Source organism: Geothrix mesophila (assembly GCF_022808835.1).
In the GTDB taxonomy this organism is placed as follows: domain Bacteria; phylum Acidobacteriota; class Holophagae; order Holophagales; family Holophagaceae; genus Geothrix; species Geothrix paludis.
In genome coordinates this window covers 224,344-448,104 of record NZ_JAKZLD010000003.1, presented here as the reverse complement: position 1 = coordinate 448,104, position 223,761 = coordinate 224,344, and the positions used below count along the sequence as shown (strand labels likewise).

Here is a 223,761-nt window from a genome sequence, read left to right as displayed (position 1 = left end):
TGCCGGCCTTCGTGGAGGAGCTCCTGCGGACCTAGGCCTGGCCCATGGCGCTCAGGATGAATCCGTCCTGGGGGTCGCCCTGGCGCCAGATGACGGCCACGTGGCCGCCGGGAGCCAGCACGGCGCCTGGATTCTGGATGTCCTTCCGGCTGGGCGTGCCCAGGAGGAGGGGCCGCGCGCTCCAGGCCCGGCCATCGAAGCGCCGGACGCAGACCATGGCCTGGGCGGCCTGGCGCTGGAGCCAGAGGACCACGGCGTGACCCTCGGGATTGACGGCCAGGGCATGGGCCTGGCTGTGGCCGGCATCCTCCACCAGCAGTGTGCGCTGCTCGTCCCAGCGCCCCTCGGCAAAGCGCTTGGCGTAGAGCTTCATCAGGCCCGCCGCCTCCTGCCGCCACACGAGGTGGGCGCCGCCCCGGGCGTCCATTCCCACCTGGGGCCAGAGGATGGCGCGACCCGAGCTGAGGCGCGGGGCCCTCGTCCACTCGATCCGGCGGGCGTCCAGGTGGCTGGCCTGCAGGGTGCGGATACCCGCCTCCCCCTCCTCCACCCACAGCACGATGGCGTTTCCCCGCGCGTCCACGGCCATCCGGAGGTAGATGGAGCGGCCCTCGGCCACCCGCGTGGGGCGGTCGCTCCAGCAGCGGCCTCCGGGATCGTAGTGGCAGGCCACGATGCGGTTCCCGCCGGCGTCCCAGGCCACCAGGCCCTGGCCCGCGTCATTGACCGCCAACTGTGGGAACATGGGCTCAGAGGAAGGATCCCCCAGCGGAATGGGCTGCGGGTCCCATCCCCCGTCATCGGCCCGGTACCCGCTGGTGTAGATGCGGTAGGCCCCGGGCGTCCCATGGCACCAGACGACATGGATGTTCCCCTGGAGGTCCATGGCCGTGTGCAGGCTGTGCACCTCGCCGGAGGCGGCCTGGAGGGTCATGGGGTAGGGCACCCAGGTCTCCTGGCTCCCCAGCATGTGGCGGGCGCAGACCCGGACCTGGTCCCCCTCCTGCTCGTGCCAGACCACCGCCAGTTCGCTGCGGCAGTTCATGGCGATCTCCGGCGCCTGGGCCTGGGTGCGGGCGCTGTCGAGGCGCCGGGGCACCACATCCCAGCTCCGCTGGTCCGCGTGGTAGCGGCAGATGTAGACGCCTTCGTGGTCCGAGCTCCGGTGGTGCCAGGCCGCCAGGGCGTTGCCCTGGTCGTCCATGGCGATCTGCGGCCGGCCCACCCGGCCCCGGTCCAGGGCCCTCGGCCGCTCCCAGGTGCCGGCGGTGGGCGCGGGCTTCCGGGGCAGCAGTCGACTCAGCAGCGATCGAAACGACACGGGGCGTCTCCGTCCAAGGGCCTGGTTCAGGAGGGGATCCTGCGCCCATCCTACTCCCGGGCAGGGCAAAAAATCCCTCCTACTTCGCCACCGGCAGCTCCACGAAGCTAGCCTTTCCGGGCATGTGCCAGATGCGCTGGGTGGCGCGGCGGTAGTCCTCGGGCCGGGCGAAGAAGATGTTGGGCACGAAGGTCTGGGGGTTGCGCTCGTAGAGAGGGAACCAGGTGGACTGCACCTGCACCATGACGCGGTGGCCCGGCAGGAACACGTGGTTCGCCGCCGGCAGGGCGAAGCGGAAGACCAGGGGCTCGTCCGGCTTCAGGGCCTTCGGCGCGTCCCAGCCCTCCCGGTAGCGCCCCCGAAAGATGTCCGCAGACACCATGAGCTGGTAGCCGCCCATCTGCGGCTGGCCCGCCACCTCGTCCGGGTAGACGTCGATGACCTTCACCACCCAGTCGGCGTCGGTGCCGGTGGTGGAAGCCACCAGGTTCGCCACGGGCTCGCCGGCGATGCGCAGCGGCTCCTTCAGCGGCTCGGAGACGAAGGCCAGCACGTCGGGCCGCCCCGAGGCCTCCCGCTGGTCGTCCGTGAGCCACTGGGACCAGGTGTGGGCGGCATCGTAGCCCACGGGCTGGATGGGCCGGGCCCGGAAGGGAACGGGCTTGGCCGGGTCGGATACATAGGCTTCGTACGAGGCGCCGCCGGCCTTCGGGGCGGTGGTGGACACCTTCAGCCCCGCCTCGAGGTAGAAGGGCGTGGCGCGGACGGCGGTACCTTCGCCGGCCACGGGCCAGGCCGGGAGCTTCTTCCAGGTGTTGGCGCCCGTCTCGAAGGCGCTCACGGGCGGCAGGTCCGCCTTGGCGGCCCCCTTCAGGTGCTGGTCGAGGAAGGGCTTCAGGATCTCGCGCCGGAAGTGCAGGGCCGTGTCCTGGCCGAACTTCAGGGGCCCGAGGGCGCTGCCCTCCCCGATCTCGCCGCCGTGGCTCCAGGGGCCCATGGCCAGGAAGAGGCGGTCGCCCGCGGAGTCCTTGGGCTTGAGCGCCTTCCACACGGCCAGGGCGCCGTAGATGTCCTCGGCGTCGTAGAGGCTGTGCACCAGGAGCGTGGGCACCCGGAGGGGCCAGCTGGCCAGCACCTTGTCCATGGCCTGCTGCTGCCAGAAGGCGTCGTAGGCCGGGTGTTCCGTGATCTTGCGCCAGAAGCCCAGCTGCTCCATGCCCCGGCTGGCGGCCAGGGCCCCCGTGGAGCCCGCCCGCAGGAACAGGTCGTAGTCGTCGAAGACGTCGGTCCACCACTTCAGGTCGTTCCCGCGGGTGGCCTGCTGCTCGTAGATGTAGCTGAGGTTCTGGGCGCGGAAGGCGCCGTGATGGAACCAGTCGTCTCCCCGCCAGCCGTCCACCATGGGGTTCATGGGCACGACCGCCTTCAGGGCCGGGTGAGGATCCACCAGCGCCATGAGGGGCAGGAAGCCGTCGTACGAGATGCCCAGGATGCCCACGCGGCCATTGCTCTCCGGCAGGTGCTTCACCAGCCAGTCGATGGTGTCCCAGGTGTCCGTGCTGTGGTCCACCTCCGAGTGGTTGAGGGGCCCGCGCAGGGGCCGGTTCATGACGTAGTCGCCTTCGGAGCCGTACTTGCCGCGGATGTCCTGGATCACGCGGATGTAGCCGCCTTCCACGATGAGGTCCGTCACGTTGTCGTAGCCCTGGAGCACGGGCCCCAGGTGCGCGCTGGCGGCGTGGCTGGTCTGCACGGCGGCGCTGTAGGGCGTGCGGGTCAGGAGGATGGGCGCGTCCTTGGCGCCCTTGGGGATCAGGATGATGGTCTTCAGCTTCACCCCGTCCCGCATGGGGATCATCACCTCCCGGCGCGTGTGGTCCCAGCTCCCCGAGGCCTCCTTGAATTCGGCCGGCATCTCGCTCGGCAGGCCCGTGCCCTGGGCCATGAGCCCCGCGGCCGGAGCCAGCGTGAGGGCCAGCGTGAGGGCCGAGGAGACCAGGGATCGCGTGATGGACATGGATGCCTCCAGCGCCTCCCGCCGTCGCCGGTGGCCCGGCGCGAAGGCGCGGAGGAGCGGGTCGGCGGTGGAAGGAGATCGGCCAGTCTAGCCTGGGCGGAACCCGCAGGGTGGGGGAAGCAGTCGCGACATTTTTTGCCGACTGCGACATCCGTCGAACCCCGGGCGTGAAAATCGCACCAGGCGCGCAGATCTCGAGCCGGTTCATTGAATATAGAAGATTCATGGGTCATCTGATCGTGCCACCGGGAAATGGCTTGAACGGCCTAGACTATTTCCCAGGGAGGCGGGCATGTCCGATCGACAGCGCCCTTCAGGCGAGGAGAAGGAAGGGGCTCGTCCCCGATCCCCCCTCCTGGACTGCGCCTACCTGGACACCTGCCTCCAGCACGGGATTCCCGAGGCGCGCCTCCTCCAGATGGTCGATCTGTTCGAGCACCGCTTCGCCGAGGAGGGCCTCCACCTGCGGGAGGCCCTCGAGGCCGCGGACTTCGCGCGGGTGCGCGCCTCCGCCCACCGCCTGAAGGGCTCCTCGGGGAGCATCGGGCTGGCGACGCTCCGGTCCCGCGCCGCGGTCATCGAGGCGGCCGCGAAGGGTGGCGACCCGGCGGCCTGCCGGTCCGCCCTGGAAGGATTCCAGGAGGTCGGCGCCGCCTCCATCCAGGCCTTTCGCGACCACCTCAGGGCCCACGCGCCGCAGTGACCCGGCGATCCGGGGTCGGTTGCGTGGGTTGGCTCCTTCAGCGCCGTGAGCGCCTTTCCAGGGCTCCCTGGACGACCCGACGGATCTCGTCGGGCCCGCAGCGCCCTTTCATGAGCACATGGGTGAACGCTCCGTCCGATTCCACCGACTGGCTGTCTCCGGTGTAGAGGACCACCGGGAAGTCGGCGCCATAGGCTTCGCGCAGGAGGGGCAGCAGGTCGGCGCCGGCCCCGTCGGGCAGCATGCCGTCCAGGACCGCCAGGCCCCAGCGGCCCTCCAGGATCCGCTGCCGGGCGGCTTCCAGCGTGCTGACGTGATCGACCCTCGCCACGCCGTCCAGGGCGCTGGCCAGGAGCTCGCTCACCACATCGTCGTCCTCCACATGCAGGATGGCGGTGGGTCCATCCGGCCCTCCGTCGTCCGGCGCGGAGGGGCGGAGCGACACCGGAAGCTCCAGGCGGAAGACCGTGCGCCCGGGTTCGGATTCGAAGGCCATGGCGCCCCCCATCGACTGGGCGAAGGACCGGGAGATGGAGAGCCCGAGCCCGCTTCCAGGCTGCTGGTGGGGACCGCCGGCCTGGGAGAACTCCTGGAAGACCCTGGGCTGGAAGGCCGCCGGGATGCCGGGGCCGTGATCCTCCACCTCCACCGCCCAGCCGGTCCCGGATGGCAGGACGCGCGTGACCACGGATTCCCCTGGAGGGCTGTACTTCACCGCGTTCGACAGCAGGTTCACCAGGATCTGGATCACCCGGTCGGGATCCGCGCGAACCTCGGCTTCCTCCGAGCAGAGCTGCAGGGGCAGGTGCACGCCGAAGGAGTCGCTGTAGGCCTGGACCATCTCCACGGCCTGACGGGCGAGGGCCTGGAGGTTGCAGCGCCGCAGCGAGACGGACAGGTAGCCGCGCTTCGCCTGGCCGAGGATGTCGTCCACGATGCGGGCGAGGCGCACGGTGTTGGTGTGGGCCATGGCGGCGAAATCCCGGGCCTTCCCGGACAGGCCGTCGGCGCGTTCCTGTTCGAGCATCAGTTCCAGGCTGCTCCTGATGCTGGAGAGGGGCGTCCGCAGCTCGTGGATGACCGTGCGCAGGAAGCGCTCCTGCATGCGCTCGTGATCGCGACGGGCCGAGATGTTGCGGACGATGCTGAGGACCTGGCCGGGCTCGCAGGGCACGATGCGCGCCTCGAAATCCTCCCCGCGGCCGTCGATGGTGAGGTGGTATTCGATGGTGCGCGTCTCCCCGGTGTCGAGCACCTCGCCGATGCCCTGAAGGAAGGCCATGGCCTCCCCCGGGGGCAGAACCTCGGAGATGGTGTGCCCCAGGAGCTGCTCGGGGGGCTTGACCAGGTCGCCCGTGGAGCGCGCCACGACCTCCAGGTACGTCCCCTGGCGATCCTGGCGGAACAGGAAGTCCGGCAGGGCCTGGAGCATGAGCTTCAGGTGGGCGTCCCGGTCCAGCGCCTGCGGAGCATGGACGGCCGTTCCCGCGGGTGCCACGGCATTCCCGGCCCCCGCGGGGGGATGGATCAGCTCCAGCTCCGCCCAGGCGGCCAGGTCCTGCAGGTACTCCCGATCCGAGCGCGAGAAGGCGCGGGGAAGGCGGTCGATCACGCAGAGGGTTCCCACCAGGGCGTTCCCGGGGCCTCGCAGGGGCATGCCCGCGTAGAACCGGATGAAGGGAGGGCCGACGACCAGGGGATTGTCCGCGAACCGTTCATCAAGACTTGCATCCTCCACGACGAAGGGCTCCCAGGCCAGGATGGCGTGGCCGCAGAAGGACAGGTCCCGCGGCGCCTCGGCCTGGTCGAACCCCTGCCGGGCTTTGAGCCACAGGCGGGTGGCGTCCACCAGGCTCACGAAGGCGACGGGCATCTGGAAGAACCGGGCCGCCGCCCGGGCGATGCGGTCGAAGCGCGCTTCCGCCGGCGTGTCCAGGAGGCCGAGGCTCCGCACCACCTCCAGACGGAAGGCTTCATCGGGAGGCAGGGAGGGCGGTCGCATGGCGGGGGCCGGAGGACATGATCCCCTGTTTTCCCCGGCCCGGAAACCCGGGGCCCGGCCCCGCCTTTGCGGTACCCTGGAGAAACCCGCGCCAGGCCTCACGTGGCTCCGGCCCGCCCGGCCCTTCCCTGGATCCCATGTACTCGATTCTGCTCACCGAAGACGATCCGGTCACGGCGATGATGGCCGAGGAGATCCTGAGGACCCGCGGCTGTTCGGTCGAATGGGCCGCCAACGCCTCGGAGACGAGGGACTGCCTCTCGCGGACGGCCTACGATGCCCTGATCATGGACCTGGGCCTTCCGGACGAGGACGGGTTCGAGCTGCTGCGCGGACTGTCGTACCAGCATCCCAGCCTGCCCATCCTCGTCATGACCACCCGCGACGACGCGGCTTCCGCCATCCGGGGCCTCCGGTACGGGGCCACGGACTACCTCACCAAGCCCGTCACGCCCGATGTCCTCTTCGAAGGGCTCTCAGCGGCCATCCGGCAGAAGGCGGAGTTCTGGAACCTCCAGGAGAACGAGCGCCAGCGGCAACGCTACTCGGACCTGGGGCAGCTGGCGGCCTCCTTCGCCCACGAAGTCCGGAACCCCCTCGCCTCCATCCGGACCCTCTGCGAACTCCTGAACCAGGACCTCCAGCCCGGCCCCCAGCTGGAGTGCGTGGAGCGCCTCCAGAAGCTGGCCCTGCGCATCGAATCGCTCATGAAGGTCTTCCTCGACTTCAGCCGCCCTTCAGTGCCCACCCCCAAGGTCCTCGACGTGAAGTCCATGGTGCTCCGTTCCATGGAGAGCCTGGAGGGCCGCCTGCGCCCCTTCGGCACCAGCCCCACCCTCTCGGTTCCGCCCGGCGGCCTCACGGTCTACGCGGACGAGGTGCAGACCGTGAGCATCCTCGTGGCCCTCCTGGAGAACGCCCTGGACGCGGTGAAGGATCCCACCCGCATCCGGATCGAGGCGGCCTCCGCGGGAACCCTCCGTGGCCAGACCATGACCCACATCCGCATCTGCGACGATGGCCCCGGCATCCCGCCCCAGCTGTTGACGAAGATCTTCTCGCCCTTCTTCTCCACCAAGCCCAAGGGAACCGGGATCGGGCTGGCCATCGCCCACCGCCTGGCCCTGGAGAACCAGGGCAGCCTGGTGGCCACCTCCATCCCCCAGCAGGAGACCTGCCTCCTGCTCTCGCTCCCACGGGAGGCCCCTCGTGCCCAGGGTGCTGCTGACGGAAGATGACGATGACCTGGCCTTCGCCCTTGCCGGGCTGCTGAGCCGCCAGGGGTACGAAGTCGAACGCGCCGCCACAGCCGCCCAGGCGAGGAGCCTGGCCGCCCGGGCCCTCCACGACCTGGTGGTGATGGATCTCGGCCTGCCCGACGAGGACGGGCACGACCTGCTCAAGGGCCTCCTGGCCCAGGACCCCACCACGCCCGTCCTCGTCCTCACCGCCCGCGACGAAGCAGCTTCCGCCATCCGGGCCCTCCGCCTCGGCGCCGCGGACTACCTCACCAAGCCGGTGGGAGCCGAGACGCTCTTCTCGAGCCTCTCGGCCGCCCTCGAGCAGAGCACCCTCCGCCGGAGCCTCGAGGCCATGCGGCGCCAGTCCATGGCGGGCGAGGGGATCGTGGGCTCGGCCCCGGCCTTCCAGCGGGCCATGCGGGCCCTCACCCAGGCGGCCGGGGCCGTGCATGCCCCCGTGCTCATCACGGGAGAAACGGGCACCGGCAAGGAGCTGGCCGCCCGCTTCGTCCACCGCGCCAGTCCCCGGAAGGATGGCCCCTTCGTGGTGGTCAACGCGGCCTGCCTCCCCAAGGAACTGGTGGAATCCGAGCTGTTCGGGCACGAGGCCGGCGCCTTCACGGGCGCCAAGTCGGCCCGCCGGGGCCTGTTCGAGCTGGCCTCCCGGGGCACGCTGTTCCTGGATGAGATCGGGGAGCTTCCCCTCGACCTCCAGCCCAAGCTGCTGCGGGTGCTGGAAGGGCACCCCTTCCGCCGAGTGGGCGGCGAGCGGGAGATCCAGGTGGACGTCCGCATCGTGGCCGCGACCCACCGGGAGCTTTCCGCCTTCGTGGAGGCCGGCCGGTTCCGGGAGGACCTCTACTTCCGCCTCAAGGTCCTGGCCGTGCACCTGCCGCCGCTGCGGGAGCGGCTGGAGGACATTCCGCTCCTGGTGGACTGCTTCCTGGCGAAGTTCCGGGAGAGCATGGGCACCGCCCCTTCGGGCTGCTCCGCCGAGGCCATGGCGGCCCTGACCCGCTACCGGTGGCCCGGGAACATCCGCGAGCTGCGCAACGTCCTCGAGCGCGCCACCATCCTCACGCCCAGGGCCGAGATCCAGCTGGCGGACCTGCCCCCCGAGATCGCCGGATCCTCCGTCGGCCCCCCGCCACCCGCGCCCCAGGAGCGCCTGGAGGACACGATGCGGAGCCGGATGGTGGACGCCTGGGAGGCCTCCGGACGCAACCTCAGCCAGACCGCGAGGACCCTGGGCGTGACCCGGGTGACCCTCCGGTCCTGGCTCCGAAAGGCCGGGGCCTACCCGGTCAAAGACTGATCACCTGGTTAATAAATGATCCGGATCGCGGTCCTGAGCCTGACTTTGTCAATCATCAAGCCAAATGATATATCCGATTAACAACATGCGAGCACTTGGCGTCCCCGTTGCATCCCATTCGACCATGGCCAGTGTCCTGATGGTGGATGACGAAGAGGATCTCCTCTGGTCGGTGTCTCAGCACTTCGCGCGCGAGCGCCCGACCGTGGATTTCAAGATCTGCTCCAACCCCATGGAGGCCCTGTCCCTCCTCCATCGGGAGAAGGTCGACGTCCTGATCACCGATTTCCAGATGCCCGTGGTGAACGGCATCGACCTGATGATCCAGGCCCAGAAGATCCAGCCGGACCTCTCCATCATCTTCATCACGGCCTTCGGCAGCCCCCAGATGCGCAAGGAGATCGACCAGCGGGGCGCCTTCGGCTTCGTCGAGAAGCCGTTCGCCCCCAAGGCCCTCATCGAGGAGGTCGATCTCGCCATCCAGTCCAACCAGGGCGGTTTCACCGGCTCCCTGAGCCTGGGGTTCGTGGACCTCGTCCAGCTGTACTCCGCCACCCGGAACACGGGCTGCCTGACCGTGCGGCTGGGCCGGCAGACGGGTCGCGTCTGGCTCAAGGACGGCCAGGTGGTGCACGCGGTCCGGGACCAGGTCACCGGGGCCCAGGCGGTCTACGACCTCATCGCCTGGAAGGGCGGCAACTTCGACATGCAGGAGGGCGCCGAGGCGCCCATGCACTCCATCCGGGAGAGCACGGCCATGGTGCTCCTGGAGGGCCTGAGGCTGCGGGATGAGGCCCTGCGTTCGCCAGCGGAGGGATCCTCCTCTCCGGAGACCTCCGGCCGGATTCCGCCCGTCATCCAGCCGCCCGCCAGGGCCTTCCCGCCCGACCTCCTCCATGAAGACACACGCCCCAGCTTCGAGCCATCCCGGGGCAAGGAGTTGACCCCCGCGGGTGCCCAGCTCCTGTTCCACCCGGCCCCCAGCCCCCCGGCTCCCCTGGACACCCCGGAGATCATCCGCCTCCACGAGGAGGCCCTCCTGATCCACGGCGTGCTGTCCGAACGCATCGCCCGGGCCGCCAAGCTGATCGAGGCGGGCATCCAGGTTCCCCTGTCCACCTTCCAGCAGGAGGCCGACCTCCTGCTGGGGACCGTCCGGCTCCAGCCGGAGAGGCCCGCTTCGATGCCCTCTCCCGCCCGCCACACCGCCCCGGCGGACGACCCCGTGGTCCAGTTCCTCCAGGAGCTGGAAGAGCGCTACGCCAGCACCCCGGAGGAACTGGCCAAGGTCCACGCCATCACGGTCCACCCGGATTCCGTCGAGGTGGGGGGCCTCCGGCTCCGGCGCCACAACGAAGCCGCCGCTCCGGACCACCGGGAGGGCATCTACGAGTTCAACGGGAACATCCTGTTCACCTGGCATGCCGCCATGAAGCTGTTCGGATCCCGCATCCCCTCGGACGACGAGTGGGGCACGATCTTCGAAGCCATCCCGGGGCTGAGCGACAACAGCCGTCTGGCCAACGGTCAGGCCATCCTCCAGATCCCCTTCGTGGGCCACCGGAACCCGTACGGCGACTTCCTGAATCCGGATGACGAATCCAACCTCTGGTCCTCCACCCCGGACGGCAACGTGAAGGCCCGGTGCTGGTACCTGCTGCGGAACTTCCGCGTGGTCACGCGGTACTCCAACTCGAAGATGTACTCCTTCTCGGTGCGCATCAAAGCTGAATAGGGGCTGAATAGGGGCCGAATCGGCGTATCAGCCCCGCCGCCCCCGCCGCACGGCGTCCAGGATGGCCTTCGGCAGCGCCTGGAGCGGCACCACGGCGTCCACCCCGCCCCGCTCCACCGCCTCCTTGGGCATGCCGTACACCACGCAGGAGGCTTCGTCCTGGGCCAGGTTGTAGGCGCCGGCCCGCTTCATCTCCAGCATGCCGTTGGCGCCGTCATCGCCCATCCCCGTCATGATCACGCCCACTCCGTTGGACCCGGCGGCGCGGGCGGCGGAGTGGAACAGGACGTCCACGCTCGGGCGGTGGCGGGAGACCAGGGGCCCGTCGCTCACGCGGACCACGTAGCGGCCGCCGGACCGCGCCACCTCCGTGTGGCGGTTCCCGGGGGCGATCAGGGCGCGTCCCACGAGGATCCCGTCCCCGTCCTCGGCCTCCTTCACCTCGATCCGGCAGACCTCGTTGAGCCGCTTGGCGAAGGCCGCGGTGAACAGCTCCGGCATGTGCTGGACGACCACGATGCCCGCGCAGTCCACGGGCATGGTGGACAGCAGCTCCCGGAGCGCCTCCGTGCCCCCGGTAGACGCCCCCACCACCACCACCTGGTCCGTGGTGGTCCCCAGCACGGGCGCCCCGGTCTCGACGGGCGGCCGGTGCTGAGGCCCGGCCCGCCTCCGACGCAGGCGGGAGTGGGCGGCGGCGCGCACCGTGTCGATGATCTGCATGGCCGACTCGTGCAGGAAGTCCCGGACGCCGAGCTGGGGCTTGGTGATGACCGACAGGGCCCCCTCCTCGAGGGCCAGCATGGCCGCCTCCGCCCCCCGCGCGGCCAGGCTCGAGCAGATCACCACGGGCAGGGGGTCATCCTTCATCAGCCGGCGCAGGAAGGTGATGCCGTCCATGCGGGGCATCTCGAGGTCCAGGACGATGACGTCCGGCCTCAGGGTCTGCATCTTCTGGAGGGCGAAGATGGGATCCTGCGCGGTCACCACCCGCATGTCCCGCTCCTGGCCCAGGATGGCCGTGAGCGCCTGCCGGACCACGGCAGAATCGTCCACGACCAGGACCTGGATCGGGAGCTGTCCGGGGTTCCGCTGGAGTTCTGGCATCGCGCTCCACCTGCCTGCGTGGTCCTGGCCTGGCTAAAGAAGTACGTGGCCCGATGCCGCGAGACAAGAGAATACGTACGTCAGAGTTCTTATCGGCGGCCGGGCCCGGCCCTTGAAATCACAGTCAGCGCAGCCGTGGCAGCTTCTGCCCGCTGAAGTAGGTGGACTGGAGCGGCGCGTAGATGGTGGGTCCCACGCTGCGCGCCTGCTCGGTGAGGCCATGGAGGCTTTCGGCGTGGCCCAAGAGCAGCAGGCCGCTCGGCGCCAGATGCGCCAGCAGCTCCTCCACCACCCCCGCCTTGGTGGCCGTGTTGAAGTAGATCAGGACGTTCCGGCAGAAGATGATGTCGAACCCGCCGGGCACGGGGTAGGGCCGGCTGTTCAGGTTCATCCGGGAGAAGGAGACCAGCGACCGGATCTCGGGCCCGGCCTTCATCCGGCCTTTCTCGGGGCCCGTCCCTTCGAGCATGAAGGCCTTGAGGTAGGGCGTGGGGATCTCCTCCGCCTTCTCGATGCGCCACAGCGCATCCTTGGCCTTCTGCAGCACCCGGGTGGAGATGTCGGTGCCCAGGATCTCGATGGACCAGCCCTCCGCGGACGGGAGCTGGTCCAGCAGCAGCATGGCGATGGAGTACGGCTCCTCCCCCGTCGAGCAGGCGGCGCTCCAGACCCGGATGGACCGGGGGCGCCTTCCGGCCCGAGCGTCCCCCACCCATCTGGGCAGCACGTGGGTCTTCAGGAATTCGAACTGGTGGGGCTCCCGGAAGAAGTGGGTCTCGTTGGTCGAGATCCGGTCCAGCATCTCGATGCGCTCGGCCTCGTCCTTCTGGACGGCCTTGAAGTACTCCCCGTAGCTGGTCAGGCCCAAGGCCCGGAGCCGCGCGTGGAGGCGGCCCCCCAGGAGGGCCAGCTTGTGGTCCGCGAGGAAGATCCCGGATTCCCGGTGGATCAGGTCCTGGAAGGCGCGGAACTCCTCCTTCCGGATCGAGTAGTCTCCCGCGGCCTCAGACGCGGGGGAGGCGGGACGCCGCGGTTGGTCCATGGCTGGGGGTGGCCTTTCAGTCGCCCGACGCGGGTTCAGCGCCTTCCGGCGGCGCCTCCGCGGCCTGCCCTGCGATGGCGGTGACCGAGGAGAGCTCGGAGGGGGACAGGGCCTTGTCGATGTCCAGGACCATCACGAACTTCTTCCCGGAGCGCCCCATCCCGAGCAGGTACTCCAGCTTGACCTTGGTCCCGAAGTCCGGCGCGGGCTCGATCTGCTCCTCCGGAAGGTCGACCACCTGGCTGATCGAATCCACGATCACTCCCATGGTGGTCTTGTCCTCGCCCGCGCCCACTTCGACGATCACGACGCAGGTCCGCTTCGTGACTTCCCGCTCGGGAAGCCCGAACTTCAGCGCCAGGTCCACCACGGGCACCACGGCGCCGCGCAGGTTGATCACCCCGCGCACCGTCGGAGGGGCCCCGGGCACCTTGGTGACCGTCCCGTACTCCAGGATCTCCCGGGCCTTCAGGATCCTCACCGCGAACTCCTCGTCCGCGATGAAGAACGACAGGTACTGGCTTTGGTCGTGGTTGGCCAGGTCGGCCAGAACGCTCGTGTCCATCCCCGCCTCCTCAGAACCGCTTGAAGTGCTGATCTTGGCCGAGGGCGACCGCGGGCTTCATGGCCCGGCCCGCCAGCGGGGCGGGTTCCGGATGCATGAAGTGGGCGGCGGGGGCGTGCCGTGCAACCGCCTCATCACCGGTCACCTTGAAGAAGGCCACCAGCTGCTGGAGGGCTTCCGCCTGGGAGGCGAGCTCCTCCGCCGTGGAGGAGAGCTCCTCCGCCGCCGAGGCGTTCCGCTGGGTGACCTGGTCCACCTGGGTCATGGCCTTGTTCATCTGCTTCACGCCGCTGGCCTGCTCGCGCGACGTGGCCGCGACCTCCTGGACCAGCTCGGCGGTCTTGCGGATGGCGGGGACGAGCTCCTTGAGCTGCTCGCCCGACTTGATGGCCACGCCCACGCTGCCGCCGGCCACTTCGTTGATCTCCTTGGCCGCGCCCTGGCTGCGCTCCGCCAGCTTGCGGACCTCGGTGGCCACCACGGCGAAGCCCCGGCCATGCTCGCCGGCCCGCGCCGCCTCGATGGCCGCGTTCAGCGCCAGCAGGTTGGTCTGGTAGGCGATCTCCTCGATGATCGAGATGCGCTCGGCGATCATTTTCATGGCCTCGACGGTCTTCTCCACGCTCTGGCCGCTCTCGTCGGCGTCGCGGGCGCTCTGCATGGCCATCTGCTCGGTCTGCCGGCTGTTGTCCGCGTTCTGCTCGATGGAGCTGCTCAGCTCCTCCAGGCTGGCGGTGGTCTCCTCCACGGAAGAGGCCTGCTCGCTGGTCCCCTGGGAGAGCCCCTGCGAGGTGGAGGACACCTGCTGGGCCGCCGAGGCCAGCGCGTTGGCGCCCGTCCTCACCTCCCCGATGGTCTGGGACAGGTTCTCCACCATGCGGTTGTAGGCGGCGCCCATCTCGGCCAGCTCGTCCTTGCCTGACACGTCGACCTTGTCCCTCAGGTCGCCGTCGGCCATCTTCCGCATGCCCTCGGCCACCCGGAGCAGGGGGACGGAGATGCCCCGGGAGATCCGCCACGCCACCACCAGCGCCGCGATCACCGAGGCGATCGTGACCACCATGACCATCCGGAGGACGGCCTGGGAGAAACCCTGCATCTGCTGGGCCTTCGCGGTCATCTCCTTCTCATGCCTGGTCATCGCCTTTTCCGCAGTGGCCTCGAGCCGGTGGACGGAGTCCTTGAAGGGATCCTCCGCCTTGTTCAGCTCCTGCGAGGTCTTGAACAGGCCCATGTCGATCTGGGGGAGCACGCGCTCGAACTCGGTGCTGTAGGTGCCGAGGTCCAGGCGGATCGCCCGGACGGCATCCTTGTCCTCACTGGTCACGACCTGCTTGTCGGTCTGGTCGAGGGTCTCGACCAGGGAGGCGTGGGTCTCCTTCCACTTCCGGACGTAGCCCTCCCGCTTGGCCGCGTCCTCGTAGTTGAGGAACACATCCTTCTCGTAGCGGCGCAGGTTGAGGGTATCCGTGCCGATGTTCGTGAAGGCCTCGGCGAGGACGTACTCGTGGCTCAGGATGCCGTTGGCTTCCCGGCTGAGCTGGTCGACGGCGTTGTTGCCCACCAGGGCCACGGCCACGAGGAGGGCGGCGATGATCCCGAACGCCAGGAACAGCTTCGTCCTGATCTTCAGGTCTCGGATCGAGAACATGGGGACTCCTTTCTACTTAACAAACGGATGGAACGGTCTGGGTCTGAAGCGGAAATGGGGGGACTTCCAGCCGGAGCCGGCTCAGGGCGCCTCGCCGCGGGCCGCGGTGCGGGCCACCGCCTCACGCAGGAGGGCCGGGACGTCCAGGATCATGGCGACCCGGCCGTTGCCCAGGATGGTGGAGCCCGAGATGCCGATGGTCTGCTTGAACAGGCTGCCCAGCGGCTTGATCACCGCCTGGCACTCGCCCTGGAGGTCGTCCACGGCGATCCCCGCGCGGCCCTCGCCATGGTGTACCACGACGATCTTCCGGCGGCCCTCGCCGCCTGTCCCGAAGCGGAAGAGCTCCTGGAGGCCCAGGTAGGGCAACGGCTCGCCCCTCAGGCTGAGCACGCCGGAACCCTCCACTTCGCTGCGCTGCTCGGCGGGGAGGTCGACGCATTCGACCACCGCATCCAGCGGGATGACGTAGGACTCGTCCCCGGCCGTGACCCCGAACCCCTCGATGATGGCGAGCGTCAGCGGGAACCGGAGTGTGAACGTGGTGCCCTGGCCCGGAACGCTCTTCACGGAGATGGTGCCCCGCAGCCGCTCCACGGCGCGCCGCACGATATCCATGCCGATGCCTCGGCCGGAGAGGTCCGTCACCCGGGTGGCCGTCGAGAACCCCGGCTCGAAGATCAGGGCCTGGAGGTCGGCGTCGCTGAGCCGGTCGACGTCCTCCACGCCGCCCCACTTCCGGGCCTGCGCCAGCAGCTTCTCCCGCGCCATCCCCCCGCCATCGTCGGCGACTTCGATGATCACGAAGGCCGACTCGTGCCGGGCCCTCAGGTTGATGTGCCCGCAGGGGGGCTTGCCCGCGGCCCGCCGTTCCACCCCGTTCTCGATGCCGTGGTCGATGGCGTTCCTGAGGAGGTGGATGAGGGGCTCCCGCAGCTGCTCGACCACGGCGTTGTCCACTTCCACGTCGCTTCCCTCGATGGCGAGGTCGATCTCCTTGCCCGTGTGGAGGGCCAGGTCCCGAACCGCCCGGGTGTACCCCTGGAAGAGGGTGCCGACCGGCACGAGCCGGGCCTGCATCACATGCTCCTGGAGCTCGATGAAGAGGCGGTCCATGTCCCGGTGGGCGTCCTGGATGGCGGAGGCTTTGGCGCCGGCGAGCGTGGCGATCTGGGTGTCCAGCCGGCCGCGGCTGATGGCCAGCTCCCCGACCAGGTCCAGCATCCGGTCCAGCTTGGCCACCTTCACCCGGAGGGTCTTGGCGGTGTCCCGGGCCCGGGATCGCCGCTCGGCTCCGGCCTGGGGCTCCTGCTGCGCCATCCCGCCCCCGTGTGAGGCGCCTTCCAGCTCGTTCAGCAGCTCCCGGGTGCCGGCCGGCATCAGGCTCGGATCCTCGGCCCCCGCCAGCGCCCGGAGGGCGTCCACGGAGCGCAGGAGGATGGTGGCCAGGGCGGGCGTGAAGGGCTGGGCCCCTCCGGAGATCTTCTCCAGCAGGCTCTCCAGCCCGTGGGCGAATTCCGTCATGGCCGTGTAGCCCACCATGGAGGCGTCCCCCTTGATGGTGTGGGCGATCCGGAAGATGGTCTTGGCCAGGGCCTTGTCCCCGGGCTGCCGCTCCAGCTCGATCAGGGCCCCCTCGAATTCGTTCAGGTGCTCGCCGGTCTCGGCGAAGAACGTGGCACGGATGGCATTGAGATCGATGTCCATGCGGCCTCCTAGAGCGTCCTCACCAGCACCGCGCCATCCAGGGTCTGGAAGTGGATCTTCCGGCCGCGGGCGCCCTCCACATCCTCGCTCACCACGCGGATGCCGTGGGCGGCGAGCCGTTCCCGAGCCACCTGCACGTTCTTGAGCCCGAGGTGGTTGGCGCCGGGGGCCGCCGATCCCAGCACGCAGGCCCCACCGAAGAGCTTGGCCTGGAGCCGCCCGAGGGATCCGCCCGCCCGGGCCGCGGCGCTGATCAACAGGTCCGTGGCCGAATCGCCGTAGCGCGCGGAATCGGGCTCGCCCGCCGGATGGTGGGCGAGCAGGAAGTGGTTCATGCCCCCGACCCGCGAGACGGGGTCCCAGAGGCAGACCGCCACGCAGGAACCCAGGATCGTGGTCATGGTGCAGGGCACAAGGGACACATGCAGGTGTCCGGGATGCAGGTAGACCGATACACCACCGCTGGCGGCATCCGCCGGGATCCAGCCTGGGGTGGGCAAGTGGGGCATGGGTCTCCTTGGTGCGGTCGAGCGCCGGGGGGTGGCTACTTCCCGCCCTTCACGAATTCCTGAAGCTTCAGGCGGTAGAGGGCCATGGCCGCGTTCGCGGCCAGCAGGTCGAAGAGCTCCCGGTCGAGGGGCTCGAGGCCGGACTTCTGGGGCAGCAGGCGATACATGGCGACGGCGCCCACCGTCTCGTCCCCGACGCTCATGACGATGCTGGCCGAGGGCCTGGAGACGTCCAGCTCATCCATGCTGAGAACCGCCGGATCCGTCACGTGCATCTTCCGGGACTTCAGGTGGCCGGCCAGGACCCCGTCGGGACGGGTCATGCTGGCCAGGAAGTCCTCGGGCAGCCCCATGGAATCGCAGACCTGCCATCCGCCGGCACCGTTCGGCTCGAGCAGTGCGAACTCCTCGCAGCCGACCAGGTTGATGACGATCTCCCGGATGGCGTCAACAAGCTCCGCCCGGTCCAGCGCGCTGTTGAGCCGGTAGCTCGCCACGTAGAGGTTCGCCAGGTTGGTGTTCTGCTGTTCGATGGCCAGCTGCTGCTCGGTGGACTTCTGGTTCGCGTTCACCTGGGCGGTCAGCCGCTCCCGCAGGGCGCTCAGCTCGCTCATCTGCTGGTTGGCGCCGGCCTCCAGCTCCTCGACCCGCTTCTGGAGCGCCACACGCTCGCACTCGAGGGTGGCGACGAGCTCCCTCAGCCCCTCGTTGTCCTCGCGGAGGCGGCGCTCGTACTCGCGCGTCTCCTCCAGCACGCGGCGGACGTAGGATTCTTGGTTGGGTTCGTTGGCCACGGAAAGCTCCAGCAATCGGCTGCGGTTGTTCGGGACCGGAAAGGCTCCAGGTGTCAGGAACCGATGAGGTTGTTGATCTTGCTCAGCAGCTCGGATCCGTTGATGGGCTTGGTGACGTAGTCGTTGCAGCCGACCGTGTAGCCGGTCTCGATGTTCACGCCCTCGCCGCGGGTGGTCACCATGATCACGGGGATGTCCTTGATCTCCTCATGGGCGCGGATCTCCCGCAGGGCGTCGAAGCCGTCCATGCGCGGCATCATCACGTCCATGAGGATCAGGTCGGGGCGCTCCTTCAGCGCCGTCTCGAACCCGGCCTCCCCGTCCCTCGCGATCAGGATGTCGAAGGGGCTGTTCTTGAGGATCATCTGCTCGACCATGAGCACCGTGCTGGAGTCGTCGACGAGCAGGATTTTTTTCCGTTGGGTCATGGGGCCCTCAACACGAGAAGGACCGGGGGCGTCAGCGCGTCCCGGTGCTGTTCGAAAACCGGCATCTACTACAGCCGGGATTGCAAATCGGCGGCCAATCCCGGCACATAAATGCATCAATACATATAATAGAAGTTATACATTATGGGTCGACGAATCCGGAATCCGGGTCTTAGATCAGAATCTGTCCATGGCGGTCAATGTTTGACCGGTCAGGACGCCAGGCCCAGCCGCTCCCCGGGAAGCCTTCAGCCCATCGCCGCTTCCAGGCGCGTGACCAGGCGCTCCAGGTGGGAGCTGAGGGCGTCGATGGGATCCGGCGTCTCCCGCCGGCCCCGCTCCGAGCGTACCCAGCGTCGCAGCAGGGACAGGGTCTGGGGGTCGCGGACGCCCAGCTTCTTGGTGGACTGGATGAGGATCTTGGTCAGCCGCGTCCGGCCCGAGCCCGCTCCCTGGGTTTCCTGCAACTGCTGGCTGAGCCGGAAGGCCTCCTTCGCCACCATGAGGTCATGGCTGATGAGGGGCATCCGGGCGTTGATGCGGCCCAGGAATTCCTCCAGGTAGCCGAACAGCTCCTCCACCAGCTCGGTCCCGCTCACCAGCGCGAACTCCAGGTCGCTCTGGGCGTCCAGGATGCGGCCGAAGGCCGCGGTCAACCGGTCCATTTCGGAGCGGTCGCGGGCCCGGATGAGGAAGAACTCAGGGCTCCGGCGGAAGGCGTTCACGTGGTTGTGGGCCTGGAAGAGGGTGAGCGAAAGCCGCAGGTAGTCCTTCTCGCGGACCTGGGTCCGGAGCCTGGGCAGGAGCCGGGCGAGCTGCTCCCACAGGCGGTAGAGGCGCTGGCGCAGCTGGTCGCCCTCGTCCTTCAGCGTGGGGGAATTCGGGAACATGCTCTGCCGCAGTTCAGCGGAGAAGGTCCTCACCAGGTCGGCCATCAGCTGCCGCTGGTGGTTGATGAGGCCGCTCTTCAGGTGGTCGAGGGTGAGCGCGAGGTGGTCGGCGTCCGCCTGGGCCAGGGCCTCATGCAGCAGCTCGTGGATGCTGGTCAGGTCCTGGCTCAGGGTGAACACCGCCTGCTGGAGGAAGGCCGACAGCAGCAGGGTCTCCTCCGTCCCCTTCGGAAGGCCCTCCATGATCTTGCTCCGGCCCAGCTGGTCCCCGAGCCGCGCCAGCTCCCGTTCCACCACGAAATAGATGGGCACCGCCGCGTAGCGCTCCTGCTCGGTCATGTTCCCCGCGGGGGGGATCGGGTCCACGAGGCCCAGGATGGTCAGGTGAGAAGCCAGGCTGTGGGCGAGCACACGAAAGGCCTTGGGCTGGGATCCGCGCACCCCCTTGAGGGTGGCCCGGACCTCCTGGGTCAGCATGGATTCCAGCCGCCCGCTGTCATAGCGGGGCAGCGACCAGCCGAGGTGGTTCCAGAGCCAGGTGAGGCTGCCGCGGATCTGCTCCAGGGCCCCCCAGTTGATCCCCTGGTCCAGGGGCCACAGGAGGATCAGGCGAAGGGTGTCGAGCACGTGCTGGACCAGCAGCAGGGGCTCGACCCGCGAGAGGGTCTCGCGGGGCACGAAGGTCTCCATGAGGTCCACCAGCCGGTGGATGGCCTCGATGGGCCGGCCCTCCGCGCCCTGGAGGGCCCGGTTGAGGGCCTTCATGCGACTGTTGAGCTGGGACACCCGCTCCTCACCCCCGGGCCCGTCCACGAGGACCGCCAGCAGCTCCTTGAAGCTGTCCCGGCGCTCCTGGAGGAAGGCCGCCCAGTCGTCCAGGAGCTGGAAGGGGTCCTCCGGCCCGAAGGAGGTGGCCATGGTCCGGAGGGAGGCGACCAGGTCCAAGAGGTAGACCACCCAAGCCGGTTCCTTGTGGGTCTGGAGGACCTCGAGGTGGGCCTCCTGGGCCAGGGCCTTCAGCTCGTTCAGGGCATGGGACAGGACCAGCCCCATGGCCACGCGGTCCTTCCCCTGCTTCGGGCCGGAGAGATGGTTGAGGAAGACCAGGAACAGGCCCAGGGAGCGCTGGAGCTTCGCCTGCTGGGGCGCGGCCAGGGCGGGCGCCGCCTGGCTGGGCCCGGAGTCCAGCAGGGGCCCCAGCTCCCCTTCCGTGAACTGGAGGATCTCCTTCAGCAGCTGGAGATCCTGCTGGGAGAGCGCTTTGCCCCTGACCAGTTTCCGGGCCTGCATCAGGGGGTTGGACTCGCGCTCCACGGAGGACATGGCCAAGAGGATAACCCGCTTCACCAGCCTCCCAGGGCGCCGGCGGCGGCTTGTGACTCAGCCCTTCAGCAGCCGGTCCTCCGCCAGGCGCAGCATGTGCTCGGCGGCCAGGACGCCGTCCTGGTGGTTCATGCGCTGGAAGTGGCCGCGCAGGTGGCGCAGCGTGCGCGGGATGGCCGGCGCGAAGTGGCACTTGTGGCGGTGCACCAGCTGGTGGCCGAAAGTGCCAAGGGCCTTGAGGTTGCGCTGGAGGGCGCTGAGGTTCAGCTCCTCCAGCAGGGCCTCGTGGTTCCAGCCCAGCTCGGTCTGGAGGGGCCCCACCAGGGCCCGCCCGGCCTCCCGGGACCAGTCCCAGTAGCCGTCATAGAGGATGCTGGCCAGGTCGTAGGTGGCGGCGCCCCGGCGGGCGTCCTGGAAGTCGATCACCACCAGCCGGTCCCCGTGGACCATGAGGTTGCGCACGTGGAAGTCGCGGTGGGCGAAGAAGTGGGCCCGGGTCTCCAGGCTGGCGTGGGCCTCCTCCATCATGCGGTCCAGCCAGCGGGGCGGGTCCTTCTGGAGGAAGTCGTGGAAGAAGTTGACCCGGCAGTACTCCCACTCGAAGGCGAACTTGGCCTGGTCGAAGGCGCGGCCCATGAAGAATGCGTGGGCGGGGGCCCCCAAGGTGAGAGGGCCCGCCAGGGTGGCCAGGAGCCAGCCCGCCTGCTCGGCCCAGCGGAGCTCCTCCTCGGGATGCTCCACCAGGCGGCGCTCCAGGGAGGTATCGCCCAGGTCCTCCACCAGCAGGCATCGGTCTCCGTCGTCACACTGGAGGATGGTGGGCACCCGCAGCACGGGATCCAGGTAGGCCTGCAGGGCCCGGAACTCAAAGTAGCTGTCGTCGGGCTTGTCGGGGGTGTCGAGGGGATGCAGGACCACCAGCGCCGTGCCCAACTGGGGATGGGCCACCCGCGTGTACTGCCGCGCGCCCGCGTCCCCGGCCAGGGGATGCGGATCCGACAGGTTCCAGCGCGCCAGGGCGCGGGCGAGGCGAGGGTCCATTCCTTCAGGGTAATCCCAGAGGGTGATCGGAGCATGGCGTTCCTGGCCGGGAATCGGGGCTCAACGCCACACGATCCCTGTCGTAGACCCCCCATTCCCGGAGCCCCCATGCGCCTGCTCGCCTGCCTGCTGGCCCTCCTCCTCCCCCTGGGGGCGGAGGAGGCCGTGGATGCCCTCGTCCGCGGCCACATGGCCCATGCCCACATTCCCGGCGCGGCGGTGGCCATCCTCCGCCAGGGCCGGATCGAGAAGCTGGCCGCCTACGGCACCGCCAGCCTGGAGTCCGGGAGCCCCGTCACGCCCGACACCCCTTTCCAGATCGCCTCCAGCACCAAGCTGTTCACGGGCGTCCTGCTCATGCAGCTGGTGGAGGAGGGCAGGCTCCGCCTCGACGCGCCGATCTCCACCTACCTGGGCGACGTACCGCCCGCCTGGCGCGCCGTCACGGTGCGGCAGCTGGCCGCCCACGCCTCGGGCCTGAAGCCGGTCATGGCCATGGGCGGCCCGGTCACCCTGGAGCAGGCCGTGAAGGGCACCCTGGCCGAGCCCCTGGCCGCTGCGCCCGGTGCGGTCTCCGCCTACGGATCCGACGACTTCTCCGTGCTGGCCCTGATCCTGGAGAAGGCCGGCGGCCGCCCCTTCCAGGAACTGCTGCGGACGCGCATCTGGCAGCGCATCGGAACTACCGGCTGCGCCTTCGAGGACGCCACGGAGGTGGGCCTTACGCGCACGGCGGAGGTGATCCCCGGCCGGGCCCGCGTGTACCAGTGGCAGGGAGACCGCCAGCGCCTCCACTGGTTCCGCTACCCGCCCCACACCTATGCCGCCGGGGGCGCCTTCGTGAGCCTGCGGGACCTGGCCGCCTTCCTCCTGGCCCTGGACCAGGGCAAGCTCCTCGGTGCCGGGCGGGAGACCCTGTGGACGCCCTTCCAGCTGAACGACGGCCATCCGGCCTCCTTCGGCGCCGCCTGGGCCGTGGGCACCCTGGCGGGGCGGCCCTGGGGCGGCCACAGCGGTGGCCCCGCCCTGGCGGACGTGATCTACCACCCCCAGGAGCGGCTGGGCGTCATCGTCCTCACGAACCAGCAGCGGCTCGCCCCGGTGCTGGCCCGCGCCATCGCGGCTCGCCTGCTGGGTCCCGGCCCCCTGGCCCTGGAAGCGGCGCCGCCGGATCCGGACCCCGCACTCACCACCCGTCATGCCGCCCTGATGGCGGCCCTGGCCCAGGGCCGCGCCGAGGCCTCAGCCTTCAGCGGCGAGGCCGCGAAGAGCCTGCCCGAAGCCGCCGGGTGGTTGGATCTCCAGCTGGCGCCCTACGGCCCGGTCCAGCGGACGGTTTTCCTCGATGAGCAGCGGCGGGAGGGGCGGCGCGTCCGGACCTACCGCGCCTTCCATACCTCGGGCGTGGTGGTGGCCTGGACCTTCACGCTGGACGGCGAGGGCCGCGTCGCCGACTTCGATCTGAGAGAGGAATGACCCTCAGAGCCCCAGCCGCACCTGGTGGCCACTCTCCTCGAACCAGAGGGCGTCCTCGTCCGTGACAGCCGCTGGAGGCGCCGCACCGGGTCCCAGAACGCAGCGGGCCAGCTGCCCCGCCGGGCGGGCCGTCGGATGCAGGTAGCAGCCCGGGAGCCGCCCTTCCCGGTCGGGCGCCAGATCCGCGGCGGCCTCGATGAGGGCCCGGGGCGTCCCCACCTCCCGCCAGGGGAAGGGCTCGACCACGACGCCGTGGTGGAAGGGCAGCCGGGGCCTCAGGTCGTTCACCTCGCTGGGCCCTTCCGGCAGCAGGGCCAGGGCCTCCGGGGACCAGGCGGCGGCGCCCGTGAAGTGGTAGGGACCCCACGGGCCGGACACACCCTTCGGCAGGACGCGGCCGTCGTGGTCCATCCACACCGGATTCCAGTCTCCGCCAGGATGGGGCACCAGCAGCCAGCTGAGCGTCGCCCGGCCCTCGCGGTGCCGGGCCCGCAGCAGGTCGAAGGGCACCTCGTCGGCCCAGATGTCGGCGTTCCACACCAGCAACTCGGCCGCCACGCGCCCCAGGGCGTGGCGCAGACCCCCGGCGCTCCCCAGCAGCTCCGGCTCGTCGCAAACTTCGATCCCGTCGGCCACGGCGCGCAGGCGCTCCGCGTGCAGGTGGGCGTTGCAGGCGATCCGCGTGGCCCCGGATCGGCGCAGGGCCTCGACCCCCCACTGCAGGAGCGGCCTCCCCCGCAGGGTCCAGGCCGGCTTGGGCAGGCAGGCGCTCAGGGACCCCATGCGCGTGCCCAGGCCCGCGGCCAGGAGGAACCCATCGAGAGGCTCAGGCATCGGCGTCTTCCCTGGCGCCGGGCTCCGCCGGCAGAGGCTTCAGCAGGAACTGCCCGGGGGCCAGGCCGCGCATGGACAGCACGCGGATGCGCCAGCCCTGGAGCCGCAGCTCATCGCCCGGACGCAGCACCCGGCCCAGGCGCTCCTGGAAGAAGCCGCCCAGGCTCACGGAGCCCGCCTCGGCCTGGAGGTCCAGCCCCAGGTGGTCCACCAGCTGCTCCAGCATGACGTCGCCCTGGGCCAGCCAGGCCCCGCCCCGGGTCTTCCGCAACTGGATCGCCTCGCGGTCGAACTCGTCCTGGATCTCGCCCACCAGCTCCTCCAGCACGTCCTCCAACGTCACCAGGCCGTCCACGCCGCCGTGCTCGTTCACCACCAGGGCCAGGTGCTGCTTGCGCTGCTGGAACTCCAGCAGCAGGCCCTGGATGGGCTTCATCTCCGGCACGAAGAAGGCCGGCCGCGCCAGGGCCCGCAGGTCCACGGGCGCCGGACCGTCCTGCATGGCCCAGAGCAGCTCCTTGAGGTGCACGACGCCCACCACCCGATCCAGATCGCCTTCCACCAGCGGGATGCGGGTGTGGATGGTGGTGCGGGCCAGGGCCAGGTTGGCCTCCAGGTCCTGGTGGAGGTCGAAGGACACCACCTGCGCCCGGGGCACGGCGATCTCCTTCACGGTGCGGCGGCTGAAGTCGAAGAGGTTCTCGATGAGCTCCTTGCGATCAAGGTCCAGGCGGCCTTCCGCCTGGCTGCGCTCGAGCATGCGGCGGAACTCGGCCTCGGAGGGCACCAGGTCCTCCACGCCGGCTTCGGGATGGATGCCCACTGCCCGCAGCACCAGGTGGCTCAGGCGGATGAGGACCCAGGTCAGGGGGCGCACCAGGCGGGACCAGGCCAGCAGGGGCGCAGCGGTGCGGAGGGCCCAGGGCAGGGCGGCGCGGATGGCCAGGCTCCGGGGCACCAGCTCCGCCAGCACCACGTCCAGGGTGGTCATCACCAGCAGGGCGAGGCCGGAGCTCACGGGCGCGACCATCGCGGGCCAGGGCAGGTGGCCGAACAGGGCCCGGAAGAGGTGGCTGAACAGCTCCTCTCCCACGGCGCCGAGGGCCAGGGCGCAAAGCACGATGCCAGCCTGGATCGAGGAAAGATGGTGGCCCAGCGCGCGATGGACCTCCAGCGCGGAGGCCGCGCGGGAGTCGGCGTCCGCCAGGGCCTCCAGCTGCGTGGGGCGCACGCGCACCGCCGCGAACTCCGCCATCACGAAAAACGCGCTGAGCAGGAGGAGGGCGACGCAGACGAGGGCTGCGAGGAGGGACATCGGGATCCTCAGCCCTTGGCGAGGTCGGATCCCCGCCGCAGGTGATCCTGGACTTCCCGGAGGAGGGTATCCAGGTTCCGGAGGCGGTCCCGGTGCTCGGAAAGCTGGCCGTAGGCGGCCTGCTTCTCCCGCTCGAGCACCGCGTGGGCCTCCCGCTGTTCCACCAGCTCCTGCTTCAGCCGGGCCAGCTCCGCCTCCTTCTGGTCCATCCCGTTCATCAGCTCCAGCCGCTCACCGTCGTGCTGAACGAGGGCCTCGTCGAGCTGCTGGCGCAGCCCCGCCACCTGGGACGTGAGTCGGAGGGCCTCCTTCTCGCGCTGCTGGAGCGCCTCCTGGCTGGACTGCAGCTCCTGCTCACGCTCCTGGGCACCGGCGACGCTGGCGGCGAGCTCGGCCTCCGCCTGCTTCAGGCGGGCCTTGAGTTCCGCCTGCTCCCGCTCCTGGACCTGCATGGCGGACTTCAGCGCTGCCAGGTCCTTCTGGAGCCGGTCCGAGGTCGTCCGGGCGTCCTCGGCCTCCTGTCGGGCCGCGGCGAGGTCCCGGTCCCGGGCCGCGATTTCATCGAGGTTCAGGGTGGCGGCCCCGATGCGCTCATGGAGGTAATCCTCGGCCTCCCTGAGCTGCTGGTCCCGCACCCGCAGCTCCTCGCGGAGGGCGACGACCTGCTCCTCCAGCAGGTGGGCGCGGGTGGTGTCCGGGGGCCGCGTGGACCGGCTCTGTTTCGCGGCGGCGGGAACGGGAGGGGCCGGCGGCGGTTCGGGGCTGGGCGCCGGCACTGACTTCGGCGCCGGAGTAGGCGCGGCCATCGCGCCTCGCAGGTTGTCCAGCCAGTCGTCGCCTCCCTCCACGTCCGCCAGATCGCCCAGGGGATTGTCTGGATCCACCGCGCGGGCGGGAACCAGGGGCGAGAGGGCCGCCACCAGGGCGCTGGGGGCGATGGGCTTGCGCAGATAGACGTCCGCCCGGCCCTTGAGGCTCTGGTGCCTGCGGTACTCCTCTTCCGTGGCCTTGGCGCTGATGAGGGCGATCTTCAGCGCGGCCAGGGCCGGCTGCCTGCGAAGGGTCGAGCAGAGCGCGTAGCCCTTGTTGTCCGCCACCTCGACGCAGATGAGCGCGGCCGCAAAGCCGCCCCGCTCCAGGCGCTCCACCACGCCGTCCGGCGAGCTGGCCACCTCCAGATCGAAGGCCGCCTCCAGGCTGACCTTGTGCTCCTTGAGGAAGCTCCGGTCGCTGTCCACAAGAAGGAGGCGCAGGCCCATGGTTGATCCTTACCCTGGTTGAACCTTCGAGTTTACCCTGAACGGCCGGAGCCCCGGGTGGACCGGGGCTCCGGATCGGGTCACGGCCAGGTTCAGCGGGGCGGGATGGCCAGGGTGATCTTCTGGGCCCCGTTGGGGCTCTGGATGAAGAGCAGCAGGGTCTTGCCGCCGGCCTTCTTCACCTGGGCGTTGAACTCGGCCAGGTTGTTCACGGGCTGCCGGCCCACCTCGGTGATGACCAAGCCGGGGGCCAGGCCGCGCTCGGCCGCCGGGGAGCGGGGATCCACGGAGGTGACCACCACCCCCTTGAGCCGTCGCTTCACATCGAGGGGCTCGACCGTGAACCCGTATAGCTTCTCCAGGTTCACGCCCTTCACCTCGCCCTGGGCGCCCTGGCCGCCTTCCTCCTCGGATTCCTCGCCGGAGTCGCGACGGCGCTGCTCTTCCAAGGCCTTCCGATCCCCCAGCGTAGCCGTCAGGGTGAGGGTCTTGCCGTCACGCCAGACGTTGAGCTTCACGGTATCGCCCGCCCGGCGGCTGGAGATCGCGCTCACCAGCTCGTCCTGGCTGCGCACGGGCTGACCGTCCACCGCGGTGATGACATCCAGGCGCTGCACGCCCGCCTTGTCCGCCGCCTGGCCCTTCTCCACGGTGCTCACCACCACGCCCTCCTTGGCGCCCAGGGCGTCCTGGTAGGCCTGGTCCAGGTCCTGCGGCCCCACGCCAAGGTAGCCGCGGCTCACCGGCTTGCCGCTGCGAAGGTCCTTGATGATGCGGTTCACCTGACTGATGGGCACGGCGAAGCCGATGTTCTGGCCCGCGGGGTTGATGGCGGTGTTGATGCCGATGACCTCACCCTTGAGGTTCAGCAGGGGGCCGCCGGAGTTGCCGCGGTTGATGGCAGCGTCGGTCTGGAGGAAGGAGCTGACGCCGGTGTCGAGCTTGCGGCCCTTGGCGCTGATGATGCCCTGGGTGACGGTGTGCTCCAGGCCGAAGGGGTTGCCGATGGCCACCACCCACTCGCCGATCTTGAGGGAATCCGACTCGCCCAGCTTGGCGAAGGGCAGGTGGGCGGCGTCGATCTTGATGAGGGCGATGTCCAGTTCCTTGTCCTTGCCCAGGACCGTGGCCTTGTAGCTCTTCCCGTCGCTGATCTTCACCTCCAGGGAATTGTCCGCGGCGCCGCCCATGCTGGCGATGACGTGATAGTTGGTGAGGATCTCGCCCTGCGGGCTGATGATCACGCCAGAGCCGCCGGAGACCGCGCGCTGTTCGTCCTCGCCGCCCCTGGGGGACCGGCGCTGCTGCGGCCCGCCAGGGCCGAAGAAGAAGTCGAAGAAGTCATCGCCCCCGATCTGGGGGTGTTGGAAGCGCTGGTTCTTCACGAAACTGGTGTTGGTGATGGCCACCACGGTGGGGTTCAGCTTCTCGGCCACCTCCGCGATGGGCGGGAGGCGATCCGCTCCCCGTGCCTCCACCGTCACCGGCTTCTCCTCCTGCGCCTGGGCCTGCCAGCCGTAGCTGAGCCCCATCCCCAGGGCCATGCAACCGGCCGCGAAGGCCGACAACCCCAAGATCTGCTTCATCTGACGATTCATGGATTCCTCACTTGCCGGATCCCCGGCATGCCTTTCGATGACCGCAGTCCCATGAAGGTTCCCGCTGGCCTTTCAGGACCGCCCCGGATAATCTGAATGGTCCGACGGCGGCTGTAGCTCAGTTGGTTAGAGTACTGGATTGTGATTCCAGGTGTCGTGGGTTCGAGTCCCATCAGCCGCCCCAGATCGAAAGCCCCCCGCCAGGGGGGGTTTTTATTGGGGGAGAACCGGGCTCGAACCCACGACAGAAACAACGGCGGCCCGTCAGGCCCCAGCGAGGAGGCTCCACTGGAGCCTCCGCAGCGCTCGGGGGCCGGGGCCAGCCGTTGGCCGGGTTCGAGTCCCATCAGCCGCCCCAATTGCAAAGGCCCCGCGCGCGGGGCCTTTGCAATTGGGGAAGTCCTTGCGGGACTCGGACCCACCCCGGCCATGTGTGCATGGCCGGGGTTCAGCGTCGAGTGGGACCGCGGAGACAGCCCGGTGGGCTGTCGGGAGCGGGACCGGCAGACCGCGCAGCGGGATGCGGTTCGAGTCCGTCCGGGTGGGGCGAGGACCCCAGCAGATCGCCTGATGGGGCCCGGTCCCGGCAAGGCCTTCTGAAGCCAGACCCCGGGCCCGCCTTGCCCAGATCCACCCCCGCTGGCCGTGCCCGCCCGGAACCCCGGCTTGGAGGAGAAGGTATAAACATTTTTTTTAACCTATTGCTTACAGCTCAAGAGGCATTATTGTTAAATTCCTTCATTCTGAGTACACCATGCATGAAAACACTCCGCAGTCCCCTGATAACGAGGCGCCTGGGCCCCTTGGTTTCCTGAAGCGACCCGCCATCCGGCAGGCCTGCAAGCTGGTCCTGGACACCGGGGTGGCGGCGCTCGCCTGGGTCGTGGCCACCAGCCTGGTGCGCCAGGAGCTGCCGACCCTGTACGGCGCCGCCTCGTGGGTGGGCTTCGCCATGGGCGTGAACCTCGCCTTCCGGTACACCAGCCAGCACTTCCGCCTTCTGGGCATCGAGGAGGCCGAATCCTTCATCTTCGGCACCGTCGTCATGGTGTCCGTCCTCCTGTTGGCCTCCGCCTTCCAGGATCGCCTGGGCCTCGACCTCGATTCCCGCAACCTGCTCCTGGTGGCAGGGCTCATCACCTGTCCCATGTGGCTCGCCCTCCGGCTCGTCTTCGTGGCCGGCTACCAGCGCCTGTCTCAGCGCAGGTTCGCCACGCGGGATCGGCTGAACCCGGCCGGGAACCACGGTCAGTCCGTCCACCGGACCCTCATCGTCGGGGCGGGCCGGGCGGGCGCCCTGCTCTGCCAGGAGCTCCGCGCGAACCCCCAGCTCCAATGCGAGGTGGTCGGCTTCGTGGACGACGCCCTCGAAAAGCAGGGAGTCCGGATCCACGGCATCCCCGTCCTTGGGCACAGTCACCTCCTGCCGGTCTTCATCCAGGAGCGCCAGGCCACCCAGGTGATCCTGGCCATGCCGCGGGTGCCCGGCGCCAAGCTGAAGCAGCTGAGCGAGGTGCTCCAGATCCAGGGCGTGCGGGTGAAGACCGTCCCCGGCATCTCGAATCTCATCGGGGACCGCCCCTGGAAGCCTGAGCTGCGGGACATCGCCATCGAGGATCTGCTCCGGCGGGAGCCCGTGACCCTGGACCTGACCGCCATCAGCCAGGAGGTGGAGGGTTCCGTGGTGCTCATCACCGGCGCGGGCGGCTCCATCGGCAGCGAGCTGGCCCGGCAGGTGGCCCCCTTCCGGCCCGGGCGCCTGGTGCTCCTGGGGCGGGGGGAGAACAGCCTGTGGGAGGTGGAGCGGGAGCTGCGCAAGCAGTTCCCCGGCATGAACCTCGCCGTGGAGCTGTGCGACATCCGGAACCCCCTCAGGCTCCAGCGGGCCTTCGAGTCGTGCAACCCGGCCATCGTCTTCCACGCGGCGGCCCACAAACATGTCCCCTTCCTCGAACGGAACCCCGAAGAGGCCATCGAGAACAACATCTTCGGCACGCTCAACGTCCTGAAGGCCGCCCTCGCCGGCGACGTCCGCATCTTCGTCAACATCTCCACGGACAAGGCGGTGAATCCCACGAACGTGCTGGGTGTGTCCAAGCGGATCGCGGAATCCCTGGTCATGCAGGCGGCGGACGAGGCCCCGGCGGACCGCCGGTTCGTGAGCGTCCGCTTCGGGAACGTCCTCGGCAGCCGGGGCAGCGTGATCCCCCTCTTCCGCGACCAGATCCGGACTGGCGGCCCCCTCACGGTGACCCACCCGGACATGACGCGGTATTTCATGACCATCCCCGAAGCCAGCCAGCTGGTCCTCCAGGCGGGCGTTCTCGGAGAGACGGGGAAGGTCTTCGTCCTCAATATGGGCGAGCCGGTGAGGATCGTGGACATGGCCATGGACATGGCCCGCCTCTCCGGCCTGAACCCGGGCATCGACATCGACATCCAGTTCACCGGCATGCGGCCCGGGGAGAAGCTCTTCGAGGAGCTCTTCACGGAAGGCGAGCAGGGGAACGGGGATCCCCAGGCCAAGGTCTTCGAGGCCATGCAGCCCCCTCCCGATCCCTGGCTCCTGGATGTCTCCCTGCACAAGCTCCGGGATGCCATCCACCTGCCCGAGGGCCAGCGCCAGCGGGAGATGCTCCGCTGCTTCAAGCAGCTCGTGCCCAGCTACCAGCCTTCCTCGCAGGGCCTCGGGCGGTACGCCGAGGCCGCCTCGGGCCCCTCTCCGCCCATGCTCGAGGAAGTCCCCCTGTTCAACTGACCCTCTGGAATCCCTGCCAGATTCCGACCTGGGGGCCCTGCGCCAGGTCGGCCCAGCGGGCGGGATGGTATCGCAGCTTGGAGGGCAGGCCGGGCTCGAACCGGGCTTGGCAGATCACATCGCCTGTGTCGACACCCGCGTCCACGAGATGAACCGTCACGCCCGCGTGGTCGGGGTCGCCGTTGACGAGGGCCCAGTATCCGCCGACCTGCCCGCGGCACTTGGGCGTGATCCCGGAGTGGAGGTTCATCACGGGCACGCGGATGGCGCCGAGGGTCTCCTGTGCCGACGGCCCTTGATCCGCCCCTTGAATCCATTCAGAGCATTCCAAACATTATCGAGGGGTGCCAATCTGTCCCTTGAAGCGATCCCGAAGGGAGGCCGTGTGAATTCCGGCGGTCCATTTCCGATCCAATCCCGGTCCAACACCTCGCCTCGGCATGGTTTCACCGAGTCCCATTCCGAGAACATGCTGCGGGATTCGCTGCTCATCGCGGCGGCATTCACGGGCGCCCAAGTGGCTCTGGTCATGCAGGACGAAATCGGCGCCTGGTACCGTGATGGCAGCGGCCTCACGAGCGAACAGCTCACGGATCTCGAACCAACCCTGTCCCTGGAACCCAACCCCGAATCGAAGGCCCGCCTGCTGGAGAAGCACGGGCTTCTGGTCGCCGAAGCCCTGCCCCTGGTCGATGATCGGCACCTGGTCGTTGGAACCCTGTGGGTGCTATCACCGGAACCACTCACCCTTTCCGAGGCCCAACGGAAAGGGCTGAGATTGCTGGGTGACCACATCCGGATCATCGTGAGCATGGATCGTCAGAAGTCCGAATCCCGCACCACGCCCCGCTCACCTTCGGCCGCGTCGTTTGTGCCGGGACTCGTCCATGAACTCGGCAGCTTCATCTTCGGGATCTCGGCGAGCCTGGATGCCTTCGAGGCGAGGTTCGAAGACGTGGGCGGGATGAGCAAGTACGGAGCCAACATCCGGAGAAGCCTGGACCGGATGAGCTCCTTCATCGTGGAGCTCAGGGAATACGGGTACCCTCAGGGACTCTCCTGGACCATGCTCGCGCTCGAACCCTTGCTGCGGGAGGCCATCGAGCACAACCTTCCCCTGGCCGCGAAAAACGGCCTTGATCTTCAACTCCACATCGAAGGGTCCTTGCCGGCGGTCAATGCCGACAAGCAGGGTCTGCAGTCGGCCTTCACCCGCATGATCGGCCTCGCGCTGCAGCAGGAGGAGCCAGGCGGCCACGTGATGCTCGATGTCGCAAGCAGCCATCCGGGAGGCAGGAGCGCGGTCTCCGGACACCTGGATTTTTCAGATACCAAGATGAAAAATGTCGACATGGTCCGCCTGTTCGAGCCCTTCTACTTCCGGGTTTCTGGCATGGGTCGGCTCACGCTGCCGGGAGCCCGGCGGGTTTTCGAGGCCCACGGAGGGACCCTGACCGCAGGGCCTGGAAGCGAAGGAAGGATGAGGATCAGCTTCATGCTGCCATCGGAATTGTCCTATCCTTTGCGAGCAGCCATTCCACCTTGAGGGTTCCATGGCGAAGGCGAAGATTCTGGTCGTGGACGATGACGAAGTCATTGTCTTTGCGATTCGGGATTACCTGGAACTCCGCGGCTTCACGGTGGATGAGGCGGAGACCTGCGCTGAAGCGGAGATCAAGTACCGCGCGGACGTTTACGATGCCGTCACCCTGGATTACTCGCTGCCGGACGGGAATGCCATCGAGCTGCTTCCGAAGCTCAAGGCCATCGACGCCGGCGTCCCCATCATCCTTCTCACCGGGTATGCGAGCATCGAACTCGCCGTCCGGGCCATCCAGCTTGGAGCCGAGCAATTCCTGGTGAAGCCCCTGGATCTTCCTGCGCTTCTCGTGGTGATCGAGCGGGCGCTTGAAAACCAGAAAAACCGTCGAAAGCAGCTGGCCCGCGACTCGGCAGACCAACCCCAGCGCGCGGTAGACCCCTTCATCGGGGAGAGTCCTGCCATCCATGAGCTGGAGGGGCAGTCCCGCCTCGCGGCCGCGACCGAGAGCCCCATCCTCATTCTGGGCGAGACGGGCACAGGGAAGAGCGAACTGGCCCGATGGATCCACCGGAACAGTTCAAGGGCTTCAGAGCCGATGCTCGAGCTCAACTGTGGGGGACTCAGCAAGGACTTCCTGGAGTCAGAGCTCTTTGGGCACGAGAAGGGGGCCTTCACGGGGGCGGTCGGGGTCAAGGTCGGCCTGCTTGAAGCCGCCCACCGCGGGACCGTTTTCCTGGATGAAATCGGGGACATGGATCTACAGATCCAGCCAAAAGTTCTTAAAGCACTGGAAGAAAAACGCTTCCGTCGACTAGGCGGACTTCAGGACCGGAAGGTGGATTTCCGCTTGATCGCTGCCACCCACCAGCCGCTGGATCGGCTCGTCCAGGAGCAGCTCTTCCGCTCGGACCTCTTCTACCGCATCAGCGCCATTCAGATCCATGTGCCCCCCTTGCGCGAGCGTGCCGAGGACATCCCCGCCTTCGGCCAGATCCTCCTGAACCGGCTGACCCATGATTGCGGGCGGGAGCAGATGCGTCTCTCCCAGGGCGCGCTGATGAAGCTCAAGCATCATTCATGGCCCGGGAACATCCGCGAGCTGCGCAACGTCCTGGAAAGGGCCTTGATGGGCGCCAAGTCTTCCACGATCGAAGCGCAGGACCTGGACTTCGCCTCCAGCCCCGACGGCAAGGGATCCGTGGGGCCCACCAACTTGACCCTGAAGGAGCTGGAGCAGCACTACATCATCCAGGTCCTCAACGAGGAAGGCGGCCATGTGGATCGGGCTGCCAAGCGACTCAATATCCCCCGAAGCACCCTCTACCAAAAACTCAAGACTTACGGACCCGAACCGTCCAGATTCTAGAATTCAGATCCGAAGTTCAGACTTGGCCTTTTCCAGAGGGATCGCTCCTGCTCTGTTTTGTTGTTATTAATCCTTGCAACACGCGATTTAACAAGTTGTGATCCGGTTGGTTCGGGGTGGCACCTCCGTTGCTGTTCGTTAGCTGCGGAGGTTCTAATGCAGGTCAGAAAAATTTTCACCGCGCTTCAGGGGATGGCCATTGTCGGAATGCTGATTCTGACGGCGGCCTGCTCCGGAGGTGGCGGCAGTAATGGTTCAGGAAATGCAGGCACGACTGCCCCGGCGGATGCCGTGACTGTCGCCCTGGTCGGTGTCCCAGCCGATGTCAATGTCAGCGACACCGTGCCCGTCACGGCCCAGGTCCAGGGCGCCACCAACATGGCCGTGACCTGGACGGTAGACGGCGTCCCGAACGGCAATAGCGAGGTAGGCACGATCTCCGGCAGTGGAAACGCCGTCACGTACACGGCCCCCACGACGGAAGGCAGCTACGTGCTGGCGGCCACCAGCGTCATGGACACCACCAAGTCCGCCAAGACCCAGGTGCATGTCCGCAAAGCCACCAATTCCGCCACCGTGACGCTGAGCCCTGCCGGCGCGACCATCAGCACCGGTGCCACCCAGGCCTACTACGCGGCGGTGTCTGGCTCCGAAAGCCAGACGATCACCTGGTTCGTGGATAACGTCTCCAACGGCAACGCCACGGTTGGCGCCCTCACGCCCAACGGCGACGGGGCCCACATGCTCTACACGGCCCCGGCAGCCGGTGGCACGCACACGATCAAGGCCGTGGCGACCAACGCATCCAACGCCAGCGTGAGCGGGTCCACCACCGTCACGGTGCAGGGAACCCTCGCCCCTTCGGTGCCGCCCGCCATCACGACTCAGCCCCTGAGCATTGCCGTGAACGCGGGCCAGACGGCCACCTTTAGCGTGGTCGCCACGGGCACCGCCACCCTGAGCTATCAGTGGAGCAAGAACGGGACCGCGATCAGCGGCGCCACCTCCGCCAGCTACACCACGCCGGCCACCAGCACGGCGGACAGCGGCGCAGCGTTCACCGTGGTGGTGACCAATGCCGCGGGCAGCGTGACCTCCAGCGCGGCGACCCTCACGGTGAACGCCGTGAATGGCGTCCAGACGGGATGGGCCGGGTTCGGCTATGCCACCACCGGAGGCGCTGGGCAGCAGGTGGTCCACGTCACAAACCTCAACGACTCGGGGCCCGGAAGCTTCCGCGCCGCGGCAGGTTCAAACCGGACCATCGTGTTTGACGTGGCGGGGACCCTTCCCGTATCGAGTCCCATCAACTTCAGCTCCTGCTCCAATGTCACCGTCGACGGGACTTCAGCACCAGCTCCAGGCATTACCTTCACTGGTTACCAGATGGTGTTCTCCAGCTGCAACAATATTATCGTCAAGGGGATACGGAATCGGTGTGGTATTGCCGGAAGCAATGGCGAGGGCATCCAGTTCCAGCCCGACAACTACAACGTGGTGATCGATCACTGCTCCTTCTCGAACTACGGGGATGAAGGGATCGACATCTGGCACGGGAACCATGACTTCACGATCCAGAACTGCATCATCGGAGCGGGGATGCCTGGGAGTCCCAACTACCCTTGCTTGATCGGTGGTGGGAACTACAACATCACCTTCTACCACAACCTTATTTCGAATGGTTACTACCGCATTCCGGCTATTGGTTGGGATGACGCCAACGGAACCGCCGCTCCTGGTATCTGCGCTGAGGTCATCAACAATGTCGGATGGAAATACTCATCCAACTACGGCATTGAAATCTACTGGGGCGCGAAGGCCAACGTGCTTGGGAACTACATGTATAACGCGGTCAACCCAGGCAATACAGCCGCCGTGCACGTTGACACGAGTAGTGGCGCTCCGGCCCAGTGCTATTCGAATGGAAACTTCTCCAAGGACGGATCCAGCATCGGCAACAATATGTCCTCTCCATTCTCGGTGCCCTCCGCGGCCCGGATCACGGCGACCAGCGCCCTGGATGGAGCCAACTACGTGAAGGCCAATGCCGGATGTCGCGTGGGTGGACTCGATGCTTATGATCAGGCCCTCATCAACGACTTGAGTTTCTAGGCACGTCGGGAATCAGCCTCCTTGGTCATCGCGGTGCAGTCGTTCCGCCAGGTGACCAAGGAGCTGCTGCGTACGGACAGACGTTCCATTGTTGCGGATCGCGGCGGGCGCGGGCGCCACGGCCTTCCACCTGCCGCACCGCATGGAACAGCAGGGCCCCAGGTCCGCCCTGGGCCCGGTCAGCGCGGCTGTCCGTTCCCCGACAAGGTGTTGCGAGAGACGCCCTCCACGGACGAATCGGAGGAGTTGATCCCCCGGCCCAGGTTGCCCGTCACGGTGTTTCCGCTGATGGTGTTCCCTTTGCAAAGGTATTGGAGGATGCCGTCTCCGGCATTGCCCGTGATGGCGTTCCCCGTCACGGTGCAGTGGTCCGCCCCGTTCCGCAGGAGGATGCCAAGGCCGTTCTTCGCCACCCGATTGTTGGTGATCCGCAGGCCGCCACAATTGGAGACCTCGATGCCGGCGCGTGGGGAGGGGCTGAGCGTGTGCGCCCCATTGCCCGTGCTGGTATTGCCATCCACCACGACGTGAGAGATCCAGGCACGGCCCGTGTGTGCCTGGGGCACGCCGATCTCGAGGCCGTATCCGGCGTTGTCCGCGAACGTGCAACCCGTGATGAGGACGTCGTCCACCGTATCGCCGGCATTGGGCTCGATGTCCAGGCCGTCCTCCGGAAGGGTGCCCGCGGTGTTCTTGAAGGTGGAGTCCCGGACCACGATGCCCTTCCCGCTGGTGATCGACATCCCCTGACGCCGGTTGTGGTCCGCGATCACGCCGCAGAAAGTCACCTCACGGCTGGAGGACACATAAAAACCGTCTCCCCAGCACTCCTTGGCGGTGACTCCCGCCACCACCACCTGCCGGGCCTGCGCGAGGGACAGCCCGTGGCCCCACTCACCTCCCTGGCCGGTGTGACCCGCCCGCTCACCCAGGAGCGTGCCGCCGGTGATGGTCACCCGTTCCGCCCTGGAGACCAGGAGGATGGCGGAATGCGCCGAACCATTCGGGATGGCCTTCAGGATGGCCCCGGGCGCAAGGGCCAGCGTCATGTCGCTCCTCAGGCGCACCGACACGAGCGCGTTGACAAGGTAGGTCCCCCTCGGGATGCTCACGGTCCCACCCGTGCCGGCCACCACGTCCACGGCCCGTTGGATGGCCTGGGTATCGTCGGTGATCCCGTCGCCTCGGGCCCCACCCCGACCATCCCGGACGTTGATGACCTGGGCGGATCTCGGTGCGGGCACACACCCTTGGCCGGGCGAGCCCGCGGTTCGTCGACCGGGTCCGCCCGCCATGCCGCTGCCGGCACCTAGAAGTCCAGCCAGCAGCACTCGGAGCAGGGGGGAAAGAACGTTCATCGCATGCACGGCGGCGACCTGTGGCGTGTCTGTGCGCATGGTAGCTCCGCCCCGGGGACCCATCAAGCCAGGTTGTTGGTCTCGATTGCCTTATTTATCTATGCATGAAGCCAGAATAATCCGATACTGAAACTGCATTCTATGGGGATTTTATGAGGGACGCATTCCTGCCCTTCAGCCCGCCTTCCATCGGGAACGAGGAGCGCGACGAGGTGATGGACACCCTGAGATCCGACTGGATCACCACGGGTCCGAAGACCAAGGCGTTCGAAACCAAGCTGAAGGACTACTTCGGCGCCCCGGCCGTGGTGGGCTTCAATTCCTGCACGGCGGGCCTTCATGTGGGCCTGTTGGCCCTGGGCATCGGGCCCGGCGACGAAGTGCTCGTCCCCTCCATGACCTTCTGCGCCACGGCGAACGTGGTCGAACATGTCGGGGCGAAGCCGATTCTCGTGGACGTGTCTCCGGACACCCTCAACCTGGACCCGGAAGCCGCGGCCCGGGCCATCACGCCCAGGACGAAGGCCATCCTCCCGGTCCATTACGCCGGGCACCCGGCGGATCTGGACGCCATCTTCGCGCTGGCCGAGCGCCATGGCCTCCAGGTCCTGGAGGACGCCGCCCACGCCATCTCCGCCCGCTACCGGGGCCGCCTGGTCGGCTCCCGGTCCAACCTCGCGGCGTTCAGTTTCTACGCCACCAAGAACATCACCACCTCGGAGGGCGGCTGCCTGACGGGGGATGCGGCGCTGGTCGAGAAGGCGCACGTCTACGGCCATCACGGGATGAACCGCGACGCCTGGAAGCGCTTCGACCGGAGCGGCTCCTGGTACTACGAGGTCGTCCTGCCGGGGTTCAAGTACAACATGACGGATATCCAGGCGGCGCTCGGCCTCCACCAGCTGGACCGGCTGCAGGGGTTCCAGCGGCGGCGGCGGGAGGTGGTGGCCGCCTACGGGAATCGGCTTGGGCGGCTCCCCTGCCTGGAGCTCCCCATTGAGCGCCCGGAGGTGGAGTCGAGCTGGCACCTCTATGTGCTCCGCCTGCGGCCGGATCAAGTCAGGATCGACCGGAACGCCCTCATCGAAGGGCTCAAGGCACGCAACATCGGGACTTCGGTGCACTACCTCCCGGTGCACATGCACCCGTATTACCGGGAGAAATACGGCTACCGGACCGAGGATTGCCCCGTGGCCGCGGACGCCTTCAGCCGGATGCTGAGTCTCCCCCTGCATCCGGGGATGACCGATAGGGATGTCTCGGACGTCTGCGAGGCCCTGGAAGACCTCCTCGGTTCGAACCAGGCCTAGGGCCTGTCTTCAAAGCGGGGTGTGGCCGCGCGAGGGGCGCCGCCCAAGCGAGACAAGGAAAGCGACGATGGCAATAGCGGCACTATTGACGAGGAGCTTGACGCAGTATCGCGCCGGGCGCCGCCCCTCGCCGGTTCCGCCCTCTGCCCGGCGGAACGCCGGGCAGGAGCAGGCCCCGCCTGGGGCCTGCGATAGGGAGAGGGGGACGGGCCCAGCCGCGCGCCCAGGTGCGTTGGTGGCCTTGAACGATGTCCCGCATCGCCCTGCGGCCGCCGCCTTCCTGGATCACGCGGCTGGACCCGTCGCGGCTCGCATCCACTTTGAAGACAGGCCCTGACCATGACGCGGCTCTTCGATTTCCTGGGCGCGATCCTCGGGCTGGTCCTGCTGTCTCCCGGACTGGTCCTCCTGGCGGTCCTTATCAGGCTCGTGGATGGGGGCCCGGTCTTCTACCGGCAGGTGCGGGTGGGCCGTGGGGGGCGCCCTTTCCGGATCTGGAAATTCCGGACGATGGTCGTGGACGCGGATCGCATCGGGCGCCCCCTCACCGTGAGCGGAGACCCCCGGGTGACGCGGACGGGCGCGTGGCTGCGGCGCTGGAAACTCGACGAGCTCCCGCAGCTGATCAACGTGGTCACCGGCGAGATGGGGTTCGTGGGCCCCCGGCCCGAAGTCCCGCGGTTCGTGGCACTCTACACCGAAGCCCAGCGGCGGGTGCTGGACCTCCGACCCGGCATCACCGACCTGGCCTCGATCGCCTACCGGAACGAAAGCGATCTGCTGGAGGGCCACGAGGATCCGGAATCCCACTACATCGGGACGATCCTTCCCGACAAGATCCGGATCAACCTCGACTATGCCGCGAAAGCGGGCCTCTGGCGCAACCTCAAGGTGATCCTGGCCACCCTGGGCCTCCTCGCGCCCGAGCGGGTCTGAAACCGGTACGCCTCCAACTACTCCGGAACATCCCCTCAGGTCATGGGCCAGTGGGGGATCGCCGTCCCCCGCTCCCGGGCTTCCATCAGGGCGGACAGGTGCATGACCCCGATGGGGATTGGCGCCTGCCTGGCATACCCGGCCGGGGTTCGGCGGAAGAGGGTGGTGGTGTAGACATCGTTCAACACGAAGGTCATCGAGATCTCACCGATGACCCAGCCCTTCGATCCCCGCATGAAATCGTAGGCCATGGAAGTGAAACCATGCCGGTTGCTGATTTCCAGGGCGAGATCGCAGGCCTCCGCGGGCAGATCCTCGGGCTCGACCATCTCCCACAAGCCGCTTCCACTGGCCCGGAAATCGTCAGGGCGGTTCCTCCGGACGAAGACCGACAGGAGGTCGGTGCCCAGGGTTGTGATGCGCCAGTCCGAATCAGCCTTGATGAATTCCTGGGCGTAGATGTACCTGGGACAGGCGTCCTGGTACCGGAGTTTCCTCGCCAGCAGGAGGTCCCCTTTCTCCAGGCGCGGCAGGTAGTGGAATTTCGCCATCACCTTTTCCATGAGGCTCTGCGGCCGGAAGATGCCCTTCAGCAGCTTCAGGGCCGCGGCACGATCCCCTAGGCGGACCACACCGCTCGCCGAGGCGCCCATGTGCGTCTTGGCGATCAGGGGGTAGGCCGCACCGTCCAAGTACGTCCGCGCTTCATCTTCGCTGAAGCTGATGAAGGTCTCCGGTACCGGATGGCCGTGGGCCTTCAGGAACAGCGTCTCCCGGATCTTGTCGTCGTAGAGCCAGAGCATGAGGGAATTGGGGAAACAGGGAATTCCCATCGCCTCGATGAGCGGGATCTTGGTCCGGATCTCCGCCATTTCGCTTGGGTCGCCCATCGTCGGGCGCCACACGAAGAGATCGACGCCTCTCACCGCCTCCATCCAGGCGTGGCCATCCACCGGCACACCACGCGTCTCCAAACCAAGTGCGGCGCAGGCCTTTTCGAACTCCCCCCGCCAATCCGCCGGGGTCCGGCACATCCGATCACTCAATCCGACGATCATGGCTCGTCCTCCATGGCAGTGGATGTCTGGAGTGAAGTCTGGAGCCTCCGGTGAGCGCCGTAGGCACCCGCCACCAGCCCCGCGATGAAGTAGAAATGCCAATGGAAGGCGATGTTCGCGGTGGTGCAGGCGGTGATGACGCAGGGAAGGGCCAGGGCGAAAGGCAGGCCCCCCTCCATCGCGCGGACGCGCCAGGCCTGGCTGAGGAGCAGGCCGCAAATGATCAGGAACGGGATGAGGCCGAAAAGTCCCATTTCCACCGCGAACATGGCCATCTGATTGTGGGCCACGATGCCGGCATCGGAGTCCCCGGTCCTGGACCGATGCCCGAGCTCCACCCGGTAATTCTCGGGGCCCAAGCCATACAGCGGAGAGCGGAGGAACTGCTCGATGAGCACCGGCGCCATCCGGGCGCGGTCCTCGCCGCTGATGTCGGCATTCACCACATGTTCGGATCGCTTCTCGATGATCGACTTGGCCAGACCTCCGCCCACGACCAGGCCCATGAAGATCATCGACACCAGAACCGCGGGCAGAGACCATCGCGCACGCCGTGTTTCGATGGCCACCACCGTCACGACTCCGATGGCAGCGAAGATGGCAGCCGTGCGGGAGCCCGTCAGGAGGAGACCCAGGATCATGATGATTCCCGCCCCGAGGAACAGCAGCCGCGCCACCCACCCATAGCCCGTGCGGGGCTGGATCACCCGGGCGATGGCGATGACGAAGCCCGTCGCGTAGATGACGCCAAGCACATTCGGGTTCAGCTCAAAGGCGGAAACGCGCTGCTCCCCGAGCGCTTCAACGATCGGGGCGCCGATCCCGATGCCCATCAGATGAAGGGTTCCCGCCAGGGTGCAACCCAGAACGAAGACGTCGCAGGCCCGCTTCCTCAGCTGGTCATCCCTCATGACGGCAGCCAGGATCCAGGCCCAGAGCATGGGCCGAATCATGTTGCGGGTCGAATCGGTCATCTGGGCCGGGAGGGTCGAAAGCAGTGAACCGTAGACGTACCGGATGCCGAACAGGACCCCCAACCAGACGAGGACGGGTGAAAAGCCCCGCTTGAGCACCCTCGGCGAGAGCAGGAGACAGACCCAGAAGAACAGCTGGGTCACGCTCATCATCGAGTACTGACGGTTCGTCATCGGAACGAATACGTTCGTGAAGGGAACGAGGGCGATGGTAGCCATCGTTCCCCAGGTCACGAAGGCCCAGGTCCCGCGCAACTCATAGTTCTGACCATCCCCATCCTGGAGCAGCTCCGTGGCCCAGGATCGGGTCGGGCCCGGTTCCGGGAGCCCGGTCGCGCGGCGTTCCGTCATCCTCGGCCCTCCTCCGGCGGAATCGTCCGATCAATCAGGTTATCGAGGGAGGTCCGAAGGGCGCCCCGATGGCTTTCGCAACTGACCAGGTTGTAGATCCTGAGCAGATCAGCCGGGGTCAAATGGCGGAACAGCCATTCGCGACGGTTCAACCGCTGGAGCCACCTTCCAAACCCGAAAAGCCGCGTCAGAAACCCAGCGCGACGCTGATCGCAGAAGGCGTTCCACACCTGGCTGTACCGTTCGGGATCCTCCAGCACGTCTGATTGAACCCGCAACCTCTCCAGGAGCGCCTGGGCCTCCCGTTCGGAGGACCGCCGGATGCCACCCCCACCAGCGAGCTGCTCGATCGGATGCAACGCCACCTTCGCGGGTTGTCCATCGTGGAAGGTGATGACCAACCCCAACCCCTGGCCGCCCAGCGGACCATGATCGGCGTAATCGAAGATGAAGTTCCCTTGCCCATAGAGGATCGTTCCACCTTGATAGGCCTCCATGGAGCCGACGCAGTGGGAGTGCTGGCAGACCACGACATCGGCCCCCTGCTCCACCAGGAACCGGCAGGTCTCCCTCAACCACGGTGCGGGGTACTGGAAGCCTTCGGTTCCTCCATGCAGGAGGATCACCAACCGATCGAACCGACCCCGATGCTCGGCCAGGGTGCGGACCACCCAGATCGGGTCGGCGGGATTCGCCCCCGGACGCGAGCTCGTCGCCAGGCAGCGCTCATCTTCCGCGATGGCGAGGAAGGCGATGCGCACGCCTTTCCGCGTGACGATGAGGGGCTTGCGGGCTTCCGATAATGTCGCGCCGGCTCCGAAGGTGCCGAGATCCGCCGAGGCACAGGCGCTCAGGGTGTCCTTCAGGCCGTCCTGCCCGAAGTCCATGATGTGGTTGTTTGCGAGACCCACAGCGCCGAACCCGCTCCGATGCAGGGTCTCCGCCGCCCCGGGAAGCGCCCGGAGGTTGGGCCCGGATTTCGGGACCGGCCGGCGGCTCTCCTCGGCGAGCGGGCACTCCAGGTTCGCCACGGCGAAGTCGCACCCCCGGATGAGATCGAGCACATCCCCGAAGATGAGATCGGATTCACCCCTGCCAAAGGGACCGGACATGCGCCCGATCGGGCAGATATCCCCACCAACGAAGACCCGTACGCCCCCTTCAGCCATGGCTCGCGACTCCTTTGCACCGCTTGCCCAGCAGCCACCAGACGGACACCGAGACGCAGGTGAAGGCCACCAGGGAGACCCCCAGGGATGAAGCCGCGATTCCCGGAGCTCCCATCCGCTGCATGAACACCCAGTCGAGGACCGCGTTCAGGATCGCCTGCAGGACTGCGATCGCGGCCAGGATCTGGTTGGCGCGCATGGCATTGAGGGCCCGCACCAGCAAGGTCGCGGTGATCGGGATCGGCAGGCGCAGCAGATAGAACATCTGGATCTGGGATACGAGCCCGGTATCTTGGGCCGAGAACCGACCCCGCTCGTAGAGGATGGTGGTGATGAGCGTGGACCCTGCCGCGAGCAGGCAGGCCAAGAGGATGCTCAAGGCCCCCACGATGAGAAGGTACTTCCAGAGGGTCCGGCGGAATTCCAGCCAGTTCTCCTCGCTGGCGAACTGCGAGAACCGCGGCAGCACGGCGGTGCCCAGGGCCGCCATGCCCAGGCCGGCGAAGGCCGTGGGGATCTTCATCCCATAGCTCAGCGCGCTGTTGCTCCCGGGGCCGAGCATCGAAGCCATGCCCTGGTCCACCAGCGACATGGAGGTGATCAGGAAGGCCCCGCTGATGGTGGCCCCATACTGCGCGAGGACAGCCTGGACATGCCCAGTCATCCCGTGCCAGTGGGGCAGGAGGGAGTGCCCCCTTCGAAAAAGGGTGATGCCGATCACCCCCGCTTCCAGGGCGGCTCCGAGAAGGGTTCCGGCCAACAGGGCGCCAATGCCCCAGACCTTGTAGGCCACCGCCAGGGCGACCAGGATCGCGAGCGGATTCAGCGCCGGGGCCATGGCCACGACGCCGAATTTCTCGTGCGCGTTGAGGATCGCCCCCCAGGTCGTGGACAACCCTGTCGCCACCACCATGGGCATGGACCAGTAGACCAGCCGCTGAGCCAAGGCCAGCTTCTCGGGCGAGTACCCCGAGGCGATGATGGGCAGCCACCGGGGCGAGGTCAGGGCCACCACCAGGGAGAGGACTGTCAGCAGCGCGAGATTGAGCAGCAGCACCGTGGCATAGAGCCGCCCCGCCGAGGCGGGTCCCTCCTTGGTGCGGACATCGATGTAGGTGGGGATCAGGGCCGCATTCAGGGAATTGGAGATGAGGCTGACGGCCACCGAGGGCGCCAGAGTGGCGATCACGAAGGCGTCAAGGGCGTTGGAAGTGCCGAAGGCGGCCGCGACCACCGATTCCTTCACGACGGACACCACCTTGACGCCCACCGCGAAGAACCCGACGGTCAGCACGGCCCGCAGCACGCCCCGGTTGGCCGCGGCCAGGGGAAGGCGGGCCCAGACTCGTCGCAATGCGACCACCACCATGTAGGAATCCACCTCTAGATTGGGCGTCTCAGGGATCTCAGGTTCTGATTCGACAGGGTGACGAACCCCGTCGAATGCTCAGTCAGCCGACCAGTTCCACTGGTTTTCGTCATGGTTCCATGTTCTCGTTTCCTGTCAAGGCATCAGCATGTTAATAACATTTTACAATTTCATTGTTTACATGTTTTTCCCCAAAAACACTTCTCACATGGCCCGAAGGTTCATCGAGAACCCTCTCTCATCGCCTTGGCATCCGATTCGAGCAGGCGCACCAAGCGGCTGGCCAGCGCCGTGCGAAGCGCGAGGAACCCCCACGATGGAAGCTCAGGCCCCATCCGGGCTTTGACGGCCCGGATCCAGGAGGTAGGGATGACCCGCTTGAGGGCGGCCCTCACTGTCCGGCTGGAGGTCGGCGCAAAGGAAGTCTCCGAGAGGTGGCCCAGGAGGCGGGCCCTCCAGGAAGCCGGCAGCAGGGCTTCGACGGTCCCGCTTTCGAGTTCCTCGCGGAGCCAGCGCAGGTAGGGTTCCGAATGGATGAAGTCGCTGCGGTCGTCGTCGGCACCCATCGTCGCATAGGGCACCGGTGGGCCCGCGGCCCTCGCGATCTGGCTGAAGGCCGCCTTGCTGGTGCGCAGGTCGTCGGGCATCTGGCGGACGAAGGAGAGCACCTCCCGAGACAGGAGCGGGCTCGCGATCTCCACGAAGGGCGCCTTCACGTCATTCAATGCGGCGAGGCCGACGGGGATCCGGTGGCCATGGTAGAGGCGGTCCCGGTAGGCGGGGATGGATTCGCCGGCTCGGTGTTCCAGCGCTTCCGGGAGTCGCTGCGCGCCATCCGCGAGCTCCTCGGCCTCGGCCTCCGTCAGGAAATCCCCCAGCATGGTCAGGCCCACGGAGGTCCTCGCGTGCCGCACGGACCTCACGGGGATCCAGCCAAAGCCCTCATCACCTCGGATCACCCCCGAGATTCCGTTCGCCGCGAAGGAGGCCCACATGCGCAGGCCATCCAGGTAGGGAAAGAGCTGGTCCGTGGCACCCACGCTGGCGGCCAGGAACTGATCCACGACCGCCGCGGGCGGATCCTCCGACCGCTCCGAGAGCAGGTAGTCATGGGCGAGGCCATAGTGCGAGGCGATCCTCCGGGCGATGAAGGCATCGTTGCCAGGCTGGTGGAGGGAGGACGCGAGTCCCCAGGTCATCGTGGGGGGCCGCGTCCCAGCTTCCACCAGGACTCCAAGGATGAACCGGCTGTCGTAGCCTCCCGACAGGGGCAGGGCCCAGCGCTCGGAGGTGAAATCGAATCGCTGGATGGCCGCCCGCATGATCCCCAGCAGTTCCTCCCGACAGGCCGCGGCGTTCATCGGTCTGGGGCTGAACTCGATCGGGGTGGTGCGAAGGTCCAGGGTCCACCGCTGGCGGTCCAGCACCAGGCGGGCGTTCTGGGGCAGGCGGTGAATGCGCCGGTCCCAGCCGTCCGAAGGGCCGAGCGTGCTCGAGGACAGGAACCACGCGAAGGCCGCCCGGTTGAACTCCAGGCCCTCCATGAGAGCGACCAGCGCCCGCTGGGATGTCGAGGCCAGGAAGCGGGTCTCCGTGAGGACGTACCAGAGCGTCCTGGATCCCGCGAAATCGCTGCACAGCTCCACCCGTCCGCCATCGGATCGGACCAGGGCGAAAGTCCCATCCGGCACCGGGGACCCGGGCTCGTGCCAAGCCGGCCAGGAACCCGCGAAGGCTCCCAGATGAGCCGAGGTTTCCTTCGCCGTGGCCGCCCCCACGGGACCTGTGAGGCACAGTCCCTCCAAGGTCCCCATCACCACCCGATGGGGGTGGCCGGTCACGTTGGAGGGCGTGATCCGGTCCGCCACGCGCCTCAGATCGCCCTCGCTGAGCCCGCCCTGGGGACCACGCCAACAGGCAAAGATCACATTGGACACGCGACACCTCCCGCGGGGACCTTCCGGCCCCTGGCCTGCTGGATGGCGTCCTCCCACAGGGCCAGGACCCGCTCGCCCGAAAACCGCTGCACCACCTCGCCGGCTCGTGCCGAGAGGCGTGCCCGGCCCGCGGGGTCCGACATCAGGGCGACCAGGGCCTCGGCCAGGGCCGAGGGATCCTCGGGCGGCACCAGGCGCCCATTCACGCCGTCCAGAATGATCTCCCTCGCGGCGCCCCCGAAATCCGTGCACACCACAGGAAGCCCGCAGGCCATCGCCTCCGCCAGGGCATTCGGGAACCCTTCGGCGCGGGAGGGCATGACAAACAGGTCCGCGCCGCGCAGGACCGCGTAGGGATCCTCGGTCAGGCCCGGAAAGCGGGTGCATCCGGACAGACCCAGGCTCAGGGCCTGGGCCTCCAGCGCCTTCCGTTCCGGCCCCTCACCCCAGATCTCCAGCGTCCACCCAGGCGCCCGCTCCCGGACCAGGGCGAAGGCCCTCAGGAGGAGATCGAACCCCTTGACGGGAAACAACCTTCCGATGGCCACGAGACGGTGGGACGGCGCGTTCCCGGGATCGCCCCCCTGAATGGGTGGTGGCGGGGGCACCGGGTTGGGAATGACCACTCCTTTCCGACGGACCCCGGCGGGAAACCACTCCAGCACGGCCTGCGACTGGAAGACCACGGTATCGGCTCGGGGGTAGGCCAGATCGCGCAGGAGCCCCCAGCGCCATCCGAGCGATCGCCTGGAGGGATCCGTGCGCTCCGAGATGATGACGGGGATGCCGAGCCCCCGCGACGCCAGGACCGCCAGGATGTTGGCCTTGTCGATGAAGGCGATCAGCACGTCGGGCTGGGCCTCGCGGATCGCCTTGCGAATGCTGCGGAGCCGGCGGAGGTTGTTGAAGAGCCCGGAGAGCAGGGTGTGGCTTTCTCCCAGCAGGTTCAGGGGTCGCACCTCGATGCCAGGGCCCAGGTGGTAGAAAGGCGCCTTCCCCTCATCCTCCATGGTCAGGACCACGACCCGCCTCCCCCCCGCCGACCAGTCATTCGCGAGAAAGGAGAGCACCCGCTCCGCACCGGCGGCTCGAAGGCCCCAGATGAAAAAGCAGATCTTCATGCGTTCTTTCCTCATGCATGGGGTGGGGGACTGGCCGAGGCCAGGGATAGACACGACTATTAAACGTCATTCTATCGATTTTTGACATCCAAAGGTATTGTAGATGAAGTCTTGTTGGAGAATCCTGTTCCATGGATATCGACAGCCTTCCCAACCGATTGCCGCTCCCGTTTTGGCCATCGAATCCGTGGTGAAGGAGACGGCCCGCATGAATGACAGCCGCTACCTGGTGCGTTTCGACGACATCTGTCCGACCATGAACTGGGCCATGTGGGAGGCCATCGAGGCTCGCCTGGTCCAGTTCGGGGTGAAGCCCATCCTGGCGGTGGTGCCCGATAACCGTGACCGCAAACTGATGGTCGACCCCCCCCAGGCGGACTTCTGGGCCCGTGTCCGCCGCTGGCAGGCCATGGGCTACACCATCGCGATCCATGGGTACCAGCACGTCTACGTGAACCGGAACCCCGGGATGTTGAAGCTGACCCCGCAGAGCGAGTTCGCGGGTCTTCCGCGGGCGGAGCAGGAGGCCAAGCTGAAATCCGGGTTGGCGATCTTCGCCCAGCAGGGCATCCGGGCCGAAGCCTGGGTGGCGCCTTCCCATTCCTTCGACCGCACCACCGTGGAGATCCTCGCGGACCTCGGCTTGACCCGCATCAGTGACGGCCTCTGGCCCCGGCCCTTCACCGAGACCAACGGCATCACCTGGATACCCCAGCAGCTCTGGGACTTCCAGCCCAGGTCCGCGGGCATCTGGACCGTGTGCAATCACCACAACCACTGGACCCCCCAGCGGCTGGAGATGTTTGTCGAGTCCCTCCGCACCTATGCGTCCCGTCTGACGGATGTCCCATCCGTGCTCCAGGACTACGCGGGGCGGAGGCTCTCTCTGTCCGATCGTTGGCAAGGGTTCTCGGAATACGTCTGGACGCACCGCATCATGGGGCCCCTCTGGACCGCCCGGCGGCGTCTGCGCGAACGAAGGGCGATGACCCAATGACCCGGAAACCCCGTGTGTTGTTCCTCATCAATGCCCTGGCGGCCGACAGCGCCGAGCGGCAGCTGACGCCATGGGTGCGGGCGATGGACCGGGACCGGTCCGACCTCCACGTCGCCGGGCCCGGATCTCGACACGGTTCGGCGGCCAAGCCCTGGCCCGGGATATCGAGAAGGCCATGCTTGGCCTCTTCTCAAGAGACCTCCTCCCCGTCCAGCCTGCCGGAGCACCCTCGATGAGCACCCACTTCGACGGTCCACGCTATCTGCTCCGCTTCGACGACATCTGCCCGACCATGGATTGGTCGACCTGGAATACCGTCGAAGAGATCCTGGTCGCGCAGGATGTGAAGCCGATCCTGGCGGTGGTTCCCGATAATCAGGATCCGAAGCTGATGGTCGATCCGCCGGCACCCGACTTCTGGGATCGGGTGCGCGGCTGGCAGGCGCGGGGATGGGCCATCGGCCTCCACGGGTACCAGCACCTCAGCGTGAATTCAGAGTCAGGCATCCTCGGCTTCCCGTCGAAGAGCGAATTCGCCGGCCTTCCCTACGAGGAACAGCTTCACAAGCTGAAACTCGGCCTGGAGATCTTCGCCCGCGAAGGGGTCCGGCCAGACGCATGGATCGCGCCTTCCCATTCCTTCGATCTGGTCACCGTGGCCGCGCTGAGGGAACTGGGGATCCGCACCATCAGCGATGGCATGGCCTTCGGCCCCTATCAGGACGACCAGGGAACCGTGTGGATTCCCCAGCAGTACGCGATGATGCGGCCCATGCCCTGGGGGGTGTGGACCTTCTGCTACCACCTCGGTCTTCTCTCCAAAAGGGAGATGCCCCTCTTCCGGAAGCGACTGGAACAGCTGGGACCGAGAATGATCTCCCTCGGCGAGGCGAGGGCCCTTGGCGGCCGCCGCCTCTCCCCGCTGGACCGGATGGTGGGCTTCTCCCGGAAGATCCTGACCATGACCAGGAGGCAACGGACGAGGGGGGCATCGTGATCCGGACCCGCGTCGCGTTCCTCATCCCTTCCCTGATCGCGCACGGGGCCGAGCGGCAGCTGTGCGAGCTGGTGCGGGGGATGGACAAGCGCCGGTTCGAGGTCCACGTCGTGGTGTTCTATGGCCCCGAGGCGCACGGCGAGAACCATCTGTGGGGTGAGGCGGAGGGGATCCCGGAGAGCACCTGGCATTGCCTCCACAAGCGGAGGGGCGGTGCCGGGTACCTGACCGCGCTTCCCCGCCTGCTGGCCCTGCTGAGGCGGATCCAGCCGGACATCCTCCATGGGTACATGGACGCCAACCTGCCGGCCCTGCTGCTGGGGCGCCTGCTTGGCAGGCCCGTGGCCTGGGGCATCCGCCGCACCAGCAGCGACGTTTCGCTGTTGGATGGCCGGTCCCGTTGGCTGCTCAGGATCTCGGCGCGCCTGGCCCGGTTCACGGATCTGATCATCTTCAACTCTGAGGCGGGGCAGGCCAGTCACCAGGCCATGGGCATGCGGGGGCCCCGGATGCTGGTCATCCCCAACGGATTCGATGTCATCCGGTTCGCGCCGGCCCCGCCCAGCGGCCTGGAGCAACGCCGGGCCTGGAACGTGCCCGCAGAGGAGCCGCTCATCGGCATCGTGGGCCGCCTGGAACCGGTGAAGGACCACCCCACCTTCCTGCGCGCCGCCGCACGGATCGCCGCTGATTGGCCTGGAGCCCGCTTCGTCTGTGTGGGAAGCGGGCCGACGGGCTATTCGGCGTCCCTGAAGCGGCAGGCGGAGACCCTTGGTTTCGGGGATCGCGTGTTGTGGCCCGGTGCCTGTGCCGAGATGCCCGCCGTCTATAACGCCCTGACCGTACTCGCCCTGTCCTCGACCGACGAGGGCTTTCCCAATGTTCTGGGCGAGGCCATGGCTTGCGGCGTCCCCTGTGTCTCGACCCGGGCAGGCGATTCCGAGCGCTTGGTGGGTGACCCTGAGGCTGTGGTGGACCCTGGCGATGATCGGGCGCTGGCAGCGGCCATCTCCCGACTCCTGGGGGAACCCGCGGCGTCCCGCGCCGCGAAGGGCATGGCCCAGCGCGCGCGGATGTGCTCGGAGTTCAGCACCGAGATTCTCGTCCGCCGCACGGAGGCCGCGCTGGCATCCCTGCGTCGCGTCCCATCGACCCGTCCTTTCCCCGCCGGTGCCTGAATGTACGACATCGTGTTTCTCACCGATCAATTGGGCCGTGGGGGGGCCGAAACCCAGCTGGTCCGGATCTGCACATCGCTGCACCGAAGGGGCTGGAAGGTGGGCATCCTCTCCCTCTTTCCCGGCGGTGATTTCGAGGAGGAGCTCCAGGCCGATGGCATCCCGCACCTGTCCTGCGAGCCGCACCGGATGCCCAAGGACCATCCTCTCATTCCGATCCGCATGACGCTGCGGCTCCTCCGGCAGCTGCGCACCTGGAAGCCTTCGGTGCTGATCTGCTTCAGCTACCATTCCGACGTCATCGGCCGCGTGTGCGGTCGATTGGCGGGCGTCCCGATCATCATCGGCTCCCTCCGGACCGCCTTCACCAAGACCTCTCTTCGTGCAAAGGTCTACCGGATCACGGAACCGCTGGTCGATCTGACCGTCTCGAACTCCCAGGCGGGAATCAATTACATGGTCTCGCGGAAGGTCCTCACGCCGAGGAAGACCCTGGTGATTCCGAATGGGATGTTCACCTCGGATTACCCCTCACCCGTTCCCCGGGAAGAGGTGAGGGCCGACCTCGGCGTCGCCCCGGAGGCCTTCCTGTGGCTCGCCGTCGGAACCCTCAATCCGGCGAAGGACTACCCCTCCATGCTCGAGGCGGCGGCGCTGTGCGCAGCGGCCAACCCCCGGTTCCGCCTGCACATCGCGGGAGGGGGTGAGCAGATCGACGCCCTCCGGGCGGAGGCGGAGAGGCGCGGGGTGGGACAGGTCGTGCGCTTCCTCGGGAAGCGCACCGACGTGGCGCGGCTCATGAAGGCAGCGGATGCCTTCGTGCTTTCTTCAGCCTGGGAAGGCCTTCCCAACGCCGTCATGGAGGCGCTGGCATCAGGCCTTCCTGTCGTGGCGACGGATGTCGGGGGGATCCGGGAGCTGGTCGCCCCGGGCCTCTCTGGGTGGATCGTTCCCCCGCGCGATCCGGCAGCCCTGGCGAGCCAGATGCTGGCCGCAATGGTCCTGGATGCCCCCACGCGTGACCGGATGGGTGCGGTCGGCCGGGAGCACATGGTCACCCGCTACGACCAGGAACGCATCATCGAGCGGTGGGAGGACCTCGTCCGCCATACTTCGGCGACGACCCGGAAGCTCCTGCCGAAGCAGGCACCTGCCTTTGTCATCTCCTTGGACTTCGAGCTCCTCTGGGGCCTCCGCGACAAGCAGTCCATCCAGACCTACGGGGACCACATCCTGGGGGAACGCGAAGCCATCCCGGCCATGCTTGGATTGTTCAGGCGGTATGGCATCAAGGCCACCTGGGCCGCTGTGGGCATGACGCTCTTCGAGCGACGCGAGGAGCTCCTCGAGTACCTGCCTGACCTGCGACCCACCTACGACTGCGAGAGGCTCAATCCCTACCTGGCCCTGGATGAGATCGGAGCCGACGAGCGCTCCGACCCCTACCATTTCGGGTTGTCCATGATCCGCCAGATTCTCGACTGCGAGGGCCAGGAGCTCGGGAGCCACACCTTCTCCCATTTCTACTGCCTCGAGAAGGGACAGACCAAGGCCCAGTTCCGGGCAGACCTGGAGGCTTCCATCGCCGCCATCCAGCGCCTCACCGTCCACCCCGTCAGCTTCGTGTTCCCGCGGAACCAGTACAACTTGGACTACCTGCCCGTTTGCGCCGAGGCCGGGTTCACCTGCTTCCGCGGCAACGAGAAGGCCTGGATGTACCGAGAGTCCGTGGACGAGGGGAACTCCGCCTCCCGGCGCGTGGCGCGCCTGATGGACCACTATGTCAATCTCTCGGGCTCCAACGGGTTCATACCCGGCGAAGAGGCGGGCCTGGTCAACTGCCCCTCCAGCCGCTTCCTCCGCCCGATCCACCCCTCCCTGGAACGCCTGGAGGGCCTGCGTCTCCGGCGCATCAAGAAGGCCATGACCGCGGCGGCCCGGGCCGGGGAGAGCTTCCACCTCTGGTGGCACCCCCACAATTTCGGAACCCGGCTGCAGGAAAACCTGGCCAACCTCGAGGAGCTGCTGCGATGCCATGTGGCACTCCGGGACCGCTATGGCGTCGTGCCCATGACCATGGGCGAGCTGGCGGCCCGGACCCGCACCAGCCCGCCGCGCCCACCCTTCCACGAAGTCGCCGCGGGAGGGCGTGGATGATACCGGTCCGTCGCACCCCCGAATGCCTGGACGTCTCAGACATGACGTACGCCTACCGCTCCGGCCGGATCCACGAGATCCACGAACAAGGGACCTGGCTATCCGAGGGCTTATCAAAAATCCATTAGCCACTAGCACTTGATTGAGAAATAATCGCCTCGTCGCAGCAACCATTGGACGGATCGAAAGGTCAACCATCTAGGTCACCGGGAGTGGAGCATCATGCGCATCGCAGTCGTGGGTCTCGGATATGTCGGACTTCCCCTCGCCTTGGAGCTGGCGAAGAAGTTCCCCGGCACGGTGGGATTCGACATCCATGCCGAGAAGGTCGCGGAACTCAAGGGCGGTGTGGACCGCACCAAGGAGGCCGATCCCGCGGCCCTCCGCGGCACGACGCTGAAGATGACGGCGGACCCGGAGGACATGCGGGGCTGCGACTTCATCATCGTGGCCGTGCCCACGCCCATCGACGGCTGGAACCGCCCCGACCTCACCCCCATGCTCAAGGCCAGCGAGACCGTGGGCAAGGTGATCGGCCCGGGCGCCATCGTGGTGTACGAATCCACGGTCTTCCCCGGCGTGACGGAGGAGATCTGCGGCCCCGTGCTGGAGAAGCACTCGGGGCTCAAGAGCGGTGTGGACTTCAAGCTGGGCTACTCGCCGGAGCGCATCAACCCCGGTGACAAGGTCCACACCGTGGACCAGATCGTGAAGGTGGTGTCCGGCCAGGACGAGGCGACCCTCCGGACCATCGCCGGCGTCTACGGCGCCGTCATCTGCGCAGGCATCCACGAGGCCAGCTCCATCAAGGTGGCGGAGACCGCCAAGGTCATCGAGAACACCCAGCGCGACATCAACATCGCGCTCATGAACGAGCTGGCCATCATCTGCGAGAAGGTGGGCATCCGCACGGCAGAGGTGCTGGCCGCGGCGCGCACCAAGTGGAACTTCCTCCCCTTCAGCCCCGGCCTCGTGGGCGGCCACTGCATCGGCGTGGACCCCTACTACCTCACCACCAAGGCCGAGGAGCTGGGCTACCAGCCGCAGGTCATCCTCGCGGGCCGACGCATCAACGACACCATGGGCGCCTACGTGGCCCAGAAGCTCGTGAAGCTGCTCATCCAGCAGCAGATCCCGGTGAAGACCGCGAAGGTCGGCATCCTCGGCCTCACCTTCAAGGAGAACGTGCACGACATCCGGAACAGCAAGGTGCCCGACATCGTCGAGGAGCTCCGCCAGTTCGGGGTTCATCCCCTGGTGCATGATCCACTGGCCGACCACGAGGCGACCCACGAGGAGTACGGGATCCACCTCTCACCCTTCGACACCTTCCATGACCTCGATGCCCTGGTCTTCGCCGTCAGCCACCAGGCCTTCCTCGACGGCGGGCCCGCCTCCCTTCGCGCCTGCCTCAAGCCGACCTCTGTGGTCGTGGACGTGAAGTCCTGCTTCCAGCCGGCGGACTTCCCGAATCCCATCTCGTACTGGAGCCTGTGATGAGTCTGTACCTGGCGCTCTGCGAGGACCTCAGGGCCCACCCGAAGCGGTGGCTCGTGACCGGCGTGGCCGGGTTCATCGGCTCATCCGTCCTCCAGAAGCTCCTGGAGCTGGACCAGACCGTGGTCGGGCTCGACAACTTCTCCACAGGGAGGCCCTGGAACCTGGAGAACGTGCGCCAGGGGGTTTCCCCGGCGGCGTGGGCGCGGTTCACCTTCGTCGAAGGCGACACCCGGGATCTGGATACCTGCCGGCAGGCCTGCGAAGGCAGCGAGGTCGTGCTCCACCAGGCCGCGCTCGGCTCCGTGCCCCGCTCCATCAAGGATCCCATCGCCAGCCACCAGTCCAACGTGGACGGCCTCCTGAACATGCTCGTGGCCGCCCGGGACGCCGGTGTCCGGCGGATGGCCTACGCCTCCTCCAGCTCCGTCTACGGGGACGACGCCGGTCTTCCGAAGGTCGAGGAACGCACCGGACACCCCCTGTCCCCCTACGCCCTCACCAAGGTCATCGGCGAGCAGTACGCGGCCATCTTCGCCCGGACCTACGGATTCAAGACCCTCGGCTTCCGCTACTTCAACGTCTTCGGTCCCCGCCAGAATCCCAACGGACCCTACGCGGCGGTCATGCCCAAGTGGCTCCAGGCCCTGGCCGACGGAGAGACGTGCACCATCCACGGTGACGGCGACACCAGCCGGGACTTCTGCTTCGTGGCCAACGCCGTCCAGGCCAACCTCCTGGCCAGCGTGGCTCCCGAGAGCGCCCTGGGCGAAGTCTTCAACGTCTCCTACGGCGGCACCACGTCCCTGACGAACCTCTACTGGATGATCGTGGAGCGCCTCGCCGCCGTGCATCCGGGGTTCGAGCGCCGCGACCCCCTGTACGGCCCGCCCCGCGAGGGAGACATCCGGCATTCCCAGGCGGATCTCTCCAAAATCCGGGCCCACCTGGGCTACGAGCCCACCCATTCCGTGGCCCAGGGCCTGGATGAGCTGGTTCCCTGGTTCGCGACCCAGGCGGCCCGGCTCTGATGCGGATCGGAGTGCTGGGAGGCGAGGCAAGAGACTTGGTGAACTTCCGCGGCCACCTCATCTCGGAGATGGCCCGGGCGGGGCACGAGGTCTACGGCATCGCCCCGGGCGGCACCGCCGAGATCCAGGCGAGCCTGGGGGCGCTCGGCGCCACGTACGTCCCCATCGTCCTCGACCGCACGGGCCTGAACCCCCTCCGGGACCTGGCCAGCCTCCTCCGCCTGCGGAACCTGTTCCGCCACCTGCGCCTCGAAGCCCTCCTGGCCTACGAGGTGAAGGCTGTGGCCTTCGGGACCCTGGCCGCTCGCCAGGCGGGGGTCCGCCAGCGCTTTGCCATGATCACCGGCCGGGGAACCACGCTCCAGGGCACCCCCTCGGGACTCCGCGAGCGGGCGGTCCGGCGCCTGGTGAAGGCCTTCTACCGGCGGGCCCTGCGCCAGTGCCGGGGGGTCCTGTTCCAGAACAAGGACGATCTCGCCTTCTTCCAGAACGAAGGCATGCTGCCGGAGGGCCACCCCTGGCGGATCGTCAACGGCTCAGGCGTGGACCTGGACCACTATGTCCAGTCGCCGCTCCCCCCTGGCTCCGTGACCTTCCTCTTCGTGGGACGGCTGCTGCGGGACAAGGGCCTGAACGAGTACGTCGAGGCCTGCCGGACCCTCTCGGACCGGCACCTGGGGGCGCGCTTCCAGATCCTGGGGCCCCTGGACAGCAATCCGAACGCGATCAAGGCGGGGCAGGTGGAGGCCTGGACCCGCGAAGGCATCGTGGAGTACCTCGGCGAGACCGGAGATGTCCGCCCGGCCCTGGCCGCCGCCCACGTCCTGGTGCTGCCTTCCTACGGAGAGGGGACGCCCCGATCCGTGCTCGAGGCCATGTCCATGGGGCGGGCCGTCGTCACCACGGACGCCCCCGGCTGCCGGGCCACCGTCCGGGATGGAAGCAACGGCTTCCTCGTCCCGGTGCGGAACAGCGACGCGCTCGCCGAGGCCATGGCGAAGCTGGCCAAGGACCGGGGCTTGATCGCCCGCTTCGGGGCGGAAGGCCGGCGGATCGCCGAGGAGACCTACGACGTCCGCCGTGTGACAGCGGACATCCTGACGTTCATGGAACTGGCCCCAATCCACCCATAACGCGTCCAGAGCCTCCGGTCCTTCCCGCCAACCAGCGGTTGCTGGTTCGGGCCCCGCACCCGTGGCCAGCTGAGGGATCCGAGACTTGATCGTCAGTTCTAGAGATGCACGGGTCCATCACCGTCGCCGCGATTGAGGTGGAAGCCTGCGGCGCTCTCCCCAAGGGGTTGAAGCAGGGCAGCCAGCTTGGGGGACATGAAAAACGGGAAATTCGAGGGGCCTTCCAGGAAGCCCGTGGTCCGCAACGCCAGGCACCAGGCCTGGCTGGCCTGGTTCGAGATGACCAGGTCTGACCCGCCATCTTCGAGGACCTTCCTGGAGCAGGCGACGACATCCCGGGCATCGGCGGGCTTGGCGAGGCAATCGACCAGGGTGCCCACCCGCATATCGCCAAATTGCTTGTGCCCAGACATCTGGGTATTGAGCAATACCGCCCAGCCCACGATCTGCCGGTCCCGCATGACCTTCAGGCGTATGAACCGTGGGTTGGTGGCCGGGTACAGGGCATTCAAGATGCGGTGATCGCGCACCGCGATCAGTGAATAGTCGTTTTTACAGCTGTCCCAGACGGCATCGGCCCATTCAAAGAACTCGGGAACAACCTCGCAGGACACATCCGCCGAGGGACGACGGCCGCCTCTCAGGCCGAAGAGCGTCTTGACGCCCAGCCAGCCCAGGCCGCTGAACCTGAGGACATCGAAGACGATCCGCCGAAAGGGGGTGTTCCGCAAGATGGTGATGTTGCGCAGGAATGCATTCGGATGGATGACCCTGAACCAGAATGGGACCGGGGTCGTCTGCCATCCGGCTGAAAGCAGGAATTTCGCCATGGGAATGTGGAGGCCCCCAATGCCCAGCCCCCACATGTGAGGATGCCTGCGAAGGGCATCCCAGTACAATTTCGCCCCGATCATGGCGTAGGTTCGGTCGGCAATGCCTTCGGAAATCGGGTTCTGGTAATCCTGCATGACCAGATATTCCCCCTTCAGCAGAAAGGGCTGATGTTTCAACCCGTAGCCGCCGTGCATGCCTCCTTGTTCATCGACAGCCACGAAATATTCCTGGTACAGATCGAATCCTTCCCGCCGGGGCAGCCACTTGGGAACATGAGATTCCGTGAAATGAAAGGTATACAGGTTGGGATCGAGCTTTGCCGCGGCGAGTCGCGTGTTGAACGCCCGCACGGCCTCTTCGTGCGCAGCCGTATAGGGGGTGATTTCAATGTGCATGCCACACCTGATGGTTTGAAGGAATGAGTTGATTCCGGGGGTGATTCCACCGGGTGGCTGTTCCGGGGCGGAGGCGGCATCTCGAAAGGTCAGGAAGGGAGCCCGCAGGTCATGGGCTCCCGGTGATGCCCAGCGGCGGTCGACAAGCTTGTAGCAATCCGTTGTCGAACATGATATGACCTTTATTCTTCTGAGGCGATCCCATTCGATGACAGCACTCGGTTACGAGTCCCCGTGGATGACCGACGATACACGGATCTTCCGGCGGACGGTCCGGCACTTCGTCGAGCACGACCTCGCCCCGCACCAGGCCCTCTGGGCGGCGCAGGGCCGCCCGGATTCCGACGCATGGATCAAAGCCGGCCAAGCGGGATTGCTGCTGCCGGACGTCCCTGAAGCCTACGGCGGGGGCGGCGGGACCTTCGCGCATGAAGCCGTCGTCGTGGAGGAGCTGGCGCGGGCGGGGATTCCGTTCGGCGCCGGGGTCCAGAGCATCGTGGCCCACTACATTCTGGCCTATGGCAGCGAGGCGCAGAAACGAGCTTGGCTCCCCCGCATGGCCAACGGGACCCTCGTCGGTGCGATCGGGATGACGGAACCCGACTCTGGGTCCGATCTGGCGTCCCTCAGGACCCTCGCCCGCAGGGAGGGCGATGACTACGTGATCGACGGTTCCAAGACCTTCATCACCAATGGATGGCATGCGGGTCTCGTGTGTCTCGCCGTGCGGACGGACCCCAAGGCCACCGGCATGAAGGCGCTGTCGTTGCTGGTCGTCGAGACCGGAAACCTCCCCGGCTACCGGATTGGCCAGATCCTGCAAAAAGTCGGTCGGCACCCCCTGGACACGTGCGAGCTGTTCTTCGACGGCGTGCGGGTCCCCGCCGAGAACCTGCTTGGCGCCGGCGAGGGTCGCGGACTGTTGCAACTCATGGAGCAGCTCACCTACGAGCGGCTGTCGATCGGACTCGCCGCCGTCGCCTCCGCGGAAAGCGCGCTGGAGATGACGACACGCTACGCGAAGGAGCGGCGGATCTACGGCAACCCGCTCATCGATCTGCAGAACACGCGGTTCAAGCTGGCGGAATGCAAGACCGAGGCTCGGATCGGGCGCGTATTCGTGGACAGCTGCATCCAACAGCACATCGCCGGGCGGCTGGACCCGGTGAGCGCGGCGATGGCCAAGTACTGGCTGACCGACTGCCAATGCCGAATCATCGACGAGTGCGTCCAGCTTCATGGGGGATACGGGTACATGGAGGAATACCCGATCGCCCGCATGTGGCGCGACAGCCGGGCACAGCGAATTTATGGCGGCACCAATGAGGTCATGAAAGAAATCGTGGGGCGGTCCTTATGACAATCAGCGATACGCGCGCCGAATTCCCACCCGTTTGCACACACGAGCTGTTCGAGCAGCAGGTGGCCCGGACCCCCGACGCCGTCGCCCTCGCTTTTGGAGCGCGACAGGTCAGCTACCGGGAATTGAATGAGCGCGCGAATAAGGTGGCGCACCACCTCCGCGAACGCGGCGTGGGTCCGAACGTGCTCGTAGGGGTCTGTCTTGAGCGCTCCCCGGAGATGGTCGCGGCGTTGTTCGGGGTGTGGAAAGCAGGTGGTGCCTATGTCCCTCTGGATCCGACCTACCCACCGGAGCGGCTGTCCTTCATGATCGGCGATGCCGGAACGCGGTGGCTGCTGACCGAGGAGAAGTGCCGCCCGGTGCTCGGGTCACTAAGCGCCGAGGCGATCTACCTGGACAGCGGCTGGCCGCTGATCGAACACCAAGCCCACGACAATCCTGCGCCGGTCGCCCATCCGTCCCATCTGGCCTATGTCATGTACACATCTGGATCGACCGGCCGACCCAAAGGCGCGATGATCGTCCATAGCGGCCTGGTCAATTATTTGTGGTGGGCGATTCAGGCCTATGCCGTCGGGCCCGGCCACAGGGTCCCGGTTCATTCCTCCGTGTCGTTCGACCTCACGGTGACCAGCCTGTACACGCCGCTGCTGGCGGGCGGCACGGTCGAGCTCCTGCCGGAGGATGCCGGCGCGCAGAACCTGGTGACGGCGTTGCAGCGCGCCGGGGGCCACGGTCTCGTCAAGATCACGCCGTCGCACCTGGAACTGCTGAACAAACAGATCAGCCCGACCCACGTGCCGGGCATGGTGAGGGTCTTCGTGGTTGGTGGCGAGAACCTGTTGGCCGAAAGCCTCCAACTCTGGCGCGATCTGGCGCCTGACACGCGGATCATCAACGAATATGGCCCTACCGAGACAGTCGTCGGTTGCTGTGTCCACGAAGTGCGGCCGGAAGATCCGACCAGCGGACCTGTGCCCATCGGGCGACCGATCGCGAACACCTCGCTGTATGTGCTCGATTCCAGTCTGCGGCCGGTTCCGCCCGGCGAGATGGGCGAGCTTTACATTGGTGGTGCTGGCGTGGCGAGCGGTTACCTGAACCGGCCGGAACTCACGGCCGAGCGTTTCCTGCCCGACCCCTTCAGCGGCATTCCAGGCGCCACCATGTATAAGACTGGAGACCTCTCAAGGTACCGGGCGGATGGAATCCTGGAATACCTGGGCCGGATCGACGACCAGGTCAAAATCCGCGGCTACCGGGTCGAGCTTGGCGAGATCGAAGCGGCCCTCGCGGCACAACCGAAGGTATGGTCCTGCGCGGTCCTCGCGCGCGAGGACGAGTCCGGGGTCAAGCAACTGGTCGCGTATGTGGTCGCCCGTGACGACGGTAGGCCGGATATCGCGGAGCTGCGGTCGTTCCTCAAGGAACGGATTCCTGGATACATGATTCCGGCCCACTTCGTCTTCCTGGATGCCCTCCCGCTCACGCCAAACGGAAAGGTCGACCGGAAGGCCCTGCCGCCCTGGACCGGCGAGACTGCTGGCGCCGAAAAAGGTGGAAAGCCCCGCACCCGGACCGAGCAGGCCCTCGCGGCGATATGGTGCGATCTGCTGAAGCGGGATACGGTCGGCGTTGATGATGACTTCTTCGACCTGGGGGGCGACTCGATGAGTGGCATTGGACTGCTCATCCAGATCAAGAGCACGTTCGGCGTGGACCTCGAGCTCGCAGGCCTGTTCGATCATCTTCGGCTATCCACTCTCGCAAAGGCCATCGATAGCCTAGCGCTGGCGAAGACCCCATCAGACTCATGAGATGGGTCATCTGAACGGGAGTCTCCGAATGACTCACGGCGCCCCGATTCATGCAACTTGGTTCACGGAGGACGCCCGCCGCGTGGCGCGGCCCGCGTCGGCCTCCGGCGGCGAGTGACGGCCCCGTCGGGGTTCGTCACTCGTACCGGTAGTGGTAGGCGTACCGGTAGTGCGTGTAGTTGCCCACGACGCCGAGAGGCTCGACATCGTTGAAGACGCAGCCCATCAGCGGAAGATCCGCGCGATCGAGCTGGGTGAGGCAGGCCCGCAACTCGTCGAGGGAGTGGGCACCGTACTTCACCACGAGCAGGACGCCGTCGACCTTGGCCCCGATGAGGAGGGAGTCGGTGACCGCCAACACGGGCGGGGCGTCCAGAATCACGCAGTCGTAGGCCTTCGAGGCCTGGGCCAGGAAAGTGTCGAAGGCCTGCGTCATCAGCAGCTCGGACGGGTTCATGGGGATGGAGCCGGACATCATCAGGGAGAGCCTCGGCACGGGCGTCTTGTGGACCACCGTCTCCCATTCCGCCATCCCGGCCAGGACGTCCGACAGCCCGCCTGTCCGGTCCTTCGACCAGAAGTGGCGGTGCAGGGACCCCTTCCGGAGGTCGGCATCCACCACCAGCACACGGCTTCCGGACCGGGCCAGCACCGCGGCGAGGTTCCCCGCCACGAAGGATTTCCCGATGTTCGGCGAGGGCCCGGTCACCATGATCGTTCTCACGGCCGCGTGCTTCCTGGAGAAATGGAGGCTGGTGCGAAGGCTGCGGAGGCTCTCGGTGGCAAGGTCATCCGGGTTGAGGGTCGCCAGCAGGTGCAGGCCGTCCTCGCCGTTCCGGATCGCCTGGCTGTGGGCCTCCTGGGCCTTGCTGTGGGGAATGGTCACCAGCACCGGCAGCCCGAGCTTGGATTCGACGAGGCGATGATCCTCGATGCGCGGATTGATGGCCTTGCGGAGGATGGCGAGGCCGATGCCGACCAGGAGGCCGAGGAAGGTGAACAGGCCCATGAGCAGCGTCTTCCGGGGCGCCACGGGCTTGGGATCCGCCGTGGCGGAATCCACCACCGTGATGCCCCCCACTTCGCCCGCACTGGCGATCCGCAGCTGCTGGATGTTGTTCAGGATCGCGGTGTAGAGCTCCGTGTTGACCGCCACCTCGCGGGACAGGCGCACCACCTCCTGCTGGGCTCCCGGCAGGGTGCGGACCTTCGATTCGATCCGCCCGTTCTCGGCTTTGAGCTGGGCGATCTGCTTGTCGAGGGTGGCCACCACGTCGGCGTCCTCCCGGTAGGTCCGGAGAAGTTCCTGGCGCCTCTGCTGGAGGGAGGACACCTGCGTTTTGAGGTTGGTGCTCTGCTGGAGGTAGGCGTCCGCCTCGCGGGCGAGATCCACGGATCCGGTCCGGGTCCGGAACTGGTTGAGCCGGTTTTCGGAATCGTCCAGCTTGGCTTTCACCTGGGGCAGCTGCTCCTTGAGGATCTCCAGGGTCTTCATGGTCGTGGAGTTCTTCCCCTCGACCTTGTGGTGGATGTACTGGTCGATGATCTCGTTCAGGATCTTCGCGCCGAGGGCCGGATTGGTGCTGGTGAGGGTCAGCCCCAGCACGTTCGTGAGCTTGCCCTTTTCCGCCACGTCGAGGTTGGCGCGCAGCGAGGCGATCCCGTCGGTCACCGAGCTCCGCTCGACCGTGAAGACCTGCCCGGGCTTGGCCTGCATGGAGCGGACGACCAGCTTGAGGGGTTCCCCCACGTACGACACGGACAGGGGCTGGCCCACCTTGCCCTTGCCCAGGGGGGCGCCCTTCGGGGAATCCAGCTGGAAGGCCTCGTCTCCCAGGGCGCGGAGGCCGAACACCGTCCCGCGCAGATCGTCCGGCACATCGAACGACTCCAGGTCGATCTTGGGCGCCTCCGGGTTCCCACGGTTCAGGGCGGCGCCGAAGACGGGGAACAGCTTCGGGCGGGCGCGAAGGTCGAGGCTGAGCGCCTCCACCGTCCGGCCCAGCACCAGGTTGCTCTGGAGGATCTCGACCTCGCTCGGCGTATCCGAGGGAGCGGAAAGCAGTCCCTCCATCTTCGCGAAGGCCGGGTCCGAGGGGCCCGTCCGCTTGGCCTGGACCTGCAGCAGGGCCTGGACCTGGTAGACCGGGGCCGCCTGCCAGACGTACAAGCCACCCAGCCCGACGAACACAACGAGCGCCGCGAGGATGAGGTGCTTCCCCTCCCAGAGGTTGGCGAGCCATTCGGTGAGCCCGATCTCCTCGGGCTCGTGAAGCCGCTTCAAGGGGCGGGGGCGGGGTTCCTCCGGATCCAGCCGGGAGGGTCGAATGCCGGTGGCGAGGGGGCTGTTCATGCAGACCTCTGCTCATGTGCCAAGCGGGGCAGCCAGTCTGACACGGATAGGTGGATGTTCTCGAAGGCTGTGCGGAAGGCCTCGGACCCCTGGCGGAAGGGATCCGGAATCTCCTGGGCCCCCTCCGGGCGCCAGTGCCCGAGGAGGAAGATCCGGCCGAGCAGGCTGGGGGTCGTCGCCTCGCACCAGGCTTTCTGGGGAAGGTCCATGACCAGGACGAGGTCGGCCGCCAGCAGCATCTCCTCGGTCAGCTGCCGACCTGCATGTCCGGAGACATCCAGGCCGGCCTCCGCCATCAACCGGGACACCTCGGGATCCACCGGAAGGCCCTCCAGGGCGTTCAGCCCGGCGGACGTCACCTGGATGCCGGGAGGCAGGGCTGCGCGCAGCATCGCCTCGGCCATGGGGCCCCGGCAGTGGTTGCCTTCACAAATGACGAGGATGCGGTGAATGGCGGGGGTACAGCCAGTCTTCATGGTCTTGAGTTCGACGAGGAGCCCAGGTACTTGGCACTGACGGCGGTCTGCAGCAGGCCGCTGTAGGCCGGCAGGATGAGGTTCACGACCTGGCCCCAACGCACCACCGTGCCCTTGTCCACATAGACGATGTCCCGGGGTCGCAGCGGGAACCGGTCCGCGAGGATCATGGCCGTCGGATTGCGGGCATCCAGGTGGAAGACATCCACGGCATTGAGTGAGGAACCCTGACGGATCACGTAGATGCATCTCGGGTCCGCGGTCTGTCCCTGGATGCCGCCGGAATCCTGGATGGCCTTCGCCAGCGAGAGCTGGCCGTGGACCAGGGGCGTCGTCCCGGGCCGCAGGAGCTCGCCCATCATGTAGATGGGGGCATCGTTCAGATGCGGAACCTGGAGTGAATCCCCGTTCTGCAGCAGGATCTGGCCCACCTGGTTGCCCTGGGAAAGCAGGGCCTGGAAATTAAGGGTCCAGGTCTTCTGGCCCCGCGAGAGGAGGATGCGGCTGTCGTCGGCCGTCGGGAGGAGCCCGCCGGCGCGGTTCAGGGCCTCGGTCAGGCTGAGCGGCACGTCGTTGACGGGATAGACGCCCGGGTTCCGGACCTCCCCGCCCAGATAGACCTTCTGCGATCGGTAGGCGATCACCTTCACGTCCACCTGCGGATTCTGCAGCACCCTGTTCAGGAGCGCGGCGAGCTTGTCCCGGACCTGGCCCACGGAAAGTCCCGCGACATGGAACTTCCCGACGTAGGGGAAGAACAGGTCGCCGCGTTCGTCCACCACGGTGCCGGCGGCAGAGTCCTGCCGGTACTGACCCAGGGGCAGGGTGATCTCGGGGTGATCCCAGACGGTGACCAGCAGGATGTCCTGGGGGCCGACCAGGTAGACCGGGGGAGTCTGTGCGAGCAGGCCCTCCAGCGAGAACGTCTCGCCGGCCGGCCGCTCCTGGGCCTGGACGGCCGTGAGGTTCAGCGGCTGCAAGGAGACCGTCAGCCCGTCGACCCGGGTGGTTTCCGGCCGGGAGGGCTGCTCCCGGAGCTTCATGCCCGGCGCCCTGCACGCGCCGAGCAGCAGGACCGCGCCAAGGGCGGCCCCCAAGGCGACCATCCGGGCGGCCCCCGGAGCGGCTTTGCCCCGAGGACGCACTCCCATCTCTCGGCCTGGAACCGCGGAATGGCGCGGTGCGGAGAGTGCAGAACCGGCGGTTTGAATCCGAGCACTAGACGGGTCTTGTGGACACACGGCAGTCTCCGAGAGGAGCTGATAGATATATCGCTATTTACCACAAGCTCGCAAGGAAAATCAGGATGCTTACGCAAGTTGGTGGATGATATGGTTCCCGTCCGGAGGCCCTCCATGCAGCCCCTCCCCCTTCCACCCCCAGGCCCTGGGATCCGACGGCGCCGCCAAGCCGGATCCGCTTCTCGGGGGGGCAACCCGCCATCTTACTGGAAGGGTGTGCTCGGGGGCCTGGCGATCGGCGGGGGACTCCTCCTCTGCACCTGCCACGGAGGAGAATCCGGAGCGGCGGGAGCGGTCGAGCCGCCGGTGGCGAACTGCGCCCCCACGCCCACATCCTCCCTGATCGTGAACGTCAAGGATGCGCCCTATGGCGCCAAGGGCGACGGGACCACCGATGACACGGCCGCCCTGCAGAAGGCCATCGATGCCGTCGGCGGTACCGGGGGCACGGTCTCGGTCCCGGCAGGGACCTACCACGTGAACGCCCTCACCTCCCTGCTCCTGAGGAGCGGCATGACCCTCTCCCTCGACAGCGGCGCCGTGCTGGCAGCCATCCCGAACGGCGCGGACAACTACACCATCCTGCGGGTGTCAGGAGTCTCGAACGTGAACATCCTGGGTGGCACCCTCCTGGGCGAGCGCAGCGCCCACACGGGCAGCACCGGCGAGCAGGGCATGGGACTCCGGATCACAGGCGGCGCCCAGCACATCGCCGTGGTGGGGATCACCGCGAGGGAATGCTGGGGCGACGGGTTCACGGTGACCGATGCCAGCGACGTGACCCTCTGCCACGTCACCGCGGACCACAACCGCCGCCAGGGGCTCTCCATCACCGGGGGGAACGGCATCGTCGTCCGGGATTCCCGCTTCGTCAACACCGGCGGCACCCTTCCCGAGGACGGCCTCGACATCGAGCCGAACAGCGGCCAGACGGTCAACAACGTGCTGATCACGGGTTGCGTCTTCACGAACAACGCGGGCGACGGCATCGAGGTGGGGGTGCCCATCGCCTACTCCGGCCTGGCCTTCATCTACAACGTGGTGATCGACGGCAACACCATGAGCGGCAATGGCGCGGGCAGCCTCAGCTCGGGCCCCCGCAGCGGCCTCGAGGCCTCCAACACCGGTGGCCATGTCGTGAAGAACAACACCGTCCAGAGCAACGTGGGGTATGGCATCTACCTGAGGAATGGCGTCGCGGGCACCACCGTCACCCGCAACACCGTGACCAGCAACGGGCGGAACGGCATTCTCGAGTACCTGTCCTCGGGCAACAGCATCACGGACAACACCCTCTCCGGCAACGGGGTGCCGCCATGATCCGCCTCGACCCCCGGCCAAGCCCCGGGAGGTCGGTGGCCCCATAGTGGGCAGAGACTTGGCCCTGGTCGCCGACCGGCAGGAGCAGGCTCTTGCTCCCGGGTCACACCCGTCTCGCCTGCTCCGCCAAGGTCCTGGAAGAGGCCCGCACCACCCGCCGGACAGGCGGCTGAACGGCCACGCGAAAAGGCCCGGCGTCCCTCTGCGACGCCGGGCCCCACCCGAGGGCGCTCAGTACCCTCCGCCTCCGGTGCCCCCTCCCGTCCCTCCGCTGGAGGAACCGCCCAGCTGGCCCCGGATCTCGCCGCTGGGATAGGTCGCGCTGTGGACGTTCACGTAGAGGTTCCCCGTCCGCCAGCTGATGAACTGGCTGCTGGTGAGGCGGGTCCCCGCCGGCACGGTCCAAATACCGCCGCCCGCATCCGTCAGGGGCACGATGATAGGCCCGGCGGTCCCCGCCGGTGCCTCGTGGATGTGGGCCCCGGTCCCCGTGATCCCGGTCGTGGCCACGCCGCCGATCAGCTCGAGGGTGGCGGGGTTGAGGCTGAAGGCCCCCGTGCCCGTGGCGGTCGAGGCGTTGGCCGGGGTTTCGCTGGCACCGGAGAGGGTGGCCGTTTGCGTCACGGGAGCGGCCACGTTCAGCTGGCCGCGGATCTCGCCGCTGGGGAAGGCCGCCGAGTGGACGTTCACGTAGAGGTTGCCCGCCTGCCAGCTGGCCACCTGGGCGCTGGTGAGAGCCGCCCCCGCCGGCACGGTCCAGACGCCGCCGCCCGCGTCCGAGAGGGGGATGAGGATGGGCCCCGCAGTGCCGGCGGCCGCCTCGTGGATGTGGGCGCCGGTCCCCGTGATTCCCTCCGTGACCACGGAGCCGCGGATGGCCCCAGTCGTCGCGTTCACGGCCAAGGAGGCGAAACCCGTGGCGGTGCTGGTGTTGGTCGGAGTCTCCTGGCCGCCCGTGAGGGTGGCGAAGCTCACCTGGAGTTCGATCTGGCCACGGATCTCGCCGGCGGCGAAGGCCGCGCTATGGACGTTCACGTAGTAGCCGTTGGCCTGGAGCTTGGCGTACTGCGCATCCGTCAGCACCGTGTTGGCGGGGACGGTCCAGACGCCGGCGGCCCCACCGCTGAGGGGGATGATGATGGGGCCCGCCACGCCGGCGGCGCCCTCGTGGATGTGGGCGGCCACCCCGGCGATCCCCGCGGTGGTCACGGTTCCCGTGAGGACCTTCGTGGTGGGATTCACGGAGAAGGTGGCCGCACCCGTGGCGGTGGAGGCGTTGGCGGGCACCTCATCGACCCCCGACAGCGTGGCGTACCGGACATAGGGTGGAGGGGGCGGGGGCATCGCCGCCGCGCCGCCTCCACCGCCCCCGCCGCAGGCTGCGGCCAGGAGAAGCAGGGTGGAAAGGGCCAGGATGGCGATAGGCCGGAACCGGCCTTCCGAGTCAGGTGGTCGCATGGGCAACTCCTCCGCAGGGTCTCCCGCGGACTCCACCATGGGCCGCCCGCGGCCCGGGGTCAGATCCGGTTCCAGGAAAGGGACCCCTCCGGAGGTGCCTGGCCGGCACATCTTTCCCTGATCTGGTCGACGTTTTTTTCCTCGGAAAAGCCTTTCTCCGTGGCGCCATCCGAACGGGTGCCTTAGGATTTGAATGCCATCCGGAGTGCATTTGCCGAACGAGCGTCCCCACGGTCTGGATCTCAAGGGCTTCATGCTCAAGATCGACCGTCTCGATGCGATCGGCCGCCTCCGGAACGCCGAGCGGCGCATCCAGGCGCTGGAGCAGCGGGTGTCCGAGCTGAGCCTGCTGGACGGGGTCACCGGCCTGCCCAACCATCGGCATTTCGCGGACCGGCTGTCCCAGGCCCTGCTGGTGGCCCAGCGGCACGGGCACATCGTCGCCGTCCTCCTCCTGGACGTGGACCGCTTCAAGCGCGTCAACGACCTGCTGGGGCACCCCGGGGGCGATGAGGTGCTGCGGCTCCTCGGCCAGCGCCTCCAGGAGGCTCTGCGCCAGGGCGACACGCTCGCCTGCATGGGCGGCGACCGGTTCCTGGTCCTGCTCCAGGAGATCAAGGATGTGGTGGCCGCCGCCCGGGTGGGGCAGAAGCTCCTGGAGGCCCTCCAGGTGCCCTTCCGCGCCGGGTCCCGGGAGATCGACCTCACCGCCAGCATCGGCGTCTGTGTCTTCCCCAACGACGGCATGGACGCCCACATCCTGGAGGCCCATGCGGAATCCGCCCTGGTCCGCGCCAAGGAGCGCGGCGGCAACCGCATCGAGTGCTTCACCAGCACACTCAACGAGGTCTCCCTGGAGCGGCAGGAGCTGGAGAGCTGCCTGCGGAGCGCCCTGCAGAACGGCGAGCTGCAGATGTACTACCAGCCCCAGTTCTTCATGGACGGCCGCCTCGCAGGAGCCGAGGCGCTGATGCGCTGGAACCACCCGCTGCTGGGCGCCGTGCCTCCCGTGAAATTCATCCCCCTGGCCGAGGAGAGCCGCCTCATCCTGCCCATCGGCGAATGGGCGCTCCGCGAGGCCTGCGGCCAGATGGCCAAGTGGCAGACCATCAGCCCCTCCCCGCTGATCCTCGCCGTGAACGTCTCCGTCCTCCAGTTCGCCAACGGGGACTGGGATGCCTGTGTGGCCCGGGCCCTGGCGGACACGGGCCTGGAGCCGGGGTGCCTGGAGCTGGAGCTCACGGAGAGCCTGGTCATGCGGCAGGGCCACGAGGACCTGGCGCCGCTCCACCGGCTGCGGGAGATCGGCACGCGGATCGCCATCGACGACTTCGGCACGGGCTACAGCTCCCTGGGCTACCTCCAGCGCCTGCCCATCACCACCCTGAAGCTGGACCAGTCCTTCATCGCGGCGCTGCAGTCCGAGGATCCGGCCCTCTCCTCCGACGCCATCGTGCGGGCGGTGATCCAGCTCGCCCACAGCCTCAACCTCACGGTGGTGGCCGAGGGCGTGGAGACCGAGGTCCAGCGCGACGCCCTGGAACTGCTCGGTTGCGACTGCCTCCAGGGGTTCCTGCTGGGACGGCCCCAGCCCGCGGACGCCTTCGAGGCCATGCTGGAGTTCATGTCCACGAAGCAGTTCCTGAGGAAGGCCGCCGGGCGGCCCCGGGAGGAAGCGAAGGTTCCCCAGGGGGCCCCGGCGGGCCGCGGACGGGGATCCCGCTAGAGCCCTTGTTCCCACCCCGCGGGCCACCGCACGGGGCCCATCGCGCATGGTGCCTGGAAAAAACATAATGTGACGGCTGCAAACGCCCAGGCAGAGGACAATTGAAATGTCCTTGTGCCTCCGGACCGAAGGGACCCTCCCCGGGCCCCGGAGCCGGGCGCCATCCCGCGGTGCCTTCACAAGGTCCTCACCCGCCGAGGCCCCCATGCAGCGCCGCACCATCGACGTCGACGAACGCCTGCCCCTGCTGCAGACCGCGCCCCTGAGCCTCCAGCACCTGTTCGCCATGTTCGGCGCCACGGTGCTGGTGCCCTTCCTCTTCAAGGTGAACCCGGCCACCTGCCTGCTGATGAACGGCGTGGGCACGCTGATCTATCTGGTGGTGGCCAAGGGCCGCATCCCCGCCTACCTGGGCTCGAGCTTCGCCTTCCTCTCGCCGGTCTTCGCCGTGCTGGCGGCGGGCCTCAGCTACTCGGCCGCCCAGGGCGGCTTCATCGTCTTCGGCCTCATCTTCATGCTGTTGTCTCAGGTGGTGCGTGTCGCGGGCACCCGCTGGATCGACATCATCTTCCCCCCGGCCGCCATGGGCGCCATCGTGGCCATCATCGGCCTGGAGCTGGCCCCCGTGGCCACCAACATGGCGGGCCTCACGGCCGGTCCCGCCGTGCTGGGCATGCCGCTGCGGCTGGCCCTGGTGGTCTCGCTGTCCACCCTGGCCGTGACCATCCTGGCCTCCATCCTGCTTCGCGGGTTCCTGGCGGTGATCCCCGTGCTGCTGGGCGTCATCGCGGGCTACCTGATCTCGCTGGGCCTCGGCGTGGTGGACTTCCAGTCCGTGCGCCTGGCGCCCTGGTTCCAGGTGCCCACCCTCTACGCGCCCACCTACAACCTGCAGGCCATCCTCATCATCCTGCCCGCCGCACTGGTGGTCCTGGCGGAGCACGTGGGGCACCTGGTGGTGACGGGGAACATCGTCGGCAAGGACCTGATGAAGGAGCCCGGCCTGCACCGCTCCCTGCTGGGCGACGGCCTCTCCAACGTGCTCTCGGGCCTGGTCGGGGCCACGCCCAACACCACGTACGGCGAGAACATCGGCGTCATGGCCATCACCAAGGTCTACAGCGTGTGGGTCATCGGCGGCACGGCCGTCATCGCCATCCTGGTCTCCTTCTCCGGGAAGCTGGCGGCCCTCATCCGGAGCATCCCGGTGCCCGTCATGGGCGGCGTCTGCATCCTGCTCTTCGGCGTCATCGCCGCCGCGGGCATCCGCATGCTCATCGAGAAGCAGGTGGACTACACCCAGTCCCGCAACCTGATCCTCACCTCGGTAGTGCTCATCAGCGGCATCAGCGGCGCCGCCGTAAAGCTGGGCACCGTGGAGCTCAAGGGCATGGCGCTCGGCACGGTGGTGGCCATCGTCCTCAGCCTGCTCTTCTGGGGCCTCGACCACCTGGGCCTCAGCAACGACACGGAAACGCAGTCCTGATCCCTCCACCCCTTTCGAGGAGTACCGCATGGAACGGTTTTTTGGTCTGAAGGCCAAGGGCACCACGGTGGCCACGGAGGTGCTCGCGGGCACCACCACCTTCATCTCGATGGCCTACGTGATCTCGCTTATCCCCAACGCCTTCCTCAAGGTGGCCGGCATCGCGCCGGCGCAGGGCTTCACGGCCTTCGTGGTCTGCGCCATCCTCTCGACGCTCATCGGCGCCTTCTACGCGAACCTGCCCATCGCCTTCGCCTCGGGCATCGGCCTCTCGGCCTTCTTCGCGTTCACGGTCTGCGCGCCGGCCAACCAGGGCGGCATGGGCTACACCATCCAGGTGGCCCTCACGGCCCTGCTGCTGGAGGGCCTCGTCTTCATCGCTCTCAGCGCCATGAAGGTGCGCGAGGCGTTCATGGACGCCATCCCCTTCTCGCTGAAGAAGGGCATCTCCGTGGGCATCGGCCTCTTCATCGCCATCATCGGCTTCGTGGATTCCGGCGTCACCCAGGTGGGCCTGAAGTTCGAGCCCGACACGATCTTCCCGGTGCTGAAGAACGACCCCTCGGCCCTCTTCGGTCTGCATGACGTGAACAACCTCTTCATCGCGAAGTTCTGGGACCACGGCCACCTCACCCCGGCCTTCTGGTCCGTGGTGGGCCTCTTCCTCATCGCCGTGCTGGTGGCCAAGCGCGTGAAGGGCGCCATCCTCCTGGGCATCCTGGCCATCACCCTGGTGGGCCTGCTGCCCGTGTCCTTCGGCGGCGGCTTCACCCACCTGCCCAAGGGCACGCTCTTCCAGATCCCCAGCTGGCCCCACATGTTCCAGTACGACTGGAGCTGGACCAGGTCCCTGGGCGGCATGATCAACATCTTCATCATCCTGTTCACCCTGCTCTTCGTGGACATGTTCGACACCATCGGCACCCTCATGGGCATCGGCGCCCAGGGCAAGCTGCTGGACAAGGAGGGCAAGTTCCCGGGCGCGTCGAAGGCCTTCATGGCCGACGCCGTGGGCACCACCTTCGCGTCCATGTTCGGCACCACGGCCATCACCGCCTACATCGAGAGCGCCTCCGGCGTGGCCGAGGGCGGCAAGACGGGCCTGACGGCCCTGGTGGTGGCGGGCTGGCTGGCGCTCGCCCTCTTCCTCTCGCCCCTCTTCCTCATGGTGCCGCTCCAGGCCACGGCCCCGGCGCTCATGATGATCGGCTTCTTCATGCTGTCGGAGGTCAAGGAGATCCGCTTCGACGACGTCACCGACGCCATCCCTGCCTACCTGGCCGTGGTGGTCATGCCCTTCACCTTCTCCATCGTCAACGGCATCGCCCTCGGCATGATCGCCTACACCGTGCTGAAGGCCGCCACCGGGCGCTTCAAGGAGATCAACCCGATCATCCTCGTGCTCTCGGCCATCTTCCTCCTCAAGCTGCTCTTCCTGTCCGCCTAGCCTCAGTGGCTGCTTTTCACGGAGTTTCCATGTCCAAATTCGCCCTCGCTCTCGTGGCCCTGGTGGCTCTGCCCGCCGCCGCCGCCGACTGGAGCGACACCTTCATCGGCTACCGCACCGGCACCCAGTTCCGCGAGCCCGGCATCGACGGCACCGTGAAGAAGAATATCCTCCAGCTCGGCCACGTCAGCGGCTGGGCCTACGGCACGAACTTCTTCAACGTGGACATGCTCATGTCCGACCGGAACGACCCCACCGCCAGCGGGAACAGCGGCGCCAACGAGGTCTACGCGCTCTACCGCGGCTCCCTGAGCCTCGGCAAGCTCACGAAGACCGACCTCGGCTTCGGCCCCGTGCGCGACATCTCCCTCACCGCCGGCTTCGACTTCAACTCCAAGGACAACGCCTTCGCCTCCAAGAAGCGCTTCCTGGTCGCCGGCCCCACCTTCAACTTCAAGGTGACGGACGGCTTCTTCGACCTGGGCCTCCTGGCCTGCCACGAGCAGAACTACAACGGCATCGTGGGCCGGTCCGTGGACTTCAAGACCACCTACTACGTCACCGCCGCCTGGGGCATCCCCTTCCAGATGGGCCAGGTGGGCGCCGAGTTCAAGGGCTACGCCAACTACGAGGGCGCCAAGGGCAAGGACGGCTTCGGCGTGGAGACCAAGCCTGAGACCCTGGCCAACCTCTCCCTGCTCTTCGACATCAGCCCCCTCTTCGGCACCAAGAAGAAGGTCTATGTCGGCCCCGGCTTCGAGTACTGGAACAACAAGTTCGGCGGTCCGAACAACGACGGCCCCGCCCCCGCCACCAACAAGCGCGTCACCGCGCCCATGGCCCAGCTGCAGATCCACTTCTGAATCATCCAGACGCTGCGAAAAAAGGGGACCTCACAAGGCCCCCTTTTTTTCGTATGGATGGTGAACCTCAACCCAGGAGCTTCGCCATCACGTCGGAGTGCAGATTCCAGTGGAAGAAGCCCGCCAGGCCGAAGACCAGGCCGATGCCCGCGAAGATCCCCGCCACGGCGAAGAGCCAGCGTTTGCGGGTGAGGGCCGTGACACCCGCCAGCGCCACGGCCACGCTCAGGCAGGCTTCCGCCAGGTCGAACTGGTCGTCGTGGACGTTCATCGCGTCGTAGTCCTTGGCCGCCCGCTCCGCCTCGGCCTTGATCTCCTCTTTCTCCTTCTCGTATTTCCGGCCGGCGGCTTCCTGGGCTGCGATGCGGGCCTCCACCTTGGCGCGCGCCTCCGGCTTCAGCCCCGGGCTCATGTCGAGCTGGACCCTCAGCATCTCCACCGCGTTTTCGGCGATGTGCTGCTTGGTGCTCTTGCTCTGGTAGAAGGCCCACTGGTCCACCGCCCTGGCCTGGGACTGCTGCATGGCCTGGACGACGTTGCCATCCTTCACGTTGCAGAGGGCCATGAACGTCGCCACCACCGCCACGAAGAGGGCGATGAACCCGTTGAGCCGGCTGTCCCTGGCGTGGTCCTGCACCTCATCCTGGATGGGGTCGAGGGTCTCGGACATGGGCGCCTCCCGGAGCCCCCAGTCTAGACACCCCCCGACCCGCTAGACTATCCCTCGCGCGCCTATAGCTCAGGTGGATAGAGCAGCGGCCTTCTAAGCCGCAGGTCGCTGGTTCGAGCCCAGCTAGGCGCACCAAGTGCGCCTGGCTGGACTCGGACCAGCCCCGGCCGCGCGGACGTGACCGGGGTCCAGCGTCGAGAAACATCGGCGGCCCGGTAGGCCATAGGCAGAGGGCCGACTTGATGTCGGCCCGGCGCCGTCATGGCCGGGGCCAGCCGATGGCCGTTCGAGGCCAGCGTGAAGTGGGTCGGCGCCACCGCGTGCGCCCAGCTGGGCTCACGCGGTGTGAAGGCCCTTCAGGTACCCCGCCATGGCCTGGTCCGCTTCGCTGATGTGCTGCTCGAGCCAGGCCCCCAGGTCGGCCAGCGCCTCCCGGCCGACGGGCTGGCCCTTCATCCGCCGGTACTGGAGGTCGCGCACGCGGAGGACCACCTCCTGGTGCTGGTTCATGTGGGCGACGCGGCCGGGGAATCCCGCCTCCTTCATGAGGCTCTCTTCGGTCTGGCAGTGCTTGATGAGGTGCCGGGCCAGGGCGGCCAGCGGCTCGTCCGGCGATCCCGCATCGAGCTCACCGGTCAGCCGGGCCAGCGCCTCGAAGAGCTCCCGGTGCTGCTGGTCGATGGCCGCCAGCCCAGTTTCGAGCTGCGGGCGCCAGCGCGCGACGGGCCGAGCAGTTCGGGTGACAGAGGCGGGATGCACGGGCAAAGAATACCAGAGCATCGGGAAGAGCCGCGCCAGGGTGGAACCACGACCTCCGCTTGTCCGCCCCACCAGTCAAGGGAGATTGGATAAAATCATCACGCCATGCAGGCCCTCCCGTCCCTCTTCCTCGATCCGGAGCTGACCCGCTTCGTCATGGGGGGCGTGTCCATCAACGCGGGTTCCGCCAGCGCGGAGGGTGTCCCCAGCCTCTGTCGGGCTTCCGGCTGCCGGGTGGACCCCGCCACAGGCCGCCTCCGCCTGTTCTTCGCCGGGCCCCAGGCCGTGGACCTCGTCCGGGACACCACGCAGAGCGGCGCCCTGGCCGTGGTCTTCAGCGAGCCACCGACCCACCGCACGGTCCAGATCAAGGGCCAGGACGCCCGCATCGAACCCCTGGCCGAGAGTGATCTCGCCTGCGTCAGGGCCTACCGCACGGCCTTCGCGCAGTGCCTGGTCTTCATGGGCTTCACGGAGGTCATGGTCCGGACCCTGCTCGACTGCCCCGACGAGGCACTGGTAGCCCTGACCTTCACACCCTCGGCCCTCTTCAACTCGACGCCGGGGGCCCAGGCCGGAACGCCGCTGACCTCGACCCCGCCCCCTCCCCGGGCTCCGGGGGGCCCATGATCCCCGTCCGCGCACTCCGCGACTGCCTGGATGGCGTCATCCCCGGCGTGGTGTCCACCTGCGCCGCGGACGGCACCCCCAACGTGGCCTACATGTCCCAGGGCCAGTACCTCGACGAGGGGCACCTGGCCCTCTCCTACCAGTTCTTCAATCGCACCCACCAGAACCTGCTCACGAATCCGCGGGTCATCCTCGGCCTCATCCACCCCCAGACGGCCCAGCAATACCGGCTCCACCTCGTCTACGAGCGCACGGAGACCCAGGGTCCCGTCTTCGAGTCCATGAAGGCCAAGCTGGCGGGCATCGCGTCCCACACGGGCATGACCGGCGTGTTCCGCCTGCTGGGCTCCGACATCTACCGCATCGAGGGGGCCGAGGTGGTGCCGGGGAGCGCCCTGCCCGCCCCGTCCCCCACCGTGGATCCCCTCCTGGCCCTGCGCGCCTGCATGGAGCGGCTGCCCACCAGCTCCGATGCCGAGTCCCTCCTGGACGCGCTGCTGGACGGCCTGCAGGCCCACTTCGCCATCGAGCAGGCCCTGGTGATGATGCTGGATCCCCGCCGCGACCGGCTCTACACCGTGGCCAGCCGAGGCTATGCGACTTCAGGCGTGGGCTCGGAGATCCCGGTGGGCGAAGGTGTCATCGGCGTGGCGGCCCGGGAGCGGGCGCCCATCCGCATCTCCCACGTCACCTCCGAATACGCCTACGGCCTCGCCATGCGCGAGGGGGCCGAACGCCGGGGCATGGGCGACCTGCTGGAGACCGAGATCCCCTTCCCGGGCCTGGCCTCACCCGGCAGCCAGCTGGCCGTGCCCATCCCCGGGACCCGCGAGCCCCTGGGCGTGCTCTTCGTGGAGAGCGCCACGGAGATGCGCTTCACCCATGCGGACGAGGACGCCCTGGTGGCCCTGGCCATCCAGGTGGGCGGCCTCTTCCGGCTCTTCCAGGCGGAGCTGGAGCTGGGGGAGGAGGCCCACCCCGGTGCCATCCGGGAATCCCGGCCCGACGGTCCGCCCCTGCGCGTGCGCCACTACGCCGTCAACGACAGCGTGTTCCTGGGCGACGACTACCTGATCAAGGGCGTGGCCGGGAACATCCTCTGGACCCTCCTCCAGGATCACCAGGCCCTGGGCCGCACCCAGTTCAGCAACCGGGAACTGCGGGCGGACCCCCGGGTGCGACTGCCGGACCAGAGCGACAACCTGGAGGCCCGCCTGGTCCTCCTGCACCGCCGCCTGGTGGAGCGCGGGGCCTGCGTCCAGCTGGAGAAGACGGGCCGCGGGCGCTTCCGGCTGGTGGTGGCCCGCCCCCTGGACCTGGAGGAAGTGGCGCCGGAGCCCTGAGGAACCTGGATAATCTTAAATTCCTCTTAAAAGCCCGCTAATTCTTTCTTAAGGATGGAAAAAAGCAATAAACCGATCGTCATCGGTGGCATATATCCCTCATCGGGTTTCGAGCCCCGACCTTCCTGATGAGGTGATCCATGTCCCTGTCCCGCACCCTCCCCCTGGCCGTCCTCGGCCTCCTCCTCGGCACGGCGACCGCGCAGGCCGCCTCCCCTTCCCGGCAGAAGCAGATCCAGCATGGGGGCTACCTGGTCACCATCGCGGGCTGCCACGACTGCCACACGCCCCTGAAGATGGGCCCCAAGGGCCCCGAGCCGGACATGACCCGCATGCTCTCCGGCCACCCCGAGGGCCTGAAGATGCCCCCCGCGCCGAAGCTGACCGAGGCCCCCTGGGGCTGGGCGGGCTCCTTGACCATGACCGCCTTCAGTGGTCCCTGGGGCGTGACCTATGCCGCCAACCTGACGCCGGACAAGGAGACGGGCCTGGGCAGCTGGACCGAGGCCCAGTTCCTCCGGATGGTCCGCTCCGCCCGCCACCTGGGCCAGGGCCGCGCGATCCTGCCCCCGATGCCCATCCAGAACCTCCAGCAGGTCAACGAGGCGGACCTGAAGGCCATCTTCGCCTACCTGCAGTCCATCCCGGCCGTGAAGAACAAGGTGCCCGCCCCCGAGGCGCCCGCGCCCACGCCCATCCCCATGCACTGAACCGGAGCCCTGCCGTGCGCCCCCTCCTTCCGGTCCTCCTGGCCCTCGGCGCCCTGCCGGGGGCCGCGAAGGCCCCCGCCCCGCCCCGTCTGCTCTCCCAGACCGGCCTTTACGCCGCGCCGGGCGTGGTGGCGGCCCGGAACCTGGCCTACGCGCCCCAGTACCCGCTGTGGACGGACGGCGCGGCCAAGGCCCGGTGGATCCACCTGCCGGCGGCCATCGATGGCCGCGACGAGGCGGGCTGGGTGTTCCCGGTGGGCACCAAGGCCTGGAAGGAGTTCGCCTTCGGGGGCCGCAAAGTGGAGACGCGCCTTCTCTGGAAGACCGGGCCCGGGACCTGGGTCTTCGCCAGCTACGCCTGGAACGAGGCCCAGACCGACGCGGTCCTCGTGCCCGAGGGCGGCCTTCCCGACGCCGCCGAGGTGGCCCCGGGCCTGCGCCACGCCATCCCCTCGCGGGCGGACTGCCGGGACTGCCACGGCCAGGGGCAGGTGGAGGTCCTGGGCTTCACGGCCCTTCAACTCTCCCCGGACCGGGATCCCGGCGCCCTCCACGGCGAGCCCCTCCGGCCCGGCCTGATCACCCTGGCGGACCTGGTCTCCCGGGGCCTGCTCCGGGGCGCCCGGCCCGATCTCCTCGCCCGTCCACCCCGCATCGCGGGTGATCCCGCCACCAGGACGGCCCTGGGCTACCTCCAGGCAAACTGCGCCACCTGCCACCGGGCGGACCGGCCCATCCCGGGCCTGGACCTGGACCTGCGCCCCGCCCATGCCCTCCGCACGACGGCCGGCACTGGCAGCTTTCCCGTGCCCGGCCAGCCCGAGAGCCGCCTCCTCAGCCCCGGCCATCCCGAGCGCAGCGCCCTGCTGCACCGCATGGCCTCCCGGGATCCCATCGCCCAGATGCCGCCCCTGGGTACCGTGCGCGTGGACCAGGCCGCGGTGGACCACCTCCGCCGCTGGATCACCGACGCCCCCTTCGCCCCGTCCCACTGACCCCCAGACCCCCTTTCCGACGCGAGGTCCCATGACCCCTTCCACACCTGTGCCCACCCCTGCGCACACACCTGCATCCACCCCTGGGCCCACCCGCCAGGACCTGCTCGCGGCCATGCTGCGCATCCGGGCATACGAAGAGCGGATCGTGGCCTTCCACGCCGCGGGCCCCTTCCCCAATGTCTGCACCTCCGTGGGCCAGGAGGCCGCCGCCGTGGGCGTGGTCTCCGCGCTGCGGGCCGAGGACCAGATCCTCACCAACCACCGCAGCGCCGGCCACCTGCTGGCCCGGGGGGCGGACCCCGGCCGCATGCTGGCCGAGGTCATGGGCCGCAGCACCGGCTACTGCCAGGGCCGCAGCGGCACCCTGCACATCTCGGTCAAGGAGCTGGGCGTGGTGCTCACCTCCACCATCGTGGGCGGCGAGCTGTCCCTGGCGCCGGGCGTGGCCCTGTCGCGGGCCATGCTGGGCGGCGAGGGCATCGTCGTGTGCTTCTTCGGCGACGGCGCGGCCTGCGAGGGGATCTTCCACGAGTCCCTGAACCTGGCCTCGGTCTGGAACCTGCCCGTGCTCTACGTCTGCGAGAACAACCAATGGCAGGCCTTCGTGCACCGCAAGGAGACCATGGTGGGCGACCATGTGGCCCCCTGGGCCGCCCCCTACGGCATCGACAGCCTCACCGTGGACGGCAACGACGTGGAGGCCGTGCGCAGGGCCGCCCTGCACGCCGCCGCCCAGGTGCGCGAGACGCGCCGGCCCTTCCTGCTGGAGGCCTGGACCTACCGCCAGCGCGGCCACATGGAGCCCCACGACCAGTCCTACGTGGATCCCGCGGAGCTCGAGGCCTGGATGGCCAAGGATCCCATCGCCCGCATGGAGGCCCGCCTCCTGGAGGCCGGCGAGCTCACGACGGACGGCCTCGAGGCCCTCCACGCCCAGGCCCGCCAGGCCATCGAGGACGCCGCCGCCTTCGCCGCCGCTTCGCCCTATCCCGATCCCGCCGACCTCGCCACCGGCGTCTACGCCTGAGGAGCCCGACCCATGACCCAGATGAATCAAATGACCTTCCACGACGCCGTCGAAGCCGCCCTCCACGAGGAGATGGCCCGCGATCCGCGCGTGCTCATGTTCGGCGAGGGCACCGCCACCAAGCGCAAGGGCCTGCTCAAGGCCTTCGGGCCCCAGCGCGTGCGCAACACGCCCCTGGCCGAGGGCATCATCGCCGGCACCGCCGCCGGGGCCGCCGCCACGGGCCTGCGCCCGGTGGTGGACCTGCTCTTCGCGCCCTTCCTCTGCTTCGCCATGGACGAGCTGGTGAACAGCGCCGGCAAGCTGCGCTACATGTCCGGCGGCCAGTTCTCGTTCCCCATGGTCGCGCTGGCCATGACCGGCGGGGGCTGGAGCGTGGGCGCCCAGCACAACCACAACCTGGAGGCCTGGTTCGTCCATGCGCCTGGCCTGAAGGTGGTGATGCCCGCCACGCCGGCCGATGCCAAGGGCCTCATGAAGGCCGCCATCCGCGACGAGAACCCCGTGCTCTTCTTCATGGACATCGGCCTGGCCTTCGCGCCCGGCGAGGTGCCGGAGACCGACGAGATCGTCCCCCTCGGGAAGGCCGCCATCCGCCGCGAGGGCTCGGATGTCACCCTCATCTCCTACGCCAAGACCGTCCACACCTGCCTGGCCGCCGCCGAGGCCCTGGCGGCCGAGGGCGTCTCCGCCGAGGTGGTGGACCTGCGCACCCTCAAGCCCCTGGACGAGGCCACGATCCTCGCCTCCGTGCGCAAGACCGGTCGCGCCATCCTCGTCCACGAGGCCAGCCGCCTCTGCGGCGTGGGGGCCGAGGTGGCGGCCCTGATCGCCGAGCAGGCCTTCGAGTCCCTGCGGGCCCCCCTCGTCCGCCTCACGGGCCCGGACGCGCCGGCCCCCGCCAGCTACCCCCTGGAGCAGGCCTTCGCCCCCCAGGCCGACGCCATCGTCGGCGCCGCCCGGCAGCTGGTGGCGCGGACCCTGGAGGCGGCGCCCATCTGGTGAAGGGCTACAGCCCGAGGACAGCCACCCTCGGATGGCCCTGGGCATCCGCGACGAACCGGGTGGTGGCGTAGCGCCGGTTCCGCTCCACCAGGGCCTGCACCAGCTTGGCCTGCCCCAGCCCAAACTCGAACAGGAGGTGCCCCCCTGGGTTCAGGAACGCCGGCGCCTCCTGCAAGAGCCGCGTGAGGATCGTGATCCCGTACGGGCCGCCGTCGAAGGCGGCCCTGGGTTCATGCCGAAGCAGGCCCGCCAGGGTTGCCTCCAGCACATGGGAGGGGATGTAGGGCGGGTTCATCACCACCAGGTCCATGGTGCCTTCCAGGCCTTCGTTCGCGAGGGACGCGAAGAGATCCCCCTGGGCGACCACGACCCGGTCTTCCAGGCCAAGGCGGGCCACATTCGCTCGGGTCAGGTGGACACAGGCGTCCGAGGCGTCTGCGGCCCAGACCCTCACGGTGGGTACCCCCAGCGCCGCGGTGCAGGCCAGGTTCCCCGATCCGCAGCCCATGTCGATCACCCGCAGCTCCCGTTCCGGCTCCTCCTGCGACAGGGCGCGGAGAAGGGCCAGGATCTCCCGCCCCAGGATCTCCGTCTCCTCCCGGGGAACCAGGACGTCCTCGCCCACCAGAAAGTCGACCCCCAGAAAGCGGTGATGCCCGGCCGCAAGCCGGGCGGCGGGGCCCTGATCCTCCGCGGGGACCGCGGGACTGGCGCTTTCGCCCACCTTGTCGTCATCCATCTGTTCCTCCGTGGCCATGTCGGCCGCTACTTGCGTACCCGGGTGGCGGGCCTCAGCCTCCTGTCAGGCTGGACTGGTCTCCCCGTCCCTCGATGACGTCCACGATGCGTCGCCCCAGGAGTGGAGCGGCCTTCCCCGCGAAGGTCCGGGAGGGATGGGCATTGGTGGGCCCGTCGGCATGGGCCGGCTTCAGGTACAGGCCTCCCTCGGTCTCCAGTTCGCGGAAGTCCCACACGAAGATGTTGTCGCCCTTCTCGTCCCAGGTCTCCTTCACCCAGGTGGCGAACTGCCGGGCGCGCTCCGCTTCCTCAGGGGTGGTGGAGGCCTCCGTCAGCGCCGGACCGGTCCACACGATGAAGGTGGTGCGGGGGAACTGGTGCATGCGGGTCTTGAGGGCCTCGTACTGCAGGCGGTAATTGGCGAGGGTCTTCTTCGGGGAGGCCACGCTGGAAGCCCCGTCCTCGGGCAGGACCCGGCTGACAGGGAAGCAGTGCTTGAAGACGATGACGTCGTGGGACGCGGCGAGGTCATCCAGGTTGGGCTCCTGCCGGTCCCTCGCGGTCCCAGCATGGGCCACCCACAGGTTCCAGTAGTCATAGGGGTTGTTCTCCCAGGGGTAGCGGTCGTGCACCAGGCGCCGGAACACCCGCGTGGGGAGCATCCGGTCCAGCCGGGTATGCCCGCCGTTGGCCATCGGATACGTCATCTCCGTGATGGCGTAACGGGTGCCGTGGGTCGCGTTCCAGGCCTGGAAGAACTGGGGCAGGCCGGCTTCCCAGATGGCCTCGCCGGTGCTGTGGTGCAGGAAGAGGATCCTTGAGGCAGGCTCGTGCGGCACGGCGCGCTCCTTGGGTTGGGCGGCTCCGGGGGTCCCCGCCCTGGGGGAACAGGTCAGGAGAAGGGCCACCGCCGCGGAGAGGAAGCTCCTCCTGATCCACGCCAGGGCGGGCTTCGGGGGCGGGAGTCCGGACATCGAGGTCATGGGGAGCCCTCCAAGGAGGCGGGAGCGGATTCAGCGGCCCGCGAAGGCCGGCGTCCCGAGGGAGGTCATGTCCAGGGGAGGGGTCCGCAGGTAGTACGTCGACCGCTTCTTCTGGGTGAAGTCGTCGAAGGCGCGCCGCACCTGGTCGGACGTCATGTCCAGGGCGGCGGCCGTCTCCTCCACGGAAACCTGGTTCTCCTGGGCGTACCAGAGCAGGTCCATGGTCCGGAAGGGGATGCGGAAGAAGAACTCCTCCTGGGTTGTGGGGGCGCTGTAGGTGTCGGAGGTCGGCGGGCGCTTCTGGATGACCTCGGGGACATCCAGGTGACGGGCCAGCTGGTACACCTGCGTCTTGTACAGGTGGACGATGGGCATCAGGTCCACGCCGCCATCGCCGTACTTCACGAAGAATCCCTGGTCGTGCTCGTTCTTGTTGGGCGTCCCGATGACCGCGTAGTTCCTGAGTTCGGCGTGGTAGTAGAGCATCGCCGTGCGGGTGCGCTGCTTGAAATTGGACGCAGCCACGATCTGGGCCAGCTCCGTGGGACGCAGCCGCGCGCTCTTCTCCTCGCCCTCGGGGGTGATGATCGTCAGGGAGAAGACGTTCAGCGTGCCCTGGTCCAGGAGCCCCGGGGGCAGGACGATCTTGGCCTTGTAGCCGGCGCTGGCGTCGTACTCGGGGAAGACCCGTGCGATGGCCTCGTCCCGCCGCTGGTAGCAGGCATACCCATCCAGCGCCGGCGTGATGACCTCCAGCACGGGGGTGACGCCGAAGTGGGCCGCCAGCATCCGGGCGAGATCCTCCGAGGCTGGATCCGAGTCCTTCTCCGGCAGCAGGAGGGGCACCACCCGCTCGGGCCCGAAGGCCTTGACGCAGAGCGCCAGGCAGACGGAAGAATCGATTCCCCCGCTGATGCCGAGCACGGCGCCCATGCGGTGGAGGCCCCGCATGTTCTCCCTCAGCCACTGCACGATCCGATCCGTCTCGGCGGCAGCATCGATATCCAGGACTCGGGGGTTCATGGGCATGGGCATTCCTCAGGGACAGACGCCCCGACCGACCACGACCTTCACGTCGTCGTCATCGTCCAGGGGGTGGGCCGGCACGAATCCGGACAGGAACTGCGCGTCCACGAGCTGGGTGGAGATGATGCCGGCCAGGGCCATGTCGTCGGTTTCGCCCAGACCCTGGCCCCGCCGGGCCTTGGCGACCAGATGATCCACGGCCGCGGGATTGAAGAAGCCCGAGGTGCGGATGGCGGAGGGCGAGAGCAGGTCCTCGAGGTAGTCCGGGGGCGAATCATTGAAGAAGGCCCGATGGATCGGCGCGCGGTAGGGCTGCTTGGGCCGGTCGGTGATCTCCGCGGGAAGCCACTCGCGGCTGACCTCCTTCAGCAGGTACTTCTCCTTGAGGCCATGCAACTTCAGGTCCGGGGGGAGCCGGTTGCAGAAATCGACCACCCGATGATCCAGGAAGGGGAATCGCCCCTCCACCGAGTGGCCCATGGCCACCCGGTCGCTCTGGGACGACAGCAGGTACTGGGACAGGAAGATGGAGATCTCCAGGTACTGGGCCCGGTGGAGGGGATCCCAGCCATCGAAGCCGGCGGGGAAGGCGGGATCCAGGTGGTCTCCGGAGCCGGCGGCGCGGATCCGATCTGCCAGGTCGTCGCTGAAGAAGCGCTTGGCCCGGCTGGTGGTGCGCCAGCGGAGGCTGTGGGAATAGCTGGAGGAGGCGGTTTCCTCCAGTCCCAGGCCGAAGAAGGCCGTCGCATAGGCCGACCCGCCCTGGGTCAGCCCCGAGATCCAGGGGTAGATCCGGCTGAACAGGGCCGGACGAAGCTTGGAGTCCGGTTGGGCGGCCCAGAACCGGCGGATCTTGGCTTCCTTGAACAGGTCGTAGCCCGCCAGGAACTCATCGGCGCCCTCGCCCGTGAGAACCACCTTGAAGCCCTTCTCCCGGACCAGCCCGGACAGGAGGAACATCGGCGCCGGGGAGGTCCTGAGAAGCGGGGTCTCGGTGTGCCAGACCACCTCCGGGAACACCCTTCCTATGTCGGAGTCGGAGGCGTGGACCACGTGGTGATCGGTGCCCAGGTGCCGGGCCATCCGGGTCTGGAACCCGCTTTCGTCGTAGTCCGCGTCCGAGAACGAGATCGAGAAGGTCTCCAGCGGACTCGCCGTGTGGTGGCGGACGATCGCGGTGATGGTGGAGGAATCCAATCCTCCGCTCAGGTAGGCGCCCACGGGCACGTCCGCCCGCAGCCGGATGCGCGTGGCATCGATGAGGAGCTCCCGCAGTTCGGCGGCGTACTCGTCCTGGGAGCGCGCAGGCTCCGGGCGTCCATCCGGGAAGGTCAGCTGCCAGTAGGGCTCCAGGGCCACGCGGCCCTCCCGCACGCGCAGGAAGTGGCCCGGCGGGACCTCCTCGATCCCCTGGAAGAAGGAGCGCGGCGAGAGGGGGCTCCAGAACGTGAAGATCTGGTCCAGGGCCAGGGGATCCACGGCGGCCGCCACGCCGGGAGCGGCCAGGATCGCCTTGATCTCGGAGCCGAACACCAGGCGGCCGTCGGCGAAGGTGTAGAACAAGGGGCGCACGCCCAGCCGGTCCCGGGCCAGGAACAGGGCGCGGTTCCGCGTGTCCCAGATGGCGATGGCGAACTGGCCGTTGAACTTCGCCAGGCAGCCCGGACCGTACTCCTCGTAGGCGTGAAGGACCGTTTCCGTGTCGCAGGCGGTGGCGAACCGGTGGCCCTTCCGCTCCAGCTCCTGGCGGAGCTCCGGGTGGTTGAAGATCTCCCCGTTGAACACGATCCAAAGGGTGCCGTCCTCGTTGGAGATGGGCTGCTGGCCGGTGCTCAGGTCGATGATGCTGAGCCGCGCGTTGCCCAGGGCCGCGTGGTCATCCACGTAGATCCCGAACTGGTCCGGGCCCCGGTGGCGGATCATCCCCAGCATGCGGCGCAGGGTCGAAGCCTCGGCCGGGGGTTTCCCGTTGAGCGCGCAGATACCCACGATGCCGCACATCGGCGCTCCTACCGCAGTCCGAGCCGGCTGATCTTCCCGGAGGAGGTCATGGGCAGATCGGTCCTGAATTCGACGTATTTCGGAACCATGAAATCCTCCAGGTGCGCCCGGCAATGGGCGATCACCTGGGCTTCGGTCAGCGGCGTCCCGTTGGCCACGACAAAGGCCTTCACGACCTCTCCGGCTGTGGGGTCGGGAACACCCACCACCACCGCCGTGACGCCGGGAAGCATGTGGAGGACGTTCTCCACTTCCTTGGGCGCGACCTTCTCCCCGCGGCTCTTGATGATGTCGTCCTTCCGGCTGAGGAAGTAGAAGTACCCATCGGCATCCTGGCGGAACAGGTCCCCGGAGTAGCAGAGCCGTTCGCCCGGGATGGGGCCCGGACGGAACCGCTGGGCCGTCGCCTCCGGAGCCTCCCAGTAGCCGCGCATCACATGCCGGCCGCGCACCACCAGCTCGCCCGTCTCGCCCGGTCCCAGGCGTCGCCCGGATTCGTCCTCGATCCAGGCCTCGGTGCCGGGAATGGGGATGCCGACGGAGCCGGGCCGGATGGCGAGCTGGTCCGGGGGCAGGTAGAGGGTGCGCTTGGTCTCGGTGAGGCCGTACATCGAATAGAGCGCCACCCCCGGGAAGGCGGCCTGCAGTTCGAGGATCCGGCTGGGCGGCAAGGAGGCCGCCGTGTTGGTGAGGTAGCGGAGGCTGGAGGTGTCGTAGGCGCGGAGGTCCTTCTGGACCAGCATCGCGAAGATGGTCGGAACCCCGGGGAATCCCGTGGGGCGCTCCTCCTGGATCTGCTGGAGGATCACGGTCGGGTACATGAAGGACCGCTCCAGCACCAGCGTCCCGCCCATCTTGAACGCCATCAGGAGCTGGTACAGGCCGTAGTCGAAGGACAGGGGCAGGGCGCTGAGGATGACGTCCTCCGCCCGGTTCTCCAGGTAGGTCATGATGGCGGTGCTGGCGAAATCCACGTTGCTGTGATCGCACATCACGCCCTTGGGCTCGCCCGTGCTGCCCGAGGTGTAGACCAGGCAGGCCAGGTCCAGGTCGATGTTGCGCAGGGGCAGGGGGGTCGCCGGGGCTTTCGCCAGGGTCTCCTCGAAGCGCCGCAGGCGCGGATCCGCGGGCGTCTCCTGAGCGCCGCAGAGAACGCCGAGGGAGAGGGATGGGACAGCATCCCATCCTCCGGTCCGCTCCTGCATCAGCAGCGCCTTGGCACGGCAATCGTTCAGGATGTAGGCCAGCTTCTCCGCCTTGGTGGAGGCGTTGATGCACACGAAGGTCCCGCCCGCCTTCAACGCGGCGAAGATCCCGACCACCGCCTCCACCGAGTTGGGCAGGTGGAGGGCGACCCGGTCGCCACGGCCCACGCCCCCCTGGACGAGGGCGTTCCCGAGCCGGTCCGTCATGTCGTCCAGCTCCGCGTAGGTCAGCCGCCGGCCATCGCACACCAGGGCGACCTTCTGCGGGAAGCGGGCGGCCGAGCGGGTCAGGAATTCGTGGACAAGCACCCGGAGCCCCTCATGAATGGCCCGCCAGCTTGCTGGTGATGAACGAGCTCAGCCGACTCACGGAATCGAAGTTGCTGGGTAGGAGCTCGTGGTCGGCCACCGCGATGCCGTACTGCTTCTCCACGAAGGTCACCAGCTCCATGACTCCCAGCGAATCGATGATGCCTTCCCGGAGGAAGGAGGCGTCATCTCCGTACTTGAAGCCCTGGTCGCTGAACAGGAAGTTCCGCGAGATGAACTCGCGGAGCTCTGGGGCGACGGCATTGGGGTCCGCGACCATGGTCTTTCTCCTTCCTTCGATGTCAGTGATTGGGATGCTCGAGGGCAATTCATTCCTGGCATCAGCATCCACAGAATGTATGCTTGTTTTACAGCCATTCAATAGATCTGACTATTGAAAAAACGGTTCTGATATTTCTAAGCCCCGTGAATGTGCCAGTCCTTTCTCCTCCAGATTTTGGAGGAGTTGCCAAACCACAAGCCCCGCCCCGATCGGGCCTTCTTCGCGATCCGGGGCGCCCGCAGGGGGGTCCATGCTCATCGTCAGTTCCGCGCGGAAATTCTACAATCGCCTCCGGCTCTGGCAGCTTCGAAGGGCCGGTCTGACCCTTCCGGACGATTGCAAGCTGGGAGGGCTTCCGGACTTCGGATCAGAACCCTACCTCGTCACCATTGGGCACCATGTGGCCATGGCCGCGGAAGTCTGCTTTCTCACGCATGACGGCGGCACCCATGTCTTCCGCGACCAGGAGCGCTACAAGAAGGTCATCAAGTTCGGCCGGATCAACGTACTGGACAACTGCGTGATCGGCCAGCGGGCCATCATCCTCCCCGGCGTGACCATCGGCCCCAACTCCGTGATCGCCGCGGGATCCGTCGTGACGCGGAACATCCCCCCCGACGTCCTGGCCAGCGGGAACCCCGCCAAGCCCGTCATGTCCATCCATCAATACGCGGAGTGGTGCCTGGCCGCGACGCCGGACTACGACCCGGCGGAGTACCAGCGGGACAAGAAGGCCTTCCTGCTGAAGTTCCCGATACGAGGGTCGTCCCAGGTGCCCATGGCCGGATCGATAGCCGGATCAGGGGCGCCTTCCGGGGAATCCGAATCGGCCTGAAGGGCGGCTTGGTCTTGCTCCGGCGCGACATCTAGTCGCGCCTCCACGATCCCACTCAACACTGGATCCTGGCCACGCCCGCGTGGCCAGGGCGAGTTCGAATCTCGCCGACAGGCCCCAACGGTCCGGTCGACTCACTCACACTGATTCGAACTGCCCGGCTTCGCCGGGCCGGTCTCGCTCCGGCGCGACATCTAGTCGCGCCTCCACGATCCCACTCGCGAGTTCGAATCTCGCCGACAGGCGATTGTTGGAACCCATTGGTCGGAGCGGCGAGATTCGAACTCGCGACCCTCTGCTCCCAAAGCAGATGCGCTACCAGGCTGCGCCACGCTCCGATGGATCCAGTCTACTTACTTTCCGCCGATGGCGACGCTGCGGAGGTTGAGACCGGCGCGCTGGAGGTCGAAAATCTTGGAGGCGAGGCCCACCATGAGCTGGATCTCCATGTCCTCGCGACCGCGCTTGGTGGCGCCGGCGGGGGGGATGGCGATGAGGTCGTTGGGGGTGCGGGTCTTGGACCAGGCCAGGTCCATGGCGAAGGAGATCTTCTTGTCCTGGCTGGCCAGCTCGCCGGCGATGTGGGACATGAGGCCGTCCCCGCCGTAGCCGAGGCGGAGCCAGCCCGGGCCCTCGAAGCCGCGGCTGCTGTTGGTGAGGTTCACGGCCTGGAGCTTGTTCCCGGCGCCGTAGGCGAAGTCCATGCGGGTGTGGACGCCCTGCTCATCATTCCGGAACTCCAGCCGCTGGGGCATCTGGGTGGCCTTGTCCACGGTCACCTCCAGACGGCCCCGCTTCCAGAAGCCCAGGCTCTGGGCCATGCTCTGCTCGCGGCGCTTGGCGTCCCAGGGCTTGGTGGGGGCGTTGAAGACGAGGTGCTGCAGGGTCCGGCCGCCGCTGGTCTCCTCGCCGGCCAGGCTGGCCTTGAAGGTGGGGGCGTCGATGTAGACGGCCTTGATGTCGTTCAGGGTCTGCCGGAACCAGGACATGTAGGTCCGGGGCGCGTCGGACGGGGGCGGCTCCACCCGGGTGGTGTAGGCGTTCTGCTCCTTGCTGTACAGGAAGCCCCGGGTGCCGCGGCGGGTGTAGAGCAGGTTGCCGAAGTCCCCGGCCAGGTCCGTGCGGAAGTCGCCGTTGGCGAAGTAGGTGCCCCGGAGGCGGAGGTTGGCCTGGCCGCCCTGGCTGTTGCCCTTCACCTGGCCCTGGCTGAGGCTGTCCACCTTCTGGTTCACGGCGGCGCCGCTGAGGGCCACGCCGAGGGTGCCCTGCATCTCCACGGAGGTGATGCCCTGGTAGGGCTGGCCGAACCACCCGGCATCCACGGCGTCGAGCACCTGGAGGAAGGTCCGGCGGGCGGCCTCGGAGGTGGGTTCCGCCTTCGCGGCGGTCTTCGGGGTGGGCTTGGGAGCGGGCTTGGCCGGGGCCGGGCCCTGGGCGGGCAGCAGCGACGCGGTGAACAGCAGAGGCAGAACGGTATAGCGCATCAGATCTCCTGACTCATGAACGGGAGTGCCGGGGAGCGGCCTTGGGTTCCGGCCGATCCTTGGCGTAGCAGGCCCGGCACAGGGCCTTGGCGGGATCCTCGGGCACGAAGGGCAGGTACTCCTGGGCCCCGCAGGTGGCGCAGGTGATGTGGGTGAGCACCCGGGTGGCCTCCTTCCCCCCCTTCCGCTTGTACGTGAAGGAGCGGCGGTAGCAATCGGGGCAGAGGTAGAACTTCTGGCCGGTCTCCACTTTGAAGCGCATGCCGCACTCGGCGCAGATCTTCTCCCGAGGCGACTTGGGGTCTGGAGGAGCCACGGGCGCCCGCTTGGTCAGCCGGACCGGGGCCTGGCCCGGCCCGCGCGTCGCCTCCGGCGCCGCGTCCCCGGAAGCGGGGTCTTTCGAGGGTTTCAGCCCTTTGATCATCGTTGTATGGTCCTACTGCGGCGCGGGCCGGAAGGTTTAGGGTACCCCATCGGATCCGCCCCGGCGAGTTCCGGTCCCGGCGGGGTGATGGCATCCTGGGCCCATGCCTTCTGCCGCCGATCTCCTGGAGCCCCTGCGCCGCGGGGAGGCGCGGGCGCTGGGCCGGGCCATCTCCTGGATGGAAAATGGCCACCCCGAGGCCCGCGCCCTCATGGCCCGCCTCTGGCCCCAACTGGGCGGGGCAGTCGTGATCGGCATCACGGGATCCCCCGGCGCCGGCAAGAGCACCCTCACGGACCAGCTCGCCCGCACCCTGCGCGCGGAAGGCCAGCGGGTCGGCATCCTGGCCGTGGACCCCACCTCGCCCTTCAGTGGCGGGGCCATCCTGGGCGACCGCATCCGCATGCAGCGCATCGCCGCCGACCCCGGCATCTTCATCCGGAGCATGGCCACGCGCGGGGCGCTGGGCGGGCTGGCCCGGGCCACCCAGGACGCCATCGACCTGCTGGACGCCGCGGGCTTCGACACGGTGATCGTGGAGACCGTGGGCGTGGGGCAGGACGAGGTGGATGTCGTGAGCTGCGTCCAGACCTGCTGCGTGGTGCTGGTGCCGGGCATGGGCGACGAGATCCAGGCCATCAAGGCCGGCATCATGGAGGTGGCGGACCTCTTCGTGATCAACAAGGCCGACCGCGACGGCGCCGACCAGGTGGAGCAGGAGCTGACGGCCATGAAGTCCATGGCGGCCGCGCGGCCCTGGGATCCGCCGGTGCTCCGCACCGTGGCCCAGCGGGGCGAAGGCGTGCCGGAGCTGCTGGCGCAGGTCCGCCAGCATGGCGCCTGGCTGCGGTCCCACGGCGGGCTGGCCCGCAAGGCCCGGGAGCGGGCCCGCCTGCGCTTCGAGTCGCTCCTGGCCGAGGCCGCCTTGCGCCGGGTACGGGAGCGCACCGGCCCCGCCCGCCTGGAAGCCGCCATCCAGGCCATCGCCGACCACGCCCAGGATCCCTACACCGCCGTGGCGGCCATCCTGGGCGAAGGCTAGGGGATTCCTAGGCCCTGGCGAGGATCCCGTAGAGCTCCGGCCGGCGGTCCCGGAAGAAGCCGAACGAGGCGCGGTTCCGGCGGATCTCCTCGAGGTCGAAGTCGGCGGTGATCACGCCGGCCCCCGTGCGCCCCAGCTCGGCCACCTTGTCGCCGCGGTGGTTGGCGATGAAGGAGTGGCCGTAGAAGGTCTGGCCGCCCTCCGTCCCCACGCGGTTCGCGGCCACCACGGGCACCACGTTGGACACGGCGTGACCGATCATGGCCCGCTGCCACAGGTCCTTGGTGTCCAGGTCGGGGCTCTCGGGCTCGGTGCCGATGGCAGTCGGGTAGAACAGGAGCTCCGCGCCCATGAGCATCATGGCTCGGGCGCACTCGGGGTACCACTGGTCCCAGCAGATGCCCACGCCCAGCTTCCCGAAGCGGGTGTCCCAGACCTTGAAGCCCGTGTTGCCGGGGCGGAAGTAGAACTTCTCCTCGTAGCCCGGCCCGTCGGGGATATGGCTCTTTCGGTAGACGCCGAGCACGGAACCATCCGCGTCCACCATGGCCAGGCTGTTGTAGTGGTGGGGCCCGTCCTTCTCGAAGAAGGAGACCGGAATCACCACGCCCAGTTCCTTCGCCAGGGCCTGGAACCGCGCGATGGTGGGGTGGCCCTCCGCAGGCCGGGCCCAGTCGAAGAAGGCGTCCTTCTCCTCCCGGCAGAAGTACGGGCCCTCGAAGAGCTCGGAGGGCAGGATCACCTGGGCGCCCGTGGCGGCGGCCTCGCGGACGAGGCCCTCCACCCGGGCCACGTTCTCGTCGAGGCTTCCCGTGAAGGCGCACTGGGTGGCGGCGACGCGGATGATTCGAGACTCGGCGCTCATCGGACCTCCGGCTGCTGCTGGGTGATGCAGTGGAAGGCGCCGCCGCCGCTGAGGATGGCGCGGGCGGAGCGGCCCACCACGCGATGGTTCGGGAAGAGCCGCGCCAGGGCGGCCACGGCCTCTTCATCGTAGGGCGTGCCGTAGGTGGGCACCACCACGCTGCGGTTCCCGATGTAGAAGTTCACGTAGCTGGCGGGCATGAGCTCGCCCTCCTCGTCCCGCACCACGCCGGGCGAGGGGATGCGCTCGACCCGGAGCTTCCGCCCCCGGGCGTCGGTCATGGCGGCGAGGTCGGCGCCGAGGCGATCCAGGGTGGCGGCGTTGGGATCGGCCGCGTCCCGGGCCTCCATGCAGACCACCACGCCCGGCGCCACGAAGCGGGCCAGGGTGTCGATGTGGCCGTCCGTGTGGTCGTTCAGGAGGCCTTCGTCCAGCCACAGCACCTTCTCGGCGCCGAGGCCGTCGGCCAGGGCCGCTTCCAGCTCCGCCTGGTCCAGGCCCGGGTTGCGGTTGGGGTTCAGCAGGCACTGGCGGGTGGTGAGCACCGTGCCCTCCCCGTCCACCTCCACGGAGCCCCCCTCGAGGATGAAGGCGTGGTCGCGCCGGGGCGCGCCGCTGAGGGCCGCCACGCGGCCCGCCACCCGGTCATCGCCGGGCAGGAGGTACTTCCCGCCCCAGCCGTTGAACCCGAAGCAGGCGGCCTGCAGGGCGCCCGCGCCATCCTTCACGAAGATGGGCGCCGTGTCCCGCAGCCAGATGTCGCCCACGGGCACCCGGTGGAAGCGCGCCCGGTCCGCCACCGGCGTCAGGGCCCGCCGGGCCGCCGCCTCGGTGGCCTCGTCCCCCACCAGGATGTCCAGGGCCTCGCCGCCCTCCCCGGCGATGGCGAGGCAGAGGGCCGTCCACTCCGCCTGGGCCGGGGCCAGGTTCTCCCGCCAGAGGTGGCCGTGGCCGGGCCAGGCCAGCCAGCAGGCGCTGTGGGGATCCCACTCGGCGGGTTGTCGGCAGGTCGGATGGGACATGGTGCGGAACCCCTGGATTGGATGCGGCCCCGGATGGGAGCACCCTCCAGTTCATCAAAAGGGCCTTCTCCCGTCGAGGCTTATTGCGGGAAGGCAGGTCCTAATTGATGCAATGACAGGGATCCCCCCGGGTGTGCGTCATGCCGCATATCATGATGCCTCGCCCCCGGAGCCTCCATGTCCCTGACCCGCGCCCTTCGCGCCGCGCTCCTCCCGATCCTTCTTCTCGGCGCCCCGGGCGCGCCAGCCGCTGCGCTAGGAGCATCGTGGGCGGAAGGGCCGGCGGTGGAATCGGCGGCGGCCGTCGCCTCGGTCCGCGACCAGTACGCCAAGCGCGAGGTGCTCATCCCCATGCGCGACGGGGTGAAGCTGTTCACGGCCATCTACACGCCCAGGGCCACCGGCCGGACCTATCCCATCCTCCTGCAGCGCACCCCCTACAGCGTCTATCCCTACGGCCCCGACGCCTATCCGTCCCACCTGGGACCCTCGGCCCCCTTCCAGAAGGAGGGCTTCATCTTCGTCTACCAGGACGTACGCGGGCAGAAGATGTCCGAGGGCGACTTCGTGAACATGCGGCCCCAGCGCGCTGCCAGCGGCGCGGCCGTGGACGAGAGCACGGACACCTACGACACCATCGACTGGCTGGTGAAGCACGTCGAGTCCAACAACGGCAAGGTGGGCCAGTGGGGCATCAGCTATCCCGCCTTCTACACGGCGGTGGGCATGCTGTCGGGCCACCCGGCCCTCAAGGCCGTCTCCCCCCAGGCGCCCATCGTGGACTGGTTCCAGGGCGACGATTTCCACCGCAACGGCGCCCTGTGGTTGCCCCATGCCTTCAATTTCATGGTGAACTTCGGCAAGCCCCGGCCCAAGCCGACCTCGGAGTGGGGCACGCCGTTCCGCCGCACCACCTCGGACGGCTACGAATGGTTCCTGCGGCTGGGATCCACGGGCGCCACCCGGCAGTACACGAAGGAGGTGGCCTTCTGGAACGAGATGCTGGATCACCCGAACTACGACGCCTTCTGGCAGGCCCGCAACCTCCGCCCCCACATCAAGGACGTGAAGCCCGCGGTACTCACCGTGGGCGGGTGGTTCGACGCGGAGAACCTCTTCGGCACCCTGCAGGTGTTCAAGACCCTGGGCCGCCAGAGCCCTGCCACCGACAGCCGCCTGGTCATGGGCCCCTGGTTCCACGGAGGCTGGGAGCGCAGCAAGGGCGACCACCTGGGCCCCGTGCAGTTCAGAGCTGACACCGCCACCTGGTTCCAGACCGAAGTCCTCTTCCCCTTCTTCATGCAGCACCTGAAGGGTGCGAAGGAGCCCGCCCTGCCCAAGGCCACGGTCTTCGAGACCGGCGCCAACCGCTGGCACCGGCTTGACGCCTGGCCGCCGGCGCAGGCCCGGGACGCGAAGCTCTACCTTCAGCCCAACGGCAATCTCTCCTTGACGCCGCCCTCGCCAGACGGCGGCTCCGACACCTTCCTCTCCGACCCGTCGAAGCCTGTTCCCTTCATCGAGAAGGTCGCCATCGGCATGCCCAAGGACTATATGACCGCGGACCAGCGCTTCGCCGGCCGACGCCCGGACGTGCTGGTGTTCCAGACCGGGCCCCTCGCCGAGGACCTGACCCTGGCGGGCCCCCTGCGTCCGGAACTCTTCGTGGCCACCACGGGCACGGACGCCGACTGGGTGGTGAAGCTCATCGACGTCTATCCCGACGACTTCAGGAACCCGGATTTCAAGGAGAGCGGCTCCCCCTGGGACCGCACGCCCAATCCCATGGGCGGCTACCAGCAGCTGGTGCGGGGCGAGGTCATGCGCGGCAAGTACCGGGACAGCCTCTCGACACCGGCGCCCTTCGTTCCCGGCCAGCCCACCCGCGTGGCCTGGTCCATGAACGATGTCTTCCACACGTTCAGGCAGGGCCACCGGGTGATGATCCAGATCCAGAGCACCTGGTTCCCCCTCATGGACCGCAATCCCCAGGTGTTCATGAACATCAACGACGCGAAGCCGGGGGACTACCGGAAGGCCACCCACACCGTGTTCCATGACGCGGCACGGCCCAGCAGCCTGAGCGTGAATGTCTGGTCAGATAAGCGGGAATGAGCCACAGATGAACACGGATGAACACAGACGGTTTCCTGATCCGTGTTCATCTGTGTTCATCCGTGGCTAACCTCGCTTTTCCTTCCATCCCTCCAAGACCCGGAACCGGCTGCCCATCCGGTCCGGCAGGGTGAGCTGGAGGAGGTTCTCGGTGCGCTTGGCGCGCTCGGCGGGGGGCAGGGCCATCCAGCCGGGGGCCCACCGCTCCAGGGGGGCGTGGGTGCGGATCCACTTGCTCAGCTCCATGTGGCCGAGATCCGTGAAGCCCTCGCCCTCCAGCAGGCGCACCAGGCGCGTGAAGTCGACATCGGCGGTCAGATCCGCCTCGCCCAGGTCCTCGTGCCAGTTGCCGTCCACGGTGTGGGCCTTGAAGCGGCGCAGGTCCGCGCCCTTGGCCAGCAGCCGGTCCGCGGATTCGCCGTAGTCCACGGCCAGGAAGAGGCCCGCCTCCAGGGGCGCCGCCAGCTCGCGGACGACAAGCGGAAGTGCGTCACACCAGATGCTGCCGTCGCGGGGCTCCAGGCCGTCGGTCTGCTCCGCGAACCAGGCGCCGGCCTCGCCCGGATCCGCCGCCTGCCACTGGGGACCCGCGGACGTCAGCACCTCGCGCATCCAGCGCTCGCCGTCCCAGCGCCAGGGCTGGGCGGGCAGGGCGTCGAAGAGCTCATTGCTGAACACCACACCGATGAACGGTTCCAAAGGTTCATGTTCTGCAGCGAACCGCGCGCGGTTGGCCGCAAGGAACGGCGAAAGGGCTTCCTCGGCAGCCTTTTTCGCAGCGGGGTTGTCGTCGCGGTGGACGTAGACCAGGGCTTCGGCGAAGGGGCCGGTGACGGCGTTCAGCACGTCGCGGCCCAGCCAGCCGCGGCCGGCGCCGGGCTCCAGGGCCGTGAAGCGCGCCGGGCGGCCCAGGCGCTCCCAGGCCGCCTCCAGCCTCAGCGCGATCGTCTGGCCCAGCAGGGGGCCCAGGTCCAGGGCCGTGTAGTAGTCCTTGCCCTCGAAACCCCAGGGGCCTTCCTGACGGCGGTAGTAGCCGTGCTCCGGGTGGTAGAGGCCCAGGGCCATGACCTCCGAGGCGGGCACGGGGCCCGAGGCGAGGCGGGTTTGGAGGAGATCGTTCAGCGGGTTCACTTCTTCTCCAACGGCCACTTCTCCAGCAGCACGGGCAGCAGCCACTGGGTGAGGACCAGGGCCAGGGCCACGCCGCCCAGGCAGGCCAGGCCCAGGCCCCGCAGGCCGCGGTAGCCGCTGAAGACCATGCCACCGAAGCCGGCGAGGGTGGTGCCGGCGCAGACGGCGTTCACGCGGGCCACGCGTTCCGGGGCATCGGCCTCGCCCCGGGCCCGGTGCAGCAGGTTGAAGGCCGTGTCCACGCTCACGCCCAGGGCGATGGGGATGGCCATGAGGGACAGGAAGGTCAGGGGCTCGCCACTCCACCCCAGGGCCCCCAGGGCCCCCGCCTGGCTGGCCGCCAGGGGCACCATGGCCAGCAGGCCGAAGCGCAGGCTGCGGCCGAAGAGGGCGATGACAGCGAAGATGCCCGCCAGGGCCAGCAGCACCGCCTGCCGGACCGTGTCTCGGGCGATGCCCTTCACCACGCGGAAGAGGGGCTGGGTGCCCACGAAGCGCCCGCCGGCCGCCTCGACCTCGGGCGTGAGCCGGAGCAGGGAGGCCTCGTCCAGCCGGATGGGGACCGTCAGGGCCGAGGCCAGGGGGGCGGGCGATCCGTGGCGCAGGTGGCCCCAGAGGGTCCAGGGATGGTGGCCCTCCGGAGCGGGCGCCGACCGGGGCAACAGGACCTGGAGCGCTCGCACGGGCTGGGAGGGATCCACCGCGGCGGCGGCCAGGGCCGACAGGGGCCCCTCCAGCCCCGCCGGGTCCAGCCCCGCCTTGGCGGCGGCCTCCAGCACCTGGTGTCGCCAGGTCTCCGAACCCAGGGCGTGCTGCAGGTCCGGGTCGAGGCTCTGCCAGTCGGGCACCGGCAGGCCCGCCTCGCGGAGGATGGGGCTCAGCCGGTTCCACCGGGCCGGGAGACGGTCCGGGTCCTCCAACGGAATCTGGAGGGCCAGGGGCTGGAGGCTGGCGCCCAGGGTCTTCGTCAGCCGCGCCTGCAGGGTGAGAGCCGGGTTGCCCTGGGCCCGGAAGCGCCGGAGGTCCTCCTCCCAGCGGGTGCGGGGGGCGCCCACCAGCGCCAGGACCAGCAGGGCCAGGGCGGCCCAGGGGGCCCAGACGCGGCGGCGGGGCCGGGGCGGGGGCGGCCCCGGGGCGAAGGTGCCCCGGCCCCGGTCCAATGCCATCAGCATGGGCGGCATCACCAGGAAGGTGGCGGCCAGGCAGGCCAGCAGGCCCAGGCCCGTGGTGAGCCCCAGGTCCCGGATGCCAGGGAAAGGTGCGAAGGCGAGGGCCAGGAAGGCCAGGGCCGTGGCCAGGGCGCCGGCCACCACGCCGGGACCCGTGCTCAGCATCGCGGCCCGGAGGGCCCGCGCCTTGGCCCGGCCCGCCCGGCGCTCCTCGCGGTAGCGGCTGAAGAGCATGATGCCCACGTCGTCGCCCACGCCCAGCAGCACGGCGCCGAAGCCCGCGGCCATGAGGTTGACGCGCCCCAGGATCCAGCCCGTGAGACCCAGGGCCCACACCATGCCCACGAGCAGGGGCCCCATGACGAAGCCATAGCCGGCGAGGGTGCGGAAGCCGAGCCAGTACACGAGGCCGATGAGGACGAAGCTGAGGGCCAGGCTGAGGAGCACCTCGCCCGTGAGCCGGTGGGACTCCCAGGCGGTGATGGCGTGGGCGCCCGTGACCTGGAGGGCGAAGGACCGGTCGGTCCCGGGGGTCAGGGCCGCCTCCACGGCCTTCAGGGCCGCGGCCGGGGGCAGCGGCCCCTCGGCGCCCCGTCCCAGCCAGGCCAGGACACGGGTGGTGGCCTTCACGTCCGAGGCGGGAAAGCCCGCCACCAGGGGTACCAGGACGAAGCGGCCATCCTTGGTCTCCAGGTAGCCGGTCCGCATGCGCAGGGAGAAGGCGCGGCCCAGCTGCACAGCCTTGGCCATGCCCTCACCGTTCTGGGGGGCGAGGGTCCGCAGGCCCAGCGGATCCAGCCGCGCCAGGGCCGCTGCCAGCGGCTCCGGCGAGCCCAGGGCCCGGGCGGTGGCCTCCAGGCGACGCTTCACTTCCGCCGGATCCCGGAGGGGCTCCAGACGGTCCCCCAGCCAGGCCGGGGCCAGGGAATAGAGGGTTTCCGTGGTGAGCCGGCTCACCGCCGCATCGCCTTCGGTGATGGCCCCCACGGCCAGGAGCGCGGGCCAGGGACTCACGCCTCCCGGCCCGGGCACGGGGATGGGATCGGACAGGCGACCCTCGGCGGCCAGCCCGTTGAGGGGCAGGTCGCCCTTGGTGAGCAGGCGGTCCACCAGGCCCTCGGCCCAGGTGCGGCGGGCCTCCAGGTCGGCCGGATTCCCCTCGGCCACGAGCCAGATCAGCTCCTGCTGGCCGACCCCGGCCTCCAGGTTCGCCCGCACGGCGGGATGCTCCGAGGGCAGCAGGCTCATCAGGTCGAGGGCCCGCTCCACGCGCAGGGTCCCCAAGCCCAGGGCCAGCGTCAGGCCCGCCGTGAGGATCCAGAGTCCCCGGGACCGGGACAGGTGCAGGCGGAGCAGGCCGCGCAGCAGGGCTTTCATCACCGGTCCGCGCCCGCGCGATCGATCCATGGCTTCAGGGCCGGCACCATCTCCACGCGCTCCGCCCCGCGCAGCCGCTCCATCAGGCTGCCGTCCTCCAGCCGGGCCAGGGGATGGTTCTCCCGGCGATCCAGGGCCTCGGGCGGGCCGGCCGCCGTGAGGATGGTGGGCAGCTCCTCGCTGTAGCGATGGTCCAGCAGCTGCGCCAGGGCCGCGGCCACACGGAGGTCCGAGTCCATGCGGTCCCAGTCGTCCAGCACCAGGAGGGGCGGGTCCTGGAGGGGCTCGATGAGATCGCGCACGCTCTGGAAGGCCTGGTTCTGGAAGCTGCGGATGTCGTAGTAGGCGTCCTTGATGCTCTGGCTGAGGGTCCGCACGGAGACGAAGCGCCCGCCGCGGCCCGTGCGCTCGGTCCAGGCCCGCAGGGCGGCGGCGGCCAGGGTGCTGCGGCCGCTCTGGGCGGGGCCATGGATCCACCACAGCTCCCAGCCGTGGCGGAACTTGTGCTTGCCGGTGGTGGCCCACTGGGACAGGGCCTCGGCGCCCGCCGGACGAATGCCGTGCTCGGGCCGTTTGCGGAGGGCCGCGAGGAGCCGGGCCAGGTCGTCCCGGAAGGGGATGGGCCCCACCTCCTCCTCGGGCCGGGCCAGCCACTCCTCCAGGTCCGGCACGCGCTCCAGCATGGACCGGGCCCCGCTGGCCTGGGCGTTGTTCCACCACTTCCAGAAGCGGGTGAAATCCGCTTCGCGGTAGCGGGCGGGCAGGCCCAGGGTCTCCGCGTCCGGCGCCACGTCGGCCGTGCAGCCGCATATCCGCACCGGTTTCTGGGGGTCCGGATCGAAGATGAGGCCCTGCCCCTGGCAGTGGGGGCAGTCAGGGCGGCCCTTCACCATGAGACCGCTCCGGCCGGGCCAGCTTCCGCAGCGGCGCTCATGGCCCGTCCCCGCCGCGCAGGAAGCCGCCGAGCACCTCGCGGCGCCGCTCGCGGATGCGGGAGAAGGCGCGCTCCTCCAGCTGCCGCACCCGCTCCCGGGAGATGGGCGGGTTGAACTGCTTGCCGATCTGCTCGAGGGTCAGGGGCTCCTGGCCGCCCAGCCCGAAGTGCAGGGAGATGATCTTGCGTTCCTTCTCGCTGAGGGTCTGGAGGCTGGCCTCGATCTGCTCCAGGAAGGCCTCCTGGTCCAGCGTGTGCATGGCGGAGGGCTCCACCTCCTGCTCCAAGCTGTCGCCCACGGTGAGGTCCGAATCGCCCAGGCCCTGCTCGGTGGAGACCGTGGAGGTGGTCTGCTGGAGAAGCTGGAGACGCTCCACCTCCTCCACCGTGAGGTTGGCAGCCTCCGCGATCTCCTGGAGCATGGGCACCCGGCCCAGGGACTGGCTCAGCCGCTGGGTGACGCGGTTCAGGTGCACCAGGTGGCCCGCCACCTTCTGGGGCAGGCGGATCTTGTTCCCGTGCTCGGCGAGCGCGTGGAAGATGGCCTGCCGCACCCACCAGGAGGCGTAGGTGAGGAACTTGTTCTGCCGCTCGGGATCGAAGCGCTTGGCGGCCTCGATGAGGCCCAGGTTGCCCTCGCTGATGAGGTCCAGCAGGTCCAGGCCCATGCCCTCGAACTTCCGGGCCTCCTTGACCACGAAGCGGAGGTTGCCCTCCACGAGCTTGCGGAGGCCTTCCGGGTTGCGGTCGTTCTGCCACAGGCGCCCGTTGATGCGCTCCTCCTCCGCCGTCAGCAGGGGCAGGTGGCGGATGGAGTCGAAGTACTTGTCGAGCGAACGCTCTTCGAGATGCCGGAGGGGCACGGAACACCTTGGGGGAGGAACCAGCATAGCAAGCGATCCGCGCCCCCAGGGCAACTGCGATCGGCCTCAGCGCTTGCGCAATCCGTGGGGCGTGAGCTTCACCAGGCCCGTGCCGCTGGCCGGCCGGGGCACGTCCTTCACGCCCGCGGCCTCCAGGGCCTGGGCCAGGCGCTCCAGGTCCTCCTGCATGCGATTGAGGCGGTCCCGCAGGGTGAGTACCACTTCCACGCCGGCCAGGTTGACGCCCAGGTCCCGCGTGAGGTTGAGGATGAACTCCAGACGCTCCAGGTCCTCGTCGCTGTAGAGGCGTGTCTTGCCTTCGGTGCGGCTGGGCGTGAGCAGGCCCTCCCGCTCGTAGAGGCGCAGGGTCTGGGGATGCACGCCGTAGCGCATGGACACCACGCCGATCATGTAGGCGCCGAGTCTCGGATCTTTAGCCATGAGTCCCGCTCCGCTGCTTGCGCACGTCCGCGTCGTTCAGCTCCGCCAGCTCGCGGAGGAGCTCCTTGCTGCGCTCATCCTGGATCTGGGGCGTCACCACGGCGACTTCCGCGATCAGGTCGCCCCGCTGGCTGCCCCTCGGGATGGGCATGCCCTGGCCCTTGAGGCGCAGCTTGGCGCCGGTCTGGGTGCCCGGGGGCACCTTGATGGTCTGGTGGCCCTCCGGCGTCGGGACCTCCACCTTGGCCCCCAGGGCCGCCTCGGAGAAGCTGACGGGCAGCTTCACGTAGAGGTTGGGGCCCTTGCGCTCGAAGCGGGCGTCAGCCTCCATGCTGATCTGCAGGTAGAGGTCCCCGGGCCCGCCGCCCCGGCGGCCCGCCTCGCCCTTGCCCGCCACGCGCAGCTTCGCGCCGTCTTCCACGCCGGCCGGAATGGCGATGGTGACGGTCTCCTGGCGGGGATGCCGGCCCGCGCCCCCGCATTCGGGACAGGCCGGGGCGCGCATGCCGCGGCCCTGGCAGTCGGGGCAGGTGCGGCCGAAGGAGAGGAACCCGCCGCCGCCGCCCAGCTTGCCCTTGCCGTTGCAGGTGCGGCAGACCTCCTGCTTCCGGGAGCTCTCGCCGGTGCCGCGGCAGGCCAGGCAGGGCTCGGAGCGGTTCACGCGCAGGCTCAGGCGCGTGCCCTCGAAGGCCTCGCGGAAGCCCAGGCGCACGGTGTGGACCAGGTCCTCGCCCCGCTCGGGACCGTGGCGCATGGGGCGCCCGCCGAAGCCGCCCCCAGCGAAGCCTCCGAAGATGTCCTCGAAGGAGAAGCCCCCGCCCTGCTCGAAGCCCGGCGGAACCTGGGCCCCGGGGCCGTTGGGATCGCCGTAGGTGTCGTAGTTCTTCCGCTTCTCGGGGTCCGACAGCACTTCGTTGGCTTCGGAGAGCTTCTTGAACTCGGCCTCGGCCTGGGCATCGCCCGGGTTCAGGTCCGGATGGTGCTTCCGCGCCAGCTTGCGGTACGCCTTCTTGATGTCCTCTTCCGAGGCGGTCCGGGGCACGCCCAGGATCTGGTAGTAGTCGGGGTGGGACATGGCTTTAGTCTAGGACACTAAGATTTCGTTCGCCGGAAAAAAAGCGGAGTCGCGGCTGGGCCGAGACTCCGCGAGGGGGTCCGGGGGTGTGCGCGCAGCGAAGCGGAGCGCGGGACCCCCGGGGAAGGCTAACTGACGACTTCGGCGTCGATGACGTTGTCGTCGCCACCCTTCTTGCCATCGCCCTGAGGGGCGCCGGGGGTGCCGCCACCATCCGCGGGAGGCTCCTGCTTGTAGAGAGTCTCGGCCAGCTTGTGGCTCTTGGCCGTGAGGGTCTCCAGGGCCTTCTTGATGCGGTCCTTGTCCAGGCTGGCCAGGGCGGCCTTGGCCTCGACGATGGCCTCCTCGGCCTCCTTCTTGTCGGCCTCGGGCAGCTTGTCGCCGCTGTCCTTCAGGAGCTTCTCCACCTGGTAGACCATCTGGTCGAGGTGGTTCTTCTCCTCCAGCAGGGCCTTGCGGGCCTCGTCATCGGCCTTGTGGGCCTCGGCGTCCTTCACCTTGGCGTCGATCTCCTCCTTGGAGAGGCCGGTGCTGCCCGTCAGCGTGATGCTGGCGTCCTTGCCCGTCCCCTTGTCCTTGGCGGTCACATGCACGATGCCGTTGGCGTCGATGTCGAAGGTGACTTCGATCTGCGGCATGCCGCGCGGCGCGGGCGCGATGTTGCCCAGGTGGAACTGGCCCAGGAGCTTGTTGCCCTCGACCACGGGCCGCTCGCCCTGGAAGACCTCGATGTCCACGCCGGGCTGGTTGTCCACGGCGGTGGTGTAGATTTCACTGCGCTTGGTGGGGATGGTGGTGTTGCGCGGGATGATGACGCTCATCTGGCCACCATTGGCGTTGATGCCGAGGCTGAGCGGCGTCACGTCGAGGAGCAGCACGCCCTTCACGTCGCCCGCCAGCACGCCCGCCTGCACCGCCGCGCCCAGGGCCACGACCTCGTCGGGGTTCACGCTGTGGTTGGGCTCCTTGCCGAAGATGGACTTCACCATCTCCAGCACCTTGGGGATGCGGGTGGAGCCGCCCACCATCACCACCTCATCGATCTCGTGGTGGGCCAGCTTGGCGTCCCGCACCGCGTTCTCGCAGGGACCCTTCAGCTTCTGGAGGATGGGCTCGATCATCAGCTCGAACTTGGCGCGGGAGAGCGTCTGGTTCACGTGTTTGGGGCCGCTGGCGTCGGCGGTGATGTAGGGCAGGCTGATGTCGGTCTGGGTCGTGCTGGACAGCTCGATCTTGGCCTTCTCGGCGGCCTCCTTGAGGCGCTGCATGGCGTCGGCCTGCTTGCGGAGGTCGATGCCCTCGGCCTTCTGGAACTCGTCCGCCAACCAATCGATGATGGCCTGGTCTATGTTGTCGCCGCCCAGGTGGGTGTCGCCGTTGGTGGACTTCACCTCCACCACGCCCTCCGAGACCTCGAGGATGCTGATGTCGAAGGTGCCGCCGCCGAAGTCGAAGACGGCGATGGTGCCGTCCTTCTTCTTATCGAGGCCGTAGGCGAGGGCCGCGGCCGTGGGCTCGTTGACGATGCGCTTCACGTCCAGGCCCGCGATGGCGCCGGCATCCTTGGTGGCCTGGCGCTGGGCGTCGTTGAAGTAGGCGGGCACGGTGATGACGGCCTCGGTGATCTTCTCGCCCAGGTAGGCCTCGGCGGCCTCCTTCATCTTGGTCAGCACCGCGGCGCTGATCTCCTCGGGGCTGAGGTGCTTGTCGTTCACCACCACGGCGCAGCCGCCCTTGTCGGCCCGCTCCACCGTGTAGGGGACGAGCTTCTGCTCCTTGTCGGAGTCGGCGTAGGGCAGGCCCATGAAGCGCTTGATGGAGTAGATGGTGCTCTTGGGCTGGGCCACGGCCTGGCGCTTGGCCGGCGCGCCCACCAGCCGCTCGCTGGTCTTGGGGTTGAAGCCCACCACGGACGGCGTGGTGTCCGCGCCCTCGGGGTTCGGGATCACCTTGGGCTGCCCGCCTTCCATGACGGCCACGCAGCTGTTGGTGGTGCCGAGGTCAATGCCGATGATCTTGCCCATGGTGTCGCTCCTTCTGAGGGTTGCTGAGGGGGGGGGCAGGCCGGACTGCGCCCACCCTGTCCCTATAGGATAGAGGAAAGGGACCCCCCGTCAACATGATCTTCTATTTTTAACTCATATTTTCTTCGTGATTGAACAAAATCTACCAAGGGATATGCTGACATCATGACGCTTCGTCCCTGCCCCATCTGCCGCACGCCCACCACCTGGGAGGGCAACCCCTTCAAACCCTTCTGCTCGGAGCGCTGCCGGCTCCGCGACCTGGGCGCCTGGGCCAGCGAGAGCTACCGCGTCCCGGAGAAGCCCCAGGAGGAGGACGGCGAAGGCTGGAGCGACGAGGGCGAGGAGGGCCGGGAGGGTTGACCCCCTTCAGGCCAGGGCCCGGGCCCGGATGGCCTCCAGGCTGGCGGGGGCCGGATGCAGGTCCCGGCTGCGCCCCGCGTGCATGACCTGGCCGGGCACGTCGTGGGCCACCAGCTCGGGCAGGCTGCGGGCCGCCGCCAGGAGGCGCGGCAGGTCTACGGCCACAGGGAGGCCCATGGCCTGGAGCATGTGGACCAGGTCCTCGGTGCAGATGTTCCCGGTGGCGCCCGGCGCGTAGGGGCAGCCCCCCAGGCCGCCCAGGGAGGCGTCGAAGCGGACCACCCCGGCGTCCAGGGCCGCCAGCGCGTTCGCCAGGCCCATGCCCCGGGTGTTGTGGAGGTGGGCCGTGAGCTCCGCCCCCGGGAACCGTGCCCGAAAGGCCCCGCAGAGGGAGGCCACCTGCCCCGGATGGGCCATGCCCGTGGTGTCGCAGAGGGTGATGCCCGCCGCGCCCCGGGCCAGGAACCGCTCGGCCAGGCCCAGCACCGTGGCCTCGGGGACCGCGCCTTCCATGGGGCATCCGAAGCTGGTGGAGATCGACACGTTCAGGGCCGCGCCGGTTCCCGCGGCCAGATCCACCACCTCCAAGAGCCGCGCCACGGACTGCTCGCGGGTCATGCGGAGGTTCAGCAGGTTGTGGGCCTCGCTGGCGGACATCACCAGGTTCAGCTCGTCCGTCCCCGCGGCTAGGGCCCGCTCGGCGCCCCGGAGGTTGGGCACCAGGGCCGTGTAGACCACGCCGAGGGCGCGCCGGATCCCACGCATGACCTCGTCGGCATCCGCCAGGGCGGGGATGGCCTTGGGCGACGTGAAGGACGTGACCTCGATCTTGGCCAGGCCGCAGAGGCTCAGGGCGTCGATCAGCTCGATCTTGTCGGCAGTGGGGACGAAGCGGTCCTCGATCTGGAGGCCGTCGCGGGGGCCGACCTCCTGGATGAAGATGGGATGGGACGTGCAGCGCTCAAACATGGGATCCCTCAGATGACGCCTTTGGCGCGCAGTTCCGTCATGGCCGCCTCCGAGACGCCCGCCCGGCGCAGCACGGCCTCGGTATCGGCGCCCAGGGCCGGCGCGGGGCGTTCCGCCCGGCCGGGCGTGAGGCTCAGCTTGGGCACGATGCCGGGGACCTCGATGGCCTGGCCATCCGGCAGCCGGGCCTCCAGGATCATGCCCCGGGCCCGGAAGTGGGGGTCCTCGGCGATGTCCCGGGCATTGTAGATGCGCCCCGCGGGCACCTGCGCCTCGTCCAGGGCCGCCAGCACCTCATCCAGGGACCGCTCCGCCGACCAGGCGCCGATGGCGGCGTCCAGCTCCGCGGCGCGCGTCGCCCGGCCGTCGTTGGAGGCCAGGCCCGGATCCTCCGCCAGATCCGGCCGCCCGATCCGGGCCATGAGCCGCTTGAAGATGCCATCCCCGTTGCCGGCGATCAGCGCGTAGCCCCCGTCCATGCAGCGGTAGGCGTTGGTGGGCGCGATGCCCGGCAGGGCGCTGCCCGAGGGCTCGCGCACCACGCCGAAGGCGCTGTACTCCGGCAGCAGGCTCTCCATCATGTGGAAGACAGCCTCGTAGAGGGCCACGTCGATGACCTGCCCCTCGCCGCCGTTCACCTGGCGGTGGTAGAGGGCCAGCAGCACGCCGAGGGCGCCGTGCAGGCCCGCCAGCGAGTCGCCGATGGAGACGCCCACCCGCACGGGCGTACGGCCGGGCTCGGCCGTGAGGTGCCGGAGGCCGCCCATGGCTTCGCCGATGACGCCGAAGCCGGGCCGGTCCCGGTAGGGCCCCGTCTGGCCGTAGCCCGAGATCCGCAGCATCACCATACCGGGGTTGAGGGCGTGGAGCTCCTCCCACCCCAGGCCCCAGCCTTCGAGGGTGCCTGGGCGGAAGTTCTCGATGAGGACGTCCGCCTCTGCCGCGAGGGCGCGGACGATGGCCTGGCCCTCGGGCTTCCGCAGGTCCAGGGCCACGGACTGCTTGTTGCGCGACTGCACCTGCCACCAGAGCGAGGTGCCGTCCTTCAGCAGGCGCCACTTGCGCAGGGGATCGCCGGCGCCCGGCGGCTCGACCTTGATGACCTCGGCCCCGAACTCGCCGAGGATCTTGGCCGCGAAGGGCCCGGCGATGAGCTGGCCCAGCTCGAGGACGCGGATGCCACTGAGGACGGAGGGTTGCATGGGGGATCCGTGGTAGGGGCGGGGCCTAGACCACGCCGAGGATGCCCAGGAGGGCGCCGGCCGCCAGGAGCCAGAGCACGTGGAGCCGCGTGCGCCACACCAGCAGGGCCGTGGCGGCGGTCAGCAGCCACAGGGGCCAGGCCGGGGCGGAGTCGTGGGACGCGCGGGCCAGGATCCAGCCGGTGGCCAGCATGAGGCCGATGACGACGGGGGCCATGCCCTGCTTGAAGGCCCGCACCCCGCGGAGATGCCGGTTCCGGTGCCCCCATTGCGAGGCCAGGTGCGTGACGATGGTGCTGGGCAGGAGGATGCCCGTGAGGGCGAGGACCACCCCGGCCAGCGCCAGCAGCGGCCCGCCGGAGTTCATGCCCAGGTTCCAGCCCAGCAGGGCCACGAAGAGGATGTTCGGCCCCGGCGCCGCCTGCGCGAGCGTGATGGAGCTGCTGAACTGGGCCTCGCCGAGCCACCGCTGCTGGAGCACCAGGTAGCGGTGCATCTCCGGGGCCGTGGTGAGAGCGCCGCCCACGGATAGCAGCGACAGCAGGAGGAAGTGGCCGAGGAGCTGCAGCCAGTCCCAGCCGTGCAGAGAGAGGGTTTCCGGGCCGGCCGTCACGGGTCCAGCCTCGCGTAGGTGGCCAGGCAGGCCACGCCGCCGAGCCCCAGCAGCACGAAGGGCATGGGCCAGCGCAGCAGGGCCACGCCTCCGAAGGCGGCCACGGCCAGGGCCCCGCAGGCGGGTCCGCCGAGGGGATGGCCCCTCAGGCCCCCGGAGAGGCGGAGGCCCGCGGCCATGATCAGGCCCGCGGCCACGGCGCCCATCCCGCGCAGGGCCCGGGCCACGGCCGGATGCTGGCCCAGCCGGCCGTAGGCCACGGCCAGCAGCAGGACCAGCAGCAGGGGCAGCGCGAGCATCCCGGCCATGGCGGCGAGGGCGCCCCGCCAGCCGAAGCGCCGGCCGCCGATGACCAGCGAGAGGTTCATGACGTTGGGCCCGGGCATGATCTGGGCCACGGCCCATTCCTCGACGAAGGCGGCCTGGGTGAGCCACCGCTTCCGCTCCACCAGTTCCCGGTGCGCCACGGCCATCACGCCGCCGAAGCCCTGCACAGCCAGCCAGGTGAAGGTGAGGAAGAGGTCCGTCAGGGAGCGGGGCCCTGGTGAATCCTCGGGAAGGGTCTCGTGGTCGGTCATGGTCACCCGCGGGAAACAGGAAGGGCGAGGGGGACCCGCACCAGACGGGCCCCCCTCGGTGACTGCGAACCTACCAGAGGTGCAGCACCTTCCACCAGGCGCCACCCACGACCACCCAGATGAGGATGTTCACGACGCTGACCATGAAGCCCAGGCGCCACCAGGTGCCGATGGGCACGTAGCCCAGGCCGAACATGGCCGGGGCGGGGCCCGTCCCGTAGTGGGTCATGCTGGCGTGCAGGTTGGAGAAGAAGCAGAGCACCAGCGCGGCGAGCATGGGCGGCGCGCCGAGCGTGATGGCCACGCCCAGGAAGGCCGCATACATGGCGCCGGCGTGGGCCGTCATGCTGGCGAAGAAGTAGTGGGCGTAGAAGTAGGTCACGGCCAGGACCAGGAAGCCGAACTGCCAGCTGTGGCCGGCCATGGAGGCACCCACCACCTTGCTGAACCAGGGGATCATGCCCAGCTTGTTCAGGAAGCCCGCCATCATGATCAGGCCCCCGGTCCAGATGAGCACGTCCCAGGCATTGTGCTCCTCCAGGACATCCTTCCAGGTCAACACGCCGGTCAGCAGCAGCAGGGCCAGGCCCAGGAGCGCGGCCGTGGTGCCGTCGATGCCGAAGGTCTTCTCGCCGATGACCCAGAGCACCAGCACGACGCTGAACACGGCGACCATCAACCACTCGGACAGGGATGGACGGCCCATCTCCCTCAGCTTGGCCGTGGCCATCTCCACCGCCTCGGGGGTCTCGGTGATCTCGGGCTTGTAGAGCTTGTAGAAGAAGAAGGGGATCACCAGCAGGCCCACGAGGCCGGGCACGATGGCCGCCACGAACCAGCTGTTCCAGGTGATGTTGATGCCGAAGTCCGCGGCGAACTTCTGGGTCATGGGGTTGGCCGCCATGGCCGTGAGGAACATGGCGCTGACGATGAGATCCAGGTTGAAGCAGGTCATGGTGAGGTAGGCGCCGATCTTGCGGGCGGTGCCGTCCTCGGGGTTGCTGCCGTAGGCCCGGGCCAGGGAGCGCATGATGGGCATGATGATGCCGGCCGTGCGGGCCGTGTTGCTGGGCACCACGGGGGCCAGCACGAATTCGGTGGCGGCGAATCCGTAGGCCAGGCCCAGGGTGCGCTTGCCCAGCAGGCGCATGAAGAAATAGGCGATGCGCGTGCCCAGGCCCGTCTTGATGAAGCCGCGGGCGAACATGAAGGCCACGATGATGAGCCAGAGCGTCTTCTCCGCGAAGCCGCTGAGACTGTCGGCGATGGGGAGCGTCCCCGTGATGGCCGTGAGGCCCACGCCGATCATGGCCACGGCGCCCATGGGCAGGGGCCGGAGGATGATGCCGAGGATGGTGGCCACGAAGATGGCGAAGAGGTGGAGGCCGCGGACCCAGTCCGCCTGGCGGACCTTCTCGGCCTCGGCCTTGGCCTTGGCGTCCGCCTCCGCCTTCACCTTGGCTTCGGCATCCGCCTTGGCCTTGGCAGCGGCTTCGAACTTGAGCTTGGCTTCGGCTTCGATGCGCTGGACTTCGAGGTCCTTGGGGCTCAGCTTCTTTGTGGAAGCGGCAGCCTTGGGTTCGGCCGCCTTGGGCTCAACGGCCTTGGACTCGGCGGGCTTGGGTTTGTCGGCGGGCTTGGCCGCCTTCTCGCCGGGCTTCGCGCCGTTCTTGGCCTTGGCGGCGGCGCTGCCGGCGAAGAACTTGGCATCGGGCACCGGCGCGACGCGCGGAAGGATGACGTAGAGGAGGCAGCCCACCGCGAAGGTGGCCAGGAGGCGGAGGGGCTTGGCCCCCTGCCATCCACCGCCTTGGGATTCCGGATTGGACATGTCAGCACCTGCTGGGAGTGGCCGGGAGACCCGGCGCGTGGGGATTCGCGGAAAGGCCGCCGGGCCCGGGAGCTCCGGACCCGGCGGGAATTCGGCCTACAGGGCGCGGATGCGCATGCCGATGGCGAACTCGGTCTGGGAGTCGTGAGGGTTGCTGGCCGAGAGCCGGAATGCGTCATGCAGCTTCAGGTAGTCGAAGACCACGTAGGCTTCCATCTTCTTGCTGAGGTGGCGCCGCACGGCGCCATAGGTGGTGTCCCGGCGGCCCGACACGAAGAAGGTCTTGTTGGCCGTGTCGGCGAAGGGGTTCTGCCAGGCGCCCGTGGCCGCGCCCAAGCCGGCGTCGTCGGCCTTCATGGACTGGAAGCCCAGGTAGTAGCTCCACTGGGGATCGGTCTGGATGGAGGCGGACACGGTGAAGGCGGCGTCCTTGCGGTCCGGGTGGTTCAGGCCCTGCTCGGCGGTGTAATGGAAGTAGCCGGCGTTCAGGCGCAGCCACGGGAGGGGCTTCACGTTCCCGCCCAGGGAGGCGGACTTCTGCGTGTAGCCGTTGTTGTTGGCCTGGGTGTAGAAGCCGGCCAGGTGGAAGGCCTTGGCGTTGTAGCCCAGGGCCATGGAGGCCGTGGAGTTCTTTGTGGTGGTGTTCGGCTCGTAGTTCAGGTTGTAGGCCGCGCCCATGGCGAAGCCGCCGTCGGTGACCTTCTTCCACACCACGCCCTTGTCGATGCGGGTCTGGGCGGGCCCGCCCGTGGGGGAGCCGACACTCACGGCCCCCGCGTAGTAGACCAGGGCCTTGAAGTTGTTGTTGTTGGTCCAGCCGCCCTCGTCGTAGTTCACCTCGGCATGGGCGAAGGGGTCGCCGTAGATCACCGCGAAGTCGCGGGCCAGGGTGTTCTGGCGGCCGAAGGTGATCTGACCCAGCTCCTTGCTCTTGATGCCCAGCCAGGCGTCGCGGTTGAACAGGGTGTTGGCCTTGCCCTGCTCGCCGTCGTAGAGGAAGTACTCGCTCTCCAGCTTGTAGATCACGCTGAGGCCGTCGACGTTGGTCTTGATGGCGCCCTTCAGGCCCCAGCGGCTGCCGCTGAACCAGGACTCCATGAAGTCCACCTTGGTGCGCCCGTCCGCCGTGGCATTGGTCTTGGAACCCAGGGTGGCGTCGATGAGGATGTAGGGGGTCAGTTCCGCGGGGAACTTGAAGGCCCCGAGCTTGGCTTCAGGCTTGGCTTCCGGTTTGGCTTCAGGCTTGGACGCCAGCTTCTGCTCCAGCTCGGCGATGCGCGCGTTCTGCTTGGCCAGCTCGGCCTTGACGTCGACCTCCTGGGCCGGGAGGAGGGCGGCCGCGGCGAGGCAGGCCAGGGTGCGGAGATGCATGGGGACTCCTTGGTGTGGGGGATGGGTACAGCGGGATCGGGAGGGATGGACAGCCGGAGGCCGCCTCCCGGGAGAGGGATCGGGGCGAAACGGGGTAGATCACTGGGAATCTAGGAGGCCAACCTTTCAGCCAGCTTTCAGTGCCCCCGGATGTGCGTACGGTCACGCGGCGCGTTCGGCGCGCGCCGGTGCGATCATCCTGGAAGACCCCCGAATCCGATCCGGAGCCGCCATGACGTGCCCATCCAGATCCCTCGCGCTTGCAGCCTTCCTGCTGGCGGGAGCCGCCTGGCCCGGCCGCGCCGCCGAGCGCATCGTCCTGATGGTGGGCGGCATCGAGAAGATCATCTACCTTCCCGTGAAGCTGGCCCAGCAGCTGGGCTACTTCGAGCAGGAGGGGCTGGAGGTGGAGGTCCGCAGCGAATGGGCGGGCGTCCGCGGGGTGGACATGCTCCTCGTGGGCGGGGCCCAGGGCGTGGTCGGCTTCTACGATCACACCGTCTACATGCAGACCCAAGGCAAGGCCGTGGTGTCGGTGGTCCAGTTCTCGCAGGCCCCCGGCGAAGTGGAGCTGGTGTCCTCCCGGCTGCCCAAGGTGCGCACCATGGCCGACCTCGGTGGGCAGACCCTCGGCGTCACCGGGCTCGGCTCGTCCACCCAGTTCCTCTCCCGCTACCTCGCCCTGTCGGCGGGGCTGCGGCTGAACCAGGTGACCTTCAAGCCCGTGGGCACCGGCGATTCCTTCATCGAAGCCATGAGCAGCGGAACGATCGGCGCCGGCATGACCACCGAGCCCACGGCGTCGCGACTGCTCGCCACCGGCAAGGCGCGGGTGCTGGTGGACCTCCGCACCCCGGAGGATACGGCCCGGGCCCTGGGCGGCCCCTACCCGGCCTCCTGCCTCTACATGCAGACGGCCTGGGTGAACCGCCACAAGCCCGAGGTGCAGAAGCTCGTCAACGCGCTGGTGAAGGCCCTCCGCTACATCCAGGGCCACACGGCGGCCGAGATCGCCGCCCATGTCCCCGCCGACTACTACGGACAGGACAAGGCCATCTACATCAAGGCCCTGGCGCGCACCAAGCCCATCTTCATCCCCGATGGCCGGATGCCCGCCAACGGCCCTGCCAACGTCCTTCGCATCCTGACCCACACGGAGCGCTCCCTCCAGGGGAAGGCCGTGGAGCTCGCCAGCACCTATACGCTGGAATTCGTGAACGCCGTCAAGTGACCTCCCCCGGAATCCGCCGCCCATGAAACTCCTGCTGGTCGAGGACAACCGCGCCCTCTCCGAGTGGCTGGCCCGGACCCTGAGGGCGGACAAGTACACGGTGGAGTGCGCCCACGATGGCCTGGAGGCGGATGGCCTCCTCCGCACGGAGGCTTACGACCTGGTGATCCTCGACCTGGCCCTTCCGGGATTGGACGGCCGGGAGATCCTCAAGCGCCTGCGGAGCCGGCGCAATGCCGTGCCGGTGCTGATCCTCACGGCCTTCGATGCCACCCGGGACCGGGTGGAGGGCCTCGATTTCGGCGCCGACGACTACATGGTCAAGCCCTTCGAGGTGCATGAGCTGGAAGCCCGCATCCGGGCCCTGCTCCGGCGCGTCCACCAGCAGAAGAACCCGGTGTTCGCCTGCGGCTCGCTGGTCTACGACAGCAATCGCCGCGAATTCACCCTGTCGAGCGCGCCCCTGGCCCTGACACCCCGGGAGCACGCCGTGCTGGAGGGGCTGATGATGAAGGCAGGCCGGACAGTGAGCAAGAAGGCCCTGGCCGAGAGCCTGTACTCCCTGGACCAGGACGTGAACCCGGACGCCATCGAGATCTACGTCCACCGGCTCCGCCGGAAGCTCGAGCCGGGCGACGCGGTGATCGTGACGCTCCGGGGCCTCGGCTACCTTCTGAAGCCGCGCCATGAAATCTGAATCCACCCTCAGCCTCCGGGCCCGCCTGCTGCTGTGGCTGCTGGTGCCCCTGGGCGCCCTCGCGCTCACGAACCTCACCCTGGCCCGGCGGGAGGCTCGGCATACGGCCGACATGGTGCAGGACCGCCTGCTGCTCGGATCGGCCCGCATCATCGCCCAGCAGATCCAGTTCGAGGATGGTCTCCTTGACGTGGCCATCCCCCCGGCGGCCCTGGAGCTGTTCCAGTCCAGGGCCCAGGACCGGGTGTACTACCGCATCGCCTCGCCCAAGGGCGTGCTCCTCTCGGGTTACGCGGAGCTGCCGCCCCCGGTGGAGGCACCCCGCCCCGAGGAGTCGGTGTACTTCCAGACGGAAGTCCGGGGCGAGCCCGTACGGGTGGTGGCCTACGCCCAGCCCGTCTTCGCGGCTCCCGCCGAGGGCCCGGTGATCATCGAAGTGGCCCAGACCCTCCAGGACCACGACCAGCTGGCGCGGAAGCTCTGGACCACCACCCTGCGGCAGGATCTGTGGACGCTGGCCCTCGCCGGCCTCCTGATCTGGTTCGCCCTGCGCCGGGGCCTGAAGGACATCCTCCGCCTCCGGGATGAGGTGGGACGGCGCACGCCGGGCTCGCTGGAGCCCATCCAGGCCGGGCCCATGCCCCAGGAGCTCCGGCCCCTGGTGGAGTCCCTCAACGGCTACATCCAGCGCCTGGACGCCCAGATGGCGGTCCGCAGCCGCTTCATCGCCAACGCCTCGCACCAGCTCCGCACCCCCTTCGCCGTGCTTCAGACCCAGGCCAACTACGGCCTCCGCAGCCCGGATCCGGCCGTCAAGGACGAAACCCTCGGGGCCATGTCCGACGGCGTCCGCCAGGGGACTCGCCTCGTGAACCAGCTGCTCGCCCTGTCCCGGGCCGAGGCCGGGGCCCTGGCCCGCCGGCCCGGCGAGGTGGTGGACCTGGCGGAGCTGGCCCAGCGGGTGCTCGAGGAGCAGGCGACACTGGCCCAGTCGCGCTGCATCGATCTGGGCTTCGACCGCCCCGAGGGACGCGTGGACCTGCCCGCCTCGTCCATCATGCTCCACGAGCTGGTGGCCAACCTCGTGGACAACGCCCTCCGCTACACGCCCCCGGGCGGGCGGGTCACGCTTTCGCTCCGCAGGGTCGAGGGGCGTCCGGTCCTGACCCTCGAGGACAACGGGCCCGGCATCGCCCCCGCCGACCGCGCCCGGGTGTTCGAGCGGTTCTGCCGGCTCGGCAGCGACGACACGCCCGGGTGCGGCCTGGGCCTGTCCATCGTCCAGGAGGTGGCCCGCGCCCTGGGCGCCGAAGTGGAGCTGTCGGATCCCGCCACGGGTTCCGGTCTGGTCGTCACGGTAGCGTTCCCGGCCGGGTAGGCCTCCGGGATAGATCGGGCCCGCGGCCTACTGCGCCTGGTGGACCTTCTTCACCATGTAGCGGGGCCGGTCGCGCACTTCCTGGTAGATGCGGCCGATGTACTCGCCCAGCAGGCCGAAGGCGATGAACTGGCACCCCACGAAGAAGAAGAGGATGGCGAAGAGGGTGAACACGCCCTGGGCCGTGCCTTCGGGATGCAGGAAGCGGTAGACCACCAGGCCCAGGAAGAGGATGAAGCCGAAGCCCGCCGTGACAACGCCGAACACGCTGAGGGCCTGGAGGGGGATCAGGCTGAAGCTGGTGAGCAGGTCGAACTGGAGGTTGATGAGCTTCCAGAGGCCGTACTTGCTCTCGCCGGCGGCACGCTCGGCGTGGGCCACAGGCACCTCGGTGATGCGCTTGGCGAAGCTGTTGGCCAGCGCGGGGATGAAGCTCGAGCGCTCCTTGCAGAGCAGCATGGCGTCCACCACCTCGCGGCTGTAGGCCCGCAGCATGCAGCCGTAGTCGTGAAGCTTCACGCCCGTGGTCTTGCGGGTGACGGCGTTGACGATCTTGCTGGGCATGGTGCGGAAGAAGCTGTCGTTGGCCTGGCGGCCCTGGCGCCAGCCGCCCACCACGTCGTAGCCCTCCTCCACCTTGGCCACGAGCTTGGGGATCTCTTCGGGCGGGTTCTGGAGGTCCGCGTCCAGGGTGACGATGATGCGGCCCTTGACCTCGGCGAAGGCGCCGAAGATGGCGCTGTGCTGGCCGTAGTTCCGGTTGAACTCCACGACCTTCACGCGGGGTTCCTCCTTGGCGATGGCCACCAGCAGGACCAGGCTGCGGTCCCGGCTGCCGTCATCCGTGAAGATGACCTCCCAGGGTTTCGAGGAGTCCGTGAAGGACTCCGCCATCGCCTTGGACAGGCGCGCCCACAGCGTGGGGATGTTCTCCTCCTCGTTGTAGATGGGGATGACGATGCTGAGATACGGGTCCATGGGCGCTCCGCTTCCTATTCTAGTAGGATCAACGAGTTGCCGGAGTGCGCCATGCCCGAGCCCAAGATCCTGCTGGTGGAAGACGAGCTCAGCCTCGCCGAGGGCATCAAGCTCAACCTCGAGCTGGAGGGGCTGGCCTGCACCTGGATCCCCCGGGGCGACCAGGCCCTGAAGCAGATCCTGGCCGAGGCCTACGACCTGGTGATCCTCGACGTGATGCTGCCGGGCATGGACGGCTTCACCATCTGCCAGAAGGTGCGCGAGGCCAAGAACTTCACGCCCATCCTCTTCCTCACGGCCAAGAACACGGACGACGACCGCGTGCATGGCTTCGAGACCGGCGCCGACGACTACCTGGGCAAGCCCTTCCAGGTGAAGGAGCTGCTGCTGCGGGTGCGGGCCATCCTCCGGCGGGAGGCCTGGTACCGGAACCGCGAGATGAGCAGCCGACAGGCCTTCGGGGCCCACTGGGTGGACTTCGACAACTACTGCGGCGAGGGGCCCAACGGTCCCTTCCAGCTGGGCATGAAGGAGTGCATGATCCTCCGCCTGCTCATGGAGCGGCCCGGCCAGGTGGTGAGCCGCACGGACATCCTGGACAAGGTCTGGGGCGAGGACGCCTACCCCACCAGCCGCACCGTGGACAACTTCATCGTCCGCATCCGGCGCGTGATGGAGCTGGATCCCCACCACCCCCGCTGGGTCCACACCATCCGCAGCGTGGGCTACCAGTTCGATCCGGAAGGGAAGCAGCGGAAGGGCGAGGAGTGAATCGGCCCCGCTGATTCGATCGCCTGAAACTTCGGGCGCGATGGCTTCATTCAATGGGTGTCTTTTACCCACACATCCTCAATGGATGCCATCCGGAGGCGTCATGCCCGTTTGTCCTCGTCTGTTCACCGCGTTGGCCGTGGCCCTCGCCTTCGGGGCGGTCCAGACCCGGGCTGAGGAGCCGCGCTTCGGTCTCCAGCTCCACGCGAACCTCCCGACCGGCGACCTGAAGACCGCGGTCGACAACAAGCCCGGGGCCGGGCTCGGCGCCCACGTCACCTTCGACCTGGGCGCGGGCCACGTGATCAGGCCGAGGTTCGATGCCGTGTTCTACCCCGAAGGCACGGTCAACGGATTCAAGACCAAGGCGAACGATCTCAGCCTCGGCGCGGACTACCTGTACTTCCCGGGCGGAAAGCCGGATGGCCTTTACCTGACCGCCGGGCTCGGCCTCCATCGCTGGAGCGTGGACACCACGATCCCCGCCATCGGATCCTTCCCTGAAACGTCGGCCTCCCAGACCTCGACCCGCTTCGGATACTCGGCCGGGCTCGGATACAACTTCAATGCCACCCTGGGAGCGGAACTGCGGTACGTCGGGAGCAGCTACGCGAACCAGACGGCCTGGGACCCGAAGGCCAACGCCATCCAGATCGGGATGACGTTCCGATTCTGAGCGGTCCGACTTTCGCGATCCTGGTTCATGCAGAAAGGGAGGGGGCGCCTCGGCGCCCCCTCCCTTTCTGCGGCCGACTTCCGGCCTACTTGACGTCGAAGTCCCGGCTGCGGGCCAGCTTTTCGAAGGCGGCCATCTGAGCCACGAGGTCCGCGGCGGGAGCACCCTGCTTCACGTCGGACAGCACCTGGCGCTTCTCGTCGCCCTTGCTGAACTTGCTCTCGGCCATCACGGGTTCGAGGGTCGGCAGCAGGGTCAGCTCGCCCGCCGGCCCTTCGGGGGCCTTGGAGGTGGCGATGTCGTTGGCGTGGGCCAGCAGGGCGGCGCCGGGCGTGGCGCCGAGGCGGCGCAGATCCAGCCAGCCGAACCCGGGATCGCGCAGCAGGTCGAGGTCCTCGTTCTCCAGCCAGATCATCAGGGCGTTCAGGGCCTTGGTCTGCGTGGGATCGGGCACGCTGCGCATCTTCTTCTCGCCCTTGACGTCCACCTCCTGGCGGGTGTTGTCGATCCAGGCCTGGGCCCGCTTCACCCACAGGGCCGTGATGGCCTTCTGGTTGGCGAAGCCCTCGGGCGCCTTGGGCCCCTTGGCGGCCTTGGCCTTCTTGCCCTTGGCCGGCGGCTCGGGCGCCGTCCAGGCCGGGGCGGCGGCGTCCACCTTCGGATCGAGCAGGAGGCCCCGCAGCTTGGCGAGGCGCGGCTCCAGCCCCTTGGCGTCGGCCTTCGCGGCGGCGCGGGCCGCGACCTGCAGGTCCTTCCAGGTGGTCTCGAGGAGGAGCTTCTTCCCGTCGGCGTCATAGAGCCCGTGCTGGGCGCGCACCTTGGCCAGGTACGTCTCGACGGCGGGGATGGCGGCCGAGGCCTTCTCCGGGAGGATGGATTTCACGGCCACGAGGGCGCCGAGGGCGTCGCGGACCTCGACGGCCTTGGGGTGGCTCCGGTAGTAGCCCAGCTCGTGGGCGGAGAGGGCGGCGCGCTGCAGGGTGTAGGCCAGCTTCCGCTGGCTGGGGCGGAGCTGGTCGAAGGGCTTCGCTTCGGGTTTCGCTTCGGGTTTCGCTTCAGGCTTCGCTTCGGCTTGGGGCGCGGCCGGGGCCTCGGCCTTCACCTCGGCGGGCTTGGGCTCGGGCACCTGAGTCGGCGCGGGAGCGGGCGCAGGGGCTGGCGCCGGAGCCGGCGCGGGGGCCGGTGCAGGAGCGGGCGCAGGAGGGGGGACGGGTTGGGGCGTCTGGGCCAGGAGGCCCGAACCCACGATGACTGCCAAGACCCAGCGGCGCTGCATAGGAGGCTCCTCGTTGAGGGTGCGATGAGAGTCCCCATTATGCCGCAGCAGGGGGGCTCACGCCTCGATCGGAGTCTCTAGCAATTGCTCCAGGCTTCGTTTCAATTGTTTTAGATCGAAAGGCTTACCCAGATGGGGCACCTGGTTCGTCTCCAGGAAGTCCCGGGTTTTCGCGTCGAAGGAGTCGCCGGTGGTGTAGAGGATGCGGCGCGTCAGGGCCGGCTGCTGGGCCCGCAGCCACTCGAAGAGGTCCACGCCCGACAGCCCCGGCATGCGGATGTCGGAGACGATCAGATCGAAGGTGGCGGCCTTGAGGCGCTCGACCGCCTCATCGCCCCGCCCGGCGGGAGTGACCTCCAATCCCCAGACCTGGAGGGCGTCCACCAGGCACTCCAGCAGGAAGGCCTCGTCGTCCACCACCAGGGCGCGGCGCCCCTGGAGTCCCGTGGCTCCGGCCGCGGGCGCCGTCGCCGAGTCCGCGGGCCCCGCGAGGGGCAGCTCCATCAGGAAGGCGTTCCCCAGGCTGGCCTGGCTCCGCACCGTGAGCTGTCCGCCGTGCTGGCGGGCGATGAGGTGGGCCACCGGCAGGCCCAGGGCCTCCGGGGTCGAGGCCGAGGCGGGATCGAACAGGCCCGGAAGCTCGGCCTCCGGCAGCGGGGTGCCCGAATCCTGGACCACCACCTGGATGTGGCCGTCCACCGCGCGGGTGGCCACGCGCAGGCGCTTGACCGGGCTGGCGGCCAGGGCCTGGAGGCCGTTCAGCATCAGGTTCGTCAGGGCCTGGCGCATGAGGACCGGATCCAGGGGCGCTTCGGGGAGGGCGGGGTCCAGGCTCAGATCCAGGTCGACCTCCATGCGCCGGGCCTTCAGTTCCACGAGGTCCACCGCCTCCTGGATGACTTGGTTGAGCTGGGTCCGCACCCGGGCGGGGGAGGGCGGGTTCAGCACCGTCTGGAGGGGATCCAGCAGGCTCTGCACCGAGTCCACGGCCTTCACCAGCCGCGCGGCCTGCTCCGCCTGGTGGGGATCCAGGGCGGATTCGGAGATGAGGCGGGCCTCCAGCAGCACGGGGGTGAGCCGGTTCGAGGCCTCGTGGAAGAGGGCCGGGACCAGCCGCCCCAGGGCCTCGTGCTTCTGGGAACGGACCAGCTGCGTCTCCAGGGCCTGGGTCTCGCTCGTGTCCCGCACCAGGGCCGATACCGCCAGGACGCGGTCATCGGCGCCCCGCACCGGGGCGTAGGTGACGCTGGCGGGGAAGGTCTCCCCCGCCTTCCGGACCCGGACCGTGTCGACGTCGCGGACCACCTGGCCCCGGCTCACCTGCTGGATGACCTGGTCCAGGTCGCCCCGCTCCCCTCCGGGAGTCAGCTTGCAGATGCTGTGGCCTACGATCTCCGGCCGGGAATACCCGAAGATGCGCTCGGCGGCGGCGTTCCAGGTGAGGATCTTCCCGTCGGCGGAGAAGGACACCAGGGCCTCGCCCATGTTCTGGATGAGGCCTTCCAGGTACTTCCGGGTCTTCTGGTTGTCCTGGTTCACCCGCTCCAGCTGGGCGTAGAGCTGGGTCATCTCCTCGTTCTTCTTTTCCAGGGACTCCTTGGCCTGCTTCAGCTCGGAGTAGAGCCGGGCCGTCTCCATGTTCGACTGGAGGGCGCTCTCCAGCAGCTCCTGGGGATCCGCCGCGCGGCCGGGCTGGAGGTCGGTCACGGTCACGTTGCCGTGCTTCAGGACTGTCACATCCGCCACCGGCGCGGGTTCCGTCCCAGGTTCCGCCCCGGCCGGTTCCGGCGGAGGCGGAAGCTCCCGCAGGGTCGAGCGCACGTTGGATTCGATGAGGGCGAGCATCCCGTCGAAATCCTTGATCTTCTTGTCCAGGTGGTACTTGCGGAAGGTGTAATCCACCGTCTCCCGGGTGATGGCCAGGAAGGTGTCCAGCACACCGGGACCCCGGTTGGCCACGGATTCGAAGTAGGGGACGTTGCGGAAGTTCAGGCGGCGGTTCATGACGCCCACGGCCAGGGCGTCGGGCAGGTCCCGCTTGTTGTACTGGAGGACGAAGGGGATCTGCTTGATGTTCAGGCGGTTGGCATTGAGGTTGTGGTACAGGTTCGACAGCGAGTCCACGTTGTCCTGCATCTTGGCTTCGCTGGAATCCGCCACGAAGACCACCCCGTCCGCCCCGCCCAGCACCACCCGCCGGCTGGCGTCGTACTGCACCTGGCCCGGCACGGTGTAGATCTGCAGGTGGATGGAATTTCCGTAGACATAGCCCAGGTTGATGGGCAGCAGGTCGAAGAAGAGGGTCCGGTCTTCCTGGGTGTTGACGGAAAAAAGCTCGCCGCGCTGCCGGTCCGAACACATGGCGTGCAGGGACTGCAGGTTGGTCGTCTTGCCCGAGAGACCCGGCCCGTAGTAGACCAGCTTGAGCAGGATCTCATTGGCGCGGGTATTGAACTGAACCATGGGTTCGCCAGGGAAAAAGTGGAGTCAAGCCTAACACGGGCCTTCGGAAGACAAGCCGCTCCCCAGCTTTACGGCAGGCCCCGTGATAGCATGACCTTTTTCACCTTTCCGAGGTTTCCGGCGCGATGACCGTCCCGACCCATGTCGCGATCATCATCTCGGTATCCCCTCCGGGGATACGCGAGGCCGCCCACGAGGAACCGGCCGCTTGAACCGGCATCTAGGCCCACGATGAGCATTCCGACCCACGTCGCGATCATCTTCTCGGTATGCCCTGCGGGCATACGCGAGGCCGGCCGCGCGGAAGGGGCGGGCTTCCATCCAACGGGGAGCCTACGATGACCGTCCTGACCCACGTCGCGATCATCTTCTCGGTATGCCCTGCGGGCATACGCGAGGCCGGCCACGCGGAAGGGGCGGGCTTCCATCCAACCGGGAGCCCACGATGACCGTCCCGACCCACGTCGCGATCATTATGGACGGCAACGGCCGTTGGGCGGCGCAACGGGGGTGGCCCCGTATCAAGGGGCACAAGGCCGGGGTGCAGGCGGTGGAGCGCATCCTGGAGGCCGCTTCGGACGCGGGCATCCGGCACCTGAGTCTCTACGCCTTCTCCACGGAGAACTGGAAGCGCCCCCCCCAGGAGGTGGCCGCTCTCATGGCCCTCCTGCGCATGTACCTGCGCATGTTTGTCCACCAGCTGGCCCGCAAGGGCATCCGCTTCCACCACTTGGGTGCCCTTGAGGGGATGCCCGACGGCATCCAGGCGGACATGCGGGCCCTGGAGAAGGCCACCACCGGGAATCCGGGCATGACCTTCCACCTGGCCGTGAACTACGGGTCGCGCCTGGAATTGGCCCAGGCCGCCCGGCGCTGCGTGGAGGACGGCCTCCGGCCCGATCAGGTGGACGAGGTCGCCCTGGACGCCCGCCTCTGGACCGCCGGCGTACCGGACGTGGACCTGCTCATCCGCACCAGCGGCGAGCATCGCATCTCGAATTTCCTGCTCTGGCAGTCCGCCTATGCGGAACTCTACATGACCGACCTCCTGTGGCCGGACTTCGGCCCCGCGGAGCTGAAGGAAGCGCTTGAGGACTACGCCCAGCGCGAACGGCGCTTCGGGGGGATCTGATGGAACGGACCACGCCCAAGGTCGACACGAAGAACATGACCGTGCGCATCACCACGGCCCTGGTCTTCGGCGTCTTCTTCTTCAGCCTCCTCTGGTTCGGCGACCAGCCCTGGGCCCCCTGGACCTACCTGGCCCTCATGGCCCTCGCCATCCTAGGAGGCGTCCGCGAGATGACCCTCATGGCCCGGGTGCGGGGCTTCAACCCCTCCCTGGCCGCGGGAACCCTGGTGGGCTGGGGCATCCTCGCCCATTTCTTCCTGGCCACGGGCGGCCAGGATCCGCTGCCGCTCTGGCTGGTCCTCACAGTCGGGGGCCTGGTGATCCACTTCGGCGCCCTCTTCTTCGACCGGAAGCTGGAGGAGGCCCTGCCCAGCCAGGCCATCACCTGGCTCGGGGCGCTCTACATGGGCTTCGGCCTGGGCTTCCAGCAGAAGCTGTTCATGCTGCAGGGCACCCTGCCCAGGACCGGCAGCCGCCTCATCCTGGCTCTCTTCATCATCACCTGGTTCGGCGACAGCGCCGCCTACTTCGTGGGCACCTTCCTCGGCAAGCACAAGCTCGCGCCCCGGGTGAGCCCCAAGAAAAGCTGGGAGGGCGCCCTCGGCAACCTGGGCGGCAACCTGCTCGGCGCCTTCCTCATGAAGGCCACGGTCTGCTCCGAGTGGTCCGTGGTGGACGCCGTGGCCCTGGGCCTGCTGCTGGGCATCGTGGGCCAGCTTGGGGACCTGGTGGAGAGCACCTGGAAGCGCAGCACCGGCGTGAAGGATTCCTGCGTGGGCGTGAGCATCCCCGGCCACGGCGGCGTGCTCGACCGCGTGGACAGTCTGGTGTTCGCGGCCCCGGTGCTGTTCGCTTATGTCCACTTCGTCCATGGATTCAACTGACGTGAGACACCTCGCCCTCCTCGGCTCCACGGGGAGCATCGGCACTTCCACGCTCGATGTGGTGCGAGCCCACCCGGAGCGGCTGTCCGTGGTGGCCTTGGCCGGGGGACGGAACCGGGAGCTGCTGAGGGAGCAGTGCGACACCTTCCGGCCCCGGTGCGTGTCCGTGGGCTCGCGGGAGGATGCGGAGTGGCTGCGGGCGAACCTGGCCTACCGGCCCGAGGTCCACTGGGGGGACGACGGCCTCCTGGCCTGCGCCCTCCATGCGGACGCCGACACGGTGGTGGCCGCCATCGTGGGCAGCGCCGGGCTGGCCAGCACCGAGGCCGCCCTGCGCGCGGGCCGCCGGGTCTGCGTGGCCAACAAGGAATCCCTGGTGGTGGGGGGTGCCCTCATGCACGAGGCGGCGCGCGCCGGCGGCGGCGAGCTGCTGCCTGTGGACAGCGAGCACGCGGCCCTGCACCAGCTGCTGGACGGCCGCGACCGGGCGTCCATCCGCGAGGTGCGCATCACCGCCAGCGGCGGGCCCTTCCGCGATTGGCCCCTGGCCCGCATCCAGGCCGCCACCATCCAGGAGGCCCTCAACCACCCCACCTGGAAGATGGGGCCCAAGATCACCATCGACAGCGCCACGTTGATGAACAAGGGCCTGGAGGTCATCGAGGCCTCGGTGCTCTTCGGCCTCACGGCGGACCAGGTGGCGGTCACCGTGCATCCCCAGAGCCAGGTGCACGCCATGGTGGGCTTCCACGACGGCAGCTACCAGCTCCAGGTCTGCGCCAACGACATGAAGCTGCCCATCCAGTACTGCCTGCTCTACCCGGACAAGCAGCCCGGCCCCGTGGCCCCGTACCCCTGGGAGGAGGCCCGGGCCTGGACCTTCGAGGCTCCGGACCTGGAGCGGTTCCCCTGTCTGGGTCTGGCCTTCGAGGCCCTGCGGGAGGGCGGCACGGCCCCGGCCCTGCTGAACGCCGCGAACGAAGTGGCCGTGGCCGCTTTCCTCCAAGGCCGCATCGGCTTCTGGGACATCCAGGCCTGCAACTGGGACACCCTGGCTCGGATTCCCGCCCAGCCCCTGGCCTCCCTGGGCCAAGTGCTGGATGCGGACCGGGCCGCGAGGCGTCATGCTGAAGGATGGGTCCGAGCCAGGGCCTGATCCTCGGGTGTCCATGAACCGTTTCCGCCTGTCCCTGTCCTTCAGCTTCGCCTTCGCCGCCGCCTTCCTCTTCGCCTTCAAGCTGCCCGGAGCCGGGTTCTGGGGCCCCGTGCTCATGCTGGGCGGCCTGATCTTCCTTCACGAGGGCGGCCACTTCCTGGCGGCCAAGTGGATGGGCATGCCGGTCGAAGTCTTCTCCCTGGGCTTCGGCCCACGCCTGCTGGGCTTCAAGTGGCGCGAGACGGACGTGCGCCTCTCCCTGCTGCCCCTGGGCGGCTACGTGAAGCTGGCGGGTTTCAACCCCGAGGAGCCCGGTGCCGAGGATCCCTACGGCTTCCTCCAGCAGCCCTTCGGCAAGCGGATGCTCTTCTACAGCGGCGGCATCCTGGCCAACCTGGCCACCACGCTGGTGCTCTTCGGCCTCGTGGGCGTCCACCAGGCCCGCGTCACCAAGGTGCAGGAGACCTGGACCGTGGTGGAGGTGGTGTCCGGCAGCGCCGCGGAGCAAGGCGGCCTCAAGGTGGGCGATGAGCTGCGCGGCATCGGCGACCTGAGCTTCCCCGGCGCCCAGTGGGAGGCGGCCGTGGCCTACATCCAGGCCCACCCGGACCAGCCCGTGCCCTTCCGCCTCACCCGGGACGGCAAGCCCCTGGAGCTCCCGCTCACGCCCCGGGCCGAGGGCGGCAAGGGTCGCCTGGGCTTCATGCCCCTGCCCGTGGCCACGCCCCTGGAGTTCCGCCCCTTCCAGGCGGGCGACCTGTGGACCGGCGGCCGCTACGCGGTGGAGACCTCCTGGCGCCTCACGGGCCAGGTCTTCGGCTTCCTGAAGCGCCTCGTCACCTTTCAGGCCCGCAGCGCCGAGGTGGCCGGTCCCATCGGCATCATCAAGCAGGGCAGCAAGGCAGCCCAGCACGGCTGGGAGACCTTTCTCTTCATGTGCGGGGCCATCAGCCTCCAGCTCGCCATCCTCAACGCCCTGCCCATCCCGGCCCTGGACGGCGGCCACATGGCCCTGTTGGCCTTCGAACGGGCGCGGCGCAAGGATCTCACCATCGAGCTGAAGGAGAAGATCCTCACGGGCGGCTTCATCCTCCTGGCCTCCCTCATGGCGCTGGTGATCTTCCTGGACCTGATGAAGCTGCGGAAGTAGCGGAAGCCTCGCCCCGCGCGCCACCGGCCCGCGGCAGCAGCACGCGGAAGGTGGTGCCCCGCCCGGGGGCCGTGTCCACCTGCAGGGTTCCCCGGTGCTGCCGGACGATGTTGTGGACCATGGCCAGCCCCAAGCCGGTGCCGTGGCCCGAAGCCTTGGTGGTGAAGAAGGGCTCGAAGATGTCGGGTACCAGGCCAGGCGCCATGCCGGCGCCGGTGTCGGCCACGTGGATGCCCACGTACTCGCCCGGCTCCGCCTCGATCCAGGCCGCGCAATCCCCGTCCACCAGCGTCCAGTTGGCGGTCTCCAGCCGGATCCGGCCTGGCCCCTCGATGGCATCCCGGGCGTTGGCCACCAGGTTCGTGAGCACCTGCTCGAGCTGGGTCGGGTCGGCCAGCGCGGGCCACAGGTTCGCGGCCGGCGCCCAGTCGATCCGGATGCGCTCGCCCGCCAGCCGGCCCAGGACGGGCAGGAGCTCCGTCACGGCCCGGTTGAGATCCACTTCCTTCGCCTCCAGCGCCCGCCGCCGGGCGAAGCCCAGCATCCGGGAGGTGAGGTCCGCCGAATGGCGGGCCGCCTTGATGATCTCCTCGAGGTACCTCCGCTCGGGCCGGTCCACCTCCATCCGGTCCAGGGCCAGGTCGGCGTTCGCGAGGATCACCCCCAGCATGTTGTTGTAGTCGTGGGCCACGCCGCCCGCGAAGCGCCCGATGGATTCCAGCTTCTGCGCCTCGAAGAGCTGGGCCTGGAGCTTCGCCCGCTCCCGGGTGTGGCTGTCCTGCTCCGTGATGTCCCGCGCGATGCCCAGCACGCCGATGAGGGCGCCGGAGCGGTCCCGCATGGGCGTCTTCAAGGTCTCCAGCAGGACGCGGCCGCCGCCGTCCGCCAGGGTGACCCACTCCTCGTTGGCCTGGGGACCCCCGGCGGCCATGGCCTCCCGGTCCTTCTGGCGGAAGAAGTCCGCTTCTTCCTTCGGGAGGAAGTCATGGTCGGTCCTCCCCTGGATGGCGGCCTCCGGGGCCCCGAAGAACCGCTCGAAGGCGGGGTTGCAGGCGAGGTAGACGCCCTGCGGATCCTTCAGCCACACCATGTCGGGAATGGCGTGGATCAGCGTGCGGAACTGGGCCTCCCGGTGGGCCACGCGGGCCACCAGGCGCCGCACCATCAGGAACAGCATCGTGGCGGTGACGGCCACGAAGGCCCAGCCCTTGAGGATGCTCAGGGCCGTCATCCAGGCCGGGTCCGTCGTGAGGGCCTGCACCAGGCGGTCCGAGAACAGGATCCAGGCGGCCGAGAGGATCGCGTAGGTCAGCGCGATCCGGGCTGCGCCGGTGACGGCGGCCTCCGGGGGCGTCGGGCGGAACGGGCTGGATTCGGGCATGGGGAGGTCCAGTCGATTCAAAGGCTAACGCAGATCCTCGCCGGAGACCGTGGCTCTTCAATCTTTTTCCCCAGCCCGGCACGGCCCCTCCGGCGGCGGCATCCAACCGGTGTCCCCGGAGGTTCCTTGCGCGCCGCCCTCGCCCTCTTCCTCGCCCTGTCCCTGCCCGCCGCCGAAAGGAAGGTCCCCATGTCCCTGCACGAGATCACCCTTCGCACCCTGGACGGCAAGCCCCAGTCCCTGGCCGCCTACCAGGGCAAGGTCGTGCTGGCCGTGAACGTGGCCAGCGAATGCGGCTTCACGCCCCAGTACGCGGGGCTGCAGAAGCTCTACGCGGACTACAAGGACCGCGGCCTGGTGGTGCTCGGCTTCCCCTGCAACCAGTTCGGCGCCCAGGAGCCCGGCACCGCGGCCCAGATCGAGAGCTTCTGCCAGAAGAACTACGGCGTGACCTTCCCCCTCTTCGAGAAGCTGGACGTGAAGGGCGCGCACCAGGCCCCCGTGTACCAGTTCCTCACCGCCAAGCACGGCGAGCCCGCCTGGAACTTCCACAAGTACCTCGTGGGCAAGGACGGCCAGGTGCTCCAGGCCTTCCCCAGCAAGGTCGCCCCCGACAGCGCCGACCTTCGCGCCGCCATCGAGGCGGCCCTGAAGTAGCTACTTCGTCGAGATGACGGCCACCGGCGGCGTCTCCCGCATCTCGACGTAGAGGGCCTTCACGCCGTTGATGAGGAACTGCATGGCCACGGCCGCCAGGATGAGGCCCATGAGCTTGTTCACCACCTTGGTGCCGATGGCGCCCAGACGGGCGAAGACGGCCGGCGCCTTGCGCAGGAAGAGGTAGACGATCCAGGTGTTCAGGAAGATGGCCAGCAGCACCACGCCGTACTCCAGCCAGCTGATGCCCGCGATCATGCCCATCACCGTCGACAGCGTGCCTGGGCCCGCCACCAGCGGGATGCCGAAGGGGATGATGGCGAAGTCCTCCGGCAGCTTGCGGCTGGCCTCGGCCTTCTCGTCCTCGGTGCTGCGCTCGCGGGGATCCTCGCCGTAGAGCATGGCGATGGCCCGGTAGAGCACCAGCACGCCGCCCACGAAGCGCATGGCCAGCGCCGTGAAGCCGAAGAGGCTGAAGATGAACTGGCCCACCAGGGCGAAGGCCAGCATGGCCGCGCCCGCCGTGAGGGCGGCCTTCTTGGCGCTGCGGCGCAGGGCCGGCTGCTCCATGCCCGTGGTGGCGCTGGCGAAGATGGCCGCGGCGCTGATGGGGTTCAGCACCGAGAACAGCGACGTCGCCACGCCGAGGGCGAAGGACCAGGTGGGCAGGGGGCCGAGGTGGGGCATGGCCCACTGTACCCGCTACCATGACCCCATGCGCGACCTCGAGGCCCTGCGGGAGCAGCACCAGCGCCGCCTGGCCTGGATGCCATGGCTGTACTTCGCCCTCAAGCCCCGGCACCGGGCCTGGGCCGAGGCCTGGCAGGCCGAGGTGCAGGCGCGCCTCGTGGCCCAGGAGACCGTGACCCTCGGCGCGGGCTGCTTCATCGCGCCCGATGCCGCCGTCTTCGGCGAGCCCGGGCGCGGCATCGTGCTGGGCGACCGCTGCGCCATCGCCGCCCAGGCCTTCCTGCACGGACCCCTGACCCTGGGAAGCGATGTCAGCGTGAACGCCGGCGCCCGTCTCGATGGCGGCCGCAAGGGCATCACCATCGGCGACGGCACGCGGATCGCCAGCGGGGCGGCGATCTACGCCTTCGATCACGGGATGAAGCCGGACCGCGATCTCAAGGACCAGCCCGTGCGCTCCCGCGGCATCCGCATCGGCCGCGATGTCTGGATCGGCGCCGACGCCGGCGTCACGGACGGCGTCACCGTCGGCGACCACGCCGTGGTGGCCATGGGGGCCGTGGTCACGAAGGACGTGCCCGAGTGGGCCATCGTCGCCGGGGTGCCCGCCGTGGTGGTGGGGGACCGGCGGGAACGCTGACCGCGTCGCCCCCTGCCACGCCTGCGGGCTCCGATGTTGCATTTCGCGCGGCGAGCCTGCGCCTTCACGAAGCCAACCGGCTTGATGGCTTCACTTCCAGATCTGGCACGGCTCGTGAGACGTCTTCCGCACGGGGTGACCCACCCCGCTCCCGCAAGGAGGTCCCATGCGCCGTCTGGCCCTGCTCGCCCTCGCCACCCTCGCCGCCTTCCCTCTCTCTGCCCATAACCCCTGGCGCCGCCCCCGCCGCGTGGTGATCGTGGAACGGGATGCCTGCCGGGATTCCTACCGCCCCTGGGAGGACGGCCGCTGGGAGCGCCGGGGCGACTACTACCCCGAAGCCTACGCCCGACCCTACCGCGAAGAAGACTGCGACGAGGGCCGCGTGATCCTCCGGCCGCTGCCGCGACCGCTGCCCCGCCCCCTGGCACCCCCCTTCCAGGCCCGTGTAGAACTCTGGTTCCACTGAACCGGATGACCGGGCGGGCCGTGGATTCGACAGCCCCTGTCCCATGGGTGGGCCCAAGCTGGAAGGGTTCCTCCCCCGCTTCCAAACTTTTTTCGTGATTCCGCCTTGACGAAAACGAATAAAAGACGAATATTTTGGAAACGGGATTGATGGAGCCCCCATGCGGACCTCTTTTCGCAGTTTCGGCTACAAGTTCAGCGGCTACTTCATGGAGTACGGCCCCATCGAGGCCGAGAGCCTCGAGGCGGCCAAGGCCCAGATCCGCCAGCGCCTCGGCGTGAGCCGCCTCCCCCTGGGCTTCCAGGTCTGGGACCTCTCGGAGCGCCCCCTCACCCGCTGGCGGGTGGCCGCCGCCAGCTGATTCAGGCCCGGCGGGCCTTCCACCAGGCGGTGCCTTCGGCCACGTCCTGGGTGATCTGGGCCCGGAGCTCGTCCACGGAGGCGAAGCGGACCTCGCCGCGGAGGCGGTGGAGGAAGCGCAGGTGGAGGCGGGCGCCGTAGAGGTCGCCCTCGAAGCCCGGCAGGTGGGTTTCCACGGTGAGGCGGCGGCCTTCGAAGGTGGGCTTTTCGCCCACGTTGGTGAGCCCCAGACGGGGGGCCCCCAGCGAAGGGTGGTGGTGAGGCAGGAAGGCTTCGGTCACGTAGACGCCGTAGGCCGGCAGCTGCTCCTGGTCCCAGGCCAGGTTCGCCGTGGGGAAGCCCAGGTGCCGGCCCCGCCGGTCACCCTCCACCACCACGCCCGTGAGGGTGTAGGGATGGCCCAGCAGCTCCGCGGCGGCCTCCACCTCGCCCCGGTCCAGGGCCTCCCGGATGCGGGTGCTGGAGAGGCGCCCGCCATCCGGGGCCCGCAGGGCCAGGGTGTGCACGGCACAGCCATGCTCAGCGCCCCAGGCCTCCAGGGTGTCGACGTTGCCGCTGCGGTCCCGACCGAAGCAGAAGGCCCGCCCCACGTGCAGCTCCACGGGCGAGAGGGCCCGGCGCACGCCGCCCAGGAAGGCCGCGGGACTCAGCTCCGAGAAGGCCCGGCTGAAGGGGATCACCCAGGCCAGGTCCATGCCCTCGGATTCGAAGGCCTCCAGGCGCTGCTCCAGGGTCATGAGCAGCTTCGGCTTGCGCTGGGGCGCCACCACCACCGTGGGGTGCGGGTCGAAGGTGACCACGGCCGCTCGCAGGCCCGCGGACCGGGCCCGGCTGGCGGCGATGCGCAGCAGCTCCCGGTGGCCCGCGTGGACGCCATCGAAGGTTCCCAGGGTGACGATGGAGGGCCCCGCGGCGGGGGCCGCCTCCAGGGTGTGGCGCCAGACCTGCATCATTCGGCGCCGTCCTGCTCCGCGGGCCAGGCCAGGCTGGCCACCACGCTGCCGGCCAGGATCGCGGCGATGATCAGCAGGCTGTACTGCACGGGGATGTGCACCCAGTTGGCGGCGCACATCTTCACACCCACGAAGGCCAGCACCATGGCCAGCCCGGTCTTCAGGCGGTGGAAGCGGTCCATCATCTTGGCCAGCAGGAAGTAGAGGCTCCGCAGGCCCAGGATGGCGAAGATGTTCGAGGTGTAGACCACGAAGGGGTCGCGGCTCACGGCCAGCACCGCCGGGATGGAATCCACGGCGAAGACCAGGTCCGTCACCTCGATGGTGATGAGCACCAGCAGCATGGGCGTGGCGAAGCGGCGGCCGTTCCGGTATGACCAGAAGTGCTCGTGACCGCCCCGCTCGTCGTAGGGCACGAAGCGGCGGAAGGCCCGCACCAGCGGGTTCTGGGTGGGATCGGGATCCTCCCCCTTCACCAGCAGCATCTTCACGCCGGTGTAGAGAAGGAATCCCCCGAAGACGTACATCATCCACTCGAAGCGGTTCAGCAGGGCCGTGCCCGCGAGGATCATCGCGGCCCGCATGACCAGGGCTCCCAGCACGCCCCAGAACAGCACCCGGTGCTGGTGCCGCAGGTCCACCTGGAAGCTCTGGAACACCAGCACGAACACGAAGAGGTTGTCGACGCTGAGGGACTTCTCCAGCACGTAGCCCGTGAACCACTCCAGCCCCTTCTGGGTGCCCTCCGTCTGGAAGATCACCGCGTTGAAGACGAGGGCCAGTGTGATCCAGACCGCGCTCCAGATCCCGGCCTCCCGCATGCTGGGCGCGTGGATCTTCCGGTTGAACACGCCCAGATCCAGGGTGAGCATCAGGAACACGAAGGCGTGGAAGCCCCCCCAGGCCCACCAGGGAGCGGCTTGCAGCAGGGCATCGACCAAGGAGTCCTCCAGGACATCCAGCTTATCGAATGCCGGAAGCCCCCCAGTCAGAGGGGGCGCTCTCCCATGGGATGCCCATGGGATGATGGGGCCCGTGAGCCTCCCCCGACTCTTCCTCGCCCCCCCGGCAGACGCCGCCGAGAACCTCATTCTGCCCCTGGGCGCCGAGGCCGCGCGCCACCTGCGGGCCCTGCGCCTCCAGCCCGGCGACGCCCTGGAGCTGGTCCTGGGGGATCAGCCCTGGAAGGCGGACCTCGCCGAGCTGGATCGCGGCCGGGCGGTGGCCCGCCTGGTGGCCCCCCTGCACGAGGACCGCGAGCCGCCCATCCCCCTTCAGGCCTGTCTGCCGATCCCCGCGCAGCTCAGCCTCTTCGACGACTGGCTGGCGCCCCTGGTGGAGCTCGGCGCCACGCTCATCCAGCCCGTGGCCTACGCCCGCAGCGAGTTCGATGCCGCCAAGACCGCCGCCCGCGCCGAGCGCTGGGCGCGGATCCTCCAGTCCGCCTGCGAACAGAGCCATCGCAGCCGCCTGCCCGAGCTCCGCCCGCCCATCCCCTTCCCCGCCCTGCCGGCCTGGGACGCGCCCCAGAAGTGGGTGGCCTACGAGCTGGCCACGGGGCAGGCCAACCCGGACCTGCGCCGGGAGGCCCTGGCCTTCACCTGCGGGCCCGAAGGGGGCATCACGGACGCCGAGTATGCGGCCCTGTCCGCCGCCGGCTGGTGCCCCGTGAGCCTGGGCCGCAGCATCCTCCGCGCCGTCACCGCCCCCGTGGCCCTGCTGGGGGCCGTGCAGTTTGAGTTGGGAAGGCCCCCCGACAAACCCCGTCTTGCGAGGTAAGCTGGAGGCTCCCTCCGGAGTCCCCATGCGCGTGCTGCCGTTCCTCCTGGCCACGGTCCCTTTTTTCGCCCAGGCGACGCCCCCCGTGCCGGAGGCGCCCCTTCGCGCCCATCTGGCCTTCCTGGCGGATGATCTGCTGGAGGGCCGCGGCACCGGGCAGCGGGGGGCCGAGCTGACCGTGCGCTACCTGGAGACCCAGCTGCAGGCCCTGGGCCTGAAGCCCGTCCAGGGGACCTCGTACCGGCAGGCCGTCTCCCTGCTGGGACTCCGCACCCTCCCCGAGCGCAGCGTCCTCAGCTTCATGGGCGGCGGGGCCTGCGCCACGCCCGCCTTCGGCCCGGCCATCGTCTACGGTTCGGGTGTCGCCCGGGCCGAGCAGGCCTTCGATGCGCCGGTGGTCTTCGCGGGCTTCGGCATCCAGTCGCCCGCGGACCGCTGGGACGACTTCAAGGGCGTGGATCTGAAGGGCAAGGTCCTGCTGGTGCTCGTGAACGAGCCCGCCCCCACCGCCGAGGAACCGGGGCGGTTCGAGGGCCCCGACCTCAGCTACTTCGGCCGCTGGACCTACAAGTTCGAGGAGGCCGCCCGCCAGGGCGCCGCCGGCATCCTGCTCATCCACACCACCCCCTCCGCCAGCTACGGCTGGCCTGTGGTGCGCAACGGCTGGGACGCGGAGCGCTTCCGGCTGGCCAAGGGTCCCGAGGGGGCGCCGCTCGAGGGCTGGGTCACCGAGGAAGTGGCGCGGGCCCTGGTGAAGCAGGGGGGCGGGGACCTCGACGCCCTCCGGACCGCCGCCCAGCGCCGCGACTTCCGGCCCGTGCCCCTGGACCTGCGCCTCAAGGGCACCCTCGCCAGCGCCGTGCGCACCCTCGACCAGTTCAACGTGGCCGGCGTGATCCCCGGCTCCGACCCGGCCCTGAAGGAAGAGGTCGTCATCTATTCCGCCCACTGGGACCACCTGGGCCAGGGCGCCGCCCCGGCCCCGGACAGCCACCCGGGTCACGAGGGCGACGGCATCTACAACGGCGCCGTGGACAATGCCTCGGGGTGCGCGGCCCTGCTCGCCATGGCCCAGACCGCCGTCCACACTCCGGCCCGGCGCAGCCAGATGTTCCTCTTCGTCTGCGGGGAGGAGCAGGGGCTGCTGGGTTCCAAGGCCTACGCCGCCAGCCCCCTCTGGCCCCTGGCGAAGACGGCGGCGGACCTGAACCTGGACAGCCTCAACTTCGTGGCTCCCGCCCGGGACATCGGCCTGCCCTTCGGCAACCGCAGCACCCTCGGCGACCTGGGCGCCACCGTGGCCAAGTCCTCGGGCCTCGCCGTTGCCTCCACCCGTCCCGACACCGCGGGCGGCTACTTCCGCTCGGACCACTTCAGCTTCGTCCAGGCCGGTGTGCCCGCCCTCTCCGTGGGCGGCGGCCGGGACTACCTGGGCGCCGACCCCGCCACCCTCAAAGCCAAGGCCGCCGCCTACGGCCAGCGCTACCACCAGGTCACCGACGAATACGACCCCACCTGGGACCTGCGCGGCATGCTCCAGCAAGCCCAGTTCACCTTCGACCTCGGCCAAGCCGTCGCCAACGCCCCCACCAAACCCACCTTCAAAGCCGCCCGCTAGCCACGCCCATCCGCCTTTTTTTGGTCTGCCTAATCAGTCACCCTGCATCCTTGGGCCCGGGGAATTTTCAACACTTACCATCCCAACCCCGGAACTAGACGAACCTCAAACCCGTCCCCACTCATCGTCCAATTTAAAGTTAGGCCTCGCTCACATGGCAGATGAACCGATCTACGGCTGGAGGGATTTTCAGCACCCGCCTTGGTTCCTCTCGAAGGACTATTACGCGAAGTTCGGCTTGACCGATTACGCCGAAATCATTCATGCAGTGTCAGGCCTGGCGGGCCTTCTCCCTGCAATCACCATGGCTGTCATTCTGGGGTTCTGGTTTCCCAAAGCTTCCCATTGGCTGCTGCTGATTCCGGCCCTATCAATGCAGCTCTACATTCGTCCCGCAGTGATTTATCTTTACTACAAGAAAATCAAAAGCCAGTCATCGGCCTAACCCTCAGCTCAACTCGGACCCCGCCTGCATTGCCTTTCGCCCTCTCTCAACTTCTCGCTATCTCGGCTCCGCTTAGCGCCTCGGTGCAGGCGGGGCCGGTTAGCTTCATTCGTTAGGCGCCTCCGGCATGTTCAGCGCGGCAATCTTCGACATGGACGGGCTACTCATCGACTCCGAGCGAGCGACGATGAAGGCTTGGATTGGCGCGGCCAAACACTATGGAATCGACTTCCGTCCTTCTGATTATTTGCCGGTTATCGGACAGACCACTGTCGACTCTGACTGGATTCTCATTTCACGTCTTGGCAGTCAATCAACTTTTCATCAAGTTTCCGAAAAGGTATCGGAACTTCTTGAAATGGCACCCCCAGATATACGCTTTCCCCTAAAACCCGGGGCATTTGAACTTCTCTTGTCACTTCGAACGAAGGGCGTTCCCTGTGCGGTGGCATCCTCTTCGAAGGTCTCGGAGATTCGTGAGCGTCTCGCTGCCGTTGGGGTGCTCGAATTCTTTCAGGCCTTATCGGGTGGAGATGAAGTATCCAAAGGAAAGCCGGATCCGTCGCTTTACCAACTAGCAGCTGCACGACTCGGAATGAGCCCTGCTAATTGTCTTGCATTCGAGGACAGTGAAAATGGTGCGCTAGCGGCGTTCGGAGCTGGCTCCCCTGTCGTTCTTGTACCTGACCTCAAACCTCCTTGCACCTCTGTCGCATCTCACTGTTTTCACATACTAAACTCACTACATGAAGCCCAAGAACATATCTCGTGCTGGTTTGCCTTCCAAGGAGGCGCCTAATGCGCACCAGAACCCCCAAAATCAAGGCTAATAGGATCCAGATCGCTGGGTGCTACTTGTATTGGTGGTTCATGCGACGTCGAGCATTCGTTTCAGATTTCGATACTCAAGTAAAATTCCATTTTTCGACGATGCAATTCTATACTTCACTTCTCCTGCCTTTGTTGCTTCTTGTTGCCTGGATTGAGTTCAAGGTTTTTCACCTTCCGCCTGCCTCCCAGATCGTCCTTCATTTAGTCTCGGTGGCGATAGCGATCTATATCGTGGATACGACTGTTTTATCTCACTCAAAATCACTCACCCCTAATTTCGAAGCAATCGGTAATAGGTTAAAACCTGACCTTCTGGTCTATGCTTACCTCGCGACCGTGCTTGCAGTGATTATGCTCTCCGTTTTTCTATTTCCACACCGAACCGCCTAACCCTTAGCTCAACTCGGACCCCGCCTGCATTGCCTTCCGCTCTTTCTCTTGTCCCGTCTTCCTCGGCTCCGTTCAGCGCCTCGGTGCAGGCGGGGCCGGTTAGCTTCATTCGTTAGGCTTCATTCCAACGCAATCGCATGAGGTGGCACGATGAAACAAGCGATCATGGCTACGCTAATGCTCTGTTCTGTTGGATGCGCCCTTCCCACGACCTCTGTACGAAAGCAACTCGCGAAACCCGTCCCTCAAGAACGAATTCTTGCCCAAGACCTCGCAACCCCTAACGATTCAAGAACCGAGAAGGTGCTTATAATTCGCGACTCTGGGTTTATGGGAAGTGGGCTTAATCTGATTGTGTTCATAAACAAGAAACCTGTTGCGGTGTTGAAACCAGAAGAAATGGTAGAGTTTTTTCTAGCACCAGGTAAATATATGGCATCGGTTGATGCAAAAAATAAAGTGTTTAATGAAAATCCTGGCGAATCGGAAATTGAGATTAGAAAAGGCGAGGCTAATAATTTTCGACTCAGGCTCATTCCAGGTGATGAACCGAGGATTACCAGGAGCGAACAACTCGAATAACGATCATCAGCCTAACCTCTCGCTCAACCCGGACCCCGCCTGCATTACCTTCCGTTCTCTCTCAGCACTTTGCTATCCCGGCTCCGCTCAGCGCCTCGGTGCAGGCGGGTCCGGTTAGCTTCATTCGTTAGGCGCCACCTTGAAGACACTCACTATCGGATCGCAGGAGCATGATCGGCTTTCTATTGTCGTTCTCGATTATGAGAGAGCGCCGATTGGAGAGGCCTTTGATGACAACTGGCTCGTAGCCAGAATTGAAATTTCTGTCGGTTCGTTCACTGGTACATTCCCGCTTTGTCTTACGCCCCAGGATTTCGAATCGTTCATAAGTCCGATGGAACAGCTCTACAAATCTCTAACCGGACAAGCCAAATTCGAAACAATTGAAGGCCAGATTGAAGTATCGCTAACTGGTGATGGCAGGGGCGGGATCGAAGTAGCAGGTCATGCCCTTGATCGTGCCGGAATTGGCAATCGATTAGAATTTGGCTTCACTATCGATCAAACCTATTTCCCGCCAATGCTGAGACAGCTACGTGACATCGTTACTGAATTTCCTACTCGCGGCGCCTAACCCTTAGCTCAACTCGGACCCCGCCTGCATTGCCTTTCGCTCTCTCTCAACATTCCGCTTCCTCGGCTCCGTCCAACGCCTCGGTGCAGGCGGGGCCGGTTAGCTTCTTTCGTTAGGGCTCCGAACATCCTCAGCGACTCCAGGAATCCATGTACCTATCCACCGCCATCGTTTTCCTTGTCTGTCTCGGTATTCGTGTCGGCCTACATTTTTTTGACAAGGATTCTATTCAGGAAGCAGCCAAGGCCAAGGGCTGGGTGAATGTTCAAGTCATTTGGACGCCATTTGCTTCAGGTTGGTTCTTTTTAAGGAATGATAAACGCCAGTACCGCGTCACCTACTCCCACGAAGACGGGGTTGTGCACGAGGTGCGCTGCAAGAGTTCAATCCAAGATGGCGTTCAATGGTGTGATATAGCCGCTGACTACGATTGATCGCCCTAACCCTTAGCTCAACTCGGACCCCGCCTGCATTGTCCTCCGCTCTCTCTCAACTTCCCGCTTCCTCGGCTCCGCTCATCGCCTCGGCGCAGGCGGGTCCGGTTAGCTTCCTTCGTTAGGCCTCTTCACCAACCACAGGAGTGTTTAATGAGCGACAAGGTGCACACCATCTACGCAGGTTCCCATCCAATCTATGAAATCGCCGTGGTTGACGATGGCCTCAATGTGGTCATTCGTTCAGCTGAAGACCCCAAGAGACAGATCAAAATTATCGGCTCGTGCTTATCAACATTGATTTCGACCTTGCAGAGCGCCCTTCCTGAACTTCGATAGCTTTCTCGAAGCTCGGCCTAACCCCTAGCTCAACTCGGACCCCGCCTGCATTGTCTTTCGCTCTCTCTCAGCATCTCGCTTCCTCGGCTCCGCTCAGCGCTTCGGTGCAGGCGGGTCCGGTTAGCTCCATTCGTTAGGTTGCCATCCATTCCCTTGAAGGATCGATATTGAGCACTTGGTTCGGAATCATCCTCTTCGCCGCAATCCTCGGTTTCTTCATCTGGGGGATGTGGCGTGATTATATTGGTCGGCCAAGGAAACTCTGGCTTAGCTATTCCGACTTATTACCCGAACTCAATTCCACCCCGGCCAACTTCGAGTTGAATGAAATCTGGGCCACTGTCGGCGAAATCGGTTACGCAGAATTTCTCGGCGTTCCGGCCGGCAGGTTCACTAGAGATTTTCATCTGTATATCAACCTTCTCGTCTGCCAAGAAGGGTTGCTCCTCCGAGTCTCTGGCATCCATTTCTTTCAAAATGTGCCCGCCATTCTCATCCCATGGGGTCGCGTAGAATCCATTCAGCCAATGGAAAACGATTGGGGCACACCTGGTATTGGTATCAAGGTCAACGGTATGCCGCCCCAAGCTGATCCGAACCACATAGGCACCTTCCTTGTGTGGCTCTATACGTCGCTCGAGCAACTTCCGGCCTTTAGTGAAAAGGTCCATAGTTATCTAGCAACCTAACCCCTAGCTCAACTCGGACCCCGCCTGCATTGCCCGCCGCTCTCTCTCAACTTCTCGCTTCCTCGGCTCCGCTCAGCGCCTCGGTGCAGGCGTGGCCGGTTAGCTTCATTCGTTAGGCGCCACACGTGGAGATCAAACCCAGGGCATCCCTGTTCATCGCCGCTCTTGTTGGGGGCCTGTTCTTTATCTGGTTTCCAGTGGGCATCATGATTGCCATGAAAACCTTCCATATCTTAATGGCTTTGCTCGCATTGTTTGGCTGTGCGCTCTCTCTCTTCGCGGTCCATGGCATCCTCAATCGAAAGCACAATCTCATCATCATTAGTGAACATGGAATCACTCAAACCAAGGGGTCACAGGCTTATCAAATTCACACCTCAGACATCGAATTAATCAAGCCACACATCGATTTCAGCATCCGCGGGATTGCTATCCACCTAAAAGATGGTCAAGAGATTCGATTCGATTGCCGGCATTACTGCTCAGTGAAAAAATTCATGAAATACTGCCAGAAAGCCAACCTTCCATGCGCCTAACCCTTAGCTCAACTCGGACCCCGCCTGCATTGCCTTTCGCTCTCTCTCAACATTCCGCTACCTCGGCTCCGCTCAGCGCCTCGGTGCAGGCGGGTCCGGTTAGCTTCATTCGTTAGGATCGCTCACATGGAAATCCATCGATCGATTGCCCTGCTTGCAGCGGTCCAATCCATAACGCCATTGATTAGTCAGTCAGCATGGAATTTCCCAGAACCGGTGCCAATTTCTACCTTTTGTGAGCTCAATCAAATTGAATCCCTTATTGGCAAGAACGCAGATTTCTGGATGTTAGTTCTTTCCGGTAAAAAGCTATCTGCAACATATGTAACATGGGAATTCGTACCTGATATTTCAACCAAGGATGGCCCACAATTTACAGTTCACTATACCGAAGCCACCCTGCCAAGATCTAAACAATCACTTCGGCAGCAATTTGTTATACAACACTCTAAGAACACACTATCTCCGGATTATTACACAATTATTAATAAAATCTGGAAAACCATTCTAAAACATACTAAATACCCGGAACAAGAAATCACACACTCAGTAATGGATGGGTCCATTTATTATTTTGGATACCAACAAAAATATTATGGTATGAGCTACGAGCCTGCCACTGGTGAAGCTTGGTTAATAAAAAATATCGGACTGGAGTTGATGAATTATGCAAAGGCAAACCCTTCGGAAAAACCTGCTTCGCTTGAACGCATAAAGCGCCTCATCGATGAATCAGATCTAAAAGATGCATCTCATCCGGTGTCCGCCCCATGATCCTAACCTTGCGCTCAACTCGGACCCCGCCTGCGTTGCCCACCGCTCTCTCTCACCTTCTCGCTACCTCGGCTCCGCTCAGCGCCTCGGCGCAGGCGGGTCCGGTTAGCTTCCTTCGTTAGCCGCCGCCCTCTTGGGGATCACCAATATGCCAGGACCAATAGAAAACATCCTATTTCTGATCCTCGGCTGGCTGTTTGGCTTGTTTAGCCCACTGATCGTTGGCACGATTCAGCGACGCAGAGAAGCAGAAGAGGTTCGTTCAACTATTCTCAGAGAGCTAGATGAGCTTAGATTTCAGCTAGCTTCGGCCGTGTACCTTATTGACTGTAATCAAGGCACATCTTCCAGATCGAGTTTAGAGTGGGTCAAAAGTCATCTATCTGAATTAATTGACAAGGAAGGGGTTTCAAAAACCATTGACGCCATCACCCAAATGTTGAGATTGTCAGACGAAAATATTGAACTGGTAGTCCAATCCGCACGGGCCAAACCAGAATCAACCCCTGCTTTGAAAACTTACGGTACGCCAATACTGGTCTCGAGATTTTCGACCCTGAATTATCTTGATAAGAAATTACAAAGCTCTTTGGTTGAAATTCATCTTCGGCTCAATCTTTTGAATCAAACAGTGGAAGATTATCGAAAGTATTTTGATCTCACGTTCGACAAAGACCCCGAGATGGAAAACGAACGACGAATCTTCAGCAATTTGATTCTCTCTCTTCGTACTTTCCGCCAACAAGCAATCCGAATTTCAGACTCAATCAAAGACGTCAGGTCGCTGGTCGGTAGCGGCTAACCCCTAGCTCAACTCGGACCCCGCCTGCATTGTCTTCCGCTCTTTCTCTTCGTTTCGCTATCACGGCTTCGCTCAGCGCCTCGGCGCAGGCGGTGCCGGTTAGCTTCATTCGTTAGGCCTCGCCATGAACCAGGACCAGATCATTCAGCTGTTCGAGACAACAGGGATCCCCTATCGGCCAGGCAGGCTCCAAGAACAGTGGCATCAAGTTCGGTTCTTTGGCGTAGATAGCCAACACAGCCTCAACCTCGGTTACTCACTCCCCGAAGGCCACTTTGTAGCTGACTTTGTGTTCAAATCTTTCGACTCAAATGTAAATCGGCTCCGATGCGAACACTTTGTTTCACTATTTGGCGGCGAGGTTCGAGCAGATAAGACAGTTTTCGCAAGACTGCTGCTACCATTCGCCGATTCCGTTCGTTTGCTGCGAATAATCCAGGGCTACTGGGCAATCCAGCTATAGCCCCCTCGGCCTAACCCTTAGCTCAACTCGGACCCCGCCTGCATCGCCTTCCGCTCTATCTCATCTCCCTGCTTCCTCGGCTCCGCTCAGTGCCTCGACGCAGGCGGGTCCGGTTAGCTTCATTCGTTAGGGAGTTCTACCAATGGTCATCGAAATACTTACAGGTGTCCTGGCGGTTATCACAGCCTTTTACGCTTGGGTGACATACAAAATCCTCCGCGCCAACGAGAAGGTTGTAGAAGCAATGCGAGAACAGGCCGTTGCTATGACTCGTCCTTATGTCGTTATTGCTCCTGGGCTCACGCTCGACAGCCCGACCTTCTATTTACGAATTTCAAACCAAGGGAAAACCTCCGCGATGAATCTCAGACTCACCTTGGATAAGCCATTTCATAAGTACGGAGAGTCTGCGAAAGATCATGACCTAACGACGTTCAATGCATTTACTCAACCAATTGATTCGTTCCCACCAGGCTCTGAAATCGTTTTCACACTCGCACAGGGATTCAAAGTATTCGCAAACAGTAAGGAATCTCCAACCATGCCGCATACTTTCTCTGTCACAGCTGATTACGAGTTCAACGGTCAACGAGTTAAAGAGGAGAACCACATAGATCTAAGGCCGTATCTTGGCGCAAACATCCCACAAGATCCTCATCTCACGAAGCTGGGTGGCATAATTGATTCTCTAAATACAATTGCTAAGAATGTCGCTGAAACTCCCTAACCCTCCGCTCAACTCGGACCCCGCCTGCATTGCCTTCCGCTCTCTCTCAACTTCTCGCTTCCTCGGCTCCGCTCAGCGCCTCGGTGCAGGCGGGGCCGGTTAGCTTCATTCGTTAGGCCGCTTCTGCCCCCAATGCCATTGGCCGGTTCAGACCCACCACTCACCGGAAATTCCTTTGAATCTCAGTGGGCCTGGATAGAATTCCCCGCGAGTCTGCCATCAAGGCACAATCCGCTACCAATTCACTTCCAACCAACAAGGGGTCGAAGATGGAACTATGGTCGATGTGGACACAATTCCTACAGGGATCGCTTAATTTTCTAACGGTGCACCTTGGCTTCTCAGAGGCAGTTTCGATCATCGCTCTGACCATAGCTGCTCGTGTCGTAATGATGCCTATTTCTCTTACCGCGGCATACAGGGCACAGAAGAATAAAGAGGCCCTCGATCGCATCAAGCCTGAGTTAGATGATCTGCGCAAGAAATTCAAAGAGAACCCGTCGGAATTAGCAGCCCGAACAATGGCTCTCCATCGCGAAAACGGGATCAAATTTTTCGATAAGGTTTCCATTCTGAATATTGGTTCACAAGGGATTTTTGGTATTGGAGTCTTTCAGTGCCTCAAGCGAGCAATGTTCAACTCTAAATTCCTTTGGGTCTCAACGCTTTCAAAACCTGACTTTGTTATTACTTTGCTTGTCGGCGCTCTTATGCTTCTTGGTTCCGCACTTATGCCTGGCGCCACCGCGAATACTTCTATGATTGTAATGCTGGTGGTATCAGTTCTTGTTTCAGTGTTCTTTATCGCGGCTTTACCTTCGGCCATTGGTGTTTACTGGGCTACCTCCAATGCCGTAACAGTCATTCAGACACTTGTTCTTCGATCCTTGCTGGCAAAGCAAACCCCGATGGCGGCCTAACCCTCCGCTCAACTCGGACCCCGCCTGCATTGTCTTCCGCTCTCTCTCAGCTTCTCGCGTCCTCGGCTCCGCTCGTCGCCTCGGTGCAGGCGGGTCCGGTTAGCTTCATTCGTTAGGCTCTCCCAAAGGAGGTCCAATGCCCTGTTGGTTGCAAATCGCTCAAGGCCTTCTCACGCCACTCATCGCCATCATCACAACCTACATTGCATGGCAGCAATGGCGTGCGACTAAGTTGAAAATGAATCTAGATAGATACGAGCGCAGGCTTAAAATCTACCAAGAGAGTCACAATTTCATCGCTGAAATTAACCGCGATGTAAAACCAGAATTGTCCGAAATGTTCGGATTCTATAGTGCAACAGCAGAGGCCGATTTCGTCTTTCCGCCTCTAATCCGAGAATATCTTGATGAACTCTTTTCACATGCAAACCTTCTTCACTCCGCTAATGCACAGTACCGAGACATCTATCAGCCGCCACCTCCTCCGGACTACAACCACAAAGAGGTTTGCGACACTATTGCCGAGCACACGAGGTGGTTCATGGAGCAACCCAAGTTGGCAAAAGATAAATTCAAACCATTCTTAAACATTAGTAAATGAGCCTAACCCTCAGCTCAACTCGGACCCCGCCTGCAGTTTCATTCGCTCTCTCTCAACATCTCGCTTCCTCGGCTCCGCTCAGCGCCTCGGTGCAGGCGGGGCCGGTTAGCTCCAATCGTTAGGGCGCTCGATGTCCTCTCTCTCGATCCTTGCTTCACTCTGCCTGCTGGGGTGCTCGCTCGTGCCCGCACGAGGTCAGCAAGTCCGTGATTGCAGTGATGGCGCTTCAATTCGAAGGTTTGTCGGTCCAAAGCCGTTAGTCCAATCGCTCTGGCAGAACCTCCAATCAACCAAGGTTCCGCTATGGGCCAAGGGCGAGTTCCACGATCAAGAGTTCAAATACCTTGGTCTCACTCAATCAGCCAAACCCGTTCACCTTGTTCTGTTCAGCACCACCTGGGGCAGCTCATGTCGGGCAACGAACCGTCTCCTCGTTTTCGATCAGTCAAACCAGTTCGTCGGTATGTATTCCCACCTGAATACCGTTAAAGGCTTCGAGCACGGCCACCTCGTCCTAGAGTCTGGCCACGCTGATTTTCAGTCCGACATTCCTGGGGCAATCTATTCCTCCGGCTTTGAATCGGCTGAGTCGGTAAGGTTGGGGTATTAACCCATGTGTCCGGTTCGCGCCCTAACCCTCCGCTCAACTCGGACCCCGCCTGCATTGCCTTCCGCTCTTTCTCTTCGTCTCGCTTCCTCGGCTCCGCTCAGCGCCTCTGCGCAGGCGGGGCCGGTTAGCTTCATTCGTTAGGCGCTCGGAGTACATCTTGTCCGACCATCAGAAATCTAAGCTGCTAGCCATTTGGGCACTTCGGTATCTAAAGAACGGAGAAGGGATCTCGGCATACCATGCATACCAAAAGGCCATGGGTGAGCCCATCGCCTCTGAATCCGATTCCACCGATTCAGTGTCCCCGGAGTTTGCCCGGGGCTTCCTCAGTGATGTTGATTCAGCAATTGTTTGGTTGAAAAACCTTGAATAGCTTTCATCAAGCGCCTAACCCTTAGCTCAACTCGGACCCCGCCTGCATTGTCTTCCGCTCTCTCTCAACTCCCTGCTTTCTCGGCTCCGCTCGTCGCCTCGGCGCAGGCGGGTCCGGTTAGCTTCATTCGTTAGGGCTCACGCATGAACATTCCAACAAAAGCCTGGATCCTCGGGATAGTCATTGTCGGGGTGGGCGCATTGGCTCTGTTTGGTCGCTCACTACAGTCTTCATCTCGACCACAATTCGTTCCCAATCCAGCCAATGACAAACTCCTCATCTCTTCAGGTTGGGGTGCAGCTGAACTCGAAAAAATACTGCGAGATTTCCAGGTTCTTTACAGCGGGCGCTTCCACTCCACCTTCACCGTCGAATCCACCTCGGTCAATTCAACTCAATTCCGCATCACATTCCCTAATGACATCGAACCAATGCTCTTCCACTTCCTAATCAATTACGCCAGGTACCCAAAGGATCTCGATCTTTCCAATCGTACGATTTCAATCGCCGGGAGAGCGACTCTCGATCAGAACTTTGCTCTTCCAAATCAATCGCTTATCGGCCAGAAGGCCCTTATCTATGTCCCCACCGATGACCATGAGTTCGATTTGGTCTATGTGAAAACAGAACGGGGTCAGGTGTACGAGGATTCGTTTGCATCCTCTAAATGGAAGCTCGTACAAAATCCTCGTCTTCCGAGCGGAATTGAGGCCCTGAAGTGATCAGCGCCCTAACCCTCAGCTCAACTCGGACCCCGCCTGCATTGCCTTCCGTTCTCTCTCAACATCTCGCTTCCTCGACTCCGCTCATCGTCTCGGTGCAGGCGGGTCCGGTTAGCTTCATTCGTTAGGCCTCGAACAGCAGGCCTGGCTGCATTCCGTTCAGCCGGCCAATTCGCCTGTTCGGCCGTTCTGCTTTGAGTTTCCTGGTGGGCGTGCGTTCATGGTCGCAAGTCCTTCGTCGCTCTTTCCAACCTCCGCTTAGTTTTCCCGTCGCCTCGGTTCATGTCATGTCAGAACGGGCGTCTCGGCCTAACCTTCAGCTCAACTCGGACCCAACCGCCCTTGCCTTCCGCTCTCCCGTCTTGGTTGGGGTTTCCGTTCCCCTCTCAACGTCCGGCTGCGGTTGGGCCGGTTAGCTCCTTTCGTTAGGCCTCCCAACCCACAAAGGTTCAATGCCAGAGCTGCTTCAGAGAATTCTGATTTTCATCCTCGGCGTTCTGCTTTTCGCCGGGTCCTGGTTCCTGTTCTCCAGATCCAAATCCGTATACGAATGGGTTGAGAACTACCGAGATCGATTCCCTGTCACCAGAGTGATAAATCCTTTGGCCCACCTGAACTCCCCAACCGCCTCGCGTATTTCCGCAATCTGGATTGCCTTCGTAATGTTCCTCATGTCCGTCCTACTGATTGTGGTCAGCCTCTTTGGCCAGAAAGAACCATAAGCCTATCCCGTCGGCCTAACCCTCGGCTCAACTCGGACCCCGCCTGCATTGCCTTTCGCTCTCTCTCAACTTCTCGCTTCCTCGGCTTCGCTCGTCGCCTCGGTGCAGGCGGGTCCGGTTAGCTTCATTCGTTAGGCCTCGAATCGCTGGCCTGGCTGGTTCCCGTTCGGCCTGCAAATTCGCCTGTTCGGCCGTTCTGCTTGGGCTTTCGTGGCGCGCGTGCGTTCATGGTGGCAAGCCCCAAGTCGTTCTTTCCAATCTCCGCTCGGTTTTCCCGTCGCCTCGGTTCATGTCACGTCAGAACGGGCGTCTCGGCCTAACCTTCAGCTCAACTCGGACCCAACCGCCCTTGCCTTCCGCTCTCCCGTCTTGGTTGGGATTTCCATTCCCCTCTCAACGTCCGGCTGCGGTTGGGCCGGTTAGCTCCTTTCGTTAGGCGCATCCCGTGAGAATCACGCCAACCGCACTACTGTTCGCCATGGTTCCAGTGGTCTCGCTCGCACAGCAGCCGTTTCGTAGAGATCAATCAGCCGATATCAATCAGACACATTTGATCGTGAGAGTCGATTTAGCACCTCTATTTTTGGTTGAAGTATTTGGTCCCCCATCTGAAGCTGATCGCTATAAAATTTCAGGTATCTACACCTTCATTTCCGAAAAGAAGGATTTGATATTCACTGTTTACGATTGGAAATCTACCAACCTCTTCGATGAGGTTCAGAACGCACCGTCCCCCAAAGAATTCTGGGCTTCAGCCAAACCCGCTGAATTGAGCATCGGTGGTAAGGGCAAAGATGCGACAAAATTCAAAACCTGGCTCATGCAAAAGTACAAACACTGGCAGCAACACAAAGGTCTCCTTTAAACCAGTAGCACCATCAAGGTTCCTACTTGATGCGCCTAACCCTCCGCTCAACTCAGACCCCGCCTGCATTGCCTTTCGCTCTCTCTCATCCACTCGCTTCCTCGGCTCCGCTCATCGCCTCGGTGCAGGCGGGGCCGGTTAGCTTCTTTCGTTAGGCGTCACTGAAGGGCGTCAAACCATGGTCCCAGCGGTTCTCGCATCCACGCTGCTCTTCCTGGCTGGCCTACACATCTACTGGGCAGCCGGTGGTTCTTGGGGTAAGCGTAATGCGGTTCCCGAAACCAATGGCAAACCGGCTTTCATACCTTCACGTCTCAGTACAATCGCCGTTGCTCTAGCCCTAGCGATCGCCGCCGGCGTTGCCATACTCCGAGGGTATTTCCTCTTATCTTCGTTTCCCGGTTCACCTGCTCATTGGGCAAGTATCGCTATCGGTCTTGTCTTTCTCCTCCGAGCTATCGGTGAATTCCGTCTGATTGGCTTCTTCAAGCGCGATCGTGCCACTTCCTTCGCCAGGTGGGATACTTGGTTGTTCTCCCCCCTATGCCTACTCATCGCGCTCGCTTTCTTTTTCATCGCTACTTCGTGATTTGGCTCCCCAAAACACTCAATGACAATGTGTCGTCCCCGCCTAACCTCTCGCTCAAGTCGGACCCCGTCTGCATTGCCTTCCGCTCTCTCTCAGCTTCTCGCTTCCTCGGCTCCGCTCCTCGCCTCGGTCCAGGCGGGGCCGGTTAGCTTCATTCGTTAGGCCGCCGACCAATGACTTCTTCAGATTGGTTCAGGAATACAGACTGGACTCCGGAAATTGAGGAGCGATTTAACGCCAAGCTGAAACGAGCTAAAGACAAACCTCAGTACCTGAATATCCAAGCCGGCATGCTGGCTGACACCCATCCTCGGGTAGCCCTTGGCCTACTTGACCAGTACTTCGAATTTCCGGAAAACATCTTTCGTGCGGGTGCCTACCTGAACCAGGCTCACTCCTGGGTTTCCCTAAACGATTTCGACAATGCTGTGGCCTCCTTTCTTCTTGCAATCTCTCGTGAGGCGGAGTTCCCTCATTACAAAACAAATGCCTATGTCGAATTCCCTTTCTTTGTCGCAACTCAAGGGTTGGCTAAATCCTTCAACGAAGCATTGTCGGTTCTTGCCTCCAGAGCCTCTGACTTAGCCTTCCCACTCAACCATTTCAGATTTCACGCTTCTTATGCGTTGATTTATTCAGCGCTGGGTGAGTCTGCTAAGGCAACACACCACGCACAGCAGGCTCTTCTGGCTGCCGAGGCCAAGCATTCTGGATTCCAGAATCACCCAAGCCTTGGCCTTGTCGGCATGTCCTACAACGGTCTACGAAAAACACTCGCTAAACTCGCGTCGGCCTAACCCTCCGCTCAACTCGGACCCCGCCTGCATTGCCTTCCGCTCTCTCTCAGCTTCTAGCTTCCTCGGCTCCGCTCAGCGCATCGATGCATAGAGGGTCCAGCTAGATTCTTTCGTGAGGTCTCTGGCAATCTTTCAAGCCATGCTCGATCCAGGCGCGGAGCACCATGGCCAAATACCTGATCTCCTTCCCCAGTGCTGCGATGGTCGTTCCGAGCGACGAGTTGGAAGCGGTCGGCCACGATGCGCATGCGGTGATTGAAGAGGCAAAGGCCGCCGGCGTTTACATTTTTGGCGGTGGCATCGATGAAGAGGTGCCGCCAGTGCTCATTTCGGCCGATGGCTCGGTCGCCATGGGCGGCTACCCCTGGGCGCCCAGGCTCGATGGTGGGTTCACGGTGCTCGACCTGCCCTCTCGCGAGGAGGCCATCGCCTGGGCCGCACGGATCGCCAAGGCCTGCCGCTGTGACCAGGAGCTACGCGTCTTCGGGTTCGACCCGCAGTCCTAACGGCGCACCGGCACCTATCGGCCTAACTCCTCGCTCACCTCGGACCCCGCTTGCATGGCCTTCCGCCCCCTCTCGTCCTATCGCTTCCTCGGCTCCGATCAGCGCCTCGGCGCAGGCAGGGCCATTCGGCTTCATTCGTCAGGCGTCTACACGGAGGCGACCGATGACACGCGTTCGCGTTGAGGGCTTCACCATTTCGCTCGACGGATACGGAGCGGGTCCGGATCAAGACCTCGACCATCCGCTCGGCATGGGCGGGACGGAGCTGCACCAGTGGCTTGTCCCGACGCGCACGTTCCAGCGGGCCTTGTTCGGCAAGGACGGCGGCACGACCGGGGTTGACGATGACTTCGCCGCACGCGGCTTTCAGAATGTCGGGGCCTGGATTCTCGGGAGGAACATGTTCGGACCCATTCGCGGGGACTGGGCGGACACAACCTGGAAGGGCTGGTGGGGGGACAATCCGCCGTATCACGTTCCAGCCTTCATCCTGACCCATCACGCTCGTTCTCCCATCGAGATGGCGGGCGGCACGACGTTCCACTTCATCACGGGGGGCATTCGCGAGGCGCTCGACCGTGCCCGCGAGGCCGCCGCAGGAAGGGACGTGCGGATCGGCGGTGGGCCGAGCACCATCCGGCAGTACCTTCGCGAGGGCCTCATTGATGAACTGCACCTTGCGATCGCGCCAGTCCTGCTCGGCAGTGGGGAATCACTGTTCGACGGGGTCGACGCGCGGGCTCTGGGATACGAATGCGCGGCGTTCGTGGCGTCGGAGAAGGCCACGCATGTCGTCCTGCGGCGCCAAGGGCGCGCGGGCGCCTGACCCTTCGTTGAAGACCGATGTCCCTGCCGGCCCGCAGCCTTAACCTGGACGCGAGGCCGCGTCCCCCTTTCCTCACGGAGTGCACATGTCGAACCTGTCCAAAATCCAGGATTTCTTCGCGGCCTACGCAAGCAAGAATGTCTCGGCCGTGAAGGATGCCATGTCCGAAGACATCATCTGGCGCATTCCGGGTCACCATCCTCTCGCGGGTGACAAGCGCGGAATCAGCGAGGTTCTCGCCTTCTTTGACCAGCTTGCCAAGGCCGGATTCCAGGCTCAGCCCATCGTCGTGGTGGAACAGGGCGATTTTGTGGTGGATCACCACCGTGGGTGGAGCACGGCGGGGTCGGGTCTCGACCTGATGTGGTGCCTCGTCTTCCGGTTCGAGGACGGGAAGATCAAAGAAGTCACCAACTTCTGCGAAGACCAGCACAAGGCGGATCTCTTCTTCCATGAGATCTACAAGCTCAAGCCGATTCCGGAGCGCCTGGCCTAGCTTTCTCGACGGCGAACGTCACCTCTGCGCAGGTCGGATCCGGTTGGCTTCACCCATCCGGCCGCTACATGAATGGCAGGAGTGCATGCCGCATTCCTGAATTTTCGGGAGTCCGCCTTGACCGACCCCATTCGGATTAGAGCTGTGGAGAAGGGCGATTTCGATGCCTGGTCGGCCCTCTGGGAAGGGTACAACGCCTTTTATGGTCGAACAGGGCGAACGGCGTTGGCGCCGGACATCACCCGGATGACCTGGTCGCGGTTCTTCGACCCCTATGAACCCATGCATGCGCTTGTCGCAGAGAGGTCTGGCGAGTTGCTTGGCCTGGCGCATTTCCTCCTTCATCGAAGCACCATTCAGATGGTTCCGAACTGCTACCTTCAAGACCTGTTTACCGTCGAGGCCTCGCGAGGTCAGGGCGTGGGCCGTGCGCTCATCCAGGCTGTGTACGACTTTGCCCGGGGCGCGGGAATCAAGCGCGTGTATTGGCAGACCCAGGAAACCAACACCGCGGCGATGAAGCTCTATGACAGCCTGGCCGAGAGGTCCGGTTTTATCGTCTATCGAAAGTTGCTATAGCCACCCGCGGCCTCGTGGAAAAGCACGAAACATCCATCCGGACGCCTCCACTCGTCGCCCCGGTGCAAGCGTGTCCGGTTACCTTCATTCGTCAGATCCCGACAGGGCAGAAGGGAGGACACGATGGACCACGAACAGGCTGGGCCGGAGACGAAGGGCGTCACGGTGAAACACCTCGCCTCGGTCGACCTCGGCCCCGAGATCGAGGGCATGGCGGGGCGCCAGCTTCGAATGCGCATGGTGACCATCGAGCCCGGAGGGGTCTTCGGCCCGATCCACGATCACAAGGACCGACCCGGCACCGTCTACATCCTGCAGGGAACGATCACCGACCATCGGAATGGCGTCGCCACGGACTATGGGCCGGGCGTGGGCTGGCCGGAGGATCGGAACACGACCCACTGGCTGGAGAACCGGGGAACCATCCAGGCGGTGGAGATCTCGGTTGATATCGTCCGACAGGCCTGAGCCTCCACTCAACCTGGACTCCGGCCGCACCGGCCCGCGCCCTCCGGCGCCGTTCCGTCCTCCCGGCTTGCCACCATCTTGGCCGCACCAAGCCGATGTTCGGGTCGCCTGATGCGGCTTGAGGCTCCGTTCCACCCACCAAGTGGTTGCGGACGGTCCGATTACCTCCCATCGTAGGGCCACAGCATCTGGAGGCTCGACATGGAAAGGTTGTTCCCTGACCAGGGGCATCCCTACGGGATGAACCCCTCGCCCTATTTCTCCCTGCGGGACGGGAAGCTCTACCCCGATGTCGGCCATCCCGAGGGCGTGGGAACGAGGCCCTGGTTCTCCGTTCGCGGCGACAAGGTGTACCCCGATGTTGGCCACCCCGATGGGGCTGGAACCGTATCCTGGTTCAGGATCGAGAAGGGCAAGCTGTACCCCGACCAGGGCAATCCGGACGGCGCCGGGACCTCCCCCTGGTATGCCATCAGGTGAGGCCCGACCCAGCCCCCCGTTCCCCCTGGCTCGCTCCGGGGCCCGGCGGCCCGTGTCGCTAGACCCTCCCGATGCCGACCATCCTCTCCCATCCGGCGGTTCCCCTGGCCTTGGGCCTGGGATTCGGCCCGAAGGCCATCCCCCGCCCCCTGCTGGTCGCCGGAGTCGTCGCTTCGGTCCTTCCGGATCTGGACGTGATCGCCTTCCGCCTCGGGATCCCCTACTCGGCGGCCCTCGGCCACCGGGGATTCAGCCACTCTCTGGGCCTGGCGGCGGTCATGGCCCTGGGGGGCGCCTGGGCCCTCCGCAAAGCCCGATCGCCGTTCCCGGCCGCCTTCGGGTTCCTCTTCATCTCCATGGCCTCGCACGGCCTCCTGGATGCCCTCACCACCGGCGGCCGTGGCATCGCCCTGCTCTGGCCCTTCACGGAGCAGCGGTTCTTCTGGCCGCTCCAGGTGATCCGGGTGTCGCCCCTCAGCGCCGCGCGGCTCTTCTCCCCACGGGGCCTGGCGGTCCTGTCGTCCGAGATCCTGTGGGTCTGGCTCCCTTCCACGGTCCTGGCGCTCGGGCTCTGGACCCTGCGCCGGGGGCGCCGCCTCCCCGTCGGGCCCTGTCCTGACCCCATTCGGCCTGGCCTGCCCTCGCCACCCGATCTCCCCCGGGGGAACCCATGAAGGTCTTCGCCTACACCGCCATCGCCGTGGTCCTCTTTTTCGCCTTGGCGATCCACTTGGTCCGGAAAGAGGAGCGTCGGCGCTCCGATCGGCGCCAGGAGGACCTCCCGGTCCTTCCCCCGGACCCGAGACGGCGGGACCGTCGCCGGAGGAATGTGTTCTCGTACCTCGGCTGGGTGCTGCGGTCACTGCTCGCGAAACCCCGCCAGTAGCCAGTCTCCGGGCGCGGAGCCACCTGCCTAGCTGGGGCGCTGGACGGCGAAGGCCTGGAAACCCTCGCCCTCCCAGCGGAGGGGGTGGGGGCGGAACAGGTCCGTGACCTCGCGGCCGGTCCCATCGGCCACGCCCAGGGTCGCCGGCCAGACCTCCGCCGAACGAAGGTCGGGGCGGGCCTCCGCCAGCCAGTCCCGGTGGGCGACGCCCTCCTCGGGCAGCCAGGAGCAGACCGCATGGATCAGCAGTCCACCCGGGGCCAGGCGCCCGGCGGCGGCGGCCAGGAGGCGGCGCTGGATCCCGGTGAGGCGGGGCAGGTCCTCATGGGCCAGCCAGGGCCACTCGGGGTGCTTCTGGAGGGTGCCGCTGCCCGAGCAGGGGGCATCCAGCAGGATGAGGTCGAAGGTGGCGTCGCTGGCCTCCAGCCACTCCGCCGCGTCGGCCTGGATCACCTGGGCCGCCACGCCCCGCTGCTGGAGGGTCTGCCGCAGCCGGGCGGCGCGCCGGGGATGCACCTCGAGGGCCGTGAGTTCCGCCCCGGGATGGCGCAGGGCCAGGGTGGTGGTCTTGCCGCCGGGGGCGGCGCAGGCGTCCAGGATCCGCGTCACGGGGCGATCCCAGCCATAGGCCAGCAGGGCCTGGGAGCTGCGGTCCTGCACCATGCCCGCCCCGGATTCCAGCCAGGGCCGCGGGAAGGGGGCCCCCTCCGCCAGCCGCAGGCAGCCCGGCCATTCGGGGTCTGGCGCCAGGCCTTCGGGAACCTCGCCCCGCACGAGGCGGAAGGCGGGGCGGGGGGGCTGCTGGAGGCGGGACCACAGGGCCTCGACCTGGTCCAGGGCCCCGTGGGGCGCCAGGGCGGCCTTCAGGGCGCGCTCGGCGGCGGGAGGCCGGTCCAGGGCGGAGGGCAGGGCCTCCAGCGCCGCGGCCAGGGCGGCACGGTCCTTCGCGGCCCGGCGCAGCAGGGCGTTCACCAGGCCCTTGTGGGGATGGAAGCCCAGGTCGCGGTCCCCCGCCAACGCCACGGATTCGTTCACCGCCGCGTGATCGCTGACGCCGGGCAGCCAGGCCAGCTGCGCGAGGCCCATGGCCAGGGCCACCTGGGTGCCCAGGGGCACGCCCCGGGCGGGATCCTTCAGCTGGGGCTTCACCCAGGCCTGGAGGCGACCCCAGCGGCGCAGGCAGAGCCCGAGCAGGGCCTGGGCCAGGTGCGCGTCCTCGCCCAGGTCGCGGTCCCAGATGTCCGGCACCCGGCCCTTCTCCCCGAAGACTTCGTGGAGGGCGTGGGCGACGTGGAGACGGGCGGGGGTCGGCATGGAGTCCCATCATCGCTGGAAAGGCCGGAACCGCCAAAGACGCGAAAGGACGCGAAATCCAGGAAAAGGGTCACTGCCCCTTTTTACACCCCTTTTTCTTTTCGCGAGCCCGAAGGGCTTTCGCGTGTTTCGCGGTTACAGCTCCTTCAGGATCTCGGCCTTCTTGGCCTCGTAGTCCTTCTTGTCCAGCAGGCCCTTCCGGTAGAGCTCCTGCAGCTTCTGGAGGCGGGCCTCGGGGCTCGCTTTGGCAGGACCCTCGGATCCCGGCTGTAACCCAGGCTGAGTCTCGTTTCGCGGAGCCGGGCGGTCGGGGCGCGCGGCCTCTTCGCTCCGGGTTTCGGCCCGGCGTTCGGATCGGCGCAAGGCCTCCTGGAGCGCGATGGCCTCCTGGCATTCCTTCAGCGCGGTCTGGAAGATGCTGGCGTCGGGCTGCATGTCCAGGGCCGCGCGCAGGTGGGGCAGGGCCTCGTCGTACTGGCCCAGGATGAAGCGGATGATGCCCACGTTGTACTCGGCGCGGGGGTAGTACTTGGGCTTCTGGCCCTTGTCCTGGCGGGACTGGTCGAGACCATCGAGGGCCAGGTCCAGGGCGCCCCGGACGTCACGGGCCTTGAGGCGCTCGTGGGCCCGGTCCATGCCGAAGACATCGTCATCGAAGAAGGTGAGCTTGCGCACCTCGCTCCAGGCCAGGAGCAGGCGCAGCACCTTCACCTTGGCGGCCTCGAAGGCCAGGCGGCGCACGTCGGAATCCCGGGGGTAGGCGGGGAAGCCCTCGTACGAGGTGTTGCTGAGGCTGGGCGCATCCTCCAGGCGCTGGGCGCCGAAGACGCGGCCCGTGCTCAGATCGACGACTTGCACGGTGGCGCTGAAATCCAGGCTGGCGGTGGCGGTGCGCTTGAGGCGGACGAGCTCCTTCTTCGTCTTGTAGTCGGTGCTGCGCTCCTCCTTGGAGGACTGGGTGCGGCTGAGGTCCGAGCGGTTCACGTTCACGATGACCAGCACACTGGGACCGAGGAGCTTGCCGAGCTTGGCGATGGTGGCGGGCTCCACGTAGCCGCTGGCGCCCAGCTCCTGCTCCTTCAGCACCGCATCGAGGTGGGCCCGGTCCACCACCTCCACCTGGCGGCTCTGCACCAGGTCGGCGGTGAGGGCGTCCGCCAGCTCCCGGGAGTTGAGGTCCCGGGCCGGGGCGAAGGCCAGGCGCTCCACCTTGAGGCCCAGGCCCGGCGGATGGACCAGGGTGACCTCCACCTTGGGGTTGGCGATCTCGCTCCAGAACTGGGCCTGGGCGGGCAGCGACAGCGCGGCCAGGGTCGCGGGGATCAGCAGGCGCATGGGGGCTCCGGAACGTCGTTCCAGGTTAGCAGGAGAGGTGTGTGGCATCCTGGGCGCAGGCTTTCCGAGGAGAACCCCATGGCCCACCGCTATCCCCTCACCCTCTCCTGGACCGGCAGCACCCACGACGCCACCTACTCCCGCAACGCCACGGTCACCACCGCCGGCAAGCATCCCCTGGCCGTGAGCAGCGCCCCGGAGTACGCGGGCGACGCCGGCCGCTGGAACCCCGAGGATCTGCTGGGCTCGGCCCTCGCCACCTGCCACATGCTCACCTTCCTGGCCCTCTGCGCCAAGGCCAAGGTCGAGATCGTGGGCTACGAGGACCACGCGGAGGCCGTGCTGGACACCATCGACAAGGTCACGCGCATCACCCAGGTGCACCTGCGCCCGACCCTCCGCGTGCCCCGGGGCACCAGCATGGCCAAGGTGGTGGAGCTCTTCGAGAAGGCGCACAAGTACTGCTTCGTGGCCAATTCCGTGACCTGCGAGGTGGTGATGGAACCGCGGGTGGTCGAAGTCTAGACCCTGATCCGGAGCATCCGTGCGCTGTCCCTTCTGTGGGCACCTCGAGGACAAGGTGGTGGACTCCCGCGAGTCCCGCGAGGGCGACTCCATCCGCCGGCGCCGGGAGTGCCTCTCCTGCGCCCGCCGCTTCACCAGCTACGAGCGGGTGGAGGAGGTGCCCCTGGTGATCCTCAAGAAGGACGGCCGGCGGGAGCCCTTCGACCGGCAGAAGCTCATGAAGGGCCTGCTGCTGGCCTGCCAGAAGCGGCCCGTGTCCCTGGCCCGCATCGAGGAGCTGGTGGCCGACATCCACGCCCGCCTCATGGAGCGGCCGGACCGCGAGATCCGCAGCCGGGAGCTGGGCGAGCTGGTCATGGACGAGCTGAAGGGCCTGGACCAGGTGGCCTACGTGCGCTTCGCCAGCGTGTACCGCGACTTCAAGGACCTGCCCGACTTCGTGAAGGCCCTGGAGGGCCTCATGCACAAGGAGGCGGCCACCGGACGGAACGGGGGCGGCCTGGCCACGCCGACCACGCCAGCCCTCCCGGCCTCGACGCCCGCCGCCACACCAGCCCCCGCGCCGGCCTCCACACCAACCTCTGCGGCGGGTCCCAAGCCCATGCCCCAGGCCCTCTTCCCCGGCGAAGCCGCGCCTCCGCCCCCGAAGGTCCGGAAAAAGTAGGGGTATCCTGAAGGCCGAGGTTTTTCCGTGGCCGACGACGTTCTCCTGCCCCCCCCTCCCGACGAGCAGCCCAAGCTGCCGGAAGAGCTGCCGGTGCTGCCCCTGCGGGACGTGGTGGTCTATCCCTACGTGATCCTGCCCCTCAGCGTCAGCCGCGAGAAGTCCATCCGCGCCGTGGACACGGCCCTGGTGGAGAACCGCATGATCCTCCTGCTGTCCCAGAAGCAGGTGGAGATGGACAACCCCAAGCCCGAGGACCTGTACCAGGTGGGCACGGCGGCCCTCATCATGCGGGTGCTCAAGCTGCCGGACGGCCGCATCCGGGCCCTGGTGCAGGGCCTGCAGCGGGTCCGCGTGGAGTACTTCACCGAGACCGAGGCCCTCTTCAAGGCCCGGGTGGAACCCCTGGCCGAGCCCGAGCTGAAGGTGCCGGACCTGGAGCAGGACGCCCTCCTGCGCAGCGTGAAGCAAACGCTGGAGAAGGCCGTGGCCCTGGGCAAGACCCTGCCCCAGGAGGTACTGGTCATCGCCGGCAACCTGGACAACCCCGGCCGCCTGGCGGACCTGGTGGCCTCCAACCTGGACCTCAAGTTGCAGCAGACCCAGGAGGTCCTCGAGATCGCCCACCCGGGCCTGCGCCTCAAGCGCGTGAATGAGCTGCTCCAGCGGGAGATCCAGCTGCTGGAGGTCCAGCAGAAGATCACCATGGAGGCCCGCGGCGAGATGGACAAGAGCCAGCGGGAGTACTACCTCCGCCAGCAGCTCAAGGCCATCCAGCAGGAGCTGGGCGAGGGCTCGGAACTGGCCGAGGAGATCCAGGCCTTCCGCGACAAGCTGGCCAAGATGACCGTGCCGGAAGACCCGCTTACGGAGATCGAGCGCAACCTCAAGAAGCTGGAGCGCATGCATCCGGATTCCAGCGAGACCGCCGTGACGCGAACCTACCTGGAGTGGATGACCGAGCTGCCCTGGGGCACCTTCACCGAGGACAACCTGGACCTGGCGCAGGCCCAGACCGTGCTGGACGAGGACCACTTCGGCCTGGCCAAGATCAAGGACCGCATCCTGGAGTTCCTGGCCGTGCGCAAGCTCAAGCCCGACCTCCGCGGCACCATCCTCTGCTTCGTGGGCCCCCCGGGCGTGGGCAAGACGTCGCTCGGCAAGTCCATCGCCCGGGCCCTGGGGCGCAAGTACTCGCGCATCTCGCTGGGCGGCGTGCACGACGAGAGCGAGATCCGGGGCCACCGCCGCACCTACGTGGGCGCCATGCCCGGCCGCATCGTGCAGGCCCTGCACCAGGTGAAGAGCATGAACCCCGTGATCATGCTCGACGAGGTGGACAAGATCGGCCGCGACATGCGCGGCGATCCCAGCGCGGCCCTGCTGGAGGTCCTGGACCCCGAGCAGAACCACACCTTCCGCGACCACTACCTGAACGTGCCGCTCGATCTGAGCCAGGTGCTCTTCCTGGCCAACGCCAACGAGCTGGAGCCCATCCATCCGGCCTTCAAGGACCGCATGGAGATCATCTACCTCAACAGCTACACGCTGGAGGAGAAGCTGGGCATCGCCGAGCGGCACCTGATCCCCAAGCAGCTGGAGAAGCACGGGATCACGCGCCAGCAGCTGTCCATCTCGAAGAAGGCCCTGAAGGCCATCATCACGGGCTACACCCGCGAGGCGGGGCTGCGCCAGCTCGAGCGTGAGATCGGCGCCGTGTGCCGCAAGGTGGCCCGCCGTGTGGCCGAGAACGCGCTGAAGAAGAAGCTCGTGCTCACGGACGACGCCATCCACGAGCTGCTGGGGCCCGTGAAGCTCCTCCAGGACGAGCGGCTGAAGGCGCCCCGGGTGGGCGTGGTGACCGGCCTGGCCTGGACCTCCGTGGGCGGCGACGTGCTGTTCGTCGAGGCCCTGAAGATGCCGGGGAAGGGGGGGCTCATCCTCACGGGCCAGCTGGGCGACGTGATGAAGGAGAGCGCCCAGGCCGCCCTCAGCTACATCCGCAGTCGCGGCGGAGCCTTCCAGATCGACCCCGAGGTGTTCCAGAAGCAGGATCTCCACATCCACTTCCCCGAGGGCGCCATCCCCAAGGACGGCCCCAGCGCGGGCCTGGCCATCGCCACCGTGCTGCTGTCCGTGCTCAAGGACATCCCCGTGAAGAACACCCTCGCCATGACCGGCGAGATCGACCTGCGCGGCGAGGCCCTGGCCATCGGCGGCCTCAAGGAGAAGGCCCTGGCGGCCCTCCGGCTGGGCATCAAGGACATCCTCATCCCCCACGCGAACCAGAAGGATCTCGAGGAGATCGATCCCGAGCTGCGGAACCAGCTGCACTTCCACCCCGTGATGCACGTGGAGGAGGTCTTCGAGCAGGCCCTCGTGGGTTGGAAAAGACCGGAAGCCGTGGTATCAAAAGCCAAGCCCGCCGCCAAGGCCCGCCCCTCCCGCTGAGGTTTCCATGCTGATGCCCGTCGCCGCGGTCCCCCCGCCCAAGCCCCCGGCTGTCCAGGCCCAGGTCCTGGAGGTGGGGACCCAGGGGCTACCCCCCGCCATGGAAGCCCTGATCCAGGCCGACGACTGGCCGGGCCTGGCCGACTGGTTCGAGAAGGCCTCGCCCAAGGTCCGGCGGCAGTACTACGAGTACTGGCTCCAGGCCCTCAACCGCAGCGGGCGCTGGGCGCGACTGGCGGACGCCTGCAGGGTCCTCACGCCGCAGATCGAAGGGAAGGGGAAGCCCCGCCTGGGCACCTACCGGCTCTACCGGGCCCAGGCCCTCAGCCAACTGGGGCGCCACAAGGAGGCCATGGCCGCCCACGCCGAGAACGGCCGGCTCGGCCAAGCCGAGGGCTACGCCAACGCCTGCGCCGAGGCCCGGATGGCCGGGGACTGGAAGGCCCTGCTGGCCTACTCCGGGGCCATCCTGGCCCGAAAGCCGGCCGATGCCGAGGCCCTGGGCTCCAAGGGCGAGGCCCTCGCCCACCTGGGGCGCTTCCGCGAGGCCCAGGAGGCGCTCCAGCAGGCGGTGAAGGTCAACCCCAAGGCCGCCTACGCCTGGAACAACCTGGGCCGCGCCGCGATGCAGCAGAAGGCCTGGGGCGACGCGAAGGCCGCCTTCGACCAGGCTCTCGCCGTGGACCCCAAGCAGATGGAGGCCCTGTTCAACCGGGGCATCGCCCTCTTCAACCTGAAGCAGTACGCCGCCAGCCGGGACGACTTCAAGGCGGCCCTGGCCCTCCGTCCGAACGACTCCGTCCTGAAGGAGAACCTCCGGCAGGCGGAAAAGATGGCCGCCGCCTACCCGCAGCCCTGAGGTTCTTGCCGGCGCCGGCTCCGGAGCCCATGCTGTCGCGGGGTGACCCATGCTCGCTGAAGCCTTCGCCCTCGCCCTCCAGCTTCCCCCCCTGGCCTTCAGTCCACCGCTCCCCGCCGCCTTCCGGCCGCCGCGGGAACTGACCTGTCCGGTCGGGGACCTGGGTCGGCCATGGTCGCCGCCTTCGCCCCGGCCCCTCTGGTCCGTGCGGCTCTCCGTGGACCCCCGCGACCTGCGCCCCCGGGCACCCGCCCACCTCGTGAACCCCCTGGCGGACCTGCTGCTGCTCTTCGCCCTGGCGGGCTGGGCCTCGAGCACGGGCGGCACCGTGGACTTCCGCCCCTGGCCGGATCGGAACCCACTCTTCGCCGCCCCGCCCATGGCGCCATACGCCCCGCCGGGGTCGTGGGCAAAGCCTGGGTTCTAGCCCAGTTGTTCCACGTGGAACGCCGTTAAAGGAGGCCGGAAACCGGGCCCCTTCGGTAGACTGGATCCGCGAGGTGGGCGTGGGGCTTCTGGGCGGTCTGTTCGACAAGTTCAAGCAAGGGCTGAAGCGCACCCAGGATCTGGTGCTGGCGCCCATGGGCCGCCTCCTGGGCCTGCGGCGCCTGGACGAGGACCAGCTGGATGAGCTGGAGGACCTGCTGCTCCAGGCAGACCTGGGCGTGCGGGCCGTGGACCAGCTCATGGCCCGGCTCCGCTTCGAGCTGCGGGGCGGATCCGAGATCAACCCCAAGGCCGTGCTGAAGGACGAGCTGCTGAAGCTGCTCCGGCAGCGCCCGGCCCGGCCCTTCACGGCTGAAGCCACCCAGGTCGTGCTGCTGGTGGGCGTCAACGGCGTGGGCAAGACCACCACCCTGGGCAAGCTGGCCGCTCACCTGAAGACCCGGGGCGAGGAGGTCCTGGTGGTGGCTGGGGACACCTTCCGCGCCGCGGCCATCGACCAGCTGGAGCGCTGGGGTGAGCGGGCCGGCGTGCCCGTGATCCGCAACCAGATGGGCGGCGACCCGGCGGCCATCGCCTTCGACGGCGCCACCAGCGCACGCGCCAAGGGCACGCCCTGGGTGCTCATCGACACGGCGGGGCGGCTCCACACCAAGGACCACCTCATGAAGGAGCTGGACAAGATCCGGCGGAGCCTCCAGAAGGTGATCCCCGAGGCGCCCCATCGCGTGCTCCTGGTGCTGGACGCCACCACGGGCCAGAACGGCCTGCAGCAAGCGGAGGTCTTCGCCCGCACGGCCGGCGTCACGGATCTGGTGCTCACCAAGCTGGACGGCAGCGCCAAGGGCGGCGTGGTGGTGCCCATCCTGGACCGCCTGAAGCTCCCCATCGCCTTCGTGGGTGTGGGCGAGGGGGTGGACGACCTCATCCCCTTCGACGCCGAGGCCTTTGTCGACGGGCTGCTGGATGCCTGAATCGAACCTGACCCCGGGCCTGACCCCGGATCTGACCCCAGGGCTGGCTTGGGCCCTGGCCACGGGCGGCCCCTGGCCGAACCCGGAGGCCCTGTCGGGCGATGCCCGCTTCATGGCCCTGGCCCTCCAGGAGGGCCTGAAGGGCGTGGGCCTGTCGAGCCCCAACCCCCCCGTGGGCTGCGTGCTGGTGAAGGAGGGCCGGGTGATTGGCGCCGGCGTCCACACACGGGCCGGCGACCCCCACGGCGAGATCATGGCCCTGCGGGACGCCGAGGCCCGGGACGAGGATGTGCGCGGCGCCACGGCCTACGTGACCTTGGAGCCCTGCTGCCATCAGGGCCGCACGGGCCCCTGCACCCTGGCCCTCCTCCAGGCGGGCGTGGCCCGGGTGGTGGTGGGCGTACGGGATCCCAACCCCCGGGTGGACGGCGGCGGCCTGGCCATCCTGCGGGCCCAGGGCGTGGCCGTGGAGGAGGGCGTGCTGGGCGAGGCCTGCGGGCGCTTCCACGCCCCCTTCTTCAAGCTCATCCGCACGGGCCTGCCCTGGGTGAGCCTCAAGCTGGCCCTGGGGTCCGACGGCGCCCTGGGCCCCGCCGGACGGACCACGCCCATCACCCCGCCCGAGGTCCAGCGCCTGGGCCACGCCCTCCGCCGGGCCGCGGAGGCCATCGTCGTGGGCCGCCACACGGCGGAGGTGGACGACCCCCAGCTCACGGACCGCTGGCCCGCCCCCACGGCGCCCCACCGGATCTTCCACCGGGTGGTCATGGACAACGCCGGCCAGGTGCCCGCCGGGGCCCGCGTCTGGCTGCCGGTGGCCGGCCAGCCGGCCCTGCGGGCCGTCACCGGGGATCCCGAGCCCCTGCGGGGCGTGGAGGATCTCCATCTTCCCCCAGGGCCCCGGGGATGCAGTTTGCGCCACCTGTTGCACGAACTCGCCGCCCGGGGCGTGGGCCGGGTGCTGGTGGAGGGCGGCGGCACGCTGGCCCAGGCCTTCCTCGAACAGGACCTGGTGGATGAATTCCACCGCTTCCAGAGCGATCGACCGGCCGGCGGAACCCCGCTCCCACTGGCCCTTCCGCCGACCTGGGCCCTCCACGCCGCCGGCCGCTGGCCCGGGGGACGCTGGGAGGTCTGGCGCTAGACTGGCCTCTGCCCTTTCCTGGCACGACCTTTGAGAAGCCCGCTCGACCCCCACCTCAGGAGTTCCCATGCCTCCCCGATCCTGGCGATTCCTCCTCGGCCTCCTGCTGCTCCTGCCCTTCGCCGCGTGCGGAGGAGGGTCTGATTCCTACGCCAGCCCCGACGCGGTGATCACCCTCCAGGCCCAGTTCGAGAAACCGACCCTCACTTCCGCGGGCCTCGGCGCCACCACCTTGCGTCCCGCGCGCTACTGCTGGGCCGAGGTGCGGGACGCCTCCTCCGGCAGCCTCCTGGCCTCCGGCTACCTGGGGAGCGACGGCACCGGCCGCACCACGGTGCCCAAGGGCCTCCAGGTCTACGTGCAGGTCTTCGCGGACTACCAGGTGCCCAGCGCCGATCCCGCCAGCTTCTTCATGCGGGGCAGCGTGAGGAACGCGCCCCTGCCGGCCACCGCCCTCACCAACGCGGCCTTCGACGCCCTCCCGGAATGGTCCGTCACCAGCAGCACCTTCCTGGCGGACCGGGACGGTACCCTGGCCGTCACGGCCCGGACCAGCAATCGCATCGCCGGGGCCTTCAACATCGCCGACCAGGCCGTGACCTTCGGGGCCGCCGTGCGGGACATGGACGGCTCCACCACCCTGCGGCTGCCGGACATTCACACCTTCTGGACCACCAGCACCAATGCCGCCGATCAGCAGCGCACCTATCCCGCCGTCCTGACAGGCTCCGGGTCCACCATTCTGGTCTCCGGCCAGAGTCGGGCCCTTTTCGGCCACCAGGTCTACGGCCAGGGGAGCGGCGCCGCCAACACGGAAACGGATGAATGGGACGATGGTGTGCTCCAGGAGAGCTTCGCGCGCCTCCTCTTCGCGGACTACAGCTTCAAGCCCGACGGCAGCAGCAGCCTCTCCCTCCTGCGCCGGGACAACGACAATGTCTGGGTGGACCGGGGTGTGCAGAGCGAATCCACCGCGGCTTTCGTGGCGGGCTATTCCGATTTCCTCGCCGGGGCCGTGCGAAACAACAGCCAGATCCTCGACAGCTATGTGGACGGCGCGGGCGTGGCCCGGGTGGACGTCTTCGACCTCACGGACCACGCCCACGTGCCCGCGGCCGCCAAGGGCGAGTTCGCCCGGGGCTCCGTGGCCGTGAGCCTCTGGGGTCTCTGGAAGAACGTGCTGGGGGGCGGCTCCACGGGCCTGAACACCCTCTGGGCCGCCGTGCGCTCCACCGCCGCCTATCCGAATGGCACCGGCGAGTACGAGCAGGCCACCCTGGGCTGCTACCCCACCTACCTCCAGGGTGTGGCCAGCCGCACCACCGCCGCCACCTGGCAATCAGCCCTCAATGAGCTGGCCCTGGAGTCCGTGCCGAGCCCGGATGCCACCTACTTCAACACCGACGCCCTCTGGCTGACGGTGAGCCTCCCCCTGGCCACCAGCGGAAGCCTCCAGACCTATGCGCCCAGCCTCGGCTACTACTACGACCGCAACCAGAGCCAGGCCTGGCGGTTCGTCCACCCCGGCGGCGCCCGCACCATCACCATGACGCCCACCAGCGGCCAGGACTTCTACCTCGAGCTGATCGGCCCCGGCGGCTGGGTGGCGGGAAGCTACAGCAACCCGGGCACCACCCGCACCCTGACGTTCAGCAACCTGCCCGCAGGCACCTACGTGGCCCGCGTGCGGGCCGGCGCCACCACGGCCACGGGGACGAACACCTACTCGATCAGCGTGAACTGAGTCAGCCGCCGCCCACCAGCCGCACCACCTCCAGCCGGTCGCCCTCCTTCAGGGGGGTGGCCGGGTGGTCGGCCCGGCGGATGACCTCGCCGTTCAGCTCCACGGCGCTGCCGAAGGCCGGCAGGTCCAGCCAGGTGGCCAGGTCCGCCACCGTGGCCAGGGCCGGGGTGTCGCGGGTCTCCCCGTTGATGCGCAGCCTCATCGGGCCGCCGCTGCCGCCTGGAAGCCCCTTTCCAGATCGGCGATGAGATCCGGCTGATCCTCGATGCCCACGGAGAAGCGCAGGAGGCCGTCCGTGATGCCGAGGCGGGCCTTCACATCGGGGGGCGTCCTCAGGTGGCTCATGCTGGCGGGGTGCTGGATGAGGCTCTCCACGCCGCCCAGGCTCACGCCCCGGGTGATGACCTCCAGGGCCTCGCAGAATCGCTGGCCCGCCAGGAGGCCCGCCCGCAGCTCGAAGCTGATCATGGCGCCGAAGCCCTTGTCCATCTGCCGGGCCGCGACCTCGTGGCCCGCGTGGGTGGGCAGGCCCGGGTAGTCCACCCGGGCCACGGAAGGCTGCCACAGCAGCCACTGGGCCAGGGCCTGGGCGTTGTCCGAGGCGCGATGCACCCGCAGGGGCAGGGTCTTGAGGCCGCGGTGCAGCAGCCAGGCGGCCATGGGATCCAGCGTCGGCCCCATGACCTTGGTGAGGTGCCAGCAGGCCACCACGTCCGCGTCCGAGCCGGCGATGACGCCCGCCACCACGTCGGAATGGCCCGCCAGGTACTTGGTGGCCGAGGCCACGCTGAGGTCGATGCCGAACCGCAGGGGCTTGGTGTGGAAGGGGCTGGGGAAGGTGTTGTCGGCCACGGTGCGGATGCCGTACTTCTTCCCCAGGGCCGCCACGGCGGCCAGATCCGTCACCGCCAAAGTGGGGTTGGAGGGTGTCTCCACCCAGAGCATCCGGGTCTCCGGGCGGATGGCCGCCTCCCACTCCGCGCCGTCCAGCGTGTTCTGGATCCAGGTGACCTCGAGCCCCCGCTCGGCCTCCCAGCGGCGGATGAGCTGCTCGGTCCCCAGGTAGATGGCGGCGGGCGCCACGAGATGATCCCCCGTTTTCAGGAAGGCCTCGAAGACCAGGGCGAAGGCCGCCATGCCCGAGGCAGCCACCAGGGCGCGCTCGGCGCCCTCCAGGGCCGCCAGCACGGATTCGACTTCGCTGGCGTTGGGATTGCCCCAGCGGGTGTAGAAGGTCGGGGGTTCGACGGCCGCCGCGAACTCTGCGCCCTCGCGGTTCTCCAGCAGCTCGAACACGGAGGTCTGGAAGATCGGCGTGGTCACGGCCCGGGTCGGATTGTGGTGCTTTCCGGCGTGGATGGCGGTGGTGGTGGGACCCCAGGGCGTGGGCATGTCGGCCTCGTCAGGTGCGCGGGAGCGCCTTGGCTCCTGGTTCCCAGCATAGGCGCGGAAGCCCGCTCCGGCCTACCACTTCCAGAAGATGAGAGCGAGGGCCACCACCGCCAGGCCGATCACCGCCACCAGGCGCCAGACCGAAGCCCGGCCCGTCGGGCGCCCGCTGGGCTCCTGGTCCGTCAGGGCCGCGCGGGTCAACTCGTCCATGTCCGAGGGCGGCGCGGGAGCCTGGCAATCCAGACAGAGGAAGGGTTCGCCCGGCGTCTCCACCGCATCCACGATCACCCGCCCGCAGCCCTGGCACACATGGCCCACGCCGGGAAGGTAGGCCGAGAGGGAAGGGGGGATCTCGTTGCTCATGGCCCAGCATGCGGTGCGGATCCGCCCTTGGCCAGCCCTTCGGCCAACACTTCGTTCACCACGCCGGGATCCAGCCGGCCGCCTCCGGCCTTCAGCACCTGGCCCACCAGGAAGCCCCGGAGGTTCGTCTTCCCCGCGTGGAACTGGGCCACCGGTCCCGGGTGGTCGGCCAGCACCTGGGCCACCAGTGCCTCGATGGCGCCCCGGTCGCTGACCTGGGCCAGCCCCTTGCGCGCCACGATATCCCCGGCCCGGCCTTCGCCCGCCAGCAGGGCCGGGTACACCTGCTCCTTGGCCGCGCCGAAGCTGATCCGGCGCTCCCCGACCAGGCCCACCAGCTCCGCCAGGGCCTCCGGTGGAACAGGGAAGGCCGCGATGCCGCCTCCGCGCTCATTGAGGGTGCGGCTCACCTCGCCCAGCATCCAGGTGGCCGCGGCCTTGCCCTGGCCCGACGCGGCGGCCAGCGCCTCGAAGTAGTCCGCGAAGGCCGGGTCCTGGAGCAGGGTGAGGGCCTCCTCCTCGCCGAGGCCGAAGGCGGCCCGCCAGCGCTGTGCCCGGGCCTCCGGAAGCTCGGGCAGGGAGACCCGCACTGCGGCGACCTCAACCTCGGTCACCTCCAGGACCGGCAGGTCCGGCTCGGGGAAGTAGCGGTAGTCCATGGCGGCCTCCTTGGTCCGCTGGGCCCGGGTCTCGCCGGCCTCCGCGTCCCAGCCGCGGGTCTCCTGGACCACGGCGCCGCCCGCCTCCAGCAGGGCCGTCTGCCGCGCCACCTCGTGGGCCAGGGCCTGCTTGACGAACCGGAAGGAGTTGAGGTTCTTCACCTCCACCCGTGTCCCGAAGGTCTCTGTCCCCCTTCGCCGGAGGCTCACGTTGGCGTCGCAGCGGAAGCCGCCCTCCTCCAGGTTTCCGTCCCCGATGCCCGGGAAGACCACCAGGCGATGCAGGGCCTTGAGGTAGTCCGAAGCCTCCTGCGGGCTTCTCAAGTCTGGCATTCCCACCACTTCAAGCAGTGGCACCCCGGCCCGGTTGAGGTCCACCAGGGTGGCGTCGGGCCGCTGGTCGTGGAGGCTCTTGCCGGCATCCTCCTCCAGGTGGGCCCGCTCGAGGCGGATGCGCACGGGCCCGTCCTCCCCGCGCACGGCGGGATCGCCGGCGATCTCCAGAGACCCGCCCTCCACCAGCGCCACGGGCCCCTGGGTGATCTGGTAGCCCTTGGGCAGGTCCGGGTAGAAATACTGTTTTCGGTAGAACGTGCTGCGTTCCTGGATGCGAGCGCCCAGGGCCAGGCCCAGGCGGAGCCCCAGGCGCACGGCCTCGCCGTTGAGCACGGGGAGGGCCCCGGGCAGGCCAAGGCAGACGGGGCAGGTCTGGGTGTTGGGGGGGGCGCCATAGGCGTTGCGGCAGGCGCAGAAGAGCTTGGACCGGGTCCGCAGCTGGACGTGGACCTCGAGACCGATGATGGCTTCAAATCCAGGCTTCACGCACCCTCCTGGGGCCAGTCTACTTCGCCGGGCCTATTTCCCGAGGCAGAAGCTGCTGAAGAGTTCGTCCAGGGTGCGCTCGGCGCGGTCCTCTCCCGTGAGCTGGGCCAGCAGGCCCCAGGCCCCCTGGAGGAGCGAGGCCGGCAGCTCGGGCGGGCAGCCGGGTTCCAGGCCGGCCAGCAGGTCCAGCTGGCGGGCGAGGTCGTCCAGGAGGTCGGCCTGCCGCTGGGTGGCCAGGGCCCCCAGGCAGGCCTCCGGCGCCAGCCCTCCCAGGATGCGGTCCTTGAGGGCGCTCTCCAGGGCATCCAACTCGCCGCGGTGGGCGGCGATGGCCACGCCGGGCACCTCGGCCAGGTCCCCGAAGGTGCGGACCTCCAGGACCTTGGCGGCGAAGGGGGCCAGGGCCGCCTGGAGGGCCGGATCAGGTATGGCGTCCGGGGCCGGCCAGAGGTGCAGGACCAGGTCGGCCCCCTCCAGGACGGGGGCGACTCGGGCCACGCCGAGCCGCTCCACCGGATCCTCCGTGTCCCGCAGACCCGCGGTGTCGTAAAGGCGAAGGGGCAGCCCCCGCCATTCGCAGCGGACCTCCAGCACGTCGCGGGTGGTGCCGGGGATGTCGGTGACGATGGCCCGATCCTCGCCGGCCAGGGCATTGAACAGGGTGCTCTTCCCGGCGTTGGGACGGCCCACCAGGGCCAGACGGAGGCCATCCTGGAGGTGCCGGGCGGCCCGACAACGCACCTGTTCCACGTGGAACTGTTGCCGAAGGGGCTCCAACACTCGGTTCAAGGCCAACAAATCCAACAAGATATCTTCCTCGTCCCCGTAGTCCACGGCCGCCTCGGCCCGGGCCACCCAGGGGGCCAGGGCCTCCCGGGCGGCCGGAATCCAGGAGGGAAGCGCCCCCGCCCGCGCCTGGGCCAGGCGGATCTGGGTATCGGTCTCCGCGGCCACCAAGTCCCGCAGGGCCTCGGCCTCCAGCAGGCCCTGCTTGCCGTTCAGGAGGGCCCGACGGGTGAACTCGCCCGGCTCCGCCAGGCGGACGCCCAGGGCGCCCAGGTGCTCCAGGAGCCGGCGCACCAGCAGCGGGTTGCCGTGGACCTGCAGCTCCACCAGGTCCTCCCCCGTGTAGCTGGACGGAGCCGGGAAGAAGAGCACGAGGGCCCGCTCGGCAAAGCCGCCCCAGCGCAGCGTGCGCAGCGAGGCCACCCGCGGTTCCGGCAGCGCCAGCAGGGGCGCGAGGATGGCCGGCAGGCCCGTTCCCGAGACGCGCACCACCGCCACCGCCGCGGGCAGCAGCGGCGTGGCGGGGGCGCAGATCGGTTCCGGGGTCACCGGGCCAGTCTACTTCCGGAACACCTTCACGGGCTTGAAGGTGCCCGCGCCTTCGCTCTCGGTGCCCAGGCCCTCCTCGCGACTCACCACCAGGTGCACCCAGCGGCGCTCGCGGGGACTGAGGGCGCCGAGAGTGTGGCTGCCCAGCTCCCGGGCCCGCTCGGCCGCGAAGCGGCCCATGGCCATGACCTCCTGCATGCGGAAGAGCCGGGCGCCCTTCGCGTCCAGATAGGCCAGCTTGGCGTCCTCGCGCTCGCCCTGGGCCTCGTGGACCAGGAACTGGAGGGCGTCCAGGCCCGCGCCCCGATTGGCCGCCAGCCAGCCCGCGTCGGGACCGGACACGGACAGGCGATTGGGGAAGGCCTCCTCGTCGCCCGAGGGGGCGGACTTCGCTTCCACGGACAGGCCCAGGTGGCTCATCCACCGGGTGATGAGCTCGGGCACGGACTCCAGGCTGGCGCCGCTCTTGCGCATGGCTGTCTCCTAGACCTTGATGGGCTGAGGCTGGTAGGACTTCATGATCCACCAGGTCTGGGCGATGCCGATGAGATTGAAGACGAAGTAGTAGATCACGAGCCCGGCCGGGCTCTGGGCGAAGAAGAAGGTCATCATCGCCGGCATGAGCACCAGCATCATCTTGCGCTGGGCGGGATCGCCCACGGCGGGGGTCATGTACTGCTGGGCGAACATGGAGGCGCCCATCAGCACCGGGTAGATGAAGTAGGGATCCTTGGCGGAGAGGTCCACGATCCAGCCGAAGAAGGGCGCGTGGCGCAGCTCGAAGACGGCGTTGAGCATGGACCAGAGGGCCAGGAAGATGGGCATCTGGAGCAGCATGGGCAGGCAGCCGCCCATGGGGTTGTGGCCGTTCTTCTTGTAGAGCTCCATGAGCTCCTTCTGCATCTCGGCCTTCTTGGTCATGTCGCCGCCGAACTTCTCATACTTGGCCTGGATGGCCTTCTGGTGCGGCTCGAAGTCCTTCATGCGCAGCATGGAGATGGTCTGCTTGGTGTTCAGGTGCCAGGTGGCCAGGCGGATGATCACCGTGAAGAGCACGATGGCCCAGCCCCAGTTGCCCACCACGCGGTAGACCATGCGCAGCATCCAGAAGAGCAGCTGGGCCACGGCGCCAAAGAAGCCGTAGTCGATGACCCGGGTGAAGGGCTTCTCGAAGGCCAGGAGCGGCTCGGCCTGCTTGGGGCCCAGGTAGAGGGAGGCCTCCAGGCGGCCGTTCTCCGGCAGCAGCTGGTAGCCCGTGGCATCCCGGCCCGCGGGGCGGGGCAGCTTCCAGAGGGCGGCGAAGTAGTGGTTGCGCTGGCTCTTGGCGTCCTTCTCCACGCCCGCGTCCAGGCCCAGACGGCTCGAGGAGGGCGGCAGCTCCTTGCGTTTGGCGCCCAGGAAGCTGAAGAAGGGGTCGTGCAGCATCTCGGTCCAGGTCACGGCCTGGATGGACTTCTCGGACAGGGTGAACACGCGGCCCAGGTGCTTCACGGGATCGTCGCTGGTGGGGTTGGCGACCAGCTGGAGGGCGGCGTTCCGGGGCGAGAAGCCTTCGAGGTGGATCTCGAGGCCCTTCTGGGGCACCAGGTAGCTCAGGCGGTCGCCCGCGGCGTTCTCGAAGGTGACGGTGGTGACGCCCGTCGCGGCCTTCTCCTCGCGCACCGTCTCGAAGCCGGGCCCCTGCAGGGCGCCCAGGCCCGGGAAGGCGTCGGGGAAGAAGGAGGTGCCATCCTGGAGCCAGATGGCCTGCTTCAGGGCGCCGGTGGCCACCTGCCAGGTCAGGCGGTAATCCGCCGTGGTCAGGGTGTGCGTGGCGGCAGGGTCCGCAGCTTTCACGCCCGTGGGCGCGTTCGCCGCGGCGACCTGGGCCACGGAGGCCGTAGGGGAGGCTGCGGAGGCCTGGGCGGGTGCGGCGGTCGGCTGGGCCTTGGGAGTCTCCGGAGCAGGCGCCTGGACCTGGGCTGGCGGCACCGGCTTGGCGTACCGGGAACTGAGCCAGAACTGGGCCCCCAGCAGGATCATGCTGCCGATGACGAAGTAGAGGACATTGCGGTTTTTCATGGCGTGTCCAAGGGGGGGAGACGGCGCAGGGCCAGCCCGAGCTGGCCCTCGATATCCCGGAAGGTGAGCCGATCAAGAGGAGGTGCGCTCCGGGCGGGGCGCACCCAGACGACCCAGGGCTGGCCTGCGAGGCGCCCGGAGAGCGACAGGAAGGCCATGCGGACCTGCCGGCGGAAGCGGTTCCGCCGGACGGCGGGACCGGTCTTCCGCGGGGAAGTCACGAGCAGGAGCGGTAGGGAGCCGCTGGGCCGCGGCCAGGCGCGGATGTCCAGAAACGCCTCATGCCCCAGCAGAGGCCGGGGCAGGGGCGTGGGCACGGCGTGGTCCCGCTGGCGGACCGTGCGGAAGCGGCCCTTGAAGATCACGGGAGCGGCGTCAGACCGCCAGGACGTGGCGGCCCTTCGCGCGGCGGCGCTTGAGCACCAGACGCCCGTTCTTGGTCTTCATGCGGCTCAGGAAGCCGTGGGTCTTCGCGCGGCGGCGGTTGTTGGGCTGGAAGGTGCGCTTCATGGTTCCACCTCGGGGGTCCCCTCCCGGGGAGGAGGACGAACCTTCGAGGGTATCAGCGGTGGGCGCGCGGCTCAAGGCCATTTCCATCCTCCCATCCGCCCTCTGGGGTGCTAGATTTGGGGTCCTCCCCGCGAGTCTTCCGTGGCCGGTGGCGTGCGAAGCCCGCCCCCGAGGTTGCGTGCCCACGCGCTTCCGCCACGCCAGCCGCCCCACCCACCGCTCCGGTGAACTCATGCGCTCCACTGATCCCACCGCCCTCTGGGACACCATTCGACTGGGTCTGTCCAAACAGCTCCCCGAAGCCAGTTTCAAGGAGTGGATCGCACCCTGTGCCCCTCTGAAGGTCGAGGACGGGACCCTCTGGATCCAGGTCCCCAGCGCCGCCGCCAAGCTCTGGATCGAGCAGCAGCTGCCCGAGGAGTTCAACGACGCGCTGGCCCAGGGCGGCCTGGCGGACCTCCACCTGGTGTTCCAGGTGACCGGCGCCCCGCCCGTGGAACCCGCGGCCCCGCCCAGGAAGAGCGAGTCCGGCTCCCATTCCGCCTATGCCGCCGCCGAGGCGCCCACCTCGTTCCCCTACCTCTTCAACCGCTACACCCTCGACCGCTTCGTGGTGGGCCCGGGCAGCCAGCTCGCCTTCGCCGCGGCCAAGGCCGTGGTGGACAGCTACGGCAAGGCCGCCACGCCCCTCAGCATGAATCCCCTGTTCATCTATGGCGGCGCCGGGCTCGGGAAGACCCACCTCATGGTGGGCATCGGGAAGGGCCTACTGGCGCGCAATCCGAAGCTCCGCGTGGCCTACCTCAAGGTGGACAACTTCTTCAACGAGCTCACAGTCGCCATCAAGGCCAAGAACACCGAGCCCATGCGGAAGAAGTACCAGCAGAACGACGTGCTGTTGCTGGATGACGTCCAGACGCTGGGGAAGATGGAGCGGACGCAGGAGGAGATCTTCTACATCCTCGAGTACCTGCTCCAGCACGGAAAGCAGATCGTCCTCACCTCGGACAAGCCGCCCCAGCGTCTGGAGGGCTGCCACGAGCGGCTCATCACCCGCTTCAAGTGGGGTCTCACGGCTGACATCCAGCCCCCGGACTTCGAGACCCGCATCGCCATCCTGAAGAAGAAGCTGGAGGACGCGGACTTCAAGAACGTGCCTCCCATCCCCGAGGACGTCCTCACCTTCATCGCCCACAAGGCCAAGGGCAGCGTCCGCGACCTGGAGGGCTTCCTCACCCGCGTCATCTTCCAGGCCAGCCTCATCGGCGTTCCCCCCACCCTGGAAGTGGCCCACGCGGCCTTCCAGGGCCAGAGCGGGGAAGAGCCCACGGCCGGCGTGCCGCCCGAGCGGATCTACCGCATGACCGCCGAGACCTTCAACGTCTCCTTCGTGGACCTCATGAAGAAGCGCTCCCGCCAGCAGGTCATCCTCGTGCCGCGGCAGGTGGCCATGTACCTGGCCCGGGAGATCGCGTCCGCGCCCTTCACCGACATCGGGCGCTCCTTCAGCATGCACCACTCCACCGTCATGAACGCCATCGACTCGGTGCGGGAGCGCATGAAGCGCGATCCGGAATTCCACAGGATGGTCCAGGCCCTCCTGAATAGCATTCATTGATTTGATTATTGTTGACGTGTTTTCAACACAGGGTCCTCCCGGGGAATCCGCAAACCGGCCAACCACGCCGCGCGGAGGGGTTCCGACCCCTGGATTCCGCACCTCCCCGGAGGCTCTCCACAGCCTGTCCCGAGCGGGGAAACTCCGGTAGGATAGGGCTTTGAGACGTCATTCCACAGGTTGTCCTGGGCTTCAGCATCATCAAGGGTGATACATGAGTCTTCAGTTACAGGTTTCCAAGGATCGTCTGGATCGCACCCTGGGGATTCTGAAGCACGCCTTGGACCGTCGGGTTACGTTGCCCATCCTCCAGCACATCCTGGTGGACGTGCGGCCCAAGGAGGTCGTGCTGAAGGCCACGGACATGGAGCTGGCCTTCGAGGCCACCGTGCCTGGCGAAGGGCAGGGCGAGTGGACCATGGCCGTGCCCGGCAAGAAGTTCATCGAGACCGTGCGGGTGTTTCCGGAGGGGCTCCTGAGCCTGGAGTGCCCCGATGCCGGCGGCCGCCTGTGGTTGCGGGCCAAGGGCATGAACTCCGAGCACAACATCCAGCCCGGCGAGGGCTTCCCGGAGCTTCCCGGGCCCGGCAACCAGCTGCCCGTGGTGAAGATCCCCGTGCTGCGCTTCAAGCGGGCCATCCAGCTGGGTTCCATCGCCGTCAGCAAGGACGCCACGAAGCCCACGCTCTCGGCAGTGCTGGTGCACCTCTCCAAGCACCATGTGCGCGTGGTCTCCACGGACGGCTTCCGCCTCGCCGTGGCCGAGGTGCCCTGCGACACGAAGCTCAAGGACGAAGTGCGCCTCATCGTGCCCAAGCGGGCCCTGGACCTCATCCCCACGCTGCTGGGCGACGAGGGCGAGGTGGAGCTCTGCTGGGACGGCACCACGCTCTTCCTGGACCAGCCCGGCCTGAAGTTCAGCACCCGCCTCGTCACGGGCAACTACCCCGCCTACGAGAAGGTGCTGCCCGCCGAGCTGCCCAAGCGCGTGATCATGGACCGCGAGGTCTTCCTCCGCACGCTGCGCTTCGTGGGCTTGAAGAAGGACGACTACAACAAGAACGTGCGTCTGTTCTACGAGTTCCCCAACCTGCGCACGGTCTTCCAGCACCCCGACGAGGGCGTGAACCAGGCCACGCTGCCCTTCACGGGCGAGGAACAACCCTTCGAGCTGGCCTTCAACATCGACTACCTCACAGAACTGCTGGAGCGGCTCCCCGGCGAAGAGGTGGTCTACCAGTTCAAGGACGAGGTGGGCCAGGGTGTCTTCATGTCGCCCAGCCTGGAGGACTTCAGCTTCCGCTACGTCCTCATGCCCGTCCGCTTCGCCACCAGCGCCACCGCCTGAACGGCGCCCGCACCACCGCATTCCACCGTACCCAACCAAGTGAGTCTTGATGTCTGAAGAAGTCTCCCGCGCCCGTGTCCACACCCCCCAGGAATCCGACAGCTACACCGCCGACAACATCACGGTCCTGAGAGACCTCGAGGCCGTCCGGAAGCGGCCCGGCATGTACATCGGCGACACCGATGACGGCAGCGGCCTGCACCACATGGTCTACGAGGTGGTGGACAACGCCATCGACGAGGCCCTGGCGGGCTTCTGCACCCGCGTGGACGTGACCCTCCACAATGACGGCAGCTGCAGCGTGGAGGACAACGGCCGCGGCATCCCTGTGGACATCCACAAGGAGGAGGGCCGCAGCGCCGCGGAAGTGATCATGACGGTGCTCCACGCCGGCGGGAAGTTCGACAACACCAGCACCGAGGGCAAGAACGCCTACAAGGTCTCCGGCGGCCTCCACGGCGTGGGCGTGTCCTGCGTGAACGCCCTCTCGTCGAAACTCTGGCTCACCATCTGGAAGGAGGGCCAGGAGCACGCCATGACCTTCTCCCAGGGCAAGGCGGACGCCCCCCTGAAGGTCGTGGGGCCCACGGCCCGGCGCGGCACCCGCGTGCGCTTCCAGCCCGATCCCGAGGTCTTCAACAACGTCCTCGACTTCAGCTTCGAGACCCTCAGCCAGCGCCTGCGGGAGCTGAGCTACCTGAACCAGGGCGTCCACATCCGCATCACGGACGAGCGCTCGGGCAGCACCCACGACTTCATGAACGCCGGCGGCATCAGCGCCTTCGTGGAGCACCTGAACCGCAACAAGCCGGTCCTCCACAAGCCCCCGATCCTCATCAAGGACGAGAAGCAGGACACCACGGTGGAGGTGGCCCTCCAGTGGAACGACTCCTACCAGGAGACCCTCTACTGCTTCACGAACAACATCCGCAACCGCGACGGCGGCGCGCACCTGGAGGGCTTCCGGGCCGCCATGACGCGCGTCATCAACGCCTACGCCGAGAAGAACAACCTGCTGAAGAGCGCCAAGGTGAGCCTCTCCGGCGAGGATATCCGCGAGGGCCTCACGGCGGTCATCAGTGCCAAGGTTCCTGATCCCAAGTTTTCCAGCCAGACCAAGGATCGCCTGGTGTCCTCGGAGGTTAAGGGTATCGTCCAGACCATCGTCTACGACAAGCTCTCCAGCTTCTTCGAGGAGAACCCCCGGGAGGCCAAGGCGATCCTGGAAAAGGCCATCGAGGCCGCTCGGGCCCGCGAGGCCGCCCGCAAGGCCCGCGAGCTGACCCGCCGCAAGGGCGCCCTGGACGGGGGCGGTCTGCCGGGCAAGCTGGCGGATTGTCAGGAGAAGGATCCGGCCCTCAGCGAGATCTTCCTGGTGGAGGGCGACTCTGCCGGCGGCAGCGCCAAGCAGGGCCGCCACCGGGCCACCCAGGCCATCCTGCCCCTCAAGGGCAAGGTCCTGAACGTGGAGAAGGCCCGCTTCGACAAGATCCTCGGCCACAACGAGCTGCGCGTGCTCATCCAGGCGCTGGGCACGGGCATCGGCAAGGAGGAGTTCAAGGTCGAGAGCCTCCGGTACCACAAGATCGTGCTCATGACCGACGCCGACGTGGACGGCTCCCACATCCGCACCCTCCTGCTGACCTTCTTCTACCGGCAGATGCCCGAGCTGGTGGAACGGGGCCACCTCTTCATCGCCCAGCCACCCCTCTACAAGGTGAAGAAGGGCAAGACCGAGAAGTACATCAAGGACGAGCGGGCCCTGGAGGAGTTCCTCTTCCAGAAGGCCCTGGACGGCTGGACCCTCAGCCTGCCGGACGGCACCGAGCACAAGGGCGCCACCCTGGTGCGCGAGATGAAGAAGTGGGGCGAGGTGCAGCAGCTCTTCGGCAAGCTGGACCGCCGCGGCTACGCCCAGCCCTTGGTGCGCGCCCTCCTGGCCGAGGGCCTGCTGGACCCCGAGCGGTTCCAGACCCGGGAGGCTCTGGAGGAGCTGGCCGCCGCCATCACCCGCCAGAAGCTGGGCACCTGCGAGATCGAGACCATCGAGGCCATGGAAGTGCCCTCGGACGAGGAGGGCGGGGCCCCGATATCCGTGCCCGCCTCCCACCGCCTCCGGCTGGTGCGCATGCACATGAGCCGCCCCATCACCCTCTGGATCGACAGCCAGGTGGCCCACTGGGGCGAGTTCCGCCGCCTGGCCACCCTCCAGGTGGAGCTGGCGGGCTTCCGGGGCGGTGAGCTGCGTCTCCGCCGCCTCAAGGACGTCAAGGAAGCCCCGAGGGACAAGGATGCCGACGAGGAGGCCGAGGAAAGCACCCCCAAGCTCGGCAAGGAGCAGGTCTTCTCGGACCCCGAGGCCATGCTGGCCATGGTCCTGGAGGAGGGCAAGCGGGGCCTGGGCATCCAGCGCTACAAGGGGCTGGGCGAGATGAACCCGGAGCAGCTCTGGGAGACCACCATGGATCCCGAGCGCCGCACCCTGCTGCAGGTCCGCGTCGATGACGCGGTGGAGGCCGACGAGATCTTCACCGTCCTCATGGGCGATGCCGTGGAACCCCGACGCCGCTTCATCGAGACCAACGCCCTCCTCGCGGAGAACATCGACATCTAAGTCCTGTTTTTGCAGGATGTCGAGCTGCGTTCCACGTAGAACACCGGGAAACACATGAACCTGAATCGCATCGAGCCCCTGGAAATCGAAAAGGAAATGCGGAAGTCCTACCTGGACTACGCCATGAGCGTCATCGTGGGCCGGGCCCTGCCCGACGTGCGGGACGGCCTCAAGCCTGTGCACCGGCGCGTGCTGTTCGCCATGGGGGAGGCCGGGAACGACTGGAACCGGGCCTACAAGAAGTCCGCCCGCACTGTGGGCGACGTGATGGGTAAGTACCATCCCCATGGCGACTCGGCCATCTACGACACCCTCGTCCGCATGGCCCAGCCCTTCTCCATGCGCCACGTGCTGGTGGACGGCCAGGGCAACTTCGGCTCCATCGATGGCGACTCCGCCGCGGCCATGCGCTACACCGAGGCCCGCCTGTCCCGGCTGGCCAACGAGATGATGGGCGACATCGACCAGGACACGGTGGATTTCGGGCCCAACTACGACGGCAGCATGCAGGAGCCCCTCGTCCTGCCCACCCGCTTCCCCAACCTGCTGGTGAACGGCTCCCAGGGCATCGCAGTGGGCATGGCCACCAGCATCCCCCCCCATAACCTGCGGGAGTGCTGCTCGGCCCTGGTGACCCTCATCGACCACCCCGCGACGGGCCTGGACGGCCTCATGGCCCACATCAAAGGGCCGGACTTCCCGGGCGGTGGCCTCATGCTGGGCACCGAGGGCGTGGTGGACGCCTACCGCACGGGCCGCGGCCGGTGCGTGGTGCGGGCCAAGTCCCACGTGGAGCAGATCCGGCGGGCCGGGGACCGGGAGCAGATCGTCTTCACCGAGCTGCCCTACCAGGTGAACAAGGCCACGCTCATCGAGAAGATCGCCGACCTGGTCCGCGAGAAGAAGATCGACGGCATCAGCGACCTGCGGGACGAGAGCGACCGCGAGGGCATCCGCCTGGTGGTGGAGCTGAAGAAGAACGAGCCCAGCGACATCGTGCTGAACCAGCTCTACCAGCTGACCCAGCTCCAGAACAGCTTCCCCATCACCATGCTGGCCATCGTCAACGGCCAGCCCCGCATCTGCACCCTCCGGGAGGTGCTGCAGGAGTTCATCGGCTTCCGCCGCGAGGTGGTCACCCGCCGCACCCTCTTCCAGCTGCGGAAGGCGGAGGAGCGGCACCACGTCCTGCTGGGCCTCAAGATCGCCCTGGACCACCTGGATGCCGTCATCAAGCTCATCCGGGCCGCCAAGACCCCCGAGGAGGCCAAGGCCGGCCTCATGGCGGGCGCCTTCGCCAGCGCCGCGGCCCTCAAGAAGGATCCCAGCCTCTGCCTGTCCGCCGTGCAGGCCCAGGCCATCCTGGACATGCGCCTCCAGCGCCTCACGGGGCTGGAGCGGGAGAAGATCCTCGACGAGCTGGCCGAGCTGGAGAAGCTCATCGCCAAGCTCAAGGCCATCCTGTCGGACGAGAAGCTGCTCCTGAAGGTCATCAAGGAGGAGTTCCAGCAGGTGGCCGAGCAGTTCGGCAACGACCGGCGCACCGAGATCACCGGCTACTCCGGCGAGATCCGCATGGAGGATGTGGTGCCCGACGACCCCATGGTCGTCACCATGTCCAAGGCCGGCTACATCAAGCGCACCGACCTCACCGCCTACCGCCGCCAGCGCCGGGGCGGCAAGGGCAAGGTGGGCATGAAGACCAAGGACGAGGACTTCGTCGAGCAGCTCTTCATGACCAAGGCCCACGACACGCTCATGGCCTTCACGGACAAGGGCATTGTGTACGCCCTGAAGGTCTACGACCTGCCCGAGGCCGCCGCCTCCACCCGGGGCAAGCACATCCGGAACCTCATCTCCCTCAAGGACGGGGAGAACGTGGTGACCCTCATGGCCCTGCGGGACTTCCCCGAGGGCGAGAACCTGGTCTTCGTCACCAGCGACGGCACTGTCAAGAAGTCCAGCCTGGCGGCCTACGCCAACATCCGGTCCAACGGCCTCATCGCCCTCAACATCGACGACGGCAACACGCTGGTGGCCGTGCGGCGGTCCACGGGCCAGCAGCAGATCGTCCTGGCCACGGCCCAGGGCAAGGCCATCCGCTTCCCGGAGGAGGATGTCCGGGCCACGGGCCGCGCCACCACGGGCGTGCGGGGCATGAAGTTGGCCAAGGGCGACCACATCGTGGACATGGAGGTGGCCGACCCCCTGCCGGACCTGCCGGAGGGCGTGGAGCCCGACGAGAGCACCGAGGACCACGGCATGCTGCTCACGGTCTGCGAGAAGGGCTACGGCAAGCGCAGCCTCCTCCAGGACTACCGGCTCCAGGGCCGGGGCGGCACGGGCGTCATCAACATCCGGGCCGGGGTCCGCAACGGCCAGGTGGTGGGCTTCAAGCTGGTCAAGCCCGGGGAAGGGTGCCTCCTCATCAGCCAGGAGGGCATGGTCATCCGCTTCCTCATCGATGAGGTCCGCAAGACCGGCCGCAACGCGCAGGGCGTCAGCCTCCTCAAGCTGGCCAGTGCCGAGGACCGCGTGGTGGGCCTGGCCAAGATCGATGCCAGCGCCATGGCCCTGGACGAGGAAGAGGAGCTGATCGAAAGCGAGGCCGCCCATCCCGGCCCCGACGAGGGCGGCGAACAGCCGAAGCTGGGGTTGTAGTTGCCCTGGCTTTAGACATGCGAAAAACGGCGCGGTTCGCGCCGTTTTTCGTCAGAGGTAAGACGCCCAGTCCCCGCTAGGAAGCTCCATGGCCTCCCGCTCTAGCCGGGGCAGGCGTTCCACATGGAACACATAGACCCAGGCGCGGTAGTGCTGGCCTCCTTCGAGGATCACGGGGCGGATCTCGCGCGTGAAGAGGCCCTCATCCACGCCCTCCAGGGGATCCAGGTCGGCCAGGGCGGAATCGAGATCCCCCTCGTCCTCGTAGCCCACGAAGTCGCCCCGAACCCAGCCGGGGCCCGGTGGTGGCTCCGCAGGATCGGGTTCTGGCACCACGGCGGGGTAGCCTGCCGGCAGGTGGAAGAGGCGCCCCGCCACCCAGGCCCGGGTGTGTCCCTCGGGGTGGGTCCGCATCAGCCAGGCGTGGTTCGACCCGCCTTCCCGCAGGGATCCGTATACGAACAGTCCATCGGCGACCACGCGTCCTCCTCGAAAAACATACCGCCAAAACGCAGGGCGTTTTGGCGGCAGTCGAAGGGTTAGTGATGGAACGGACTACTCGGGGATCGGGAACTGATCCGTCAGGTGGAAGACCTCCTGGCGGACGCGGGCGAAGGTGCACTCGTCGGCCCGATGGCGCAGGGTGACATCGAAGAAGCGGGCGATCTGGTCCATCTCCTCCTCCTTCATGCCGCGGGTGGTGAGGGCGGGGCTGCCCAGGCGCACGCCAGAGGGCTTGAGGGGCGGGTTGGGGTCGAAGGGGATGCCGTTCTTGTTGGTGGTCATGCCGGCCCGGTGGAGGCAGGATTCGGCCTCGTGGCCCAGGAGGTCGTGGTCTCGAAGGTCCACCAGGAAGAGGTGGTTGTCCGTGCCGCCGCTGACGATGCGCCAGCCCCGCTCCTGCAGGCCCTTGGCCAGAGCATGGGCGTTGCGGATCACCTGGCCGCTGTAGGCCTTGAACTCAGGCTGCATGATCTCGTGCAGGGCCACGGCCTTGGCGGCGATGACGTGCATGAGGGGACCGCCCTGGACACCCGGGAAGACGGAGCGATCCAAATCCTTGGCATATTGGGATTTGCAGAGAATCATGCCGCCGCGGGGGCCCCGCAGGGTCTTGTGGGTGGTGGTGGTGACGAAGTCCGCGTGGGGCACGGGATTGGGGTGATGCCCCGTGGCCACCAGTCCGGCGATGTGGGCCATGTCCACCATGAGCATGGCGCCCACCTCGTCGCAGATCTCCCGGAAGAGGGGGAAGTTCCAGGTGCGGCTGTAGGCGGAGGCGCCCACCACGATCATCTTGGGGTTGTGCTGCTTGGCCAGGGCGCGCACCTCGTCCATGTCCACGCGCTCGTCCTCCTGGCGCACGTGGTAGGGCACGAACTTGTAGAGGATGCCCGAACTGTTCAGGGGGTGCCCGTGGGTGAGGTGGCCGCCGTGGGCCAGGTCCAGGCCCATCACCGTATCGCCGGGCTTGAGGGCGGCCAGGTAGACCGCCATGTTGGCTTGGGCGCCGCTGTGGGGCTGCACGTTGGCGTGCTCGGCGCCGAAGATCTGCTTGGCGCGGTCGCGGGCCAGGTTCTCCACGATGTCCACCTGGCTGCAGCCGCCGTAGTAGCGCTTGCCCGGGTAGCCCTCCGCGTACTTGTTGGTGAAGTGCGATCCCATGGTCTGCATGACCGCGCGGGACGCGTAGTTCTCCGACGCGATGAGCTCCAGGTGATGCCGCTGGCGCTGCACCTCCAGCTCCAGGGCCTGGAACACAGCGGGATCGGAGGTTCGGATCACTTCGTACATGGCGGAGGCTCCAGGGTGATGTCCCTATCCTAGCCGCGGTCGCACCCCGTTACGGCACCCTCTTCGTGAGTGGCGTCACAGAAGGGGGCGCGAGGTCCTCATTCGTCGCGCGATCCAGGCGAGACTGACGCGGACCCGCGCTGGGCGCCACCCCACGGATGGCGCGACGACCCATAAAACCATCCCCACAAATCAATGAATCCGTAACGTGTGAAAGCTGCGACTTAGAATGGAACGGAAAACGGCCCCACAGCCGACGGATAGCCGCTTCGAGCTGGAAGGTGAGTCCGTTGGGAAGGGTGAACGACGGCACTCCAGGGCCGCGTCTCCAGAAAAAATTAAATGAATAATTCACTACAAATCGACTTATATCTGTAAAATACAAAACGCTTTCATCACACCAATTGAAAACGCATATTGCTTAATCATTGAAGATGCGCTTACTCTCTTCCGGTTCTATTTGCTTTTAGGATGGATCGGCAGAAGGGATTCTTTTGGGAGTCGCTATGACTGAAAGTAGGTTTTTCCTCAGGCTCATAGCCTTGATGACGGGTCTACTCGTTTCAGGATGTTCAGGCGGCGGTGGTTCTGTGTCTTCGGGTTCCGTGCCGACTCAGAACACCGCGCCTCAGGTCTCGAATTACAGCTATTCGCCCGTGGATGGGCAGCTCAACCCCTACGTCAGCTATTCGTTCACCGCTACGGCCTCGGATCCGGATATCGGTGACACCATCGCAAGCTACATCTGGGATTTCGGCGATGGCAGCGCCCAGGTCACCAGTGCATCTCCGACCACGGCGCACAGCTTCAACAAGGGAACACTGGACCCCACGAAGGGGGGGGGCGTCTCTGTGAAGGTGAAGGCCATCGACAGTCGGGGCGCCGGCAGCGCTTGGTTCTCCAAGTCGCTCACGGTGGCCGGTCAGGCCTCCCCCGTGACGGTCTCCTTCGTTTCCCCCACCCAACCGGTGACCCTACAGGCGGCGACCACCGGCACGGTGTCGCAAGCCTTCCAGATCCAGACGGCGGATGCGGCCGGAGGGGCCATCAGCACCTCTGGAATCGCATTCACCACCGGCGATACCGCAGCGGGCGCAAGCATCGTCAGCATCGTCAGCAACGGAGGCGGCCTGTTCACCGTCACCGTGAGCTATCAGCCGGGAACCATCGGCTCCAGTCGCACGGATACGCCGAGCGTGATCGTCACGAATTCCAACGGTCTTGCCAGTGCCGCCGTTTCTGGTCCCGCAATCACGATCACGACGACCGGCCCGAACAACCCTCCAACCCTCGTGGTGACTCAACCCGCCTCCCCCAGCACGCCCATCTACTCGAGCGTGAAGGCGAACTTGGCGTTCACCCTCACGGATGTCGATGGCGACCCTGTGTCTTACACGGTGGACTGGGGCGATGGGACCACGCCTGACGCCGCCACGGCCTCCTCTGGGACCAAGATCGGCGCGTCGGTGTCGCTGAACCACGTCTACGCAGACACCTTCACGAGCAGCAGCAAGAATGCCACGGTCCTCATCACGGCCCAGGACAACCGGGGTGGCGTGGCGGGTCCGCAGAACCGGATCTTCACCGTCACCTACAACACGTACCCGGTGGCCGCCATCCACTCGCCCGGGCCCAGTGGGACCCTTCCGAGCGCGACGGACCTTCCCACGAACCCCAGCAGCGGGCTCTACAACCCGCCGACGACTACCAGCCCCGACGTGGTGGTGATTCCTGCAGGCGGGAGCCTCATCTTCAGCGGGAGCGGAACGCCTCCGGCCAGCGGAGGCACCATCACCTACACCTGGACCTTCAACGGCGGGGTGCCCGCGACGTCCAACCTCCAGACACCTCCGAAGATCGTCTATCCAGGTGTGGCGGGACAGGCCGTCGCCTATCTCGCGACCCTCACCGTCACGGACAACCTGAACCGCACATCCAGCACCGGCGCCCCGACGAACCTCGCGCCTCCGGTCGCCAAGATCTATCAGAAGTGGATCGTGGTGGACGGGGCCCACACCCAGAACTTCAACCTGAGCTTCCTCTACCGTCAGCGGTCACAGGCGGGGGCTGACAGCTTCACGCTTGCCACCCAGGCTGCCAATGGATACGGCGCTGCCGTGCAGATCTTCCAGGACGGTCAGTTCACGACCTTCCCGGTTTCAGATCTCACCAGCCATGCCACCGTCCAGATTCCGGTGCGATCGAACCTGCCGTTCTACGTCCAGGTGCCCGGGTTCGGTCCGGATTCGCACGGCTACCTCCTCCAGATCCCCAATGCCCCCACGGGCACCTTCGCCGACCCCTCCCTGGGCTCGGCCCTGGGGGCAGGTTCGAGCTTCGGATTCCAGAACGCGGGCGCGCCCTGGAACCCCACGCTCCAGATCGTGACGGCGGAGGGCTTCGGCCCCGAGACTACCGCGGTGGGGCAGCGCCGCCTGCAGGGAATCGTCAACACGTCCGCGCCCTACGGGACCAACATGATGGGTACCGTGGGCAGCCCCACGCCTTCGCCATCCAATATCCGGTGGATGGACCGGCTCTCGGTTCCCGGCAACGACCCTGCGGGTGCTATCCAGTGGATCCAGTCATCCAACAACATCGCGACCTTCAACGGCATTCCGGCCAACCAGCTCTTCGATGAATGGACGCTGTTCGCCCACACCCTCCAGAACGACACCCAGGTCGTGTCGAGCAGCGCGGCCACCTTCACCACGAGTCCCGCAGGTCCGGCAGACCTGGGGTTCATCCTGAACTACCCGAAGTACAGCGGCACCGGCGTCAATTCCGATTCCTACTGCGTCAATGCGCTCCAAGCCTATCGTGTGCCCGCCAGCAGCACGGATCCCTACGACTTCAACGCCGGGAACAACGCCTTCAATGATGCCTCGCTGACGGTTGGCTTAGGCACCGTAGTCCCCCCGGTCACGTTGACCGACTATCCCACCTTCCGCCCGGCCGCCAACGGAAGCCCTGTCCAGCTCTACCTTGAACAGATCGCCAACGGGTCCCAGGGGGCCGCGCCCCTGCAGGGTGGGATCACGGGATTCACCATTCCCTATGATGGCAACGACCCGAACCGGGTCCCGAACCAGAACCTCACAGGAACCTTCGCCAATATCCGGCAGGTGTTCTCCTACGCCGACTACCTGTGGTCGCGGGTCTGGGCCCGTCCCTTCGTCCTGGATCGCGCCTCACTCAGCTATCTCGACACCGCCCTGAACATGACCATGTTCAACGGGTTCAGCTTCGGGGCCCCGACGGCGGGCGGTTCTTGGCCCAAGAGCACCAGCGCCATCAGCCCGGACAACAGCAAGATCGACCTGACGGCGAACGGGTACCCGGCCTTCGATGCCACTCAGTCACCGGTTTCCACCACAGGAATCCCGCCCTCGACCGGTGTCGGCCACTTCTACTGGGCCGCCTTCACCCCCTATTACTCCGCGGCCTCCGGGGCGGTGATCAGCCGCTCCTGGTTGGCGGATACCACGGGCCAGTTCCCCACCACGTTCAATGGGACCTCGGCCACGGGATTCGCGCTCAGCGGCTGGGGCTTCACCCCTCCCATCGACCTGGTGGTCGATAAGCGCGGGCGGGATGCGACCGGCGCCCTCAATGGCCAGCTGACGGGTGGCTACCGCATCGCCTGGTTCAACCCCACCAAGGATGCCAGTGGCGCCGTCGTGCCCCCGGACTTCTGGGTGGTGGACATCCAGGCCAATGGGAAAGTGCAGGACTTCCTGCTCCCCGCCAACTACCCGTCCACCCAGCTGGTCAGCAGTCCCGTGTTGACGGACGCCCGGACCTTCCTCCCCTCCGGGGCCACGGCCTTCACGGCAGGCGACCAGGTGGGCCCCGGCTACTGCTGGTTCGACCTGCCGCTGGAACTGCGGCCCACCAGCGGGACGGCCACCATCACGGTCTTCGCCGTGAAATCTGTCCAGGTCAACACCAGCGCCACGGCCTCTGCGCGTCCGCTCAATCGCCCCGATTGGATCGAAGGGGTCAAGACCGCGACCCCGAGGGTCTCGATCGTCTCCAATACGGGCGATGTCAGCTTCGGCCACAAGATCCTTTTCAAGTACCCATGGGACATCGTCATCGTGAACAGCGCCCAGACGCTGGTGGCCCCCTGAGCCATACCCTACCCACAAGGTCCGGAGGAATTTTGATGAAGTGGAAATCCGCTCTTCTGATCGCACTTGGCCCGGGGTTCCTGGCCGCCCAGTCCCCGGCGCAGGAAGCCAGGGGCAAGGTCCAGATCTTTGTCGACAGTACGACATTCCATGACTACACCTTGGCTAGCGTCAACAATTACGTATTCATCGACAAGGCGAAGGACCAGGTCGGAATCGGCCTCAGGTTCGTCGCGGATTTTCCCGACGCCCCCAACTGGGGCCTTGAACTGGGAGGCCGGCTCCCCCAGCGGTCCAAGTTCCAGCTCAACGGCTCCGGGGGTGGATGGACCATCGATAACACGGAGACGAAACTTCGCTACTCCTGGTGGTCGGTCGGCCTGGGGTACGCCCTGCGCCCCTCGTCGTCCTTCGAGATCGCGTTCCACCTCGAGGGTCGGGGGGAGAACCTGAAAGTCGAGGGGGCCACCACGGCGACCTCCGGCGGGGTCGCCACCCAGTACCCCGCGTCACAGGGGGTGAATTTCTGGCGCCCCTGGGTCAGAATCAGCGCCGAGTTCAGCCTGCCTTCGAGCGGAAGGGCTTGGGCTCCCCACTTCGGGGCGGATGTCTCCGGGGCGCTCAAGAACACAACCCAAGACGGGGTTCAACGGCTCAGCGATTCCATTCACAGTGATACGACGCTGAAATCCATGGCCCCCCGTTGGGAGGCTTCGATTTACGCGGGAATCCAGTTCTGAGTCAAAAATCGATATCGCGCTGACATAACGCGCCGAGTCAATAAAACCCTGCTGATTCCTCTCGAGGATTGGTGCAGACCTGGATGCCGCACTACCGTAGGGCAGAATTTGGGGGGGGCGAGCCAGATCGGGTCAGATCATAAGCAGACAACCAGGAACGGGTCTCTGATGGATGGATCCACCCCTGCTTTCATGCGTTTGCGCCACGCGCGGGGTGCGGTGACATGCGACACTGGAAGGCCGGAGTTCCCATGCCTTTCCTCCCGCCCCACGACGGATCCGACCTGGAGCGTTTCGAGCATCCCCTGGCCAGCCGCTACGCGAGCAAGGCCATGGTGCGCCTGCTCTCGCCCCTCTACCGCCAGCGGGTCTGGCGCCGCCTCTGGATCGCCCTGGCGGAAGCCGAGTCCGAGCTGGGCCTGCCGGTAACGAAGGCGCAGGTCGCCGAGCTGAAGGCCACCCAGGACGACGTGGACCTGGACGCCATCGCGAGGCACGAGTCCGCCCTGCGCCACGATGTCATGGCCGCCATCCACGCCTGGGGCGAGCAGGCGCCTGGCGCCCGGCCCATCATCCACCTGGGCGCCACCAGCTGCTTCGTCACGGACAACGGTGATCTGCTCATCGTGCAGGAGGCCCTGGCCCTGCTGCGCCGCCGCCTCCAGGACGTGATCGCCGCCCTGGCGGCCTTCGCGGACCAGTGGAAGGATCAGCCGACGCTCGGCTTCACCCACTTCCAGCCCGCCCAGCCCACCACCGTGGGCAAGCGCGCCAGCCTCTGGATCCAGGACCTGCTGCTGGACCTGGAGGACCTGGACCACCTCATCCGCACCACGCCGGTGCGCGGCGTGAAGGGCACCACGGGCACCCAGGCCAGCTTCCTCGAGCTCTTCGAGGGTGACGGAGCCAAGGTCGAAGCCCTGGAGCGGCGCTTTTGCGACAAGGTGGGCTTCCCGGCCATTCCCGTCAGCGGCCAGACGGCCACGCGCAAGCTGGAGGATCGAATTGGCCAGGTGCTCTGCGGGATCGCGGCCTCGGCCTCGAAGTTCGCCTGCGACCTGCGCCTGCTCCAGCACCTGAAGGAGGTCGAGGAGCCCTTCGAATCGAAGCAGATCGGCTCTTCCGCCATGCCCTACAAGCGCAACCCCATGCGCAGCGAGCGCATCAACAGCCTCGCCCGCTTCGTGCTCGGCCTCATGCCCTCCAGCTACCAGACCAGCGCCAGCCAGTGGATGGAGCGCACCCTGGACGACAGCGCCCACCGGCGCCTCACCATCAGCCAGGGCCTGCTGGCGGCGGACGCCATCCTCGTGCTCTTCCGCAACGTGGCTACGGGCCTTGTGGTCTACCCGAAGATGATCGAGGCGCGCCTGGCCCAGGAGCTGCCCTTCATGGCCGCCGAGGTGCTGCTCATGGAGGCCGTGAAGCGGGGCGGCGACCGCCAGGACCTGCACGAGCGCTTCCGCGTGGCCGCCCTGGAGGCGGGCCGCCGCATCAAGGCCGAGGGCCGTCCCAACGAGCTGCTGAAGCTCCTGGCGGAGGATCCCGCCTGGGCCATGACCGAGCCCGAGCTGGCGGCCCTGCTGGACGCCGGCCGCTTCACGGGCCGGGCCGGAGACCAGGTGCGGGCCTTCCTGGCGGGCCCCGTGGCCGCCGCCCTGAAGGATCACGCCCCGGCCGACGAGGCCGCCGTCCGCGTCTGACACTGACATCGAAAGGTTCGACATGTTGAAGCTCGCCGTCATCGGCGCCCAGACGCTGCTGGGTCGCGAACTCGTGAACGCGCTGGAGGCCCAGGATGCCTCGGTGGTGCCCCTGTCCATCGGCCCGCTCACCCTGGCCGAGGAGGAGGGGGACCTGGTGGTCTTCGCCCCCGATCCGGCGCTGCTGGAGGGTCTGGATGCCGTGATCCTCGCCGACACGCCCGACCCCTCCTTCCTGGAGGGCTTCCCGGGGCGCATCCTGGATCTGCGGGCCGAGCCTGAGCCCCGGGTGGACCCCATGCCCCTGGCGGGCGGATGGCCCAAAGGCGCGAAGTCTCTGAGGGGGCGCCCGGCTCTGGAGCAGGTGCTGGCGCTTCTGCCCTCCCTGCTGGACGGCATCGGCGACGTGGGTGGCACCCACCTTCGGTCCGTGGCCTGGATGGGCGACCGGGGCCTGGATGGCCTCGTGGAGCAGACCCTGGCCGTCCTCAACGGTGAGGATCCCGATCTCGCCAAGCTGGGCTACCGCCAGGCCTTCGAGGTGGTGCCGGTCCCGCCCGTCGCGGGCAAGGGCCGGCTCATGGAGATCCGGGTGCCCTCCTTCCACGGAGACCTGCTGATCCTCCAGATCCGCGCCGAGGAGGGGCGCTCCCTGGCGAAGAAGGCGGCTCCGGCTGGCGTGGCCTGGGTGGAGGCGGCGCCCAGCTCCCGGGACGTGGCCGTGAGCGCGGAGCTCCTGGCCCACCTGGACCTCGCGGGAGACGGGAAGGCCGCCGTCCTCACCCTGGGCTTCGACCCCGTGCTCTGGGGGACCCTGCGGCCCACCATGAGGGTGCTGGGATTGATGGACTGACGCCCATGGCCAAGAAGCTCGACGAACCCCAGGAGCGAGGCGACTTCTTCAAGTCCCTGGGCACCTTGTTCGCCGGCTTCGTGGCGAACCGCGTGGAAGAGGCCGTGACGAACCTGGGGCCCCGGCTGCTCCGCCCCCCCGGCGCCCTGGACGAACTGGAGTTCCTCACCAAGTGCACCCGCTGCGACAAGTGCATGCGGGCCTGTCCCGAGAACGCCATCCTCAAGGCGGGCCCCAACGCGGGCCTGGGCCTGAAGACGCCCTACCTCGACCCGCGCAGCATCCCCTGCTTCCTCTGCACCACGCTGCCCTGTGTGGCCGAATGCGACGACGAGGCTCTGGTCTGGCCCCGGCTCGTCCGGAAAGATGGCACCGTGCTCGAGGGGCCGAAGGCCGTGCGCATGGGCACGGCCCGCGTGAAGCCGGGCCTCTGCGCCACCTGGGGCGACGTGGACCGGGAGCCCCGCGCCTGCCGCGTGTGCGTGGACCGCTGCCCCTACCCGGAGGAGGCCATCCGCATCGCGGAACCTGGGGAGGGGGAGACCGTGGGCCATCCGGTGGTGGAGGCAGATGTCTGCACGGGCTGCGGCCTCTGCGTCTTTGCCTGCCCCGCCGAGCCCGTGGCCATCGTGGTGGACCCGCGGCGGGATTGAAACGGCGAAAGGCGCGAAAGCCCTGCGGGCGCGCGAAAAGCTCGCGGTTCCCGCGTGCTTCTAGGCGATGCTGATGCCTTCCATGCCTGCCACCTCGTGGGCGTTGAAGCTGGAGCGCACGAGGGGGCCGGCGTAGACGGTCTGGAAGCCGAAGGCCTTGGCCTTGGCGCCCAGAGCGGCGAACTCGTCCGGATGCACGTAGCGCTTCACGGGCAGCTGGTGGCGGGTGGGGCGCAGGTACTGGCCCAGGGTGAGGATGTTGACGCCGGCTCCGGCCAGGGCCTCGAACACCGTCATCAGCTCGGCTTCGGTCTCGCCCAGCCCGAGCATGAGCCCGCTCTTGGTGCGGAAGGCGTCGCCATAGAGTGCCTTCCCCAGCTCCTTCGCGTGCGCCAGCACGCGGAGGCTGCGCTCAAACCTGCCCGCGGGTCGTACTTCGGGGTAGAGGCTGGGCACGGTCTCCGTATTGTGGTTGAACACGGCGGGGCCCGCGGCCACCACCCGGGCCACGGCGTCAAGGTCACCCATGAAGTCGGGCACCAGCACTTCCACGCCCACACCGGGATTGCGGCGGCGGATGGCGAGGATGGTCTCGGCGAAGTGGGCGGCGCCGCCATCCGGCAGGTCGTCCCGGTTCACGGAGGTCAGCACGGCGAAGCGCAGACCCAGCGCGGCCACGCGCTCAGCCGTCTCGGCGGGTTCGTGGGGGTCCAGGGCCCTCGGCCTGCCGCTCTGGATGCTGCAGAAGCCGCAGGCCCGGGTGCAGACCTCGCCCATGAGCAGGAAGGTGGCCGTGCCGTGGGTGAAGCAGTGGGTTCGGTTGGGGCAGCGGGCCTCCTCGCAGACGGTGTGCAGGTGCGAATCCCGCAAGCCCGCCTTCATGCCGTGGAGGTCGCCCAGCTTCACCCGCTCCTTGGTGATCCACTCGGGGAGGCGGGGGTGTCCTTCGAGCACTTCGCGGCCCACGCGCTTCGAGAATCGGGGCATCCGCCCTCCTTGCGAACCTCCAGTTTCCCGTAGCGGACCGGAATCTCCAACCCGTCCGCACAGGCGGACGGGCCCCGTTGCCTGTGGCGTCCGTCAACCCTTGTCCCCACAGCCTGCGCCTGCCCCCATAATGGGTTCCTTTGGGGTGTGCCGGGTATGGCGTGGTTGGGTTGGGCAATGGCGGCGATGGTTCTCATGGGCCTGGGCAACCTGGGCATGAAGGCCGCGGGTCACCACGGGCTGCCCCCGGCGGCGGTGCTCTTCTGGGTGGTGGCCGGCGAGGTGCCCCTGGCGCTGGCCTACTGGCTGTGGCGCGGGCGCCCCGGCGCGCCTGCCGGCGCCACGGCCTGGGCCCTGGTGGCCGGGATCGCCACCGCGGCGGCCCTGATCGCCGTGAACGAAAGCTTCTTTCGGGGCGCCAAGGCTGCGGTGGGCGTGGGCATCATGAATGCGAACTTCATCCTCGTGGCCCTGATGGCCTTCCTCCTCTTCCGCGAGCAGCTCCAGCCCTCCAAGCTGGTGGGACTCGCGGCCACCCTCTCCGGCCTCTGGCTGATGGCCCGCTGAACCAGGAGCCTTGAACATGGCCAATGTCCGACGCCTCCTGCTGGGCCGCCGCCTCGCCAGCGAGGAAAGCCACGAGGCCCGCATCAGCAACCCCGTCGCCCTGGCGGTGTTCAGCTCCGACGCGCTCTCCTCCGTGGCCTACGCCACCGGCGAAATCATGGCCGCCCTGGGCCCCTACATGGCCATGGCGGCCTTCGGGCCGGCGGTGCTGTCCTGGTCCTGGCCCGTGGCCGTGGGCATCGTGCTGCTGCTGACCATCCTCACCATCAGCTACCGGCAGACCATCTTCGCCTACCCCAGCGGTGGCGGCGCCTACATCGTGGCCAAGGAGAACCTGGGCGAGCTCCCGGCCCAGGTGGCGGGCGCCTCCCTGTTGGTGGACTACGTGCTGACGGTGGCCGTGAGCGTCTCCGCCGGCGTCACCGCCATCACCAGCGCCTTTCCCGGAGCGGATGCCCATCGGGTGGCCCTCGCCCTGGCCGTGGTGGCCTTCATCGGGCTGATGAACCTGCGGGGGGTGAAGGAGAGCGGGGCGGTGTTCTCCGTTCCGACCTACGGGTTCGTGATCTCCATGTTCGCGATCATCGCACTCGGGTTCTGGCGCTACTTCGCGGGAGGCGTGGCCGCGGGGGAACATCACGCGGTGGTGGCGCCGCCCCTGCCGGGCTGGATCGCCATCTGGGTGTTCATGAAGGCCTATGCGGCCGGCTGCACGGCCCTCACGGGCGTGGAGGCCATCTCCAACGGGGTGTCGGCCTTCCGGGAGCCCACAGCGCGGAACGCGGGCAAGACCATGATCGCCATGGTCCTGATGCTCGGCGCCATGTTCCTGGGCATCACGTGGCTGTCCAACCACTTCGGCATCATGTACACCGGCGAGGGCGAATCGCTGCTGTCCATGCTGGAGCGCCGGATCCTCGGGAACGGCCCGGGACTTCCCCACATCACCTACCTGCTCATGCAGGCCTTCACCATGCTGATCCTCTGCCTGGCGGCCAACACGGCCTACGCGGACTTCCCGCGCCTGGCGGCCATGATGGCCCGCGACGGCTTCCTGCCCCGCCAGTTCTCCAGCCAGGGCGATCGCCTGGTGTTCTCCAACGGCATCTTCATCCTGTCCTTCCTTTCGGGCGTCCTCCTGTGGATCTTCAACGCCCGTGAGCATCACCTGCTGCCGCTCTACGCCGTGGGCGTCTTCCTGGGCTTCACGCTGTCCCAGATGGGCATGGTCCGGCACTGGCTGAAGCTCCGCGGCCGGCGGTGGGTCTTCAAGTCGCTCATCAACGGCGCCGGGGGCCTCACCACCCTGGTCGTGATGACGGTGATCATCCTGACGAAGTTCACCCACGGGGCCTGGGTGGTGGTGCTGGTCCTGCCCCTCATGGTGATGACCTTCTTCAACATCCACCGGCACTACATCCGCGTGAAGTCCATCCTGGCCGGCAGCCGGGCGGACTTCATCACGCCCCGCAAGAACCGCGTGGTGGTGCTGGTCTCCGGCATCCACTCCGGCGTGGTGCAGTCCCTGAACTACGCCAAGGTCATCGCGGACCATGGCGAAGTCGAGGCCCTCACCGTGGACTTCCCCGATGAGCATGGCCGCGACAGCGCGGCCCTGGAGAAGCTGCGCTCCGACTGGCCGCGGTACTGCGAGGGCATCCCCCTGCGGTCCATCCGTAGTCCCTACCGCAAGATCGTGGAGCCCATCGTGGAGGAGCTGGACCGCATGCGCCGCGTGGAGCCGGAGTACACCATCACGGTGATCCTGCCGGAATTCGTCACGGGCCACTGGTGGGCCAACCTCCTGCACAACCAGACCGCCTGGCGCATCAAGGGCACCCTGCTCATGAAGCCCAAGACCGTGGTGATCTCGATCCCCTACCACCTGGAGCCCATACTGGAGTAGCGTTCTGTCCGGGAGACACGGATGCAGAGCTTGAGGCGGATCCTGCTGGGACGTCGGCTCTCCAGCGAAGAGACGCAGCACACCAAGATCAGCAATCCCGTCGCCCTGGCGGTGTTCAGCTCCGACGCCCTGTCCTCCGTGGCCTATGCCACCCAGGAGATCATGGCGTCCCTGTCCAGCACGGTGGGCCACGCCCTCGGGGCCGGGGCCCTGGCCGGGGCCGCGGGCTACGCCATGTTCGGCTGGTCCATCCCGGTGGCCCTGGGCATCGTGGCCCTGCTGGCCATCCTGGCCGTCAGCTACCGGCAGACCATCCTCGCCTATCCCGGCGGCGGTGGCGCCTACATCGTCGCCATGGAGAACCTGGGCGACCTCGCCGCCCTGACCGCCGGGGCATCGCTGCTCCTGGACTACATCCTGACGGTGGCCGTGTCCGTCTCCTCGGGCGTGGCGGCCATCACGGCGGCCCTGCCGGCCCTGGAGGGGCACAACGTCGCCCTGACCCTGGCGGCCATCGGCTTCATCGCCCTCATGAACCTCCGTGGGGTCAAGGAGAGCGGCGGCCTGTTCGCCATCCCCACCTACGGCTTCGTCATCAGCATCCTGGTGGTGCTCGGCTACGGGACGTTGAAGCTGGTGATCGCGGGCGGGCCTTCGCCGGTCCAGGCGCAGGCAGCCGTGGACCAGGGCACGCACCTGGCGGGCCTCACCATGGCCTGGGTGTTCATGCGGGCCTACAGCGCCGGATGCACCGCCCTGACCGGCGTCGAGGCCATCAGCAACGGCACCACCGCCTTCCGGGACCCCGCCGGCCCCAATGCCGCCAAGACCATGCTGTGGATGGTGGGGCTGCTGGCGGTCATGTTCCTGGGGATCACGCTCCTGGCCCACCGGTTCGGCGTGACCTACCAGCACAGCGCGGATCCCGCGGTGGTGGCCGAGACGCTCCTCTCCAAGCTGAACAAGGCCATCCTCGGAGACATCAGCCACGGGTTCCCCAAGCTGGTCTACTACGTGGTCCAGGGCTTCACCTTCGCCATCCTGGTGGTGGCGGCCAACACGGCCTTCGCGGATTTCCCCCGGCTGGCGGCGCTCCAGGCCCGGGACGGGTTCCTGCCCCGCCAGTTCGCGAGCCAGGGCGACCGCCTGGTGTTCTCCAACGGCATCCTCATCCTCTTCTTCTTCTCGGGGGTGCTGGTCTGGCTCTTCCATGCCAATACGGACATCCTGCTGCCCCTCTACGCCGCGGGCGTGTTCATGGGCTTCACCATCAGCCAGACGGGCATGGTGGCCCACTGGCGGAAGGTCCGGGGCCGGCACTGGCACCTGAAGGCGGCCATCAACGGCCTGGGGGCCATCACCGCCTTCGTGGTGCTGCTGGACATCGCCGTCACCAAGTTCATCCACGGGGCCTGGATCGTGATCCTGCTGGTGCCGACCCTGGTGGTGGTGCACTTCAACATCCGCCGTCACTATGTCGGCGTGAAGGGTAAGTTGGCCGCCAGCCGGACGGACGCCACCCTGCCCACCAAGCACCACGCCCTGGTGCTGGTGAACAGCATCCATCGGGGCGTGGTGCAGTCCCTGCTCTACGGCCGCCACGTCGCCGGGGACCGCGTGGAGGCCCTCACGGTGGACCTGGGCTCCGACGGCGTCCGGGAGAGCCGGGCCATGGAGAAGCTGCGGGCGGATTGGACGATCTACGGCATGGGCGTGCCCCTGCGTTGCATCCCAAGCCCCTACCGCAAGGTCGTGGAGCCGATCCTGGCGGAGGTGGAGCGCATCCGGCTCGCGGAACCCGAGCTGGTCCTCACGGTCATCCTGCCGGAGTTCATCGCCCCCAAGTGGTGGCAGCAGTTCCTGCACAACCAGAGCGCCCTGCGCATCAAGGCGGCCCTGCTCGTGAAGCCCGGGGTGATCGTCACATCGGTGCCCATGCATCTGCCCCAGTAGGCCCCGGTAGAAAAGGCGCTCCCCTCAGCGCATCCGGCCCGTGGGGCGCGTCAGCAGCTCCTGGCCGCTGAGCAGCTCCCCCAGGGTCTGGTGCCGGGGGCTCAGCACCATGCAGAGGAAGCTGAGGGGGAAGCAGGCCACCGAGACGAGGTGCACGAGCGAGAAGGTGATGCGCCGCTCCGGGGCGTTCTCGGGCAGGGTCACCCCGAAGGGCGCCATGAGGGGAGACTGGCCTGTGAGCACGAGGGGCGCCATGAAGAGGATCCAGGATGTCGCGAACAGGTAGGGCACCACGAAGGGCCAGGCCCCGGCGAGAAGCCGCAGGGGGGAGATGCCCAGGGCCCAGGCCGGGAGGGTCAGGGCCAGGCCCTGGACGAGGACGAGCAGGAGCGCCTCGGTGGCCTCCACCTTCACCAGGGGCCAGAAGCTGGAGCTGGGATTCTGGATCCCGAGGGTGGCCTGAGGGTGGAACCCGGGAGCGGGGAGGGGATCGCCGGCGTCGGATCGCTGCAGCTCCTCGGGGGCCACCTCCACGGCCACTTCCGGCACCCGGCCCAGGGCCGGGGCGGTCAGGGCCCGGGGGGAGGCCTCGAGGGGCACCTGGGCCAGGGCCGAGGCCTGGAAGAGCATGGGACGGCCCTGTCTCGGCGGCGCCAGGGCCAGGCCGCACTCCGGGCACTCCGCCGCGAGGGGGGAGAGGCGGGTCTGGCAGCTGGGGCAGGTGCGCCGGGTGGAGGCGGTCATCATGCACCACTATCGGGCAGGGACCCCCGGGAGGGAAGCCGGCCGGAACGCGACGCGCCCCGGCGGAGCCGGGGCGCGAAGAAGTCAGGCAACCTGGACTAGAGGACGTTCACGGCCTTCCAGGCGGTGTTCACGGTGCTGTATTCCACGGAGGCGGCGCCGTAGAGGTCGGCGGCGGCGCTCAGGGTGGCGGTGCGGGCGCCGGCGTAGTTGGTGCTGCTGGTCATGTAGACCGTGAGGGCGCGATACCAGATGCGGGCGGCCTTGTCGTTGCCCAGGCCGGCGATGCTGGTGACGCCGTTGGCCATGGGGGACTGGATACCATCCGAGAAGGTGTCGATCTGGCTGCCGTGGGCCAGGAGGAAGAAGAAGTGGTTCGCCACGCCGGAGCTGTAGTGGACGTCCAGGCGGCCGAGGGTCTTGGACCAGGCGTCGGGGCTCTTGCCGTCCAGGCTGGGCTTGTGCATGAAGCGCAGGGGCCGGTAGTAGCTGGCGGTGGCCAGCTGCTCGCCGATGTAGTAGTTGGCGGCGGGCACGGCCTTGCTGGTGGAGGGCGTGGGGGTGGTGGTGCCCGTCCAGTAGACGTTGATGGTCGAGGTGATGTTGCTGTAGTTGGGCACGGTGGTGGTGCCGCCCCCGTGGGCCATGAACTCGACCATGGTGCCGAAGATGTCCGAGTTGGCTTCGTTCAGGCCGCCGGACTCACCGCGGTAGGTGAGGTTGGCGGTGCGGGCGCAGACGCCGTGGCTCATCTCGTGGCCGGCCACGTCGATGGATTCGAGGGACTTGAAGGAGGAGCCGTCGCCGTAGGTCATGCAGAAGCAGCTGTCGGACCAGAAGGCGTTGTCGTAGGCGCTGCTGTAGTGCACGCGGCTGTAGGTGGCGGTGCCGTTCCCGTCGATGCCGTTGCGGCCGAAGATGTTCTTGTAGAAGTCGTAGGTGAGGCCCACGCCGTAGTGCGCGTCGACAGCCGCGGTCTGGCCATTGGCGGAGGTGGTGCTGGCGCCGGAGACGTAGTTGGCGCCGTCGCCCCAGGTGTTGTCGGCGTCGGTGTAGGTGGTGCCGTTGCCGGTGGTGGCGTGGTTCAGGTCGCGGGTGTCGAAGTTCATGCCGCGGACCGTGTCCCGCAGCTCGTAGCCGCTGGCCAGGCTATTGGTGTTCAGGGCCACCACGCCGGAGTACTGGCTGTTGCCGGTGCCGTTGGCCGCGGCGGTGTGGAGGGTGCTCCACTGCTCCAGGATGGCGCCGCTGTGGGCGTCCACGAGGAAGTCGGTGTGGCGGGTCTCCTCGGCGCCGTTCTCCAGCTCCGTGTGGATGTGGTAGGCCAGGGTGGGCTGGCCGACGTTCACCACCACCAGCTCGGAGGTGGGCGTGTGGGTGTAGGCGCCCTTGGGGGCCAGGGACTGGTGGGCCACGGCCAGGGCCTCGGAGGCGCCGAGGGTGGGCGTGACATTCAGGTTGAGGCCGCGGACCAGGGCGTCCGTGCGGCCGGTGACGGCGCCGCCCTTCATGTGGACGATGGTCTCGCCCTCGAACACGCGCACGCCCTTGTAGAACTGGTTCATGCGGATGTGGGCCTCGCCGGTGGCCTCCTCGAAGACGTTCTTGGTGGCGAAGCCGGCATTCCGGTCCAGGCCCAGCTGGAAGACGCGGGCGTCCAGGTGGCGGGCCGCCTCGTTGGCGAGGGAGCTGTCCACGGGACGGGCGGCGAAGGCCGGGACCACCAGAAGGGCGGCGGCGGCAAGGCGAAGGGTGAGGCGGGATGGCATGATGACCTCCAGGGAGTCTAAGCTCCGGATGGGTGGATGGGGATGACAAGGACTGGGGTGCGTGAATGAATCCTAGGTGGCAGAAGGCAAATCATCCCTGTTAAGAGTTATGAATTTTTATGAGAATCAATTCTATTTGCGAGGTTTGGGGAGGCCCCTGTCACCATCGGGGGATCGAGCCACTCCGGTTTTCCCCCCTTGTTTCTGCTGACGCTCTGGCCCACCTGAGGACCCCACGATGACCTCCGCGATTCCCGGTGCCTTCCATCCGAGCACCCGGCTCTACCGGTTCACGATCCTGATCTTCATCAGCCTGCTGGTGCTGGGGAGCTACTTCGCCTATGACAGCATCGGGGCCCTCGAGACAACGCTGATGCGGGAGCTGAACCTCGACCGGAGCACCATCGGCAACCTCTATACGGCCTATTCCGTGGCCGCCATCGCCATCGTGTTCTTCGGCGGCATGCTCTACGACAAGCTGGGACCCCGCAAGGCCAGCCTGCTGTTCAGCACCCTCGTCTTCCTGGGCGCGGTCATCGTGGCGGTGGCGAAGGGCAAGTGGATGCTCATCTTCGGGCGGCTGATCTTCGGCGCCGGCTCCGAATCCCTCATCGTGGTCCAGAGCGCCATCATCAGCCGCTGGTTCAAGGGCAAGGAGATGGCCATGGCCTTCGGGATCGCGCTGACCCTCAGCCGCGTGGGCACGCTGTTCTCCTTCAACACCGAGGAGCTCATCGCGGACCACTTCCACAGCTTCCGCACGGCCCTCTGGGCGGCGGCCCTGCTCTGCCTCTTCTCCGTGGTCTGCAACCTGGTCTTCGTCGCCATGGACCGGCACGGCGAGCGCGAGCTGTCCCTGCCGAAGGCCGGCGCCGGCGACAAGATCGTCTTCTCCGACCTCAAGAAGTTCACCTCGTCCTACTGGTTCGTGGTGCTGCTCTGCGTGACCTTCTACAGCGCCATCTTCCCGTTCACCGCCCTCTCCACGGACATGTTCCACGACAAGTGGGGGATCCCCCTGGTCAGCGCCTCGAACGGCGGGTTTCTGACCCGGGTCTTCTACAACTTCACCCACATGTTCAGCACCGCGCCGGGGATCACGAGCATCGCCATCGCCGCCTCGATGTTCTTCGCGCCCTTCGCCGGGGACCTGGTGGATCGCCTGGGCCGGCGCGCCTCCTTGATGGTGGTGGGCTCCCTGCTGATGATCCCGGCCCACCTCCTGATGGGCATCACCCACTGGAGTCCCATCCCGATGATGGTGATGCTGGGCGCGGCTTTCGTGCTGGTGCCCGCCGCCATGTGGCCTTCCGTGCCCCTGGTGGTGGAGGAGAACCGCGTGGGTACGGCCTTCGGCCTGATGACGGCCATCCAGAACCTGGGCCTGGGGCTGTTCCCCTACCTCAACGGCAAGCTGCGGGACGTGACGGGGAGCTACACCGCCACCCAGATCATGTTCGCGGGGCTGGGGTTGGCGGGGCTCGTCTTCGCCTTCCTGCTGCTGCGGGCGGACAAGCGGCATGGCGGCGTCCTGGAGGCCGGATCCTCCAAGGCCTAATCCGTCCGGGAGAGCCGGAGTAGACTGGAAACCCTTTCCGGAGCGCCCATGACCTGCTGGCGGAGGACCCTCGCACACCTGGCCGGTGGCTTGGCGCTCCTGGCGGCCCTGATGGCCCCGCTGGCCTGCGGTCCCGAGGCCGCGCCCCCGACCCAGCCATCGGTCCAGCCGCCGGCCCAGGTGCGGCAGACTCCGCCGAACGACTCGATTCCCGCGCCGGCCCGGGAGACCCTGGCCTACGTCCGCCAGCACGGCTACGCCCCGCCGGGGTACATCGGGGGGCGCGTCTTCGGGAACTACGAAGGGGCGCTGCCCCGCTACGACGCCCGCCGCAAGCGCATCGAGTACCGGGAGTGGGACGTGCACCCCAAGGCCGAGGGGCGCAACCGCGGCGCCGAGCGCCTGGTGACCGGCAGCGACGGCCGCGCCTGGTACACGGCGGATCACTACCGCACCTTCACCGAGGTGAAGTGATGACCGGGGTGGACTGGTCCTTCCTGGCCTCGACCCAGCGGCCCCGCGTGCATGTGTGGTCCGGGTCCGCCTCGGCCCTGGTGGACGCCGCGCCTGCGGAGACGGGCCGGATGCTCCGCTGGCTGCGGGGCGACCGCATGCGGACCCGCCGGGGGCTGCTGGATGAATGGGCGGCCGCGGCTCAGTTTCCGCCCCACTTCGGCGGCACCTGGGACAGCCTGCGGGACTGCCTCTCGGACCTGCCGGAGGGCGGCGCCTTCCTGGTGCTGGAGGCGGACCAGCTCCTTCAGGACGCGCCGCCGGAGGACGGGGTCACGCTGATGGCCGTCCTGGCCGACGCCGCCGAGGACCTGGCCCCCCAGCCCTTCCACCTGGTGCTCCAGGTGGATCCCGCCCGTCGGGGCGACCTGGTGGCCGGCCTGCGGGCCCTGAACGTGGCCTACGGCGACCTTTAGGGCCTGACGACCCTAGAACTGGGCCCTGAAGGCCTCGAAGGCCTGGCGCAGGTCCGCCAGTTCCTCGCGCAGCGAGGCGACCTCGGCTTCCAGCTGCTCCACCCGCCCGGGCGCGCCGGGAACGGCGGGCCTGGCGGGAGCGGCCTCGGCCGCCACCGGGCCCGCGAGCAGGTGCGCCACCCTTGCCTCCCGCGCGCCCGGGGCCCGGGTCAGGCGCACGGCCAGGGGTGGCTCGGCTTCCATCAGGGCCGCCAGGCAGCCCTCCAGCTCCGCCAGGTCTGGGAAGGCGTACATGCGCTTCGTGTTCGTGCGCAGCTCGCCGGGTGTCTGCGGGCCCCGCAGCAGCAGTTCCGCCAGCAGGGCCGCCTCCTGCACGGAGAGGTTCCAGGTGGGCTTGGCCGTGTGGGCGAACTTGAGCACCCGGCCCGGCCAGGTCTCCACCAGGCCTCGCGCCATGAGCGCATCCGCCGCCGCCTGGACTTCGGCTTCCGACACCGCCAGCACGGGCTCGCGGTTGCTGGACTGGTTGCAGGCGTTCACCAGGGCGTTCAGCGAGAGCGGGTACACGTCCGGCGTGCTGAGCTGCTTCTCCAGCAGGCAGCCGAGGATACGGCATTCCAGGGGGGCGAGGTCGACATCGGGCATGGAGGCATTATGCCCCGGCGGGGAGCCGGCCCAGATCCTCCAGCAGGGCCCGCTGGGTGGCGGGGCTGAGCGGGGTGCCGGCCGCGAGCTCCGGCAGGTCCACCACCAGGCCCGCGGGAACGCGGTCGCCCACGGGGAAGAGGAGAAACTGCACGGAGGAGAGGCGCGCCTCGTCCATCTGGGCCGCATCGAAGCGGGCCGCCTCGCGGCTGCCGTCCGTGAAGGTCAGGTGCAGGTGGCCCGGGAGGCCCCGCCAGCGTCGGAGGAGCACGGGACGCAGGGCCGCGTCGGGGATCTCGATGAGCAGGGTGCAGCCCAGCTCCCCCTCGCCGCCGAGAACGGCGTTGTAGGTGTCCAGCTCGTGCCGGATATCCGATTCGCGCACCATCTGCTCGGCCCGCACCATCTCCAGGATCTGGTAGCGGATGGTCTCCCGGTTCTCGAAGAGCAGGGTGAGGTGCTCGCCCAGGTGGACCCGCCGCAGGTCCTTGGCGGCCATGGCCGAGGCCCGGATGGTGTCCCGCCGCTCGGTGTAGGTGAGGAAGTCCAGGATCTCGGAACGGTCGACCCGCGCCGTCATGGTGTCTCCGGGGCGAGGGGGCTCGGGAACCCGTCCTTGCGGTAGGCCCGGGCCAGGATGGTCATGGGATGGAGGGCCCGCCGTCCGGCATGCTGCTCGAACTGCATGCCCGCCAGGGGGCACTCCGTGGCCCAGACCGTCGCTTCCTCCGCGGCCTGCATGCCCGCGAAGGCCTTCTGGCCCACGCGCCGGCTGGCCTCGTAGGTCTCCGCGCGCATGGCGTAGGTGCCGTCGTGGCCGCAGCACTCCATCACGGAGACGATGGAGACGCCGGGGATCCTCTTCAGCAGGTCGCGACCCTTGAAGCCCACCCGCTGGGCGCGGAGGTGGCAGGGCGCGTGGTAGGCGATGGGGCCCGGGCTGGATTCGAAGCTCCAGTTGGCCCGGGGCTCGTTCCGGATGGACCAGAGGAACTCCGCCGGGTCGCGGACGGCGGCGGCGAGCTTCTTCGCGCGCTCGCGGTCCTCGCCCTCCAGCAGCTCCGGGTACTCCTGGCGCAGCATCATGGCGCAGGTGGGGTTGATGGCGAGCACCAGCGAGCCTGCCTCCACGTGGGGCATGAGGGCGTCCAGGTTGGCGTGGGCCTGCTTCCGGAGGCTCTCCAGGTCGCCGTGCTCCCAGGCGGGCATGCCGCAGCACTGGAGCCCCTTCACGCACCCCGCCCTGCAGCCGTTCTTCTCCAGCACCTCCAGGGTGTCCTTGCCGAGCTGGGGCTCGTTGTTCTGCACGATGCAGGTCTGAAAGAGCACGGCCTCGGCGCCGGGCTTGGCCTGGATGCGCCCGCTCTTTTCGGCCCAGGCCTCGAAGGTGGCGGAGGCGAAGTCCGGCAGGTGGGCGTCCCGGTGGATGCCCAGCGTCTTCTCCATGAACCAGCGATGGATCGCCACCCGGTTCATGGTGTTGGCCAGGCCGAAGGAGGTCCGAGCCAGCTTCGCGGAGAGGTCCGGATCGCCCAGGAGCTTGTCCCGGAGCGTGCCGCCCTCGCGCTTCCGGCGCTGGGCCTGGTAGCGATGGACGAGTCTGGGGAAGTCCAGGGCGAAGGCGTGGCCCTCCCGGGGCGTGTAGGGGCACTGCACCTCGCAGAGCTTGCACTGGAAGCAGTCGTCCATGATGCCGTCGCGCTCCTCCTTCGAGAGGGCGCGCACATCACCGTGGTGCTTCTGATCCAGCAGGGCGAAGAGGCCCGGAAAGGCGTCGCAGTACTTGAAGCACATGCGGCAGCCGTGGCAGATCTCGAAGGCCCGCTCCACCTCCTCCTTCAGCAGCGCCTCGTCCCAGTAGCGGGGATCCGTAGCGTCGTAGGTGGTACCCTTCCCAGCCACGTAGCTGATGCGCTCCCCCGGCGTGGTGTGCGGGCGCACGTGGTCGTCCACTTCGTAGCGCTCGGCCATGCGTCACCTCGAAAGAATTCGGAACGCGGAGAGCGCGAAGGACGCCAACCAAGGCCTTCTATTCGCGGTTCTTCGCCCTGTTCGCGCCCTTCGCGTTCCGACTTTCAGCTGATGGACTCGAGCATCTTCTGGAAGCGGCCGGCGTGGCTCTTCTCGGCCTTGGCCAGGGTCTCGAACCAGTCGGCGATCTCGGCGAAGCCCTCCTCGCGGGCGGTCTTGGCCATGCCCGGGTACATGTCCGTGTACTCGTGGGTCTCCCCGGCGATGGCGGACTTGAGGTTCAGGGCGGTGTCGCCGATGGGCAGGTCCGTGGCGGGATCGCCCACGGCCTTCAGGTAGTCCAGGTGCCCGTGGGCGTGGCCGGTCTCACCGTCGGCGGTCTCCTTGAAGTTGCCGGCCACCTCCGGGTAGCCCTCGATGTCGGCCACCTTGGCGAAATAGAGGTAGCGGCGGTTGGCCTGGGATTCGCCCGCGAAGGCGTCCTTGAGGTTCTGGTGGGTGCGGGTGCCTTTCAGCTTGGTCATGGCTCCTCCGGGATCGGGTCCCCAACATAGGTCCGACGGGACCACCGGGCCGATACTTCTTCCGGATCGTGTTGATAGGCTGACCCTATCAGGTGATGACCTGGAGCTTGGATTTCCCGATCGCTGATGCCATGCTCGGCGCCCATGGCGCGGGCTTCGGACCTTTCCCTCCGGCAGCTGGAGTACCTGGTGGCCCTGGCGGACACCCTGGGCTTCCACCGGGCCGCGGAGCGGGTCCATGTCTCCCAGCCCTCCCTCAGCGCGCAGATCCAGCAGATCGAGGCCACCCTGGGCCTGCGGCTCTTCGAGCGGGACCACCGCCGCGTGCTCCTCACGCCCGCGGGCGAGGCGGTGGTGGCCCGAGCGCGCCGCATCCTACGGGAGGCCCAGGACCTCCTGGCCTCGGCCCAGGCCTGGCGGGATCCCTTCCAGGGCACCTGGCGCCTGGGGGTCATCCCCACGGTGGCGCCCTACCTGCTGCCGGAGGTGCTGCCCGTCCTGGCGGCCGCGCACCCGGACCTGCGCCTGAAGCTGCGGGAGGAGCGCACGCCCGTCCTGCTGGCGGATCTGGCCGCGGGGGGCCTGGAGGCGGCCATCCTGGCGGAAGGCAGTGATCTCGGCGACCTGGCGCGCGTGCCCCTGCGGGAGGACCCCTTCCTGCTGGCGGCGCCCCTTCACCATCCCGTGGCCCGGAAGGCCCAGGTGAGCCTGAGGGACCTGGCGGGTCAGCCCCTCCTCCTGCTGGAGGATGGCCATTGCCTGCGGGGCCAGGCCCTGGCCTTCTGCGGCGAGGCCGGGGCCCGGGAGGTGGATTTCCGGGCCTCCAGCCTGCCCACCCTGGTGCAGATGGTGGCTGCGGGCCTGGGCCTCACCCTGCTGCCCGGCCTCTGCATCCCGGTGGAAGCGAGCCGCGCGCCGCTGGCCCTCCGTCCCTTCAGCCGCCCGGCGCCGGGGCGCACCCTCGTGCTGGCCTGGCGGCGGGAGTCGCCCCTGGCCGAGGCTCTGGGCACCTTCGCGGAGGATCTGCGGAAGGCCTGGCCGGAAGCCCGCTAATGGCCGCCTATCGCCCCACCACACCCACGACCGGGCTGCTGGCGCTGGCATAGAGGCGCTTGGGCATGCGGCCGCTCTCGAAGGCCAGGCGCCCCGCCTGCACGGCGTGGTCCATGGCCTGGGCCATCTTGGTGGGCTCGCCCGCCTCGGCCACGGCGGTGTTGAGCAGCACGCCGTCGGCACCCAGCTCCATGGCCAGCGTCGCGTCCGAGGCCGTGCCCACGCCGGCGTCCACGATCATGGGCAACTGGTAGGCCTCCACCACCTCTTTGATCAGGAGCAGGGTCATGGGGTTCTGCACGCCCAGGCCCGAGCCGATGGCGCTGCCCAGGGGCATCACCGCCGCGCAGCCCACGTCGCAGAGCTTCTTGGCCAGGATGGGATCGGCGTTCACGTAGGGCAGCACCGTGAAGCCTTCCTTCACGAGGATCTTGGCGGCTTCCAGGGTCTCCTCGTTGTCGGGATAGAGCGACTTCTGGTCGCCGATGACCTCCAGCTTCACCCAGGGGGTGTCCAGGGCCTCGCGGGCCAGGCGGGCCACGCGGAGGGCCTCCTCGCGGGTATAGCAGCCGGCGGTGTTGGGCAGGAGGGTGATGTCCTTGGGGATCCAGTGGAGGATGTTGTCCTCGCCCTTGGCGTTCAGATCGAAGCGGCGCACGGCCAGGGTGACCATCTCCACCCGCGCGGCCCGGTAGCAGGCCTGCATGGTGGCGAAGTCCTTGTACTTGCCCGTGCCGAGGACGAGGCGGTTGCTGAAGGTCTTGCCGGCGATGACGAGGGACATGGGGTGCTCCGAGGCTCCAGTGTACCCTCAGGGCCCCTGGGCGCCCTGGACGGTCAACGTCAGGCTCCGCTCGCCCATGGGGCCCCGGAAGATCACCTGCACCGTCAGGGGCGCGCGGGAGTCTGGACCGCGGAGGAAGATCAGCCCTCTTCGGGTCTCGCTGGCCGCCAGCCGGCCCGGGGCCCAGGCCTGCTCGCGGAAGAAGGCTTCCAGACGCCGATTGCTGCGGGCGGCGACGATGGCGTTGGACACGCCGATGCAGGCGCCGGCGATGGTCAGCCCCTGGAAGACTGCTTGATCGGAAATAACCACGGGACCGCTGCTGGACCTCCCCGCGGCCCCCAGGCTGGCCAGGCCCGGGAGGAGTGGGTAGAGGAGGTAGGCGAGGCTCCGTTGTTTCACGAGCGTCGTTGCGGCCTCCGGCGGAAGGGCCGTGGCTCCCGCCGGGAGGTCCAGGCGCAGGATCTCGAGGTCGGCCGAAGAGGTGTTCTCGAGGGTCAGGGCCAGGACGCGCAGGTTCGCCCGAAGGGCCTTCCGCTCGTACCTTGAGTTGTCGCCCCAGGGCTGCGGCGCCAGGTGCCCAGCAAGGCCTTCACCCCGGACACTCGCGGGAGGCGTGGCGAGGGTCACAGGCCGGTAGATCCGGGCGCACCCCAGGGCCCCGATGATCGCAAGCAGGGTGCAGAGCAGCGTTCTCATGGAGCCTCCCGGAGAGGCTGGGATCAGGCGGGATGGGGTCGGGGCCAAGGCGGCAGTGCGGAGGCGAGGCCCAGGAAACCGCCCCACTGGTGGGCGGCGGTGAGGGTCTGCCAGCCTTCAGGGTGGAGCAGGAAACTGCCCCCGAAGGCCGCTTCGGCGCCCAGTTTCAGCGCCAGGCCCCCGAGCATCAACAGACCCAGGGGTGATGACTCCTGCCGCCCCGCCAGCCGCAGGCCCGCCAGGGCCCAGAGGGCGCAGGCCAGGCCCGAGGCGCCGCGGTACTCGCCGCCACCCAGGGAGGGGAGGAGGAGCAGGCTCAGCAGGGGCGGGAGGACGAGCATCGCCAGGGCCAGCCGCCGCCGGTCGCGGGGGGCGGCCAGGATCCAGGGCACGGCCAGGGCCACGGCATTGGCCAGGGCGTGCTCCCAGCCGAAGTGGACCAGATGCCCGGTCCAGAGTCGCCAAGGCTCCCGCAGGGCCTCGGCGGTGAGGGCGAGAGCGTCCATCAGGCCCGCCGGAACCGCAGGGCGAGCCCGAGGATGAGGAGGGCGCCCAGGGCCTCGATCCATCCGAAACTGCCGCCGAAGTTCCGCCCGCCGCTCTGGCGCAGGGACACGCCCTGGCGGTCCACCACGTCCACGTCCTTGCGCTCGCCCCGGGCCACCTCGGCCTTGAAGGCGCCCACCTCGGCGTCGAGGTTCTTGGCCAAGTCGCCCATGGCCAGCTCCAGGCCCTTCGCCGAGTGCTCGCGCAGCTGCTTCTCGCGGTAGGCCCAGGTGGAGCTGCCCTTGACCTGGCTCTGGCCGGGGGCGCGCAGCAGGAAGGTGTGGCTGGCCACGTCGTAGACCGCGGCGTCGATGAGGGTGTTCGTGTCGTTGGCGTCGCCGGGCAGCACGTAGGCGCCCACGATGGAGAGGTAGGTGAAGCTGTACCAGCGGGGGTCGGTGTTCTGCACCTGGTCCACGCTCACCAGGGCCATGACGTCCACGCCGTACATCCGGGCCACCTGGTCCATGTTCTCGAAGCCGCCGCCCGGGCGGAGGTAGGCGCTGGGGACGAGCTTGATCTCGGAGATCCAGGGCCGGTCCTGGAAGCTCCGCTTCACCACGTCCAGAAGCTGCTTCTCCTGGCCCGGGGCCATGAGGTTCTGGACCCGCCAGGAGGCCGTGCCGCCCGGGACGAAGGCCACCCCCAGCTTCAGGGGCAGCTTGAGGCGGGCCCCGGCGGGGTTCGGCATGGGGGCGGCCTTCTCCTTCGGATAGAGATAGTCCATGAGGCTGCTGCGGCGGACGTGTGTCTCCGGCATGTTGCAGCCGAGGAAGGCCAGGAGGGCCAAGGCGGCGGCGAGGAAGGGGCGGCGGGACATCGGAACTCCTTGGGAACCGCACTCAATACGCATGCGTATGGATGCCATACGGTATGGTATGGTAAGCTGCCCTGTTCACCTGTCAAGGCCGCCATGCCCGCTCCCCGCAAGAAGCCCCGCCGCCCCGCCGAGCCCCTGTCCCCTGAGGTCTGGGTGAAGGCGGCTCAGGCCCTCATCATCCGGGAGGGCGTGTCGGCCGTGGCGGTGGAGCCGCTGGCCCAGGCGCTGGGGGTCACGAAGGGAAGCTTCTACTGGCACTTCGACAGCCGGGACGCCCTCATCAAGGCGGCTCTGGCGGACTGGGAGCAGGACCAGAGCGCCGATGTGGTGACCCGCTATGGGGGCATCGCCGACCCCCGACGGCGCCTGCGGGTGCTGCTCTTCGCAGCCTTCGAGGACGTGGAGAACGGCCTCTTCTTCGCGGCCCTGGCGCTTTCCGGCGAGGACCCCCGCGTGGTGCCCTTCCTCCGCCGCGCCACGGAACGCCGCCTGACCTTTGGCGCCGAGGCCTTTCGGGCGCTGGGGCTGACGGAAACCGAGGCGCGCCAACGGGCCCTGCTGGCCTACGCCGCCTACGCGGGGTACTTCCAGCTGCTGCGGGCCACGCCCAAGGCGGTGAAGGAAGTGACGGACCTCAGCGGCTATGTGCGGCAGCTGGCGGACGCCCTGGTGCCCGCGCGGGCCCCAAGGAGGACTTGAACTCCGGCGCCGGTGGGCGTTCCATGGAGCCATCCCACGGTGATCCATGGCCGCCATCCTGATCGTCCCCGGCTATCAGAACTCGGGCCCCGGCCACTGGCAGAGCCTGTGGGAGGGCAGCCTGAGGGACGCGAAGCGGGTGGAGATGCCCAACTGGGAGTTCCCCCACAAGGTGGACTGGGTGGAGGCCCTGGACGAGGCCATCGCCGGTTGCACGGAACCGCCCATCCTCGTGGGCCACTCGCTGGGCTGCCTGGCGATCGTCCACTGGGCGAAGGACCATGACCGCGAGATCCGAGGAGCCCTCCTGGCGGCGCCCTCGGATGTGGAGCGTCCGGACGCGATGCCGGTCCTGCGAGGCTTCGCGCCGATCCCCCGACAGCGGCTGCCCTTCCCGGCCATCCTGGCCGCCTCGTCGGATGATCCCTTCCTGGCGCCGGCCCGGGCCCACACCCTGGCCTCGGATTGGGGGGCCCGGCTGGTGGACCTGGGACCCTGCGGGCACCTGAACCTGGCCTCGGGCCACGGCCCCTGGCCCCGGGGCGAGGGCCTGCTGGCCGACATCCGTTAGCGGGTTGCGGAAGGGGCCCCCGGCATGGGAAGGTGGAGGTTCCGATGGAGGAGCGGTCCCCATCAGTACTGGCGGCGAGGGCGATGAACCCGATGACCCGGTGGGAAAGGGGAGGATCGCCGAAGGGTTCGCGAATCATCGGCGCGGCCCCTGGACGTCGAGGCGAAAGCCCGGCGGCTGTCGTGCCGGTCACCCGGCGCGGAGGGCCTGAGGCGCGGCGGTGGGATCCTTCCCCCCGCGTTCCTGATGGCACCGTCGGCCCGCCGAGGTTTCCATGAACGCCACCCCCGCTGATCTCCGAAGCTGGCTCACCGGCAGCCTCCAGCGGCTCTGTGCGCGCGAGACGACCTCGGGCCAGGAGGACGCGGGCCTGCCGGAGCTGCGGGAGCTTCTCCGGGAACTCGGCGCCACGGTGGTGGAGCAGCCCGTGGCCGAGGGCCGCACCAACGTGCTGGCCACCTGGGGCCGGCCGAAGGTCCTCTTCTCCACGCACCTGGACACGGTGCCGCCCCACCTGCCGCTCCGCCTGGAGGGCGAGGTCTTCCATGGCCGGGGGGCCTGCGACGCCAAGGGCCAGATCGCGGCCCAGCTCGGCGCTGTGAAGAGGCTCCTGGCCGAGGGCCGCGAAGGCCTGGCCTGGCTGGGGGTGGTGGGCGAGGAGACGGACAGCGCCGGGGCCACCGCGGCCCTGGGCCTGGCGGACCGGCTGCGGGACCTGCGGGTCCTCGTCAACGGCGAGCCCACGGACCTGAAGCTGGCCACGGGCCAGCGCGGGGCCCAGCACCTGCACCTCCGCTGCGCGGGTCGCGCCGCCCACAGCGGCAGCCCCGAGCTGGGCCACGACGCCGCCTGGCCCCTGCTGGACTGGCTCCAGCGTCTGCGCGACCAGCCGCGCCCCGTGGACCCGGCGCTGGGCCCGGAGGTCTGGAACCTGGGCATCCTCCGCGCGGGTGAGGCCCTCAATTCCGTGCCCGCGGCGGGGGAAGCCCGGCTCATGATCCGCACCCTGCCCGGGAGCACCTTCGTGGAGGAAGCCCGGCGCCTGGCCCCGCCCGAGGGCACCCTGGCCCTCACACTGGACGAGCCGCCGGACCGCTATCCCGAGATCCCCGGCTTCGAGCGGGCCCCCATGCCCTTCGGCTCCGACGCCCCCACCCTGCGCGCCCTGGTGCCGGACCGCACCGTGGTGCTGGCAGGGCCCGGCAGCATCCGCGTGGCGCACACGCTGGAGGAACGCCTCAGCCTCGCCGACCTCGAGGCGGGCGTGGCGCTCAACCACCGATTGGCCTTGCACTTCCTGGGAGACTGAACCATGACCGCCAAAATCCCCGCCACCGTCCTGGGCGCCGAGGCTCCGACTCCGCAAGCGCAGTCGCGAAGCGGCAAGCGCGCGGGAGTGCGGCGCGGTGCGCCGCACGTCAGGCGGAGGGCGTAGCCGGTGGCGCAGCACAACACGAATTTGGGACAGGAGAACCTCATGACCGCCAAAATCCCCGTCACCGTCCTGGGCGCCACCGGCGTCGTCGGCCAGCGCTTCGTGCGCCGGCTGGCCAACCATCCCCTCTTCCGCGTGGAGCATCTGGCCGCCAGCGAGCGCAGCGCCGGCAAGCGCTACCGCGACGCCTGCGCCTGGCGCCTGGACGGCGAACCCTACGGCGGCCTGGGCGACCAGGTCATGGCCGAGGGCACGCCGGAGTTCGCCCTCTCGCCCGTGGTCTTCAGCGCCCTGGACACGGGCCCGGCCAAGGAGCTGGAGCCCGAGTTCGCCCGGGCCGGGGCCATGGTGTTCTCCAACGCCGCGGCCTTCCGCATGTCGCCGGAGGTCCCGCTGCTGGTGCCCGAGGTGAACGCGGACCACCTGGGCCTTCTGGACGTGCAGCGCCACCACCACGGCTGGAGCGGCGGGATCGTCACCAACGCCAACTGCACGGCCACCGTGCTGGTCATGGCGCTCGCGCCCCTGCAGCGGGCTTTCGGCATCGAGGCCGTGATGATGACCTCCATGCAGGCCATCAGCGGCGCGGGCTATCCCGGCGTGGCCAGCCTGGACATCCTGGGCAACGTCATCCCCTTCATCCGCAACGAGGAGCCCAAGGTGGAGGAGGAGACCCCGAAGATGCTGGGCCGCTTCACGGGCAAGGAGGTGGAGCTGGCGCCCATGTTGGTGAGCGCCCTCTGCCACCGCGTGCCCGTCATCGAAGGCCACACGGAGGCCGTGAGCCTGAAGCTGAAGGGCAACCCGTCCCTGGAGGCCGTGCGGGACGCCTGGCTGAGCTGGCGGCCCGAGCCTCAGCAGCTCAAGCTCTTCTCCGCGCCGCCGGTGCCCATCCATGTCCACACCCTGGAGGACCGCCCCCAGGTGCGCCGCGACGTGGAGAAGGATGAGGGCATGAGCGTCCACGTGGGCCGCCTGCGGCCCTGCCCCATCCTCGGCGTGAAGTTCGCGCTGCTGGGACACAACACGGAAAGAGGCGCCGCTGGCGGCAGCATCCTCAATGCGGAACTCGCCCACGCGAAGGGGTACCTCCGATGATCGTCCTCAAGTTCGGCGGCAGCAGTGTGGCCGACGCGGCCTGCATGCGGCAAGTGGCGGGCCTGGTGAAGACGGCGCTTCCGCAGGCGCCCCTGGTGGTGCTGTCCGCCATGGGCAAGACCACCAACGGCCTCTTCGATGCCGCCAAGGCGGCCGAGGCCGGCGACCTGGGCGGGGCCATGGAGCGCCAGCGCAAGCTCATGGCCGCTCACCGGAAGGCGGCGGAGGATCTCTTCGCCGGCGCGGTGCCGGAGGATCTGGACGCGGCCCTGACGGAGCTCTTCGGGGAGCTGGAGCTGCTGCTCCGGGGCGTGGCCATGCTGCGGGAGCTGAGTCCCCGCAGCATGGACGCCATCGCCTCCCTGGGTGAGCGCCTGTCCACGCGGATCTTCGCGGCCTTCGTGGGCGGTGCCTGGGTGGACGCCCGCACCGTTCTGCGCACGGACGCGGTCTTCGGCGAGGCGGCCCCGCAGCCGGAGGCCATCAGGGCCCTGGCGGCGGCGCACCTGAAGCCGCTGGTCGGGCCGGGCCGGTCCGTCATCACCCAGGGCTACATCGGCGCCACGGAGGACGGCCTCACCACCACCCTCGGCCGCGGCGGCAGCGACTTCTCCGCCGCGCTCTTCGGCGCCGCCCTCGGGGCGGCCGAGGTGCAGATCTGGACAGACGTGGAAGGCGTGCTCACCTGCGATCCCCGCATCGTTCCCGAGGCCCTGCCCATCCCTGAGCTGAGCTTCGCGGAGGCCGCCGAGCTGGCGGCCTTCGGCGCCAAGGTGCTCCACCCGGCCACCATCCAGCCCGCCGTGGAGGCCCGCATCCCGGTGACCGTGCGGCATACGCAAAAGCCGGAGGGCCGCTTCACCACAATCTCCGCCGAGGTCCGCACGGGCCGGCCCATCACGGCCCTGGCCAGCCGCGGCCCCGTGACGGTGCTCACGGTGAGCAGTTCCCGCATGCTGGCCCAGAGCGGCTTCCTGGCCCGCCTCTTCGAGGTGTTCGGGCGGCGCGGCGTGAGCGTCGACCTGGTGGCCACCGCCGAGGTGAGCGTCTCCCTCACAGTGGAGGCGGACATGCCCCTGAAGGCGCTCATCAAGGACCTCTCGGCCTTCGCTACGGTGGAGGTGAACGAGGACAGGGCCATCATCGCCGCCGTGGGCGAGCGCCTGAAATCCACGCCGGGCCTGGGCGCGCGCCTGCTCTCGGCCCTGGGTGACATCAACGTGGAGATGATCAGCATGGGCGCCAACGAGATCAACCTGAGCCTCGTGGTGCGCCGGGAGCAGGGCGACGAGGCCCTGCGCCGCCTCCACAAGGTGTTGGTGGGAGGGGCGCCGTGACCCTCCGTCTCGGGCTCTTCGGGAAGGGCCGCCTGGGCTCGGCCATCGCGGCCGAGGCCGGGCAGGCCCTGGCCTGGCACGTCGGCCGGGGCGAGACCCCGGACGTCGGGGCCGGCGTAGCCAATGTGGTCATCGATGCCAGCGTGGCCGAGGCCGTGGCGGCGCACCTGGCCTGGGCCCTGGAGACAGGCACGGACCTGGTGATCGGCACCACCGGCTGGTCCATGCCCGATCTCGAGATCCGGGTCGCCGGCCGCATCGGCGTGCTGACCGCCTCGAACTTCTCTCTGGCCGTGGCCCTGATGGCCCGGATGGCCACCGTGCTGGGCCGCTTCGCCGCCCTGGATCCCGCCCGCGATCCCTACCTGGTGGAGCATCACCACCGGCTTAAGGCCGATGCGCCCTCGGGCACCGCCAAGACCCTGGCGGCGGCCTTGATCGCGGGCTGTCCCCGCAAAACCGAGTGGACCCTTGGCACCCCGGCGCCGCACCAGCTGAGCCTGGGGGTGGTCCGGGCCGGCGCCGAGTTCGGCACGCACACCGTGGGCCTGGACGCGCCGGCGGAAGTGCTGGAGCTCACGCACCGGGCCCGCTCCCGCGCCCCGTTCGCCCAGGGCGCCCTGGCGGCCGCCCAGTGGCTCCACGGCCGCAAGGGTGTCTTCACCATGGACGACCTGGCCGCCGATCTGCTTGATCCCCTCTTTGTGTTTGGAGACAGACCATGACCCTCGATCTCTCCGGCCTTGCCGTCGCCCTGGCCACGCCGTTCACGGCCTCGGGCGAGGTGGACCTGCCCGCCTACCGCAAGCTGGTGCGCCACGTGGTGGCCGGTGGCGCGGACTTCCTCGTGCCCCTGGGCTCCACGGGTGAGGCCGCCACCATCCTCGACGCCGAGCGGGACGCCATCATCTCGGCCTGCCTCGAGGAGGCCGGGGGCCGCCCGGTGGTGGTGGGCACGGGCCACAATGCCACGCGCCAGGCCGCGGCGATGACGAAGCGGGCCCAGGCCCTCGGCGCCCAGGGGGCCCTGGTGGTGACGCCCTACTACAACAAGCCCACGCCGGACGGCCTCGTGGCCCACTTCGCCGCCGTGGCCGAGGCCGCGCCGGGGCTGCCGATCATCGCCTACAACGTGCCGGGCCGCACCGGGCTGAACGTGACCCCGCCGGTCCTGGCGCGCCTTTGGGAGAATCCCCAGGTGGTGGCCGTGAAGGAGAGCAGCGGCAACCTGGCGCAGATCGCGGAAATCGTCCGCCAGCTGCCCAAGGGGAAGGTCCTGCTGTCGGGCGACGACAACCTGGCCGTGGCCTCCATCGCCGTGGGGGCCTCGGGTCTGATCTCGGTGCTCGGGAACGCACTGCCCCGGGAGACCGCCGCCCTGGTCGCCGCCGCCCGCCGGGGGGATCGCCAAGAGGCGCTCCGCCTCCACCAGCAGCTGCTGCCCCTCATGGACGCCCTCTTCCTCGAGAGCAACCCCATCCCGCTGAAGGCCGCCCTCCGCATGCTGGGTCTCTGCGGGGAAGGCCTGCGCCTGCCCCTGGTTCCCGCCGTCGCCGCCACGCGCACCCGCCTGGCGGAGGCCCTCTGCCTCTCCACCGAGGGCACCTTCCCCGGAGTGATCTGATGGTCGTCGACCTCGGTACCATCCACCGCTTCTTCAGCCGGCCTCCCGAGGATCTGGCCGCCGATCCCGAAGCGCCGGCCATGCACCAGGTGCTTCTTTCCGCCCTGGAGGGCGGGATCGTGCGGGCCGCGGAGCAACAGCCCGACGGCAGCTGGCAGGCCAACCCCTGGGTGAAGCAGGCCATCCTCTGCGGCTTCCGCCGGACGAACATCGTGGAAATGCCGGGGCCCGGCTTCCCCATGTTCGACAAGACCGCCTATCCGGCCCGCCACTTCGGGCTGGAGGACGGCGTGCGCCTCGTACCCGGCGGCTCCTCCGTGCGGCGCGGCGCCCACATCGCCAGGGGCGTGGTGATCATGCCGCCGGCCTATGTGAACGTGGGCGCCTTCGTGGACGAAGGCACTATGGTGGACAGCCACGCCCTGGTGGGCAGCTGCGCCCAGATCGGCAAGCGCGTGCACCTCAGCGCCGCCGCCCAGATCGGCGGGGTGCTCGAGCCCGCGGGCGCCCGGCCCGTGGTGGTGGAGGACGACGCGTTCGTGGGCGGCCTCGTGGGCCTGTTCGAGGGCATCGTCGTGCGCAAGCGGGCCGTGCTGGCCTCGGGCGTGGTCATTACAGGCAGCACGGTGATCTACGACCTGGTGCACGGCCGGGAGCTGCGCCAGGAGGTGCCGGAGGGTGCCGTGGTGGTGCCGGGTTCCCGCCCCGCCTCGGGCGACTATGCCAAGGCTCACGGACTCCAGGTCTCGGCCCCCTGTATCGTGAAGTACCGCGACGACAGGACCGACGCGGCCACCGCCCTGGAACGGGCGCTGAGGTAGCCCCGTTCCGGCCCGACCGAGAGAAGCCATGAAGCCCGCCTCCCGCCTATCCCTGCTGAAGCCCTCGCCCATCCGCGCCATCACGGACGGCACGCCGCCCGGAGCCATCCCCCTGGGCCTGGGCGAGCCCACCTGGGACCTGCCGGAGGTGGGGCGGAAGGCGCTGCTGCGCAACCCCGGGCCCTGCCCCTACGTGCCGCACGTTGGGTTGCTGGACCTGCGCAAGGCCGTGGCCGCCTTCCACGGTGCCCACGTGGACGAGGTGCTCATCACCACCGGCTCCCAGGGGGCGCTGTTCTCGCTCTTCCAGGCCTGGGTGGATCCGGGCACGAAGGTGCTGGTGCCGGATCCGGGCTTCGTGGCCTACCCGGCCCTCGCCCTCATGGCGGGCGCCGAGGTCGTGCCCTACCCGCTCTCGAAGGACCGCTTCCGCCTGGATGCGGGGGCCCTGATCCGCGTGCTGGACGCCACGTCGGACGTGTCCGCCGTGATCCTCAATCTGCCCTCCAACCCCACGGGCGGCGGCGGGAGCCTGGAGGCGCTCAAGCGCGTGGCCGACGCCTGCATCGCCCGGGGCGTGCTGCTCATCTCCGACGAGGTCTACCGCGACCTGCACTTCGGCACCCGCTGCCCCAGCCTGCGGGACGTCACCGACCGCGGCGTGGTGACCAGCTCCGTGAGCAAGGGCTGGGGCGCCCCGGGCCTGCGCGTGGGCTGGGCCGTGGGCGATCCCGCCTGGCTCCTGCCCGCCCGCACAGTGCACGGCTACGCGGTGACCGGCACGGCCACGCCGGCGCAATGGGCCGCGCTGGCCCTGATCGAGCACTCGGACACCGTGCTGGCCGAGGCCCGGGCCGCCGTGGGCGAGCGCTGGGAGGCTCTGGCCGCCACCCTTCGCGAGGAGCTGGGCCAAGCGCCGGTCCCGCCCGACGGCACCTTCTACCACTTCATGGCCCTGCCCGAGGCGGCCCGCGCCGACCCCGTGGCCTTCTGCCTGAAGCTGCGGGACGAGGCGAAGGTGGTGCTCATCCCCGGCCTGGCGTTCGGCGAAGGCGGCCGTGGCCACGCCCGCCTCAGCTTCGCCGCCACGCCCGAGCAGCTAAGGGAAGGCGTGAAGCGGCTGGCGCCGTACTGGAAGAACTGATCCACGGCTAGAGGTCCTTATGCTTTTCGCCTTTGATGACGCCCAGTGCCGGTCCCTCGCCGAGGCCCACGGCACGCCCTGCTTCGCCTATTCCGGCGTGGTGGCGGAGGCGGGGTTCCGCGCGCTTCGGGCTGCGATTCCCGACCGCGTCCACATCGCCTACGCCGTGAAGGCCAACCCGCACGCGGACCTGCTGAGGTGTTTCGCCGCCCTGGGCGCCAGCTTCGACTGCGCCTCCATCGGGGAGCTGGAGCGGGTGGAGGCGCTGGACCTGCCGGTGGGCCGCACCTTCTTCGCCGGGCCGGGCAAGCGGGAGGCGGAGCTGCGGAAGGCCCTGGAGCTGGGGGTTCGGGTGCAGGCGGAGGGCTTCGAGGACCTGGCGCGGATCGACGCCCTGGCCACCCGGGAGACCTCCGTGAACCTGCGGGTGCACCCGGCCTTCGACATTGATGAGGGCAACCGCATCATCGGCGGCAGCGGGCCCTCGGCCTTCGGCGTGGACGAGGAGGACGTGCCGGCCCTGCTCGAGAAGGCCGCGAGGCTGGCACACGTGCGCATCAAGGGTCTGCACGTCTTCGCCGCCAGCAACCAGCGGGATGCCGCCAAGCTGAAGGCCATCCACGGCGCGGTGCTGGACCTGGCGAAGCGCCTGCAAGAGACCCATGACCTCGTCTTCGAGCAGATCGACCTGGGGGGTGGCCTGGGCGTGCCCTACGCGCCGGAGGAGGCGCCGCTGGATCTGGCCGCCTTTGGGCAGGGACTGTCCGATCTGCTGGCGCGGCATGCCTGGTTCAAGGGCGAGCTGATCCTGGAGCCCGGGCGCTTCCTGGCGGGCCCCTGCGGCGTCTACCTGGCCCGGGTGGTGCGCCTCAAGGAGAGCCGCGGCGTCCGCTTCGCCATCCTGGAGGGGGGCATCAACCACCTCATCCGGCCCCTGCTCACGGGCCAGCCGTTCCCGGTGAAGGTGGTGGGGAAGGACGCGGTGAAGGCCGGGGGAACCGTGCCCTACACCCTGGCCGGTCCCCTCTGCACCAGCCTGGACCGCCTGGGCGAGGTGCGCCTGCCGGAATTGGCGGCGGGGGATCTGCTCGCCTTCGGCACGGCGGGCGCCTACGGCCTGAACGAGGGCATGACCCACTTCCTCAGCCACCCGGTGCCGCCCGAGGTCTGGGTGGCGGGCTGATCGCCGCAACATCCGGGTGGGAGCGGAGCGCTCCCGGACCCACCTTGGCAGGGGAGGTCCCCATGGCCAACAGCGACTACAGCCGGGTGGAGCGGGCCATCCGCTTCCTCGCCGATCACGCGGAGGAGCAGCCCAGCCTGGAGCGAGTGGCGGAGGAGGTGGGCCTCAGCCCCTTCCACTTCCAGCGGCTCTTCCAGCGATGGGCGGGGGTGAGCCCCAAGCGCTTCCTCCAGGTCCTGACCCTGGCGGAGGCCAAGCGCATGCTCGCCGAGTCCCGGAGCCTGCTCGACGTGAGCCACGCGGTGGGGCTCTCGGGCCCGGGGCGCCTGCATGACCTCTTCCTCCGCCTGGAGCGGATGACCCCCGGGGAATACAAGGCTCAGGCCGGGGGCCTCACGATCCACTGGGGGGTGGCGGAGACGCCCTTCGGCCCGGCCCTCTTCGCGGCCCTGGACCGGGGCCTCTGCGGCCTGGCCTTCCTCGGTGAGGATGGCCAGGATGGCGCCCTGGCCGAGCTCCGGGCCCGCTGGCCCGGCGCGCGCCTGGAACGGGGGGACGCCCTCATCCAGCCCTATGCGGAAGCCTTCGAGGCCCACATGCGGGATGGCGGGGGCCGACCCCTCAGCCTCGTCCTCAAGGGCACGCCCTTCCAGCTCCGGACCTGGGAGGCCCTGCTGCGGGTTCCTCCGGGTCAGGCCGTGTCGTACCGCGATCTGGCCACCCTATCCGGCGCCCCGGGCGCGGTGCGGGCCGTGGGCACGGCCGTGGGGCAGAACCCCATCGCCTGGCTCATCCCCTGCCACCGCGTGATCCAGGCCACCGGGGCCCTGGGCCAGTACCACTGGGGCGCCCCGCGCAAGCAGGCCATCCTCGCCTTCGAGCGGGCGAGGACGGCCTGATCCCTCCCATCAGGAAGCCACCGGCGGGCGCCAGGCCCTGGCCAGCCGGGAGGGCAGGAGGGGCGTCCCATCCAGGCCGAAGAAGTCGCAGAAGCTCATGATGAGAGGCTGCCAGAGCTGGGGATCGATGTAGTCCCCTTCCCGCGGCATCATCAGGGCCTCGTCGATGTGGACGCGGACCACCTGGGCCTCGATGGCGGCCAGATGACTGTCCTCGCCGCCGATCGGGCGGATGCCGCGGACCCGGGCCTCCAGGTGGACGGGGCACTCCAGGGCCCTCGGCGGCTTCACCAGATCCGCGGGGATCGGGGTGAGGCCCGCGGCCTCGAACTTCCGGGGCTCGTGCCGGTAGCCCATGGCGGCCTTGTAGGGCGGCACCGGGTCGCTCCCCGTGAGGAGCGCCAGGCGGTCCACGGCGGCCACCAGCGCCGAGGAGGGCAGGTTGAGGACGCACTCCCCCTCGCGGCCGAGGTTCTCCACGGTCCGCGACCGGCTGCTCATTCCCAGCTGGCAGGTGTCCCCCAGCCACCAGGCCGAGGACATGGGCGCCAGGTTGGGCGAGCCATCGGGATTCAGCGTGCTGATGAGGACCACCGGGGTCCCGAAGTACAGCATCTTCGGACGGACGACCTTGTGCATGGCGCACCTCCCTGGCGGGAGGCGCGAGGGCGCTCCCGTGGGCCCAGCATCCGGCGCGCCGGCATCCCGGGGCGACCCGGTTCTTGCCGTGATATGCCGGCGGGGAAGCCTACCCCAGCAGGGGAAGCCAGGCCGCCTGCTGTGACTTGGGCAGGGCCTTCACGCGCTCGAGCAGGAGCAGGCGGGCCTGCCAGGACTTGTCGCTGGGGAACAGGGCCCGGCCCTGGCGCAGGTCCTCGGTGGCCTCATCCCACTTGGCCTGGCCGGCATGGGCCGCGCAGAAGGCCAGATGCAGGCGGGCCGCCTTGGTGCGGAGGGCGGGATCATCGGGCTGGGCCCGCAGGAGCGCGTCCATGACTTTGGCCGCGGCGTCCAGATCGCCGGCCTGGAGGTGCTTCTGGAACTCGGGAAGGGTCGCCCCGGCGGCCCCGCCGGGCAGGGCGGCCTTAGCCTTCTCCAGCAACTGGGCGGCGGCGGCGTCGCCGGGATTCTGGGCCAGGATGTACTGGGCCCGGAAGTAGGCCCGGAGCGGATCCGCCTCCAGGGCCGACTCCCCCTCGCGGAGGATCGCCGCGGGCGTTTCGGTGAGGTCGGGCGACTGGGCCTGCTGGGCGACGGGAGCGATGGCCGCCTGGCGGGCGGCCCTGACGGCCTCCTTCAGCTCCTGGTCCCTGCGGTAGGAGTGGATCGCGTAGAGGGCCACCGACAGCGTCAGGGCGCTCCCCCCGGCGATGGCCCAGACCTTGGGTTCCCGGAGCCAGGGAAGCTTGGAGGAGGCCTCCTGGAGGCGGGCCGGAAGGCTCAGGCCCTCCCGCGGGGCCGGAGCGCTCCGGGTCATGGAGGCGGGAGGCTCCACGCGGCCGGGATCGGTGACGATGAGGGTGGGCTCCTCCTCCACCATGGCGATGCGGTCCGGGAGGTCCAGGCTGATGCCGGAGCTGGAGGTTCCGACTCGGGGCTGGGGCCGCCGGCAGCGCTCGAGCCCCGCCAGGGCCTCGGGGTTTCCGGGCGCCAGCCGGAGGGCCTGCTGATAGGTGAAGGCGGCCTCGTCGGGGCGCTGGAGCGTCAGCAGGTGCTCGGCCTGCCGGAGCTTGAGGGCCAGGGCCTCCGCCTCGGGGGTCGGGGCAGGGGCGGCGGGGCTCGCGGCCGACGCCGGGGGCAGCGCGGGGGGTGGCACGGGGGTTGGCGCGGGAGGTGGAGGTTGGACCGGGGCCGGCTGGGCCGCGGCCTGGGTCACTTCCATCCGGGCCTGGCGGAGGTACCCCCGGATCTCCTCCCGGTGGGGTTCCAGGGCGAGCACGTGCTCCCACTTGGAGATGGCCTCCTCCGTCAGCCCCATGTCGTAGAGCTGGACCGCCTCGCGAAGCAGCTTGTCCACGTCCTCGTCGGCCTGGGGGGCCAGCTCCTCGGCGGGAGCGACGGGAGCTGTTCCCTGCAGGGGCGGGAGCCCAAGCTCGCGGCGGGCGCCATTGGCGTACCCCAGGGCCAGGCTCTGGGTGGGGTCGATGGCCAGGGCCTGTTCCCACTTCTGGAGGGCGTCGGCCACCTGGCCCATGTCGTAGAGTGTGCATCCCTCGATGACCAGGCGTTCGGGCTCCACGTGAGGGGGAGGCGGCGGGGCGACTGGCGCGGGCGGAGCAGGAGTGAGAGGGTGGGCTGGTGGCGGGGCAAGCGGGGCCGGTGGCGCCGCGACCGTGACCGGGGGAGGCGCGGGAGATGGGGGCTGGACCGGCTCGGGAAGGGGCGCTGGAATTTGGGGTGAAGCGGCCTGGGCCGCGACGCGCTCCTCCTCCTGCCGCTGGGCCAGCAGGCGGTCACGCAGGGCCAGGAGGCGTTCCCGGGCTTCGGCGTGGGCGGGCTGCTGCTTGAGAATCGCCTGCCAGATCTGCCCGGCCTTGACGATCTCGCCCTGGGCGAACAGCTGGTCCGCCTGGCGGAGATAGGGCGCGTAGGGATCTGGCGTCATGGCTTGACTCGGTTCAGGTCGTGGGAATCGCGGAATTCAGTGCAGCGGGTACTCGGAGGTGTTGCGCACCAGCAGCATGAAGGTGCTGTTCCCGCAGGTGAATTCCTGCTGGCTGACGAGCTGAACCGGGCCAGTGATGCGTTCGCCGTTGACCTGGGTGCCGTTGGTGGAGTCCTGGTCGGTGATCCACACCGACCCGTCCGCGCGGATCTCCAGCAACGCGTGGCGGCGCGAGGTCTCGGGATCCTGGGTGATGACGTCGCCCTCCTCCCGTCCGATGACGATGAGGGGCCGCTCCAGCACTTGCACGGTGGAGGCCTGGGGACCCGTGAGGAAGGCCAGGCTGAACTTGAGCCCCGCGGGCAGGCCACCGGGCTGGATGCCAGCAGCGGCCAGGAGGGAGTCGCGGTCCCGGCGGGCGGTGGACCGGGCGGAGGCCAGCGTGGCCTCCATGGCCGGATCCTGCTCGGGAAGGGGGGCGGTCATGACCAGGGGCCGCGTTGGCGGCGCGGGGTTGGGCGCCGGCATCGGCTGCGGGGCGGGAACCGCCGGCGCCGCCGGGTTCGCCACCTCGAAGACGTGGGCACACTTCGGGCACTTGAAGCGCTTGGTCCGGGCTTGGCCGAACCGGCTGTCGTCGTACTGGAAGCGGGCCTGGCAGGCCGAGCAAACCACAATCATCGGGCCCCCGTCTGATCTCCTGTGCAGTCTACCGCTACTTCTTGCGGGTGGCGAAGAAGCTGAAGTCGCTCTTCAGGGGAATGCCCTCGGGGAGCTTGAAGCCGGTCACCGAGGCCGGCAAGGCCTGGTTGATCCGGAGCGGGCCCAGCTCTACCAGCCAGGAATCCCCGCTGCGCTCGACCCACTGGACCTGCCGGGGCAGCCAGGTCTCCTTGTCCACCCAGAGGTTCAGGGCCTGCATCCGCTTGCGCATGGACAGGGTGCGGGGCGTCATGGCCAGCAGCCAGGCGCCGGCGGGATCCTTGGATTCCCCGAGCTGGATCTGGAAGTACTCCGACAGGTAGCTGAGCCTCTGACCCAGTCCCAGGAACTTGCGGTTGGCGTTCTTGATGAGGCCGATCTTCATCAGTTCGCCGGCGCGGGCCTCGGGGCTGTAGGAGATCAGGGCCTTGGGCGTGAGATGGAGGATCAGGTCCTCCGGCGGCTGGAAGGCGAAGTGGACGAAGTCGGACCCCTGCAGGTAGAGGGTTCCCTTCGTCACGGAGGGGGTCTTCAGCAGGGCCCGCCGCAGGGTCAGGGTGAAGGGGCACTGCAGGGTCTGCACCTGGGCCTGCGCGGCGTCGAAGCGCTCCACGGCCTCCCGCAGGGAAGGAGGGGCCCCTTGGGCGCCCAGGGATGTGGCCAGGGCGGGCAGGACCAGGAGGAGGTGGGCCAGGGCGCGTCGAAGCATCGGTCTCCTTGGGGCCTCAGGCCACGGCCGGGGGCAGGGTGAGGGGGTCCCGCTGGTGGGCCAGGTGGAGGGCCACGTCGGTGCCCCGGAGGACCTCCTCCGCGGCGAAGCGGGCCAGACTGGGATCGTTGTTGGATTCGCTCAGGTGCGCCAGCACGACCTGCTTGAGGCGGGGCGACAGGACCCGTCCCAGCAGCTCGGCCATGGCGGCATTGCTCAGGTGTCCCACGCGGCTGAGGATGCGCGCCTTGAGCTTGGGCGGATAGTCCCCCTCGCGCAGCATGTCCACGTCATGGTTGGCCTCCAGCACCAGCAGGTCGAGGTCCTGGAGGTGGTCCGCCACGAGCGCCGTGGGATGGCCGAGGTCGGTCACCACGGCCGCGGCGGCCGCCCCCGCCTCGATCCGGTAGGCCACGGGATCCTCGGCGTCGTGGGGCAGGGCGAAGGGCAGCAGGCGCCAGCCCTCCCAATCGCGAGGCCGGCCGGCCTCCACCTCGATCCAGCGGGAGGCCGGGATCTCGACGCCCTGGATCCGCTCGACGGCCACACGGGTGGCGGCGGTGGCCAGGATGGCCCAGTCCGTGCGCCGCAGGATCACGCCCACCGCGGCGATGTGGTCCGAGTGCTCGTGGGTGAGCGCCAGGGCGCGCACGGAGCCTGAGTCCAGTTCCAGGGCCTCCATGCGCCGGCGGATCTGGAGCAGGGAGATGCCCGCGTCGATGAGCAGCGTCCGCCCTCCCTCCGAGAGGGCATGGCAGTTCCCCTTGGAACCCGAGGCCAGGGCCGCGTAGTGCATGGCCCAGGATAACGCCTACACTGACCGCATGAGCCCTTCCCTCCGTCCCTCCACCACCGCCGACCTGGACATTCACGTGGCCCATCGCGTGGCCCTGTTCCGCGACATGGAGAAGGCCTCCGAGGACGGGCTGCGGCGCATGGCGGAGACGTTCCGCGTCCTGCTCAGGAACTGGATGGTGTCGGGGCAGTGCCGGGGCTTCCTGATGGAGGAGGACGGCCGGCCCGTGGCCGGGGTGCTCCTGCTGATGAAGGAGTCCCTCCCCACGCCCGTGACGCCGCTCTCCGTCCGGGGCTACCTGTTCAACATCTACACCGAGCCGTCCCACCGCCGGCAGGGTCTGGCCGCCCGTCTCACGGACGCGGCCATGGACCTGGCCCGCGAGTGCGGCCTGGAGATCATGGAGCTGCACGCCAGCGTCGAGGCGGAGGGCCTCTACCAGCGCATGGGCTTCGTGCCCACCAGTGAGATGCGCCTGGTGATGGGGGCCGGGATCAAGACGCCGAAGCAGTGGAAGCACCGCCACTAGGACGGCCTCTCCACCGCCACAGTCCGAGCACGGCCGCGGCACAGACCAGGGCGCAGACCGCGCTGGCCTCCAGGCCGAAGGCGCCGCCCGTCAGCCATTCCGGCCGGCCATGGAAGACCGGCGTCCACCAGCCCGGCGCCTCGGTGCCGCTCACGCCGAAGCCCAGGAGGTTCCCCTGGGTCCAGTTCCAGCCCAGGTGTACGCCGATGGGCAGGGCCAGGCTGCCCGTGCGCTTCCAGCAGAGCCCCAGGAGCAGGGCCGCCAGGGCGATGTTCAGGGTGGCCCAGGCTTTCGTGGCGCCGGTCATGCCCGGATTCCCCCAGTGCACGAGGGCGAAGGCCAGGGCGAAGAGGGCCTGGGTGAGGCCGAAGCCCAGGCCCCGGACGGCGCGCTGGAAGGCGTAGCCGCGGAAGAGGATCTCCTCGAAGCAGGCCACGGCCAGGAAGAGCCAGGCGCCCGCCGCCAGGCTGGCCGGTCCCGTTCCGGGTGTGCGAACCCAGTGGAAGCCGCCCAGCCCGCGGATCAACCCCGCGGTCGCCAGCATCAGGAGGCAGCCCCCCGCGGTGCCCACGAGGATCTCCCGCAGGAAGCGCCTGTCGGGGCGGAGGCCCACCTCGGCGAGGGGGGCCCGTTCCGCGCGGAGACAGAGCCAGGTGACGGCGAGCAGGAGGGCGACATCGAGCCATCGCCCCGGGAGCAGGGTCCCCCAGGCGGCGGGCCAGAACCGGGCGAGGGAGGCCGCGCCGGAGGCGGCGAGGCCGAAGAGGGCCACGAATCCAAACACCTTCCAGCCGTTGCGGACCGCGCCGCGGCTATCAACGAACACACTGCGCATGGGGCTCCTGGGGATCGGGGCAGAGCGCGGGCGGATCCCGCGCCGAACCGGGTCCAGAGTCTAGGGGAGGGTTTCCAGCGGCCGCAGGTCCCACTCCGCATCGAAGGTGACCTGGAGGGCCGGGCCCGCCTTGGGGTCCACGCCCGCGCGCCAGATCGTGAGCGTGTTGAGTCCTCGCCAGCGGTCCGGAGCGCTGCTGTCCGGCCGCATATCCCAGGCCTGGTCCTGCCGACCGGATTCCGGAGCGTCCCCTTGGGCGATCTTGTACCCGACGAGGTAGAGGCGATCCTTCTGCATGAACCCGGACACCGGTGGCAGAGCCGGCCCTTCCACCCAGTGGGCGGCGGCGCCCACCTGGAGGAGGGGCGCCGCCGGGTCGGGCTTGGCCACCCAGTCCCTGGGCCAGGATTCCGATTCCTTCAGGAGGGTCTTGTCGTGGCCCGAGATGCGCCGGATCTTGACCCGCGTCTTCGTGATCCGGAAGCTCCGGACCGCCAGGGGCCCGGTGATCCGTTCCGGCCGGCCGGTTTCGACGGCCTTGAGCAGCGACTCGTAGTCGAACATCGCCGGCGCGTCTTCCGCGGCGGCGTGCAGGCTCTCCAGGTTCCCGCCCTGGGCCAGGACGGCCTGGGCATGGCGCTTCATCGCGTCCCACTCCCCCAGGTGGGCCGACACGAAGAAGCAGTGGATGAGCTCGCGGGGGTTCAGGGCGGGCTGGGCCGCCACGGCCGCGTAGGCGGCCTTCATCCGGTCCGGATCGAGCAGGCGCCAGGCCACCTCCAGCCGCATGGCGTTCCGGGGGCGCGCTAGGTCGCCGCCCACGGTCTCCAGCAGCGTCCAGGCCTTCTGGAGGTCGGCCTGCCCCCGCGCGGCCTTCAGGTAGGTCCCATCCACCCCGTGGTTCAGGCCCCGGATCAGGCTGGTGGCCCAGAGCCAGGACGCCGCGGCGTAGCGGGCCTTCTCCGGCTCTTTGGCGGGGTCCATGGCCAGTGCGGCCGCGCGCAACGGGCTGCCCGCTTCCAGGTCCTTCTTCCCGGCCGGGTCCTGCTTCTCGAGCCGGGCCATGGATTCCAGGAAGGCCCGCTCGTCCTGGGCCGCGAGGGCGAGGGTGGCCAGGGCCAGGAGGATGGGGCGCATGGCGGCTCCTAGAGCGGGATGTTCCCGTGCTTCTTGGGGGGCATGGTGTCGCGCTTGGTGTCGAGGAAGGCCAGCGCCTTCACCAGCTTCTGGCGGGTCTCGCGGGGGAGGATCACCTCGTCCACGAAGCCGTGCTCGGCGGCGATGTAGGGGTTGGCGAACTTCTCGTTGTACTCGGCCACCAGCTCCGCCTTGCGGGCCGCGGGGTCCGGGGCGATGGCGATGGACTTGCCGTGCAGCACGTTCATGGCGCCCTCGGCGCCCATGACGGCGATCTCGGCGGTGGGGTAGGCGAAGTTGAAGTCCGTGCGGATGTGCTTGCTGGCCATCACGCAGTAGGCGCCGCCGTAGGCCTTGCGGGTGATGACGGTGATCTTGGGCACCGTGGCCTCGCAGAAGGCGAAGAGCAGCTTGGCGCCGTGGCGGATGATGCCGCCGTGCTCCTGGGTGACGCCCGGCAGGAAGCCCGGCACGTCCTCGAAGGTGATCAGCGGGATGTTGAAGGCGTCGCAGAAGCGCACGAAGCGGGCGCCCTTCTCGCTCGACGCGATGTCGAGCACCCCGGCGTAGAAGGCCGGCTGGTTGGCCACGATGCCCACGCTGCGGCCGTCGATGCGGGCGAAGCCCACGACGAGGTTGGGCGCGAAGGCCTCGTGCACCTCGAAGAAGTGGGCGTCGTCCACCA

207 protein-coding genes, 3 tRNA genes and 1 riboswitch (2 of these 211 cut by a window edge) are annotated in these 223,761 nt (G+C 67.7%); of the genes, 115 read left to right on the top strand and 95 right to left on the bottom strand.

Annotated elements, in window-relative coordinates; genetic code table 11:
- Positions 1-35 carry the final stretch of a Sir2 family NAD+-dependent deacetylase gene (gene cobB / locus MLG87_RS12015; protein ID WP_243295410.1) on the top strand. It extends 670 nt beyond the left edge of the window, so 35 of the gene's 705 nt are visible here — the last part of the coding sequence; its start codon lies beyond the left edge, outside the window; its stop codon occupies positions 33-35.
- Here the strand turns inward: cobB and MLG87_RS12010 are convergent.
- Positions 32-1,321 (bottom strand): hypothetical protein, encoded by a 1,290-nt coding sequence (locus MLG87_RS12010; RefSeq protein ID WP_243295409.1) that lies wholly within the window; start codon positions 1,319-1,321, stop codon positions 32-34. The genes cobB and MLG87_RS12010 overlap by 4 nt on opposite strands.
- Before the next feature lie 79 nt (positions 1,322-1,400).
- Positions 1,401-3,338 carry a CocE/NonD family hydrolase gene (locus MLG87_RS12005; RefSeq protein ID WP_243295408.1) on the bottom strand — a complete coding sequence of 646 codons (1,938 nt, stop codon included), beginning with the start codon at positions 3,336-3,338 and terminating at the stop codon, positions 1,401-1,403.
- A 292-nt stretch (positions 3,339-3,630) separates the two neighbouring features.
- Between MLG87_RS12005 and MLG87_RS12000 the strand changes: the two genes are divergently transcribed.
- On the top strand, positions 3,631-4,041 hold the full coding sequence (locus MLG87_RS12000; protein ID WP_243295407.1) for an Hpt domain-containing protein: 411 nt from the start codon (positions 3,631-3,633) through the stop codon (positions 4,039-4,041).
- Between the two features lie 37 nt (positions 4,042-4,078).
- On the opposite strand, the gene MLG87_RS11995 is transcribed toward MLG87_RS12000, so the two are convergent.
- Positions 4,079-6,043: a hybrid sensor histidine kinase/response regulator gene (locus MLG87_RS11995; RefSeq protein ID WP_243295406.1), complete on the bottom strand. Its 1,965-nt coding sequence runs from the start codon at positions 6,041-6,043 to the stop codon at positions 4,079-4,081.
- A 137-nt stretch (positions 6,044-6,180) separates the two neighbouring features.
- Between MLG87_RS11995 and MLG87_RS11990 the strand changes: the two genes are divergently transcribed.
- From MLG87_RS11990 to MLG87_RS11980, 3 genes are all read left to right on the top strand, one after another.
- Positions 6,181-7,281 carry a hybrid sensor histidine kinase/response regulator gene (locus MLG87_RS11990; RefSeq protein WP_243295405.1) on the top strand — a complete coding sequence of 367 codons (1,101 nt, stop codon included), beginning with the start codon at positions 6,181-6,183 and terminating at the stop codon, positions 7,279-7,281.
- A complete protein-coding gene (locus MLG87_RS11985) occupies positions 7,253-8,599 on the top strand; it encodes a sigma-54-dependent transcriptional regulator (protein WP_243295404.1) in 1,347 nt (448 codons plus the stop codon). The genes MLG87_RS11990 and MLG87_RS11985 overlap by 29 nt, the downstream gene beginning before the upstream one ends.
- A 124-nt stretch (positions 8,600-8,723) precedes the next feature.
- Positions 8,724-10,334: a response regulator gene (locus MLG87_RS11980; protein ID WP_243295403.1), complete on the top strand. Its 1,611-nt coding sequence runs from the start codon at positions 8,724-8,726 to the stop codon at positions 10,332-10,334.
- Between the two features lie 27 nt (positions 10,335-10,361).
- Here the strand turns inward: MLG87_RS11980 and MLG87_RS11975 are convergent, their stop codons facing one another.
- The 10 genes from MLG87_RS11975 to MLG87_RS11930 form a co-directional block, all read right to left on the bottom strand.
- Positions 10,362-11,441 carry a protein-glutamate methylesterase/protein-glutamine glutaminase gene (locus MLG87_RS11975; protein ID WP_243295402.1) on the bottom strand — a complete coding sequence of 360 codons (1,080 nt, stop codon included), beginning with the start codon at positions 11,439-11,441 and terminating at the stop codon, positions 10,362-10,364.
- 124 nt (positions 11,442-11,565) lie between these two features.
- Positions 11,566-12,483: a CheR family methyltransferase gene (locus MLG87_RS11970; RefSeq protein WP_243295401.1), complete on the bottom strand. Its 918-nt coding sequence runs from the start codon at positions 12,481-12,483 to the stop codon at positions 11,566-11,568.
- A 16-nt stretch (positions 12,484-12,499) separates the two neighbouring features.
- A complete protein-coding gene (locus MLG87_RS11965; protein ID WP_243295400.1) occupies positions 12,500-13,048 on the bottom strand; it encodes a chemotaxis protein CheW in 549 nt (182 codons plus the stop codon).
- A 10-nt stretch (positions 13,049-13,058) separates the two neighbouring features.
- Entirely contained in the window at positions 13,059-14,699 is a 1,641-nt protein-coding gene (locus MLG87_RS11960; RefSeq protein WP_243295399.1) for a methyl-accepting chemotaxis protein, read from the bottom strand.
- An 81-nt stretch (positions 14,700-14,780) separates the two neighbouring features.
- Positions 14,781-16,406, bottom strand: a complete 1,626-nt coding sequence (locus tag MLG87_RS11955; protein WP_243295398.1) for a chemotaxis protein CheA — start codon at positions 16,404-16,406, stop codon at positions 14,781-14,783.
- A gap of 8 nt (positions 16,407-16,414) precedes the next feature.
- Entirely contained in the window at positions 16,415-16,915 is a 501-nt protein-coding gene (locus MLG87_RS11950) for a chemotaxis protein CheD (protein WP_243295397.1), read from the bottom strand.
- Positions 16,916-16,950: 35 nt separating this feature from the next.
- Complete coding sequence (locus MLG87_RS11945; protein WP_243295396.1) at positions 16,951-17,709, bottom strand: coiled-coil domain-containing protein; 759 nt, start codon at positions 17,707-17,709, stop codon at positions 16,951-16,953.
- Between the two features lie 53 nt (positions 17,710-17,762).
- Positions 17,763-18,137: a response regulator gene (locus MLG87_RS11940; RefSeq protein WP_243288580.1), complete on the bottom strand. Its 375-nt coding sequence runs from the start codon at positions 18,135-18,137 to the stop codon at positions 17,763-17,765.
- Positions 18,138-18,385: 248 nt separating this feature from the next.
- On the bottom strand, positions 18,386-20,374 hold the full coding sequence (locus tag MLG87_RS11935) for a hypothetical protein (protein ID WP_243295395.1): 1,989 nt from the start codon (positions 20,372-20,374) through the stop codon (positions 18,386-18,388).
- 33 nt (positions 20,375-20,407) lie between these two features.
- Positions 20,408-21,391: a phosphotransferase gene (locus tag MLG87_RS11930; protein ID WP_243295394.1), complete on the bottom strand. Its 984-nt coding sequence runs from the start codon at positions 21,389-21,391 to the stop codon at positions 20,408-20,410.
- Positions 21,392-21,499: 108 nt separating this feature from the next.
- Between MLG87_RS11930 and MLG87_RS11925 the strand changes: the two genes are divergently transcribed.
- Positions 21,500-22,867: a serine hydrolase domain-containing protein gene (locus MLG87_RS11925; RefSeq protein ID WP_243295393.1), complete on the top strand. Its 1,368-nt coding sequence runs from the start codon at positions 21,500-21,502 to the stop codon at positions 22,865-22,867.
- 3 nt (positions 22,868-22,870) lie between these two features.
- Here the strand turns inward: MLG87_RS11925 and MLG87_RS11920 are convergent, their stop codons facing one another.
- The 4 genes from MLG87_RS11920 to MLG87_RS11905 all read right to left on the bottom strand — a co-directional run bounded on the left by MLG87_RS11920 (position 22,871) and on the right by MLG87_RS11905 (position 27,873).
- Positions 22,871-23,701: an NTP transferase domain-containing protein gene (locus tag MLG87_RS11920; protein ID WP_243295392.1), complete on the bottom strand. Its 831-nt coding sequence runs from the start codon at positions 23,699-23,701 to the stop codon at positions 22,871-22,873.
- A complete protein-coding gene (locus MLG87_RS11915) occupies positions 23,694-25,016 on the bottom strand; it encodes a hemolysin family protein (RefSeq protein WP_243295391.1) in 1,323 nt (440 codons plus the stop codon). Before MLG87_RS11915 ends, MLG87_RS11920 begins: the two co-directional genes overlap by 8 nt.
- Positions 25,017-25,024: 8 nt before the next feature.
- Positions 25,025-26,275, bottom strand: coding sequence for a response regulator (locus MLG87_RS11910; protein ID WP_243295390.1), 1,251 nt, complete (start codon positions 26,273-26,275; stop codon positions 25,025-25,027).
- 92 nt (positions 26,276-26,367) lie between these two features.
- Positions 26,368-27,873, bottom strand: a complete 1,506-nt coding sequence (locus tag MLG87_RS11905; RefSeq protein WP_243295389.1) for a Do family serine endopeptidase — start codon at positions 27,871-27,873, stop codon at positions 26,368-26,370.
- A gap of 107 nt (positions 27,874-27,980) precedes the next feature.
- Between MLG87_RS11905 and MLG87_RS11900 the strand changes: the two genes are divergently transcribed.
- Both MLG87_RS11900 and MLG87_RS11895 read left to right on the top strand, forming a co-directional pair.
- Positions 27,981-28,057: transfer RNA gene (locus tag MLG87_RS11900), tRNA-His, on the top strand.
- A 570-nt stretch (positions 28,058-28,627) separates the two neighbouring features.
- Positions 28,628-30,631, top strand: a complete 2,004-nt coding sequence (locus MLG87_RS11895; protein WP_243295388.1) for a nucleoside-diphosphate sugar epimerase/dehydratase — start codon at positions 28,628-28,630, stop codon at positions 30,629-30,631.
- On the opposite strand, the gene MLG87_RS11890 is transcribed toward MLG87_RS11895, so the two are convergent.
- Entirely contained in the window at positions 30,624-30,962 is a 339-nt protein-coding gene (locus tag MLG87_RS11890) for a formyltransferase family protein (protein ID WP_279341247.1), read from the bottom strand. The genes MLG87_RS11895 and MLG87_RS11890 overlap by 8 nt on opposite strands.
- A gap of 138 nt (positions 30,963-31,100) precedes the next feature.
- Here MLG87_RS11890 and MLG87_RS11885 point away from each other — a divergent pair, with 138 nt between their 5' ends.
- The 3 genes from MLG87_RS11885 (at position 31,101) to MLG87_RS11875 (ending at position 35,652) form a co-directional block, all read left to right on the top strand.
- Positions 31,101-32,177 (top strand): sensor histidine kinase, encoded by a 1,077-nt coding sequence (locus tag MLG87_RS11885; RefSeq protein WP_243295386.1) that lies wholly within the window; start codon positions 31,101-31,103, stop codon positions 32,175-32,177.
- 7 nt (positions 32,178-32,184) lie between these two features.
- Positions 32,185-33,540 carry a sigma-54-dependent transcriptional regulator gene (locus tag MLG87_RS11880; RefSeq protein WP_243295385.1) on the top strand — a complete coding sequence of 452 codons (1,356 nt, stop codon included), beginning with the start codon at positions 32,185-32,187 and terminating at the stop codon, positions 33,538-33,540.
- Positions 33,541-33,696: 156 nt separating this feature from the next.
- Positions 33,697-35,652, top strand: coding sequence for a hypothetical protein (locus MLG87_RS11875; RefSeq protein WP_243295384.1), 1,956 nt, complete (start codon positions 33,697-33,699; stop codon positions 35,650-35,652).
- A gap of 179 nt (positions 35,653-35,831) precedes the next feature.
- Here MLG87_RS11875 and MLG87_RS11870 read toward each other — a convergent pair whose 3' ends face one another.
- On the bottom strand, positions 35,832-36,896 hold the full coding sequence (locus MLG87_RS11870) for a right-handed parallel beta-helix repeat-containing protein (protein ID WP_243295383.1): 1,065 nt from the start codon (positions 36,894-36,896) through the stop codon (positions 35,832-35,834).
- A 266-nt stretch (positions 36,897-37,162) separates the two neighbouring features.
- On the opposite strand from MLG87_RS11870, the gene MLG87_RS11865 reads away from it, so the two are divergent.
- Both MLG87_RS11865 and MLG87_RS11860 read left to right on the top strand, forming a co-directional pair.
- Positions 37,163-38,320 (top strand): DegT/DnrJ/EryC1/StrS family aminotransferase, encoded by a 1,158-nt coding sequence (locus MLG87_RS11865; protein ID WP_243295382.1) that lies wholly within the window; start codon positions 37,163-37,165, stop codon positions 38,318-38,320.
- Between the two features lie 339 nt (positions 38,321-38,659).
- Positions 38,660-39,256 carry a sugar transferase gene (locus MLG87_RS11860; RefSeq protein WP_243295381.1) on the top strand — a complete coding sequence of 199 codons (597 nt, stop codon included), beginning with the start codon at positions 38,660-38,662 and terminating at the stop codon, positions 39,254-39,256.
- Positions 39,257-39,291: 35 nt separating this feature from the next.
- Here the strand turns inward: MLG87_RS11860 and MLG87_RS11855 are convergent, their stop codons facing one another.
- The 6 genes from MLG87_RS11855 to MLG87_RS11830 all read right to left on the bottom strand — a co-directional run bounded on the left by MLG87_RS11855 (position 39,292) and on the right by MLG87_RS11830 (position 47,235).
- Positions 39,292-40,182, bottom strand: a complete 891-nt coding sequence (locus MLG87_RS11855; RefSeq protein WP_243295380.1) for an ATP-grasp domain-containing protein — start codon at positions 40,180-40,182, stop codon at positions 39,292-39,294.
- Positions 40,183-40,310: 128 nt separating this feature from the next.
- Positions 40,311-41,639: an O-antigen ligase family protein gene (locus tag MLG87_RS11850; RefSeq protein WP_243295379.1), complete on the bottom strand. Its 1,329-nt coding sequence runs from the start codon at positions 41,637-41,639 to the stop codon at positions 40,311-40,313.
- On the bottom strand, positions 41,636-42,808 hold the full coding sequence (locus MLG87_RS11845) for a CapA family protein (RefSeq protein WP_279341246.1): 1,173 nt from the start codon (positions 42,806-42,808) through the stop codon (positions 41,636-41,638). Before MLG87_RS11845 ends, MLG87_RS11850 begins: the two co-directional genes overlap by 4 nt.
- Positions 42,801-44,177, bottom strand: a complete 1,377-nt coding sequence (murJ, locus tag MLG87_RS11840; RefSeq protein ID WP_243295377.1) for a murein biosynthesis integral membrane protein MurJ — start codon at positions 44,175-44,177, stop codon at positions 42,801-42,803. The genes MLG87_RS11845 and murJ overlap by 8 nt, the downstream gene beginning before the upstream one ends.
- A gap of 221 nt (positions 44,178-44,398) precedes the next feature.
- On the bottom strand, positions 44,399-46,114 hold the full coding sequence (locus MLG87_RS11835; RefSeq protein ID WP_243295376.1) for an asparagine synthetase B family protein: 1,716 nt from the start codon (positions 46,112-46,114) through the stop codon (positions 44,399-44,401).
- Positions 46,102-47,235, bottom strand: a complete 1,134-nt coding sequence (locus MLG87_RS11830; RefSeq protein WP_243295375.1) for a glycosyltransferase family 4 protein — start codon at positions 47,233-47,235, stop codon at positions 46,102-46,104. The genes MLG87_RS11835 and MLG87_RS11830 overlap by 13 nt, the downstream gene beginning before the upstream one ends.
- 208 nt (positions 47,236-47,443) lie before the next feature.
- Between MLG87_RS11830 and MLG87_RS11825 the strand changes: the two genes are divergently transcribed.
- The 7 genes from MLG87_RS11825 (at position 47,444) to MLG87_RS11795 (ending at position 56,225) form a co-directional block, all read left to right on the top strand.
- Entirely contained in the window at positions 47,444-48,232 is a 789-nt protein-coding gene (locus MLG87_RS11825) for a DUF2334 domain-containing protein (RefSeq protein ID WP_243295374.1), read from the top strand.
- A gap of 232 nt (positions 48,233-48,464) precedes the next feature.
- Positions 48,465-49,229: a DUF2334 domain-containing protein gene (locus MLG87_RS11820; RefSeq protein WP_243295373.1), complete on the top strand. Its 765-nt coding sequence runs from the start codon at positions 48,465-48,467 to the stop codon at positions 49,227-49,229.
- Complete coding sequence (locus tag MLG87_RS11815; protein WP_243295372.1) at positions 49,226-50,407, top strand: glycosyltransferase; 1,182 nt, start codon at positions 49,226-49,228, stop codon at positions 50,405-50,407. Before MLG87_RS11820 ends, MLG87_RS11815 begins: the two co-directional genes overlap by 4 nt.
- Entirely contained in the window at positions 50,408-52,564 is a 2,157-nt protein-coding gene (locus MLG87_RS11810) for a glycosyltransferase (protein WP_243295371.1), read from the top strand.
- A gap of 222 nt (positions 52,565-52,786) precedes the next feature.
- The gene (locus MLG87_RS11805) at positions 52,787-54,061 is read left to right on the top strand and encodes a nucleotide sugar dehydrogenase (protein ID WP_243295370.1); all 1,275 of its coding nucleotides are present in this window, start codon (positions 52,787-52,789) and stop codon (positions 54,059-54,061) included.
- Positions 54,058-55,092: an SDR family oxidoreductase gene (locus MLG87_RS11800; RefSeq protein WP_425250891.1), complete on the top strand. Its 1,035-nt coding sequence runs from the start codon at positions 54,058-54,060 to the stop codon at positions 55,090-55,092. The genes MLG87_RS11805 and MLG87_RS11800 overlap by 4 nt, the downstream gene beginning before the upstream one ends.
- 38 nt (positions 55,093-55,130) lie before the next feature.
- Positions 55,131-56,225: a glycosyltransferase family 4 protein gene (locus MLG87_RS11795; protein ID WP_243295368.1), complete on the top strand. Its 1,095-nt coding sequence runs from the start codon at positions 55,131-55,133 to the stop codon at positions 56,223-56,225.
- Positions 56,226-56,323: 98 nt separating this feature from the next.
- Here the strand turns inward: MLG87_RS11795 and MLG87_RS11790 are convergent, their stop codons facing one another.
- Entirely contained in the window at positions 56,324-57,454 is a 1,131-nt protein-coding gene (locus tag MLG87_RS11790; protein ID WP_243295367.1) for a hypothetical protein, read from the bottom strand.
- Positions 57,455-57,692: 238 nt separating this feature from the next.
- Between MLG87_RS11790 and MLG87_RS11785 the strand changes: the two genes are divergently transcribed.
- Together MLG87_RS11785 and MLG87_RS11780 are read left to right on the top strand one after the other, a co-directional pair.
- A complete protein-coding gene (locus MLG87_RS11785; protein WP_243295366.1) occupies positions 57,693-58,814 on the top strand; it encodes an acyl-CoA dehydrogenase family protein in 1,122 nt (373 codons plus the stop codon).
- Positions 58,811-60,634, top strand: a complete 1,824-nt coding sequence (locus MLG87_RS11780) for a non-ribosomal peptide synthetase (protein WP_243295365.1) — start codon at positions 58,811-58,813, stop codon at positions 60,632-60,634. The genes MLG87_RS11785 and MLG87_RS11780 overlap by 4 nt, the downstream gene beginning before the upstream one ends.
- 136 nt (positions 60,635-60,770) lie before the next feature.
- Here the strand turns inward: MLG87_RS11780 and MLG87_RS11775 are convergent, their stop codons facing one another.
- Genes MLG87_RS11775 through MLG87_RS11765 form a run of 3 tightly spaced genes read right to left on the bottom strand, consistent with a single transcriptional unit; the run spans position 60,771 to position 64,560 of the window.
- Complete coding sequence (locus MLG87_RS11775) at positions 60,771-62,987, bottom strand: polysaccharide biosynthesis tyrosine autokinase (protein WP_243295364.1); 2,217 nt, start codon at positions 62,985-62,987, stop codon at positions 60,771-60,773.
- A complete protein-coding gene (locus tag MLG87_RS11770; protein WP_243295363.1) occupies positions 62,984-63,463 on the bottom strand; it encodes a low molecular weight protein-tyrosine-phosphatase in 480 nt (159 codons plus the stop codon). The genes MLG87_RS11775 and MLG87_RS11770 overlap by 4 nt, the downstream gene beginning before the upstream one ends.
- On the bottom strand, positions 63,460-64,560 hold the full coding sequence (locus tag MLG87_RS11765; RefSeq protein WP_243295362.1) for a polysaccharide biosynthesis/export family protein: 1,101 nt from the start codon (positions 64,558-64,560) through the stop codon (positions 63,460-63,462). The genes MLG87_RS11770 and MLG87_RS11765 overlap by 4 nt, the downstream gene beginning before the upstream one ends.
- Before the next feature lie 450 nt (positions 64,561-65,010).
- On the opposite strand from MLG87_RS11765, the gene MLG87_RS11760 reads away from it, so the two are divergent.
- A complete protein-coding gene (locus MLG87_RS11760) occupies positions 65,011-66,024 on the top strand; it encodes a right-handed parallel beta-helix repeat-containing protein (RefSeq protein WP_243295361.1) in 1,014 nt (337 codons plus the stop codon).
- Positions 66,025-66,255: 231 nt separating this feature from the next.
- On the opposite strand, the gene MLG87_RS11755 is transcribed toward MLG87_RS11760, so the two are convergent.
- Positions 66,256-67,482, bottom strand: coding sequence for a CHRD domain-containing protein (locus tag MLG87_RS11755; protein WP_243295360.1), 1,227 nt, complete (start codon positions 67,480-67,482; stop codon positions 66,256-66,258).
- Positions 67,483-67,693: 211 nt separating this feature from the next.
- Between MLG87_RS11755 and MLG87_RS11750 the strand changes: the two genes are divergently transcribed.
- The 4 genes from MLG87_RS11750 (at position 67,694) to MLG87_RS11735 (ending at position 73,004) form a co-directional block, all read left to right on the top strand.
- The gene (locus tag MLG87_RS11750; RefSeq protein WP_243295359.1) at positions 67,694-69,208 is read left to right on the top strand and encodes a putative bifunctional diguanylate cyclase/phosphodiesterase; all 1,515 of its coding nucleotides are present in this window, start codon (positions 67,694-67,696) and stop codon (positions 69,206-69,208) included.
- Between the two features lie 205 nt (positions 69,209-69,413).
- Positions 69,414-70,694, top strand: a complete 1,281-nt coding sequence (uraA, locus tag MLG87_RS11745) for a uracil permease (RefSeq protein ID WP_243295358.1) — start codon at positions 69,414-69,416, stop codon at positions 70,692-70,694.
- 28 nt (positions 70,695-70,722) lie between these two features.
- Positions 70,723-72,141: an NCS2 family permease gene (locus tag MLG87_RS11740; protein WP_243295357.1), complete on the top strand. Its 1,419-nt coding sequence runs from the start codon at positions 70,723-70,725 to the stop codon at positions 72,139-72,141.
- 29 nt (positions 72,142-72,170) lie between these two features.
- Entirely contained in the window at positions 72,171-73,004 is an 834-nt protein-coding gene (locus MLG87_RS11735; protein WP_243295356.1) for a hypothetical protein, read from the top strand.
- Positions 73,005-73,071: 67 nt separating this feature from the next.
- Here the strand turns inward: MLG87_RS11735 and MLG87_RS11730 are convergent, their stop codons facing one another.
- The gene (locus tag MLG87_RS11730) at positions 73,072-73,674 is read right to left on the bottom strand and encodes a DUF4337 domain-containing protein (RefSeq protein ID WP_243295355.1); all 603 of its coding nucleotides are present in this window, start codon (positions 73,672-73,674) and stop codon (positions 73,072-73,074) included.
- 58 nt (positions 73,675-73,732) lie between these two features.
- On the opposite strand from MLG87_RS11730, the gene MLG87_RS11725 reads away from it, so the two are divergent.
- Positions 73,733-73,809, top strand: a tRNA-Arg gene (locus MLG87_RS11725).
- 201 nt (positions 73,810-74,010) lie between these two features.
- Here MLG87_RS11725 and MLG87_RS11720 read toward each other — a convergent pair.
- Complete coding sequence (locus MLG87_RS11720) at positions 74,011-74,454, bottom strand: bacteriohemerythrin (protein WP_243295354.1); 444 nt, start codon at positions 74,452-74,454, stop codon at positions 74,011-74,013.
- A gap of 84 nt (positions 74,455-74,538) precedes the next feature.
- Between MLG87_RS11720 and MLG87_RS11715 the strand changes: the two genes are divergently transcribed.
- The 6 genes from MLG87_RS11715 (at position 74,539) to MLG87_RS11690 (ending at position 80,146) form a co-directional block, all read left to right on the top strand.
- A complete protein-coding gene (locus tag MLG87_RS11715) occupies positions 74,539-75,063 on the top strand; it encodes a hypothetical protein (RefSeq protein WP_243295353.1) in 525 nt (174 codons plus the stop codon).
- Complete coding sequence (locus MLG87_RS11710; protein WP_243295352.1) at positions 75,060-76,406, top strand: GAF domain-containing protein; 1,347 nt, start codon at positions 75,060-75,062, stop codon at positions 76,404-76,406. Before MLG87_RS11715 ends, MLG87_RS11710 begins: the two co-directional genes overlap by 4 nt.
- A 140-nt stretch (positions 76,407-76,546) precedes the next feature.
- Positions 76,547-77,116: a hypothetical protein gene (locus MLG87_RS11705; protein WP_243295351.1), complete on the top strand. Its 570-nt coding sequence runs from the start codon at positions 76,547-76,549 to the stop codon at positions 77,114-77,116.
- Positions 77,117-77,130: 14 nt separating this feature from the next.
- The gene (locus MLG87_RS16315; protein WP_243295350.1) at positions 77,131-78,111 is read left to right on the top strand and encodes a c-type cytochrome domain-containing protein; all 981 of its coding nucleotides are present in this window, start codon (positions 77,131-77,133) and stop codon (positions 78,109-78,111) included.
- Positions 78,112-78,142: 31 nt separating this feature from the next.
- Entirely contained in the window at positions 78,143-79,141 is a 999-nt protein-coding gene (locus MLG87_RS11695; protein WP_243295349.1) for a thiamine pyrophosphate-dependent dehydrogenase E1 component subunit alpha, read from the top strand.
- Positions 79,142-79,162: 21 nt separating this feature from the next.
- Positions 79,163-80,146: an alpha-ketoacid dehydrogenase subunit beta gene (locus tag MLG87_RS11690; protein WP_425250894.1), complete on the top strand. Its 984-nt coding sequence runs from the start codon at positions 79,163-79,165 to the stop codon at positions 80,144-80,146.
- A gap of 4 nt (positions 80,147-80,150) precedes the next feature.
- Here MLG87_RS11690 and MLG87_RS11685 read toward each other — a convergent pair whose 3' ends face one another.
- Genes MLG87_RS11685 through MLG87_RS11660 form a run of 6 tightly spaced genes read right to left on the bottom strand, consistent with a single transcriptional unit; the run spans position 80,151 to position 86,688 of the window.
- Positions 80,151-80,885: a N5-glutamine methyltransferase family protein gene (locus MLG87_RS11685; RefSeq protein WP_243295347.1), complete on the bottom strand. Its 735-nt coding sequence runs from the start codon at positions 80,883-80,885 to the stop codon at positions 80,151-80,153.
- Positions 80,886-80,937: 52 nt separating this feature from the next.
- On the bottom strand, positions 80,938-81,867 hold the full coding sequence (locus MLG87_RS11680; protein ID WP_243295346.1) for a hypothetical protein: 930 nt from the start codon (positions 81,865-81,867) through the stop codon (positions 80,938-80,940).
- Between the two features lie 30 nt (positions 81,868-81,897).
- Positions 81,898-82,896: an NAD(+) synthase gene (gene nadE, locus MLG87_RS11675; RefSeq protein ID WP_243295345.1), complete on the bottom strand. Its 999-nt coding sequence runs from the start codon at positions 82,894-82,896 to the stop codon at positions 81,898-81,900.
- 9 nt (positions 82,897-82,905) lie between these two features.
- Complete coding sequence (asnB, locus tag MLG87_RS11670; protein ID WP_243295344.1) at positions 82,906-84,894, bottom strand: asparagine synthase (glutamine-hydrolyzing); 1,989 nt, start codon at positions 84,892-84,894, stop codon at positions 82,906-82,908.
- A gap of 8 nt (positions 84,895-84,902) precedes the next feature.
- Positions 84,903-86,408 carry a class I adenylate-forming enzyme family protein gene (locus tag MLG87_RS11665; protein WP_243295343.1) on the bottom strand — a complete coding sequence of 502 codons (1,506 nt, stop codon included), beginning with the start codon at positions 86,406-86,408 and terminating at the stop codon, positions 84,903-84,905.
- 10 nt (positions 86,409-86,418) lie between these two features.
- Complete coding sequence (locus MLG87_RS11660) at positions 86,419-86,688, bottom strand: acyl carrier protein (RefSeq protein WP_243295342.1); 270 nt, start codon at positions 86,686-86,688, stop codon at positions 86,419-86,421.
- A gap of 253 nt (positions 86,689-86,941) precedes the next feature.
- Between MLG87_RS11660 and MLG87_RS11655 the strand changes: the two genes are divergently transcribed.
- Complete coding sequence (locus MLG87_RS11655) at positions 86,942-87,526, top strand: acyltransferase (protein ID WP_243295341.1); 585 nt, start codon at positions 86,942-86,944, stop codon at positions 87,524-87,526.
- Positions 87,527-87,787: 261 nt separating this feature from the next.
- On the opposite strand, the gene MLG87_RS11650 is transcribed toward MLG87_RS11655, so the two are convergent.
- The 3 genes from MLG87_RS11650 to MLG87_RS11640 form a co-directional block, all read right to left on the bottom strand.
- Positions 87,788-87,864 (bottom strand) — tRNA-Pro (locus MLG87_RS11650).
- Positions 87,865-87,879: 15 nt separating this feature from the next.
- Entirely contained in the window at positions 87,880-89,010 is a 1,131-nt protein-coding gene (locus MLG87_RS11645) for a hypothetical protein (RefSeq protein ID WP_243295340.1), read from the bottom strand.
- A 13-nt stretch (positions 89,011-89,023) separates the two neighbouring features.
- The gene (locus MLG87_RS11640; RefSeq protein WP_243295339.1) at positions 89,024-89,272 is read right to left on the bottom strand and encodes a hypothetical protein; all 249 of its coding nucleotides are present in this window, start codon (positions 89,270-89,272) and stop codon (positions 89,024-89,026) included.
- Between the two features lie 265 nt (positions 89,273-89,537).
- Here MLG87_RS11640 and meaB point away from each other — a divergent pair, with 265 nt between their 5' ends.
- Positions 89,538-90,476 (top strand): methylmalonyl Co-A mutase-associated GTPase MeaB, encoded by a 939-nt coding sequence (gene meaB, locus MLG87_RS11635; RefSeq protein ID WP_243295338.1) that lies wholly within the window; start codon positions 89,538-89,540, stop codon positions 90,474-90,476.
- 7 nt (positions 90,477-90,483) lie between these two features.
- Here the strand turns inward: meaB and aguB are convergent, their stop codons facing one another.
- A complete protein-coding gene (gene aguB, locus MLG87_RS11630) occupies positions 90,484-91,341 on the bottom strand; it encodes an N-carbamoylputrescine amidase (RefSeq protein WP_243295337.1) in 858 nt (285 codons plus the stop codon).
- The gene (locus tag MLG87_RS11625; protein ID WP_243295336.1) at positions 91,338-92,363 is read right to left on the bottom strand and encodes an agmatine deiminase family protein; all 1,026 of its coding nucleotides are present in this window, start codon (positions 92,361-92,363) and stop codon (positions 91,338-91,340) included. Before MLG87_RS11625 ends, aguB begins: the two co-directional genes overlap by 4 nt.
- Positions 92,364-92,540: 177 nt before the next feature.
- On the opposite strand from MLG87_RS11625, the gene MLG87_RS11620 reads away from it, so the two are divergent.
- Positions 92,541-94,478, top strand: a complete 1,938-nt coding sequence (locus tag MLG87_RS11620) for a CocE/NonD family hydrolase (protein ID WP_243295335.1) — start codon at positions 92,541-92,543, stop codon at positions 94,476-94,478.
- 66 nt (positions 94,479-94,544) lie between these two features.
- Here the strand turns inward: MLG87_RS11620 and MLG87_RS11615 are convergent, their stop codons facing one another.
- The 7 genes from MLG87_RS11615 to dnaK all read right to left on the bottom strand — a co-directional run bounded on the left by MLG87_RS11615 (position 94,545) and on the right by dnaK (position 103,492).
- Positions 94,545-95,609, bottom strand: coding sequence for an SAM-dependent methyltransferase (locus MLG87_RS11615; RefSeq protein ID WP_243295334.1), 1,065 nt, complete (start codon positions 95,607-95,609; stop codon positions 94,545-94,547).
- On the bottom strand, positions 95,606-98,155 hold the full coding sequence (locus tag MLG87_RS11610) for an MMPL family transporter (RefSeq protein WP_279341243.1): 2,550 nt from the start codon (positions 98,153-98,155) through the stop codon (positions 95,606-95,608). Before MLG87_RS11610 ends, MLG87_RS11615 begins: the two co-directional genes overlap by 4 nt.
- Positions 98,155-99,048: a P-loop NTPase family protein gene (locus MLG87_RS11605; protein ID WP_243295333.1), complete on the bottom strand. Its 894-nt coding sequence runs from the start codon at positions 99,046-99,048 to the stop codon at positions 98,155-98,157. The genes MLG87_RS11610 and MLG87_RS11605 overlap by 1 nt, the downstream gene beginning before the upstream one ends.
- Positions 99,049-99,085: 37 nt before the next feature.
- On the bottom strand, positions 99,086-99,952 hold the full coding sequence (locus MLG87_RS11600) for a sigma-70 family RNA polymerase sigma factor (protein WP_243295332.1): 867 nt from the start codon (positions 99,950-99,952) through the stop codon (positions 99,086-99,088).
- 66 nt (positions 99,953-100,018) lie between these two features.
- Positions 100,019-100,393 (bottom strand): MerR family transcriptional regulator, encoded by a 375-nt coding sequence (locus tag MLG87_RS11595; RefSeq protein ID WP_243295331.1) that lies wholly within the window; start codon positions 100,391-100,393, stop codon positions 100,019-100,021.
- Positions 100,386-101,468 carry a molecular chaperone DnaJ gene (gene dnaJ, locus MLG87_RS11590; RefSeq protein ID WP_243295330.1) on the bottom strand — a complete coding sequence of 361 codons (1,083 nt, stop codon included), beginning with the start codon at positions 101,466-101,468 and terminating at the stop codon, positions 100,386-100,388. Before dnaJ ends, MLG87_RS11595 begins: the two co-directional genes overlap by 8 nt.
- Before the next feature lie 128 nt (positions 101,469-101,596).
- Positions 101,597-103,492 carry a molecular chaperone DnaK gene (dnaK, locus tag MLG87_RS11585; RefSeq protein ID WP_243295329.1) on the bottom strand — a complete coding sequence of 632 codons (1,896 nt, stop codon included), beginning with the start codon at positions 103,490-103,492 and terminating at the stop codon, positions 101,597-101,599.
- A 165-nt stretch (positions 103,493-103,657) separates the two neighbouring features.
- Here dnaK and MLG87_RS11580 point away from each other — a divergent pair, with 165 nt between their 5' ends.
- Complete coding sequence (locus MLG87_RS11580) at positions 103,658-103,855, top strand: DNA gyrase inhibitor YacG (protein WP_243295328.1); 198 nt, start codon at positions 103,658-103,660, stop codon at positions 103,853-103,855.
- Positions 103,856-103,861: 6 nt separating this feature from the next.
- Here MLG87_RS11580 and MLG87_RS11575 read toward each other — a convergent pair whose 3' ends face one another.
- From MLG87_RS11575 to MLG87_RS11550, 6 genes are all read right to left on the bottom strand, one after another.
- Entirely contained in the window at positions 103,862-104,824 is a 963-nt protein-coding gene (locus tag MLG87_RS11575; protein ID WP_243295327.1) for a hydroxymethylglutaryl-CoA lyase, read from the bottom strand.
- Positions 104,825-104,832: 8 nt separating this feature from the next.
- A complete protein-coding gene (locus tag MLG87_RS11570; protein ID WP_243295326.1) occupies positions 104,833-106,026 on the bottom strand; it encodes a CaiB/BaiF CoA transferase family protein in 1,194 nt (397 codons plus the stop codon).
- A gap of 25 nt (positions 106,027-106,051) precedes the next feature.
- Entirely contained in the window at positions 106,052-106,639 is a 588-nt protein-coding gene (locus MLG87_RS11565; protein WP_243295325.1) for a chromate transporter, read from the bottom strand.
- On the bottom strand, positions 106,636-107,217 hold the full coding sequence (locus MLG87_RS11560) for a chromate transporter (protein WP_243295324.1): 582 nt from the start codon (positions 107,215-107,217) through the stop codon (positions 106,636-106,638). Before MLG87_RS11560 ends, MLG87_RS11565 begins: the two co-directional genes overlap by 4 nt.
- A 70-nt stretch (positions 107,218-107,287) precedes the next feature.
- On the bottom strand, positions 107,288-109,048 hold the full coding sequence (locus MLG87_RS11555; RefSeq protein ID WP_243295323.1) for an anion permease: 1,761 nt from the start codon (positions 109,046-109,048) through the stop codon (positions 107,288-107,290).
- A gap of 96 nt (positions 109,049-109,144) precedes the next feature.
- Positions 109,145-110,419 carry a porin gene (locus MLG87_RS11550; RefSeq protein WP_243295322.1) on the bottom strand — a complete coding sequence of 425 codons (1,275 nt, stop codon included), beginning with the start codon at positions 110,417-110,419 and terminating at the stop codon, positions 109,145-109,147.
- A 232-nt stretch (positions 110,420-110,651) separates the two neighbouring features.
- Here MLG87_RS11550 and MLG87_RS11545 point away from each other — a divergent pair, with 232 nt between their 5' ends.
- Genes MLG87_RS11545 through MLG87_RS11535 form a run of 3 tightly spaced genes read left to right on the top strand, consistent with a single transcriptional unit; the run spans position 110,652 to position 113,725 of the window.
- The gene (locus tag MLG87_RS11545; RefSeq protein WP_243295321.1) at positions 110,652-111,650 is read left to right on the top strand and encodes an ABC transporter substrate-binding protein; all 999 of its coding nucleotides are present in this window, start codon (positions 110,652-110,654) and stop codon (positions 111,648-111,650) included.
- A 22-nt stretch (positions 111,651-111,672) separates the two neighbouring features.
- Positions 111,673-112,347, top strand: a complete 675-nt coding sequence (locus MLG87_RS11540) for a response regulator (protein ID WP_243295320.1) — start codon at positions 111,673-111,675, stop codon at positions 112,345-112,347.
- Entirely contained in the window at positions 112,337-113,725 is a 1,389-nt protein-coding gene (locus MLG87_RS11535; protein WP_243295319.1) for a sensor histidine kinase, read from the top strand. The genes MLG87_RS11540 and MLG87_RS11535 overlap by 11 nt, the downstream gene beginning before the upstream one ends.
- A 27-nt stretch (positions 113,726-113,752) precedes the next feature.
- On the opposite strand, the gene MLG87_RS11530 is transcribed toward MLG87_RS11535, so the two are convergent.
- Positions 113,753-114,703: a glycosyltransferase gene (locus MLG87_RS11530; protein WP_243295318.1), complete on the bottom strand. Its 951-nt coding sequence runs from the start codon at positions 114,701-114,703 to the stop codon at positions 113,753-113,755.
- 51 nt (positions 114,704-114,754) lie between these two features.
- On the opposite strand from MLG87_RS11530, the gene MLG87_RS11525 reads away from it, so the two are divergent.
- Both MLG87_RS11525 and MLG87_RS11520 read left to right on the top strand, forming a co-directional pair.
- Positions 114,755-115,474, top strand: a complete 720-nt coding sequence (locus MLG87_RS11525; protein ID WP_243295317.1) for a response regulator transcription factor — start codon at positions 114,755-114,757, stop codon at positions 115,472-115,474.
- Positions 115,475-115,577: 103 nt separating this feature from the next.
- Positions 115,578-116,150, top strand: a complete 573-nt coding sequence (locus MLG87_RS11520; RefSeq protein WP_243295316.1) for an outer membrane beta-barrel protein — start codon at positions 115,578-115,580, stop codon at positions 116,148-116,150.
- Positions 116,151-116,235: 85 nt separating this feature from the next.
- Here the strand turns inward: MLG87_RS11520 and MLG87_RS11515 are convergent, their stop codons facing one another.
- Positions 116,236-117,426 carry a hypothetical protein gene (locus MLG87_RS11515; protein WP_243295315.1) on the bottom strand — a complete coding sequence of 397 codons (1,191 nt, stop codon included), beginning with the start codon at positions 117,424-117,426 and terminating at the stop codon, positions 116,236-116,238.
- A 57-nt stretch (positions 117,427-117,483) separates the two neighbouring features.
- The gene (locus tag MLG87_RS11510) at positions 117,484-119,889 is read right to left on the bottom strand and encodes a PAS domain S-box protein (protein ID WP_243295314.1); all 2,406 of its coding nucleotides are present in this window, start codon (positions 119,887-119,889) and stop codon (positions 117,484-117,486) included.
- Between the two features lie 445 nt (positions 119,890-120,334).
- Between MLG87_RS11510 and uppS the strand changes: the two genes are divergently transcribed.
- From uppS to MLG87_RS11490, 4 genes are read left to right on the top strand one after another with little or no spacing between them, the layout of a single operon-like run.
- Complete coding sequence (gene uppS / locus MLG87_RS11505) at positions 120,335-121,021, top strand: polyprenyl diphosphate synthase (protein WP_243295313.1); 687 nt, start codon at positions 120,335-120,337, stop codon at positions 121,019-121,021.
- On the top strand, positions 121,021-121,905 hold the full coding sequence (locus MLG87_RS11500) for a phosphatidate cytidylyltransferase (protein ID WP_243295312.1): 885 nt from the start codon (positions 121,021-121,023) through the stop codon (positions 121,903-121,905). The genes uppS and MLG87_RS11500 overlap by 1 nt, the downstream gene beginning before the upstream one ends.
- Before the next feature lies 1 nt (position 121,906).
- Complete coding sequence (dxr, locus tag MLG87_RS11495; protein WP_243295311.1) at positions 121,907-123,061, top strand: 1-deoxy-D-xylulose-5-phosphate reductoisomerase; 1,155 nt, start codon at positions 121,907-121,909, stop codon at positions 123,059-123,061.
- Between the two features lie 13 nt (positions 123,062-123,074).
- Positions 123,075-124,211: a M50 family metallopeptidase gene (locus MLG87_RS11490; RefSeq protein WP_243295310.1), complete on the top strand. Its 1,137-nt coding sequence runs from the start codon at positions 123,075-123,077 to the stop codon at positions 124,209-124,211.
- Here MLG87_RS11490 and MLG87_RS11485 read toward each other — a convergent pair.
- Positions 124,165-125,592 (bottom strand): two-component system sensor histidine kinase NtrB, encoded by a 1,428-nt coding sequence (locus tag MLG87_RS11485; RefSeq protein WP_243295309.1) that lies wholly within the window; start codon positions 125,590-125,592, stop codon positions 124,165-124,167. The genes MLG87_RS11490 and MLG87_RS11485 overlap by 47 nt on opposite strands.
- A 189-nt stretch (positions 125,593-125,781) precedes the next feature.
- Here MLG87_RS11485 and MLG87_RS11480 point away from each other — a divergent pair, with 189 nt between their 5' ends.
- Positions 125,782-126,249, top strand: a complete 468-nt coding sequence (locus MLG87_RS11480) for a glutathione peroxidase (RefSeq protein WP_425250893.1) — start codon at positions 125,782-125,784, stop codon at positions 126,247-126,249.
- Here MLG87_RS11480 and MLG87_RS11475 read toward each other — a convergent pair whose 3' ends face one another.
- Positions 126,250-126,936 (bottom strand): MarC family protein, encoded by a 687-nt coding sequence (locus MLG87_RS11475; protein WP_243295307.1) that lies wholly within the window; start codon positions 126,934-126,936, stop codon positions 126,250-126,252.
- Here MLG87_RS11475 and MLG87_RS11470 point away from each other — a divergent pair.
- The 3 genes from MLG87_RS11470 to MLG87_RS11460 all read left to right on the top strand — a co-directional run bounded on the left by MLG87_RS11470 (position 126,935) and on the right by MLG87_RS11460 (position 128,409).
- Positions 126,935-127,579, top strand: a complete 645-nt coding sequence (locus MLG87_RS11470; protein ID WP_243295306.1) for an acyltransferase — start codon at positions 126,935-126,937, stop codon at positions 127,577-127,579. The genes MLG87_RS11475 and MLG87_RS11470 overlap by 2 nt on opposite strands.
- Positions 127,580-127,745: 166 nt before the next feature.
- Entirely contained in the window at positions 127,746-128,048 is a 303-nt protein-coding gene (locus MLG87_RS11465; protein WP_243295305.1) for a hypothetical protein, read from the top strand.
- A gap of 160 nt (positions 128,049-128,208) precedes the next feature.
- On the top strand, positions 128,209-128,409 hold the full coding sequence (locus tag MLG87_RS11460) for a hypothetical protein (protein ID WP_243288494.1): 201 nt from the start codon (positions 128,209-128,211) through the stop codon (positions 128,407-128,409).
- 1 nt (position 128,410) lies between these two features.
- Here MLG87_RS11460 and MLG87_RS11455 read toward each other — a convergent pair whose 3' ends face one another.
- Together MLG87_RS11455 and MLG87_RS11450 are read right to left on the bottom strand one after the other, a co-directional pair.
- On the bottom strand, positions 128,411-129,361 hold the full coding sequence (locus MLG87_RS11455) for a bifunctional riboflavin kinase/FAD synthetase (RefSeq protein ID WP_243295304.1): 951 nt from the start codon (positions 129,359-129,361) through the stop codon (positions 128,411-128,413).
- Positions 129,358-130,302 (bottom strand): TerC family protein, encoded by a 945-nt coding sequence (locus MLG87_RS11450; protein WP_243295303.1) that lies wholly within the window; start codon positions 130,300-130,302, stop codon positions 129,358-129,360. Before MLG87_RS11450 ends, MLG87_RS11455 begins: the two co-directional genes overlap by 4 nt.
- A gap of 94 nt (positions 130,303-130,396) precedes the next feature.
- Here MLG87_RS11450 and MLG87_RS11445 point away from each other — a divergent pair, with 94 nt between their 5' ends.
- From MLG87_RS11445 to MLG87_RS11315, 28 genes are all read left to right on the top strand, one after another.
- The gene (locus MLG87_RS11445) at positions 130,397-131,140 is read left to right on the top strand and encodes an RsmE family RNA methyltransferase (RefSeq protein ID WP_243295302.1); all 744 of its coding nucleotides are present in this window, start codon (positions 130,397-130,399) and stop codon (positions 131,138-131,140) included.
- Between the two features lie 25 nt (positions 131,141-131,165).
- Positions 131,166-132,758: a M28 family peptidase gene (locus MLG87_RS11440; protein WP_243295301.1), complete on the top strand. Its 1,593-nt coding sequence runs from the start codon at positions 131,166-131,168 to the stop codon at positions 132,756-132,758.
- Between the two features lie 154 nt (positions 132,759-132,912).
- Entirely contained in the window at positions 132,913-133,203 is a 291-nt protein-coding gene (locus tag MLG87_RS11435; protein WP_243295300.1) for a hypothetical protein, read from the top strand.
- A gap of 127 nt (positions 133,204-133,330) precedes the next feature.
- Positions 133,331-134,002 (top strand): HAD family hydrolase, encoded by a 672-nt coding sequence (locus MLG87_RS11430; protein ID WP_243295299.1) that lies wholly within the window; start codon positions 133,331-133,333, stop codon positions 134,000-134,002.
- Positions 134,002-134,424: a hypothetical protein gene (locus MLG87_RS11425; protein WP_243295298.1), complete on the top strand. Its 423-nt coding sequence runs from the start codon at positions 134,002-134,004 to the stop codon at positions 134,422-134,424. Before MLG87_RS11430 ends, MLG87_RS11425 begins: the two co-directional genes overlap by 1 nt.
- Positions 134,425-134,574: 150 nt before the next feature.
- On the top strand, positions 134,575-135,006 hold the full coding sequence (locus tag MLG87_RS11420) for a hypothetical protein (protein ID WP_243295297.1): 432 nt from the start codon (positions 134,575-134,577) through the stop codon (positions 135,004-135,006).
- A gap of 139 nt (positions 135,007-135,145) precedes the next feature.
- Positions 135,146-135,580: a WapI family immunity protein gene (locus MLG87_RS11415; RefSeq protein ID WP_243295296.1), complete on the top strand. Its 435-nt coding sequence runs from the start codon at positions 135,146-135,148 to the stop codon at positions 135,578-135,580.
- A gap of 149 nt (positions 135,581-135,729) precedes the next feature.
- Positions 135,730-136,014: a hypothetical protein gene (locus MLG87_RS11410; protein ID WP_243295295.1), complete on the top strand. Its 285-nt coding sequence runs from the start codon at positions 135,730-135,732 to the stop codon at positions 136,012-136,014.
- Positions 136,015-136,167: 153 nt separating this feature from the next.
- Positions 136,168-136,353, top strand: a complete 186-nt coding sequence (locus MLG87_RS11405; RefSeq protein WP_243295294.1) for a hypothetical protein — start codon at positions 136,168-136,170, stop codon at positions 136,351-136,353.
- A 167-nt stretch (positions 136,354-136,520) separates the two neighbouring features.
- Positions 136,521-137,042 carry an autophagy-related protein 27 gene (locus MLG87_RS11400; protein ID WP_243295293.1) on the top strand — a complete coding sequence of 174 codons (522 nt, stop codon included), beginning with the start codon at positions 136,521-136,523 and terminating at the stop codon, positions 137,040-137,042.
- A gap of 125 nt (positions 137,043-137,167) precedes the next feature.
- Positions 137,168-137,578 carry a hypothetical protein gene (locus tag MLG87_RS11395; RefSeq protein ID WP_243295292.1) on the top strand — a complete coding sequence of 137 codons (411 nt, stop codon included), beginning with the start codon at positions 137,168-137,170 and terminating at the stop codon, positions 137,576-137,578.
- A gap of 126 nt (positions 137,579-137,704) precedes the next feature.
- Entirely contained in the window at positions 137,705-138,352 is a 648-nt protein-coding gene (locus tag MLG87_RS11390) for a hypothetical protein (RefSeq protein WP_243295291.1), read from the top strand.
- A 148-nt stretch (positions 138,353-138,500) separates the two neighbouring features.
- Positions 138,501-139,154, top strand: a complete 654-nt coding sequence (locus MLG87_RS11385; protein WP_243295290.1) for a hypothetical protein — start codon at positions 138,501-138,503, stop codon at positions 139,152-139,154.
- A 605-nt stretch (positions 139,155-139,759) separates the two neighbouring features.
- The gene (locus MLG87_RS11380; RefSeq protein ID WP_243295289.1) at positions 139,760-140,344 is read left to right on the top strand and encodes a hypothetical protein; all 585 of its coding nucleotides are present in this window, start codon (positions 139,760-139,762) and stop codon (positions 140,342-140,344) included.
- 269 nt (positions 140,345-140,613) lie between these two features.
- A complete protein-coding gene (locus tag MLG87_RS11375) occupies positions 140,614-141,264 on the top strand; it encodes a YidC/Oxa1 family membrane protein insertase (RefSeq protein ID WP_243295288.1) in 651 nt (216 codons plus the stop codon).
- A gap of 136 nt (positions 141,265-141,400) precedes the next feature.
- Positions 141,401-141,865, top strand: a complete 465-nt coding sequence (locus tag MLG87_RS11370) for a hypothetical protein (RefSeq protein ID WP_243295287.1) — start codon at positions 141,401-141,403, stop codon at positions 141,863-141,865.
- Between the two features lie 1,126 nt (positions 141,866-142,991).
- Complete coding sequence (locus MLG87_RS11365; protein WP_243295286.1) at positions 142,992-143,570, top strand: hypothetical protein; 579 nt, start codon at positions 142,992-142,994, stop codon at positions 143,568-143,570.
- 1,167 nt (positions 143,571-144,737) lie between these two features.
- The gene (locus MLG87_RS11360) at positions 144,738-145,157 is read left to right on the top strand and encodes a hypothetical protein (protein WP_243295285.1); all 420 of its coding nucleotides are present in this window, start codon (positions 144,738-144,740) and stop codon (positions 145,155-145,157) included.
- Positions 145,158-145,335: 178 nt separating this feature from the next.
- Complete coding sequence (locus MLG87_RS16385) at positions 145,336-145,746, top strand: DUF3995 domain-containing protein (protein ID WP_425250890.1); 411 nt, start codon at positions 145,336-145,338, stop codon at positions 145,744-145,746.
- A 173-nt stretch (positions 145,747-145,919) separates the two neighbouring features.
- Positions 145,920-146,543: a hypothetical protein gene (locus MLG87_RS11355; RefSeq protein ID WP_243295284.1), complete on the top strand. Its 624-nt coding sequence runs from the start codon at positions 145,920-145,922 to the stop codon at positions 146,541-146,543.
- 164 nt (positions 146,544-146,707) lie between these two features.
- Complete coding sequence (locus MLG87_RS11350; RefSeq protein ID WP_243295283.1) at positions 146,708-147,049, top strand: YciI family protein; 342 nt, start codon at positions 146,708-146,710, stop codon at positions 147,047-147,049.
- A 163-nt stretch (positions 147,050-147,212) separates the two neighbouring features.
- Positions 147,213-147,875, top strand: coding sequence for a dihydrofolate reductase family protein (locus MLG87_RS11345; protein ID WP_243295282.1), 663 nt, complete (start codon positions 147,213-147,215; stop codon positions 147,873-147,875).
- 85 nt (positions 147,876-147,960) lie between these two features.
- The gene (locus MLG87_RS11340) at positions 147,961-148,371 is read left to right on the top strand and encodes a nuclear transport factor 2 family protein (RefSeq protein ID WP_243295281.1); all 411 of its coding nucleotides are present in this window, start codon (positions 147,961-147,963) and stop codon (positions 148,369-148,371) included.
- 117 nt (positions 148,372-148,488) lie between these two features.
- Complete coding sequence (locus MLG87_RS11335) at positions 148,489-148,950, top strand: GNAT family N-acetyltransferase (RefSeq protein WP_243295280.1); 462 nt, start codon at positions 148,489-148,491, stop codon at positions 148,948-148,950.
- Between the two features lie 123 nt (positions 148,951-149,073).
- Entirely contained in the window at positions 149,074-149,418 is a 345-nt protein-coding gene (locus tag MLG87_RS11330) for a cupin domain-containing protein (protein WP_243295279.1), read from the top strand.
- A gap of 201 nt (positions 149,419-149,619) precedes the next feature.
- Positions 149,620-149,898: a hypothetical protein gene (locus MLG87_RS11325; RefSeq protein WP_243295278.1), complete on the top strand. Its 279-nt coding sequence runs from the start codon at positions 149,620-149,622 to the stop codon at positions 149,896-149,898.
- A 71-nt stretch (positions 149,899-149,969) separates the two neighbouring features.
- Positions 149,970-150,572 carry a metal-dependent hydrolase gene (locus tag MLG87_RS11320; RefSeq protein ID WP_243295277.1) on the top strand — a complete coding sequence of 201 codons (603 nt, stop codon included), beginning with the start codon at positions 149,970-149,972 and terminating at the stop codon, positions 150,570-150,572.
- Complete coding sequence (locus MLG87_RS11315) at positions 150,569-150,784, top strand: hypothetical protein (protein ID WP_243295276.1); 216 nt, start codon at positions 150,569-150,571, stop codon at positions 150,782-150,784. The genes MLG87_RS11320 and MLG87_RS11315 overlap by 4 nt, the downstream gene beginning before the upstream one ends.
- A 27-nt stretch (positions 150,785-150,811) precedes the next feature.
- On the opposite strand, the gene MLG87_RS11310 is transcribed toward MLG87_RS11315, so the two are convergent.
- Together MLG87_RS11310 and MLG87_RS11305 are read right to left on the bottom strand one after the other, a co-directional pair.
- Positions 150,812-152,098 carry a transcription antitermination factor NusB gene (locus tag MLG87_RS11310; protein WP_243295275.1) on the bottom strand — a complete coding sequence of 429 codons (1,287 nt, stop codon included), beginning with the start codon at positions 152,096-152,098 and terminating at the stop codon, positions 150,812-150,814.
- A 135-nt stretch (positions 152,099-152,233) separates the two neighbouring features.
- Positions 152,234-153,433: a CsgG/HfaB family protein gene (locus MLG87_RS11305; protein ID WP_243295274.1), complete on the bottom strand. Its 1,200-nt coding sequence runs from the start codon at positions 153,431-153,433 to the stop codon at positions 152,234-152,236.
- Between the two features lie 78 nt (positions 153,434-153,511).
- Here MLG87_RS11305 and MLG87_RS11300 point away from each other — a divergent pair, with 78 nt between their 5' ends.
- From MLG87_RS11300 to MLG87_RS11265, 8 genes are all read left to right on the top strand, one after another.
- Positions 153,512-153,958, top strand: coding sequence for an OsmC family protein (locus MLG87_RS11300; RefSeq protein WP_243295273.1), 447 nt, complete (start codon positions 153,512-153,514; stop codon positions 153,956-153,958).
- Between the two features lie 19 nt (positions 153,959-153,977).
- The gene (gene nrdR, locus MLG87_RS11295) at positions 153,978-154,622 is read left to right on the top strand and encodes a transcriptional regulator NrdR (RefSeq protein ID WP_243295272.1); all 645 of its coding nucleotides are present in this window, start codon (positions 153,978-153,980) and stop codon (positions 154,620-154,622) included.
- 27 nt (positions 154,623-154,649) lie between these two features.
- A complete protein-coding gene (gene lon, locus MLG87_RS11290) occupies positions 154,650-157,073 on the top strand; it encodes an endopeptidase La (protein WP_243295271.1) in 2,424 nt (807 codons plus the stop codon).
- Between the two features lie 7 nt (positions 157,074-157,080).
- Positions 157,081-157,932: a tetratricopeptide repeat protein gene (locus MLG87_RS11285; protein ID WP_243295270.1), complete on the top strand. Its 852-nt coding sequence runs from the start codon at positions 157,081-157,083 to the stop codon at positions 157,930-157,932.
- 49 nt (positions 157,933-157,981) lie between these two features.
- Complete coding sequence (locus MLG87_RS11280; protein ID WP_243295269.1) at positions 157,982-158,359, top strand: hypothetical protein; 378 nt, start codon at positions 157,982-157,984, stop codon at positions 158,357-158,359.
- Between the two features lie 73 nt (positions 158,360-158,432).
- The gene (gene ftsY, locus MLG87_RS11275) at positions 158,433-159,350 is read left to right on the top strand and encodes a signal recognition particle-docking protein FtsY (RefSeq protein ID WP_243295268.1); all 918 of its coding nucleotides are present in this window, start codon (positions 158,433-158,435) and stop codon (positions 159,348-159,350) included.
- A complete protein-coding gene (gene ribD, locus MLG87_RS11270) occupies positions 159,343-160,494 on the top strand; it encodes a bifunctional diaminohydroxyphosphoribosylaminopyrimidine deaminase/5-amino-6-(5-phosphoribosylamino)uracil reductase RibD (protein WP_243295267.1) in 1,152 nt (383 codons plus the stop codon). The genes ftsY and ribD overlap by 8 nt, the downstream gene beginning before the upstream one ends.
- A 67-nt stretch (positions 160,495-160,561) precedes the next feature.
- Positions 160,562-162,238, top strand: coding sequence for a hypothetical protein (locus tag MLG87_RS11265; protein ID WP_243295266.1), 1,677 nt, complete (start codon positions 160,562-160,564; stop codon positions 162,236-162,238).
- Position 162,239: 1 nt separating this feature from the next.
- Here the strand turns inward: MLG87_RS11265 and thiS are convergent, their stop codons facing one another.
- The 9 genes from thiS to rpmH form a co-directional block, all read right to left on the bottom strand.
- On the bottom strand, positions 162,240-162,440 hold the full coding sequence (thiS, locus tag MLG87_RS11260) for a sulfur carrier protein ThiS (RefSeq protein WP_243295265.1): 201 nt from the start codon (positions 162,438-162,440) through the stop codon (positions 162,240-162,242).
- Entirely contained in the window at positions 162,437-163,630 is a 1,194-nt protein-coding gene (locus MLG87_RS11255) for a trans-sulfuration enzyme family protein (RefSeq protein WP_243295264.1), read from the bottom strand. Before MLG87_RS11255 ends, thiS begins: the two co-directional genes overlap by 4 nt.
- Positions 163,631-163,702: 72 nt before the next feature.
- Positions 163,703-163,993: a hypothetical protein gene (locus MLG87_RS11250; RefSeq protein ID WP_243295263.1), complete on the bottom strand. Its 291-nt coding sequence runs from the start codon at positions 163,991-163,993 to the stop codon at positions 163,703-163,705.
- The gene (gene gatB, locus MLG87_RS11245) at positions 163,990-165,474 is read right to left on the bottom strand and encodes an Asp-tRNA(Asn)/Glu-tRNA(Gln) amidotransferase subunit GatB (protein ID WP_243295262.1); all 1,485 of its coding nucleotides are present in this window, start codon (positions 165,472-165,474) and stop codon (positions 163,990-163,992) included. Before gatB ends, MLG87_RS11250 begins: the two co-directional genes overlap by 4 nt.
- A 33-nt stretch (positions 165,475-165,507) precedes the next feature.
- Positions 165,508-166,809, bottom strand: a complete 1,302-nt coding sequence (locus MLG87_RS11240; RefSeq protein WP_341848587.1) for a tRNA modification GTPase — start codon at positions 166,807-166,809, stop codon at positions 165,508-165,510.
- A gap of 9 nt (positions 166,810-166,818) precedes the next feature.
- Positions 166,819-167,283: a hypothetical protein gene (locus tag MLG87_RS11225; RefSeq protein WP_243295261.1), complete on the bottom strand. Its 465-nt coding sequence runs from the start codon at positions 167,281-167,283 to the stop codon at positions 166,819-166,821.
- A 9-nt stretch (positions 167,284-167,292) separates the two neighbouring features.
- Positions 167,293-168,870 (bottom strand): YidC/Oxa1 family insertase periplasmic-domain containing protein, encoded by a 1,578-nt coding sequence (locus MLG87_RS11220; protein WP_243295260.1) that lies wholly within the window; start codon positions 168,868-168,870, stop codon positions 167,293-167,295.
- Positions 168,867-169,235: a ribonuclease P protein component gene (locus MLG87_RS11215; RefSeq protein ID WP_243295259.1), complete on the bottom strand. Its 369-nt coding sequence runs from the start codon at positions 169,233-169,235 to the stop codon at positions 168,867-168,869. Before MLG87_RS11215 ends, MLG87_RS11220 begins: the two co-directional genes overlap by 4 nt.
- A 10-nt stretch (positions 169,236-169,245) precedes the next feature.
- A complete protein-coding gene (gene rpmH, locus MLG87_RS11210; RefSeq protein ID WP_026852422.1) occupies positions 169,246-169,380 on the bottom strand; it encodes a 50S ribosomal protein L34 in 135 nt (44 codons plus the stop codon).
- Positions 169,381-169,558: 178 nt separating this feature from the next.
- Between rpmH and dnaA the strand changes: the two genes are divergently transcribed.
- From dnaA to gyrA, 4 genes are all read left to right on the top strand, one after another.
- Positions 169,559-170,998, top strand: coding sequence for a chromosomal replication initiator protein DnaA (dnaA, locus tag MLG87_RS11205; RefSeq protein ID WP_243295258.1), 1,440 nt, complete (start codon positions 169,559-169,561; stop codon positions 170,996-170,998).
- A 214-nt stretch (positions 170,999-171,212) separates the two neighbouring features.
- Positions 171,213-172,346 carry a DNA polymerase III subunit beta gene (gene dnaN / locus MLG87_RS11200; RefSeq protein WP_243295257.1) on the top strand — a complete coding sequence of 378 codons (1,134 nt, stop codon included), beginning with the start codon at positions 171,213-171,215 and terminating at the stop codon, positions 172,344-172,346.
- Between the two features lie 49 nt (positions 172,347-172,395).
- The gene (gyrB, locus tag MLG87_RS11195; RefSeq protein WP_243295256.1) at positions 172,396-174,960 is read left to right on the top strand and encodes a DNA topoisomerase (ATP-hydrolyzing) subunit B; all 2,565 of its coding nucleotides are present in this window, start codon (positions 172,396-172,398) and stop codon (positions 174,958-174,960) included.
- Between the two features lie 54 nt (positions 174,961-175,014).
- Complete coding sequence (gene gyrA / locus MLG87_RS11190) at positions 175,015-177,621, top strand: DNA gyrase subunit A (RefSeq protein WP_243295255.1); 2,607 nt, start codon at positions 175,015-175,017, stop codon at positions 177,619-177,621.
- 51 nt (positions 177,622-177,672) lie between these two features.
- On the opposite strand, the gene MLG87_RS11185 is transcribed toward gyrA, so the two are convergent.
- Positions 177,673-178,101 (bottom strand): gamma-glutamylcyclotransferase family protein, encoded by a 429-nt coding sequence (locus MLG87_RS11185; RefSeq protein ID WP_243295254.1) that lies wholly within the window; start codon positions 178,099-178,101, stop codon positions 177,673-177,675.
- A gap of 75 nt (positions 178,102-178,176) precedes the next feature.
- On the bottom strand, positions 178,177-179,415 hold the full coding sequence (locus MLG87_RS11180; RefSeq protein ID WP_243295253.1) for a serine hydroxymethyltransferase: 1,239 nt from the start codon (positions 179,413-179,415) through the stop codon (positions 178,177-178,179).
- A gap of 590 nt (positions 179,416-180,005) precedes the next feature.
- Here MLG87_RS11180 and MLG87_RS11175 point away from each other — a divergent pair.
- The 5 genes from MLG87_RS11175 (at position 180,006) to MLG87_RS11155 (ending at position 187,497) form a co-directional block, all read left to right on the top strand.
- Positions 180,006-183,548: a PKD domain-containing protein gene (locus tag MLG87_RS11175; protein WP_243295252.1), complete on the top strand. Its 3,543-nt coding sequence runs from the start codon at positions 180,006-180,008 to the stop codon at positions 183,546-183,548.
- A gap of 35 nt (positions 183,549-183,583) precedes the next feature.
- Positions 183,584-184,288, top strand: coding sequence for a hypothetical protein (locus MLG87_RS11170; RefSeq protein ID WP_243295251.1), 705 nt, complete (start codon positions 183,584-183,586; stop codon positions 184,286-184,288).
- Between the two features lie 251 nt (positions 184,289-184,539).
- Positions 184,540-185,991 carry an adenylosuccinate lyase gene (gene purB / locus MLG87_RS11165; RefSeq protein ID WP_243295250.1) on the top strand — a complete coding sequence of 484 codons (1,452 nt, stop codon included), beginning with the start codon at positions 184,540-184,542 and terminating at the stop codon, positions 185,989-185,991.
- Between the two features lie 22 nt (positions 185,992-186,013).
- A complete protein-coding gene (locus MLG87_RS11160; protein WP_243295249.1) occupies positions 186,014-186,844 on the top strand; it encodes a hypothetical protein in 831 nt (276 codons plus the stop codon).
- Between the two features lie 5 nt (positions 186,845-186,849).
- On the top strand, positions 186,850-187,497 hold the full coding sequence (locus tag MLG87_RS11155) for a 4Fe-4S dicluster domain-containing protein (protein WP_243295248.1): 648 nt from the start codon (positions 186,850-186,852) through the stop codon (positions 187,495-187,497).
- A gap of 60 nt (positions 187,498-187,557) precedes the next feature.
- Here the strand turns inward: MLG87_RS11155 and lipA are convergent, their stop codons facing one another.
- Positions 187,558-188,484, bottom strand: coding sequence for a lipoyl synthase (gene lipA, locus MLG87_RS11150; RefSeq protein WP_243295247.1), 927 nt, complete (start codon positions 188,482-188,484; stop codon positions 187,558-187,560).
- A 156-nt stretch (positions 188,485-188,640) separates the two neighbouring features.
- On the opposite strand from lipA, the gene MLG87_RS11145 reads away from it, so the two are divergent.
- From MLG87_RS11145 to MLG87_RS11135, 3 genes are read left to right on the top strand one after another with little or no spacing between them, the layout of a single operon-like run.
- Positions 188,641-189,051 (top strand): EamA family transporter, encoded by a 411-nt coding sequence (locus MLG87_RS11145; protein WP_279341239.1) that lies wholly within the window; start codon positions 188,641-188,643, stop codon positions 189,049-189,051.
- A gap of 16 nt (positions 189,052-189,067) precedes the next feature.
- Positions 189,068-190,957 carry an APC family permease gene (locus tag MLG87_RS11140; protein WP_243295245.1) on the top strand — a complete coding sequence of 630 codons (1,890 nt, stop codon included), beginning with the start codon at positions 189,068-189,070 and terminating at the stop codon, positions 190,955-190,957.
- Positions 190,958-190,978: 21 nt separating this feature from the next.
- Complete coding sequence (locus tag MLG87_RS11135; RefSeq protein ID WP_243295244.1) at positions 190,979-192,910, top strand: APC family permease; 1,932 nt, start codon at positions 190,979-190,981, stop codon at positions 192,908-192,910.
- 24 nt (positions 192,911-192,934) lie between these two features.
- Here MLG87_RS11135 and MLG87_RS16180 read toward each other — a convergent pair whose 3' ends face one another.
- Positions 192,935-193,654 carry a hypothetical protein gene (locus tag MLG87_RS16180; RefSeq protein WP_279341238.1) on the bottom strand — a complete coding sequence of 240 codons (720 nt, stop codon included), beginning with the start codon at positions 193,652-193,654 and terminating at the stop codon, positions 192,935-192,937.
- A 98-nt stretch (positions 193,655-193,752) separates the two neighbouring features.
- Entirely contained in the window at positions 193,753-195,423 is a 1,671-nt protein-coding gene (locus MLG87_RS11125) for a M4 family metallopeptidase (RefSeq protein WP_243295243.1), read from the bottom strand.
- A 238-nt stretch (positions 195,424-195,661) separates the two neighbouring features.
- Here MLG87_RS11125 and MLG87_RS11120 point away from each other — a divergent pair, with 238 nt between their 5' ends.
- Genes MLG87_RS11120 through MLG87_RS11110 form a run of 3 tightly spaced genes read left to right on the top strand, consistent with a single transcriptional unit; the run spans position 195,662 to position 197,910 of the window.
- The gene (locus tag MLG87_RS11120; RefSeq protein ID WP_243295242.1) at positions 195,662-196,981 is read left to right on the top strand and encodes an MFS transporter; all 1,320 of its coding nucleotides are present in this window, start codon (positions 195,662-195,664) and stop codon (positions 196,979-196,981) included.
- A 48-nt stretch (positions 196,982-197,029) separates the two neighbouring features.
- Positions 197,030-197,455, top strand: a complete 426-nt coding sequence (locus tag MLG87_RS11115; protein ID WP_243295241.1) for a guanyl-specific ribonuclease — start codon at positions 197,030-197,032, stop codon at positions 197,453-197,455.
- Positions 197,455-197,910 (top strand): barstar family protein, encoded by a 456-nt coding sequence (locus tag MLG87_RS11110; protein ID WP_243295240.1) that lies wholly within the window; start codon positions 197,455-197,457, stop codon positions 197,908-197,910. The genes MLG87_RS11115 and MLG87_RS11110 overlap by 1 nt, the downstream gene beginning before the upstream one ends.
- 12 nt (positions 197,911-197,922) lie before the next feature.
- Here MLG87_RS11110 and MLG87_RS11105 read toward each other — a convergent pair whose 3' ends face one another.
- The 4 genes from MLG87_RS11105 to MLG87_RS11090 form a co-directional block, all read right to left on the bottom strand.
- Positions 197,923-198,555, bottom strand: coding sequence for a YceH family protein (locus tag MLG87_RS11105; protein WP_243295239.1), 633 nt, complete (start codon positions 198,553-198,555; stop codon positions 197,923-197,925).
- Positions 198,556-198,562: 7 nt separating this feature from the next.
- Positions 198,563-199,135, bottom strand: coding sequence for a DUF3501 family protein (locus MLG87_RS11100; protein ID WP_243295238.1), 573 nt, complete (start codon positions 199,133-199,135; stop codon positions 198,563-198,565).
- Positions 199,132-200,526 carry a heterodisulfide reductase-related iron-sulfur binding cluster gene (locus MLG87_RS11095; protein ID WP_243295237.1) on the bottom strand — a complete coding sequence of 465 codons (1,395 nt, stop codon included), beginning with the start codon at positions 200,524-200,526 and terminating at the stop codon, positions 199,132-199,134. Before MLG87_RS11095 ends, MLG87_RS11100 begins: the two co-directional genes overlap by 4 nt.
- A gap of 104 nt (positions 200,527-200,630) precedes the next feature.
- A complete protein-coding gene (locus tag MLG87_RS11090; protein ID WP_243287429.1) occupies positions 200,631-201,050 on the bottom strand; it encodes a rubrerythrin family protein in 420 nt (139 codons plus the stop codon).
- 126 nt (positions 201,051-201,176) lie between these two features.
- Here MLG87_RS11090 and MLG87_RS11085 point away from each other — a divergent pair, with 126 nt between their 5' ends.
- Positions 201,177-202,103, top strand: coding sequence for a LysR substrate-binding domain-containing protein (locus tag MLG87_RS11085; RefSeq protein WP_279341237.1), 927 nt, complete (start codon positions 201,177-201,179; stop codon positions 202,101-202,103).
- 7 nt (positions 202,104-202,110) lie between these two features.
- Here the strand turns inward: MLG87_RS11085 and MLG87_RS11080 are convergent, their stop codons facing one another.
- Genes MLG87_RS11080 through rhlP form a run of 4 tightly spaced genes read right to left on the bottom strand, consistent with a single transcriptional unit; the run spans position 202,111 to position 204,952 of the window.
- A complete protein-coding gene (locus MLG87_RS11080; protein ID WP_243295236.1) occupies positions 202,111-202,887 on the bottom strand; it encodes a thiazole synthase in 777 nt (258 codons plus the stop codon).
- Between the two features lie 27 nt (positions 202,888-202,914).
- A complete protein-coding gene (locus MLG87_RS11075) occupies positions 202,915-203,586 on the bottom strand; it encodes a hypothetical protein (RefSeq protein ID WP_243295235.1) in 672 nt (223 codons plus the stop codon).
- Between the two features lie 23 nt (positions 203,587-203,609).
- Entirely contained in the window at positions 203,610-204,092 is a 483-nt protein-coding gene (locus MLG87_RS11070) for a hypothetical protein (protein WP_243295234.1), read from the bottom strand.
- Positions 204,092-204,952 carry a rhombotarget lipoprotein gene (rhlP, locus tag MLG87_RS11065; RefSeq protein WP_243295233.1) on the bottom strand — a complete coding sequence of 287 codons (861 nt, stop codon included), beginning with the start codon at positions 204,950-204,952 and terminating at the stop codon, positions 204,092-204,094. Before rhlP ends, MLG87_RS11070 begins: the two co-directional genes overlap by 1 nt.
- A gap of 93 nt (positions 204,953-205,045) precedes the next feature.
- Between rhlP and MLG87_RS11060 the strand changes: the two genes are divergently transcribed.
- From MLG87_RS11060 to MLG87_RS11010, 11 genes are all read left to right on the top strand, one after another.
- Positions 205,046-205,651 carry a TetR/AcrR family transcriptional regulator gene (locus tag MLG87_RS11060; RefSeq protein WP_243295232.1) on the top strand — a complete coding sequence of 202 codons (606 nt, stop codon included), beginning with the start codon at positions 205,046-205,048 and terminating at the stop codon, positions 205,649-205,651.
- 46 nt (positions 205,652-205,697) lie between these two features.
- Entirely contained in the window at positions 205,698-206,222 is a 525-nt protein-coding gene (locus MLG87_RS11055; protein ID WP_243295231.1) for an RBBP9/YdeN family alpha/beta hydrolase, read from the top strand.
- Between the two features lie 37 nt (positions 206,223-206,259).
- A riboswitch (Lysine riboswitch) is annotated at positions 206,260-206,439 on the top strand.
- Positions 206,440-206,496: 57 nt separating this feature from the next.
- Complete coding sequence (locus tag MLG87_RS11050) at positions 206,497-207,531, top strand: M20/M25/M40 family metallo-hydrolase (RefSeq protein ID WP_243295230.1); 1,035 nt, start codon at positions 206,497-206,499, stop codon at positions 207,529-207,531.
- A 168-nt stretch (positions 207,532-207,699) separates the two neighbouring features.
- Positions 207,700-208,755 carry an aspartate-semialdehyde dehydrogenase gene (gene asd / locus MLG87_RS11045; protein ID WP_243295229.1) on the top strand — a complete coding sequence of 352 codons (1,056 nt, stop codon included), beginning with the start codon at positions 207,700-207,702 and terminating at the stop codon, positions 208,753-208,755.
- Complete coding sequence (gene lysC, locus MLG87_RS11040) at positions 208,752-210,092, top strand: lysine-sensitive aspartokinase 3 (protein ID WP_243295228.1); 1,341 nt, start codon at positions 208,752-208,754, stop codon at positions 210,090-210,092. The genes asd and lysC overlap by 4 nt, the downstream gene beginning before the upstream one ends.
- Positions 210,089-210,817, top strand: coding sequence for a 4-hydroxy-tetrahydrodipicolinate reductase (locus tag MLG87_RS11035; RefSeq protein ID WP_243295227.1), 729 nt, complete (start codon positions 210,089-210,091; stop codon positions 210,815-210,817). Before lysC ends, MLG87_RS11035 begins: the two co-directional genes overlap by 4 nt.
- The gene (gene dapA / locus MLG87_RS11030) at positions 210,814-211,716 is read left to right on the top strand and encodes a 4-hydroxy-tetrahydrodipicolinate synthase (RefSeq protein ID WP_243295226.1); all 903 of its coding nucleotides are present in this window, start codon (positions 210,814-210,816) and stop codon (positions 211,714-211,716) included. The genes MLG87_RS11035 and dapA overlap by 4 nt, the downstream gene beginning before the upstream one ends.
- Positions 211,716-212,537 (top strand): 2,3,4,5-tetrahydropyridine-2,6-dicarboxylate N-succinyltransferase, encoded by an 822-nt coding sequence (locus MLG87_RS11025; RefSeq protein ID WP_243295225.1) that lies wholly within the window; start codon positions 211,716-211,718, stop codon positions 212,535-212,537. The genes dapA and MLG87_RS11025 overlap by 1 nt, the downstream gene beginning before the upstream one ends.
- A gap of 28 nt (positions 212,538-212,565) precedes the next feature.
- Positions 212,566-213,681 carry a pyridoxal phosphate-dependent aminotransferase gene (locus MLG87_RS11020; RefSeq protein ID WP_243295224.1) on the top strand — a complete coding sequence of 372 codons (1,116 nt, stop codon included), beginning with the start codon at positions 212,566-212,568 and terminating at the stop codon, positions 213,679-213,681.
- Between the two features lie 19 nt (positions 213,682-213,700).
- Positions 213,701-214,864, top strand: a complete 1,164-nt coding sequence (locus MLG87_RS11015; protein ID WP_243295223.1) for a diaminopimelate decarboxylase family protein — start codon at positions 213,701-213,703, stop codon at positions 214,862-214,864.
- A gap of 62 nt (positions 214,865-214,926) precedes the next feature.
- Positions 214,927-215,763: a bifunctional transcriptional activator/DNA repair enzyme AdaA gene (locus MLG87_RS11010; protein ID WP_243295222.1), complete on the top strand. Its 837-nt coding sequence runs from the start codon at positions 214,927-214,929 to the stop codon at positions 215,761-215,763.
- A 9-nt stretch (positions 215,764-215,772) separates the two neighbouring features.
- Here the strand turns inward: MLG87_RS11010 and MLG87_RS11005 are convergent, their stop codons facing one another.
- The 5 genes from MLG87_RS11005 to MLG87_RS10985 form a co-directional block, all read right to left on the bottom strand.
- Entirely contained in the window at positions 215,773-216,402 is a 630-nt protein-coding gene (locus MLG87_RS11005) for a flavin reductase family protein (RefSeq protein ID WP_243295221.1), read from the bottom strand.
- Positions 216,403-216,511: 109 nt separating this feature from the next.
- Positions 216,512-218,368, bottom strand: a complete 1,857-nt coding sequence (locus MLG87_RS11000; RefSeq protein ID WP_243295220.1) for a tetratricopeptide repeat protein — start codon at positions 218,366-218,368, stop codon at positions 216,512-216,514.
- A gap of 36 nt (positions 218,369-218,404) precedes the next feature.
- Entirely contained in the window at positions 218,405-219,049 is a 645-nt protein-coding gene (locus tag MLG87_RS10995; protein WP_243295219.1) for an FHA domain-containing protein, read from the bottom strand.
- 34 nt (positions 219,050-219,083) lie between these two features.
- A complete protein-coding gene (locus MLG87_RS10990; protein ID WP_243295218.1) occupies positions 219,084-219,779 on the bottom strand; it encodes a LolA family protein in 696 nt (231 codons plus the stop codon).
- Positions 219,780-219,795: 16 nt separating this feature from the next.
- Positions 219,796-220,575 (bottom strand): MBL fold metallo-hydrolase, encoded by a 780-nt coding sequence (locus tag MLG87_RS10985; protein ID WP_243295217.1) that lies wholly within the window; start codon positions 220,573-220,575, stop codon positions 219,796-219,798.
- Between MLG87_RS10985 and MLG87_RS10980 the strand changes: the two genes are divergently transcribed.
- On the top strand, positions 220,574-221,104 hold the full coding sequence (locus MLG87_RS10980) for a GNAT family N-acetyltransferase (RefSeq protein ID WP_243295216.1): 531 nt from the start codon (positions 220,574-220,576) through the stop codon (positions 221,102-221,104). The two genes, MLG87_RS10985 and MLG87_RS10980, sit on opposite strands and share 2 nt — an antisense overlap.
- On the opposite strand, the gene MLG87_RS10975 is transcribed toward MLG87_RS10980, so the two are convergent.
- The 3 genes in view from MLG87_RS10975 to MLG87_RS10965 are tightly spaced (at most 60 nt apart) and all read right to left on the bottom strand, a layout consistent with a single transcriptional unit that may run on beyond the window.
- Positions 221,070-221,939: a CPBP family intramembrane glutamic endopeptidase gene (locus tag MLG87_RS10975; RefSeq protein ID WP_243295215.1), complete on the bottom strand. Its 870-nt coding sequence runs from the start codon at positions 221,937-221,939 to the stop codon at positions 221,070-221,072. The two genes, MLG87_RS10980 and MLG87_RS10975, sit on opposite strands and share 35 nt — an antisense overlap.
- Before the next feature lie 60 nt (positions 221,940-221,999).
- Positions 222,000-223,076, bottom strand: a complete 1,077-nt coding sequence (locus MLG87_RS10970) for a hypothetical protein (RefSeq protein WP_243295214.1) — start codon at positions 223,074-223,076, stop codon at positions 222,000-222,002.
- An 8-nt stretch (positions 223,077-223,084) separates the two neighbouring features.
- Positions 223,085-223,761 carry the 3' portion of an acyl-CoA carboxylase subunit beta gene (locus tag MLG87_RS10965; protein ID WP_243295213.1) on the bottom strand. It continues 862 nt past the right edge of the window, so only the last 677 of its 1,539 coding nucleotides appear in the window; the start codon falls outside the window, past its right edge — the gene reads right to left on this strand; its stop codon occupies positions 223,085-223,087.

Bases quoted from the DNA above. Each gene is read 5' to 3' on its own strand.
- MLG87_RS11515 (WP_243295315.1), bottom strand. From the start codon at position 117,426: ATGCAGCGCCGCTGGGTCTTGGCAGTCATCGTGGGTTCGGGCCTCCTG.
- MLG87_RS11780 (WP_243295365.1), top strand. From the start codon at position 58,811: ATGACAATCAGCGATACGCGCGCCGAATTCCCACCCGTTTGCACACAC.
- rpmH (WP_026852422.1), bottom strand. From the start codon at position 169,380: ATGAAGCGCACCTTCCAGCCCAACAACCGCCGCCGCGCGAAGACCCAC.
- MLG87_RS11310 (WP_243295275.1), bottom strand. From the start codon at position 152,098: ATGCCGACCCCCGCCCGTCTCCACGTCGCCCACGCCCTCCACGAAGTC.
- MLG87_RS11365 (WP_243295286.1), top strand. From the start codon at position 142,992: ATGAACATTCCAACAAAAGCCTGGATCCTCGGGATAGTCATTGTCGGG.
- MLG87_RS11440 (WP_243295301.1), top strand. From the start codon at position 131,166: ATGCGCGTGCTGCCGTTCCTCCTGGCCACGGTCCCTTTTTTCGCCCAG.
- MLG87_RS11220 (WP_243295260.1), bottom strand. From the start codon at position 168,870: ATGAAAAACCGCAATGTCCTCTACTTCGTCATCGGCAGCATGATCCTG.
- MLG87_RS11535 (WP_243295319.1), top strand. From the start codon at position 112,337: ATGAAATCTGAATCCACCCTCAGCCTCCGGGCCCGCCTGCTGCTGTGG.
- MLG87_RS11465 (WP_243295305.1), top strand. From the start codon at position 127,746: ATGCGCCGTCTGGCCCTGCTCGCCCTCGCCACCCTCGCCGCCTTCCCT.
- MLG87_RS11715 (WP_243295353.1), top strand. From the start codon at position 74,539: ATGCAGGCCCTCCCGTCCCTCTTCCTCGATCCGGAGCTGACCCGCTTC.
- MLG87_RS11015 (WP_243295223.1), top strand. From the start codon at position 213,701: ATGCTTTTCGCCTTTGATGACGCCCAGTGCCGGTCCCTCGCCGAGGCC.
- MLG87_RS11995 (WP_243295406.1), bottom strand. From the start codon at position 6,043: ATGCGACCGCCCTCCCTGCCTCCCGATGAAGCCTTCCGTCTGGAGGTG.
- gyrA (WP_243295255.1), top strand. From the start codon at position 175,015: ATGAACCTGAATCGCATCGAGCCCCTGGAAATCGAAAAGGAAATGCGG.
- nadE (WP_243295345.1), bottom strand. From the start codon at position 82,896: ATGCCCATGAACCCCCGAGTCCTGGATATCGATGCTGCCGCCGAGACG.
- MLG87_RS11425 (WP_243295298.1), top strand. From the start codon at position 134,002: ATGCGCACCAGAACCCCCAAAATCAAGGCTAATAGGATCCAGATCGCT.
- MLG87_RS11805 (WP_243295370.1), top strand. From the start codon at position 52,787: ATGCGCATCGCAGTCGTGGGTCTCGGATATGTCGGACTTCCCCTCGCC.
- MLG87_RS11885 (WP_243295386.1), top strand. From the start codon at position 31,101: ATGCTGCGGGATTCGCTGCTCATCGCGGCGGCATTCACGGGCGCCCAA.
- MLG87_RS11470 (WP_243295306.1), top strand. From the start codon at position 126,935: ATGGCCCACTGTACCCGCTACCATGACCCCATGCGCGACCTCGAGGCC.
- MLG87_RS11775 (WP_243295364.1), bottom strand. From the start codon at position 62,987: ATGAACAGCCCCCTCGCCACCGGCATTCGACCCTCCCGGCTGGATCCG.
- MLG87_RS11455 (WP_243295304.1), bottom strand. From the start codon at position 129,361: ATGATGCAGGTCTGGCGCCACACCCTGGAGGCGGCCCCCGCCGCGGGG.
- thiS (WP_243295265.1), bottom strand. From the start codon at position 162,440: ATGAGGCTGCGCATCAACGGGGAGACCCGCGACACCCCGGCCCTGGCC.
- MLG87_RS11110 (WP_243295240.1), top strand. From the start codon at position 197,455: ATGACCGGGGTGGACTGGTCCTTCCTGGCCTCGACCCAGCGGCCCCGC.
- MLG87_RS11680 (WP_243295346.1), bottom strand. From the start codon at position 81,867: ATGACCTCGATGTCCGGACTCCCGCCCCCGAAGCCCGCCCTGGCGTGG.
- MLG87_RS11025 (WP_243295225.1), top strand. From the start codon at position 211,716: ATGGTCGTCGACCTCGGTACCATCCACCGCTTCTTCAGCCGGCCTCCC.
- dapA (WP_243295226.1), top strand. From the start codon at position 210,814: ATGACCCTCGATCTCTCCGGCCTTGCCGTCGCCCTGGCCACGCCGTTC.
- MLG87_RS11380 (WP_243295289.1), top strand. From the start codon at position 139,760: ATGGTCATCGAAATACTTACAGGTGTCCTGGCGGTTATCACAGCCTTT.
- asd (WP_243295229.1), top strand. From the start codon at position 207,700: ATGACCGCCAAAATCCCCGTCACCGTCCTGGGCGCCACCGGCGTCGTC.
- murJ (WP_243295377.1), bottom strand. From the start codon at position 44,177: ATGGTGGTGGTCGCATTGCGACGAGTCTGGGCCCGCCTTCCCCTGGCC.
- MLG87_RS11570 (WP_243295326.1), bottom strand. From the start codon at position 106,026: ATGCAACCCTCCGTCCTCAGTGGCATCCGCGTCCTCGAGCTGGGCCAG.
- MLG87_RS11875 (WP_243295384.1), top strand. From the start codon at position 33,697: ATGCAGGTCAGAAAAATTTTCACCGCGCTTCAGGGGATGGCCATTGTC.
- MLG87_RS16180 (WP_279341238.1), bottom strand. From the start codon at position 193,654: ATGACCGCCTCCACCCGGCGCACCTGCCCCAGCTGCCAGACCCGCCTC.
- MLG87_RS11520 (WP_243295316.1), top strand. From the start codon at position 115,578: ATGCCCGTTTGTCCTCGTCTGTTCACCGCGTTGGCCGTGGCCCTCGCC.
- MLG87_RS11575 (WP_243295327.1), bottom strand. From the start codon at position 104,824: ATGTTTGAGCGCTGCACGTCCCATCCCATCTTCATCCAGGAGGTCGGC.
- MLG87_RS11485 (WP_243295309.1), bottom strand. From the start codon at position 125,592: ATGCCCGAATCCAGCCCGTTCCGCCCGACGCCCCCGGAGGCCGCCGTC.
- MLG87_RS11915 (WP_243295391.1), bottom strand. From the start codon at position 25,016: ATGTCCCTCCTCGCAGCCCTCGTCTGCGTCGCCCTCCTCCTGCTCAGC.
- MLG87_RS11660 (WP_243295342.1), bottom strand. From the start codon at position 86,688: ATGGTCGCGGACCCCAATGCCGTCGCCCCAGAGCTCCGCGAGTTCATC.
- MLG87_RS11115 (WP_243295241.1), top strand. From the start codon at position 197,030: ATGACCTGCTGGCGGAGGACCCTCGCACACCTGGCCGGTGGCTTGGCG.
- MLG87_RS11965 (WP_243295400.1), bottom strand. From the start codon at position 13,048: ATGGACACGAGCGTTCTGGCCGACCTGGCCAACCACGACCAAAGCCAG.
- MLG87_RS11980 (WP_243295403.1), top strand. From the start codon at position 8,724: ATGGCCAGTGTCCTGATGGTGGATGACGAAGAGGATCTCCTCTGGTCG.
- MLG87_RS11345 (WP_243295282.1), top strand. From the start codon at position 147,213: ATGACACGCGTTCGCGTTGAGGGCTTCACCATTTCGCTCGACGGATAC.
- MLG87_RS11925 (WP_243295393.1), top strand. From the start codon at position 21,500: ATGCGCCTGCTCGCCTGCCTGCTGGCCCTCCTCCTCCCCCTGGGGGCG.
- MLG87_RS11950 (WP_243295397.1), bottom strand. From the start codon at position 16,915: ATGCCCCACTTGCCCACCCCAGGCTGGATCCCGGCGGATGCCGCCAGC.
- MLG87_RS11905 (WP_243295389.1), bottom strand. From the start codon at position 27,873: ATGAATCGTCAGATGAAGCAGATCTTGGGGTTGTCGGCCTTCGCGGCC.
- MLG87_RS11645 (WP_243295340.1), bottom strand. From the start codon at position 89,010: ATGCGCTATACCGTTCTGCCTCTGCTGTTCACCGCGTCGCTGCTGCCC.
- MLG87_RS11560 (WP_243295324.1), bottom strand. From the start codon at position 107,217: ATGACCGACCACGAGACCCTTCCCGAGGATTCACCAGGGCCCCGCTCC.
- MLG87_RS10970 (WP_243295214.1), bottom strand. From the start codon at position 223,076: ATGCGCCCCATCCTCCTGGCCCTGGCCACCCTCGCCCTCGCGGCCCAG.
- MLG87_RS10995 (WP_243295219.1), bottom strand. From the start codon at position 219,049: ATGATTGTGGTTTGCTCGGCCTGCCAGGCCCGCTTCCAGTACGACGAC.
- MLG87_RS11280 (WP_243295269.1), top strand. From the start codon at position 157,982: ATGCTCGCTGAAGCCTTCGCCCTCGCCCTCCAGCTTCCCCCCCTGGCC.
- MLG87_RS16385 (WP_425250890.1), top strand. From the start codon at position 145,336: ATGGTCCCAGCGGTTCTCGCATCCACGCTGCTCTTCCTGGCTGGCCTA.
- dnaJ (WP_243295330.1), bottom strand. From the start codon at position 101,468: ATGTCCCACCCCGACTACTACCAGATCCTGGGCGTGCCCCGGACCGCC.
- MLG87_RS12000 (WP_243295407.1), top strand. From the start codon at position 3,631: ATGTCCGATCGACAGCGCCCTTCAGGCGAGGAGAAGGAAGGGGCTCGT.
- MLG87_RS11640 (WP_243295339.1), bottom strand. From the start codon at position 89,272: ATGCGCTTCAAAGTGGAGACCGGCCAGAAGTTCTACCTCTGCCCCGAT.
- MLG87_RS11880 (WP_243295385.1), top strand. From the start codon at position 32,185: ATGGCGAAGGCGAAGATTCTGGTCGTGGACGATGACGAAGTCATTGTC.
- MLG87_RS11820 (WP_243295373.1), top strand. From the start codon at position 48,465: ATGAGCACCCACTTCGACGGTCCACGCTATCTGCTCCGCTTCGACGAC.
- MLG87_RS11080 (WP_243295236.1), bottom strand. From the start codon at position 202,887: ATGTCCCTCGTCATCGCCGGCAAGACCTTCAGCAACCGCCTCGTCCTC.
- MLG87_RS11990 (WP_243295405.1), top strand. From the start codon at position 6,181: ATGTACTCGATTCTGCTCACCGAAGACGATCCGGTCACGGCGATGATG.
- dnaK (WP_243295329.1), bottom strand. From the start codon at position 103,492: ATGGGCAAGATCATCGGCATTGACCTCGGCACCACCAACAGCTGCGTG.
- MLG87_RS11300 (WP_243295273.1), top strand. From the start codon at position 153,512: ATGGCCCACCGCTATCCCCTCACCCTCTCCTGGACCGGCAGCACCCAC.
- MLG87_RS11895 (WP_243295388.1), top strand. From the start codon at position 28,628: ATGCATGAAAACACTCCGCAGTCCCCTGATAACGAGGCGCCTGGGCCC.
- MLG87_RS11410 (WP_243295295.1), top strand. From the start codon at position 135,730: ATGTACCTATCCACCGCCATCGTTTTCCTTGTCTGTCTCGGTATTCGT.
- MLG87_RS11730 (WP_243295355.1), bottom strand. From the start codon at position 73,674: ATGTCCGAGACCCTCGACCCCATCCAGGATGAGGTGCAGGACCACGCC.
- MLG87_RS11655 (WP_243295341.1), top strand. From the start codon at position 86,942: ATGCTCATCGTCAGTTCCGCGCGGAAATTCTACAATCGCCTCCGGCTC.
- purB (WP_243295250.1), top strand. From the start codon at position 184,540: ATGCCTTTCCTCCCGCCCCACGACGGATCCGACCTGGAGCGTTTCGAG.
- MLG87_RS11710 (WP_243295352.1), top strand. From the start codon at position 75,060: ATGATCCCCGTCCGCGCACTCCGCGACTGCCTGGATGGCGTCATCCCC.
- MLG87_RS10985 (WP_243295217.1), bottom strand. From the start codon at position 220,575: ATGCACTACGCGGCCCTGGCCTCGGGTTCCAAGGGGAACTGCCATGCC.
- MLG87_RS11475 (WP_243295307.1), bottom strand. From the start codon at position 126,936: ATGCCCCACCTCGGCCCCCTGCCCACCTGGTCCTTCGCCCTCGGCGTG.
- MLG87_RS11480 (WP_425250893.1), top strand. From the start codon at position 125,782: ATGTCCCTGCACGAGATCACCCTTCGCACCCTGGACGGCAAGCCCCAG.
- MLG87_RS12005 (WP_243295408.1), bottom strand. From the start codon at position 3,338: ATGTCCATCACGCGATCCCTGGTCTCCTCGGCCCTCACGCTGGCCCTC.
- MLG87_RS11975 (WP_243295402.1), bottom strand. From the start codon at position 11,441: ATGCCAGAACTCCAGCGGAACCCCGGACAGCTCCCGATCCAGGTCCTG.
- MLG87_RS11930 (WP_243295394.1), bottom strand. From the start codon at position 21,391: ATGGACCCTCGCCTCGCCCGCGCCCTGGCGCGCTGGAACCTGTCGGAT.
- MLG87_RS11460 (WP_243288494.1), top strand. From the start codon at position 128,209: ATGCGGACCTCTTTTCGCAGTTTCGGCTACAAGTTCAGCGGCTACTTC.
- MLG87_RS11920 (WP_243295392.1), bottom strand. From the start codon at position 23,701: ATGCCTGAGCCTCTCGATGGGTTCCTCCTGGCCGCGGGCCTGGGCACG.
- MLG87_RS11125 (WP_243295243.1), bottom strand. From the start codon at position 195,423: ATGCCATCCCGCCTCACCCTTCGCCTTGCCGCCGCCGCCCTTCTGGTG.
- ribD (WP_243295267.1), top strand. From the start codon at position 159,343: ATGCCTGAATCGAACCTGACCCCGGGCCTGACCCCGGATCTGACCCCA.
- MLG87_RS11390 (WP_243295291.1), top strand. From the start codon at position 137,705: ATGGAAATCCATCGATCGATTGCCCTGCTTGCAGCGGTCCAATCCATA.
- MLG87_RS11370 (WP_243295287.1), top strand. From the start codon at position 141,401: ATGCCCTGTTGGTTGCAAATCGCTCAAGGCCTTCTCACGCCACTCATC.
- MLG87_RS11785 (WP_243295366.1), top strand. From the start codon at position 57,693: ATGACCGACGATACACGGATCTTCCGGCGGACGGTCCGGCACTTCGTC.
- MLG87_RS11910 (WP_243295390.1), bottom strand. From the start codon at position 26,275: ATGGGCCTGCGCCTCCTTCTTGTGGACAGCGACCGGAGCTTCCTCAAG.
- MLG87_RS11145 (WP_279341239.1), top strand. From the start codon at position 188,641: ATGGCGTGGTTGGGTTGGGCAATGGCGGCGATGGTTCTCATGGGCCTG.
- MLG87_RS11095 (WP_243295237.1), bottom strand. From the start codon at position 200,526: ATGGCCGAGCGCTACGAAGTGGACGACCACGTGCGCCCGCACACCACG.
- MLG87_RS11540 (WP_243295320.1), top strand. From the start codon at position 111,673: ATGAAACTCCTGCTGGTCGAGGACAACCGCGCCCTCTCCGAGTGGCTG.
- MLG87_RS11960 (WP_243295399.1), bottom strand. From the start codon at position 14,699: ATGTTCTCGATCCGAGACCTGAAGATCAGGACGAAGCTGTTCCTGGCG.
- MLG87_RS11075 (WP_243295235.1), bottom strand. From the start codon at position 203,586: ATGAGAACGCTGCTCTGCACCCTGCTTGCGATCATCGGGGCCCTGGGG.
- rhlP (WP_243295233.1), bottom strand. From the start codon at position 204,952: ATGTCCCGCCGCCCCTTCCTCGCCGCCGCCTTGGCCCTCCTGGCCTTC.
- MLG87_RS11940 (WP_243288580.1), bottom strand. From the start codon at position 18,137: ATGACCCAACGGAAAAAAATCCTGCTCGTCGACGACTCCAGCACGGTG.
- lysC (WP_243295228.1), top strand. From the start codon at position 208,752: ATGATCGTCCTCAAGTTCGGCGGCAGCAGTGTGGCCGACGCGGCCTGC.
- MLG87_RS11010 (WP_243295222.1), top strand. From the start codon at position 214,927: ATGGCCAACAGCGACTACAGCCGGGTGGAGCGGGCCATCCGCTTCCTC.
- asnB (WP_243295344.1), bottom strand. From the start codon at position 84,894: ATGTGCGGCATCGTGGGTATCTGCGCGCTCAACGGGAAACCCCCGGCC.
- MLG87_RS11050 (WP_243295230.1), top strand. From the start codon at position 206,497: ATGAACGCCACCCCCGCTGATCTCCGAAGCTGGCTCACCGGCAGCCTC.
- MLG87_RS11810 (WP_243295371.1), top strand. From the start codon at position 50,408: ATGTACGACATCGTGTTTCTCACCGATCAATTGGGCCGTGGGGGGGCC.
- MLG87_RS11620 (WP_243295335.1), top strand. From the start codon at position 92,541: ATGTCCCTGACCCGCGCCCTTCGCGCCGCGCTCCTCCCGATCCTTCTT.
- uraA (WP_243295358.1), top strand. From the start codon at position 69,414: ATGCAGCGCCGCACCATCGACGTCGACGAACGCCTGCCCCTGCTGCAG.
- MLG87_RS11350 (WP_243295283.1), top strand. From the start codon at position 146,708: ATGGCCAAATACCTGATCTCCTTCCCCAGTGCTGCGATGGTCGTTCCG.
- MLG87_RS11140 (WP_243295245.1), top strand. From the start codon at position 189,068: ATGGCCAATGTCCGACGCCTCCTGCTGGGCCGCCGCCTCGCCAGCGAG.
- MLG87_RS11490 (WP_243295310.1), top strand. From the start codon at position 123,075: ATGAACCGTTTCCGCCTGTCCCTGTCCTTCAGCTTCGCCTTCGCCGCC.
- MLG87_RS11255 (WP_243295264.1), bottom strand. From the start codon at position 163,630: ATGCCCACGCCCTGGGGTCCCACCACCACCGCCATCCACGCCGGAAAG.
- MLG87_RS11845 (WP_279341246.1), bottom strand. From the start codon at position 42,808: ATGGCTGAAGGGGGCGTACGGGTCTTCGTTGGTGGGGATATCTGCCCG.
- MLG87_RS11790 (WP_243295367.1), bottom strand. From the start codon at position 57,454: ATGCACATTGAAATCACCCCCTATACGGCTGCGCACGAAGAGGCCGTG.
- MLG87_RS11355 (WP_243295284.1), top strand. From the start codon at position 145,920: ATGACTTCTTCAGATTGGTTCAGGAATACAGACTGGACTCCGGAAATT.
- MLG87_RS10980 (WP_243295216.1), top strand. From the start codon at position 220,574: ATGGCCCAGGATAACGCCTACACTGACCGCATGAGCCCTTCCCTCCGT.
- MLG87_RS11070 (WP_243295234.1), bottom strand. From the start codon at position 204,092: ATGGACGCTCTCGCCCTCACCGCCGAGGCCCTGCGGGAGCCTTGGCGA.
- MLG87_RS11865 (WP_243295382.1), top strand. From the start codon at position 37,163: ATGAGGGACGCATTCCTGCCCTTCAGCCCGCCTTCCATCGGGAACGAG.
- MLG87_RS11405 (WP_243295294.1), top strand. From the start codon at position 136,168: ATGAGCGACAAGGTGCACACCATCTACGCAGGTTCCCATCCAATCTAT.
- MLG87_RS11005 (WP_243295221.1), bottom strand. From the start codon at position 216,402: ATGCACAAGGTCGTCCGTCCGAAGATGCTGTACTTCGGGACCCCGGTG.
- MLG87_RS11610 (WP_279341243.1), bottom strand. From the start codon at position 98,155: ATGAAAGCCCTGCTGCGCGGCCTGCTCCGCCTGCACCTGTCCCGGTCC.
- MLG87_RS11685 (WP_243295347.1), bottom strand. From the start codon at position 80,885: ATGGATGACGACAAGGTGGGCGAAAGCGCCAGTCCCGCGGTCCCCGCG.
- dnaN (WP_243295257.1), top strand. From the start codon at position 171,213: ATGAGTCTTCAGTTACAGGTTTCCAAGGATCGTCTGGATCGCACCCTG.
- MLG87_RS11435 (WP_243295300.1), top strand. From the start codon at position 132,913: ATGGCAGATGAACCGATCTACGGCTGGAGGGATTTTCAGCACCCGCCT.
- MLG87_RS10990 (WP_243295218.1), bottom strand. From the start codon at position 219,779: ATGCTTCGACGCGCCCTGGCCCACCTCCTCCTGGTCCTGCCCGCCCTG.
- MLG87_RS11755 (WP_243295360.1), bottom strand. From the start codon at position 67,482: ATGCGACCACCTGACTCGGAAGGCCGGTTCCGGCCTATCGCCATCCTG.
- MLG87_RS11825 (WP_243295374.1), top strand. From the start codon at position 47,444: ATGAATGACAGCCGCTACCTGGTGCGTTTCGACGACATCTGTCCGACC.
- MLG87_RS11740 (WP_243295357.1), top strand. From the start codon at position 70,723: ATGGAACGGTTTTTTGGTCTGAAGGCCAAGGGCACCACGGTGGCCACG.
- MLG87_RS11550 (WP_243295322.1), bottom strand. From the start codon at position 110,419: ATGCATCTCCGCACCCTGGCCTGCCTCGCCGCGGCCGCCCTCCTCCCG.
- MLG87_RS11695 (WP_243295349.1), top strand. From the start codon at position 78,143: ATGACCCCTTCCACACCTGTGCCCACCCCTGCGCACACACCTGCATCC.
- MLG87_RS11090 (WP_243287429.1), bottom strand. From the start codon at position 201,050: ATGACCAAGCTGAAAGGCACCCGCACCCACCAGAACCTCAAGGACGCC.
- MLG87_RS11385 (WP_243295290.1), top strand. From the start codon at position 138,501: ATGCCAGGACCAATAGAAAACATCCTATTTCTGATCCTCGGCTGGCTG.
- MLG87_RS11860 (WP_243295381.1), top strand. From the start codon at position 38,660: ATGACGCGGCTCTTCGATTTCCTGGGCGCGATCCTCGGGCTGGTCCTG.
- MLG87_RS11315 (WP_243295276.1), top strand. From the start codon at position 150,569: ATGAAGGTCTTCGCCTACACCGCCATCGCCGTGGTCCTCTTTTTCGCC.
- uppS (WP_243295313.1), top strand. From the start codon at position 120,335: ATGACCGTCCCGACCCACGTCGCGATCATTATGGACGGCAACGGCCGT.
- MLG87_RS11690 (WP_425250894.1), top strand. From the start codon at position 79,163: ATGAATCAAATGACCTTCCACGACGCCGTCGAAGCCGCCCTCCACGAG.
- lipA (WP_243295247.1), bottom strand. From the start codon at position 188,484: ATGCCCCGATTCTCGAAGCGCGTGGGCCGCGAAGTGCTCGAAGGACAC.
- MLG87_RS11430 (WP_243295299.1), top strand. From the start codon at position 133,331: ATGTTCAGCGCGGCAATCTTCGACATGGACGGGCTACTCATCGACTCC.
- MLG87_RS11020 (WP_243295224.1), top strand. From the start codon at position 212,566: ATGAAGCCCGCCTCCCGCCTATCCCTGCTGAAGCCCTCGCCCATCCGC.
- MLG87_RS11970 (WP_243295401.1), bottom strand. From the start codon at position 12,483: ATGGACCAACCGCGGCGTCCCGCCTCCCCCGCGTCTGAGGCCGCGGGA.
- MLG87_RS11305 (WP_243295274.1), bottom strand. From the start codon at position 153,433: ATGCGCCTGCTGATCCCCGCGACCCTGGCCGCGCTGTCGCTGCCCGCC.
- MLG87_RS11055 (WP_243295231.1), top strand. From the start codon at position 205,698: ATGGCCGCCATCCTGATCGTCCCCGGCTATCAGAACTCGGGCCCCGGC.
- MLG87_RS11605 (WP_243295333.1), bottom strand. From the start codon at position 99,048: ATGGTGAAGGGCCGCCCTGACTGCCCCCACTGCCAGGGGCAGGGCCTC.
- MLG87_RS11545 (WP_243295321.1), top strand. From the start codon at position 110,652: ATGACGTGCCCATCCAGATCCCTCGCGCTTGCAGCCTTCCTGCTGGCG.
- MLG87_RS11330 (WP_243295279.1), top strand. From the start codon at position 149,074: ATGGACCACGAACAGGCTGGGCCGGAGACGAAGGGCGTCACGGTGAAA.
- MLG87_RS11120 (WP_243295242.1), top strand. From the start codon at position 195,662: ATGACCTCCGCGATTCCCGGTGCCTTCCATCCGAGCACCCGGCTCTAC.
- MLG87_RS11625 (WP_243295336.1), bottom strand. From the start codon at position 92,363: ATGTCCCATCCGACCTGCCGACAACCCGCCGAGTGGGATCCCCACAGC.
- MLG87_RS11420 (WP_243295297.1), top strand. From the start codon at position 134,575: ATGAAACAAGCGATCATGGCTACGCTAATGCTCTGTTCTGTTGGATGC.
- MLG87_RS11180 (WP_243295253.1), bottom strand. From the start codon at position 179,415: ATGTACGAAGTGATCCGAACCTCCGATCCCGCTGTGTTCCAGGCCCTG.
- MLG87_RS11735 (WP_243295356.1), top strand. From the start codon at position 72,171: ATGTCCAAATTCGCCCTCGCTCTCGTGGCCCTGGTGGCTCTGCCCGCC.
- MLG87_RS11160 (WP_243295249.1), top strand. From the start codon at position 186,014: ATGTTGAAGCTCGCCGTCATCGGCGCCCAGACGCTGCTGGGTCGCGAA.
- MLG87_RS11155 (WP_243295248.1), top strand. From the start codon at position 186,850: ATGGCCAAGAAGCTCGACGAACCCCAGGAGCGAGGCGACTTCTTCAAG.
- MLG87_RS11225 (WP_243295261.1), bottom strand. From the start codon at position 167,283: ATGCGCAAGAGCGGCGCCAGCCTGGAGTCCGTGCCCGAGCTCATCACC.
- MLG87_RS10975 (WP_243295215.1), bottom strand. From the start codon at position 221,939: ATGCGCAGTGTGTTCGTTGATAGCCGCGGCGCGGTCCGCAACGGCTGG.
- MLG87_RS11285 (WP_243295270.1), top strand. From the start codon at position 157,081: ATGCTGATGCCCGTCGCCGCGGTCCCCCCGCCCAAGCCCCCGGCTGTC.
- MLG87_RS11135 (WP_243295244.1), top strand. From the start codon at position 190,979: ATGCAGAGCTTGAGGCGGATCCTGCTGGGACGTCGGCTCTCCAGCGAA.
- MLG87_RS11510 (WP_243295314.1), bottom strand. From the start codon at position 119,889: ATGGTTCAGTTCAATACCCGCGCCAATGAGATCCTGCTCAAGCTGGTC.
- MLG87_RS11850 (WP_243295379.1), bottom strand. From the start codon at position 41,639: ATGACGGAACGCCGCGCGACCGGGCTCCCGGAACCGGGCCCGACCCGA.
- MLG87_RS11170 (WP_243295251.1), top strand. From the start codon at position 183,584: ATGAAGTGGAAATCCGCTCTTCTGATCGCACTTGGCCCGGGGTTCCTG.
- MLG87_RS11530 (WP_243295318.1), bottom strand. From the start codon at position 114,703: ATGGACCCGTATCTCAGCATCGTCATCCCCATCTACAACGAGGAGGAG.
- MLG87_RS11525 (WP_243295317.1), top strand. From the start codon at position 114,755: ATGCCCGAGCCCAAGATCCTGCTGGTGGAAGACGAGCTCAGCCTCGCC.
- MLG87_RS11085 (WP_279341237.1), top strand. From the start codon at position 201,177: ATGCCATGCTCGGCGCCCATGGCGCGGGCTTCGGACCTTTCCCTCCGG.
- aguB (WP_243295337.1), bottom strand. From the start codon at position 91,341: ATGAGCGCCGAGTCTCGAATCATCCGCGTCGCCGCCACCCAGTGCGCC.
- MLG87_RS11320 (WP_243295277.1), top strand. From the start codon at position 149,970: ATGCCGACCATCCTCTCCCATCCGGCGGTTCCCCTGGCCTTGGGCCTG.
- MLG87_RS11105 (WP_243295239.1), bottom strand. From the start codon at position 198,555: ATGCCCGATGTCGACCTCGCCCCCCTGGAATGCCGTATCCTCGGCTGC.
- MLG87_RS11500 (WP_243295312.1), top strand. From the start codon at position 121,021: ATGGAACGGACCACGCCCAAGGTCGACACGAAGAACATGACCGTGCGC.
- MLG87_RS11580 (WP_243295328.1), top strand. From the start codon at position 103,658: ATGACGCTTCGTCCCTGCCCCATCTGCCGCACGCCCACCACCTGGGAG.
- MLG87_RS11375 (WP_243295288.1), top strand. From the start codon at position 140,614: ATGGAACTATGGTCGATGTGGACACAATTCCTACAGGGATCGCTTAAT.
- MLG87_RS11705 (WP_243295351.1), top strand. From the start codon at position 76,547: ATGTCCCTGTCCCGCACCCTCCCCCTGGCCGTCCTCGGCCTCCTCCTC.
- MLG87_RS11720 (WP_243295354.1), bottom strand. From the start codon at position 74,454: ATGCTCTGGTATTCTTTGCCCGTGCATCCCGCCTCTGTCACCCGAACT.
- MLG87_RS11595 (WP_243295331.1), bottom strand. From the start codon at position 100,393: ATGGCTAAAGATCCGAGACTCGGCGCCTACATGATCGGCGTGGTGTCC.
- meaB (WP_243295338.1), top strand. From the start codon at position 89,538: ATGCCTTCTGCCGCCGATCTCCTGGAGCCCCTGCGCCGCGGGGAGGCG.
- MLG87_RS11250 (WP_243295263.1), bottom strand. From the start codon at position 163,993: ATGAGCAACGAGATCCCCCCTTCCCTCTCGGCCTACCTTCCCGGCGTG.
- MLG87_RS11325 (WP_243295278.1), top strand. From the start codon at position 149,620: ATGGAAAGGTTGTTCCCTGACCAGGGGCATCCCTACGGGATGAACCCC.
- MLG87_RS11265 (WP_243295266.1), top strand. From the start codon at position 160,562: ATGCCTCCCCGATCCTGGCGATTCCTCCTCGGCCTCCTGCTGCTCCTG.
- MLG87_RS11100 (WP_243295238.1), bottom strand. From the start codon at position 199,135: ATGACGGCGCGGGTCGACCGTTCCGAGATCCTGGACTTCCTCACCTAC.
- MLG87_RS11000 (WP_243295220.1), bottom strand. From the start codon at position 218,368: ATGACGCCAGATCCCTACGCGCCCTATCTCCGCCAGGCGGACCAGCTG.
- MLG87_RS11060 (WP_243295232.1), top strand. From the start codon at position 205,046: ATGCCCGCTCCCCGCAAGAAGCCCCGCCGCCCCGCCGAGCCCCTGTCC.
- MLG87_RS11830 (WP_243295375.1), bottom strand. From the start codon at position 47,235: ATGAAGATCTGCTTTTTCATCTGGGGCCTTCGAGCCGCCGGTGCGGAG.
- gyrB (WP_243295256.1), top strand. From the start codon at position 172,396: ATGTCTGAAGAAGTCTCCCGCGCCCGTGTCCACACCCCCCAGGAATCC.
- MLG87_RS11340 (WP_243295281.1), top strand. From the start codon at position 147,961: ATGTCGAACCTGTCCAAAATCCAGGATTTCTTCGCGGCCTACGCAAGC.
- MLG87_RS11770 (WP_243295363.1), bottom strand. From the start codon at position 63,463: ATGAAGACTGGCTGTACCCCCGCCATTCACCGCATCCTCGTCATTTGT.
- MLG87_RS11555 (WP_243295323.1), bottom strand. From the start codon at position 109,048: ATGTCCAATCCGGAATCCCAAGGCGGTGGATGGCAGGGGGCCAAGCCC.
- MLG87_RS11955 (WP_243295398.1), bottom strand. From the start codon at position 16,406: ATGGACATCGATCTCAATGCCATCCGTGCCACGTTCTTCGCCGAGACC.